The sequence below is a fragment of the Halomonas sp. LES1 genome, from assembly GCF_031846005.1.
In the GTDB taxonomy this organism is placed as follows: domain Bacteria; phylum Pseudomonadota; class Gammaproteobacteria; order Pseudomonadales; family Halomonadaceae; genus Halomonas.
The window spans coordinates 677,801-868,567 of sequence record NZ_JAVRGC010000001.1 but is presented as its reverse complement, the minus strand read 5'-3'; the positions used below and the strand labels follow the sequence as shown (position 1 = coordinate 868,567).

The 190,767-nt window shown below is 63.1% G+C and carries 187 protein-coding genes, 14 tRNA genes, 1 pseudogene and 3 riboswitches (1 of these 205 running past the window's edge); of the genes and pseudogenes, 98 read left to right on the top strand and 104 right to left on the bottom strand.

Annotated features, from left to right (window positions below; all coding sequences use genetic code 11):
• Positions 1 to 444 precede the first annotated feature (444 nt).
• Together RM463_RS04220 and RM463_RS04215 are read left to right on the top strand one after the other, a co-directional pair.
• Positions 445 to 828 carry a nuclear transport factor 2 family protein gene (locus RM463_RS04220; RefSeq protein WP_195687983.1) on the top strand — a complete coding sequence of 128 codons (384 nt, stop codon included), beginning with the start codon at positions 445 to 447 and terminating at the stop codon, positions 826 to 828.
• A 46-nt stretch (positions 829 to 874) separates the two neighbouring features.
• Positions 875 to 2,317 carry an FAD-binding oxidoreductase gene (locus tag RM463_RS04215; RefSeq protein ID WP_311429105.1) on the top strand — a complete coding sequence of 481 codons (1,443 nt, stop codon included), beginning with the start codon at positions 875 to 877 and terminating at the stop codon, positions 2,315 to 2,317.
• 57 nt (positions 2,318 to 2,374) lie between these two features.
• On the opposite strand, the gene RM463_RS04210 is transcribed toward RM463_RS04215, so the two are convergent.
• Positions 2,375 to 3,253: a LysR family transcriptional regulator gene (locus RM463_RS04210; RefSeq protein WP_267491278.1), complete on the bottom strand. Its 879-nt coding sequence runs from the start codon at positions 3,251 to 3,253 to the stop codon at positions 2,375 to 2,377.
• Positions 3,254 to 3,407: 154 nt separating this feature from the next.
• Here RM463_RS04210 and RM463_RS04205 point away from each other — a divergent pair, with 154 nt between their 5' ends.
• The 4 genes from RM463_RS04205 to RM463_RS04190 all read left to right on the top strand — a co-directional run bounded on the left by RM463_RS04205 (position 3,408) and on the right by RM463_RS04190 (position 8,804).
• On the top strand, positions 3,408 to 4,700 hold the full coding sequence (locus RM463_RS04205) for a Zn-dependent hydrolase (RefSeq protein ID WP_311429104.1): 1,293 nt from the start codon (positions 3,408 to 3,410) through the stop codon (positions 4,698 to 4,700).
• Positions 4,701 to 4,790: 90 nt separating this feature from the next.
• Positions 4,791 to 6,275, top strand: a complete 1,485-nt coding sequence (locus tag RM463_RS04200) for a sodium:solute symporter (RefSeq protein ID WP_195687987.1) — start codon at positions 4,791 to 4,793, stop codon at positions 6,273 to 6,275.
• Positions 6,272 to 7,897: an amidohydrolase gene (locus RM463_RS04195; protein WP_311429103.1), complete on the top strand. Its 1,626-nt coding sequence runs from the start codon at positions 6,272 to 6,274 to the stop codon at positions 7,895 to 7,897. The genes RM463_RS04200 and RM463_RS04195 overlap by 4 nt, the downstream gene beginning before the upstream one ends.
• Positions 7,884 to 8,804: a GTP-binding protein gene (locus RM463_RS04190; protein ID WP_311429102.1), complete on the top strand. Its 921-nt coding sequence runs from the start codon at positions 7,884 to 7,886 to the stop codon at positions 8,802 to 8,804. The genes RM463_RS04195 and RM463_RS04190 overlap by 14 nt, the downstream gene beginning before the upstream one ends.
• A gap of 51 nt (positions 8,805 to 8,855) precedes the next feature.
• On the opposite strand, the gene RM463_RS04185 is transcribed toward RM463_RS04190, so the two are convergent.
• Positions 8,856 to 10,346 (bottom strand): PLP-dependent aminotransferase family protein, encoded by a 1,491-nt coding sequence (locus RM463_RS04185; RefSeq protein ID WP_311429101.1) that lies wholly within the window; start codon positions 10,344 to 10,346, stop codon positions 8,856 to 8,858.
• A gap of 310 nt (positions 10,347 to 10,656) precedes the next feature.
• Here RM463_RS04185 and RM463_RS04180 point away from each other — a divergent pair, with 310 nt between their 5' ends.
• The 5 genes from RM463_RS04180 (at position 10,657) to RM463_RS04160 (ending at position 16,180) form a co-directional block, all read left to right on the top strand.
• Positions 10,657 to 11,739, top strand: a complete 1,083-nt coding sequence (locus RM463_RS04180; protein ID WP_311429100.1) for a TRAP transporter substrate-binding protein — start codon at positions 10,657 to 10,659, stop codon at positions 11,737 to 11,739.
• A gap of 98 nt (positions 11,740 to 11,837) precedes the next feature.
• Entirely contained in the window at positions 11,838 to 12,398 is a 561-nt protein-coding gene (locus tag RM463_RS04175) for a TRAP transporter small permease (RefSeq protein WP_195687992.1), read from the top strand.
• A gap of 2 nt (positions 12,399 to 12,400) precedes the next feature.
• The gene (locus tag RM463_RS04170; protein ID WP_195687993.1) at positions 12,401 to 13,741 is read left to right on the top strand and encodes a TRAP transporter large permease; all 1,341 of its coding nucleotides are present in this window, start codon (positions 12,401 to 12,403) and stop codon (positions 13,739 to 13,741) included.
• A gap of 57 nt (positions 13,742 to 13,798) precedes the next feature.
• Positions 13,799 to 14,287 (top strand): universal stress protein, encoded by a 489-nt coding sequence (locus RM463_RS04165; protein ID WP_195687994.1) that lies wholly within the window; start codon positions 13,799 to 13,801, stop codon positions 14,285 to 14,287.
• A gap of 450 nt (positions 14,288 to 14,737) precedes the next feature.
• Positions 14,738 to 16,180 carry an APC family permease gene (locus tag RM463_RS04160; protein ID WP_311429099.1) on the top strand — a complete coding sequence of 481 codons (1,443 nt, stop codon included), beginning with the start codon at positions 14,738 to 14,740 and terminating at the stop codon, positions 16,178 to 16,180.
• Between the two features lie 79 nt (positions 16,181 to 16,259).
• Here RM463_RS04160 and RM463_RS04155 read toward each other — a convergent pair whose 3' ends face one another.
• The 4 genes from RM463_RS04155 to RM463_RS04140 form a co-directional block, all read right to left on the bottom strand.
• Entirely contained in the window at positions 16,260 to 17,042 is a 783-nt protein-coding gene (locus tag RM463_RS04155; RefSeq protein WP_195687995.1) for an IclR family transcriptional regulator, read from the bottom strand.
• Positions 17,043 to 17,132: 90 nt separating this feature from the next.
• The gene (locus RM463_RS04150; RefSeq protein WP_311429098.1) at positions 17,133 to 18,407 is read right to left on the bottom strand and encodes a TRAP transporter large permease; all 1,275 of its coding nucleotides are present in this window, start codon (positions 18,405 to 18,407) and stop codon (positions 17,133 to 17,135) included.
• 11 nt (positions 18,408 to 18,418) lie between these two features.
• Entirely contained in the window at positions 18,419 to 19,012 is a 594-nt protein-coding gene (locus RM463_RS04145; protein WP_311429097.1) for a TRAP transporter small permease, read from the bottom strand.
• Complete coding sequence (locus tag RM463_RS04140) at positions 19,012 to 20,247, bottom strand: TRAP transporter substrate-binding protein DctP (protein WP_311429096.1); 1,236 nt, start codon at positions 20,245 to 20,247, stop codon at positions 19,012 to 19,014. The genes RM463_RS04145 and RM463_RS04140 overlap by 1 nt, the downstream gene beginning before the upstream one ends.
• Positions 20,248 to 20,460: 213 nt before the next feature.
• Here RM463_RS04140 and RM463_RS04135 point away from each other — a divergent pair, with 213 nt between their 5' ends.
• Positions 20,461 to 22,092 carry a choline dehydrogenase gene (locus RM463_RS04135; protein ID WP_311429095.1) on the top strand — a complete coding sequence of 544 codons (1,632 nt, stop codon included), beginning with the start codon at positions 20,461 to 20,463 and terminating at the stop codon, positions 22,090 to 22,092.
• 256 nt (positions 22,093 to 22,348) lie between these two features.
• The gene (locus tag RM463_RS04130) at positions 22,349 to 23,386 is read left to right on the top strand and encodes a putative sulfate exporter family transporter (protein ID WP_311429094.1); all 1,038 of its coding nucleotides are present in this window, start codon (positions 22,349 to 22,351) and stop codon (positions 23,384 to 23,386) included.
• Between the two features lie 134 nt (positions 23,387 to 23,520).
• Here RM463_RS04130 and tenA read toward each other — a convergent pair whose 3' ends face one another.
• The 6 genes from tenA to RM463_RS04100 form a co-directional block, all read right to left on the bottom strand.
• Positions 23,521 to 24,189: a thiaminase II gene (gene tenA, locus RM463_RS04125; RefSeq protein WP_311429092.1), complete on the bottom strand. Its 669-nt coding sequence runs from the start codon at positions 24,187 to 24,189 to the stop codon at positions 23,521 to 23,523.
• A 72-nt stretch (positions 24,190 to 24,261) separates the two neighbouring features.
• A riboswitch (TPP riboswitch) is annotated at positions 24,262 to 24,385 on the bottom strand.
• A gap of 41 nt (positions 24,386 to 24,426) precedes the next feature.
• Positions 24,427 to 26,340 (bottom strand): glucans biosynthesis glucosyltransferase MdoH, encoded by a 1,914-nt coding sequence (gene mdoH, locus RM463_RS04120; protein ID WP_311429091.1) that lies wholly within the window; start codon positions 26,338 to 26,340, stop codon positions 24,427 to 24,429.
• Complete coding sequence (locus RM463_RS04115; RefSeq protein WP_311429090.1) at positions 26,327 to 27,880, bottom strand: glucan biosynthesis protein; 1,554 nt, start codon at positions 27,878 to 27,880, stop codon at positions 26,327 to 26,329. Before RM463_RS04115 ends, mdoH begins: the two co-directional genes overlap by 14 nt.
• A gap of 317 nt (positions 27,881 to 28,197) precedes the next feature.
• A complete protein-coding gene (locus RM463_RS04110; protein WP_311429089.1) occupies positions 28,198 to 29,139 on the bottom strand; it encodes a lipid A biosynthesis acyltransferase in 942 nt (313 codons plus the stop codon).
• Between the two features lie 3 nt (positions 29,140 to 29,142).
• Entirely contained in the window at positions 29,143 to 29,535 is a 393-nt protein-coding gene (locus RM463_RS04105; protein WP_311429088.1) for a hypothetical protein, read from the bottom strand.
• 82 nt (positions 29,536 to 29,617) lie between these two features.
• Positions 29,618 to 30,025, bottom strand: a complete 408-nt coding sequence (locus RM463_RS04100; protein ID WP_132041328.1) for a VOC family protein — start codon at positions 30,023 to 30,025, stop codon at positions 29,618 to 29,620.
• Between the two features lie 43 nt (positions 30,026 to 30,068).
• On the opposite strand from RM463_RS04100, the gene RM463_RS04095 reads away from it, so the two are divergent.
• From RM463_RS04095 to RM463_RS04040, 12 genes are all read left to right on the top strand, one after another.
• Positions 30,069 to 30,707, top strand: coding sequence for a class I SAM-dependent methyltransferase (locus tag RM463_RS04095; protein ID WP_195688004.1), 639 nt, complete (start codon positions 30,069 to 30,071; stop codon positions 30,705 to 30,707).
• A gap of 428 nt (positions 30,708 to 31,135) precedes the next feature.
• Complete coding sequence (locus tag RM463_RS04090; RefSeq protein WP_311429087.1) at positions 31,136 to 32,488, top strand: cytosine permease; 1,353 nt, start codon at positions 31,136 to 31,138, stop codon at positions 32,486 to 32,488.
• Between the two features lie 156 nt (positions 32,489 to 32,644).
• The gene (locus RM463_RS04085) at positions 32,645 to 34,690 is read left to right on the top strand and encodes a hydantoinase/oxoprolinase family protein (RefSeq protein ID WP_311429086.1); all 2,046 of its coding nucleotides are present in this window, start codon (positions 32,645 to 32,647) and stop codon (positions 34,688 to 34,690) included.
• A gap of 2 nt (positions 34,691 to 34,692) precedes the next feature.
• Positions 34,693 to 36,660 (top strand): hydantoinase B/oxoprolinase family protein, encoded by a 1,968-nt coding sequence (locus RM463_RS04080; RefSeq protein ID WP_311429085.1) that lies wholly within the window; start codon positions 34,693 to 34,695, stop codon positions 36,658 to 36,660.
• Between the two features lie 278 nt (positions 36,661 to 36,938).
• Entirely contained in the window at positions 36,939 to 37,868 is a 930-nt protein-coding gene (locus tag RM463_RS04075) for a helix-turn-helix domain-containing protein (RefSeq protein WP_229332971.1), read from the top strand.
• 106 nt (positions 37,869 to 37,974) lie between these two features.
• Complete coding sequence (locus tag RM463_RS04070; RefSeq protein WP_311429084.1) at positions 37,975 to 38,262, top strand: cupin domain-containing protein; 288 nt, start codon at positions 37,975 to 37,977, stop codon at positions 38,260 to 38,262.
• Positions 38,263 to 38,609: 347 nt separating this feature from the next.
• Positions 38,610 to 40,052: an MFS transporter gene (locus RM463_RS04065; protein WP_311429083.1), complete on the top strand. Its 1,443-nt coding sequence runs from the start codon at positions 38,610 to 38,612 to the stop codon at positions 40,050 to 40,052.
• An 89-nt stretch (positions 40,053 to 40,141) separates the two neighbouring features.
• Positions 40,142 to 41,932 (top strand): acyl-CoA dehydrogenase, encoded by a 1,791-nt coding sequence (locus tag RM463_RS04060; RefSeq protein ID WP_311429082.1) that lies wholly within the window; start codon positions 40,142 to 40,144, stop codon positions 41,930 to 41,932.
• Between the two features lie 135 nt (positions 41,933 to 42,067).
• On the top strand, positions 42,068 to 43,699 hold the full coding sequence (locus RM463_RS04055; protein ID WP_311429081.1) for an acyl-CoA synthetase: 1,632 nt from the start codon (positions 42,068 to 42,070) through the stop codon (positions 43,697 to 43,699).
• 121 nt (positions 43,700 to 43,820) lie between these two features.
• On the top strand, positions 43,821 to 44,669 hold the full coding sequence (locus tag RM463_RS04050) for a 3-hydroxybutyryl-CoA dehydrogenase (RefSeq protein WP_311429080.1): 849 nt from the start codon (positions 43,821 to 43,823) through the stop codon (positions 44,667 to 44,669).
• Between the two features lie 169 nt (positions 44,670 to 44,838).
• A complete protein-coding gene (locus tag RM463_RS04045; RefSeq protein ID WP_311429079.1) occupies positions 44,839 to 45,612 on the top strand; it encodes an enoyl-CoA hydratase-related protein in 774 nt (257 codons plus the stop codon).
• A gap of 181 nt (positions 45,613 to 45,793) precedes the next feature.
• Complete coding sequence (locus RM463_RS04040) at positions 45,794 to 46,363, top strand: YceI family protein (RefSeq protein ID WP_311429078.1); 570 nt, start codon at positions 45,794 to 45,796, stop codon at positions 46,361 to 46,363.
• 186 nt (positions 46,364 to 46,549) lie between these two features.
• Here the strand turns inward: RM463_RS04040 and RM463_RS04035 are convergent, their stop codons facing one another.
• Both RM463_RS04035 and RM463_RS04030 read right to left on the bottom strand, forming a co-directional pair.
• Positions 46,550 to 46,975, bottom strand: a complete 426-nt coding sequence (locus tag RM463_RS04035; RefSeq protein ID WP_195688013.1) for a VOC family protein — start codon at positions 46,973 to 46,975, stop codon at positions 46,550 to 46,552.
• Positions 46,972 to 47,448, bottom strand: coding sequence for a peroxiredoxin (locus tag RM463_RS04030; RefSeq protein WP_311429077.1), 477 nt, complete (start codon positions 47,446 to 47,448; stop codon positions 46,972 to 46,974). Before RM463_RS04030 ends, RM463_RS04035 begins: the two co-directional genes overlap by 4 nt.
• A 603-nt stretch (positions 47,449 to 48,051) precedes the next feature.
• On the opposite strand from RM463_RS04030, the gene RM463_RS04025 reads away from it, so the two are divergent.
• The 3 genes from RM463_RS04025 (at position 48,052) to RM463_RS04015 (ending at position 50,601) form a co-directional block, all read left to right on the top strand.
• Positions 48,052 to 49,068, top strand: a complete 1,017-nt coding sequence (locus tag RM463_RS04025; protein ID WP_311429076.1) for an AbiV family abortive infection protein — start codon at positions 48,052 to 48,054, stop codon at positions 49,066 to 49,068.
• Positions 49,069 to 49,340: 272 nt separating this feature from the next.
• Positions 49,341 to 49,697: a hypothetical protein gene (locus RM463_RS04020; RefSeq protein WP_311429075.1), complete on the top strand. Its 357-nt coding sequence runs from the start codon at positions 49,341 to 49,343 to the stop codon at positions 49,695 to 49,697.
• 58 nt (positions 49,698 to 49,755) lie between these two features.
• Positions 49,756 to 50,601: an MOSC N-terminal beta barrel domain-containing protein gene (locus tag RM463_RS04015; RefSeq protein WP_311429074.1), complete on the top strand. Its 846-nt coding sequence runs from the start codon at positions 49,756 to 49,758 to the stop codon at positions 50,599 to 50,601.
• A 107-nt stretch (positions 50,602 to 50,708) separates the two neighbouring features.
• On the opposite strand, the gene RM463_RS04010 is transcribed toward RM463_RS04015, so the two are convergent.
• Positions 50,709 to 51,158 carry a YHS domain-containing (seleno)protein gene (locus RM463_RS04010; protein ID WP_311429073.1) on the bottom strand — a complete coding sequence of 150 codons (450 nt, stop codon included), beginning with the start codon at positions 51,156 to 51,158 and terminating at the stop codon, positions 50,709 to 50,711.
• 185 nt (positions 51,159 to 51,343) lie between these two features.
• Between RM463_RS04010 and RM463_RS04005 the strand changes: the two genes are divergently transcribed.
• From RM463_RS04005 to RM463_RS03995, 3 genes are all read left to right on the top strand, one after another.
• Entirely contained in the window at positions 51,344 to 51,784 is a 441-nt protein-coding gene (locus tag RM463_RS04005; protein ID WP_132041344.1) for a YtoQ family protein, read from the top strand.
• 61 nt (positions 51,785 to 51,845) lie between these two features.
• Positions 51,846 to 52,220, top strand: coding sequence for a DUF488 family protein (locus RM463_RS04000; RefSeq protein WP_311429072.1), 375 nt, complete (start codon positions 51,846 to 51,848; stop codon positions 52,218 to 52,220).
• Between the two features lie 83 nt (positions 52,221 to 52,303).
• Positions 52,304 to 53,278, top strand: a complete 975-nt coding sequence (locus RM463_RS03995) for an alpha/beta hydrolase (RefSeq protein WP_311429071.1) — start codon at positions 52,304 to 52,306, stop codon at positions 53,276 to 53,278.
• A gap of 178 nt (positions 53,279 to 53,456) precedes the next feature.
• On the opposite strand, the gene RM463_RS03990 is transcribed toward RM463_RS03995, so the two are convergent.
• From RM463_RS03990 to RM463_RS03975, 4 genes are all read right to left on the bottom strand, one after another.
• Positions 53,457 to 53,906: a DUF411 domain-containing protein gene (locus RM463_RS03990; protein WP_195687032.1), complete on the bottom strand. Its 450-nt coding sequence runs from the start codon at positions 53,904 to 53,906 to the stop codon at positions 53,457 to 53,459.
• A 163-nt stretch (positions 53,907 to 54,069) separates the two neighbouring features.
• A complete protein-coding gene (locus RM463_RS03985) occupies positions 54,070 to 54,708 on the bottom strand; it encodes a response regulator (protein WP_311429070.1) in 639 nt (212 codons plus the stop codon).
• The gene (locus RM463_RS03980) at positions 54,705 to 56,321 is read right to left on the bottom strand and encodes a PAS domain S-box protein (RefSeq protein ID WP_311429069.1); all 1,617 of its coding nucleotides are present in this window, start codon (positions 56,319 to 56,321) and stop codon (positions 54,705 to 54,707) included. Before RM463_RS03980 ends, RM463_RS03985 begins: the two co-directional genes overlap by 4 nt.
• Before the next feature lie 18 nt (positions 56,322 to 56,339).
• On the bottom strand, positions 56,340 to 56,975 hold the full coding sequence (locus RM463_RS03975) for a CoA pyrophosphatase (RefSeq protein ID WP_311429068.1): 636 nt from the start codon (positions 56,973 to 56,975) through the stop codon (positions 56,340 to 56,342).
• Positions 56,976 to 57,054: 79 nt separating this feature from the next.
• Between RM463_RS03975 and RM463_RS03970 the strand changes: the two genes are divergently transcribed.
• Entirely contained in the window at positions 57,055 to 57,609 is a 555-nt protein-coding gene (locus RM463_RS03970; protein ID WP_311429067.1) for an NUDIX hydrolase, read from the top strand.
• Between the two features lie 15 nt (positions 57,610 to 57,624).
• Here the strand turns inward: RM463_RS03970 and RM463_RS03965 are convergent, their stop codons facing one another.
• Positions 57,625 to 57,936 (bottom strand): YqfO family protein, encoded by a 312-nt coding sequence (locus RM463_RS03965; protein ID WP_311429066.1) that lies wholly within the window; start codon positions 57,934 to 57,936, stop codon positions 57,625 to 57,627.
• A gap of 309 nt (positions 57,937 to 58,245) precedes the next feature.
• Here RM463_RS03965 and RM463_RS03960 point away from each other — a divergent pair, with 309 nt between their 5' ends.
• Positions 58,246 to 59,088 (top strand): fructosamine kinase family protein, encoded by an 843-nt coding sequence (locus RM463_RS03960; RefSeq protein WP_311429065.1) that lies wholly within the window; start codon positions 58,246 to 58,248, stop codon positions 59,086 to 59,088.
• Between the two features lie 39 nt (positions 59,089 to 59,127).
• Here the strand turns inward: RM463_RS03960 and RM463_RS03955 are convergent, their stop codons facing one another.
• Entirely contained in the window at positions 59,128 to 59,970 is an 843-nt protein-coding gene (locus RM463_RS03955) for an alpha/beta fold hydrolase (RefSeq protein ID WP_311429064.1), read from the bottom strand.
• A gap of 120 nt (positions 59,971 to 60,090) precedes the next feature.
• Between RM463_RS03955 and RM463_RS03950 the strand changes: the two genes are divergently transcribed.
• The 4 genes from RM463_RS03950 (at position 60,091) to RM463_RS03935 (ending at position 67,194) form a co-directional block, all read left to right on the top strand.
• Positions 60,091 to 61,596, top strand: coding sequence for a TolC family outer membrane protein (locus RM463_RS03950; protein ID WP_195687024.1), 1,506 nt, complete (start codon positions 60,091 to 60,093; stop codon positions 61,594 to 61,596).
• Positions 61,597 to 61,817: 221 nt separating this feature from the next.
• Complete coding sequence (locus RM463_RS03945; protein ID WP_311429063.1) at positions 61,818 to 63,137, top strand: efflux RND transporter periplasmic adaptor subunit; 1,320 nt, start codon at positions 61,818 to 61,820, stop codon at positions 63,135 to 63,137.
• Entirely contained in the window at positions 63,134 to 66,313 is a 3,180-nt protein-coding gene (locus tag RM463_RS03940) for an efflux RND transporter permease subunit (RefSeq protein WP_311429062.1), read from the top strand. The genes RM463_RS03945 and RM463_RS03940 overlap by 4 nt, the downstream gene beginning before the upstream one ends.
• 209 nt (positions 66,314 to 66,522) lie before the next feature.
• Positions 66,523 to 67,194 carry a hypothetical protein gene (locus tag RM463_RS03935; RefSeq protein WP_311429061.1) on the top strand — a complete coding sequence of 224 codons (672 nt, stop codon included), beginning with the start codon at positions 66,523 to 66,525 and terminating at the stop codon, positions 67,192 to 67,194.
• Here the strand turns inward: RM463_RS03935 and RM463_RS03930 are convergent.
• Positions 67,191 to 67,805 (bottom strand): TetR family transcriptional regulator, encoded by a 615-nt coding sequence (locus RM463_RS03930; RefSeq protein ID WP_195687021.1) that lies wholly within the window; start codon positions 67,803 to 67,805, stop codon positions 67,191 to 67,193. The two genes, RM463_RS03935 and RM463_RS03930, sit on opposite strands and share 4 nt — an antisense overlap.
• Positions 67,806 to 67,953: 148 nt before the next feature.
• Here RM463_RS03930 and RM463_RS03925 point away from each other — a divergent pair, with 148 nt between their 5' ends.
• Positions 67,954 to 68,985: a succinylglutamate desuccinylase/aspartoacylase family protein gene (locus tag RM463_RS03925; RefSeq protein ID WP_311429060.1), complete on the top strand. Its 1,032-nt coding sequence runs from the start codon at positions 67,954 to 67,956 to the stop codon at positions 68,983 to 68,985.
• Between the two features lie 18 nt (positions 68,986 to 69,003).
• Here RM463_RS03925 and dusA read toward each other — a convergent pair whose 3' ends face one another.
• Positions 69,004 to 70,014, bottom strand: a complete 1,011-nt coding sequence (dusA, locus tag RM463_RS03920; RefSeq protein WP_311429059.1) for a tRNA dihydrouridine(20/20a) synthase DusA — start codon at positions 70,012 to 70,014, stop codon at positions 69,004 to 69,006.
• A 139-nt stretch (positions 70,015 to 70,153) separates the two neighbouring features.
• On the opposite strand from dusA, the gene RM463_RS03915 reads away from it, so the two are divergent.
• The gene (locus tag RM463_RS03915) at positions 70,154 to 71,176 is read left to right on the top strand and encodes a site-specific integrase (protein WP_311429058.1); all 1,023 of its coding nucleotides are present in this window, start codon (positions 70,154 to 70,156) and stop codon (positions 71,174 to 71,176) included.
• On the opposite strand, the gene RM463_RS03910 is transcribed toward RM463_RS03915, so the two are convergent.
• From RM463_RS03910 to RM463_RS03840, 15 genes are all read right to left on the bottom strand, one after another.
• A complete protein-coding gene (locus RM463_RS03910) occupies positions 71,173 to 71,391 on the bottom strand; it encodes a pyocin activator PrtN family protein (protein ID WP_311429057.1) in 219 nt (72 codons plus the stop codon). The two genes, RM463_RS03915 and RM463_RS03910, sit on opposite strands and share 4 nt — an antisense overlap.
• A complete protein-coding gene (locus tag RM463_RS03905; RefSeq protein ID WP_311429056.1) occupies positions 71,388 to 71,705 on the bottom strand; it encodes a hypothetical protein in 318 nt (105 codons plus the stop codon). The genes RM463_RS03910 and RM463_RS03905 overlap by 4 nt, the downstream gene beginning before the upstream one ends.
• Positions 71,702 to 71,980 carry a hypothetical protein gene (locus RM463_RS03900; protein WP_311429055.1) on the bottom strand — a complete coding sequence of 93 codons (279 nt, stop codon included), beginning with the start codon at positions 71,978 to 71,980 and terminating at the stop codon, positions 71,702 to 71,704. The genes RM463_RS03905 and RM463_RS03900 overlap by 4 nt, the downstream gene beginning before the upstream one ends.
• A complete protein-coding gene (locus RM463_RS03895) occupies positions 71,980 to 72,210 on the bottom strand; it encodes a hypothetical protein (RefSeq protein WP_311429054.1) in 231 nt (76 codons plus the stop codon). The genes RM463_RS03900 and RM463_RS03895 overlap by 1 nt, the downstream gene beginning before the upstream one ends.
• Positions 72,203 to 72,484 carry a hypothetical protein gene (locus RM463_RS03890; RefSeq protein WP_311429053.1) on the bottom strand — a complete coding sequence of 94 codons (282 nt, stop codon included), beginning with the start codon at positions 72,482 to 72,484 and terminating at the stop codon, positions 72,203 to 72,205. Before RM463_RS03890 ends, RM463_RS03895 begins: the two co-directional genes overlap by 8 nt.
• Complete coding sequence (locus RM463_RS03885; protein ID WP_311429052.1) at positions 72,465 to 72,692, bottom strand: TraR/DksA family transcriptional regulator; 228 nt, start codon at positions 72,690 to 72,692, stop codon at positions 72,465 to 72,467. Before RM463_RS03885 ends, RM463_RS03890 begins: the two co-directional genes overlap by 20 nt.
• Positions 72,693 to 72,695: 3 nt before the next feature.
• Positions 72,696 to 73,082, bottom strand: coding sequence for a hypothetical protein (locus RM463_RS03880; RefSeq protein ID WP_311429051.1), 387 nt, complete (start codon positions 73,080 to 73,082; stop codon positions 72,696 to 72,698).
• On the bottom strand, positions 73,079 to 73,405 hold the full coding sequence (locus tag RM463_RS03875) for a phage antirepressor KilAC domain-containing protein (protein WP_311429050.1): 327 nt from the start codon (positions 73,403 to 73,405) through the stop codon (positions 73,079 to 73,081). The genes RM463_RS03880 and RM463_RS03875 overlap by 4 nt, the downstream gene beginning before the upstream one ends.
• Before the next feature lie 22 nt (positions 73,406 to 73,427).
• On the bottom strand, positions 73,428 to 75,560 hold the full coding sequence (locus RM463_RS03870; protein WP_311429049.1) for a toprim domain-containing protein: 2,133 nt from the start codon (positions 75,558 to 75,560) through the stop codon (positions 73,428 to 73,430).
• A gap of 126 nt (positions 75,561 to 75,686) precedes the next feature.
• The gene (locus RM463_RS03865; RefSeq protein ID WP_311429048.1) at positions 75,687 to 76,109 is read right to left on the bottom strand and encodes a hypothetical protein; all 423 of its coding nucleotides are present in this window, start codon (positions 76,107 to 76,109) and stop codon (positions 75,687 to 75,689) included.
• Between the two features lie 30 nt (positions 76,110 to 76,139).
• Positions 76,140 to 76,532, bottom strand: a complete 393-nt coding sequence (locus RM463_RS03860) for a hypothetical protein (RefSeq protein ID WP_311429047.1) — start codon at positions 76,530 to 76,532, stop codon at positions 76,140 to 76,142.
• An 18-nt stretch (positions 76,533 to 76,550) separates the two neighbouring features.
• Entirely contained in the window at positions 76,551 to 76,814 is a 264-nt protein-coding gene (locus RM463_RS03855) for an ogr/Delta-like zinc finger family protein (protein ID WP_311429046.1), read from the bottom strand.
• Positions 76,811 to 76,999, bottom strand: a complete 189-nt coding sequence (locus RM463_RS03850; protein ID WP_311429045.1) for a hypothetical protein — start codon at positions 76,997 to 76,999, stop codon at positions 76,811 to 76,813. Before RM463_RS03850 ends, RM463_RS03855 begins: the two co-directional genes overlap by 4 nt.
• A gap of 38 nt (positions 77,000 to 77,037) precedes the next feature.
• Positions 77,038 to 77,241, bottom strand: coding sequence for a hypothetical protein (locus RM463_RS03845; RefSeq protein ID WP_311429044.1), 204 nt, complete (start codon positions 77,239 to 77,241; stop codon positions 77,038 to 77,040).
• Between the two features lie 40 nt (positions 77,242 to 77,281).
• The gene (locus tag RM463_RS03840; RefSeq protein ID WP_311429043.1) at positions 77,282 to 77,497 is read right to left on the bottom strand and encodes a hypothetical protein; all 216 of its coding nucleotides are present in this window, start codon (positions 77,495 to 77,497) and stop codon (positions 77,282 to 77,284) included.
• Positions 77,498 to 77,793: 296 nt separating this feature from the next.
• Between RM463_RS03840 and RM463_RS03835 the strand changes: the two genes are divergently transcribed.
• The 5 genes and pseudogenes from RM463_RS03835 to RM463_RS03815 all read left to right on the top strand — a co-directional run bounded on the left by RM463_RS03835 (position 77,794) and on the right by RM463_RS03815 (position 80,998).
• Positions 77,794 to 78,285: a S24 family peptidase gene (locus RM463_RS03835; protein ID WP_311429042.1), complete on the top strand. Its 492-nt coding sequence runs from the start codon at positions 77,794 to 77,796 to the stop codon at positions 78,283 to 78,285.
• A gap of 99 nt (positions 78,286 to 78,384) precedes the next feature.
• Positions 78,385 to 78,747 carry a hypothetical protein gene (locus tag RM463_RS03830; protein WP_311429041.1) on the top strand — a complete coding sequence of 121 codons (363 nt, stop codon included), beginning with the start codon at positions 78,385 to 78,387 and terminating at the stop codon, positions 78,745 to 78,747.
• Between the two features lie 40 nt (positions 78,748 to 78,787).
• Entirely contained in the window at positions 78,788 to 79,747 is a 960-nt protein-coding gene (locus RM463_RS03825) for a hypothetical protein (RefSeq protein ID WP_311429040.1), read from the top strand.
• Between the two features lie 43 nt (positions 79,748 to 79,790).
• Entirely contained in the window at positions 79,791 to 80,336 is a 546-nt protein-coding gene (locus RM463_RS03820) for a hypothetical protein (RefSeq protein ID WP_311429039.1), read from the top strand.
• A gap of 5 nt (positions 80,337 to 80,341) precedes the next feature.
• Positions 80,342 to 80,998: pseudogene (locus tag RM463_RS03815) on the top strand (SOS response-associated peptidase).
• Positions 80,999 to 81,015: 17 nt separating this feature from the next.
• Here the strand turns inward: RM463_RS03815 and RM463_RS03810 are convergent.
• Positions 81,016 to 82,092: a type I restriction endonuclease gene (locus RM463_RS03810; protein WP_311429038.1), complete on the bottom strand. Its 1,077-nt coding sequence runs from the start codon at positions 82,090 to 82,092 to the stop codon at positions 81,016 to 81,018.
• Positions 82,093 to 82,478: 386 nt separating this feature from the next.
• On the opposite strand from RM463_RS03810, the gene RM463_RS03805 reads away from it, so the two are divergent.
• Positions 82,479 to 82,832, top strand: coding sequence for a S24 family peptidase (locus RM463_RS03805; protein ID WP_311429037.1), 354 nt, complete (start codon positions 82,479 to 82,481; stop codon positions 82,830 to 82,832).
• A gap of 217 nt (positions 82,833 to 83,049) precedes the next feature.
• Here the strand turns inward: RM463_RS03805 and RM463_RS03800 are convergent, their stop codons facing one another.
• The 28 genes from RM463_RS03800 to RM463_RS03665 form a co-directional block, all read right to left on the bottom strand.
• Entirely contained in the window at positions 83,050 to 84,069 is a 1,020-nt protein-coding gene (locus tag RM463_RS03800) for a contractile injection system protein, VgrG/Pvc8 family (RefSeq protein WP_311429036.1), read from the bottom strand.
• Entirely contained in the window at positions 84,066 to 84,509 is a 444-nt protein-coding gene (locus tag RM463_RS03795; protein WP_311429035.1) for a phage tail protein, read from the bottom strand. The genes RM463_RS03800 and RM463_RS03795 overlap by 4 nt, the downstream gene beginning before the upstream one ends.
• 479 nt (positions 84,510 to 84,988) lie before the next feature.
• Positions 84,989 to 87,619, bottom strand: coding sequence for a phage tail tape measure protein (locus RM463_RS03790; RefSeq protein WP_311429034.1), 2,631 nt, complete (start codon positions 87,617 to 87,619; stop codon positions 84,989 to 84,991).
• A gap of 12 nt (positions 87,620 to 87,631) precedes the next feature.
• Positions 87,632 to 87,751, bottom strand: a complete 120-nt coding sequence (locus RM463_RS03785) for a GpE family phage tail protein (RefSeq protein WP_311429033.1) — start codon at positions 87,749 to 87,751, stop codon at positions 87,632 to 87,634.
• Between the two features lie 26 nt (positions 87,752 to 87,777).
• Positions 87,778 to 88,086: a phage tail assembly protein gene (locus tag RM463_RS03780; RefSeq protein WP_311429032.1), complete on the bottom strand. Its 309-nt coding sequence runs from the start codon at positions 88,084 to 88,086 to the stop codon at positions 87,778 to 87,780.
• 89 nt (positions 88,087 to 88,175) lie between these two features.
• Positions 88,176 to 88,685: a phage major tail tube protein gene (locus RM463_RS03775; RefSeq protein WP_287165193.1), complete on the bottom strand. Its 510-nt coding sequence runs from the start codon at positions 88,683 to 88,685 to the stop codon at positions 88,176 to 88,178.
• Between the two features lie 40 nt (positions 88,686 to 88,725).
• Positions 88,726 to 89,901 (bottom strand): phage tail sheath protein, encoded by a 1,176-nt coding sequence (locus RM463_RS03770; protein ID WP_311429031.1) that lies wholly within the window; start codon positions 89,899 to 89,901, stop codon positions 88,726 to 88,728.
• Positions 89,902 to 90,067: 166 nt separating this feature from the next.
• Positions 90,068 to 90,652 carry a hypothetical protein gene (locus RM463_RS03765; RefSeq protein ID WP_311429030.1) on the bottom strand — a complete coding sequence of 195 codons (585 nt, stop codon included), beginning with the start codon at positions 90,650 to 90,652 and terminating at the stop codon, positions 90,068 to 90,070.
• 127 nt (positions 90,653 to 90,779) lie between these two features.
• Entirely contained in the window at positions 90,780 to 91,262 is a 483-nt protein-coding gene (locus tag RM463_RS03760; RefSeq protein WP_311429029.1) for a tail fiber protein, read from the bottom strand.
• Entirely contained in the window at positions 91,259 to 91,558 is a 300-nt protein-coding gene (locus tag RM463_RS03755; RefSeq protein ID WP_311429028.1) for a hypothetical protein, read from the bottom strand. Before RM463_RS03755 ends, RM463_RS03760 begins: the two co-directional genes overlap by 4 nt.
• 11 nt (positions 91,559 to 91,569) lie before the next feature.
• Positions 91,570 to 92,916, bottom strand: a complete 1,347-nt coding sequence (locus RM463_RS03750) for a phage tail protein (protein ID WP_311429027.1) — start codon at positions 92,914 to 92,916, stop codon at positions 91,570 to 91,572.
• A 46-nt stretch (positions 92,917 to 92,962) separates the two neighbouring features.
• Complete coding sequence (locus RM463_RS03745; RefSeq protein ID WP_311429026.1) at positions 92,963 to 93,340, bottom strand: hypothetical protein; 378 nt, start codon at positions 93,338 to 93,340, stop codon at positions 92,963 to 92,965.
• Positions 93,341 to 93,352: 12 nt separating this feature from the next.
• Positions 93,353 to 95,413: a right-handed parallel beta-helix repeat-containing protein gene (locus RM463_RS03740; protein WP_311429025.1), complete on the bottom strand. Its 2,061-nt coding sequence runs from the start codon at positions 95,411 to 95,413 to the stop codon at positions 93,353 to 93,355.
• 9 nt (positions 95,414 to 95,422) lie between these two features.
• Positions 95,423 to 96,046: a phage tail protein I gene (locus RM463_RS03735; RefSeq protein WP_311429024.1), complete on the bottom strand. Its 624-nt coding sequence runs from the start codon at positions 96,044 to 96,046 to the stop codon at positions 95,423 to 95,425.
• Positions 96,039 to 96,959: a baseplate J/gp47 family protein gene (locus RM463_RS03730; protein ID WP_311429023.1), complete on the bottom strand. Its 921-nt coding sequence runs from the start codon at positions 96,957 to 96,959 to the stop codon at positions 96,039 to 96,041. Before RM463_RS03730 ends, RM463_RS03735 begins: the two co-directional genes overlap by 8 nt.
• Positions 96,959 to 97,321, bottom strand: a complete 363-nt coding sequence (locus RM463_RS03725; RefSeq protein ID WP_311429022.1) for a GPW/gp25 family protein — start codon at positions 97,319 to 97,321, stop codon at positions 96,959 to 96,961. Before RM463_RS03725 ends, RM463_RS03730 begins: the two co-directional genes overlap by 1 nt.
• Positions 97,321 to 97,872, bottom strand: coding sequence for a phage baseplate assembly protein V (locus tag RM463_RS03720; RefSeq protein WP_311429021.1), 552 nt, complete (start codon positions 97,870 to 97,872; stop codon positions 97,321 to 97,323). Before RM463_RS03720 ends, RM463_RS03725 begins: the two co-directional genes overlap by 1 nt.
• 62 nt (positions 97,873 to 97,934) lie before the next feature.
• Complete coding sequence (locus RM463_RS03715; protein ID WP_311429020.1) at positions 97,935 to 98,393, bottom strand: phage virion morphogenesis protein; 459 nt, start codon at positions 98,391 to 98,393, stop codon at positions 97,935 to 97,937.
• A complete protein-coding gene (locus tag RM463_RS03710) occupies positions 98,386 to 98,874 on the bottom strand; it encodes a phage tail protein (protein ID WP_311429019.1) in 489 nt (162 codons plus the stop codon). The genes RM463_RS03715 and RM463_RS03710 overlap by 8 nt, the downstream gene beginning before the upstream one ends.
• Positions 98,875 to 98,994: 120 nt before the next feature.
• Positions 98,995 to 99,366 (bottom strand): hypothetical protein, encoded by a 372-nt coding sequence (locus RM463_RS03705; protein ID WP_311429018.1) that lies wholly within the window; start codon positions 99,364 to 99,366, stop codon positions 98,995 to 98,997.
• On the bottom strand, positions 99,363 to 100,166 hold the full coding sequence (locus RM463_RS03700; RefSeq protein WP_311429017.1) for an N-acetylmuramidase family protein: 804 nt from the start codon (positions 100,164 to 100,166) through the stop codon (positions 99,363 to 99,365). The genes RM463_RS03705 and RM463_RS03700 overlap by 4 nt, the downstream gene beginning before the upstream one ends.
• Complete coding sequence (locus RM463_RS03695) at positions 100,166 to 100,438, bottom strand: phage holin family protein (RefSeq protein ID WP_311429016.1); 273 nt, start codon at positions 100,436 to 100,438, stop codon at positions 100,166 to 100,168. Before RM463_RS03695 ends, RM463_RS03700 begins: the two co-directional genes overlap by 1 nt.
• Positions 100,435 to 100,779 (bottom strand): putative holin, encoded by a 345-nt coding sequence (locus tag RM463_RS03690; protein ID WP_124804023.1) that lies wholly within the window; start codon positions 100,777 to 100,779, stop codon positions 100,435 to 100,437. Before RM463_RS03690 ends, RM463_RS03695 begins: the two co-directional genes overlap by 4 nt.
• Before the next feature lie 79 nt (positions 100,780 to 100,858).
• Complete coding sequence (locus RM463_RS03685; protein WP_311429015.1) at positions 100,859 to 101,071, bottom strand: tail protein X; 213 nt, start codon at positions 101,069 to 101,071, stop codon at positions 100,859 to 100,861.
• The gene (locus tag RM463_RS03680) at positions 101,071 to 101,541 is read right to left on the bottom strand and encodes a head completion/stabilization protein (RefSeq protein ID WP_311429014.1); all 471 of its coding nucleotides are present in this window, start codon (positions 101,539 to 101,541) and stop codon (positions 101,071 to 101,073) included. Before RM463_RS03680 ends, RM463_RS03685 begins: the two co-directional genes overlap by 1 nt.
• Before the next feature lie 104 nt (positions 101,542 to 101,645).
• Positions 101,646 to 102,356 (bottom strand): phage terminase small subunit, encoded by a 711-nt coding sequence (gene gpM, locus RM463_RS03675; protein ID WP_311429013.1) that lies wholly within the window; start codon positions 102,354 to 102,356, stop codon positions 101,646 to 101,648.
• Between the two features lie 12 nt (positions 102,357 to 102,368).
• Positions 102,369 to 103,385, bottom strand: a complete 1,017-nt coding sequence (locus RM463_RS03670; protein WP_311429012.1) for a phage major capsid protein, P2 family — start codon at positions 103,383 to 103,385, stop codon at positions 102,369 to 102,371.
• A 15-nt stretch (positions 103,386 to 103,400) separates the two neighbouring features.
• On the bottom strand, positions 103,401 to 104,240 hold the full coding sequence (locus tag RM463_RS03665; RefSeq protein ID WP_311429011.1) for a GPO family capsid scaffolding protein: 840 nt from the start codon (positions 104,238 to 104,240) through the stop codon (positions 103,401 to 103,403).
• Between the two features lie 127 nt (positions 104,241 to 104,367).
• On the opposite strand from RM463_RS03665, the gene RM463_RS03660 reads away from it, so the two are divergent.
• The 3 genes from RM463_RS03660 (at position 104,368) to RM463_RS03650 (ending at position 108,679) form a co-directional block, all read left to right on the top strand.
• Positions 104,368 to 106,152, top strand: a complete 1,785-nt coding sequence (locus RM463_RS03660) for a terminase large subunit domain-containing protein (RefSeq protein WP_311429010.1) — start codon at positions 104,368 to 104,370, stop codon at positions 106,150 to 106,152.
• On the top strand, positions 106,149 to 107,234 hold the full coding sequence (locus tag RM463_RS03655; RefSeq protein ID WP_311429009.1) for a phage portal protein: 1,086 nt from the start codon (positions 106,149 to 106,151) through the stop codon (positions 107,232 to 107,234). Before RM463_RS03660 ends, RM463_RS03655 begins: the two co-directional genes overlap by 4 nt.
• A 1,220-nt stretch (positions 107,235 to 108,454) precedes the next feature.
• Positions 108,455 to 108,679, top strand: coding sequence for a hypothetical protein (locus RM463_RS03650; protein WP_311429008.1), 225 nt, complete (start codon positions 108,455 to 108,457; stop codon positions 108,677 to 108,679).
• Positions 108,680 to 108,842: 163 nt separating this feature from the next.
• Here the strand turns inward: RM463_RS03650 and RM463_RS17500 are convergent, their stop codons facing one another.
• Positions 108,843 to 109,079: a hypothetical protein gene (locus RM463_RS17500; RefSeq protein ID WP_409229138.1), complete on the bottom strand. Its 237-nt coding sequence runs from the start codon at positions 109,077 to 109,079 to the stop codon at positions 108,843 to 108,845.
• Between the two features lie 165 nt (positions 109,080 to 109,244).
• On the opposite strand from RM463_RS17500, the gene RM463_RS17495 reads away from it, so the two are divergent.
• Together RM463_RS17495 and RM463_RS03640 are read left to right on the top strand one after the other, a co-directional pair.
• Positions 109,245 to 109,400, top strand: a complete 156-nt coding sequence (locus tag RM463_RS17495) for a helix-turn-helix transcriptional regulator (protein WP_409229140.1) — start codon at positions 109,245 to 109,247, stop codon at positions 109,398 to 109,400.
• A 153-nt stretch (positions 109,401 to 109,553) separates the two neighbouring features.
• Positions 109,554 to 110,615, top strand: a complete 1,062-nt coding sequence (locus RM463_RS03640) for a ParA family protein (protein WP_311429006.1) — start codon at positions 109,554 to 109,556, stop codon at positions 110,613 to 110,615.
• 198 nt (positions 110,616 to 110,813) lie between these two features.
• On the opposite strand, the gene RM463_RS03635 is transcribed toward RM463_RS03640, so the two are convergent.
• The 3 genes from RM463_RS03635 to RM463_RS03625 form a co-directional block, all read right to left on the bottom strand.
• Positions 110,814 to 111,326, bottom strand: a complete 513-nt coding sequence (locus RM463_RS03635; protein WP_311429005.1) for a hypothetical protein — start codon at positions 111,324 to 111,326, stop codon at positions 110,814 to 110,816.
• A gap of 26 nt (positions 111,327 to 111,352) precedes the next feature.
• On the bottom strand, positions 111,353 to 111,622 hold the full coding sequence (locus tag RM463_RS03630) for a hypothetical protein (protein WP_311429004.1): 270 nt from the start codon (positions 111,620 to 111,622) through the stop codon (positions 111,353 to 111,355).
• Positions 111,623 to 111,751: 129 nt separating this feature from the next.
• Positions 111,752 to 112,306: a contractile injection system protein, VgrG/Pvc8 family gene (locus tag RM463_RS03625; RefSeq protein ID WP_311429003.1), complete on the bottom strand. Its 555-nt coding sequence runs from the start codon at positions 112,304 to 112,306 to the stop codon at positions 111,752 to 111,754.
• A gap of 254 nt (positions 112,307 to 112,560) precedes the next feature.
• On the opposite strand from RM463_RS03625, the gene RM463_RS03620 reads away from it, so the two are divergent.
• Positions 112,561 to 113,175, top strand: a complete 615-nt coding sequence (locus RM463_RS03620; RefSeq protein WP_311429002.1) for a hypothetical protein — start codon at positions 112,561 to 112,563, stop codon at positions 113,173 to 113,175.
• A gap of 12 nt (positions 113,176 to 113,187) precedes the next feature.
• On the opposite strand, the gene RM463_RS03615 is transcribed toward RM463_RS03620, so the two are convergent.
• Positions 113,188 to 113,928 (bottom strand): SDR family NAD(P)-dependent oxidoreductase, encoded by a 741-nt coding sequence (locus RM463_RS03615; protein WP_311429001.1) that lies wholly within the window; start codon positions 113,926 to 113,928, stop codon positions 113,188 to 113,190.
• Between the two features lie 144 nt (positions 113,929 to 114,072).
• Between RM463_RS03615 and gltX the strand changes: the two genes are divergently transcribed.
• From gltX to RM463_RS03600, 3 genes are all read left to right on the top strand, one after another.
• Positions 114,073 to 115,551 carry a glutamate--tRNA ligase gene (gltX, locus tag RM463_RS03610; protein WP_311429000.1) on the top strand — a complete coding sequence of 493 codons (1,479 nt, stop codon included), beginning with the start codon at positions 114,073 to 114,075 and terminating at the stop codon, positions 115,549 to 115,551.
• Between the two features lie 184 nt (positions 115,552 to 115,735).
• Positions 115,736 to 115,811, top strand: a tRNA-Ala gene (locus tag RM463_RS03605).
• A 23-nt stretch (positions 115,812 to 115,834) separates the two neighbouring features.
• Positions 115,835 to 115,910 (top strand) — tRNA-Glu (locus RM463_RS03600).
• Between the two features lie 391 nt (positions 115,911 to 116,301).
• Here the strand turns inward: RM463_RS03600 and RM463_RS03595 are convergent.
• Positions 116,302 to 117,192, bottom strand: a complete 891-nt coding sequence (locus RM463_RS03595) for an NAD(P)-dependent oxidoreductase (RefSeq protein ID WP_311428999.1) — start codon at positions 117,190 to 117,192, stop codon at positions 116,302 to 116,304.
• A 108-nt stretch (positions 117,193 to 117,300) separates the two neighbouring features.
• A complete protein-coding gene (gene gltA / locus RM463_RS03590) occupies positions 117,301 to 118,584 on the bottom strand; it encodes a citrate synthase (protein ID WP_195687015.1) in 1,284 nt (427 codons plus the stop codon).
• Between the two features lie 450 nt (positions 118,585 to 119,034).
• Between gltA and sdhC the strand changes: the two genes are divergently transcribed.
• The 9 genes from sdhC to sucD all read left to right on the top strand — a co-directional run bounded on the left by sdhC (position 119,035) and on the right by sucD (position 130,729).
• Positions 119,035 to 119,412, top strand: coding sequence for a succinate dehydrogenase, cytochrome b556 subunit (sdhC, locus tag RM463_RS03585; RefSeq protein WP_195687014.1), 378 nt, complete (start codon positions 119,035 to 119,037; stop codon positions 119,410 to 119,412).
• A complete protein-coding gene (sdhD, locus tag RM463_RS03580) occupies positions 119,406 to 119,753 on the top strand; it encodes a succinate dehydrogenase, hydrophobic membrane anchor protein (protein ID WP_195687013.1) in 348 nt (115 codons plus the stop codon). The genes sdhC and sdhD overlap by 7 nt, the downstream gene beginning before the upstream one ends.
• A 3-nt stretch (positions 119,754 to 119,756) precedes the next feature.
• Positions 119,757 to 121,529, top strand: a complete 1,773-nt coding sequence (gene sdhA, locus RM463_RS03575) for a succinate dehydrogenase flavoprotein subunit (protein ID WP_195687012.1) — start codon at positions 119,757 to 119,759, stop codon at positions 121,527 to 121,529.
• Between the two features lie 26 nt (positions 121,530 to 121,555).
• Positions 121,556 to 122,260: a succinate dehydrogenase iron-sulfur subunit gene (locus tag RM463_RS03570; RefSeq protein WP_195687011.1), complete on the top strand. Its 705-nt coding sequence runs from the start codon at positions 121,556 to 121,558 to the stop codon at positions 122,258 to 122,260.
• 314 nt (positions 122,261 to 122,574) lie between these two features.
• A complete protein-coding gene (locus tag RM463_RS03565; RefSeq protein ID WP_311428998.1) occupies positions 122,575 to 125,409 on the top strand; it encodes a 2-oxoglutarate dehydrogenase E1 component in 2,835 nt (944 codons plus the stop codon).
• 42 nt (positions 125,410 to 125,451) lie between these two features.
• Positions 125,452 to 127,047 (top strand): 2-oxoglutarate dehydrogenase complex dihydrolipoyllysine-residue succinyltransferase, encoded by a 1,596-nt coding sequence (gene odhB / locus RM463_RS03560; RefSeq protein WP_311428997.1) that lies wholly within the window; start codon positions 125,452 to 125,454, stop codon positions 127,045 to 127,047.
• Positions 127,048 to 127,110: 63 nt separating this feature from the next.
• Positions 127,111 to 128,553: a dihydrolipoyl dehydrogenase gene (gene lpdA, locus RM463_RS03555; protein ID WP_195687008.1), complete on the top strand. Its 1,443-nt coding sequence runs from the start codon at positions 127,111 to 127,113 to the stop codon at positions 128,551 to 128,553.
• Positions 128,554 to 128,690: 137 nt separating this feature from the next.
• Positions 128,691 to 129,857: an ADP-forming succinate--CoA ligase subunit beta gene (gene sucC / locus RM463_RS03550; protein ID WP_132041370.1), complete on the top strand. Its 1,167-nt coding sequence runs from the start codon at positions 128,691 to 128,693 to the stop codon at positions 129,855 to 129,857.
• Complete coding sequence (gene sucD / locus RM463_RS03545) at positions 129,857 to 130,729, top strand: succinate--CoA ligase subunit alpha (RefSeq protein ID WP_132041371.1); 873 nt, start codon at positions 129,857 to 129,859, stop codon at positions 130,727 to 130,729. The genes sucC and sucD overlap by 1 nt, the downstream gene beginning before the upstream one ends.
• Positions 130,730 to 130,815: 86 nt before the next feature.
• On the opposite strand, the gene RM463_RS03540 is transcribed toward sucD, so the two are convergent.
• The 9 genes from RM463_RS03540 to RM463_RS03500 all read right to left on the bottom strand — a co-directional run bounded on the left by RM463_RS03540 (position 130,816) and on the right by RM463_RS03500 (position 140,075).
• The gene (locus RM463_RS03540) at positions 130,816 to 131,613 is read right to left on the bottom strand and encodes a diguanylate cyclase domain-containing protein (RefSeq protein WP_311428996.1); all 798 of its coding nucleotides are present in this window, start codon (positions 131,611 to 131,613) and stop codon (positions 130,816 to 130,818) included.
• The gene (siaC, locus tag RM463_RS03535; RefSeq protein WP_311428995.1) at positions 131,610 to 131,999 is read right to left on the bottom strand and encodes a biofilm regulation phosphoprotein SiaC; all 390 of its coding nucleotides are present in this window, start codon (positions 131,997 to 131,999) and stop codon (positions 131,610 to 131,612) included. Before siaC ends, RM463_RS03540 begins: the two co-directional genes overlap by 4 nt.
• 13 nt (positions 132,000 to 132,012) lie before the next feature.
• The gene (gene siaB, locus RM463_RS03530; RefSeq protein WP_311428994.1) at positions 132,013 to 132,546 is read right to left on the bottom strand and encodes a biofilm regulation protein kinase SiaB; all 534 of its coding nucleotides are present in this window, start codon (positions 132,544 to 132,546) and stop codon (positions 132,013 to 132,015) included.
• 34 nt (positions 132,547 to 132,580) lie between these two features.
• A complete protein-coding gene (gene siaA, locus RM463_RS03525; protein WP_311428993.1) occupies positions 132,581 to 134,599 on the bottom strand; it encodes a biofilm regulation protein phosphatase SiaA in 2,019 nt (672 codons plus the stop codon).
• A gap of 194 nt (positions 134,600 to 134,793) precedes the next feature.
• Entirely contained in the window at positions 134,794 to 136,734 is a 1,941-nt protein-coding gene (locus tag RM463_RS03520) for an exoribonuclease II (RefSeq protein WP_311428992.1), read from the bottom strand.
• Positions 136,735 to 136,910: 176 nt separating this feature from the next.
• Positions 136,911 to 137,351 carry a universal stress protein gene (locus tag RM463_RS03515; RefSeq protein WP_311428991.1) on the bottom strand — a complete coding sequence of 147 codons (441 nt, stop codon included), beginning with the start codon at positions 137,349 to 137,351 and terminating at the stop codon, positions 136,911 to 136,913.
• A gap of 83 nt (positions 137,352 to 137,434) precedes the next feature.
• On the bottom strand, positions 137,435 to 138,493 hold the full coding sequence (locus RM463_RS03510) for a YcjF family protein (protein WP_311428990.1): 1,059 nt from the start codon (positions 138,491 to 138,493) through the stop codon (positions 137,435 to 137,437).
• Positions 138,490 to 139,881 (bottom strand): YcjX family protein, encoded by a 1,392-nt coding sequence (locus tag RM463_RS03505; RefSeq protein ID WP_311428989.1) that lies wholly within the window; start codon positions 139,879 to 139,881, stop codon positions 138,490 to 138,492. The genes RM463_RS03510 and RM463_RS03505 overlap by 4 nt, the downstream gene beginning before the upstream one ends.
• A gap of 11 nt (positions 139,882 to 139,892) precedes the next feature.
• Entirely contained in the window at positions 139,893 to 140,075 is a 183-nt protein-coding gene (locus tag RM463_RS03500) for a hypothetical protein (protein WP_161422179.1), read from the bottom strand.
• An 87-nt stretch (positions 140,076 to 140,162) separates the two neighbouring features.
• On the opposite strand from RM463_RS03500, the gene RM463_RS03495 reads away from it, so the two are divergent.
• Together RM463_RS03495 and RM463_RS03490 are read left to right on the top strand one after the other, a co-directional pair.
• Positions 140,163 to 140,708 carry a DUF924 family protein gene (locus RM463_RS03495; protein WP_311428988.1) on the top strand — a complete coding sequence of 182 codons (546 nt, stop codon included), beginning with the start codon at positions 140,163 to 140,165 and terminating at the stop codon, positions 140,706 to 140,708.
• A gap of 81 nt (positions 140,709 to 140,789) precedes the next feature.
• Complete coding sequence (locus tag RM463_RS03490; protein ID WP_195686998.1) at positions 140,790 to 141,035, top strand: GlsB/YeaQ/YmgE family stress response membrane protein; 246 nt, start codon at positions 140,790 to 140,792, stop codon at positions 141,033 to 141,035.
• 77 nt (positions 141,036 to 141,112) lie between these two features.
• Here the strand turns inward: RM463_RS03490 and RM463_RS03485 are convergent, their stop codons facing one another.
• Positions 141,113 to 141,862, bottom strand: a complete 750-nt coding sequence (locus RM463_RS03485; protein ID WP_311428987.1) for a glycerophosphodiester phosphodiesterase family protein — start codon at positions 141,860 to 141,862, stop codon at positions 141,113 to 141,115.
• A gap of 173 nt (positions 141,863 to 142,035) precedes the next feature.
• Here RM463_RS03485 and RM463_RS03480 point away from each other — a divergent pair, with 173 nt between their 5' ends.
• The gene (locus RM463_RS03480) at positions 142,036 to 142,608 is read left to right on the top strand and encodes a hypothetical protein (RefSeq protein ID WP_311428986.1); all 573 of its coding nucleotides are present in this window, start codon (positions 142,036 to 142,038) and stop codon (positions 142,606 to 142,608) included.
• A gap of 278 nt (positions 142,609 to 142,886) precedes the next feature.
• Positions 142,887 to 143,864, top strand: coding sequence for an NADPH:quinone reductase (locus RM463_RS03475; protein ID WP_311428985.1), 978 nt, complete (start codon positions 142,887 to 142,889; stop codon positions 143,862 to 143,864).
• Positions 143,865 to 144,153: 289 nt separating this feature from the next.
• Here RM463_RS03475 and RM463_RS03470 read toward each other — a convergent pair whose 3' ends face one another.
• Positions 144,154 to 145,071 (bottom strand): MurR/RpiR family transcriptional regulator, encoded by a 918-nt coding sequence (locus tag RM463_RS03470; protein ID WP_311428984.1) that lies wholly within the window; start codon positions 145,069 to 145,071, stop codon positions 144,154 to 144,156.
• A gap of 262 nt (positions 145,072 to 145,333) precedes the next feature.
• On the opposite strand from RM463_RS03470, the gene RM463_RS03465 reads away from it, so the two are divergent.
• The 4 genes from RM463_RS03465 to RM463_RS03450 all read left to right on the top strand — a co-directional run bounded on the left by RM463_RS03465 (position 145,334) and on the right by RM463_RS03450 (position 151,281).
• Positions 145,334 to 146,140: an enoyl-CoA hydratase/isomerase family protein gene (locus tag RM463_RS03465; RefSeq protein WP_195686993.1), complete on the top strand. Its 807-nt coding sequence runs from the start codon at positions 145,334 to 145,336 to the stop codon at positions 146,138 to 146,140.
• A 111-nt stretch (positions 146,141 to 146,251) separates the two neighbouring features.
• Positions 146,252 to 148,453: an acetate--CoA ligase family protein gene (locus RM463_RS03460; protein WP_311428983.1), complete on the top strand. Its 2,202-nt coding sequence runs from the start codon at positions 146,252 to 146,254 to the stop codon at positions 148,451 to 148,453.
• Positions 148,450 to 149,259 carry an enoyl-CoA hydratase-related protein gene (locus tag RM463_RS03455; RefSeq protein WP_311428982.1) on the top strand — a complete coding sequence of 270 codons (810 nt, stop codon included), beginning with the start codon at positions 148,450 to 148,452 and terminating at the stop codon, positions 149,257 to 149,259. The genes RM463_RS03460 and RM463_RS03455 overlap by 4 nt, the downstream gene beginning before the upstream one ends.
• Before the next feature lie 105 nt (positions 149,260 to 149,364).
• Positions 149,365 to 151,281: an SLC13 family permease gene (locus tag RM463_RS03450; RefSeq protein ID WP_311428981.1), complete on the top strand. Its 1,917-nt coding sequence runs from the start codon at positions 149,365 to 149,367 to the stop codon at positions 151,279 to 151,281.
• A 125-nt stretch (positions 151,282 to 151,406) separates the two neighbouring features.
• On the opposite strand, the gene RM463_RS03445 is transcribed toward RM463_RS03450, so the two are convergent.
• The 4 genes from RM463_RS03445 to betI all read right to left on the bottom strand — a co-directional run bounded on the left by RM463_RS03445 (position 151,407) and on the right by betI (position 158,070).
• Positions 151,407 to 153,854, bottom strand: coding sequence for an acyl-CoA dehydrogenase (locus RM463_RS03445; protein WP_311428980.1), 2,448 nt, complete (start codon positions 153,852 to 153,854; stop codon positions 151,407 to 151,409).
• 240 nt (positions 153,855 to 154,094) lie between these two features.
• The gene (gene betA, locus RM463_RS03440; RefSeq protein WP_311428979.1) at positions 154,095 to 155,786 is read right to left on the bottom strand and encodes a choline dehydrogenase; all 1,692 of its coding nucleotides are present in this window, start codon (positions 155,784 to 155,786) and stop codon (positions 154,095 to 154,097) included.
• Between the two features lie 138 nt (positions 155,787 to 155,924).
• Entirely contained in the window at positions 155,925 to 157,409 is a 1,485-nt protein-coding gene (gene betB, locus RM463_RS03435; protein WP_195686986.1) for a betaine-aldehyde dehydrogenase, read from the bottom strand.
• Between the two features lie 10 nt (positions 157,410 to 157,419).
• A complete protein-coding gene (betI, locus tag RM463_RS03430) occupies positions 157,420 to 158,070 on the bottom strand; it encodes a transcriptional regulator BetI (RefSeq protein ID WP_311428978.1) in 651 nt (216 codons plus the stop codon).
• 150 nt (positions 158,071 to 158,220) lie between these two features.
• Here betI and RM463_RS03425 point away from each other — a divergent pair, with 150 nt between their 5' ends.
• The 5 genes from RM463_RS03425 (at position 158,221) to RM463_RS03405 (ending at position 159,785) form a co-directional block, all read left to right on the top strand.
• Positions 158,221 to 159,198: a choline ABC transporter substrate-binding protein gene (locus RM463_RS03425; RefSeq protein WP_311428977.1), complete on the top strand. Its 978-nt coding sequence runs from the start codon at positions 158,221 to 158,223 to the stop codon at positions 159,196 to 159,198.
• A gap of 87 nt (positions 159,199 to 159,285) precedes the next feature.
• Positions 159,286 to 159,362 (top strand) — tRNA-Met (locus tag RM463_RS03420).
• A 133-nt stretch (positions 159,363 to 159,495) separates the two neighbouring features.
• Positions 159,496 to 159,571, top strand: a tRNA-Asn gene (locus tag RM463_RS03415).
• A gap of 34 nt (positions 159,572 to 159,605) precedes the next feature.
• A tRNA-Asn gene (locus RM463_RS03410) sits at positions 159,606 to 159,681 on the top strand.
• A gap of 28 nt (positions 159,682 to 159,709) precedes the next feature.
• A tRNA-Asn gene (locus RM463_RS03405) sits at positions 159,710 to 159,785 on the top strand.
• Between the two features lie 330 nt (positions 159,786 to 160,115).
• On the opposite strand, the gene RM463_RS03400 is transcribed toward RM463_RS03405, so the two are convergent.
• A complete protein-coding gene (locus RM463_RS03400) occupies positions 160,116 to 162,185 on the bottom strand; it encodes a carboxy terminal-processing peptidase (RefSeq protein WP_311428976.1) in 2,070 nt (689 codons plus the stop codon).
• 141 nt (positions 162,186 to 162,326) lie between these two features.
• On the opposite strand from RM463_RS03400, the gene RM463_RS03395 reads away from it, so the two are divergent.
• Positions 162,327 to 163,628, top strand: a complete 1,302-nt coding sequence (locus RM463_RS03395; RefSeq protein WP_311428975.1) for a M18 family aminopeptidase — start codon at positions 162,327 to 162,329, stop codon at positions 163,626 to 163,628.
• 45 nt (positions 163,629 to 163,673) lie between these two features.
• Here the strand turns inward: RM463_RS03395 and RM463_RS03390 are convergent.
• A tRNA-Met gene (locus RM463_RS03390) sits at positions 163,674 to 163,750 on the bottom strand.
• Between the two features lie 126 nt (positions 163,751 to 163,876).
• Here RM463_RS03390 and RM463_RS03385 point away from each other — a divergent pair.
• From RM463_RS03385 to RM463_RS03350, 8 genes are all read left to right on the top strand, one after another.
• Positions 163,877 to 163,952, top strand: a tRNA-Glu gene (locus RM463_RS03385).
• Positions 163,953 to 163,976: 24 nt separating this feature from the next.
• Positions 163,977 to 164,051 (top strand) — tRNA-Gly (locus RM463_RS03380).
• A 22-nt stretch (positions 164,052 to 164,073) separates the two neighbouring features.
• A tRNA-Glu gene (locus RM463_RS03375) sits at positions 164,074 to 164,149 on the top strand.
• 71 nt (positions 164,150 to 164,220) lie between these two features.
• Positions 164,221 to 164,295, top strand: a tRNA-Gly gene (locus tag RM463_RS03370).
• Between the two features lie 3 nt (positions 164,296 to 164,298).
• Positions 164,299 to 164,374, top strand: a tRNA-Glu gene (locus RM463_RS03365).
• Positions 164,375 to 164,412: 38 nt separating this feature from the next.
• A tRNA-Gly gene (locus tag RM463_RS03360) sits at positions 164,413 to 164,487 on the top strand.
• A gap of 258 nt (positions 164,488 to 164,745) precedes the next feature.
• Positions 164,746 to 164,839, top strand: a riboswitch (TPP riboswitch).
• 33 nt (positions 164,840 to 164,872) lie between these two features.
• Positions 164,873 to 165,664: a 3-oxoacyl-ACP reductase gene (locus RM463_RS03355; RefSeq protein WP_311428974.1), complete on the top strand. Its 792-nt coding sequence runs from the start codon at positions 164,873 to 164,875 to the stop codon at positions 165,662 to 165,664.
• On the top strand, positions 165,664 to 166,983 hold the full coding sequence (locus RM463_RS03350) for an LLM class flavin-dependent oxidoreductase (protein WP_311428973.1): 1,320 nt from the start codon (positions 165,664 to 165,666) through the stop codon (positions 166,981 to 166,983). The genes RM463_RS03355 and RM463_RS03350 overlap by 1 nt, the downstream gene beginning before the upstream one ends.
• A gap of 117 nt (positions 166,984 to 167,100) precedes the next feature.
• Here the strand turns inward: RM463_RS03350 and RM463_RS03345 are convergent, their stop codons facing one another.
• A complete protein-coding gene (locus RM463_RS03345) occupies positions 167,101 to 168,543 on the bottom strand; it encodes a sodium:solute symporter family transporter (protein WP_311428972.1) in 1,443 nt (480 codons plus the stop codon).
• A gap of 83 nt (positions 168,544 to 168,626) precedes the next feature.
• Positions 168,627 to 168,747: riboswitch (TPP riboswitch) on the bottom strand.
• Positions 168,748 to 168,928: 181 nt separating this feature from the next.
• Between RM463_RS03345 and RM463_RS03340 the strand changes: the two genes are divergently transcribed.
• From RM463_RS03340 to RM463_RS03320, 5 genes are all read left to right on the top strand, one after another.
• Entirely contained in the window at positions 168,929 to 169,903 is a 975-nt protein-coding gene (locus RM463_RS03340; RefSeq protein ID WP_311428971.1) for an ABC transporter ATP-binding protein, read from the top strand.
• Complete coding sequence (locus RM463_RS03335) at positions 169,900 to 170,673, top strand: ABC transporter permease (RefSeq protein ID WP_311428970.1); 774 nt, start codon at positions 169,900 to 169,902, stop codon at positions 170,671 to 170,673. The genes RM463_RS03340 and RM463_RS03335 overlap by 4 nt, the downstream gene beginning before the upstream one ends.
• Positions 170,670 to 171,503 (top strand): NADPH-dependent 7-cyano-7-deazaguanine reductase QueF, encoded by an 834-nt coding sequence (gene queF / locus RM463_RS03330; protein ID WP_311428969.1) that lies wholly within the window; start codon positions 170,670 to 170,672, stop codon positions 171,501 to 171,503. The genes RM463_RS03335 and queF overlap by 4 nt, the downstream gene beginning before the upstream one ends.
• Before the next feature lie 155 nt (positions 171,504 to 171,658).
• Positions 171,659 to 172,219 (top strand): nitroreductase family protein, encoded by a 561-nt coding sequence (locus tag RM463_RS03325; RefSeq protein WP_311429122.1) that lies wholly within the window; start codon positions 171,659 to 171,661, stop codon positions 172,217 to 172,219.
• Between the two features lies 1 nt (position 172,220).
• Entirely contained in the window at positions 172,221 to 172,727 is a 507-nt protein-coding gene (locus tag RM463_RS03320; RefSeq protein ID WP_311428968.1) for a YiiD C-terminal domain-containing protein, read from the top strand.
• Between the two features lie 98 nt (positions 172,728 to 172,825).
• Here RM463_RS03320 and RM463_RS03315 read toward each other — a convergent pair whose 3' ends face one another.
• Positions 172,826 to 173,824 carry an NADP-dependent oxidoreductase gene (locus tag RM463_RS03315; protein ID WP_311428967.1) on the bottom strand — a complete coding sequence of 333 codons (999 nt, stop codon included), beginning with the start codon at positions 173,822 to 173,824 and terminating at the stop codon, positions 172,826 to 172,828.
• Positions 173,825 to 173,990: 166 nt separating this feature from the next.
• Between RM463_RS03315 and RM463_RS03310 the strand changes: the two genes are divergently transcribed.
• Positions 173,991 to 174,989 carry a LysR family transcriptional regulator gene (locus RM463_RS03310; protein WP_311428966.1) on the top strand — a complete coding sequence of 333 codons (999 nt, stop codon included), beginning with the start codon at positions 173,991 to 173,993 and terminating at the stop codon, positions 174,987 to 174,989.
• Positions 174,990 to 175,018: 29 nt separating this feature from the next.
• Here RM463_RS03310 and RM463_RS03305 read toward each other — a convergent pair whose 3' ends face one another.
• A complete protein-coding gene (locus RM463_RS03305; protein WP_311428965.1) occupies positions 175,019 to 175,885 on the bottom strand; it encodes a LysR family transcriptional regulator in 867 nt (288 codons plus the stop codon).
• Positions 175,886 to 175,990: 105 nt separating this feature from the next.
• Between RM463_RS03305 and RM463_RS03300 the strand changes: the two genes are divergently transcribed.
• Together RM463_RS03300 and RM463_RS03295 are read left to right on the top strand one after the other, a co-directional pair.
• Positions 175,991 to 176,494 carry a lactoylglutathione lyase family protein gene (locus RM463_RS03300; protein ID WP_195686973.1) on the top strand — a complete coding sequence of 168 codons (504 nt, stop codon included), beginning with the start codon at positions 175,991 to 175,993 and terminating at the stop codon, positions 176,492 to 176,494.
• Positions 176,495 to 176,634: 140 nt separating this feature from the next.
• Positions 176,635 to 177,531 carry a mechanosensitive ion channel family protein gene (locus RM463_RS03295; RefSeq protein ID WP_311428964.1) on the top strand — a complete coding sequence of 299 codons (897 nt, stop codon included), beginning with the start codon at positions 176,635 to 176,637 and terminating at the stop codon, positions 177,529 to 177,531.
• A gap of 147 nt (positions 177,532 to 177,678) precedes the next feature.
• Here RM463_RS03295 and RM463_RS03290 read toward each other — a convergent pair whose 3' ends face one another.
• Positions 177,679 to 177,849 carry an SOS response-associated peptidase family protein gene (locus tag RM463_RS03290; RefSeq protein WP_311429121.1) on the bottom strand — a complete coding sequence of 57 codons (171 nt, stop codon included), beginning with the start codon at positions 177,847 to 177,849 and terminating at the stop codon, positions 177,679 to 177,681.
• Positions 177,850 to 177,923: 74 nt separating this feature from the next.
• On the opposite strand from RM463_RS03290, the gene RM463_RS03285 reads away from it, so the two are divergent.
• From RM463_RS03285 to RM463_RS03280, 3 genes are all read left to right on the top strand, one after another.
• The gene (locus RM463_RS03285; protein ID WP_311428963.1) at positions 177,924 to 178,406 is read left to right on the top strand and encodes a hypothetical protein; all 483 of its coding nucleotides are present in this window, start codon (positions 177,924 to 177,926) and stop codon (positions 178,404 to 178,406) included.
• A gap of 103 nt (positions 178,407 to 178,509) precedes the next feature.
• Positions 178,510 to 178,578 carry a DUF4113 domain-containing protein gene (locus tag RM463_RS17490; RefSeq protein WP_409229254.1) on the top strand — a complete coding sequence of 23 codons (69 nt, stop codon included), beginning with the start codon at positions 178,510 to 178,512 and terminating at the stop codon, positions 178,576 to 178,578.
• A 278-nt stretch (positions 178,579 to 178,856) separates the two neighbouring features.
• Positions 178,857 to 180,019 (top strand): IS3 family transposase gene (locus tag RM463_RS03280; RefSeq protein ID WP_311428962.1). Its coding sequence is split into 2 segments (ribosomal slippage): positions 178,857 to 179,115 and positions 179,115 to 180,019, totalling 1,164 coding nucleotides; the frame shifts between segments, so codons are not numbered across the junction.
• Between the two features lie 27 nt (positions 180,020 to 180,046).
• On the opposite strand, the gene RM463_RS03275 is transcribed toward RM463_RS03280, so the two are convergent.
• From RM463_RS03275 to RM463_RS03255, 5 genes are all read right to left on the bottom strand, one after another.
• Positions 180,047 to 180,313, bottom strand: coding sequence for a helix-turn-helix domain-containing protein (locus tag RM463_RS03275; protein WP_311428961.1), 267 nt, complete (start codon positions 180,311 to 180,313; stop codon positions 180,047 to 180,049).
• A 542-nt stretch (positions 180,314 to 180,855) separates the two neighbouring features.
• The gene (locus RM463_RS03270; protein WP_311428960.1) at positions 180,856 to 182,088 is read right to left on the bottom strand and encodes a hypothetical protein; all 1,233 of its coding nucleotides are present in this window, start codon (positions 182,086 to 182,088) and stop codon (positions 180,856 to 180,858) included.
• 4 nt (positions 182,089 to 182,092) lie between these two features.
• Positions 182,093 to 183,223, bottom strand: coding sequence for a nucleoid-associated protein (locus RM463_RS03265; protein ID WP_311428959.1), 1,131 nt, complete (start codon positions 183,221 to 183,223; stop codon positions 182,093 to 182,095).
• Positions 183,224 to 183,328: 105 nt separating this feature from the next.
• Complete coding sequence (locus RM463_RS03260; RefSeq protein ID WP_311428958.1) at positions 183,329 to 183,523, bottom strand: S24 family peptidase; 195 nt, start codon at positions 183,521 to 183,523, stop codon at positions 183,329 to 183,331.
• Positions 183,524 to 183,856: 333 nt separating this feature from the next.
• Positions 183,857 to 183,944 (bottom strand) — tRNA-Ser (locus RM463_RS03255).
• A gap of 201 nt (positions 183,945 to 184,145) precedes the next feature.
• On the opposite strand from RM463_RS03255, the gene RM463_RS03250 reads away from it, so the two are divergent.
• Entirely contained in the window at positions 184,146 to 184,589 is a 444-nt protein-coding gene (locus RM463_RS03250; protein WP_311428957.1) for a DUF3617 family protein, read from the top strand.
• Between the two features lie 68 nt (positions 184,590 to 184,657).
• On the opposite strand, the gene RM463_RS03245 is transcribed toward RM463_RS03250, so the two are convergent.
• Both RM463_RS03245 and RM463_RS03240 read right to left on the bottom strand, forming a co-directional pair.
• Complete coding sequence (locus tag RM463_RS03245; protein WP_311428956.1) at positions 184,658 to 187,771, bottom strand: efflux RND transporter permease subunit; 3,114 nt, start codon at positions 187,769 to 187,771, stop codon at positions 184,658 to 184,660.
• Complete coding sequence (locus RM463_RS03240; RefSeq protein WP_195686970.1) at positions 187,771 to 188,865, bottom strand: efflux RND transporter periplasmic adaptor subunit; 1,095 nt, start codon at positions 188,863 to 188,865, stop codon at positions 187,771 to 187,773. The genes RM463_RS03245 and RM463_RS03240 overlap by 1 nt, the downstream gene beginning before the upstream one ends.
• A gap of 248 nt (positions 188,866 to 189,113) precedes the next feature.
• Between RM463_RS03240 and RM463_RS03235 the strand changes: the two genes are divergently transcribed.
• On the top strand, positions 189,114 to 190,289 hold the full coding sequence (locus tag RM463_RS03235; RefSeq protein WP_311428955.1) for an NAD(P)/FAD-dependent oxidoreductase: 1,176 nt from the start codon (positions 189,114 to 189,116) through the stop codon (positions 190,287 to 190,289).
• Here the strand turns inward: RM463_RS03235 and RM463_RS03230 are convergent.
• A complete protein-coding gene (locus tag RM463_RS03230) occupies positions 190,286 to 190,687 on the bottom strand; it encodes an ectoine synthase (protein ID WP_195686968.1) in 402 nt (133 codons plus the stop codon). The genes RM463_RS03235 and RM463_RS03230 overlap by 4 nt on opposite strands.
• Positions 190,688 to 190,740: 53 nt before the next feature.
• Positions 190,741 to 190,767, bottom strand: partial view of an amidase gene (locus tag RM463_RS03225; RefSeq protein WP_311428954.1) — the final stretch only. It continues 1,389 nt past the right edge of the window; only the last 27 of its 1,416 coding nucleotides appear in the window; its start codon lies beyond the right edge, outside the window; the stop codon is at positions 190,741 to 190,743.

The following is a 190,767-nucleotide window of genomic DNA, read 5'->3' as shown; positions in this document are numbered from 1 at the left end:
CCGTGGACATGCAGATGAACGAAGGCAAGACCTGCGTCATCGAGGTCATGTGCACCCGCGAGCTGGGCGACCCCTTCCGCCGTGACGCCCTGAAGAAGCCGGTGCGCATGCTCGAGAAGTATCAGGACTACGTCTGATCCTGAAGCTCTAATGTAAGGGCGTCCCCCCGCAGTACCGGGGGAAATGAAACCCCGGTTCAACGGCCTCATGCGCCGTTGAGCCGGGGTTTCCGTGTTCAGGTTTCATGTCAATTGGATGGCCATGGAGGTGGCGAACAACACTGCTCTTGCCGGCTTCTCTGGCCCAACAGCCGGTATGTATCTGGCGCTAATGTCCTGGGTGCTTTGTCAGTAGTCTTGGGTTGTACGCGGCCCAGGTGTCGCCACGATCAGCCAGCTGCCCGGCAGGGCAGTACCGATAACGACAACTCACCAGGAGTCCATCATGAGTCAGCCGACCACCGAGTTTCTGCAGGCCTTTAGCGATGCTCTCAACAATCACGACATCGACGCGATCATGTCGATGATGACCGATGACTGCGTCTTCCACGCCGTTGGCGGTCCCGATCTGCTTGGCAAGAGCTTTGTTGGTCAGGAGGAGGTGCGCCAGGGTCTCGAGAACGCCTGGAAGAGTGCTCCCGATGCCGCCTGGGTCGATGCCGAACATCATGTCGTCGGTGACAAGGGCTTCACCGAGTCGACCTACAAGGGTACCACCACCGACGGCGTACGCTCCGAGGCGCGCATGATCGACGCCTTCACTTTCCGCGATGGCAAGATCGCCGTGAAGAACGCCTTCCGCAAGAACCGTCCGCCCGTCAACGCCTGATTGTTTCGGGTTCGAGCACAGTATCCAGACTGCTAGGAGTCCGATCATGGAGACAACAATGCCAAGAAGCGGGGTGGAGAACGAGGCGACCAAGACCTCACCCGCCCAGCCATATGATCCGGCCTATGACCCCCTGAAGAGTACCACTCCGGGGACGGGTCGTGACTATGCGCCGACCTACTGGATCGGCACCGCCGGCGAGCCGCCGGCCGATGATGGGCCCATCACCCAGGACACGGATGCCGATGTGGTCATCATCGGTTCCGGCTTCACGGGACTCACGGCGGCGATCTTCCTGGCTCAGGAGTACGGCATCAAGGCCACCGTGCTCGAGGCCAACCGTACCAGCTGGGGCTGCTCGACCCGCAACGGCGGCCAGGCTCAGTGTGCCTCGGGCCGTCTCAAGCGCTCCCAGTGGATCCAGCGCTACGGCCTGGACACGGCGCTCAAGCTGCATCGCGAATGCCTCGATGGCATGGCGACGTTCAAGGAGCTGATCAAGGATATCGACTGCGAACCGCAGCCGGGAGGTCACCTCTACGTGGCCCACCGCGACAAGGTCATGCCGACCCTCGAGAAAGAGGCCAAGCTGCTGCGCGAGACCTTCGACTACGATGCCCGAATCCTCGATGCCGATACGGTGAAGCGTGAGTGGCTCGGCGACCAGGAGGCGGCCGGCGCCATGCACGAACCCGAAGGCATCGGTATCCATGCCGGCAAGCTGGCCTTCGGTTATCACCGCAAGGCGCGGGCACTGGGCGTGAAGATCCATCCGGCAAGCCCGGTACAGGGTTTCGAGACCCGTGGCGGCGTGCACTATCTGCAGACCCCTGGGGGGGTGGTGAAGGCGCGGGCCGTGGGCATCGCCACCGGCGGCTACACCTCCCAAAGCCTGCATCGCGAGCTAAAGAACCGGCTGCTGCCGATCCTCTCGAACTCCATCGTCACGCGCAAGCTGACCGATGACGAGATCGAGGCCTGTGGCCTGCGCACGCGTCAGGTCATCACCGACACGCGCATTCTGCGTCACTACTATCGCCTGTTGCCGGACAACCGCCTGCAGATCGGCAGCCGCAGTGCCATCACGGGCCGGGACGCCCCACAGCAGAAGTACAAGGATATGCTGGTGGGTAACATGCACCGCAAGTTCCCGGCGCTCCAGGGCGTCGATATCGACTATTCCTGGTGGGGCTGGGTGGATGTCAGTCACGACATGATGCCACGCATCCATCAGCCCGATGCCAAGGAGACGGTCTACTACGCCCTGGGCTACGGCGGCAACGGCGTGATGTACTCCGCCCAGGCGGGGCGGCGTTTGGCACAGTGGATCGCCGGTCATGGCCAGGAGCTGGATCTGCCGATCTTCACCTCCAAACTGCCGTACCCAAATGTCCGTGAGATGGTTGAGTCACAGGCCTTCGCGCCCTTCCGGCGCTTCGGCCAGCGTTTCCTGTATCGCTGGTACCACCTAAAGGATGAGGTGCTCTGAGCGTCGATTACCGGCTTGGCGGGTCTGGGCCCGCCGAACCGTTATCGCGCTCCTTAGTCACCAGCTCTGCTCGATGAAGGAAGTCAGAGCAGGATTGGTGTTATCAGCATGCCAGGCGAGCTCAATACTCAGCCTGGCATTGCTGTTTTCCAGCGGACGAATGGCGATGTCACTGCGTTCGTGGCTCAGCTCGCAATCCGGATAGAGGGTTACGCCCATTCGGGCAGCCACTAGCCCGAAGATGCTGTCGCTATTGGGTGCTTCCAGCGCGACACGAGGAATGAACCCTGATTTGAGACAGTAGGACTGCAGGTGAGGAATGAAATGACGCCAGCTATCGGAGTTGCCGAGTATAAAAGGTTCATTGGCTAGGGCCTCGAGGGGAATTGCCCGCCATTCTGCCAACGGGTGGTCGCGAGGTAATACCGCTACATAGGGCGCCTGGTAGAAGGTGCGATGAACGATCTTGTCGGATGTTACAGGGCCGATCAAGAGTCCCAGGTCGAGCCGGCCGGCTTCCAGATCTTCCAGCTGAGCGTGGGAGTCGCGCCGTCTCAGCTCGATACTGACATCGGGAAAGGCCTCGTAGAATCGTGACAGACGCCTGGGTAGAGGTCCATTGATGGCAAAGTCGATATACCCGATCGCCAAGTGACCGGATTCGCCGCCAGCCGCTCTAATGGCACTGGCGCCGGCATCCTCCAGGATGTCGGCCGCTTTCCTACATTCCCTATAAAACGCCTCTCCTCCCGCCGTTAGCGCGACATTGCGGTTGTCTCGTTTAAGCAGTGTCACACCTAGCTGCGTCTCGAGTTGACGGATTGCCCTGCTGACCGCCGGTTGTGCCACGTGAAGCCGCTCTGACGCGCGGCGGAAATGCAGTTCTTCAGCAACTGCCATGAAATAGCGTATCTGAGACTGTAGATAACGACTCATTTGATGCCTTGGGAGTATCAGTTGTTAGCGTTTGTTAGCGTTTTGATATTATACGAGGCGACTTTGTCTCGCTACCTTGAGAGGTGCAGTGCAGGTCGCCCAAGCGACTCGCCCCTTCGAATTACCTGACAACAAACTAACAAGGTAGGTAATTATGACTTTAGTGAATATCAATGCGCGCCGTCTGTGGCAGCGAATCATGTCCATGGCGGAAATCGGCGCTACCTCTTTAGGAGGGAGTTCGCGTTTGGCGTTGACCGACGAGGATCGTTGTGGTCGTGACCTGTTCATCGAGTGGTGTCGCCAAGCCAACTGTGAGGTTCGTATCGACCGCCTGGGTAATATCTTTGCCCGCCGGCCCGGGACCGACCCCGAATGCCTCCCCATCGCCTGCGGAAGCCATCTGGACACTCAGCCTCTAGGGGGTCGTTTCGATGGTGTCTTTGGCGTGCTGGCTGGCCTGGAAGTGCTCGAGACACTCAATGACAACGGCATACAGACTCGCAGCCCGCTGGAGGTCTGCGTATGGACCAACGAGGAGGGGGCACGTTTCACGCCGCCGATGCTGGCCTCCGGCGTTCATGCAGGTGTCTATTCGCTGGAGTATGCGCTGGCCCGTCAGGACGACCATGGTATCTCCCTGGCGGAGGCCTTGGAGGCTATTGGCTATGTCGGTGAGGTGGCCTGTGGCAGTCATCGGCTGGGGGCTTTCCTGGAGGCCCATATCGAGCAGGGGCCAGTCCTCGAGCGGGAGCAGAAGACCGTCGGTGTGGTGTCCGGTGTCCAGGGTTCACGCTGGTATCGAGTGTCGCTGACCGGGCAGGAAGCGCATACCGGCTCCACTCCGATGCTGGGGCGGCGGGATGCGCTTGCCGCCGCCGCCCGTCTAATCGTGGAGGTGCAGACGATCGCCGACGCTCATGCGCCCCTGGCCGTGGCCAGTGTCGGACATATCGAGAATGTGCCGAACTCACCCAACACCCTCTCTGGCCAGGTGGAGCTGACAATTGATATGCGCCACCCCCGTGTCGAGGGGCAGGCGTCGATGGAGAGCGCGCTCAGGCAGGCGAGCGCGAAGGTAGCAGAGGATACCTCTGTCGTGGTTCAGCTCAACCGGATCATGGATACACCCCCCGTTGATTTTCATCCTGACTGTATCGAGGTCATCGAAGAGGCCGCCAGCTCCAGGGGCTATCGTTACCGCCGCATGTTGTCAGGTGCCGGCCATGATGCCTGTCATCTTGCCGGTGTGACGCCTACGGCAATGATCTTCGTGCCCTGTGCCGGCGGTCTGAGCCACAACGAGGCCGAGCGCGCCGAGCTGAACGACCTGGCAGCGGGCACCAATGTGCTGCTTGATGCGATGCTGCATCTTGCCGAGCAGCCCCCTGAGGCTGATCAGGTCAGGGCTTCGGCGACCGCAGCCGCGGAGTGCAGTCAACACTGATACGAGCAGCGACAAGCCACCAACAGCTACGCATGCAGGCAATAACTCGCAACAAACAGTGTCAACAACAATAAGCACGAGGACTATCGTATGGAGTGGTACTACGGCTATATCGTGGCGTACTTCACGAGCATGTTCGCCATCGGTTTCTACTATTTTCTAAAGGTCAAGAACTCCGATGACTACCTGATTGCCGGGTGGAATATGGGGTTCTGGAAGATCGTAGGGACCCATATCAGTACCAACTGTGGCGCAGCCGTGTTCATCGGCTGGATCGGCATGGGTTTCACCGTTGGCATGTCGGGCTACTTCAAGTTCGCCGCACCGGCACTGCTGACCAGTATGCTGCTGATCATCCTGTTCAGCGCCCCTCTTCGTCGCCAACGGCTTTACACCTTGGCTGATCTTTTCGGCGAGCGGTTCGGCGCTCGGGTCGGATTGTTGCCCTCGGTGTTTTCCGCCTTTGTATACTCGGTGCCGACTACGGCACTGCAAATCGTCGGTATGAGCACCATCTTCCATATTGTCTTCAACATGGACGTCAAGGTAGGTATCGCTCTCTCCTTTGCGTTGATCTTGGGCTTCACCATTCTTGGTGGGTTGGTGGCCACCATCGTAACCGATGCTCTGCAGAGTGTGATCGTGGTGCTAGGTATCGTGATTCTGGCCGTGGTCGTGGTCAACTTCGGTGGTGGCTTCTCATCGATCATTGCCAATACGCCGGTGGACTACATCAGTCCAACGGGAGCAGGAGGGCTGAGCGATGTGCTGGTATTTGCGTTGACCGTGGCACCCTTCTATCTGGTGTGGCAGTCAACCTGGCAGCGCATTTTCGCCTCCAAGGACGAGCGGGTGGCGGTAAAGGCCGGCGTGACCGCCTATGCGTCACTGTTGGTGCTCACCCTGCTTCCTTTCGGTATCGGCGTGGTGGCCCGTCAGTTCGTCCCTCTCGACATGAACCCAAACCTGATCTTCTCCTATGTGACGGTTGAGCTGTTGCACCCGGCGGTCGGTGGCATCGTGGTCGTGGGTCTGCTCTCTGCGCTGATGACCGGTGCCGACTCCTTTATCCTTCAGGGTGCCTCGAATATCTCTCAGGACATCTACGCTCGAATGATCAACCCTGATGCCAACAACGATCAGAAGATGTTCGTGGCCAGGCTTAGTGTGGTGTTGATCGCAGTAGCGGCTCTCGGCGTTGCCTTCCTGATGACCGATATCATCTCGCTCTATCAGTGGGCACTGCGGCTGTCTGCGACAACCCTGGTGATTCCTTTCCTGGCGATTATGTTCTGGAGTCGGGTGACCGGGAAAGCCGTCATGGCGGGCATGATCCTGGCTTGTGCGACTACCTTGATCTGGCCGCTTTTCGATACCGGAATCGACCAGGTCTTTGCTGGTTTCCTGGTTTCTCTAGTGGTCATCGTGGGCGGAAGTTTGATCACCAAACATGGAGCAGAGGAGAGCGTGGCCGCCGTTTTCTGGGACGACTTGCCCTCCGCCTCGGCGCGACACCAGGAGCCGATTTCTGACACCCCCACCATTCAGGGTAGCCCCAAGGAGCAGTTGCAATGATCCGAGTCTATGAGGCCAGCAAGATCATCACCATGAACCCTTCACAGCCCGTGGCTACTCATGTGGCAGTAAAGGACGGCCGTATCTTGGCGGTGGGGGATATGGCAGTGATGCAGGAGCTTGGCGAGATTGAGGTGGATCGTCGCTTCGCCGACAACTGCCTGATGCCGGGTTTTGTCGAAGGTCATAGCCATGCCCTGGAGGGGGCCATGTGGGAGTACCCCTACGTGGGGTACTTCCCGCGCCGCGATCCTGAGGGGGAACGCTGGGCCGGTGCCCAGACCTTCGAGGCCGTTCAAACGCTGCTGCGAGATCAGGCGGCGGGGTTGCCGCCGGGTCAGCCACTGATCGCCTGGGGGTTCGACCCGGTCTACTTCGAGGGTGCCAGGCTCGACCGCAGACAGCTGGATGAGGCGGTCAACGACCGCCCTCTGGTGATCCTGCACGCCAGCCTACACGTGATGACCGTCAACTCTGCGATGCTCGAGCATGCAGGGCTGCACCAGCACGTGGCGATTGAAGGCATCATGCTTGGCGAAGACGGCCGACCTAACGGCGAACTTCAGGAAATGGCCGCCATGCACGCTGTCTTCGAAACCCTGGGCATGAATCTTTTCGAGATGGTAGGCGTCCCAGAGACGTTGCACCGTTACGGTAGAGTCGCCCGCAATGCCGGGGTGACCACCATTACGGATCTCTACAATCCATTGACCGATGAGGGTATCGCAACACTCAAGGAGGTAACCGCCGAGGAGAGCTATCCGGTGCGTCTGGTACCTGCTATGGCAGCGCTTGCCTGGTCGGTGGAAGATGGCATCCAGCGCCTGCAGGGCTGCCTCGAGCAAGGCAACGATAAGCTGCATTTCGGACCAGTTAAACTGATGACCGACGGCTCGATTCAGGGCTACACCGCACGCCTCAAGTGGCCGCATTATCATGATGGCCATGCCAATGGCATCTGGAATGCCCCCCCGGAGACACTCAGAGAGATAGTCGAAGCCTACCATCAGGCCGGTATCCAGCTGCATATCCATACCAACGGCGATGAGGCCGTCGAGTTGATGCTGAATGCGCTGCAGGGGGCATTGACGTTCTGGCCCAGGTGCGATCATCGCCACACCCTTCAGCACTGCCAGGTGATCGACCATGCCCAGATGCGACGAGCTGCCGTTCAGGACCTATGCCTGAACATGTTCGCCAACCATCTCTACTACTGGGGTGATATTCATCGCCAGCGTACCCTGGGGCATGAACGCTGCCAGCGACTCGAACCGCTGGCCAGCGCTGCACGATTAAGGATTCCCACTGCCATCCACAGTGATGCCCCGGTCACCCCGCTAGGGCCGCTATTCACCGCTTGGTGCGCGGTCATGCGCCAGACTGCCACGGGTCAGGTGTTGGGTGAGAGGGAGCGGGTTTCAGTCCAGCAGGCATTGGAGATGGTTACGCTGGGAGCCGCCTATACGTTGCACCTTGATCATCTGGTGGGCAGCCTTGAAATCGGCAAGTTCGCCGATATGGTCGCGTTGGACCGTGATCCGCTGGCGTCAACGCCGCAGGAACTCAAGGATATCCAGGTATTGGCAACGGTGCTGGGAGGGCGCGTGCATGAGGCCGAGTGAGGTGGCTGAGGCGCCGCTTACGGTAATCAGCGGCTTTTTGGGTGCGGGCAAGACGACCTATCTCAATGAGCTGATTCGGCAAGGGATTCCCGAGGACTCGCTGATAGTGATCAACGATTTTGGCGATATCAATATCGATGCCGAGCTGATCGATTACCGCGATGATCGAATGATCCAGCTGAGCAATGGTTGTCTCTGCTGCACCCTGGGGGGCACTCTGGCCGAGCAGCTGGCCGAGGCCATGCGACTCAAGCAGGCGCCGCGAGCGGTGTTTATCGAGACCAGCGGGGTCGCCGATCCTGCGCGCATCGCCGATATTGCCCGTGTTTCGAAACGCCTGAAGCTCGAGGAGGTCGTTTGCCTGGTCGACGGCAGTCGTATCGAGACCCATCGCGACGATCGGCTGGTCGGCGAAACCTGGCACGCCCAGATTCGCGCCGCGACACGTCTGTTGGTCAACCGACTTACCGGGGCTGATAAGCCACAGGCGCTGCTTGACGGACTACAGAAGCTGAATCCGGAGGCGTTAATTGAGCCTATGGAGGAAGGAAGAGCACGCGAGGTGCGTCCTGCTCCGGCACGGACTTTCATGACACCGGTTGCTACTGGGGCACCACTGGATCACGCCGGCGGTGGCCCGGGTGGCTGGCGTTCGGCAAGCTTGACGATGTCCAGCGCCGTGGATCTAGAACGGCTACAGGAGCTTCTGCTTGAACATGATGATGTGCTGCTGCGTGCCAAGGGGTTTGTTCATTGTCAGCGCCGAAATAGCCGACAACTGCTGCAGTTCAGCGGTGGGCGACTGCATTTTCGGCCGGCGCCAGTGGCCGGCCATAATCAGGTGGTCTGTATCGGTCGCGCTGGCAAGCGTTTTGAGGCGCTATTGACCACGCTGGCGACCCTGTGACTGCGGCCGAGTGGTGATAGTTGGTGTGGGGGCCATTCCCTGAGCGCGGCGCTAGATCGAAGGCGGGGTATCACAGGCCTGCATGGCCAGCGGTATCAGTGCCGCAAGGCGTGCGATCCCCTCCTCGATACGATCATCGGCAATCGCCGAAAAGCCGAGTCGGAAGTACTCTCTACGAGGAGTATCGAAGAAGTGGATGTCGCCGCATTCGATCAGAATGCTCTGCTCGGCGGCCAGGCGCCTGAGCTTTTGGCAATCGAGGCCCTCAGGCCCCTTGATCCAGAAGCAGGAACCACCGTAGGTGGAAGGCAACGCTGCGTGAGGCATGTGACGGGCCAGGGCATCTCTCATCAGCTGCCAGCGTCTGTGGTATGCCTGATGCATCTGACGCAGCAGGGCGTCGTGATAGCCGCGGTCGAGAAACAGCGCCACGGCACGCTGGTTGTTGGTCGGCGGATGCCGCAGCATCAAGCGTCTCAGCGCTCGAGCTTCGCGAATCAACGTGGGGTGGCCGACCATATAGCCCAGACGTAGCCCGGGTGCCAGGGTCTTGGAGAGACTGCCTACATAGATGACCCGCTTGTGGCGATCGAGGCTCTTGAGTGCCGGGGTGGGGGTATCCAGATAATTGGTTTCACTCTCGTAGTCGTCTTCGATGATCAGGAAGTTATGGATCTCGGCCATGTCCAGCAGTTTACGCCGACGCTCCAGAGGCATGGTGACCGTGGTTGGTGATTGATGGCTGGGCGTGGCATAGACGAAATCGCAACTTGCGATATCGGCGTCCAGTCGCATCCCCTGCTCATCGACCGGTAGCAGCAGAATATCGTCCGTAAAGGTACGTGCGGTGTTGTAAACATCAACGTAGCCCGGGTTTTCCATGCCGAATCGCCGCCCGGCCTTGAGCATCAGCATGCAGGTGATCCATAGCGCCTGTTGGGCACCCACCGTCACCAGGATCTCCTCGGGTTTGGCCCAGACTCCGCGGCGGGGGAGCAGGCGCTGGTGGATTTGCTCGATCAGCATCGGGTCATCGTTGTTGAGATGATCCACGGCCCAGCTGCGGATGGCCGGTACGCTCATCGAGTCGCGACTACACTCGCGCCAGCGTTGGGTAGGGAACAGGTCAGGATCGATCTGGCCGTACAGGAACGGGTAGTCGTAGCTGGGCCAGTCATTGGGCTTGTTGATGGTCTTCTGCCGGGAAGGATGCATGGTCAGGAGCTCTTCCCAGGGCAGTCGGTCGGCTTCGATATCATTGAGACGTACCGGCTTTTCGGCGTGGCCCTTTAGGATCTCGGGGTTGACGAAGTAGCCGCTGCGCTCCCTGGCGAGCAGATAACCGTCGTCCAGCAACTGTTCATAGGCCAGCATCACGGTGTTGCGGGCCACGTTCAGGTCCCTGGCCAGCTTGCGGCTCGAGGGGAGGGCCTGCTCCAGTGGCAGGTGGCCGTTGAGGATGGCGCGAGCGATCTGTTCCCGAAGCTGACGCTGCAGGCTATCAGGCAGATTGGGATCGAGATGGAAAAGTAGCTCGCTCATGGGTGCGCTGTCCTTATCTTACCAACGGTGGAATGGGCTGTGCCGCCATGGCTCGATGGCAGTTCGCGTTGGTGGTGCTGTCCATTGTACTTGGTTATTTTCCTTTATAAATCCATTTGTTACAGCTGGACCAAAGGGTAATGCCGCACTGGTACTAGTCGGTGGTCTGGTAAGTGCGTAGAACCCGAAGTATGGAAAGGTGATAACTCCTGTTCCATGCAAGGAGATGGAGGAGAGTAGGGCCTGAAGGGACGAGACACCACCCTGACATGACTCCCCGAGTGTTGACGTGCCGGCAGAGCCCTCTTCGATGATCAGTGTTGCTGGTCACCTGCCATTTACCTGTCGTCAACGACAACAACAACCCTTGGAGCTCCCTATGCGTATTCAGAAACTTGTTCTTCCCATGGCGGTATCCGCTGTGAGTCTTGCGCTGAGTGGCAACGCGATGGCCGAGACCTGGAAAATGGCAGTCGGCGACGCCGCCGGTGGCACCCAGTATGAACTTGGCAAGACCTTTGCCGAACTGATCGAGGAGAAGACCGACGGCGATGTCACCGTGGACCTCTTTCCCAATGGTCAGCTCGGTAGCGAACAGGACACCGTCAACAATGCCAGCATGGGCTTGCTGGACCTCTCCATCGTCGCCATCAACAACATCACCCCGTTCTCGCCGACAGTGGGGGTGCTGACACTGCCCTACGTCATCCAGGGGGCCGAAGATGCCAAGCTGCTGACCCAGGAGGAGGTCGGTGAGGAGCTGGCCGAGAATACCATTCGAGATGCGGGTGTGCGTCTTCTCGGTTGGGCTTATTCAGGCTGCCGTCGTCTGACCAACTCCGCACGTCCAGTGGCTGAGCCGGCCGATCTCGACGGCCTGGTGATTCGAGTGCCCAAGAACGAGATCATGATTTCTGCCTACCAGTCCTGGGGCGTCAACCCCAACCCGCTGGCGTGGTCGGAAACCTTCACTGCCCTGCAGCAGGGTGTGGTCGATGGGCAGGATAACCCCTATATCACCATCGACGCCATGAAGTTCTACGAGGTTCAGGACTATGTTACCGACAGCTGTTATGTCTTCTCGCTGGAGCCGCTGATCATTGGCGAGGGGCAATTCCAGAGTCTGAGCCCAGAGCTTCAAGCAGCCGTGCTTGAGGCTGGTCAGGAAGCCACCGAGCACAGTTACAACTATCTGCTGGAAAGCGAGGAAGCCATCAAGCAGCGCCTGGTGGAAGAGCATGGCATGGAGATCGTCGAGCCTGCCAATGACGAGCAGGAGTGGATCGAACTTGCCACCGGCATCTGGCCTGATTTCTACGACAGCATCGGAGGCAAGGAAAAGCTGGACGAGGTTCTCGCCACGCTGGGTCGAGAGCCCGCTCCGGAGCAGTGATCCCGGTTTTATCATGATGGCGTGAAACGCCCCCTGCTCCGGCCGTTGGCCGGGGTAGGGCTGTTCCTAGAAGGTTCTCGCCTCAGGGGGTCGGCTTAATGAAACATTTCTTCAAGCTAATCGATAATCTGGAGAACTATCTCTGCCAGTTTCTCCTGGTTACCTTCGTAGCGCTGCTTTTCGCACAGATTCTGCTGCGCAACCTGTTCAGCTACTCGCTTCCATGGGGCGATGAGCTGGCGACATACGCCTTCGTCTGGTTTGCCTATCTCGGGGCGGTATATGCCACCAAGATGTCGGCGCACAACCGAGTGACGTTCCAGTTCAAGTTTCTTCCGCGCTGGGTGGAAAAGGTTTGTGGTCTTTTGACCGACCTGATCTGGATCGGATTCAATGCTGTATTTATCTATATGAGCTATGACTTCGTGTTCAACAGGATGAACCTGTTCTGGAAGTCTCAGACACTGGGCGTTCCGATGAAGTATTTCTATCTGATTCTTCCGATCGCCTTCACTGCCATGACGATCCGTATTCTTCAGAATAACTATTTAAGATTCATCAAGAAGGTAGATATCGTCGACCCCGAATCCCAGGAAGTCGAAAAACTCAAAAACACCGGTGGTGACGTGCAAGACACACCGGAAGGCGGGGAGAGATAGGCATGGATACGACGATTATTTACGTCCTGTTTGGGGTCTTCTTCCTGCTGTTGATCCTCGGAGCCCCGATCACAGTCTCCCTGGGGGTGGCCGCGCTGGCTACCTACCTCAGCCTGGGGGAAAACCCCATGGCATTCGTGCAGATCGCCTTCACCTCGGTGGGATCCTTTCCGCTGATGGCGTTGCCGGCGTTTATTCTTGCGGGAGCACTAATGGAGGCCGCGGGTATCTCCAAGCGGCTGGTGGATATCGCCGAGGCCTTCGCCGGACCGGTGACCGGTGGGCTGGCAGCGGCTACGGTGTTTGCCTGCATGTTCTTTGGCGCGATCTCGGGCTCCGGCCCCGCCACTACCGCGGCGGTGGGCATGCTGATGATCCCGGCCATGGCCAACCGTGGCTATGATCGAGGCTACGGCTCGGCCATTACCGCCTCCTCGGGTGGGCTGGGTGTTGTGATACCGCCGTCGATTCCCATGGTGATCTTCGGCATATCGGGTATGGGGCTGCAACCACCGCCGGAAGCCGTCGCCGAGCATGGCGCCTTTCAGACACTCTCCATTCCCAAGCTCTTTATCGCCGGCATCCTGCCGGGTGTCGTGATCGCCAGTTGCCTCTTGAGCATCAACTACTTTATTTCACGCAAGCGTGGCTATCGAGGCTTGACCGATCACTGGTCCTGGCCGCAGATCCGCGGCACCCTGCGCAAGGGTGTCTGGTCGATGCTGGCACCCATCATCATTCTGGGGGGCATCTATAGCGGTCTATTCACGCCTACCGAGTCCGCTGTCGTGGCTATCGTCTATACCTTGATCGTCGGCACCTTCCTGCACAAGGAGCTTGCATGGAAGCCCGCCATGCGGACGTTGGAGACCACCACCTGGATCACTGGACGCGTGTTGCTGATACTGTTCACGGCCACGGTCTTTGGGCGTCTGTTGGTGGAGCAGCGGGTACCGGCCTATATTGCCGAGGGGATGTTGAGCTTTACCGATAACATCTACCTGATCTGGGGCATGGTAATCTTCTTCCTGCTGTTTGTGGGTATGTTCATGGAGACTCTGGCGGCAATCATGATTCTGACGCCGGTGCTGCTGCCTATCATGTACATGCTGGGGATGGATCCGGTGCATGTGGGCATCGTCGTGGTCTGTGCCCTGGCGATTGGCTTCCAGACGCCACCACTGGGTGAGAATCTGTTCGTTGCTTCGGGTATTGGAGGAGCATCGATCGAGGAAATATCGCTCAAGGCACTACCTTTTGCCGGTGCTTCGATCGTGGCACTCTTTATCATTGCCTATTTCCCGCAGATCTCGCTGTGGTTACCCAGCCTGCTGGGCTACTGATCGGCCCACGATGAATCGCCATCAGGCCATGATGCTGGTGGCGGTCGAGGAGGAAGCATGAGTCATGGTATAGAGCGCATCCTGTGCTGCGTGGGTCTACGTGCTGATAGCGACTACGTGTTGCATCGAGCGATCTCCCTGGCACTGGCAACACAGGCCGAGCTGCATGTCTTGCATGCGGTCAAGGCACTTCCCGATGAAATGGCGAACACGCTGAAGGTCAATATTCGTGATCGTGACGTGCTAAATACATTAATGGAGCAGCGCATCGAGCAGGCTCGAGTTGAACTGGAAACCAGGCTCGATGCCTTCTGGCAACGCCACTCGCAACTGCATGAGGCCCTTGGCGACCGACAGATAGGTTGCACCGTGCTGGAAGGCTATCCATCGTCGGTAATTTCCCATTTTGCCAGCCGGGGAAAGTTTGACATGATCGTGGTAGCCGCCAACAAGCGTAGCTTTTCTGCCAGCTACGCGGGCAAGGTAACCAAGGGGGTGATCAAGAGGGCCAAAATCCCGGTAGTGGTGGTACCCAAGAGTTCTTGATAAGCAATGCATGAGTCGTTGGTTGATATAGGCAGAGATCGGGTTAAGTAACTCAGATTTGGCAAATGTCAGGCGCCACCCTTCGAAATGGGTGGCGTTTTTTTGTAATCATCAGCGATGTTCTTCAGTTATAAACTAACGTCAATTAGATGTTAGTCGTTGTGGTCCAATGTGGAAATCATTTCTGGACCTATCGGCTCTGTGGGTGACGTCCTAGTATCGAGTGTTGATATGGATTGGGCAAAAGACCTGTAGTCGTATGGATTGTGGCTATTTAAAGCAATGAGAGCCGCTTATTGCCAAGGGCTTTATGCTTTTTTGCTGGTTCCAGGTTTCGCAAGAAGCCCAAGGTGGGACAAGAAGAACGTAACCTAAAGACTTCCATAGGATGCCGGAAAAAATAGATTTTCTGACAATATCGTTGCATCTTTGGAACGAAGGAGAAATTTAATGGAACAAACCAGTCAGCTGAAGAAGTGTCTGAAACCGCATTGGGTATGGGCCATTGCATTTGGTTCCGCCGTCGGGTGGGGCAGCTTTGTGCTCCCCGCCGACTGGATCGCCACGGCAGGTCCAATGGGGGCCATCATCGGGCTGGCGATCGGGGCTCTGCTGATGATCATCATCGGCGTAAGTTATGGATTTCTGATAAAAATTTTTCCTGTGACAGGTGGAGGATTCTCCTACGCCTACCTGGGGTTCGGGCGCCAGCATGCGTTCTTCTGCGGGTGGTTCCTGACACTAGGATATATCTCCATCGTGGCACTGAATGCTTCCGCACTAGCTCTACTGGCGAAGTTTCTGGTGCCCGAAATAGCGACCTTCGGAAGAATGTACGCCATTGCCGGCTGGGAGGTCTATTTCGGAGAGGTGGCCATCGCCAGCCTGGCATTGATGCTGTTTGCCTGGATCAATATTCGTGGTGGTAGCCTCTCGGGAAAGAGCCAGTTCATCTTCTGCATGCTGCTGGTTGGCGGTGCCTTTCTGGTGGTTGTCGGGATGCTGGTTTCGCCTACCACGTCGTTCGACAACATGGTGCCGCTGTTTCAGCCGGAAAAGGCCACCTGGTCGGCGATTTTCGCCATCGTCGCCATTGCGCCCTGGGCCTATGTGGGATTCGACAGCGTACCCCAGGCGGCGGAGGAGTTCGACTTCTCACCGGCGAAGGCATTTATGCTGATTGTCCTCGCGTTGCTGATGGCGGCTGTGCACTACTCGGTTCTGATTGTCGCCACTTCGATCGCCATGCCCTGGACCGAGCTGGTGGCTAGCTCTCCGGTCTGGGGCACCGGTGAGATGGTGCAGGGCGTGCTGGGCAACCTGGGGCTCACGGTTCTGTCCGTGGCGCTGCTGATGGGGATCGCCACCGGTCTCAACGGCTTCTATATTTCCACCAGTCGCCTGCTGTTCGCTCAAGGGCGAGCGAAGTTCCTGCCCGAGATGTTTGCTCGGCTTCACCCCGTTCACGGCACTCCCTCCACCGGCATTCTGTTCACCTGCGGTATCTGCCTGCTGGCGCCCTGGTTCGGGCGTGAAGTGCTGCTGTGGATCGTCGACATGGCCGCCACCGGTGTGGCGATTGCCTACTTCTACTGCTGTGCGGTGGCCTACAAGTGCTTCAAGTGGTCTCCGGCCTGCGTGGGGCAACACTATGAGGGCTGCGTCTCGCCCTTCAAGAAGGTACTGTCGCTGATGGGGGCCCTTAGCAGCCTGTGCTTCCTGTCGCTGCTGCTGATTCCTGGTTCGCCGGGTGCCTTGAGCCTACCCTCCTGGATTGCCCTGGTGGCCTGGGGTGCCTTGGGAGCAGTCCTCTATGTCGCGCGTCGGCTGCATATTCACCAGATGCCCAAGCATAAGCTTGACCGCCTGATCCTGGCGGCCGGCGAGGGCTGACATCGAACGGCTGACTGGCTGAGATGGGGCCCTCGATCGCTACAAGGTGCTCGCAGGCCCCATGCTGTAGGATGGACTGCTAAGCCCACAGGGTGTCCTGAAGCTCCGATGCGATGCGCCGCATCAGCGGCGCCCATTCCTTTAGGCTTTCGATGGTGTGGCGCAGGCGAGGAGCATGAATGGCCAGCGTGGCCTGCATGCGACCTGCCTGGTCATAGACTGGTACCGCCACGGCAACCATGCCCTGAATGAATTCCTCATCATCGGTGCTCAGCTCCTGGCTGACAATCGTCTCCAGACGCGACTCGAGGTCGTCGGCCGTGGTGGCGGTGTAGGGGGTATGAGCTTCCAGCGGGAGGTGCTGGAGTAGTAAGCGTCGCTGATGGGGGGGCATCAACGCCAGGAATAGCTTTCCGCTGGCAGTGCAGTGAATCGGTAGGCGGGAGCCGGGTGGCAGCTGGATCCGCACCGGCCAGTTGGTCTCGACTCGCTCGTAGTACATGACCTCGTGGCCATCGAGCAGAGTCAGGTTGCACGTTTCGCCGACCTCATCTGCCAGACGCTTGAGCAGGATTCGCCGCGGAGCTTTCAGTCGCTCGTTTGAAAGCACTCCCATGGCGATGCAATGTAGGCGCTCGCCGGGCAGCAGGTGGCGACCCTCCAGATCGCGGATGACGAACTCCTGCTCCTCAAGCTGCTTCAGCAGGCGGTGTAGGGTTGGTTTGGGGATCTCCAGGCGTCGTTCCAGATCCGCGGCGCTCATGCCGTGAGGGGCCGTTGCGACGGCCTCGAGCAGCAACAGGCCCCGCTGTAGAGTGGAGTTGGTCGTATTGCGGCGTGAAGTGGAGCTGTCGGTCGGCATACGTAGGCCTCTTTGACGTGAAGCGGCAGTAAATGATCATGATAACGCGGCAAGCCCGAAGGGACTTGCCGCGTTTGCCGTTTACAGTGGTTAGCCGACAAGGAACAGCGACAGGGCCGGCCAGAGAGAAATTGCGATCCAACAGGTGATCAGGGCGATGAAGTAGGGAATCACGAACTTCACCAGGCGCAGATAGGGGATGCCAGTAATGCTGCTGGCCACGTAGAGGTTGAGACCAAAGAGTGGCGTTACGAAGCCAATGGCTGCCCCCACCAGGAAGATTACTGCAAAATGGATTGGGTCAACGCCGGCACTCTGGGCGATGGGCGCCAGAATAGGTGCCAGGATGATGGTGACTGGAAGGCTCTCCAGTATCATTCCGGCCACCAGGATCATCAGCATGCAGGCGCCCAGAATCACGTAGTAGTTGCCGAGCCCGCTGAGCAGCTCCTCGAGTGCCTGGCCGGCACCCAGCACCGACAGCAGCTGCTGCATCACTACTGAGATGGCGATCAGCGGCGCCAGCATGCCGGCGATCTGGCCGGAGCGCAGCATAATGCTGGGCAGGGCGGTGAAGCGGATCTCTCGGGTGATAAGAAGGCCTGCGATCAGTGTGAAGCCCACAGTGATGGCGGCGGCTTCGGTGGGCGAGAATTTTCCCGAGTATATGCCGTAGAGCACCACGCCGATGGTGGCAAAGCCTAGGTAGGCGCGTCGCGCGAATCGTGCACTGGCCCCGGCCTTGAACGGGATCAGGGTGCCCCAGCCATGGCGCTTGGCCACCAGATGACAAGCCGCCATCATGCCGAATACCATCATGGCGCCGGGGATCATGCCGGCGATGAACAGGTCGCTGATCGACAGGTTCATCATGAAGCCATAGACGATGAAGATGATGCTCGGGGGGATGATGATGCCGACGGTGCCCCCCGAGGCGGCGGTGGCCGCGGAGAACCGCTCGTCGTAGCCGTTCTTGATCATCTCGGGCTGCATGATGGAGCCGATGGTCGCGGTGGTGCCGGCATTGGAGCCGGAAATGGCGGCAAACAGGCCACAGGCGCCCAGCGTGGCCATGCCCATCCCGCCGCGCAGCCAGCCAAGCACCGAATAGGCGAAGTCGGAGAGACGTTTGGCGATGCCGGCGGCGTTGATCAGGTCGCCAGTCAGAATGAACAGTGGCAGGGCCAGCAGGCCAAAGAAGCTAAGGCCCTGGAACAGGGTGACGCCGATGTTGGCCAGGGTGAAGTCGATGATCAGGCTGGTCCCGACCACCCATAGGCCGATGACCAGGAAGATCGGTACGCCGAGGAGGAAAATGGTAGTGCAACCGGCCGTGACCAGGCCGATCATGAGTCCGTCCGTCATGTCGATATCTCCTAGTCCATGATCGAGGGTTGCAGGTTGAAGGGTTCGCGACGCCTGAAGCGGCATACGTCAACGAACAGGTTCTGCAGCACGCGGATGATGATCAGTGTCCAGGCAAGGGGCGTGGCAAGGTAGAACCACCACTGCATGACGCTGTTGGTGCCGGGCACGATGGCGAAGTTCATGTGCGCCAGCTGCACCTGGTCGATGGTGAAGTTGATCACCAGGGCGCCGAAGACGATCCATAGCACGGCGTCCAGAATCTGGCACAGGAACTGGCCGACGTAGGGCAGCCGCATGCGAATCTCGTTGAGCGACAGGTGGGTGCGCTGCTTGACGTTGAGCGAAGCACCGAACCAGGTCAGCCACAGGAACAGCAGCACCGGAATGCTGGTACTCCAGGGCGCCTGCAGATTGAAGAAGAAGCGCCGGATGACCTCGACGAAGATGATCCCGGCCATTCCGCTATAGGCGATAAGGATGATCGCCTTTTCCAGGTGGTCGTCGAGCCACTTCATCGGCACGAGCCAGGCCGGCCGCCGACGGAGCAGCGGGGCGCCCGTAGGCGTCCCCTGTGCGGTATGGGAAGTATCGCGGGCAGTCATTACACCCTCCACCAGCGCTTCGGCGCCACGTTGACCGCGGCCATGTCGCGGGGAATCTCCCGGGCGATGGTATGGATCTCCTGGTAGATGTCCACGCCGCCTGCCCAGGCATTGAGGCGCTCGCGCCACTGCTCCCAGGGCTCGGGGTTGAACTCCGGAGCGCACAGCTGTTCGGCCTGGGCGCGGATCTCATCAGATAGGGGGGCGACCCGCACATTATTCTCGGCAAACACGGTGCCTGCGGCGGGATGCTCGGTAGCGCCGACAATCTGGTAGCGGCCGGCCTCGTTCATACCCTGGGTGAAGATCTGTGCGGCATACGCCGACTCCATTACCTGTTCCTGCAGCTCGCTGCCCAGGCTTTCAAACTTGGACAGGTTCATTGCCGTGTGCTCGGTACCGGCAAAGAAACGCAGGTCGACCGCCTGGGAGACTACCGGCGCCATGCCGGCATAGGCGACCGCACTCATCCAGGTCTCGGCGCCATCGAGCAGGCCCTGGCGCAGGCCGTCGAGAGTTTCCTCCCAGGCCACCGGTACCGGGTTCAGGCCCAGCTGCTCCATGGCGATGCGTCCCATCTGAGTGCCGGTGACGCGGTTCTTGGTGCCCTGAAGCTCTTCCAGACTGGTGACCAACGGCTTGTCGGCCCAGTTTAGCCCCATCATCAGCCCGCGCAGGTCGCAGTGGGTGAACAGGAACTGCAGGTTGTGCCGCTGGCGAAGTGGTTCCCTCAACAGCGTCTCGCTGCGCTGGTCGTAGAAGAAGTGAAACATCGAGGCGACGGTCGGAAACATGTAGGCGAAGTCCAACACGTTCAGATAGGGCGCGCCGCCCGCAGAGTTCTGGGTAGAGGCGGAGAAGATATCGACGATGCCCTGCTGGGCCTTGCTGACGCAGTCGAGCTGGTTGCAGACCTCATTGCTGCCCATGAACTCGACCCGAATGGCGCCGTTGGTGCGCTCCTCGAGGTCCCGGGCGAAGAATAGCTGCCCGGACTTCTGAAGGTCGAGATTGCGCTCGTTGAAGCCTGAGGCGCCGAAGCGCAGTTGGAACTTCGGCTCACTCTGGTATCGCCTTTTCTGCTCTGACTCGGCGGCTCGGGCCAGGCCGCTGGCAGTGAGGCCAGCGCCAAGGCCTCCGGCGGCGAGTAGCGTCGAGGTCACACCGAAGCGCCCAGAGATGTTGAGAAAGTCGCGCCGCGAGAGGCCGAGACGGTTGGACTGAGAGGAAGTCATGAGGCGTTGCTCCCGAATCTTGTGGTTGATCTTTGGGGATGCGGGTGGTCTCGCGCAGATGGCATGTTAATTCAAGCGAGCCACTGGCCTCACCATAGAGCGCGTTTTGTTGCAGATCAAGAAAATTGAGTTTTTTTGTATCGATATTGACCGTTTGATTTTTTTGTATCAGCATAATTGAGACAAAAAGTCTCAAATAAATGGTGGATTGCAATGAAATCAACAACTCCAACGCAAAGCGCCTACGACTTCGTGATCGTCGGTGCCGGCTCGGCGGGCTGTGTCCTCGCCAATCGCCTTAGTGAGAATCCTGAGGTGTCGGTGCTGCTGCTGGAGGCCGGCGGAGCCGACTGGAACCCCTGGATTCATGTCCCAGTGGGGTATTTCAAGACCATGCACAACCCGGCCACCGACTGGTGCTACTTGACCGATCCCGACAAGGGCATCAAGGGGCGCCGGCTGCAGTGGCCCCGTGGCAAGGTCTTGGGCGGGTCGAGTTCCCTCAATGGGCTGCTGTACATTCGCGGCCAGCGTGAGGACTACGACGACTGGGCCGCGGTCGGCAACACTGGTTGGAACTACGACGCGGTGTTGCCGTACTTCAAGAAATCCGAATGCCAGGAGCGTGGCGCCGACGCGTTCCACGGCACCGGGGGGCCGTTGAAGGTGTCGGACTTGCGGCTACGGCGTGAGATTGCCGAGCGCTTTATCGAGGCAGCCAAGGCAGCAGGAATTCCCGAGAACCCCGATGTTAACGGGGCGACCCAGGAAGGAGTCGGCTATTTCCAGCAGACGTCCTACAAGGGCTTCCGCTGCTCGACGGCCAAGGCGTTTCTGCGCCCGGCGCTAAGGCGCAACAACTTGACACTAATCAAGCGTGCTCACTGCCAGCGGCTGCTGCTGGAAGGCAAGCGCGTGGTGGGGGTGGAATATCACCAGGGGGGACAGGTGCAGCGGGTGAGGGCCAATCGCGAGGTGCTGCTGTCCAGCGGCGCGATCGGCTCGCCCCAGATCCTGCAGTGCTCGGGTATCGGCGATCCTAAGCATCTGAGCGAGGTCGGTGTCGAGTGCCTCCATGAGCTGCCCGGTGTGGGGGAGAACCTTCAGGATCACCTGCAGATCCGGCTGGTGTTCAAGACGCGCTGTCGAACGCTCAATGACGAGGTGCGCCACCCGCTCAGGAAGCTGGCGGTGGGCACTCAGTATGCGCTGACTCGCAAAGGCCCCCTGACCCTTGCCGCCAGCCAAGTGTGCGTCTTTACCCGGTCGCGGGATGGATTGGAGCGTCCGGATATCCAGTTTCATATGCAGCCGCTGTCTGCCGACAAGCCGGCTGAAGGTGTGCACCCCTTCTCCGCTTTTACAGCCTCGGTCTGTCAGCTGCGACCCACTAGTCGCGGGTCAATCCGTATCACCAGTCCAGACCCTGGAGTCTACCCCTCGATCCAGCCCAACTACCTGAGCACGGAGGAGGACTGTCGTGTTGCTGTGGATGCGATCAAGGTTGCACGACGTATCGCCGAGCAATTGCCGCTGGCCGAGGTTATCACCGAGGAGTATGTGCCCGGGACTCGGTACCAGAGTGATGAGGAGCTTCTCGATGCGGCCCGCCAGTATAGCCAGACCATCTATCATCCGGCGGGGACCTGCAAGATGGGGCAGGACACCATGTCGGTGGTGGATGATCAGCTGCGTGTGCATGGCCTGGAAGGTTTGCGCGTGATCGATGCCTCGATCATGCCGGTGATCGTCTCCGGTAACACCAATGCGCCCACCATCATGATCGCTGAGAAGGCGGCCGACATGATCAAGGTGTCGCATGGGGTAACGTGTGGCGCCGCCTGAGAGGCAAGTGGTTGGTCTCAACCACGTCCATCAACTGGCGCTAACTCTGACAGGGTGGTCGAGGCACCATGCGCCATGAGGGCCACCATGTGCATTCCGCCTGCGCACGAGCCCCATACCCAGCGGGTGCGGCCAGGATTCAGGCCGACTCGAGCCGATGATTCCAATAATAAGCGGGACGCTTACCCTGTTGGGCGCCCCCTGTCGACAAAGGCGGCAATCTGGTCTGGCCCAGACCGCCGAGGGAGTAACTTTCATGTCCAGTCTCGAAGTCTCCAGGTTTTCCCCGACGCGTCTGATGGATGCCTTTCAGCAAAGAATGCCGGGTGTGTTGATCTGCATCACTATCGCCTTGGCCACGACGTTCATCGCCGATCACTATGGTGGTCCAACCCTGCTATACGCGCTGTTGTTCGGCATGACCCTGCACTTCCTCTCCGAGGAGGGGCGCTGCCTGGCCGGCGTTGAGTTCTCGGCGCGGACTATCCTGCGCCTCGGTGTGGCCTTGCTGGGGGTGCGGATCACCATCGAGGAGGTCGCCGAGCTAGGGATCGGCCCGGTGCTGACCGTCATCTGCGGAGTGGCCTTCACCATCGCCTTTGGTGCGGTCATGGCACGCCTGCTGAGGCTTGATCGCGATATGGGGCTGCTCACCGGTGGTTCGGTGGCGATCTGTGGGGCCTCGGCCGCGCTGGCACTGTCGGCGGTGATGCCGCGTAACGCTACCCATGAACGCAACACCATCATGACGGTGGCCGGCGTGACCACGCTCTCCACCCTGGCGATGGTCACCTATCCGCTGATTGTAGGGGTATTGGGACTCAGTGATACGGAAGCGGGGATCTTCCTCGGTGGCACCATCCATGATGTGGCCCAGGTGGTGGGTGCCGGTTACATGATTTCCCAGGATACCGGCGATGTCTCGACCTTCGTCAAGCTGCTGCGCGTGGCCATGCTGGTACCGGCGGTGATGGTGTTCATGTTCCTGTTTCGCCGTGAGCGTCAGGAAGAGGGGGGCGATCAAAAGGTGCCGATGCTGCCGAGCTTCCTGGTGGCCTTCGTCGCCCTGGTGATCGTTAACAGCCTCGGGTGGATTCCTCCGGTGGTGGTCGATGGCTTCACCGAGATGTCGCGCTGGTGCCTGGTCACTGCCATCGCCGCCCTGGGTATCAAGACATCCTTCCAGAAGCTGGCCGTGGTGGGCTGGAAGCCGGTGATCCTGATGGTAGCCGAGACACTGTTCCTGCTGCTGCTGGTGCTGGTATTTATCCAGACAGGCCTGGTAAGCCTTTAATTCGTGGCCCCGGTCGCCCGGCTACGGGCACTACCCGATACATTACGGGATGAGTAACAACGATCACGCCGGCCCCTGGGCCGGCGTGATCGTTTCATGGCACCGGATGAGACGGCGTCATGCTCAGAGAGGAGTCAGTCGGCGAGGTCCAGCCCCATCTGCCAGAAGTCGACCTCCAGGCGGGTGGCGTCGCGGAAGATGGTGGCCAGCTGCTCGAACCGCTCGGGCGTGACATCGGCCAGGCGGGCGTCGAGCCAGGCGATCTCGTCGTGCATGGCGGCCTGGAACTCGTCACTTGCATACATCTGCAACCACTTCTCGAAGGGGTTGTCCTCACCGCGAACGGTGAAGGGCTGCTCGGCCTGCCACTGGGAGATGACCCCGTAGCCGACCAGGCAGGGGGCCAGGGCCACATGCATGTCGAGCAGGTCGCCACGGTTGCCGGTATCCAGTACATAGCGGGTATAGGCCATGGTCGCCCGGGCTTCCGGCAGGCCGGCCAGGTCGGCCTCCGAGATGCCCCATTCGCGGCAGTAGTCGATATGCAGACCAAGCTCGACATCGATGATGGTCTTCAGGCCATCCAGGCTATGGCGCAGCTCGGTGATGTCGCGGCTCTTGTAGGTCGCCAGCGCATAGGCCCGCCCGAAGTGGATCAGAAACAGGTAGTCCTGCTTCAGGTAGTGACGAAATGCCTCTTCCGGCAGGGTGCCGGCGGCGAGCTGAGCCACGAAGTCGTGCTCGATATAGGCGCGCCAGTCGTTTTGGCAGGCCTGCGTAAGATCGCTGAATCGATAGCCCATCATGCCTCCAGTCAGGATAAGACATCCGGCATATGAGGTAGGGCGTAGGCGGAGGGTAGGGACAGAGAGGTGGCCTGGCTACCGCTTGATTCCTACGCCGGTACTAGCCGGGTCAGGTTCAACGGGCCTCGCCGTGGCGACAGTGATTGTCGTATGGCGATCTCAGCCGGTTCCACCGGCACCCCGTCAAGCGAAAGACCAGTCTAGCAGGTTGGTAGTTGACGAACATCTCTGGCCTCACTCATCCAGGGTAAGCCGCTTCCCGGTGGTCGGCGGCTCGGCCCTGTAGTGAATGAAAGACTGGGTTGGCATATCGCAGTGACGCTCTCTCGGCGGTGACGAGGGTTCGCCACCACGGAATATCTTCAGCGGCGGGGGAGACTCGCATAGCACGGGGGGCGGGGAGGTCTCGCTGGGCACCAGCAGCAGGCCCCGTCGGCGTAGCCCCCGGCCGAGGGACAGGCTGCTGCTCCATCGCACCAGCGGGGCGGCCAGCAGCAGGCCGAGCCAGACCGGGGTTAGCCACCAGAAGAAGGTCGGCGTGACCCACCAGGTAATGCCGGCCCAGAGGGCGCCGACCAGGGTGCCCGGCCAGGTATGGCGCAGGGCTTCGCGCCAGGGCAGGGCGCGCCCCTCCCGGGATTGAGGATCCCAGGTCACGGTACGCCCGCTGAGCACCTCGATCACGAAGCGGCTGTGGAAGAGCATCATCAGCGGCGCGATCAACATCGCGAATATGGCCTCCAGCAGGGCGCTGGCCACCAGTCGGGCGCGCCCGCCGTACTGGGCCGGGCTCCGTCTCAGGGCCAGGCAGACGCCCAGCACCTTGGGCATCAGCAGCATCGCCAGGGTGCCGACGAGCAGTGGCATGATCAGGTTGGGCGGGGCGATCGGCCAGTCGGGGAAGAGTTGGGCATTGGAGGTGAAGAAGTTGGGCTCGATCAGCGCACGCATCAAGGCGTCGATGGTGCTCACCACCAGGATCGCCAGCCAGATCAGCGAGGAGAGATAGGCCAGGGCGCCACACAGAAAATGCACGCGGCTGAGCATGTGCAGGCCGCGTCCCCCCAATAGGCGCAGGTGCTGCAAGTTGCCTTGGACCCAGCGACGATCGCGCTTGGCGTAGTCGAGGATCTGGCTCGGCATCTCCTCGAAGCTGCCGCCGAGGTCGGTGCGCATGCGCACCTCCCAGCCTGCGCGGCGCAGCAAGGCTGCCTCGACGAAGTCGTGGCTGAGGATGTCGCCGCCGAGGGGCGGCCGGCCGGGCAGCTCGGGCAGGCCCGCATGTCGGGTGAAGGCCTCGACGCGCAGGATGGCATTGTGGCCGAAGTAGTTGGCGGCGTCGGACTGCCAGAAGCTCAGCCCGGTGGCGAGCATCGGCGAATAGACCGCTGCGGCGAATTGGTTGGCGCGGCCGAACAGGCTATCCTGGCGGACCGGGATCGGCACCGTCTGCAGCAGGCCGAGGCGCGGATTGGCCTCCATCTGAGCGATCAGCTCGAGCACGGTATCGCCGCTCATCACGCTGTCGGCGTCGAGTACCAGCATGAAGTCGTAGTATCGCCCCCAACGCCGGCAGAAGTCCCCGAGGTTGCCGGCCTTGCGCCCGGCGTTGCTGTCGCGATGCCGGTAGTGGAGCCGGCAGTGGTCGGCCAGCCGCTCCTGCAGGGCCGCCATGACGGCCTTTTCATGCATCACGATGGTCGCGTCGGTACTGTCGCTGAGCACGAAGGCCTCGATGTGGTGCTCGAGGGGGATCGGCGACAGGTCGCGGCAGGTCGCCTCGAGGCCGGCAGCGACCCGCTCGACATCCTCGTTGTGGATCGGCATCACCAGGGCAGTGCGTGAGTGGACATCGCTGGGCCGTCGTGGCGACGACACTCGGGCCAGACTCAAGGGGTCGCGGCCGGCGAGGGTCAGCGTGAAGCCGATTATGCCGCTCCAGAAGGCGATGGCGATCCAGCCGAAGGTGATGCTGAACAGCGTCAGGATGGCGAACTCCAAGGGGGTCAGGCCCCCGACGTGGAGAATGCGGAACATCGTCCACATGCCTAGGCCCGTCGTGACGGCGACCAGCAGGGCGAAGACCAGCCGGCGGGTGCGACGCCAGGGGACATGGACCCTGGCGATCTCGGGCTCAGCGACGTTCATCGGGATACCAGACATAGCTCCAGGTCTCGGTCAGCGGTTCGCCGTGCAGGGTCAGCGCCAGGCGCATATCGGCCGGGGCATCGCCTTCCGGGGCAAGGCGGAAGGCGGCGCGCCAGGTCTCGCCATCCGGGAGACGCTGGACGCGCGGCTCGAGGATGTCGCCGCTGGAGGTCGTCAGTCGCACCGCCACTGGCTGGTCATCATCGAGCCCCTGGAGGGTAGGGCCCTGGAAGTCGACGATGAAATGGCGTCGGCTGACCGGAGGCGGGTCACTCTGTCCCGGGATGGCGCCCCATCCCTGGCGGGTGCGAATCACGTGGGCGAGCTGCTGGTGCGGCGGTGTGACACCAAGGGTGCGTAGCCGATAGCGGAAGGTACGCGACTGGCCGGCCTCGAGGGGGCGCTCGGGGACCCAGTAGGCGGTGATGTTGTCATTGGTCTCGCTGTCCGATGGAATCTCGACCAGCTCGACGTGTCCCTTTCCCCAATCGCCGAGGGGCGTCACCCACTCGCCGGGACGCGCCTCGTAGCGGGCTTCGGCGTCCAGGTAGGCGTCGAAGTGGCGTGGTCGCTGAACCAGGCCGAAGCCCTGCGGCGCGCTGTCCTGAAAGCTCGACAGATGCAGCGTCTCCGGGTTGCTCAGTGGACGCCAGATGCGCTCTCCACTGCCGGTCTGCAGGGCCAGGCCGCTGGAATCGTGGACCCGCAACCGATAGTCGTCGGACGGATAAGCGGCGATATCGCCGTGCATGAACATGCTCGTCAGCGGGGCCACGCCTAGCTTGGCAATGTCTTCCCGGGCGAACAGCCGCGCCTCGGTATCGACGACGGTCTGGCTCCCGGGGGCGATATCGAAGCGGTAAGCACCGGTGATGGAGGGGCTGTCGAGCAGGGCATACACGGTCATGCGCGTGGCCTCGGGGCCGGGCTCGACCAGCCAGAACTCGCGGAAGGCGGGAAATTCTTCGCCCTGCGGTGAGGCCGTATCGATGGCCAGGCCGCGACTCGAGAGTCCGTAGCCCTGCTTCCTGCCGACCATCCGGAAGTAGGAGGCGCCAAGAAACACCATGAATTCATCGCGGTAGTTACCGCTGTTCAGCGGATAGTGGAGCCTGAAACCGGCATAGCCCAGGTCGTCGAACTCCAGCTCCGCCAGGTGGGCCGCGTCGTCCTCGTAGCGGAAGCGAGACGCGTCGAAGGGTAGATGGTGCACCTCGCCGTCCGGCGCGACCAGGTTAAGAGCGACCGGGTGGTCGTAGAGGAACCCCGGATGAAACAGCTGCACCTCGAACAGCCCCTCGCTGTCATGCCACAGGGATCGCTCGGGGCGGAATCGGATTTGGCGATAGGCGTCGTAGTCGAGTTCGGCCAGGGCCGCCGGTTGTTCGTTGGCGAGCGCGCGGTAAGGGGACTCGGCCAGGCGCTCGGCGCGGGCGGTGATCGTGTCGAACAGTGCCTCCTCGGTCTCGGGCGTGGCGTTGGCTTCCATGGCCAGTGCCGCGCCCAGCGAGAGTGCCAGGAAGCGGATCAGCGATGTCATGCGGTGACTCTCCTCGGGATCCCGCCGGCAATCCCTGCGCAAGCCGGTCCGGGGGGGCCATGTTGTATATCGTTATTATTCTTTGAGGTGCCGCTATCTGGATTCAGGATAGCGGATGCTGGAGTGTTGGTCAGTGTCGTGCCGAGATCGTTCCCCGTATGGGGGCAATCACCTGGGGAGCAGGGTGGCGCGTTCGGCCGCCAGGGTCACGTCACGCGCGGCAGCGTTGCCGTACAGGCGCAACCGGGTGACCTCGACCCGGCCGTGAACCAGCGTCCAGGCGTGCTGCCACTCAACCGGCAGCCGCGGTAGCCGTGTTAGTAGATCCGAAAGCGCCGGTGCTCGTGATGCCCCTCCTGCTCCTGGATCACCTTGCGGTAGCGCTTGTACTCCCACTGGTACTGGGCCGGGTCCAGGGCGATGGTAGCTTCGACGCAGGCGTTGACCCCGGTGGCGGACTCGACCTCATCGGGTGAGTAGACACGCTCATCGGCCGCGAGGAAGTGGATCTCGAAGCCCCGCCCGGGGATACGGCGTGCCACCCCGGTGACCACACGGGCCTCGGTGCGGGCGACGAGCTTGGGGAGCAGGGTGGCGGTATAGGCCAGCCGATCGAAGAAGGGGGCGAAGACGCCGCTGCCCCAGCTCGGTTCCTGGTCGGGCAGGATGCCGATCGCCTCGCTGCGCTTCAGTGCCTTGAGCAGAGCCGCCACGCCACGCGGGTTGGTTGGCACCAGGCTTGCCCCCATGCGCTCGCGCCCGGCCCGGGTCACGGCGTCGAGCTCGCCGAGCTTGGGCGGCTCGTACATGGCGGTGAAGGGGAAGTGGCTGGAGAGCCAGAAGTTGAGCACCTCCCAGTTGCCGAAGTGAGGGGCCAGCACGATGACCCCGCGCCCCTCGGCACGCGCCTCGTCGAGCAGCTCACGACCGTGAATGGCCAGCAGGGAGGTCTCGATGCGCTCTGGCCTGCCCATCCAGGCGAAGCCGATCTCGAGCATGGTGGCGGAGGAGTGGACCAGGCTCTCGCGGGCGAGGCGGCGCAGCTCGGCGGGGCGACTCTCTGGATAGACCTGGGCCAGGTTGGCCTCGGTGACGTCACGCTCGCGGCGGCTGAAGCGATGCACCAGCGGGCCGACCAGGCGCGCGAGCCGCCATAGCGTGGTCAGGCGCCGACCGGCGAGCGTTCGCCACAATCTCTCGATAGCGCGGGCCTGGAGAGTGCTGACAAGGGTGCTTGTACGAGAAGGAGCCTTGGCCATGGGTTACACCAGCCAGGTGTCCACATTGTCGGGAGAGCGCTTCTCCTGGAGCCCCTTGAAGCCCTTGACGCAGCGAATCACCAGCCACACCACGGCCACCAGCCAGAGGACGAAGCCGATCAGCACGAACATCAGTACGCCGGCCAGGCAGAAGTAGAGCAGACCGATCCAGAAGGTGCGGATCTGATAGCGGTAGTGACGCTCGAGCCACTCGGGGCCCTTGCCGCGATAGACATAGGCAATCACCACGCCGACCAGGGCGGTCAGGCCGCCGGTGATGATGCTCGCCAGATAGAGGGCATAGATGACCATGGGGAGCGTCGTGTCGACCGGCTCGGGACTCTCGATGACGATGTTCTCACTGTGCGGGTTTTCACGCTGCGGGTTGTCGCTCATGGCGGGGCTAACGTCCTGGTTCTTTATGGAAATCGGTGTCGCACATGATACCCGGCGAGGGCGGCAATGCCACCGTCGGGGATCAGGGTGCGTCGTCGGTTTCTGGAGTGCTGCGCAGCGGGCGGCTGATCTCCAGCAGGTTGCCGTCCGGGTCGCGCAGGTAGAGCGACTCGATCTGGCCGGTGGCGCCCTGACGCTGTACCGGCCCCAGCTCGATCTCCACGTCGAGTGCCTGCAGGTGGCGGGCGACCTCGTCCAGCGGCAGCAGGCTGCGCAGGCAGAGATCCAGGCTGCCGGGCGTGGGGGTGCCGGCGCGGGGCTCGATATCGGTGGCCGTCCAGTGCAGGCGCAGCGCCATGTCGCCGAGGATCAGGTCGACGCGTTCGCGGTCGCGGTAGCGCACCTCCAGCCCCAGCACCCGGGAGTAGAAGTCGACCGCACGGGAAATATCGGTCACGGTGATGACCAGATGGTCCAGACCTGACAGCATTCGTCTCTCCTTGGAGAATAGGGGTGTTGCCCCAGAGGATACGATGATGCCGACCTGCCCGCTATGCGCATCCGCGGATACCGCCTTCTATCACCGCGATGCGCGGCGCGACTACCACCGCTGTGAGCGCTGCACCCTGGTCTTCGTGCCACCGGCCTTTCGGCTTGCCCCCGAGGAGGAGAGGGCGGTATACGACCAGCACCAGAACTCGCCGGATGACCCCGGTTATCGGCGCTTCCTGGCGCGGCTGTTCGAGCCCCTGCATGCCAGGCTCGAACCGGGAGCTCGTGGGCTCGACTTCGGTGCCGGGCCGGGACCGACGCTATCGGTGATGTTCGAGGAGGCCGGACATCCCATGGCGATCTATGACCCCTTCTATGCGCACGACCCGTCGGTGCTCGAGCACACCTACGATTTCATTACCGCCACCGAGGTGGCCGAGCACCTGTTCTCACCCGGCAAAGAGCTTGCGCGGTTGGTGGAGCGTTTACGGCCCGGTGGCTGGCTCGGGCTGATGACCAAGCGGGTCACCGACCATGCCGCCTTCACGTGTTGGCACTATATCCTCGACCCCACCCATGTAAGTTTCTTCAGCGAGGCCACCTTTCGCTGGCTGGCCGACGAGCTCGAACTGAACGTCGAGTTTCCCGCCGCCGATGTGGTGTTGCTGCAGCGTCGCTGACGTTCGCCTTCGCTATTAAGTCGCGCACCGGTGAAGTCGCGCAACGGCGTATCACACCTGGCCCAGGCTGAAGGGTTCCGGGGATAATGTCAGTCGCGTCGGTTTTTATTCGCTGATTAATCATTAGCGTATTCGTAGTGAACCCCTCGGTAATTTTCGCTTGTCATTGTGGCCGCCCCCTTTATGGCATGGGTGGCCGAAGTGCACGCCATGCCAATCGACAGTGCACCCTGAGACAAACGCTTCCCATGGCTTTCTGCCTAAGGTGTGTGGGTACCGGTCAGCGACGTGAACGCGAAGGCAGTTACAGAATAACAACTGCACACTCGACATGACCTTGCTCGGTATTCCATTAGCCGCTCCTTATGTGAGCCTTATGCAATATAAATATGCATAAAGAAAGGCATACAATAACAACGGAGAAAGCAATGAAAAAAGAAGCCGCCAATAGTGAGGCTAAAGACCTCGACTTTTCCGAACGCCCCGTGCCGGAAGAGGGCAGGATGCCGCGTGTCAATCTGATGATGGCCTGGTGGGCGGTATGTAGCGCGATCTTCTATATGGTGGTGGCAGCTGCCATGGCGCGCACTTATGGCACAGCCAACGCCTTGCTGGGCATTGTCTTGACGGTGATTGCCTATGGTCTGATCAATGGGATCATCAGCCGTTACTCCATGAAGACGGGGTTGACCGTTGCGCTTTTCTCGAAGGTGCTTTTTGGCCATTTCGGTGCCGTTGTCGCCACGCTGATCTTCTTTGCCACCGCCCTCTACTACGCGGTTTTCGAAGGTTATGTCATGGCTCTGGTGCTGTCGGAGTGGAGTGGAAGCCTCTCCATGCCGTTGGCCACGGCGATCGTGGTGATATTCGGCGTCGCCTTGATATTCGGTAGCGTGCAACACTGGCTGGACAAGTTCAATGGCGTGCTGCTGCCAGTCTATGTGCTCGGCATGCTGGTTGCGGTTGGCATGGCCGTGGCGGAGTTCGGTTATCCGTCGGGCTGGTTGACCCGTGTACCGGAGGGCGGAGCTTCTCCCTGGGGTTGGCTGCATACCTTTGCCTACTACATGGGCGTCTGGGTGCTGATGATGTTCACCTTCGACTATGCGCGTTTTGGGCGGAAGAAGGACTCGGGGTTTCATGCCCGTATCACCTTCGGTATCCCCTTCTATGCCATGACCTTCCTGTTCAGCGGTGTTGTCGGCATCCTTCTCGATTCAATGATCCCCACGGATGGGCTCTCCGAGGCCTCCATCGTGCTGGGCCTGCTGGAGCTGATGGGAGTCGGGGGGCTGCTGCTGGTCTGGGTGACCCAGAGCCGTATCAATACGGCCAACTTCTATCTCGCGACCGTCAATTTCGAATCCTTTGTACGCAAGGTGACGGGAATTCGCCTGTCCAAGGTGCTGGCGGGCTGCATGATAGGCGTGATCGCCTATGTGCTGATGATGGCGGATGTCTTCTCCTACATTCTTCAGGCTCTGGCCTATCAAGGAGTCTTCGTGGTCGCCTGGGTGGGAGTCGCTCTGGCGCACATTCTGTCCCGCACCTATCAGGACCGCTTCAATGGCCATGTGGAACTGGATAATGCCTATATCCCTGCCTTCAACCCCTGTGGGCTGATGGCCTGGTGCGGAGCCGCGCTGGTCGGCATCGTGATCATGCAACTTCCTTCGGTCTCCGGGTTCTCCGCGCCGGCCACCTTCCTGTGTGCCTACATGACCTACTCAATGGGCCTGCGTTTCGCCAAGGCGGAGTGGTACGTGGCCAGTCTCAAGTAGCTACCGAACCGATCGTGCAACTCGATTCACGATAGTCACTGTTTTGCCGCGATGGAAAGATAGATAAACAACCATAACTAACAGTAGTTGCAGCAACTGAAGTTGCAGAAACTAAAGCTGATAAAAGACAGCCGATACAACAAGAGAGGAATCACTATGTCCAAGTTAAGAGTCGCCGTCGATGCCGGCGGAACCTTTACCGACGTATGTATTTATAATGAAGAGACTCAGGCGTTCCGCGTCACCAAGGTTCCTTCCACGCCAAGCAACCCCAAGCAGGCCGTGATCGACGGAGTGCGGCGTGGCGAGATCGATCTGTCGGACGTGGATCTGTTCTTCCACGGCACCACCGTTGCCACCAATGCGCTGATCACCCGTCGCTTCCCCAAGGCCGCACTGGTCACCACCAAGGGCTTTCGCGATGTGATCGAGATTCGCGACGGCACCAAGGACAATCTGTGGGATGCCTACGAGGATGTGAGTGGGCCCTACATCCGCCGTCGCGATCGTTTCGAGGTGACCGAGCGCGTCGACTACGCCGGTGAGGTCGTGACCCCGCTGGATGAGGAGGAGGCCCGCATCCTGGCTCGCAAGCTCAAGCGGCGTGGTGCCACCACGGTAGCGGTGTGCTTCATCAACTCCTATGCCAACGCCGGGAACGAGAAGCGCATGCGGGAGATCCTCAAGGAGGAGATTCCCGAGGCGAGCGTCTCGACGTCATCGGATATCCTGCCCGAGATATTCGAGCATGACCGCTTCAATACCGCGGTGGCGAATACGGTGCTGGGTCCGCTGGTGTCGGACTACGTCAAGCAGCTCGACGATGAGTTGAGCGCGGGTGGCTACGATAACGACCTGCTGCTGCTGCACTCCGGTGGTGGTTCGATGACGCCGGCCATGGCGAAGCACTTCCCGGTGCGTCTGGCGGCCTCCGGTATCGCCGCGGGGGCGATCGCCGCCAAGCATATCGCCGAGCAGTGCGGGTATCAGAATGCCGTCGGGCTGGATATGGGGGGCACCTCCACCGATATCTCGCTGATCCATGATGGTGAGCTGCGCGTGACCAAGCAGTGGGGAGTGGAGTATGGGCACCCCATCGTGTTTCCGAGCATCGAGGTACTGACCGTCGGTGCCGGCGGGGGCTCGCTGGCGCATATCGACATCGCCGGGGCCCTGCGCAATGGCCCGCAGTCTGCCGGGGCCGACCCGGGTCCGGCCTGCTATGAGCGTGGGGGCACGGAGCCGACCAATACCGATGCCAACTTGGCGCTGAACCGTCTGGGCACCGTGCTTGCCGGCGGCGCACTCGAGCTGAATCGGGACAGGGCGACCCAGGTCATCGAGGAGCGTGTCGGCCAGCCGCTGTCGCTGGACACGGCCGAGGCGGCACAGGCGGTCATCCAGGTGGCGAATGCCAACATGGCCGATGCGGTGCGGCTGGTATCGATCCGCCGTGGCCTGGACCCGCGTGACTTCGCCCTGATCGCCTTCGGTGGTGCCGGTGCCCTGCACGGTGCCGAGGTGGCCAAGGAGCTGGGCATCCCGGCGGTGATCGTGCCCCCCAATCCCGGGGTGACCTCGGCGATGGGGTGCCTGCTGGTGGATATCCAGCACGACCTCTCGATGATGTACACCGCGGCGGCGGAGAGTGCCGACCTGGAAGACCTCGAGCGCCAGTTCCGGTCGCTGGAGGATGAGGCGGTGGACAGGCTGCGCCACGAGGGCGTCGCCGATGCCGATGTGGTCCTGCAGCGTGGCATCTCCATGCGCTATCAGGGTCAGTGGCGCTCCCTGCAGGTGGCGATGGGCAGTGGGGATGCGTCACTCGAGGATGCCATCGAGATGTTCCACCAGGAGCATGAGCGGCAGTTCTCCTTCCGCCAGAATGCGCTTCCCGTCGAGATCTACCAGCTTCACCTGCGTGCCGTGGGCAAGACCCCTAAGCCGGAGTTTCCGCGCAGCGAGCGCCAGCCGGGTGCCCAGGCAGCGCCGCATGCACACCGCGAGGTCTACTTCGAGGGGCAGTGGCACCGGACGCCGGTCTACGATCGGACAACCCTGCCGGTAGGCTTCGAGTTCTCCGGTCCCGCCATCATCGACCAGCTGGACTCCACCACCGTGGTACCGCCCGATACGCTGGCATCGATCGATGAGTGGAAGAATATTCGCATTCAACTGATTCAGTCGGGAGAGGAGGCATGATCATGGCACATACCCACAAGGACAACGCTCTCGATCCGGTTACCTTCGAAGTCCTCAAGAACGCCTTCGCCACCAGCGTCGACCTGATGAGCGAGCAGATCCTGCGTACCTGCTACTCGTTCGTCATCTATTCGCGCGACTTCTCCTCCGCGCTGTGCGATGCCGAGGGCAATACGGTCATGCAGGGCAGCGGCGACATCGCGGTGCACGTCGGCACCCTGCACTTCCAGTGCAAGGCGGTGCTCGAGGAGTTTGTCGACGATATTCACCCCGGTGATGTCTTCGCCATCAACGACCCTTACCGTGGCGGCACCCACCTCAACGATGTCAGCTTCATTCGCCCGATCTTTTCCGAAGGGCAGATCATCGGCTTTGCCCAGAACAAGGGGCACTGGGCGGATATCGGCGGCAGCGTGCCGGGCTCCTTCGATGTCAACGCCAGCACCCACTTCAGCGAGGGGCTTCGCATCACGCCGGTGCGTGTCTGGCGCGAGGGCGTATTCCTGCACGATGTCGCCCAGTTGCTGGTCTCCAACACCCGTGCCCCGGCCCAGGCCCTGGGGGATCTGCAGGCCCAGGCAGAGGCCACGGCGGTCTGTGAGCGTGAGGTCCTGCGTCTGGTCGACAAGTACTCCAAGGCCACCGTGGTGGCGGCCATGCAGGAGACCCAGGACTATGTCGAGCGGGTCGTGCTCAAGAGTCTGGCGGGAATGCCCAGGGGCGAGTGGGAGACGGTCGACTATATCGATGCCGACCCTGCGCTGGGCGAGGGCATGGTGCCGATTCGCATCAAGCTGACCCTGGATGGCAACGGCATTCACTATGACCTGTCGGGTTCGGCGCCTGCGGTCTCCACCTTCCTCAACTCCAGCTATGGCACGACCCACTCCGCCATCTACGCGGGTACCAAGACCTTCTTCCCCGATGTTCCGCTCAACTCCGGCTTCTATCGCGCGGTGACGGCCAATATCGGTGAAGAGGGCAGCGTGGTGAACGCGGGCTGGCCCCATGCGGTCACCGGCTTCTGCTCCGGCCCCTACGAGAAGGTCATGAACGGTATCTTCGAGCTGTGGAGCGGGGTCATGCCGGAGCGTGCCATGGCCTGTGCCTTCAACCTGGAGTACCTGCTGATCGGCGGTAATGATGGACGCACCGGCAGCGGCGACTACTTCATGTGGTATGACTGGATGGCCGGCGGCTGGGGCGGTCGCCAGACCAAGGACGGCTCGTCGGCCACTTCGCCGGTGTTCGGCACCGGGCTGGCGGTTCAGCCGGTGGAAGGGCAGGAGAGGCTGAACCCCGTACTGACCATGTGTCACGAGATCAGCATGGACTCGGCCGGGCCGGGCCGCTTCCGCGGGGGCTGTGGTGTCGAGAAGGGAGGCAGGCTGACCCAGGTCGACAAGACGGTGATGAGCTACTGCTGTGACCGCGGCCGTTCGGTGACCTGGGGGGTGAATGGCGGGCTGCCCTCCGTGCCGCACGGGGTATGGATCAACAAGGGAACGCCGGATGAGAAATACCTGGGGGCCACCTTCTCGAACGTGACGGTCCGCTCCGGGGATACCTTCACGCGCCCCTCGGCGGGTGGCGGTGGCTTCGGTGACCCGCTCGAGCGCGATGCACAAGCGGTGCTGGAGGATGTGATCGATGGCTACGTATCCGTCGAGCGCGCCGAGAGCGACTATGGCGTGGTGATCCAGGTCAACGACCCCGATGTCGATGACTATGTGATCGACACCGAGCGCACCGCCAGGGCCCGCGAGTGGATCCGGGCGAATCGGCGGGAGTGGTTGCAGACCCCCCCAGAGGACGTCGCCAAACAGTATCGAGATGGCGAGCTGAATGTCCTGGATGTGATACGTCGCTACGGCGTGGTGCTGGACTGGGGCACCGGCGAGCTGCTGGAGACGTCGACGCAACAGTATCGTGACTCGCTGGCCAAGCGCTCATCCAGTTTCTGGGCGTGATATTGCGATCGCGAAGGTGAACGGCGAGACTTCGGTAGGACCCTGGCCCGATGAGTCCGGGCGGGGCCTCCGGAGTCTCGCCTTCGTTGCGACACGCCCAGACACGGCGCGTGAACAGAGAGAGGAGCGGCATGAATACAACGACGACAATGCCAGAATCCGCCGGGTTGCCAGGAGCCGCCGATTTACCGGGAACCACTGATTTACCAGGAACCACTGATTTGCCTGGAACCTCAAGGCCGACAGGGCCCGAGGGAGGCACAAGGCCCGACACACGGTTGAGTTCCAACTCCCAGGAATGCTGGACGCAGATCATTTCCGATACCTACTTTCCGTTGACCCTGAGCTACGGTGGCCATGAGGAGGATGCCTTCCAGGGGTCGCTGAAGGTCTGGAAGGCGGCGGGTAGCGACTACTCCCTGTCTCGCCTCACCTCCGACAGGGCCGAGTATTCCCGCTCGCGCTCGCAGATTGCCGAGGATAGCCAGGCCTCGTTTCTGGTGACGATCCCGCTGCGGGCCCGGGTGTTCTTTTCCCAGCATGGAAGAAACCTGAACTGCCCACCGGGCCACTTCATCGTCGAGCAGGGCGATGCGCCCTATCGGTTCGGCTATGCGGCGCCCAATGATATGTGGGTCTTCAAGGTACCCGAGGAGTCGATGAAGTCCCGCATTCGGCGCCCGGAACGCTATTCGCAGCACTGCTTCTCCGCCCAGGAGGGCATCGGCTGTGCCTTCGTCGAATTCCTGAAGATCTGCTCACTGCATGTGAACGAGTGCAGCGTGGAGGATCAGAGCCGCCTGTTCGAACAGGCCTTGGGCATGCTGTCGATGGTGCTGGAGCAGGATGAGCGGGTGCTGAACAGCGACCAGTCGCATCTGAAGACCGCCCACCTGATGCGGATCGAGCGCTATATCTCGGCCAATCTGGGCGACCCCGAGCTGTCACCCGCGCGTATTGCCCATTTCTGCGGCATCTCCCTGCGCTATCTGCACAAGCTCTTCGCCGGGTCCGGATATACGGTCGCCGAGTGGATACGCGCCCAGCGGTTGGAGGCCGCGCATCGCGAGCTCGAGTCGCTCCCCCTGGGGGTCAATATCGGTGAGGTGGCCTACCGCTGGGGATTCTCTGAACAGGCGCAGTTCAGCCGCGCGTTTCGCAGGCGGTTCGGCTATTCCGCCAGCGAGCTGCGGGATCGCCTGGGGTGAAAGTCAGCGGTGTAGTTCCTGAATTCACGCAATAGGCGCAGCAGCTGCGGTAGCCAATCGTTCACCGCTAATAGAAAACGCTAACAGAAAAGGAGGCAGTCCTGCCATGCAGAGAGCCCAGGCCGTAAGCCAGCTTCAGATCGACGACAGTCAGGTGATCGTGACCCGTTGGGACTTTCCACCCGGGTCGGAGACCGGCTGGCATCGCCATGAGCATGATTATGTGATCATCCCGTTGACCGACGGCCGGATGCGGCTGGAAACGCCCGAGGGGGAGCGCGAGGTTACCCTCGAGGCGGGTGTTTGTTATAGGCGAGTCGAGGGCACGGAGCATAACGTCATCAACGCGGGCGAGGCGCCTTTTGCCTTCGTCGAAGTGGAGGTCAAGCAGTAAGAAGGCAGGAAGGCAGGAAGTAAGAAAGCAGAGTGGCAGGAGGCGAGACGCCGCCTGCCGAAGCGGTGTAACTCGGCGACCAGATGGGTCTCAGCAGCAGCCCCGGAGCGAGTGGTATAAGCGCGAGTGGCACCCGGCATCGGCAGGCCCTGACTAGCCCCGGCGCAAGCGCGTGTCAGGGCCACAAGGTCAGGGTCACAAAGCCATTGGCAGTGCCCCGTACCGGGCGTATGATTCGCGCGCTCAGCATGTCGTGGGCGTGATATAACATCCGCTACAAGGCCTCATGAGCCTCGAACACCACCCGACTCCTCCCCCTAACTCCCTCCCGTACGAGGCATGCATCAATGTCGCGGCAACTGCTGGCTCTGGCCCTCGCTCCCTTGTTGGGGCTCTTCATTCTCGGTATCGGTAACGGCTTTCTGGCCACGGTGATCACGCTTCGCCTGGATGCCGCGGGTGAATCGGCGGCGGTGATCGGCTGGGTGTCGGCGGCCTACTTCATGGGCCTGGCGCTTGGAGCCCTGTTGAATGACCGCATGCTGCTGCGCATCGGCCATATCCGCGCCTACGGCAGCTTCGCCTCGCTGGTGGCGGTCACCGTGATCCTGCAGGGGCTGGTGGAGGCCCCCTGGGCCTGGTTTTTCCTGCGCCTGATCGGTGGCTGGGCCACGGTGGGGGTCTATCTGGTGATCGAGAGCTGGCTGCTGGCCTCGGGAGAAGCCCGGGTGCGTGGCCGGCTGCTCGCCCTCTACATGATCTCGCTCTACGCGGCAGGCGTGCTCGGTCAGTTGCTGCTGGGTGTCACCGAGGCCATGGGCGGGGCGTCGTCGTTTATGGTGATCGGCATGCTGGCCTCGCTTTCGGTGTTGCCCATGGCGATGATCCCTCAGTTCACGCCCATGATCGAGAAGGCCGAGCCGCTCTCGCCGTTTCGCCTGGTCATGCTGACCCCCACCGGTGTCATGGGCAGCTTCGGTTCCGGGTTGATCGTGGCAGGGGTCTACGCCCTGTTGCCGCTCTACCTGCAGCGCGCCGGCTTCTCGGTCGATCGCGTCGGCCAGATGATGGCAGTGGTGATACTCGGCGCAATGGTGCTGCAATACCCCGTGGGACGCTGGTCCGACCGTCATGACCGTCAGCTGGTGCTGATTCTGATCTCCGCCTTCTGCGCGTTGATCTCGGCGGCGGTGCTCTGGTTACCGCTGAATAGCTGGGGCCTGGCCGGGCTGCTGTTCCTGCTCGGTGGCGGCGTGTTCTCGTTCTATCCGGTCGCGCTGGGCCATGCGGCCGACCGCGCGCCGGCGGGCGCCCTGGTGCGCATGAGCCAGGGCCTGTTGCTGATCAACGCGATCGGCTCGGCGCTCAGCCCGCCGCTGATCTCGCCGGTGTTGGGGAAGCTGGGCGATGCTGGTCTGTTCTGGAGTTTCGGAGCGCTGGGCATCTGCCTGGTGCTGTTCTTCGCCTGGCGGCGTAGTGTGCGGCCGGCGCCGATGCCGGTGGCGCCCTTCCATGCCGGTACGCCGATGACGGCGAGCGGCGCCGAGCTGGTTATCACCGAGGATCTGGTCAAGGGTGCCACCGAGCATGAATACAAGGAGGACCTTACCGACCTGGTGCCGGATGTGGAGGTAGCCGAGCCCCTAGTGGGGCCGCCGCTGCCGGATGAGACCTGTGTCGCTCACTACCCCGAACCAGACGATAGCGAAGAGCCGGTTCAGCATGCGCTGCCGGGTATCGAATCGGTCGAGGCCTATCTGGCGGTGTCGGAGGCGCTCGAGCCGGGCTGAGGTATCTGCATGTTTAAGACCTTGGGATAATGGTCGACGGAAAGTAGTGAATCTACTATCGCCGTTATCATTTTTCCCGAGGTGCTTCGATGACTCCCTTTGCCGCTCCCGTCCGTGACCTTCGCTTCGTACTGGAAGAGCTGCTCGAACACGGCTCTCTCGCACTGCCCGGTTTCGAGGAAACCAGTCCCGACCTGGTGGAGGCGGTGCTGGAGGAGGCCGCCAAGCTGGCCGGCGAGGTCTGGGCACCGCTCAATGCCAGCGGCGACCAGCAGGGCTGCACCCGTCGTGAGGATGGCAGCGTCAGCGTGCCCGATGGCTTTGTCGAGGCCTACCAGGCCTATGCCGAGGGGGGCTGGAACGGCATCGGTGTCTCCGAGGCGCTGGGCGGCCAGGGGCTTCCCGAGGTCGTGGCAAGCTCGGTGCAGGAGATGCTTCACGGTGCCAACATGTCGCTGGGCCTGTGCCCCATGCTGACCGCCGGTGCCATCGAGGCGCTGGCTCACCACGGCAGCGAGGCACTGCGTACCACCTACCTGCCCAGGCTCGTCGAGGGGAGCTGGACGGGCACCATGAACCTGACCGAGCCCCAGGCCGGCTCCGATCTCTCCAAGGTGCGGACCCGTGCCGTGCCCCAGGAAGATGGCAGCTATCGACTCTTTGGCCAGAAGATCTTCATCACCTGGGGCGAGCATGAGGCCGCCGAGAACATCATTCACCTGGTGCTGGCGCGCAAGCCGGATGCCCCCGAGGGCAACAAGGGTATCTCGCTGTTCGTGGTGCCGAAGTTCCTGGTTAACGTCGATGGCTCGCTGGGCGAACGCAACGATGTGGTCTGCGCCTCCATCGAGCACAAGCTGGGCATCCATGGCTCGCCTACCTGCACCCTGAGCTTCGGCGAGCAGGAGGGCGCGATCGGTTACCTGGTAGGCGAAGAGGGGCGTGGCCTCAACCATATGTTCACCATGATGAACGAGGCGCGTCACAAGGTCGGCATCCAGGGGATCGGCGTGGCCGAGCGCGCCTGCCAGCATGCCGCCGCCTACGCCCTGGACCGCACCCAGGGGCGCAGTCCACGCTCGGGGCGCGATGACTGCGCCATCAGCGATCATCTGGGTGTGCGGCGCATGCTGCTCTCCATGCGCGCGCGTACCGATGCCCTGCGGGTCCTGGCGCTCTACTGCGCCGCCCAGCTCGATGTGGCGCGTCATGTGGCGGATGATACCGAGCGCGCCGCCGCCCAGGCGCGTGCCGAGGTGCTGATCCCGGTGGTCAAGGCGTTTTCGACCGACCAGGCAGTGGAGATCGCCTCCCTGGGGGTTCAGGTCCACGGTGGCATGGGCTTTATCGAGGAGACCGGCGCCGCCCAGCTGCTGCGCGATGCGCGTATCGCGCCCATCTACGAGGGCACCAACGGCATTCAGGCCCTAGATCTGGCCGGACGCAAGCTGCAGCGTGATGGTGGTGCCGCCCTCGAGGGGCTGCTCGGCGATATCGATACCACCGTGGCATCGCTCGAGGCCAGCGACGAACTGACCGCACTGGGCGAGAGCCTGGCGGCTGGTGTCGCCGATCTGCGTGCCGCCATGGCCACGGTGCTGGAGGCGGGCGCCGACCCGGAGAGTGGGGCCGACGCCGTTCAGGCCTACGCGACCCCCTTCCTGAGCCTCGCTGGGCATGTGCTGTGCGCCTGGCAGATGGGCCAGGCAGCGCTCAAGGCCAGCGCCGCCCAGGCTGGCGGCAGTGCCGATCCGTTCTACGCCACCAAGCGCCAGAGCGCCGACTATGTGATACGTCAGTGGTTGCCGGTGGGTCGTGCACAGCGCGCGGTGATCGAGGCCGGCATGGCCAGCCTGGCCGCCTTCGACGTCGCCCACTAGTGTCAACACTAGGCCTGCGCCGCCGGCTCCAGCCGGCGGCCTCCCTATCCGCCATGCGCCACTCTCGCCCCCATAACAACTCGACAGGAGCATGAACAGCCCGACAGGGTCATGCGCCAGATCACGGAGCCACTCATGAGCCAGAGCATTTTCGAACAGGGTCTGCCCAGGACCGCCGCCAACCACGTACCGCTCTCACCGCTGACCTTTATCGAGCGTACCGCCTCGGTCTACCCGGACTACCCCGCGGTGGTCTATGGCGAGCTGCGCCGCGACTGGGGCACCACCTGGGAGCGCTGCCGTCGACTCGCCTCGGCCATCGAGAAGCGCGGCATCCGGCCCGGGGAGACCGTGGCGGCCATGCTGCCCAACGTGCCGGCGATGTTCGAGGCCCACTTCGGCGTGCCGCTGTCCGGCTGCGTGCTCAATACCCTGAATATTCGCCTGGATGCCGAGGTCATCGCCTACATGCTGGAGCATGGCGAGGCCAGGGCGATCCTGGTCGACCCGGAGTTCGCCGATGTCATCGAGGAGGCGGTCGGCAAGCTCGACAAAAAACCGCTGATCATCGATGTGGCCGACCCCGAGTTCGTGCCCGAGGGGAGAAGCATCGGCGAGCTTTCATACGAGGCGCTGCTGGCCGAGGGTGACCCGGACCATGCCTATCGTCTGCCCGAGGATGAGTGGCAGGCGATCTCGCTCAACTACACCTCCGGCACCACCGGCAAGCCCAAGGGGGTGGTCTACCACCACCGCGGTGCCTACCTGAATGCCACCAGCAATATCCTGGTGTGGGCGATGCCGCACCACCCGGTGTATCTGTGGACCCTGCCGATGTTCCACTGCAACGGCTGGTGCTTCCCCTGGACCATCGCCGCCGCCGCCGGCACCAACGTCTGCCTGCGCAAGGTCGAGGCCAAGCGCGTGATGGACCTGATCGCCGACGAGCAGGTGAGCCACTTCAGCGGCGCCCCCATCGTGCTGAATGGACTGGTCAACCTGCCCGACGAGCAGAAGCGCGACTTCGATCACCCGGTGAAGGTCACCACGGCGGGCGCGGCGCCGCCCGCCTCGGTGATCGCCGGCGTCGAGACGCTCGGTATCGACGTGACCCACGTCTACGGCCTTACCGAGGTCTATGGTCCGGTCACCTCCTGCGCCTGGCGCGCGGCATGGGACGAGCTGCCGATGGAGGAGCGAGCCAGGCTCAAGTCGCGTCAGGGGGTGCGCTACCACATGCTGGAAGCGCTGTGTGTGGCCGACCCCAACACCCTGGAGCCGGTGCCCAAGGATGGCCAGACCATCGGTGAGATCCTGATGCGCGGCAACAACGTGATGAAGGGCTATCTCAAGAACGAGGCGGCCACCGAGCAGGCCCTGGAGGGCGGCTGGTACCATACCGGCGACCTCGCCGTGTGGCATGCGGACGGCTATATCGAGATCAAGGATCGCTCCAAGGACATCATCATCTCCGGTGGCGAGAACATCTCCACCATCGAGGTGGAGGACTGCATCTACGCGCACCCGGCGGTGGAGGAGGCGGCCGTGGTGGCCAAGCCCGACGAGAAGTGGGGCGAAACCCCCTGCGCCTTCGTCAAGCTCAAGGTGGGCTATGGTGAGGTCACCGAGCAGGAGATCATCGATCACTGCCGTCAGCGTCTGGCGACCTTCAAGGCGCCCAAGACGGTGATCTTCACCGAGCTGCCCAAGACCTCCACCGGCAAGATCCAGAAGTTCGTGCTGCGCGACGAAGCACGCAAGCAGTAGCGAGAAGGAGCGAGAAGGGACTGTCCCCGGCAGCGGCGCCGATGCCAGCTCGGTCGGGGACAGTCCCTGGCGGTTCTGACGGTTTGACAGTTGACAAGAAACAGATCACAGGAGAGTGCAGATGAGTGAGCAAGCGATCGGTGTGGTAGGCGCCGGCACCATGGGGCAGGGGATCGCCCAGGTGCTGGTGCAGAGTGGCTTTTCGGTTCGGCTCTACGATGTGGCCGAAGAGCAGCTCCAGCGCGCGCGAGGGGCCATCGACAAGGGGCTGGGCAAGCTGGTCGCCAAGGAGAAGCTCGCCGCGGCCGACCAGGACGCCGCCCTGACGCATCTGGACACCACCACTGCGCTGGATGCCCTGCGCGACTGCGAGGTGATCATCGAGGCCGCCCCCGAGCAGCCGGCTCTCAAGGAGAAGCTGTTTCGCGACCTGAGCCGCCTGAGCCATGAGGCGATCCTGGCCTCCAACACCTCCTCGCTGTCGCTGACCCGCCTGGCCGCCGTCTGCGAGCGCCCGGAGCGGGTGGTGGGCATGCACTTCTTCAACCCGGTGCCGGTGCTCAAGCTGGTCGAGGTGATCCGTGCCGAGCAGACCAGCGATGCCACCGTGGCGCGCATCGAGGAGCTGACCCAGGCGCTTGGCAAGACCGCCGTGGCGATCGCCGACTCCCCCGGGTTTGCGGTCAACCGCCTGCTGGTGCCGATGATCAACGAGGCTGCCTTCCTGCTCCAGGAGGGGGTGGCCAGCGCCACGGACATCGACGCCTCCATGAAACTGGGCGCCGCCCATCCCATGGGGCCGCTGGCCCTGGCCGACCTGATCGGTCTGGATGTCTGCCTCTCCATCATGGAGGTGCTGCAGGAGGGCTTCGGCGATCCCAAGTACCGGCCCTGTCCGCTACTCAAGCGTATGGTGGATGCCGGCTATCTGGGCCGCAAGAGTGGCCGTGGCTTCCACGTTTACTCCTGATCACTCGCCTGGCGGCCGGTATCGGGAGGCCGGCTCCGCCGGGCGCCTTGGGAGAGCCTCATACCCTGACTGGATCAACCAAGGAAGCATTGCCGCCCAACCTAGCGTTCGCTAGGGTTGGGCGGTATCGTCTCAACACCACGCAACAAGAATCCGAGGAGTCCTACCCATGAGCGAGAAGCTGATCGATGTGGTCGACAACGCCGGTCTCGTGCGCCTGACCATCAATCGTCCCAAGGCACTCAACGCCCTGAACAGCGACGTGCTGGCCGAGCTGGAGCACGTGCTGGCCGATCTGGAGGGCCGCGCCGACCTGCGTGCCGTGGTGATCACCGGTGCCGGCGAGAAGTCCTTCGTGGCCGGCGCCGATATCGCCGAGATGCGCGAGAAGACCCCCGAGCAGGCTCGGGACTTCGCCCGCCAGGCGCTGGATACCTTCAAGCGCCTGGAGACCCTGCCGGTGCCTACCGTGGCGCTGGTCAACGGTTTCTGCCTGGGTGGCGGCTGCGAGCTGGCCCTGGCCTGTGACTGGGCGGTGGCCAGCGATAACGCCATCTTCGGCCAGCCCGAGGTGCTGCTCGGTGTGATCCCCGGCTTCGGCGGCACCCAGCGTCTGCCGCGCCGTGTCGGCCCGGCCATGGCCATCGACCTGTGCACCACCGGTCGCAAGATCGACGCCAATGAAGCGCTGCGCATCGGTCTGGTCAACCGGGTGATGCCCCAGGCCGAGCTCGAGGACTATGTCGAGGAGCTGGCCAAGCAGCTGGGTGGCAACGGCCCGCAGTCGGTTCGTGCCGCCAAGCAGGCGATCCATGATGGCATGGACCAGGATCTCGATAGCGCCCTGGCCCTGGAAAATGCGCTGTTCGCCTTCTGCTTCGCCGGTGAGGAGCAGAGCGAAGGCATGAGCGCCTTCGTCGAGAAGCGCAAGCCGAACTTCTAAGGGGCACTGTTTCTAAAGGGCATTGTCCCCGCTGGAGCAGCCGTAGCGCGGCCGTGGCAGAAGTGTCACGGCCGCCTTGCGTTGCAGGCGTGCCTTTGAGGCCCCTTTGCACTGGTTGAGTGACGGGCTATGGTGATAGCTGGCAGTAACGCTCTGAACCCCAGGATGGGAGAAAGCCGTCATGAAAGCACTGTTAGTTTCCGCGCTGCTACTTGCCATGCCAGTCTGGGCCCAGGCCGCCTGGCAACTGGACGAGGAGCACTCCTCGGTGCATTACGTCTCCATCAAGAATACCTCCACCGGTGAGATCAACAGCTTCGGCAAGCTCTCCGGCAGCATCGAGGAGCAGGAGAGCCGGGTGGTGATCGACCTCTCCAGTGTCGAGACCGGCATCGATATTCGTAATGAGCGCATGCAGGAGATGCTGTTCGAGACCGGTCAGTTCGGCGAGGCCGAGGTCACTATGGCGATGGGCGAGGAAGCCCTGTCGGACATGGAGGTGGGCGAGCGTCGTCAGGAAACCCAGACCCTGAGCCTGAGCCTGCATGGCGAGACGCTGGAGCTGGAGGCCGAGATGCAGGCGATTCGTCTCGACGACTCGACCCTGCTGATCAGCTCGGTGCACCCCGTGGTCATCTCCGCCGAGGACTTCGGGCTGGGCGAGGGTGTCGAGGCCCTGCGCGAGGTCGCCGGGCTCTCCGCCATCAGCACGGCGGTGCCGGTCAGCTTCAATCTGGTGTTTACCCAGTGAGCGCCTTGAGCCCTAGCGTCGCGCATGACGCAGCGGTTCGGCAGGTGCGGTAGTAGAGGGGCGCGCTTCAACATTGGAGCGCCTCGCGTCCTCGAGCTCACCCCCAGGCAACAATCCTGAAACACAACGCGGCCGTGGCAATTCTGCCACGGCCGCGTTGTGTGTTAAGGGTTCTGCTGATGGAGGCTACTTGGCGAACAGCTGGCCCATATCCTTGAACGCCTTGAACTCCAGGGCATTGCCGCAGGGGTCGAGCAGGAACATGGTGGCCTGCTCGCCCACCTGGCCCTGGAATCGTACATGGGGCTCTATCACGAATCTCGTGTCGCGAGCCCTGAGACGCTCGGCCAGTGCCTCCCACTCCTCCCAGCCCAGCACCACACCGAAGTGGGGCACCGGTACGTCGTGGCCGTCCACCGGGTTGGTGTGAGCCTGCTCCTGGGTAGGCGTCTGCGGGTGTTCGTGGATCACCAGCTGGTGGCCGAAGAAGTTGAAGTCGACCCACTGCTCGCTCGAGCGCCCCTCCTCCAGGCCGAACACCTCGCCATAGAAGGCGCGGGCCGCCGGCAGGTCATGGACCGGAATCGCCAGATGAAACGGGGAGAGGCTCATAGCTGGGCCATGACCGTTTCGGCGCTGCTCTTGTCGACGCCCTTGTCATCGACACCCAGATACTCGACCACCCCGTCGTTGACGATGGCGGCGAAGCGCTTGCAGCGAGTTCCCATGCCGCCACCGCTGGCGTCCAGCTCAAGCCCCAGCGCACGGGTCAGCTCGGCGTTGCCGTCGGCCAGCATGGTGATGGCCTGGGCGTTCTGGTCCTGCTGCCAGGCGCCCATCACGAAGGCGTCGTTCACCGCGAGGCAGGCGATGGTGTCGACCCCCTGGGCCAGCAGCTTGTCGGCGTTGACCACGAAGCCCGGCATATGGGTGTTGGAGCAGCCGGGGGTAAAGGCGCCCGGTACCGCGAACAGCACCACCTTCTTGCCGCTGAAGAGCTCGCTGGTGCGAATGTCTTCGGGGCCTTCCGCGCCGTTGGTCTTGATCGTCACGTCGGGAATGCGCTCGCCGGTTGTAATCGTCATGGGGTCAGTCTCCCTTGTTGAGATGGGGTATTGCATTGCCAGTCTGCCTCGGAGCAGGGGGTTACGACAAACCTGGGGTGCTCACGTTGGGTGGTCTGGTCCTCGCCGCCTATGGCCTCTTCAGCCACCAGCGCGACGGCGCGCTCAAGATCGCCCTCGAAGCAACGTAAGGCCCCCTGGCATCACCCAGGCCGGGCGAAAACTCGCCTGGCCTACTGTTTTCGGTGATGTGGGAAATATCTTACAGTCTCACTTGCCGATAACGTATTTTGCTTCAGTATTGATCAGCAAGCACGAAAATAGGACATTGATCGGTTAGGATGTTGGCTATGGATGTGCTGGAAGATTGGGTAGGAGATAAGTTGGCGTCAACTAACGACCCAGAGCGGTCATGTCGGCAAAGGCAACCAACATGTTCACCGGTATTATGCTGCATGCGCGGCGATTGGTGTTATGTAGCCGAGCAAAACTTAATGTTCGGTTATTTCAATGGCTTAGGTGATATGCTAGCGCGTAGCATAACATTCTTGAACGCGCGTGCTCGTTCAAGTGGAATATCAAGCGTGCTGTATAATACAGCTGTTAGCCGTCATAGGAATCGCCGTGCCAAATTCGAACAATGATCAAGACGAGTTCGCCGCCTACCTGGCACGATATGTCTCTGGTGCCAATCCGAAAAACGCTTTGACGCCGGAGCAGGCTGCTCAGGGTGCTCATTTATGCTTCGTGAATACGAATGAATTGCTAGTTGACGCTCGGATTCTGGCCAAGGAAGGGCGCCTAAGTCGAGCGCTTTCAGTTACGGTGCTAGCGTTAGAAGAGTTGGCGAAAATTTCCGAGTTGTACCGAGTGGCAATTGAAAGCCAGTTGGCTTCCGATGCTGTGGATTGGAAGGCATTCTGGAAAGAATTTAACTATCACAAGCCAAAACAAAAACGCGCCACGGCATACGGAAATGTAATCAAAGGTGTTTCGGGTGAGGGCGACGGCTTGACCAATCCGTTGCCCTATAAGTCGTACTTTTCAGACGATACGTTTGGGCATTTGGACAAAGCAAAGCAAAAGAATTTTTATGTCGATTTCTCTGACGGCAAGTTTGTCGCCCCGAGAAATGACGACCGGACCAAAAAGATTCTTTCAGAGATATATGGATTCGTGAGTGAACGGATAGACACGTTTGGTTCCTGGCATTCCTCAATTGATCGTAACGTGGATTTTTTTGAAGTTACGACCAAGCAAGCCAAGTGTTTGCTAGAGAGTTCCGCGCTCGCTGACTCAGGGCTAACTTCGCTCAATGGGTGGGCTAACACCTTCACTCCCGAGGAAGTTCAGGCGGATATTATCCGGCTCGCATGCTATCGATCATCTGGTGGAGTGCCAGACTACTATCGCTTCACTCCGGAAATGGACACAGTTCTCGGCCTAACCGCTGAAAATCGTGAGGCGATTTTGGCCGGAGTGGTTGGCGAACTCGAGGCTCGCATGGATATTGGAGAGGTGCTGCCGCAGTTTGTCTATCGTGCATTTTGCATGTTCAAACTTATCATCCACTATGGGCAAAAGAATCTTTCCAAGAGCGCGTTCAACAAAATCTTCCCGAAACTCGCAAATGCCGGCTAACAAATCGCTGCAGGTGACGTTTGACCCGCCACCCACTTTTGCTGCCGCAAAAGTGGGCGTCGCCTCAAACGCACCTGAGCTCAGGCGTTAAATATCAGAAAAGCTCAATGGCCGCCCTTGCCGGAAGTTGCCATAGCTGCCTTTAACCACGCGGCTAAAAAGCGGCACTCAAGAAGCGACACTCCCCACTTCACACCTCGTGAAGCGACAGGGAGACGTATCCGCGCGAACTCTGGTACAATCGCGCGATGATTAAAGCAGACGGAGACACGATGAAAACGGAACTTAGCGAATTCGAGCGGCAGATGCGCCGTGATATCGACAGTTTCATGGACAAGGCCCAGGAGACTCGACGCAAGGCGGCGACCTCCGCTCCCGAGTGGCCTATCGAGGAAGAGAGCAAGGCAAAGACAAAGCCCAAGACGCCACGCAGCAAGCCTGGCGGTTCGCCGAAGACAGGCCATCGAGTGAAGCTGGCCGTACGTACCAAGCAGCTCGAGATGGATACCGTGTTCGAGCATGTGTCGTCGAGCATCTCCAAGATCGAGGCACAGCTGGAAGCCGAGAAGGCCGCCCGCAAGGCTGGCTATCCCATTATCGGCTTCGTGATCGAAACGACGCGGCTGTAATCCCTGATCGCCTGGGATAGGCTTTGGGCATCTCTCGCCCAAGGAGTAGGAGCCGCCCGTGAGGATCACCCAGCTTTCTATCTATCCGGTCAAGTCATTGGGCGCCATCGCCCTGAACGAGGCCGAGTTGACTCCCGAAGGACTCGCCTGGGATCGCCGCTGGATGGTGGTCGATGATGTGGGGCGTTTCGTTACCCAGCGTCAATTGCCGGCCATGGCCGCCATTCGGGTCAGTCTCGAGGCCGATGCCCTGGTGTTGAGCCATCCGGATGCCGAGGCGTTGCGTGTCCCCCTGTCAGCAGAGGGGCAGGAACGACTGTCGGTCTATGTCTGGGAGGATCGCTGTGCCGCCCTGGATGAGGGCCCCGAGGCCAGGGAGTGGCTGGGCAGGGTGCTGGGCGATTTCCGGGGCAGTGGTCTGCGCCTGGTACGCTTCGCGCCCGACCAGCGGCGCCGGGTCGAGCCGCACTATCTCGCGCCGGGCGAGCAGGCACATACCGGCTTTGCCGATGGCTATCCCTTCCTGGTGGTGGGCGAGGCCTCGCTTGCCGAACTGAACCGCCGCCTGGCTGCCAAGGGGCTCGAGCCGGTGCCGATGAGTCGTTTTCGGCCCAGCATCGTGGTCGACCACGAACTGCCCTTCGTCGAGGATGGCTGGCAAGAGCTGGCCGCCGCCGAGAGTGGCTGGCGGCTGGGGCTGCGCAAGCCCTGCCAGCGCTGCAAGATCACCACCGTGGATCAGCACAGCGGCGAGATCGAGGTGCCGGGCGAGCCTCTGCGCACGCTGGTGGAGATGAATACACGCCTGGCCCCGGGCGGATACTTCGGGCAGAACGCCATCCTGCTGGCGGGCGAGGGCCGGACGATCAGCGTCGGCGAGCCCCTGATGCCGAAGCCGCGCTGATTCTCTCGAGGCTACCCGCGTACTCTCGAGGCTCCCCCTTTACCCAGCCCGGTAGCTTCTAATGCCCACTGGTCAACTGAATCAGCGCCCGACGGTGCGATGAGTGATCAAGGCGCGAAGATATTCGGCCAGTGGCTATCGGCGGCCTCGATATTGCCGGGAATATCACGCTCCCAGCGCCACTGGATGAAGCGGCTGTAGTTCAGATAGAGCTTGTCGTCGACGATCTTCCACGCCTCGGGCACGGTCGAGGCGGCCTCGCCGCTGGCCGCGGCCCAGGCGCACCAGCCGCCGTACTGTGGGGCGTAGGTCTCGGGGTCGGCCTGGAAACGGTCGCGGTGCTCGGCGGAGGCGAACTGCCAGGTGGCATCTCGCCACTCGAGCTGGTGTTCCGGTGAGCCCGCCACCGGCCTGCCCTCGGTGAAGTAGGCCACCGGGTCGGTGCCGCCGATGGCCAGTCCGTCGCGCGTGAAGATGCGCCCGTCGGCGGTCGCCCCCAGCGACCAGGCCAGACCGACCATCAGGATGGCGGCCCTCCACCCTTGTGTGCGTTTCATGATTGCCTCCTCTCGACCCTGGGGTTACAGGGTTCTGTCGGGCAGCGGCTCACGACCTTACAGGTGTCATGTCCGTGCAAGGGCTTATTACAGGGGTTGTCTACGTGAAATGGAATGCATTTCCAGTAAATGACCTTCTGGGTTATCATGGCAGGCCATCCGTCCACTTGCGCAAGGAGCCTGCCATGAGCTTTCACGTCTATCTTTCCGGCGAGATCCACACCGATTGGCGCGACGAGATCCAGCGCGGCGCCGAGGCGGCCGGCCTCGATGTGGTGTTCACCGCACCGGTGACCGACCATGATGCCAGCGATGCCGCCGGCGACCATCTGGGCGAGACCCCGAGCCAGTTCTGGCGGGATCATCAGTCCTCCAAGGTCAATGCCATCCGCACGCGTACCCTGATCGAGCAGAGCGACCTGGTGGTGGTGCGCTTCGGCGACAAGTACAAGCAGTGGAACGCCGCCTTCGACGCCGGCTACTGCGCCGCCCTGGGCAAGCCCTACGTGACCCTCCACGGCGAGGAGATCGTGCACCCGCTCAAGGAGGTCGATGCCGACGCCCAGGCCTGGTGCACCACCACCGACCAGGTGGTCGAGGTGCTGCGCTACGTGCTCAAGGCCTGACTCCAACCTGCGGTGTCGATTGGCTACACTGGGGGCACCATTCTCGACAGAGGTGACCCCCATGAGCCTGGAGCTGAAGCGTGCCTTCGACGCCGCGAGCCACAACGACGGCTATCGTGTGCTGGTTGACCGTCTATGGCCCCGCGGCGTATCCAAGGAGGAGGCGAGAATCGACGATTGGCCCAAGGAGGTCGCTCCCAGCGACACCCTGCGCAAGGCCTTCCATGCCGGTGATCAGGGGTGGGGCGAGTTCCGCCGCCGCTATCTGGGCGAGCTCAAGGAGCATCGCGAACGGCTCAGGCCCCTGGCCGAGCGCGCCCTGGGGAAAAGGGTGACCCTGGTATTCGCCGCCAAGGATGAACGTCACAACAACGCCGTGGTGCTTGCCGAATATCTGGCCATGCTCGAGCCGCGCCTGCGCGCCGAGAAGCGCTAACGGAGCAGGGCGGCCAATCCCCGCGCAGCTGCTAACTTCAAGGGAAGGCGGTGCTATTGCCGCCGTCCTGCGAGGTGGCCGCCATGCTGTTCATTACCAATCGCTTTCCTACCCAGAGCATTCGCACTCGGCTCAACCGCAACTTCACCTTCGACCTCAACAATAACGCCGCCAGCAACTCGGTGTTCTACTGCGAGCGGCAGGGGGAGAAGGAGTATCAGGAGATCGGCAGTTCGGCCTTCCTGCAGCGGCTCAAGGAAGCCGATGTCAATCAGGTGCTGATCTATATCCACGGCTTCTCCAATCTGCCGGAAGATGTCTTCGTTGCGGTCCAGGAGTTTCAGGCGCTGTGCGATGAGACCAAGCCAGGCGAGGTGCTGGTGGTGCCTCTGGTGTGGCCCTGTGACAATGACCTGGGAATAGTGAAGGACTACTGGGATGATCAGGAGTCGGCCGATCTGAGCGGCTTCTCCTTCGCCCGCGTGCTGCAGCGCTTCCTGGACTGGCGGGAGGGGGAGCAGTTCAAGCAGGACCCGGCCCCCTGCCTGAAGCGCATCAACGTGCTGGCCCACTCCATGGGCAATCGCGTGCTGCGTGAGACCCTGAGGGTCTGGCACAAGTATTCGCTACCGGGCGGGGTGCCGCTGTTGTTTCGCAATACCTTTCTGGTTGCCGCCGATATCGTCAACGAGTCGCTGGAGGAGGGGCGCAGTGGTGAGCTGATCGTGCATAGCTCACGCAATGTGACCGTCTACTTTGCTTCCGACGACCTGGCGTTGCGTGCCAGCAAGGCCTCCAACCTGAGGAATCGCATCGCCTCCCGCCGGCTCGGCCACACCGGCCCGGAAGACATGATCCGGCTGCCGCGCAATGTCTTCGCGGTCGACTGCGACGACGTCAATACCCTCTACGACTTCCCCAAGGGGCACACCTATTTTCGGTCGGGCATCGTGCCCGGCAAGCCCGGTGTGGTGTTTCAGCATCTGTTCGTCGCCCTGGAGAGCGGTCGGGTCTTCCCCGAGGACGAGCTGCGCCGCATGACCATCCTGCGCGACTGAGGCGCTATGGCCCGTAGTGATCATGCCCCCCGTTCCAGGAGGTGTGCCAGGCTGTCGGCGACCTGTTCATGGCAGCCGATACCGCTGGGGCTGGTGCCGTGATTTCAGGCCAGCGCAAGCCTCCAGCGGCAGGGCACGAACGTAAGGGATGGTGATATCTTGACTGGCGGGCTCTCCCTCAGAGGGTCATGAACGGCTGGGCCTCGCCATCGCGGAACTGGTAGACGTTCCACGCTTCCTGCTTGGGTCCTGGCATGCCGGGCGTGCCGATGGGCATGCCGGCAAGGCCGATGCCGGCGGTGTCGGGGCGCTCCTCGAAGAGCTTCTCGAGGGCCGCGAAAGGCACATGACCCTCGATGGCGTAACCGCCCATCTCGATGGTGTGGCAGGCGCCGAGGCCGTAGGGCAGGCCGACGCTCTTCTTGACCTGGCCGAGCGACACGTCGTCGACGATGGTGACATCGACGCCGCGCTCCTCGAGATGACGGGCGTACTTGTCGCAGCAGAGGCACTGGGGGGTCTTGTAGAGGGTCGCCTCGGCGGGCAGGGCGGCGTGGGCGCTACCGGCGCCCAGCAGCAGGGAGGCAGACATGAGCAGGGTGGCGCTTGAAGGGATACGATTCAGCATGACACTTTTCCTGGTCCAGATGGCGTGGTTACGCAGGGTTGTCTCTCGGCCAGCCTCCGGCTAAGGCGATCCGGCCGAGGGAGGGAAGGTTAACCTTGAAATATACATCTTATGTGTAGCACCCAAGTCAAGCACTGCCGTCAACAGCCGTGCTGGGTCAAGGTCAGGGAGCTTCTTCGGGCAGGGCATCCACCAGCCCCAGCGCCACGCACAGGCGTACCAGCTCGGCCAGGTTGGTGGCTCCCAGCGCCTTCATGGCGCGCAGCCGGTAGATCTCCACGGTCTTGGGGCTGATTTCGAGGTGATCGGCGACCTCGCGGCTGGTCAGACCCCGGGCCACGTGCACCAGGATCTGGCGCTCCTTGGGGCGCAGCGCCGCGTAACGCTCGCGTAGCGCCTCGAGGCGGAGCTGGGCCTGACGCGCCTGCTGGTGCGCATGAAGTGACTGCTGGACGATATCGATCAGCTGCTGGTGATTGAAGGGCTTCTCGAGGAAGTCGCGCGCGCCGGCCTTGAGCGCGGAAACGGCCATGGGCACATCGCCGTGGCCGGTCATGAAGATGACTGGCGGGGCCTTGTCCAGCTCGCCCAGGCGCTGCTGTACCTGGAGGCCGGAGAGGCCGGGCATGCGCACGTCCAGCAGTACCGTGTCGAAGCCTTCCGGGTCGTCGGCGAGAAAGGCCTCGCCGTCGGCGAAGAGGCGGCTTGCGATGCCGACGGAGTCCAGCAGCCAGGCCAGGGAATCACGCAGGGCCTGGTCGTCATCGACGATGGCGATGCAGGGTGAAGAGGTATCGGTCATGGACGCTTCATGGCAGCGGTATGGTCAGGTTCGGCAAGCAGTGTAGCGGCAAAGGTGGCGCCGCCGGAACCGGTGTGTGGCAGCAGGCGCAGGTTGCCGCTCATGGCTTCCATCAGCGTGCGGCTGATGGCCAGGCCCATGCCCAGCCCCTCGTCACGGTTGGAGTGGAAGGGGGCGAAGATGGATTCGGCCTGGTCAGCGGGGATGCCGGGGCCCTGATCGGCCACCGTCAGGACCACCTCGCGGCGCCCGCTGCGCCGGGCCTTGATCTCGACCCGTTGGGCGCCGGGATGGTCGCGGCTCGCCTCCAGGGCGTTGAGCAGCAGGTTGACCAGCACCTGCTCCAGTCCCACCGGGTCGGCGATCACCCTCGGCAGTGGCGCCTTGAGGGCCGCCTCGAGGTCGACCCCGGTCTGCTGGTACTGCCATTCGCAAAGCCGGCAGGCGGCGTCCACCACCTCGGCCAGGACCATGGGCCGCGGCCGGATCTGGCCCTTGCGCACGAAGCCGCGAATATGGCGCAGTCGTTCCCCGAGTCGCTCTACCTGTCGCTGTATCTGCTCGAGGGGCAGGCGCAGTGCCTCGGCCGGCTGGCCGGCATCGAGCTTGAGCAGGGCGCCACTGGCGTAGTTGCCGATGGTGCCCAGCGGCTGATTGAGCTCATGGGCGATATTCGATGCCAGCTCTCCGGTGGTGGCCAGCCGATTGGCGTGGGCGATCTGGGCCTGATGCTGACGGGCCTGCTCCTCGGCCGCCTGGCGCAGGCGGATATCACGGTTGAGCAACGATACATGGCCCGGTTCCGTGCCGGGCCCGGAGTGCGCCATCACCACGCTGAGCACCGGCACCGCGCCCTGTGGTCCACGCATCGCCAGCTCGCCACTCCATGAGCCGTAGCGGGCCACGGCGGGCAGCACGATATCGCGCAGGTCGCGCAGCGACTCCTCGACATAGGCGTCGGCCAGTCGTGCGGCGCCGCCCGTCCGGGGCAGCTGAAGGAGGTGGCGTGCCGCCTGGTTGGCGTAGAAGAGGCGCTCATCGTCATCCATGAACAGTACGAACTCGGTGGTGGACTCCACCACCCGGGCCAGCCGCTCGCGGTTGGCCTCGGCACGGATGCGGCGCCCGACATCCCGGGAGACGCAGAGAATATCGAGCAACTCGCCGCTGGCCGGGTCGCGCCGGGTCCGGCTGGTGGTTTCGAACCAGACATAGTGGCCATCCTTGGCGCGGAAGCGATAGGTCTGCTGGTAGAAGCCGTCGCGGTAGTAGATCCGCGGTGACTTGTTGAGCAGGGCGGCCAGGTCGGTGGGGTGAAACAGGTCATAGGCGGAGACGCCGATCAGCTCCTCGGGGGCATAGCCGAGCAGCTCGCGTGCCGCCTCCGAGGCGTAGAGAAAGGTGCCGTCCCGGGCATGGCGCGAGATCAGGTCGGTGCTGCTCTCGGCCAGCCAGCGGTAGTGGGCACGCTCCGTCTCCAGGGTCCGGTGCCTCTCCTCGAGTCGTTCGCAGCGGGCGGCAAGCGCCGCATGCTCCTCGATCAAGCGGGCCTGCTCCTCGGGCGAGAGGGCGGCACTGGTGTTGGGTGCACTGTTGGGTGTGCTGTCGGGCATATGGCCTCGGCCCCCGGGTCAGCCGGTGGCATGCTGCTGGATACGCAGCAGCCGCTCCGGAAAGTAGCATAGCGGTCCCGGCGGCTCCCGGTGCAGGTCGACCGGACGGCCGAACCCCTCGGCGAGAAGCTCCACCAGCATCATCGCCGAGAGCCCCCAGATGACCTGGCCATCGACATGGTAGTTGGGTACGTACCAGGGCCGGCCGTCTACCGGGATGACGTCGGTATGATGGCGACGGTCCTCGAGAAAAAGCGCCAGCGGCACCTCGAAGATCAGGTCCAGTTCGGCGGGGTCGGGCAGCAGCGGCAGATCGGGCGGAATCACTCCCACATAGGGGGTGACGCTCAAGCCATGCAGCGAGATCACGTCCGACAGCTGGCCGAGCAGCTCCACATGCTGCGGCGGCAGGGCGATCTCCTCTTCGGACTCCCGCAGCGCGGTGGTCAGCAGGTCGGCATCCTGGGCCTCACGCTTGCCGCCGGGAAAGGCGACCTGGCCGCTGTGGGTATTGAGGTGGATGGCTCGCCGGGTGAACAGCAGCGTCGGGTCGGGGCGGTCGACGATGGGCATCAGCACCGCAGCCTCGGGCAGGCGCAGCGACTGTCGGCTAGGCCGGTGCGCTTGCAGGCGTTCGCGAAGTTTCTCTAACATGGGGTTTCCATTGGGGTTTGGTATCTTCTACCCGGCCGCCTTCCGCAACGTCAAGCCAGTTCGCTTGCCTGGGAGTCTCATGAACTTCTGTAGCCACTGTGGCCATACCGTGCGCCTCGGGATTCCGCCGGGGGATGATCGTCCGCGCTTTCTGTGCGACGAGTGCGAGACCATCCACTATCAGAACCCGCGTATCGTGGCGGGGACGCTAACGGTAAGCGGTACTCGTGTGCTGCTCTGTCGCCGTGCCATCGCCCCGCGCAAGGGCTACTGGACGCTGCCGGCGGGTTTCATGGAGAACGGTGAAACCACGGCAGAGGCCGCCGCCCGGGAGACCCGCGAGGAGGCCTGCGCCGAGACTCACCTGCATGGGCTCTATACCCTGATCAACCTGCCGCATATCAACCAGGTGTTCATGATCTTTCGGGCCGATCTCGAGGGCAGCTTCGCCCCCGGGCCGGAAAGCCTCGAGGTGGGTCTCTTCGAGGAGCATGAAATCCCCTGGGAGGAGCTCGCCTTTCCTACCATCGAGCGTACGTTGTGGCACTTCTATGCCGACCGCAAGCAGGGCGAGTTTCCACTGCATATGAGCGACATCGTGCCCGACCGCGAGCGCCAATCCGGCGCCGGCTAGACGCACACCCCGGCTTCAAAGATCCTCGAGACGCCAGACATCGAAGGCCGGCTCCTCATAGGGGTGGGCCCGGCGTAGCGCCGCCACCGCCTCGCGAATCAGCGCATCCTCACAGACCAGCTCCACCTTCAGCTCCTCCACCCGCTCCAGGTCGCCCACCCTGCCGATATGCGGGGTGGCACCGTCCAGGGGGCGGAACTGCCCGGTACCCGGGGTCTGGAAGCAGCACGCCTCGTAGTCACCGATGCGCCCGGCGCCGGTGGCGAATACTGCCTCCTTGACGGCCTCGGCCTCCGCCACCGGTACAAAGAACGCCAGCTTGTACATGAGTGTGACTCCTCTATCGGGGTGATCCAGCCTGTCGTTGTGCCATATTCGGGGGCCTGCGTCAGCCGTAGCTGGGCTCCCTTGCTCATCGTGCCGTTCTCTTGCTCCGGTATCCGGTCGCCGCGGTGCAGATAGCCGATCTGGTCGATACGCTAAGAACGAGGGTCCCCCCTCACTGTCTTCGCCCCACCGACGAGGCATTTCCCGCCCGCCCCGGGCGGTTTTTTTGGTGCACTTGACGGCATGCCTTTGCAGGGCAAGCCTGGGACCTCACCGATAACGTGAGGAGTGGCATCGATGAGGGATGGCATGGATGAGAGGTTGCGGGCGTGCCTGGCCACGGCCGGATTGACGCCAGAAGGTGAGCCTGCGCCGTTGTCGGGCGGTGATATCGCCGCGGTCTATCGCCTGGCCACCGACCGAGGCGAGGTGGTGGTCAAGCAGGACACCGCCGAGCGTCTGGCCGGTGAGGCAGAGGGGCTGGCCGCCCTGGCCGCCGCCGGCTCGGGCCTGGTGGTGCCCGACGTGCTGGCTCAGGGCGATGGGTGGCTGGTGATGGAGGCGCTGGAGGTGGCGCCTCACCGTCGTGCTCCCGCCGCGCTGGGAGAAGGGCTACGCAGACTGCACGGGGCGGTGGGCGAGGCTCACGGCTGGCATCGCGACAACGCCTGTGGGCGCACGCCCCAGCCCAATGCACCGCTCGCCGATGGGCGTGCCTTCCAGCGCGAGAGGCGTCTGTTGCCGCTGGCCGAGGCGTGCCAGGCCCGTGGTCTACTGGATACCAGGCTGCGCGGCCGCCTCGAGGCGCTGGCCCATGGTCTGGAGGCCTGGCTGCCGGATGCCCCCGCGAGCCTGGTACACGGCGATCTGTGGTCGGGCAATGTGCTCTTCACGCCGAGGGGCCCCGCGCTGATCGACCCCGCGGTCTATCGCCACTACCCGGAGGTGGACCTGGCGATGCTGACCCTGTTCGGCTCCCCGGGGGAGGCCTTCTTCGAGGCCTACTGGGATGGCGCCCCCCCGGCGGACTGGCCGCGTCGCGAGACGCTGTTTCAGCTCTATCCGCTGCTCAACCATCTGCTGCTGTTCGGCGGCGGCTACCGCGGCGCCGTGGAGCGAGCGGTCTCGAGGCTGGAGGTCGAGACGCGCTAGGCCAGCGTGGAGGTGAAGGATCGCGACCTTCGAGTCGTGCTAGGTCGCCTCCATGGCGAGGAAGTGGCGAATCGGCTCGACCTGGCCGGCGCGGTCGAGATAGGGGGCGTGGCCGCAGTCGGCCGCTTCCAGGGTGATGAGCTGGGGCTGTGTTTCGGCCATGCGCTCGAGCGTGGTCGCGGCGAGCAGGGGCGAGCGAGCGCCGCGGACTACCATCAGCGGGCAGGTGAGGGCACTCCAGTCGGCCCACAGGTCCCGCGGCGTGTCGTGGACAAACTGTGCGGTGATCTGCGGGTCGTAATGAAAGCTCCAGCGTCCGTCGGGCAGGCGCCGCGCGCTCTCCAGCGCCAGTCGCCGCCAGCTGTCCTCACCCTCGATGCCGAATCCTGCATAGTGGTGGCGCAGCTCAGCCTCGAGGTCGCGGAAGTTCTTGAATTCATGGCGGCGAGAGAAGTAGTCGCCCAGCTCGGCTAGCCCATCGGGCGCCAGCTCGGGGCCGATATCGTTGAGTATCAGGCGCTCGATGCGCCCGGTGGTGTCGGGCTCGGCGGCCAGGCGCAGGCCCAGCAGGCCGCCCATGGAGGTGCCCAGCCAGGGTACCCGTTCCAGGTCGAAATGGTCGAGGATACCCCGGGCGATGCCGGCGTAGGCGGCGTAGGTGTAGTCACGCTCGGGACGAGACGACCAGGACGACAGGCCGCGCCCCGGGGTGTCCGGTGCCAGCACCCGCCACTCGGGCCCCAGGCGGTGGGCCAGCTCGGCGAAGTCACCCCCATGGCGTGCCAGGCCATGCCAGGCGATCAGGGTACGAGGGGCATCGGGGTGCCATACCCGCACTGCCACGTCGAGATCGTCTACGCTGACCCAATCAAGGTGTTGCATGCTTCGTCTCCGCCGCTGGAGTGACCACAATATGCCATATTGTTCCTCGATGATAAGGTGGAATCGAGGCCTGAACATGCGACAATGTATGTAAATATCCCATCGATCGAGGATGAGCCGATGACGTCTTCCTGCCCGTCGCGTTGTTCCCGCCCGTCGCGCGTTCTGCGCCGTGCCCTGTTGCCGATGATGGTGGCCACCATCATGTCGACATCCGCCCAGGCGGCGGACCTGCTGACCATCGCCAACGACGCCCTGCTGAACAACGCCGAGCTGGCCTCGGCTCGTGCCCTGACCCGTAGCACCGAGGCCGGGCGTGACGTGGATCGGGCGGACTTCCTGCCCCAAGTGCAAGTCAGCGGTAACATTACCCACAATCGGGAGTATGAGAGGCAGTCCAGCTCCGGGGCGGGGCCGGATTTCAGTGGTCTAACACCTGAACAGCAGCAGGCTGCTGCGGCATTGGCTGGCGGTTCTCAATCGCAAGATGACAACGTCAATCGCGTCGGCCTCACACTCGAGGCTACCCAGGCGCTGTTCAATGCCATCGATCGTCGTGAGGTAGAACGTTCCGAGCGTCAAATTGAGCAACAGCTCTACCAGTTGGCGGCCACCGAGCAGGGCGTATTGATCAACGTGTCGACCGCCTATTTCGAGATCCTGCGGGCCCATGAGGTGCTCGAGGCGCGCCGTGCCCAGGAGCGGGCCATCAACCGCCAGCTGGAGCAGGCCCGAGAGCAGTTCGAGGTGGGACTGATCGCCATAACCGAGGTGGAGGAGGCCAAGGCGGCCTTCGACCAGGCCAGGGCGATTCGCATCGGTGCCGAGAGCGATCTGCAGGTGCGCTTCGAGGTGCTCGAACGGCTCACCGGCCAGCGCTACGAGAGTATCGATGCCCTGGGCGAGGAGCTGACCATCGCCCCGCCCATGCCGCTGGAGCGCAGCGCCTGGGTGGAGCTTGCCATGCAGAACAACCCCCGGGTACTGGCCAGCCAGGCCGGCATCGAGGTGTCGCGCAGCGCGGTGGAGATCGCTCGCGCCGGGCATCTGCCTCAGGTCAATGCCTTCGCCAACTACAACTACGCCGATAGCGATGCCGATGGCATCGATGGCCATGACTCCAGCAGTCAGGTCGGGGTGGGCGTCAGCATGCCCCTCTATACCGGGGGGCGCACCAGCGCCTCGGTACGCCAGAACACCTACCTGCTGGAGGCCTCCCAGTATGACTTCGAGGACCAGCGTCGCAGCACCATCCAGGATGTGCGTTCCAGCTATACCCGGGTGACCAACGATGTCGCCACGGTAGAGGCCCGCGCCCAGGCGGTGGTCTCCAACCAGAGCGCCCTGGATGCGACTCGTGCCGGCTACGAGGTCGGTACCCGCAATATCGTCGATGTGCTCAATGCCGAGCAGAACCTCTACAACGCCATTGCCGAGCTGGCCAGCGCGCGTTACGACTATGTGATCAATCTGCTGACCCTGCGTCAGCGAGCGGGCACCCTCGATGAGGAGGCCCTGGCCGAGGTCAACGCCTGGCTGGACGGCGCCAGCGTCGATCTTCAGCTGCCGGATGCTGCGGGCAAGGATCCGGTAATGAATATCGGTGAGCGCCCTACGCCCCAGTGAGTCTGCTGGGCCCTGGGCGGTCGCTCGATAGCCATTGCCACCTGGGCACTGGCTATTGATGCATGACTGGCCATCGCGAGCAGCTCATCAATGGCAGGTCAGCGATAGCCGGTTATCCAGGGCGGGGCCTCGCGTCTTGCTTAGGCAGCTAAGTTTTACATCCATACACTGGTGAATGTAAAATTCGTTCATCCGCTATTTCCCAAGGAACCCCCACGCGCATGAAAACTGCATACCGAATCGGCCGGGCGGGCCTTCTTGTCCTGGCCGCCGGCCTGATGCTGGCCGCCTGTGGTCAAGATGAGTCGTCTCAGCAGGCCCAGCAGGGCGGCGCCCAGGAACGACCCCCACACCCGGTGGAGGTGGCCGAGCTGGCCCGACAGGATCTCGATCTGGAACGTTCCTATCCCTCGCTGCTGCGCAGCGATGATGAGGTGACGCTGGTGGCCCGCGTCACCGGCACCCTCGAGAAGCGTCACTTCGAGCCGGGTGAGATGGTCGAGAAGGGACAGGTGCTCTATTCCATCGAACCGGATGTGTATCAGGCGGCGGTCAGGCAGCGTGAGGCCGACCTGCAGAGTGCCCGCGCCCAGCTGGAGCGTGCTCAGCGCGATGCCAATCGTTTCGAACGGCTGTTGAGCCAGAACTCGGTGAGCCGCCAGCAGGTCGACCAGGCACGCTCGGAGCTGAGCGTGGCACGCGCGTCGGTGGTCCAGGCCGAGGCGGCACTGGCCACCGCACGGATCGATCTCGACTATGCCGAGGTCACCGCGCCGGTATCGGGCATGATCAGCCTCAGCCGGATCAACGTCGGCAATGTGGTGAGCAATGGCACCGAACTTGCCACCATCACGCCGCTGGATCCGCTCGAGGTGCGTTTTCAGCTGCCCCAGCGGGATGCCTTCGAGCTGCGTCGCCAGCTCAACAATGTCGGTGCCATAGAGGAAATTCAGGCAGTGCTCGAGTTTCCTGGCCTCAAGGATGCTGAGGGAGATCGCCTAGAGGGGCGCCTGGACTTTCTTGGTTCCCGCGTGGAGGAGGCTACCAGCACGGTGCAGGCTAGTGCCACCTTCGACAATCCCGAGCATCGCGTGCTTCCCGGACAGTTCGTGCGTGTCGAACTCGAGGGCCTCAAGCGCTTCGATGTGTTGGCGGTGCCGGAGATCGCGATCGGTCAGGGGCTGATGGGGCCCCAGGTATTCGTGCTCGACGAGGATGATGTGGCTCGCGCGCGCCCAGTGGATCTGGGTGAGGTGGCCGGCCCCTGGCAGGTGCTGCGCGGCGGCGTTGAGGCCGGTGAACGGGTGGTGGTCGGTGACCTCGCCGGCATCGAGCCGGGCGTGACCATCAAGTCGTTGCCCTTCGACGGCGATGCTCAGGCGCTGGTCGAGCGCTCCATGCAGGCGGGTGACCAGCAGCAGGGTGCGGCGGCAACGGGTGGTTCGGCTGCCCAGCCCGGCCAGAAGGGCCAGGCGACCGAGGAGGCGGCTGCCGAGAGCGAGTCGGGGCCGGCCGAGGCCGGTGAGGACGACGCCCGATGAACTTCTCCAACTTCTTTATCAAGCGGCCGATCTTCGCCACGGTGTTGGCGATCATCCTGACTCTGGTCGGGGTGGTCAGTATGCGCGTGCTGCCTGTGGAGCAGTATCCCAGCGTGGTGCCGCCCACCGTCTCGGTACGTGCCCAGTTCCCCGGCGCCGATGCCGAAACGGTAGCGCAGACGGTGGCGGCTCCCCTGGCCGAGGCCATCAACGGTGTCGAGGACATGCTCTACATGACCTCGACCAGCGGTGACAACGGCTCCATGAGCCTCAACGTGGCCTTCAATATCGGCACCGAAGGCGATATCAACACCATCAACGTCAACAATCGGGTGCAGGGGGCGCTCTCGCAGCTACCCGAGGCGGTGCAGGCCCAGGGTGTGACCGTTGAGTTGCGCTCCAGCTCGATTTTGATGCTGGTTGCGCTGACCTCGCCGCAGGGTGACTACGACAAGGTGTTCATGCAGAACTACGCCACCCTCAACATCCTCGACGAGCTGCGCCAGGTGCCCGGCGTGGGGGATGCCTCGGTGCTGGGGGGAGGCGAGTTTGCCATGCGCATCTGGATGGATCCGGACAAGCTGGCCCAGTACGATCTGACCCCCACCGAGGTGGCCGCGGCGATTCGTGCCCAGAACACCGAGGTGCCGGCGGGCAGCCTAGCCGGCACACCGCAGAGCGAACCGCGGGCCTTCACATACACCATCACCGCGGGAGGACGGCTCAACGACGTCAATGACTTCCGCGAGATTTTTCTGCGCACTAATCCGGATGGTTCGTCGCTGCGTCTCAGCGACGTGGCACGCATCGAGCTGGGGGCCTCCTTCTACGGGGTTGATGCCCGACTCAACGGCGGCACCATGACGCCGATCATCATCAACCAGCAGCCCGGCGCCAATGCCCTCGAGACCGCCCAGGCAGTGAACGACACCATGACCGAGCTGGCTGGACGCTTCCCACCGGGACTGGAGCATGTGGTGCCGTACGACACCACGCTGTTTATCGGCGCCTCCGTCGATACCGTGACCAAGGTGTTTATCGAGGCCTTCCTGATCGTCGGGGTAATCCTGTTCATCTTCCTGCAGAACTGGCGCTTCACGGTGATTGCCATGTCGGTGGTGCCGGTCTCGGTGCTGGCTACCTTTGCCGGCTTCTACATGTTCGGCTTCTCGATCAACCTGCTGACCCTGTTCGCGCTGGTGCTCGCCATCGGCATCGTGGTGGACGATGCCATCCTGGTGGTGGAAAACGTCGAGCGGGTGCTGGGCGAGGATGAGGAGATCACGGTCACCCAGGCCACCGTGCGTGCCATGAAGGAGGTGGGTGGCCCGGTCATTGCCACCTCCTTGATCATGGCCGCGGTATTCGTGCCGGTGGCCTTTCTGGGCGGCTTCACCGGCCAGATCTATCAGCAGTTTGCCCTGACCGTGGCGATCTCGGTGGCCTTCTCGGCGCTGATGGCGCTGACCTTCACCCCGGCCCTGTCGGCGGTGTTCATCAAGCACAAGGCGCAGCTAGGCGAGTCCAAGCTGATGCGCGCTGTGAACACGCCGCTGCGCCTGTTCGATAGCCTGTTCGCCGGTATCACCTCGGTCTATATGTGGGTGGTCAAGGTGCTGGTGCGTTTCTGGGGACTGGCGCTGCTTCTAACCGCGGTCGTGATCGGTGGCTCCTGGTGGCTCTACCAGGTCACCCCTTCGACCCTGGTGCCTGAGACCGATCAGGGGGTGGTGCTGGCCAGTGTGCAGTTGCCGGACTCCGCCTCTCTGGCACGCACCCAAGCCTATATGGCCAAGCTGAGCAACCGCATCGAGGAGATCGAGGGAGTAGAGTACAGCTCCGCCGTGGCCGGCTACGATATCTTGGCCAGCTCGGTGAACTCCGCCCGCGGGGTGATGTTCATCAACATGCTGCCCTGGGACGAGCGGACGCTGACCGCGGATGAGCTGGTGGGGCGTATCATGCAGCTGGGCGCCCAGGTTCCGGGGGGCTCGGCGATGGCCTTCAACGTGCCGCCGATCATGGGGCTCTCTACTACCGGCGGCTTCACCGGCTATCTGCAATCCTTTGAAGGAGCTACATCCCAGGAGCTCTTCCAGGCGTCGCGCAAGGTGATGCAGGCGGCAAGCGAGCATCCGGCGCTGCAGCGTGTCTTTTCCACCTTCAACGTCAATGTGCCGGGGTATCGTGCCGAGATCGACCAGCAGAAGGCGTTGAGCTACGGCGTGCCGCTGAGCGAGCTCAACGCAACCTTGTCGAACACTTTCGGTAATGGCTTCGTCAACTTCTTCAGCTATCAGAACCGCAACTTCCAGGTCTACCTGCAGAATGAGGATGAGTTCCGCAAGACACCGGACGACCTCAACAACGTTTTCGTGCGCGGCGGCAGCGGCGAGCGCATTCCACTCTCGGAGTTCGTGACCCTGGAGCGCCAGGCCAAGCCCACCGCGGTATCGCGATTCGGCGTCTATCTGGGGGCACAGTTCCAGGGTGGCCCGGCGCCGGGCTACAGCTCAACCCAGGCGATCACCGCTATGGAGGAGATTGTCGACGAGACCCTGGGTAGCGGCTGGGGCATGGGCTGGACCGGTACCGCCTACCAGGAGAGCCAGATGGGCAGTGCCGCCAGCCTGGCAATCATCTTCGGCCTGCTGATGGTATTCCTGATCCTGGCCGCCCAGTACGAGAGTTGGTCGCTGCCGCTGGCGGTGTTGACCGCCACCCCCTTCGCCTTCTTGGGAGGGATCGGCGACATCGCGCTGCGCGGGCTGGATACCAGTGTCTATGTGGAGATCGGCATGCTGGTGGTGGTTGGCCTTGCGGCCAAGAACGCCATCCTGATCGTCGAGTTCGCCGAGCTGCAGCGCAAGGAGTTGGGCAAGACGATCCGCGAGGCGGCCATCAGCGCGGCGGAGCTGCGCTTCCGGCCGATCGTGATGACCTCGCTGGCCTTTATCTTCGGCACCCTGCCGCTGGCCCTGGCCAGCGGGGCGAGTGATGTCAGCAGCCACCATATCGGCACCACGGTGGCGGTGGGCATGGCGTCGGTCGCGGTGCTGGGGAGCTTCTTCATTCCCAGCTTCTACGCCATGATCGCCTCGGTCTCCGACTGGCTGGGACGCAAGCTGCGCGGCAAGGAGGCGCCGCGCCAGGCCGCAGGGTCCGAGCAGGGCTAGTCATCGCCTGACTCGGCCGGCTGTTACAAGGGGCGCCTCTTATGAGGCGCCCCTTGTCTTTCCGGGAAACAACTCACTCCGATGAGGCTCACTGTGCTACCTGTGGGCTACCTGACCGTGCTGCCGCTCCTTGGCCTTCGTCCGGGAGGAGAGGCTATAGTGATTACCAGGGTCCCATTCGTTGGCTAAGTAGTGTCGGGGAGGTGACCATGGAGTTCGTCATGGGAGTTGCGCTGAGCTTTCCGGTAGTGGTGTTCAGTGTGCTGATACCGCTCCTGCTGCTCTACTGGGTGCTGGTGGCGCTGCGTCTGGCACCGCTGGAGCTGTTCGAGCATGACAGCCTGAAGGGTGACTATCTGGCCAGCTCGCTGGTCGCCCTTGGCTTTGTGGGCGTGCCGGCCAGCGTCTCGCTCTCGGTGCTGCTGGGGCTGGCGGCGGCCATCACCCTGACGGTGGAGCTCGTGGCGCTGCGCTGGTTGGCGCTGGGGCTGTTCCGGGTCCCGCTGGGGATCGTGGTGCTGTGGGGGGCCTTCGCGGTCGCCTCACCGCTCGCCGCGGCACTCTGCCACTCGATGAGGCGCTGGTTCCACCGCTACTCGCATATCCATCGGCGCTGCCTGCTGGGTGAGCTTGTCGAGGTGCGCTCGGCGCCGGATGCCGAGGGGGTGGCCAGTGCGATCCTGCTCGACGATCCCCAGTGCGAAGTGCGCCTGCAGGGCAAGGCAGGCAGCATGCCCCGGGCCGGCGAGCGGCGGGTACTGGTGAAGTACCTGGTGGAGGAGGGCACCTATCGCAGTGTCGAGGATGGAGAGTTTCGCGAGGCCCGCGCTCACCTCAGGCGGCTGCGGCTGGGTGGGCGACGCTCGGCCACGGCGGCCTAGGGCCGGCGCATCAGCTCGAGCTGGAGAGCCACCAGCTCGCTGCCCTTGATCGCGATCGAGAAGCGCTCGTGGTTGCGCAACCAGTCATGGAAGAGTCCACCGAGCAGCGCCAGCATCAGTTCGGCGGCGATATCGGGGGAGAGGTCTTCACGCAACTGCTTCAGGCGTGCCGCGCAGGTGAAGTAGTCGGTCAGGGCCTCGCGGGCCTCGTCGGTCATCTCATTCTGCATGGCCAGCGGGTCGATATCGCCGAACACCTCGCAGTGATGGACCAGGATGGCATGCACGCGCCGATAGCGGGGTTGTTCGAGGCGTTCGAAGCCGTTCTGGATGGCCAGGCGAATGGCCTCCAGGGGACGCTCCACCAGGCTCGGATCGGCAATCTCCGCGATCAGCTCCTGGAAGGGCATGCGTACCCGGCACAGCATGGCCTGGAAGAGGTCCGCCTTGTTCTTGAAGTGCCAGTAGACGGCACCCCGGGTCATGCCGGCGTGGCGGGCAATCTGCTCCAGGGAGGTGCGTGCGACACCCTTTTCGAGGAAGACCTCTTCGGCAGCATCGAGCAGGGCCTCGCGAGTCGCGGCGGCCTCGGCCTTGGTGCGTCGAGCCATGGTCAGGTCCCGTGAGAAGTGGATACCTTCATTCTATCCGATGCGTCCAAGATTTACATTCATTCCTGTATGTCACGATGTTCGTCTTTCGCCGCGCACTGCCGTATAAAAGGGCGCCAGAATCGGCACCTCTGCCGCAGGAGTTCCCATGCCTCGAGCCCCCTTCGACCTTGCCGGTGTCGCCACCGCGCCAGGCAGTCGTACCCAGGTCGACGTGCCCGCCGCGCGCCTGTACACCCACGCTCCGCTCTCCATTCCCGTGGAGGTGGTCCATGGCCGCCAGGCGGGACCGACCCTGCTGGTATGCGGCGGCATTCACGGTGACGAGATCAATGGCGTGGAGATCGTGCGTCGTCTGCTGCGCTCCAGGCAGCTGCAGGGCCTGCGTGGGACCCTGATCGCCGTGCCGATCGTCAATGTCTTCGGCTTCGTGCAGAACAGCCGTTATCTGCCTGACCGCCGCGACCTCAATCGCTGCTTTCCGGGCAGCGAGTCGGGCTCCCTGGGGGGCCGCATGGCGGCGCTGTTTCGCGAGGCGATCGTCGATCAGGCGACACATATCGTCGATCTGCATACCGGGGCGATCCATCGTACCAACCTGCCCCAGATTCGCGCCCAGCTGGTAGCGGGCGGGGAGACCGAGCGCATGGCCAATGCCTTCGGGGCGCCGGTGATCCTCAATGCCGAGCTGCGCGAGGGGAGCCTGCGACACTATGCCCAGAATCGCGGGATACCGGTGCTGACCTATGAGGCCGGCGAGGCGCTGCGTTTCGACGAATGGGCGATCACCCCCGGGGTGCGCGGGGTGCTCCGGGTGATGCGTCGCCTGGGCATGCTGAGCGGGGAGCACCGCCGCCGTGAGCCCCCGGCCGCCGAGGTGGCCAATGGCTCAAGCTGGGCGCGGGCCCCCATCGATGGAATCCTGCGCCCCAGGGTACGCCTGGGGGCGCGGGTGGCCAGGGGCGAAGTGCTGGGCCGGGTGGCCGATCCCTTCGGCAACGCGGAAGGGGAGGTGCTGGCCATGGCGGACGGTATCGTGATCGGCATGAGTCGCCTGCCACTGGCCAACGAGGGCGAGGCGCTGTTTCATATCGCTCGCTTCGATGCCATCGAGGAGGCCCAGAGCGCGATCGAAGGCTTTCATTCCAGCCTGGAACCGCCCCCCGACCCGCTGTACTGAAGAGTGTGCCGAGCGGCCTCAGGCCACGGCGGGCGTCTCGCGCTCGGCGACCAGGCCCAGGGCATCATCGAACACTGCCAGGCCGGCCCCCTCGCGATGGGCATTCTCCGACAGGTGGCGGCGAAACTTGCGTCCGCCCGGCTGGCCCTGGAAGAGGCCCAGCAGGTGGCGAGTCAGGTGGTTGAGCCTGGCCCCCTCCGCGAGGCGGCGAGCGATATAGGGGCGCAGAGCGCGGGCCGCGGCATGGCGGCTGGCTGCCGGTCCGGGGACGCCGTAGAGCGCCTGGTCGACCCCGGCGAGCAGCCAGGGGTTCTGGTAGGCCTCGCGACCCACCATCACGCTGTCGACGAACTCGAGCTGCTCCTGGCAGGCCTCGAGCGTCTTGAGGCCGCCGTTGATGCCGATATGCAGCTCGGGACGGCTCGCCTTGAGACGATGCACCCGGGGGTAGTTGAGCGGCGGCACGTCACGATTCTCCTTGGGGGAGAGGCCCTCCAGCCATGCCTTGCGCGCATGCACGATAAAGGTGTCACAGCCGGCGTCGGCAACGGTATCGATAAAGCGCGAGAGGTCGGCATCCTCGTCCTGGTCGTCGATGCCGATGCGGCACTTGACGGTGACCGGAATGGACACCGCCTCGCGCATCGCTTTGACCGCCGCGGCGACCTTCTGGGGGTGCCCCATCAGGCAGGCGCCGATCAGGTTGTTCTGGACCCGGTCGCTGGGGCAGCCAACGTTGAGGTTGACCTCATCATAGCCCCACGCCTCGGCGATGGCCGCGCACTCGGCGAGCGCGCCGGGGTCGCTGCCGCCCAGCTGCAGGGCGAGCGGGTGCTCGACCTCGTCGAACCCCAGGAAGCGCTCCCGGGGGCTGCCGTGGAGAATGGCGCCGGTCGTGACCATCTCGGTATAGAGCAGGGCGTGACGGGTGAGGGTCCTGGCAAACGCGCGGTAGTCGCGGGTCGTCCATTCCATCATCGGTGCCACAGAAAATCGGCGGGCCTCTGAAATCGGGGGGTTTGTCGTCATATCAGGCACTTACCTTTCTCGACATACTGTATAAATATACTGTTTAATACCAGCTGCTCCCTGTCAAAACTGGTGTGGGTGTACCATCAGTGCACCAGGTTTCGGGCGATATCCTTTTGCAGCGGAAAAGTGGTACAGCATGGCGACATATCAGAAGAGAGGGACTCGATGGCGAGCCATTGTACGTAAGAAAGGACACCCGGCCCAGAGCCGGACGTTCAGCACGAAAGCGCGTGCCCAGGCCTGGGCGCGGCAGATCGAGAACGATATCGAGGCGGGGTTGGTTGGCCAAGGACCGATCCCGACCCTCGGGGACCTCGTCGATGGCCACCTGGTACACCTGGAGCAGATCTCGAACCGAGGGCGCAAGAATAAGGCTTCGGCCCGGAACCTGAAAGCGGGCCTTGGTGCTGAGCTTCTAGCCTCGGAGCTTTCCTTCCAGAAACTGCAGGAGTTTTGCCAGACGCGGATTGCCGTGGATGGCGTGAAGCCGGCCACGACCAAGCACGACATTATGTTTCTTTCCGGCGCGGTGACCACCGCTATCGTGAGCGCTCAGTTACCCGCAGGATTCAAGGACAAGATGTCGAGCTGGCGGGTGGGGCTGCAGCGTGCAGGTTTGATTGGTTCGCCGCAGAGTCGAGACAGACGGCCGACGGCCGATGAGCTCGAGGCTCTGCTGGTCCACACGAAGCATAACCGGGCGCTACGGCGGATCCGCTATCACGACCTGATTCGCTTCGCCGTCGAGTCCGCCATGCGTCTCGACGAGATCTGCAGTTTGAGGTGGGAGGATGTCGACCTCGAAGCGGGCACGGTGATCATCCGGCTGCGCAAGCATCCGACACAGAAGCGCGACCAGGAGGTGCCTTTGATGGGGGAGAGCCAGGGCATCATCGAGGCGCAGCCTCGGGTCGATGATCGTGTGTTCCCCTACGGCTCCGAGTCGGTGGGGAACGGGTTTAGGCGGATCTGCCGCCACCTCGAGATCGAAGACCTGCACTTTCACGACTTGAGGCACGAAGGAATCAGCCGGCTTTTCGAGCGAGGCTACCAGATCCAGGAGGTGGCCATGGTGTCTGGCCATCGTGACTGGGGCAGCCTTCGCCGGTACGTGAACCTGAAAGCCGGCGATCTCGCCAGGCGTGATCGAGAGCGCTAGGCTGCGCCCTCTCGCTGCTGGTCGATGTACTTGGCGGCATCGGCGATATGCACCATCGGTTGCCGGCCTGTGCGGGTCAGCGGTACCGGAAAGGTGCCGGCGGCGATACGGTTGCGTGCCGTCTGGAGCTCGACGCCCATGATGTCCTTGGCAAAGACCTCCAGGGGAATCAGCACCCTCTCGTACTGTGCCATCAGCAGAAATTCAGTCTTCATGGGCCTTTGTTCCCTGTTCTCTGGTTGGTGACGCGGTTCCTGGCTCCCCACTGGTTGAACCGGGTGCGAACCCGAACGAAGGTGCGCCCCGCCTCGAGACTGTGATCCAGCTCGGCGCGGCTGTGGATGCCGCAGGCGGCGCACAGCCAATCGCGGGCGTCCTGCTCGCTGTGGGTGCCGTCGGGCAAGGCGGCTTCGGTCATGCCCAGTTTGTGGCGCTTGCGGCGGTCAAGGTAGAGCCGAAATGCCGGATTCTGGCAAAGCATGGCGGCCTGCCGGGCGAGACGCCCGCCTTTCGGTGATGGCTCAGTCATGATGCCTCCTCGCGCGGGATGCTCAGCGTCTCGAGCTGGTCGGCAAGGTGGCCGCGCTGCGCTCTCAGGCGCAGGCAGGTGTCGGTGACATCAATCAGCAAGTTTCGAGTTCGATCGAGGTCGGTCGACAGTTCATTGCGCTCGCCGCGGACCTCCTCCAGCTCCGCTCGGGCCTCCGTCAGGGCGACTCGAGTGCCGAGCAGCTCTCGGGCCAGGCTGTAAGTGGTCCGGTTGGCCGCCAGTTCGGCGGCCTCTGCATGTCTACGGAACGTCATTATTTCGGCCCTCTCTCCAGCTGCTTGAGCGCCTTTCGCGCGGCGGCGGTGAACGCCTTGCGATGGCTGATGCGTTCGCTGTTGGTGGCGTTGAGCCGCACCAGGGCCGCGGCGCATAGCTCCAGTGCGTTGGCTGGGTCGCGCTCGGCTAGGGTGGCGAGGCTGCCGGCGGCATCCTGGGCACTAGTGTTGAGAAGCGCGCTGACGTGGTCTTGCTTGGCTCTATGCATCGGTCGCTTCCTCCCCGAATTCCACGGTGATGGGGAAGTCGCGGAACATCGCCGCAATACCTTCCTCGGCTAGCTCCAGGTTGGTCTCCTCGAAGGCCTGCTCGGCCAGCTCCCAGCCGCGGTCGTCGTCTTTAAAGCCGAGGGCAAATGAGCAGACGCCCAGGTTCTTCGGCTGCACGTAGAAGCGGACCTCGGGGGTGTGTTCTTCTTGGTGCGTGTCGAGCTTGGCCAGGGTCTGGCCGTACTTCGGCGATTCAAAGAGCTTGGCGAACATGCTTGTTTCTCCCTTCACGGATGGACTGGCACTCGATGCAGGTGCTCGCCCAGGGCGCGGCCTGGCGGCGAGCGGCGGGGATCTCGTTGCCGCAGTCGTCGCATTCTGTGCGGGCCCAATTCACGCCGGTCCATGTTGGGCGGTTGGTCAGCGCCGCCTCGAGGCGGCGCTCCATCAGTTCGTTGGCGATATCGGCGTTGTCGGCCATGGCTCAGTCCTCCCCGCCGGTTTCGATCAGCCAGAAGCGCCGCATCAGCGCGTTGCCATCGTCCAGGTACTCGTGCAACTCCCGGCCGGTATAGGCGGCCCACTCGATGACGACCAGGGCGGCGTCCTGGAGGTCGCGATCGATCACCCGTAGCCGGGTGAGTTCGAGGGGCCATTCGGGGCCGTTGTAGACGGCGAGCAGGATCCGGCGGCAGTGGTGGCTCTGACCGCTGTCACCCTGGGCGACCTGGGCCAGTCGGTTCAGCGCCGTGGGGCCGAGCTTCTCTACCTGGGCCAGGCGCTGTTTGGCGTCGGCCTCGGCGACGAGCATGGCTTCCAGGGCTTGGCGGTTTCGCTCGCTCAGGCGCTGGCTGAGGTTGGGCATGGTCATGATGTGCTCCCTGCGTGGTGGGCTTGCGGGCCTGCCCGGCGAGCGTGATACGTGGGCAGGTGATCGATGGCGATGCCGAGCCTGTCGGCCACGTGGTCGAGTCCGGCATCGGTGAGTTCGGTGCGGCCGTAGTGGGTCCAGCCGCAGATCGGGTGGTGATAGACGCCGGTGGCCACCATCACCAGGCGGGTGTTGCCGCGGTAGCGTCCGGCGGGCAGGTTGTCGGCGCCCAGCACTCCGGCCTCGCGCAGGCGGCGGGTCAGGGTGTTGCGGCCGATGTTCAGCAGGCCGGCGGCCTGGTCGAGTGAGTAGGTACGCTGCATATGGGCCTCCTTTCTCTACCTGCTATGCCTGGAACACCCAGCACTTCACGCTCGCGCCGTTGAGGCGGATGCGGGAGCGCACGGTGCGGTTGGCGTCGACGAACTTGCGGGTCTTGCTGGCCTTGAGGTAGCGCTTGAGCTCGCGCAGTTCGGGCACGCGGAGCTTGTATTCACCGCAGGCCCGCTCGAAGTCCTTGAGGTTGATGGCGATCAGATCGCCCTCGCCGCCGTAGTGATCGAGTACTGGCTCGGCCCTGAGCCCCTCGAGGTAGTCGACGGCTTCCCAGAACTCGGCCACCAACGGGTGATCGGCGTTGATCGCTTGCTGGCGTTCCCGGGCCATCTGCCATACCTGCCCGCAGGCGAGGTCGGTGGTCTGGGCGTCGAACAGGCCCAGGCCATCGGGGCCCAGGCACTCCACCAGGGCCAGTAACTGGCCGTGGCACTTGGCGATGCGCAGCACCTTGACGTCCGGGTCATCGGCGAGGCGCTCGGCGTAGGTTCTGGCGCGCTCGTGAATCAGCGTGAGCAGCTCGGCCTCGCGTTGTGCCACGTCCAGGGCGAACTGGCTGACGTGCTCGATTTCGGCCTTCTCCAGCGCCTCGGCGAGCTCCTTGGTCTGGCGGTTCTGCCCCTCGCGAGTGAAATGCAGGTGGCAGATGCGGGTCTGGATCGCCTCGCCGGCCTGCACGGCGGCGTTCTGGCTGATCACGATCGAGCCGCGAAAGGGGGGCTCGTAGGTGTCGTTGCCGCTGTTCTTCACGCCCCGGGCGCGGATCGAGCGGCCGTTGAAGGCGGTCTTGAGTTCATCCCAGTCGAACTGCTTCTGCTTGGCGCCGCCCTCCTGCTCGCGGTCCGACTCGATCAGCACCACCGGCAGATTGGAGACCTGGGCGAAGTTCCGGCTGCGTGCCGGCATGGTCGCCTTGGAAGGGTCGAAGCCCTCGTAGTCCCGGCGACCCACCAGCTTCCACAGGAACTCGATCAGCGTGGACTTGCCGGCGCCGGCCTCGCCGACGATCTCGAGGAAGGGAAACGAACCCATCTCGGCGCGGATCTGCTCGGCGAGCAGGCTGCCCAACCAGTAGGCCAGGGCCACCACGCCCTTGCTGCCGAAGGCGCCGAGCAGCTGGTTCGTCCAGCGGGTCTGATAGGCCTCGCGATCCGGGTTGAGGTGCAGGGTCACCGACTGGCTCAGGGTCTTGAGCTGCTTGCGCGGACCGAGCTCGAAATAGTCCTCGCTGTTGATGCGCACCAGCTTGCCGCCGGCCACGGCCAGGTCGCCGAACACATAGGCGCCGTGCTCCTTGCTGTAGCCGATGTAGTCGATGGTCTCGACGGTCTTGATGTTGCCGATCTGGTCCTGAAGCAGGGTGTCGAGCTGCTGGCTTGTGCCGGTCCAAACCGCGCCCGGGGCCACGCCAAGCAAGCGCTTCTTGTACTCGGAGGCACTGGCCAGCTGGCCGCCGCTGAAGGTGTTCTTCACCGGAGCCCGGCCGTCGGGGAACTCGACGCGATAGTAGTACCAGCTCTCGTCGGTGACGGCGTTGGCCTGGTAGTACAGCGCCGTGGGGAAACAGGTACAGATACGCTTGACGTTGCCGGCCTGCTCGAGGGCGGCATCGCGGATCGCCGGGTTGAGGCTCTGCTGGTCGCCGCCGTCCTCGCCCTCGGCGCGCACCGCGCGATCGAAGGCGTCGACGTCGAGCTTCCACCACCACACCTGGCGCTTGTACTCGAACCAGAATTCCCGGCGCTCGGTGCGCTTGTAGATGATCAGTGCCTTGGCCATGGCCGAAGGGGCCAGCAGCAGGGCACCGTGGTAGCGGTAGGTCTCGCGGTGCTGCTCGGTGAGCTCGTCGCGCTGGTGGCAGTCGTTCCAGTCGTGGCGGCCGCCGCCGGGGACCAGTGCGGCGCGGCACTCCCAGCCTGCCGCCCGGGCCCGCTGGACGTGCTTCAGTGTGGCGTTCTGACCGGCACGGTTACCGTCCAGCGCCCACACCAGGGTGGGGCGCGCGGTACCGGCGGCATGGGCGGCATCGGCCAGGGCCTTGAGCGCAGACTCCGGGTAGTTGGCGCAGCTCATCGCCGAGACCGCGGCGATGCCATGGTGGTAGAGGGCGATGGCGTCGAAGATGCCCTCGACGATCCACACCGCGCCGGCCTCGACCAGGTCGGCGGCCGTCAGGGTCGGCGGCTGCCACCAGTTGCCCTTGTACCGGCCGACGAAGTTGGCCTTCTGCTTGCCGAAGCGCTCGGGATTGTCGAGCAGCCGTTCCCATTAGGCGCCGCCGGGCAGGGCGAAGCGCACCGTAGCCGTGCCGCCGATGTTGGGCTTCCAGTAGCTCTCCTGGGTGTACCAGCCCTGGATGCGCTCCAGCTCGAAGCCGCGGCCGTCGCGCAGGTAGCCATCCGCCACCGGGGTGGCGCTGGCCGGCGTCTTGTGGGGCGATTGATCGGGGCGGGGCGCGTAGCGCTCAGACCAGGAGGCGAAGAACTCGGGGAACAGCTCCTTGACGTGGAGCTGACTGCCACAGTTGTTCTCGCGCCCGCACTTCAGCATCCACGGCGCCTCGGTGGCGATGTAGGCCTCCCGCTTGCCGCAGTCGGGGCATTGCACCTTCTGCAGGTACGGGCCGCGCTCTTCGGCGCGGTAGTCGCGCATCAAGCGCGCGAGGATGTCCTGGCGCAGCGATGGATTCACGCTGAGCCTCCTATGCCGTGTGAGTGAGAGTTACTGCGCGAGAGCGGCCGGCTGAGCGTTGACTACGCGGGCCTTGCCCTGGTCGCGGGCCTGCTCGAGCAGGTGCAGCAAGTCATCGGTGGTAAAGGCCACGGCGCGACCGGTCAGGGTGCGCAGCACCACCACATGCGCGGTGGTGGCATCGGCATCGATGTGGGCCAGCTGGCTGACGCTTGAGGTCTCGGCATAGGCCTGAATGGCCTGCACCTCGGCGCTGCGCTGGCTGACCCCGGTGGCCTCCATCAGGTAGGCGGTAAGCCCCTCGATGGCGGCGACGCGACCCAGTGAGTGGCCGTGGCGGAACATCCACTGAATGGCCAGGTTGTGCGGGTCCAGCTGGTGAACGGCGGCGCGTGGGGTAAGCAGGGTAGAAACATGGGTCATGGTGAACGTCCTTGTTGATCAGTCGTTGGCCGTGGCGTTGGCAAGCAACAGGTCACGCAGCCGAGGTAACAACGGCAGCGATACCGTGGGGTTGGGTGAGTCGCTGGGAGCAATGGTGTGGGTGATCTCCATCGAGACCTTGCCGCGCCACCCGCAGTCTGGGTTGCGGCACTCCAGCACCGCCTCGCGATACACCGGTGTCAGTCCCTGGCTCTTGCGAATGCGCGCCGTCTGGCCGCAGTGCGGGCAGGGCAGACGGTGCTTGTTCTGAAACGAGCTCAACAGTGGCCTCCTTTCACGTCGTAGAGAGCGCGGCCTCGACCAGTCAGGCCCTGGGCGCCGCGGCGTATGCGCCGGCGCAGCAACCATTCGGCAGCCTGTTCGCGGGTCTCCAGGCCCTGCTGTTCGCAGATGGCGTCGAGAACCGCCTTGGCCTGCTGGTCGAGATCCATGGTGTGTTCCGGCATGCGTGACCTCGGATGCACGGTGGAAAAGGGGGCGGCGATCAGCCGGCGTTAGGGGCGACACTGCTTTCAAAGGAAGCGAGATCGATGCCCAGCACGTCGCGCGCCTCTTTCATCATCATCTGGCGCATCACCTCGGCCTTGGGCACGCCCAGGTAGTTGGCCAGCGCGGTGATCACGTCGGCCTCGTACTGGTCGAGGTAGACGGTGGCCTTGGTGCGAATGCGTTTCGGGTCCTGGTACATGGCGGATGTCCTTATGCAGCAGGTCAGGAATGAAATGGGTTCAGGACCGAGAGGCCTTCTCGGTTTCGGCGTCGTACTGCTCAATGCCCTTGACCAGAAGCATGCGGGCGGTACTGGACAACGAGCGCATCTCCAGCTCGGCGATGGCTTCGAGTTTCTCGCGCTCCAGTGGGGTGACCTGGACCATGACTTGTGCGGTACAGCCGCGCGGAGAGCGCGACACCACGGGGCGAGGTCTGTTGTCGTCATTACTCATCGGGTAACCTTCTCTAAGGTTGTCTAAGACTACGTTTGTAAGAATGGAATCAAATGATTCCATTGTCAATGGGAAGATGAAATCTAATGGATTCTATAGGGATGCGTTTGCGTGAAGAGCGGGCCCGGTTAGGTCTTTCGCAGACCGAGCTCGGAGACATCGCCAGCATCACGAAGAACACCCAGATGCTCTATGAAAGCGATAAGCGCAGCCCTAAAGCGGACTACCTGTCGGCTGTAGCATCGGCGGGGGTAGACGTGAGGTATGTAATCGAAGGCATTCGTTCGGATTCCTCTTTGTCCCGGGAACAGGCCGCCTTCCGCGTCGAGGATGGCTCCCCGGTTGGCCTGGGCAGCCAGACGCCGAGCCCCGAGGCAGTGCCGGTGGCGATGTACGACATCGAAGCCGCCGCCGGTGCCGGGCGCAGCTTCGAGGGAGAGCCGATCAAGACGACCCTGTATTTTCCCGCGCAGGATCTGGCGGCCCTGGGGCTGCCGCCCGCCCGAGTGGCCGGCATCCAGGTGCGCGGCGACTCGATGGAGAACACCCTGGCCGATGGCGACTGGGTGCTGGTCAACCTGGCCGATACCGACTATCGCCAGGAAGGGGTATTCCTACTGCTTGTCAGCGGCGAGCGGCGCATCAAGCGGGTGCAGCGCCTGGCCGGCGGCGCGTTGTACCTGATCAGCGATAACGAGCACTACCGCCCCGAGATGATCCCGCCCGAGCGCATGCGCGAAGTGGAGATCCTGGGGCGCTGCGAGGTGCGCATCGGGCGGATCTCGTAGCCGGGGTTATTGCAATAATGCAACAGCGGCGGGAAGCCGCCGCGATCGATAAGAACGCCCGGAAAGGGTGTCAATCACCAACGCAAGGAGGCGCAGGGAATGAAAGCGCGATTCCTCCCGCTGGCAGCCATGTTGTTCAGCGGCATGGCTGCCGCCGCTAATGTCAGCAGCATCGTGTATGGGCTTGATGCCGGTGCTGATGTTCAACGCCAAGGGGCCGAGATCACCATCGTGACCACCGCTCAGCGAGTCACCCCGCATGACGCGCCCTTCACCGAATTGATCCCCGCTCTCTGCGACTCCCCGGAAGCTTTGGCTGGTCTCGAGAAGGTGATCGTGCTCAACCAGCACGCCTTCCAGGGGGTCGAGTTCTGGACCTATGAGGAAACGTCGGACCTGCGTGGCACCTGCGAGAAGATCGCTGGGGGCATTGCGCTCCAGGGCTATGCGGTGATGCATTAAAGATTCAAAAATATATAGATTTACTACCAAGGGTTCATGGATGCAGGTTTCGCTGACAGGATTTAGTGTATATTCGAAAAACTCTTATGTGACCTTGCCTTACTTTTTCAAGTATTTGGAAGGTACAAAAAACTCGCGCAAGATAGAGTACGAGCACTGTGCCAGGTATTTTTTCTTTAATGATAGTTTCAATGATGACTATCGACTTGGCATGATTATAACAGTAAAAAATCAAAAGTCTTATCTTAAATTTAGGGAGGCAGGTGGGAGCTACATTATAAAAAGGGAGAATCTGCACGGGGAAGAAAAGCTTCTAGAGTTTAATTTTTTTGTTATCAAGAAAGACAATGGCCTTGGTATTTATACACATTACAATAACTCTTGCTCTGTAAAGGAGTTGGGTAGTATTTTTAGGTCTTGGTTTTATGAGCTTAGGGATGGGTTGAAAGAGAGGAATGTAAAACATCCCGATGCCAATTGGCCAATGAAGGGGATTGATTATATTAGGAGGAAATCTGGCAATAAGTACAAAGGTCGACTTTACTTCTCAATAATTACGCGGAGAGAAGGGCTGCAGGAAGTTCTCGCTGCTATGCGTAAAATTAAGAATGTGGAGGTTATGCTTGATGCTATAGTGCCTTCCGAAGCTATCCCTGGTGTTCCTATTGTTAATAAATCAAGGCGTGTTACACAGAAGTTTACGCTGGGTCCGGGATGGCCACTTCAGGCGCTTATTGATGATGTCGTTGAGCTTTCAGATCTGGATGGGCTCCAGAAAGGAAGAGTTCTTTGTGAAGGTCCTGATGGCCGTGAGATTCCTGTCAAGTTTTTTAACTCTCCTAGCAATTTTGGAGAATATGACTACGATGAGCTTACAAAGATGATTGACAATCTTCGAGCCGAATATTTTTTTCGGCATCAGATTTTTGATGAGCTGATTTCAGTTATGGAAAACGAAGACAATGATGAGATATTTGGTTCGGAAGTGGAAGAAGATTAGATCATGGTTTGTGAAAAAAAGTTTGCTTAGCCAGGTTTTCATGATGGCAGCTTCTTCTTTTGCTATGATTTTTTTAGGGTTTTGTGTTGCTGCTTTCTATTTGACCAGTAAAGTTGAGTGCCTTTATGATGAAAATTTCTTTGGATACTGCGTGACTATATTTCATTATCATATGAATGGGTTTTCGGAATATTATGGAGAGAATCTCCGAGGTCATCTTTTTGCAGGTTATATATCGTTAGGGGCTTTTTTGTTGTCCTTGAAAGCATTTATAATTATTAGTATGAAACACAATGTCTATGATAGTGATGCTTATAAGGAGCTTCATGGTAAAAAGATTAGAGGTCGAAACATTTCGCCTGAGCAGTCAAGGCGGGAACGATATGCTCCTCTTCAACAGTTGAGTGATTTTATTTATTACGCTATTGTTTTTTCGCTGGTTGCTGCGATAGCCCAGGTCTCAATTGGTTTGATTGAGTCAATATATGCGACTTTGTTTTGTTTATGGCTGGTGATTTTTGCAACTTTTCTTCTCTTTAATTGTTTGAGGATCATAAAACAAAATCTCGATGTCTGGTTAACTCACTAGGGGGGATGTGCGGCCGCTTCGCTCTCTATAGCCCATATCCCAAGCTCTCCAAGGCTCTGCGCCTATCTCTGAAACCGGGAGAGCTGACGCCGCGCTACAACGTGGCGCCGGGAACCTGGATCACCGCGGTGCGACATCTCAGCGATGACGCGCCGCTGGTGATGGACGAGGTTTGGTGGGGCTACCGGCCGCACTGGGCGAAGGAGAAGGCGCCCGAGCCGATCAATGCCACCGTCGAGAAGGTGGCCACCTCCAACTACTTCCGCGGGGCGTTCGCCCATCACCGCTGCCTGGTGCCGGCGGATGGCTGGTACGAGTGGCTCCCGGTGGACGGCAGGAAGCAGCCGCACTTCCTGTGACGCGAGGACCGCGAGCCGATCTGGCTGGCGGGCATCTGGAGCGAGCGGCCGGACGGCAAGCCTGGCGCCATCCTCACCGAGCCGGCCCGCGGCGTGGCGGCGGAGTTTTACTCGCGCATGCCGCTGGCCTTGGACGCCGAGAGCCTGGAGCCTTGGCTCGATCCCCACCTGACCGATCGTGAGACGATACGACACGTCATGCACCATCTGTCCGCCGAGCGGATTACCCACTGGCCCTTGAGCACGCGGGTGAACAAGCCGACCAATGACGATGCCGGCTTGATTGAGATGCAGGTTAACTGATAATTGGCGAGTGGCTGCTACTTGAGGTATTCACTGACCGTCGTTTTTAGCTGCTCCTTGTGCTGGAAGAGGTCACTGACGGAGTCTATATCGATGCGACTTTCTTTCTTTTCGTTGAAGAAGCCTACTCGCTTGACCGACTTTGCGTTGAAATGAAAGCGGCAGATCGGTTTCCGATTATTATCGTCGAGAAGGACGGCGCAGTAGGACTTTGCATCCCGCATGGCGATTCTGCTGACATCGATCTGTTCCGCGAGGAGTGACCGGACGATGTTGTAGGCGTCGATCTCCTCTTGGGTGGTGATGATACCGTCATCCTCTGTCTCTTCGCCCTGCGAGGGGGTTTCTTGATCAGTGGTGGGCTGAGGTATATCAATATCGTTGCTTGCCAAGGCGCCACGTAAGCGCTGGGCGACTTGTTCCTTGATGTACAGCTTGCCAGCTTCACTTATGATTGGGGTAAACTCCTCGATTACTTGACGTGTCTGGCGCCCCTCATAGACCTTGCCCACGATGAACTTGACGAACTCTTCCGGTGTGTCTTTGAAGACTTCATCAATAGCCTGTTTGGCAAGGTTGGTGTATTTGAGTCGATTTGCCGTTCCGAGAATGGCGTCTACGTCGAAGTTGGGCTTTGTGAATTTTTGAAGTTCTTCGATATCCTGCTCGTTGAAGTCTTCCAAGTCGAATGTGAAAAAGAGACGAGTATCTAGCTTGTTCTCAGAGTCCAGGTCAGAGTAGAAGCGGTACTCAAAACCGTTGGTCAAGATAGCGAATTTGGCATCCGTACAGGCAAAGTACCGGTAGAGTTGGTTGTATTGGACATTGGCGAGGTTGGTACCCAGTGGCTTGCATTCCATGAGGATCGAGATGTTGCCATCGGCACGAATGGCGTAATCGACTTTCTCACCCTTCTTGGTGCCTACATCCGCTGTGAATTCGGGGACCACCTCGCGTGTATCAAAGGGATCGTATCCAAGCGAGCCGATAAACGGCAGAACCAAGGCTGTCTTGGTCGCTTCCTCGTTCTTGATATGGTCAATCTGTTCTTCACCGCGGCGTGCGATGCCGTTCAGTTTCTCGCTAAGGTCCATTGTGCCTCCCTGCGTTTCTGTTTTTGATGGCATTTCTAGTCTTACACTACTCGACTTTACCGCTACGTACCAAAAGACCAAAGTCAAATCAGAGCCCTGTCGGGGTCATGCCTTGGTATGAGCCAGCCGCTCTTTGATGTCGAGCCTGCGACCGACGTAGTCCTCCGCCGGCGAGGGGAAGCCGGAGATGCCGGCGCGGATGGTGGCTAGCGGAGGGGGCAGGGCGTGGTATGGCGGTGCCTCTTGTCAAGTACTGTTTGTTTGTACAGTATTTGGCAGCAGCACACCTTTAGGCAAGCGCAAATATGAACAGTGCGCCGGGGTCGTAGGAGGCCGGGCCGGGCGTGGCGCGGCTGCTGGCGGGATCACGAATTGGCAGGGACGATATGCGAGTGAACTACCTGGGCCCGGCGTGTCTGGGCATCGACCACCCCGCGCTGGAAGGCTACGACCTCTCACGCTTCCGCCCGAGTTGCTACCTGGTGGAGGTGAGCGAGGATGCCGGTGTGGGCGGCCCGCTGATGGAAGGCGACCTGCTGGTGGTCGACGAGCAGAAGCCAGCCCAGCACGACGACCTGGTGGTGGTGGAACTGGATGGCGAGCAGCGGCTGTTCAGCAGCCACCGGATCGGCGGGCGAATGCGACTGATCCCCACCGCAGGGCCGAAGGAGTCGATCTGGGCGCGGCATTCTGATTTACGGGGAGTGGTGGTGCGGAAGGCGCGGATAACGGCGGCGTGATGTAGGCAATCTCCCACACGGCACGGCGGAAACCGCCTACGGCGAGATGTCCGACTGGCGGCAATGCTTGGGGCGTGACGTCGAAGCATGGGCGCCCGGGATGGATCCCGGGGACCGCTGCCAGGGAGGCCGAATGCGTCACCGTCGAGCTCAGCATGTGGCCAAGGACGGCCTACACTCGCTTGAACGCGACCATCTCGATACTGTTCTCTGATGGTTATTCGGCGCCTTTTATCTCGCACTGCACACGCGTCCCGAAGCCACTCTCGCCGAGCGTATGCTCCACCTCCGTGACCAACCAGGGCGTCGCGTCGATCTCCGGTTTGAAGCCGCGCACCCGCAGCAGTGACTCGGGCAGCACGTCCGCTCTCCCGTGGGCCAGCGTCAGCTCGAACTCGGCCAGCCCGCGTTGTAGGCGGCGCCATTCGGCCCGGGCGGCGTCCAGGGCGTCGGCCTCGCTGGCGTGGGTGGGGCGCAACTGTTTGGCATTATCATCGCTTCCCGCCAGGACGATCTGTCGCTCGGCGCCCTGGGTGTCGTTCCAGTAGGCCTTCACGCCGGTGTAGCTGTCGCGATCGGTGATACTGTAGCGGTGCTGGGCGCCGTCGCTCCGGGTCAGGCTGATCGCCGGCATCGTCAGTCCGCTGGCGGTGAGCGCCTCGCCGGCGAGGGTGAACAGCATGCGCCCGGCCTTCACCGCAGCGATGGCATCGAATCGTTCGCCGAGCCGGGTCAGGAAGTTGAGATCCGATTCCTCGGTCTGGTCGATGTGGCCGACACGAATCCCGCCCAGCGTCTGGCCGATCACCGGCTCCAGGCCATGGCGCTTGGCGATGGTGTCGACGATCTCCTCCAGTGTGAGGTCGTGCCAGCTGAAGGTGCGTTTGCCGGGCAGCTGGCCACGCATGTCGGCCGAGCGCGCACGCAGGGTGAGCTGATCGGGTGAGCCACTGTGCTGAACCTCGTCCACCGTGAACAGGCCCTTGTCGATCAGCCCCTCGTCCTGCCATCCAAAGGCCAGGCGCAGCGTGGCGCCACGCCGGGGCAGCGCCAGGGCGCCATCGTGGTCGGCCAGGGTGATGTCCAGCTGGTCCGCCTCGAGGCCGCGTTGCTCGCTCAGGCGCAGATCGATCAGGCGGCCATTCAGGCGCGGGGTGATGTCCTCGCCGGCGAGGGTGAGGCGATAGCTCGGGCGACGGTAGCGGTAGGGCGTGGCGTTGTCGCGAGACGAGCTCATACAAAGGCCCCCGCGAAACGGGCGACGCCGTAGGTGGTGAGGTTGCCGATCAGGTCGGTGCGCTGGTCGTCGACGTGCTCGAGGGTGATGGTGAACTCGATCTTCTGGGCCGCGCCATCGCGAAAGAAGGTGCTTGAGGTCTCGTTGACGCCGGTGATGACCCACAGGCCATACTGCCGGCCGGTGCCCTCGAGCAGTGGCCAGGCCTTGCCTTCGTCGGCCATGTCGCGGATCTCGTCCAGGTCGAGCCGGCCGCCGGTGAACTCCGGCAGCAGGGTGCCGGATAGGGTGATGGTGTCGGCCCCGGGCCCCACGAACTGGTAGGCCGGGCGATCGCCGACCCGCGACTGGCTGGCGTGGCGCCATTGCGTAGACCGTTGTAGTTCTTGGTATGGTATAGAACGAGTCTGAAAAACGAACATTCCGAGTGCCATTAGCATGATTTTTACCGATCTGAAGGATAGATTTTTACTTCTTCGAGAAAGAAACCGTAAAAAGGAATTCTTTAAGACCGAGCTCTGGGTTAGAACGGTGTTTCATTATTTTGTTCAGGTTTCAGTCCTATCGGTCATGGTTGTAGGGTTTTTCAAGGTGATTGCGAATAACGGTTCTGTATCTGATTTTGCACTGTACACTGCGATGAAGCGTGTAGGTGTTGCCGATATTTTAACTCTGCTCGTTGTAGTTTTTGGGGCTTCTTATTTCAAAGGAGTTAGTCGAGTTGGTGCTGCTGTATTAGTAATTCACACTGTCGTACTGGTGGTCTCTACTCGTGTGTTTCAGATTATTTCTCCTGACTTGATTTTTTCCGAGCAGGTGTATGGGGTTCAAATAGCACTATCGAGTGCTTTAGTGCTTCTGCTGGTCTCATTGCTAGGAGTTCCAATAAATGTGATTTTTGTCTTGCTAGACTCCATGTTTAATCAAGGTCCCGCATCGAAGACCGACGCCGTGCAGCCTGCTCCTGCTGCCTCCGATCTAGCTCGAGACTTACGGCTCTCGCGATCGCATGCTCGTCGCCACCGGGGGACGCGTAGATATTGATAGTGATACTGTCGCCGGCCGCCTGGGCGCTGGGTGCCGGGGCGGACAGTGCCGGGCGGCGGTCGATGGGGATATCCGCGGCGGCGGGCATTGCCAGGCTGCCAATGGCCAGGCCGGCACCGGCCCGGGCGACCCGCTGGGCGATGTCGCGTACCCGCTTGGCGGGCTCGTCGCGTTGCCGATCGAGGCCCACGTTCAAGCCATCGACGGTGTGACCGCCCAGTTGGGCGAAGACGCGAGAGGGCGAGCGGATGTCGAGCACGTCGGCGAACCAGCCCTTCACGCTGTCGGCGATGCCCACCACTCGATCCCTGAGCGCGGCGATCTTGCTGGTCAGGCCATCGATCAGCCCCTCCACCGTCCAGTTGCCGAACTGGGCGAACACCCGCGAGGGCGAGTTGATGCCCAGGGCGTCCTTGAACCAGTTCTTGATGCTCTCGCCCATCCCCACGATGGCGTCGCCGAGCCGGCTGAGGCCGCCGGTGATACCGCCTATCAGGCCGTCGATAATCGCACTGCCAAGCCCAGTGAGGGTGACGGGTAGCTCGATGCCGAGGGCACCAAGGGCGGTGGAGATGCCGCGCCACAGCAGGCCGAGGGGCGACCAGTTGACGAGCAGCTGCATGACACCGCCGATGCCATCGGAGAACGCCGCCTTCACATCAGCCCAGCGCTGGCCGAACCAGGCGCTGATCTTGTCCCAGTTGCGGTAGACCAGGTAGGCACCGGCGGCGAGGGCGGCCGCTGCGGCGACGATGCCCATGATGGTCAGTGCCGCCGGGTTGAGGGAGAGCAGGGTAAGGGCGTAGCGCACGGCCGCAATGGGCCCGAGGATGGAACCTAGCACCACCATCAGCGTACCGCCCACGGCCACCAGCGCCGTGACGGCGGCGGCGGCCTTGGCGAGGGTACTGGCCAGCTCGGGGTTTTCCTTGATCCAGCCGGTCACAGCGTTACTCACCGCAATGATTTCATCCTGGACGTCATCCAGTACGCTCATAAAGGCGCCCGACAAGGCGCGTTGGATACGCTTGAGGGCATCGCCGGCATTGTTGTCCAGGGTCTCGCCCATCTCGCGAGTCGCGCCGACGACTCGGCCCAGCCGATCCTCGGTGCCGGAAAGTGCCTGCAGGAACTGTGGGATCTGATCGACGGAGAGATCTTCGATCGGCGTGCCGAACAGCGCGATGGCGGTGTTGGCGCGTGTGGCCGGATCCTTGATGTCAAGCAGGCTGCGAGCTGTGGTCAGCAGGGCCTGGTGGGCTCGGTCGCCGCCGCTGGCGATGGCGTTGGCCATCTGCTCGGCATTCAGCCCGATCGTCTCATAGGCCTCGACGCTGGCCTTGCTCATGTCTGAGCCGCGGATGGTGAACTCCTTGAGGGCGTCGCCGGTCTTGTCGAGGGCGAACTTGCCCTGGTCGGCGGCGGCGACCAGCAGCCCCATGGCTTGATCACCATCCATGCCCAGGGCACGGAAGTTGGTGCTGTATTCGTGAAGAATCTCGGGCAGCTCCTGGCGCATGCCCACCGACACTTCCTGGAAGCCTCGGGTCATCAGGTCGAAGGCGGCAGTGGCGTCCTTGGCCAGGCCGTTCTGGACCATGATGCCGGCTGTTTGCGCGGCCTCCGTCACATCGATGCCGAAGGCGTCCGAGAGTGTCAGGGCGCGCTCGGTGATCGCCTGTAGCTGGGCGCTGGATTGGTCTTCCAGTGACCCGAAGGCCGCGCCCAGGGCGCCCACGGCATTGGTCACCTCCTCGAGTCCTTCGCCGCGGCCGGTGCGGTACACGCCGGTGATCACCTCGCGATAGCGCTCGGCGGCCTCGGTACCTTCGCCGAACTGCGCGGCCAGGCGTGAGCCGCTCGCCTGGTTGCTGAGTGCCTGAGCGCTCATGGCGGTGAGCGCAACCCCGCCGGTGGCCGCACCGGCGGCGCCGGCCCCGGCGATGCTCCTGCCGCGTGCCGTAGCCCGCTGGTAGCGCTTGGCGGCATCGGCCGCCTGGCGTTGGCGGCGCGCCGTTTCGCTGAGCTCATGCTGCTGTTGTCCGAGCTGCTGGTTGGCCTGCTGAATGCGGCGGGTCAGTTCGCGCTGCTGATCGCTGTAGCTGCCGGTGACACCCTCCACGCGATGCATGGAGGTACGCAACTGCTGCAGCTGCCGTTGTTCGCCTTCGTAGCGCTCCTTCAGCTTGCGGGCCTGGCGGATGGCGGCGTCCCGCTTGCGAGACAGCGCCTGGGTGCTGCCCTCGGCATGCTCCATCTGCCGCGAGAGCTCGCGGATCTCGCGTTGCTGTTCCTCGAGCGCGGTGCTGGTCTGCTGTGATTGCTGCTTGAGCTGGCGAAAGCCCCTGAGGTCCTTCTGGGCACGCTCCAGGGTGCGCAGCTCATCCCGGCTGGCCTTGAGTGCCTGGGCGGTCTGGCCGCTGCCTTCGGTGATTTTCTTGAGCGGGCCGGTGGCCTTGTCGATCGCTCCCAGCAGCACTTCGAGTTTGAGCGGTTTGGCCACCGGCGGCTCCTGTCAGTCGTCGTCGCCCTGGGTGCGGCGACGGGCGCGGTCGCGCCATTGCATCAGTTCGGTGAGGGAGAAGCCGTCGCAGTCCGCCGGCGTCCAGTGGAAGGTGACGGCGAGGTCCGCCATCGCCTCCTCGACGTGGTCGGGCAGACTTACTCGGTCTCGCCCTTGGCCCGCTTCGTCAGCAAAAAACCGGCGATGACTCCGCCGATCTGCACCAGGTCGGCGGGGTCGAGGTGTCGCATCTCGGGCTCGGTCAGCGCTGGGCTGGACAGCCGCGGGGTGATCTTCACCAGGGCGTCGACCTGGAGCTGCAGCACGTCGGACAGGGCCACGCCACGCAGCTCGCCGGAGGTCGGCTTGCGCACGGAGATCTCGTCGATGGTGGTCTCGCCGCGCGCGATCGGCGTGTCGAGGGTGATGGTCTCGCTGATGGCCTGGGCGGTCTGTGCCTTGGTCATGGTGTCTTCCTATGCAATGGGGGGAGTGATGGGCGGCGCGCCCGCCCTGGCCGGCGCGCTCATGTGGGTTGGGGGTTAGAGACATGCCTCTACAGGCCAAGCGCCTTGCGACGCTCGGCGTAGCGGTCCTCGCCGTTGACCTTGAACACCAGGCCCGGCACGTCGATCTCGATGACGGTGCTGCCGTCGATCTCGAGCTTGTAGTAGCTGCAGGTGGTGGTGACCTGGTGGGCGGTGTTGTCGCCGGCCTTGGCGTCGCCCATGGCGATCTGCTGGTGGCGGCCGCGCACCACCACGGTGACAGCGGAGGTCTGGCCCACGTCGTCGCGTTCGTAGAAGCCCTCGAAGCGCAGCAGGTCGGCGTCGAGGCGGTTGGTGCCGAAGTTATCGAAGATCGCCGGCACCAGGCCGCCGATGGTCCATTCGAAGGTGAGCTTCTCCATGCCCAGGTCGATGTCGACCGGCGCATCCATGCCGCCGCCGCGCCATTCCTCCATCTTGCGCGCCAGGGCGGGCAGGGTCAGGGTGTCGACCAGGCCTTGCCAGTTGTCGCCATTGCCGAACAAGTTCAGGTCCTTGAGTTTCTTGGGCAGTGCCATCGTTGGCGCCTCCTATAGGGTCCCGGTGCTGAACCGGTGGTTAGCCGTTGATCCGTGCGGCGAAGTCGACCAGGTACTGATCGGTGATTCGCTGCTGGAACATGAGGTTTTCGAGAGGCGGCACGGGGGTGTAGTCGTAGTCGATGTACAACTTGCCGGCCTTGAGGGTGGTCTCGCTGTTGGACTGCTCGTTGAACCAGGCGTTGCCGTCGATGATGTAGCCCAGCGCCTTCCACTCGCGGAACTTGGCGTTGATGCCCTCGATGATGTCTTTCACCAGCGAGGCGTGCATGGGCTTGTCGACGGCCCACAGGTAGGCTTCGGCCATGGTGTCCGCGACGACCTGCGCGGTCCTCGTATAGTTCTCGAACGGGAAGAGGCCATCGGTGTCGCAGGTGCGCGAGCCCCAGAAGCGGAAGCCTCCCTGGTTGATGAGGGTGGTGACGTCGGCGGCGTTGAGCACCCCGGCATCGGTCGCAGGGTTCTGCAGGTCCCAGTAGACCTCCTTCGATAGCCCGCTGACGCCGTTCACCGGTACGTTCGACAGGGTCTTGTGCCAGCCCACGGTTTCATCGAGCTTGGCGCGCAGCCCCAGGGCCCGGGCCACGGCGGAGAGCTCGACGGTCTCGCCGGCGGTGGTGTCGAAGCCGGTGAACTCGGGCCAGATCACCATCACCTCCCGGGCGCCGAAGTTCTCGCGGTACATCACCACCTCGTCGACGGTGACACAGCCGAAGGCGCTGACGTAGGCGAAGGCGCGTAGCTGCTGAGCCACGCCGATCAGCTCGGCGGCCACGTCGGCGTCGTCATGCCCGGGCACGCCGAGGATGCGCGGCTTGATGCCGAACGACTGCTGGGCCGAGAGCAGTGCCTTGATACCGGTCTTCTTGCCGGTGGTTGCGTCGACACCGCCGATGACGTTGGTCTTGGTTTCGGCCTCGTCCAGGCCCTCGGCGACGCGAACTACCACGATCAGCGGCTTGGCCTGGTCGGCGATGGCATCGAGGGAGCGGGCCAGGGTGCCGGTGGTGCCGGCCTTGCCGAGCGCCTCGTAGACGTCGGTGACCAGCACCGGGGTGTCCAGGGGGAAGAAGGCGGTGTCGGCATCGTCGGCAGTCGCGACGAGGCCGATCACCGCCGTGCTGACGGTACGGATCGGGCGCGTGCCTTCGTTGATCTCGATGACGCGCACACCATGGTGATAGTCGGTTGCCATGTGGGCTCCTGCGCAGGGCTTGGTACGGTTCAGCGGAAACGTGAAATCACGCTGGTATCGTGCGGCGCAGGGAGTGCCGGGGTAAGCGGCGGCGGGTGTAAGAGGCGGGATTCACACCACGGGATGATCAAGCCCGCCAAGTGGCGGGAAAATTGCGATCCATAAGTTAGTCGGTAGGTGGATCTATAGTTTGGGCGGCCTCATAGATGTGTCTGATTTCTTCCACAACTGTTTCTACGCAAAGCCTACCCCCTAACCAATGACCATTTTCGTCTATCACGGTGGAGATGGCATCTGCGGTTACTCCGGGTCTCGGAGCCCCATCCCGCACGAACTTCTCTTGATGCTTTCCTTGTCCTGCTAGATAACCTCCATGGCCATGGGCGTGCTCAATCATGTCTCTGAGCTCTTTTCCCTCACCCTTCATGTGACGAGCTCTGCTATAGGGGGGCTGTATGCTTGGAAACATATGCTGTGCCCGGCCAAGCAGACGAAGGGTGTTACCCATGGTCACGATGAAGTGATATGCAGCTAAGTCCGTATGACTCTGGATCTTATCAGCCTCTTGTTGTGCTGCCTTCATTTTCTCAAGGGGAGCATCGAACATCTTGTCCAATGCATCTTGGCTTGACCGGCTCAAGAATAGATACTTCTCAGCGTCTTGGAGGCAAGCCCAGAGCCAGAAATTGAGCTGTTGGTGATCAAACCAGGTCGCATCATCTGGCGTAGGGTTAGGGTACTTACTTGGCATGCTAAAATCCCTTTGATGGCGTAGGCTCGAGCCCAGCTTATCGAATCAGTTGACTTCAACATAGTCACACTTCCAGCAGTTTCTAAAACGATCGGAAAAATATTCGCCATTTTAGTGAGCTGCTCACTTACATTTTAATGATGTGGTTCACCACCACGAATGGCGGCATGTTGTTGTGGGCGGCGCCGTTGCCGGCGGTGCCACTCTGCACCGTGGCGCTGCCGGTACCGCTGGCCACCGGGGCGATGCCGTCGCTGCCGGCGGTGCTGGTGGTGTCGGTATCCACGAGGTGGCCATGCTCGGGCATCTCGCCGACGCTGAGCGCGTGGTCCTCCTCGCCACCGACATCGCCCAGGGCGCGGGCGGTGAGGCTGGGGCCGGTTCCAGCGCCCAGGGCGTGGCGACCGCGCAGGTCGGGCAGTAGCGGGTTGCCGCTGCCGTCGTCGCCATAGGGGCTGCCGGCGTCGAGCAACGCCTGGCGAAGGTGTTCGGCGGTGCCGCTTGTGAGGGCCGCGCCGTCGCACAGCAGCCACCCGGTGGGGGCGGTAGCCAGGGCGTAGGGCAGCACGGTGCCGGTCATGCCCTCCCACATCTGTAGGATACGGCTCATGCGGGGGCCTCCTGATTGGTGAGCAGTTCGGCGACGTCGGGGTTGTCGGCGAGGAATTGTTTCAGCTTCTCGACAGGGTCGTCGTTCTCGGTTTGCTCGGACGTGTGGCGCGGCCGGTTCACCAACTCCCAGGCGGCGCCATTCCAGCGCGGCCACTGGTGGTTGGGATGGTCATCCGGTGGCGGCGTAGGGGTGCAGCGCGCGGGGATCAGGTACATGCCGGGCTCGAGGGGCGATTCGTCGGCCTCTGTAGGGGCGACATAGAGCCCGGCATGGTCGTATTGGTAGACGAGCATAGTCACCTCGCTCAGTACTTGATGCAGGCCAGCAGGGCCCGGTTGCGTGGACGGGTCTCGTTGCCGCCGGTGTGGCGGATGGTGCGCTCGTCGGCGGCACCCACGTAGTCTTCGGCATCGTCGCGATATAGACCTGGGGCCAGCTTCTGGCCGCTATTAGTGCCGCGATCGTTGCCGTAGAGGGAGTGGTTGTGCGAGCGCAGCTCATCGGCCTGCCAGCTGCCGAAGCCGCGGCCACCATCGACTCCACGGCCGTCGTCCCAGCCACGCAGGAATTCCCCACGGAGATCAGGCAGGTTGAAGGTGTTGAAGCCGTCGCCGTTGCCGAACGTCGTGCCGATCGCGGAGAACAGGGTGGCGTAGGCGGCGCGGCTGACCGCGGCGCCGTTGGCTTTGAGCCAGCCGCTGGGGGCGGTCTGGCGAGCGAAGTGGGCGACCATTCCAGCCGGGGCCTTCTGGTCGGCCTCGGCTTTGCTGTAGACGCCCAAGTTGGCGCGGGCGGTGGGCACGTCCTGCAGGTCGGCGAGGTTCTTGCTGCGCTCCAGGGGCGCGGGGGCCGAGCCGCTGGGCTCGTTCTGCACGGCATAGAGCTCGGTGCCGGCCGGGTAGCTCTTGCCCAGGGTCAGGCGGGTCTCGACGATGGCGTCGGGTTGCCACTGGTCGACACCGCTTCCCTCGAGCAGGCGCACGCCTTCGATATAGACCGCCAGTCCGTAGGTGGTGGTGGTGGCGAGATCGATCACCGTCTGGCCGTCGGCGAGGGTCTGGCGCTCGTCGATGATGTCGACGGTCACATTGATCACGTCCGGATCGACCCACTCGGTATCGCCGTCGGTGTTGCTCTTCTTGATCAGCTGCTGCCCGGTGGTGCCGCCGGGGATCAGGGTGCCGGCGGTGATGTTGTTGCTGATCCAGGTCTGGGTGGCGACGGCCACGTTGGGGTCGACCTGCAGGGTGACCACCTCGGCGTTGCTGACAAGAAACTCAACGCGCACCACGGTATCGGCATAGGCACCCTCGGCGTCAGTGGGCTTGTAGGTGTCGGGAAGATTGCCGACCACAAAAAGGCCGCCCTGGTCGTCGTACACCCCGATCTCGCGCAGTACGAATCCACCTTCCGTTGCCGGGATGACCAGTTCGGCGGTGAAACGAGTGTTCTCGACCGGGTCTTGGTAGATGCGGTTCGGGGCGTCCCTGAAACGCTCCCGGACCAGGTTGGTCTGGCCTTCACTCGGCGCTACCGGCTGGCCATTGCCGTCGCCTACGGCCATCGCGACCAGGTTGATCGGTGTACCGGTGGTTTCAGCCTTGGCCAGGCAGGTGAGGCCATAGGTAGTGTGGATTGTCTTGAAGGGCATAAATACTCTCTAGAAAAATAGTCGACCAGTGCGGACAGTCCATGATTCAGTGTTCGACAGCGATATTTTCCGCGAGCAAAGTAACCGTAAGGCGGATAGAGTCTCCCGATCTGTTTTCTATGTAGATGCCTCCGTTAGTTACATCGACTGACACAGTCGTGTTTCCGGAAGTTCCTGTGCTTCCATCCAATTCGCCAGTGATTCCGTCAGTTTTTCCGCCACTGCTAATGGTTATTATATTGTTTTGGATGAAGTAAAAAATCCCGTGATGGAACTGTGATCCTGATGCGACAAAAAGGTGACCCTTTAACCCCGGGGGATCAAACCGATAAAAGTCGTTGTTGGGGATGGAGACCGTAAATGAATAGAACCCCATAGCTTTTAACGGTTCCTTAGGGGACGGTGATACCAGTGTGCCTGTCATTTCATTATCTCCTTACCCTAAGATGGTATTTCCTGAAAAGAAATTGCTGTGGTTGCTGGGGTCATTGAGTATTAATTTTTTGACATTGTTTCCCTCAACCAGCATGTTGGTGTTTCCTTTAGATAATCCCACTGAGCCAGCGAGGTTGTTGATTAACCATGTTTTATCAGTTTCCTGTATTGACACTCCCCCTTCCATCCTGTTATCCGTTATATAAAGTCCCGTAGCGCGTTCCACTCTCAGGTCACCGCTAGCGTTATCATATAATATGTTTCCCTCAATAATGCCACTAACGCGACCGAGGATGGTCACAGCATTGTACGATCCTGTGTATCTCGATCCCGCCACGACATTTCCTTTGAAAACAAAGCCGCGAGAGATTCCCGTCTCAATATCTTCGGAAAAGGCAATGCTGAAAACCCCGTTTGAGCTGACGAAGTGGTTTCCTTCGAATACAAGGTTGTCGTGCTGATTTTCCGATGTAGAGCTTTGAAATCCGAGAAAACTTCCACATTCACGGACCACGTTGTTCTTGAAAAGTAGGTTATGAAAAGAGCCCGATAGATATATGCCATGGCTCTTGCAACCTTCAATAGTATTACCTTCAATATCAATAAACCAGGTGCGGGGGTTTATGCCAAGATAGCAGCCAGAGACAGTGTTTCCCTTAATCTTAAGATGCTCGACATCCGTGTGAGTGGCAATCCCCGCATGGGATGACGAGTATCCTGAACTTGAAAGGTCACCATAATTTCCCGTTATAAAATTACCCTCGATATTTATAAATCGACTCACTCCGTAGTATTTGTTATCTAGAGAAGATGATAAGTGCGAAGATATTATTCCATGACGGGCGTTAACGACCTTATTATGAGTGATGTCCACGAAATAACTGGATGAATATGAGATTCCGTAAGACACCTTGGAGTTAGTTGTACCAATTTTGTCAAGATACACTTCGTTGTTTTCAATGGAAGCGTGGTAGCAAGAGATAACCTCGATGGACTTGCCATCACAGCGTTCCATAACGCAATCACGCACCGACACATTTCTACCAAAGAAGATACCAATGCCAAGATCTCCACCAGAATTCTCCACCGGGCGCCCGCCTCCGATAACGCGTAAACCTTCGATTATGATGTTTTCGACTGGATGTTCCACAATGCGTACTCTCGCACCGTTTGCCACGGAGTAGCCTTTCAACTCGTAAATAATGGTATCCAGAATGATGCGATTATTGCTAACGTCCACCTGCTGGACGATGTTGAGCTGTCCGCTCTTTACGCCAACCGACGTGTCCGGATACGATCCCTCGTCGTTCATGCTCACTTCGACAAGATCTCCCTCCTTAAACTGGGATGCGTCGTGAACATGAATGGCGTTCTGGCCATACACTGCATCCTGTGTCAGCAGGATGACTGGTGAGGAAGTTCCTCGGAAAGTAACCAGCGCCTGGTCGCCGTTCACTGGTTCGGTACGTTGAGAAAAATCCAGCACCCCGGTGCCTCCGCCGTAAAGCCGAGTGTTCGAATGCCCATTAATCTTCCCGAGAAGGGTAATGTGCCTTCCCGAAATATCTAGGGTACCGCCACCGATCTCGCCCAGATAATCCATCGCGGCCTGAACCCTTTTAGTCTCGTCTTCTCCATTTCCTAGAATGCCGAATGCTCCAGCCGTAAGTAACGAGTCAAGCCGCCATTGCCCTGCAGACCGCGTAAAAATTGATCCTTGTATGCTGACTGTCTGCCCATCCATCAGAGCGCTGCTATTCATCTCATCTAACTTAGTCATGCTGTCTACATTGATGGTGCGCACTAGATTGGCATCGAACGCCTGCACCTTCAGGGTGTAGTCACGCAATCCATCGACTACCCGCATGTCATAAACACCATCCGGCGCGGCGAACTGAATAAGACCGTCCTCGTTGGCGTAGAACGGGACCGGCAGGGGGTTGCCATCCTTATCCTCGAGGCCCGTTGCGATGGTGGTGCCACCGGCCTCGTAGACGTACACCGTGGCATTGGGAATCACGTTCCCTTCGATGTCCTGGGCGAAGAAGTGTTTGAGTTCCATGGTGTTGTGTTACTCCAGGATGATGGTGTGGGCGTTGGCGAGGATCGGACCCGGGCGGTCATTGGCGAGCACGATGGCCTGGGCATTGAGCACGACGGCGGCGTAGCGGTAGCCGACGGTGATCTCTGTGCCGAGATTGGCGCCGCTGGCTGCGGTGACGCGTGACTGGCTGGTGGCACGCACCAGGATCTCGTCGAGGTGCGAACGTAGGCTCTTGAGGCGCTCGGCGATCTCGAGCACCTGGGCAATGCCGGTCTGGGTAACCGGGGTCTGGTTGGATTCCAGCCAAAGCTTGAAGGTGTAGGGCGCGCCGGCGGGGGTCTGGTTGAACCACTCCTGGACGCGGGCCTCGATGCCTAGCGCCCCGAGGGCATCCTTGACCGAGCCAATGGTGCCCTTGTGGCGCTGCACGGCAATCGCCACGTGGATGCTGTCGCGCTTCTGCGCATCGCTCCAGGCCTCGTCCCAGTCATCAACCGAGAAGGCCCAGGCCAGCCAGGGCAGTACCTGGGGCGGACAGGTGTCGGGATTCCACACCTCGCGCACCACCACCGGCACGCTGCCGAGTTCGCCGGCGGCCTCGGCGACGGCACGCTCGAGGGCTGCGGCGTTGGGTGGTAGCAGCTCAGACACCGGTGCCTCCCAGGGTCACGGTGACGTCGGTGCAGTAGGCGGCCTCGCCGTCGCCGATCACCAGGTCGGCAGACGGGCTCGCCAGGGTGACGTTCTGCACACCCTCCTGATGCAGGGCGGCATAGAGTCCCGAAAGAGTAATGTCGTAGCCGAGGCGATGCTGCTCGACCGCATAGGTGGTCACGGCGTCGATTGCCGCTTGGCGGACCAGCATGGCGTCGGGACCGCTGAACACGGTGAGCGTGGCGTCGACCGTGTACTCGGTGATCGCGGCAGACTGCACGGTCACCTGGTCGGTCATCGGGCGGATCTGCTCGGCGTTGAGCGTTTCGGCGACGCTGGCCTGCAGCTCGGGCGACGCTGCGCCGTTGGCTTCGCGGGAGAGCACGTAGACGGTGACCTGCCCCGGGGCGGGGGTAATCGCCTGGGCATCGCGGACCTGGGCATCGGCGCCCAGGGCGTGGAATTCATAGCTGCCCTTGCTGCCGGCGGTGGTATAGCCCTCCGGCGAGAGCTGGATCCGCCGGCGAAAGTCGGCGTCGCTTTCAAAGGTGGGTGACACCGGTGGCACGGCGTCGGGATCGCCCTCGTCGATGACCAAGCGTTCGACTTGGTAGTTGGCTCCGATTTGGTCGAGATCGCTGTCACGGGCGTAGGCCAGCATCACCGCCGTGGCAGCCTCGTTGACCCGCTGCCTCAAAAGCAATTCGCGGTAGGCGCTTTCCTCGAGCAGCTTGGTCAGCGGCTCGGATTCCAGTTCGAGCACGGCCTCCACGGCGGAACGCTGCTCGACACTGACCAATTCCAAAAGCGCGGCCTTGCGCTCAGCGAGAACAGTCTCGTAGTCCAGACCCTCGACGACGACGGGGGCGGGGAGCTGAGAAAGATCGACTGCGGTGTAGCCACCTGCCATCACGCATTACTCCCTGTTGAAGTGCCGAGCGGCACGGTTAGGTCGAAGGCTTCACCGGTGTCGTTGAGCCGAGCGGTCATCTCGAGGACGAGGGTGCCGGGGCGGTCCGCGGGCGCCAGGCGGGTGATGCGCTGCACGCGGATCCGCGGCTCCCACTTCATCAGCGCGACGACGGTAGCCGAGTAGGCGCGCAGGGCGGTGGCCCCGTGCAGCGGCTGGTCGATCAGCTCGGGCAGCAGCGAGCCATAGTCGCGGCGCATGACCCGCGAGCCGATCGGCGTGGTCAGGATGTCGCGCACCGACTGTTGGATGTGGGCGATGCCATCGATGGCACGGCCGCTGCTGGCGTTCATTCCAGGCATTACACGGGCCCCTTGGTGTTGCTGTTGCCGGCGACGACGCCCTTGTGGGCGTGGTCGTGGCCGACGTTCTTGCCGTTGTGGGTCAGGCTGCCGCCCTGCTGGTCGTAGGCTCCCTCGCGACTCATGGCGCCCTGGTGGTTGATGTCGCCGACCCAGGCGGTGCCGCCGGGGGCGCTGATCTCGATGGAGCCGGGCAGGTTGATGCGCAGCCGGCTGGCTGCATGGTCGTACTCGAACAGCGCCTGGTCGGGAAACAGCCGCCGCCACAGGTCGGCACTATCCGCCGGCGCCGGGTGGGCGACGGAGAACAGCCCGCTGATCACGAAGCCGGCGGCGGGGTCACCACCGGGGGAGAACACCACGACCTGCTCGCCCTGGGTGGGCGGGTCCCAGTCGCGGGTGGCACCGGCGCGTGCCTCGATCCAGGGCAGCCAGTTGGTCAGCAGCTCCCCGGACTGGACGCGCACCCGGGCACGGGCATGATCCACCTCGGCGATGGTGCCCAGGCGGATCAGGTTGTGTATGAGGCGCAGCAGTTCGACGAGATTCATGCCCGCTATCGTGCGGGCCGGCGCGGAGTGCGCGAAGCGGCAGCGGGTGTGACTGCGGGGACTTACACCGAGGCAAGGTGCTTGATCAAGGCGTCGCGGATCCGCGTCCGGTCCGCCTCGGTGAAGCCGAGCAGTTCGCGTTGCGGGTACTCGATGGTGGGGCCGTTGCGGTCGACCTGATCGCGAAGGCCATACTGGTGAGTCTTGGCGATGCGCGCCACATTACCGAAGAAGCCCACCACCGCGGTATCGCCCTGGGCGGTGGCCTTGAGCCACTTGGCGGTGGCCAGCTTGCCGAACATCGCCCGGCGGCGGATGCCGCCCTGGCGGGCGCGCCACTTCTGGGGCTGGCGAGGCACGAATTCGCTACCGTCGGGATTGCGCTGGGCCTTGATGCGCTCGCGCTGGCCGCGGCGCAGCTCGCACGCCAGGGACCGGGCCAGGGCCCGCCGTTCCTTGGCGTCGAGCCGGGCCAATAAGGGCCCGGCCCAGTCGGCCAGCTGCTGCAGGTCGTCAGCCATTATCAGCCTCCCAGGCGCTGGCCAGCGCCCAGTCATCCTCGCCGGGCTCGCGGGTATAAAGCTGCCACTGGGCGGCGGGGCAGGTATCGCGCTCGAAGCGCAGGGTGACGTGCTCGGCCTCGATGCGACCGCTATCGCAATCCACCCGGGCGATCACCCGCTCGCTGAGGCGTAGGCGCAGGGCGAGGTCGACGGCGTCGTTGCTAAGGATCTCGGCCTCGAAGGTGAGCGCCTCCCCGGGGTCGACGTCCGGTTGGTATTTGGCGAGCCACTGCAGTAGCGGCAGCATGACGGTATCCAGATCCTCGGCGAAGTCGGTCAGGACCAGCTGGGCGGCGAAGGCGTACTCGTGGGAGAGGTTGGGGCCGCGGTGGAACTCGATGCTGCCCTCCTCGACGAAGGTGAGCAGGCGGTCGGGATCCCGGGCGAGGGCCGGAACGGCGGCGATCAGGTGCTTGCGCAGCAGGTGCAGCTTCTTCATGGGCGAGCGTCTCGTTGGCGGTGATCCAGGGCCTCGATCAGGCCGTTATGACGCGTGGCGCAGCCGTGGTACTGGCTGGCCCAGCCGCGCAGTGTCAACGCCACGTCCCGGGCGGTGCCGTCAGTCAGCGGTGGCAGCGTCGTTGGGCAGGGCGTCAGCAACGTCTGCTGAAGCGGGGGCGCGGCCGGCGGCGGCGTCGTTGAGCAGCCGGACAAGCCGAGGCTCAAGGCAAACGCGCCGATAAATGGGCTTCTCGATTTCACGGATGACCCCTCGGTCGATGATGCGCTCATTGGCCTCGAGCTCGGCCAGTCTGGCCTCGACGGCACCGGCGATCTCGGACTCGCGAGCCATGGCGGCGGCGATAGCCTGTTCGATGGCGCGCTCGGCGGTGAGGCGCTGGCTGTCCTCGAGCCAGCCCCGGGCCAGCCAGCCGGCGGTGGCGGTGGTGGCTAGCACCAGAACGGCGGCGAGCAGGCGGAGCCGGGTCATGCGGCGATCTCCAGATCCTGGGAGTGGCGCCGGTAGGCGGCGGCGAGCTTGGTGTCGTAGTCGTTCTTCGCGAAGGCCGGCCCGTTGTAGCGCCGGGCGAAGTCACGCCAGTCGCGGCGACGCAGGGCGGCATGGAGCCCACGGTCGGCGGCGATGAAGCGCACGAAGGCGTCGAGCTGGGCGGCCTCGTCGCGCTGCATCGCGATGACGAAGGCTTCGGCACTCTCGTAGCCCAGCGCCTGCCAGTGGAAGCCCATGATCTGAAAGGCACCCCAGGACGCGGACTCCCAAGCGCTGGCCGGATGGATGGCGTGGGCGCGGTCCAGGCGCCGGTGCTCGCGGATCCCGCCGACGTAGCCGCCGGGCTTGTCGTTGACGATGTCGGGCTGACGGCGCTGCCAGGGCACCGGGTCGATGCCGTGATGGATCAGCCGGCGGCGCATGATGTGGCGCTCGAAGAGGATCACCGGCTCGCCGCTGGGGTGAAAGCCACTGCCCCGCGACTCGACCTCGTTGACGGCCATGATCGCCGCGAGCTCGACACCCAGATACTCGGCGGCCAGCACCAGGTCGATCTGGCGCAGGGCGAGGGGATCCGGTTTGCCGCGGTGCAGGGCCTCGCGGGTCTTGGGGCCGGCGAGGCCATCGATGATCAGGTCATGCTGACGCTGGAACGCACGCACTGCCGCTTCCGTCTCGTCGCCGTACCAGCCATCGATGGCGAGGTTGTGACCGGCGCGTACCAGATCGCGTTGCAGGGATTCGACCCGGTAGCCGGTGTCTCCATGGCGTAGCAGCATCACAGCCTCCTGAGCTTGATGACGTGAGCGACGTTGCCCCGGGCGCGCACTACCAGCCAGGCCAGCACCGCCATGATCAGGGCGATGCCCCAGCCGGCGGGATAGCCGCTCTGGGTGATGATGCGGATGGCCACGGTGCCGGTGCCGGCGATCAGCAGCCAGGCGGTGCAGGAATAGCCCAGCCGGTAGCGGGCCCCGCGGCGGCGAAAGGTCAGCAGCCGAACGCAGATGAGCAGGGCACAGAGCAGGGTGACGAGAGTGGGGGTGGTCACTTGCGGCCTCCCAGTAGCGACTTGATGTCGAGTGTCTTGACCCCTTCGATGGCGCGCAGTCCCGCGGTCACCGCTGTGGCGCTAGCGATGAACGCCGACACCGCGCTGTGCGGAACCCACTGGCCCAGCACCGGCGGGCCTCCTAGGTAGCCGATCAGCAGGCTGATCAGCAGGTAGATCAGGCGCACGACGATCGGCAGGTCCTTGGCGCTGATCACGAACAGCGTGGCGCCGCAGAAGGCGCCGATGACGGCATTGGCGTCGACGCCGGGCAACCAGCCGACCAGGGCGGCGAGTCCGGTGGCGGTGGCGACGGCGGTGGCGGTGCTGGGCTCTGCCATGTGTTCCTCTGCGTACTTCGCGCGTCTTGTGGCGCTGGTTATCGCGCTGGTTTGGCGTTTGCCGGGCGCGTTAATAGGTTCAGTCCCACAGCTGCACGGTGGGGGAGCGCTGCGGCTGTGGCGTGGCCTCGGGCAGCTGCACCGATGTGCCCTGGGGCAGAGTCGGGCCGAGGTTGGCAATGCCGTGGTTGAGCTCAAGCACCTGCTCGGTGACACCTGCCGTGCGACCGAATACGCGATGGCAGATGGCGTCGAGGGTGTCGTGCTGCTGGGCATAGACCGTGCGAGGCATCAGATCAGCTCGATGGTGCTGTGGGGCCGGCCTTCGATCTCGGCGATCGCCCAGACGGCATCGCGACGGTAGCTGTCCGCCGGATCCATCAGGCTCTCGGCACGCTCACGGCCGCTGTTGGTGGTGTCGTAGTCGGCGTAGCGTTCGATCAGGCTGGCGTGGGCCATGGAGTAGACAGCCCGCTGATAGAGTCCCTGGTAGACGCCTGGGGCTTGCCAGATGGGGATCGGCACCTCATCGATGCTGGCGTGGCCGGCGTCGACCTGGCGGGCCTGCCATTCGCGCAGGGTGCGGTTGACGGTGGCGATGGCCGCGAGCAGGGCACCCTCGATCCTTGCCTCGGTGATGGCGCCGTCCAGCCGATGGCGATCGCGAAAGTCGGCGGGCGCGATGTCGGGCCAGAATCCGTTGTTCTGCACCGGCTCCGCGGCGGGGGCGCTGGTGGTAGCGGTCGAAACGAAGCTGTTCATCCGGACTCCTGGTTGAAGGGGGTGGGCCGGGTTGCGAGCGGGTCTGCTATCGGCCTGCTCTCACTCGGCGCCCCCTGACGTCGGCGTGCGACTCGGTGGCAGCGTCAGGCCCCGTTCTGGGGAGAGCCCTGATCGCCGGCGTTCTGTTGCTTGGCTTTTTCTTGCTGAATCTGGCGCTCGACGCGTTCAAGATCCTTCTTCACCCCAACCTTGTCGTTCAGCGCCAGGGCGCGCTCCAGGCTGGATTGGGCCTCGACCAGCTGGCCGGCGGCGCGCTGGGCATAGCCCAGAGCCTTGAACAGCTTGGCGCGCACCTGGTCGTGCATGTCGGCCTGGCGGGTCATGATCTCGGCGTCGATCAGCTGCTTGAGCAGCGCCAAGACATCGGCGTCTTCCTCATCGAGCTGCTTCAAGCCCTGGTCGGCGACTTCCTCGGCGATGATCGCCGCGGTGGAGCGCTCGAACTGGTCGGGCGGATTGAGATCGTGGGTGAGGGCGTAACGGGCAATGGTCACGGCGCCGGCGATATCTCCGGCATCGATGCGCCACAGCATGACTCGCATCAGCACGTCGTCCTGGGCGCCCTGGCCGGCCTCGAGCACGCCGTCGACGTAGTCGGCGTACTTGGGCAGGATCTCGCGCTTGATCTCGGCCTTGCGCTCCATCGACTGGGTCGACTTGAGGCGGCGGTAGTCCTCGAACAGGGCGGCCTGCATCAGCTCATAGGCGGGGCCCTGCATGGGGGTCTCGCCGGCATCTCCCGCCGCTTGCGCGGCGGAGACCCGTTGGAAGTGGCGGCGGGCGGGACTGGTCATCGTGGCTCCTTATCAGACGCTGAAGTCGCCCAGCTCGATGTTCTCGATCAGGCAGCCGGCGCCGAAGTCCTCGACCACATAGGCGTCGTTCGAGGATTCGAAGTTCTCGATGCGGTTGCGCTTGGGGTTCTCGCTGACGTAGCGGCGGCGGGCGCCGTTCTGCCAGTAGATCGAGAGGTTATCCAGGGTAGTGATCAGGATGGCGTTGTCGGGGAAGAACGGCACCTGGAGGCCCTGCTGACCGCCGATGCGCTTCTGGCTGATGATCACGTCCATGGCCTGCTGCTCGGTGGGCGGCTGGGTCTGGTTGATCAGCGGGAAGTACTTGTCGGCCATCAGCTTGCGCCCGACGATCGCGACCAGGTCGGTGGCGTTGCGGAACCACGGATCGATCAGCTCGTTGACCGCGTCGTAGACCACGGCGTCGAGGTTCTCGTAGTCGCCGCCCTTGCCCACCTTGAGGGTGCCGGCGGTGGCGCCTTCCTTGAGCACTCGGGCAGGGGCCTTGGTACGGTAGTGCTGGAGCCAGCCGATGTTGACGTCCTGCAGCATCGGGTTGGTGGCCGGATTGGTCTGGGCGGCGGCGGAGGTGCCGTTGAAGCCGATCATGATCCGGTCGAGGGCCTGCTGGCGGACGATGGCATCGCGCACCAGGGCCTGGAAGTTGGGAAACTTGGCCCAGGCGTCGAGCTTGCCGTAGCCGAGGTGAGTATCGAACTCGGTCAGGCGGCACTCGTAGCCGTTGGCGTCCAGCGTCGAGAGGTCGCGGGTCTCGCGATCTTTCTGGCTGACGTCGGTGCGCGCGGCGATCGGGCCGGAGACGCCGAGGGCGAGCTTCTCCCCCTTCAGCTCGTCGACGCCGATCATGTTGATGCGGCCCAGGAAGTCGCTGGACTCCTGGATGCGCTTCTCCAGGCGCTGCTGGACGCTGGGGTCGACGGCGAATTTCTGGGTGGCTTCCGGCACGCCGTTGAGCTTCGCCACCTGGGAGGCGAACTGGTTGAAGAGGATGCGGGTATCGTTGCGCATGAGCGGGTCGGTTCCTTAGCAGTCGGTGACGATGCCGCCGTCGTTGCCGGTGGCGCGGGAGCGGTGATGTTGGGTGGAGGGTTCGTTGTCGAGCCGGGTGTAGAGCTCGTTGAAGCGGCGCTGCAGTTCGCCATGGGCGGTCTTCAGTTCATTGAAGGCCTCGGCGGTGGGGCGCTTTTCGAGGTCGGCCTCCAGCGCGGCGTGGCGCTTCACGAACAGCTCGAGGGTCTGTTCCAGATCCTTGCTGAAGGCGTCGAATCCGGCCTTGGACTTGGCGTCGTGCTTCTTGAACAGGGCGGTGACGCGCTCGGTCAGGCTGGGCCCTTTCTCGGGCTCAGGCGCCGGATCTGAGAAATCCAGCTCGGTCTCGACGGCGGCGGTGAAGAGGTTGTCAATCTTCTGCTTGCGCGCGGCCAGCGGTGACGCCTGGCCCTGCTGGGCGGAGAACTGGAGCATCTCGGTGCCCAGGCTGGCGGGGCTGTCGGTGACGGCCAGGCCGACGAAGTAGGCCTCTCCCGTGCCGGCGAAGTCCGGGTCGACCTCGATGCTGGTGTAGACCTTCTGTCGCTCGCCGTTGATCTGCTTGAGCTTGTCGGTGGGGTCGATGTCCGCGAACAGGCCCAGCTTGCCGTCCTCGACTTCCTCGGCCTTGACCGCTTTCACATCGCCAAGGGCGGGGAAGGGGCCGTCATGGAACATGCCGCGCATGTGCTCCATCCACACACGGGCGCCGTATTTCTTGGGGTCATAGTTGCCGGCCATCTGCGTGATCCAGTCGCGCGAGATGATCCGGCCATCGGTGGTGGCGCCTTCGGTGGCGACGCGGAAGAAGGGCATGGGGTGTCCTCGGTTCATGGGCTCTCGGTGCTGCCGTCAGGTTCCGCGCAGAGGGCTTAGGGCTCAACGCGTTGCCGGTGTCGCTGGGCCGACTTACACCGAGCCCCGCGAGGGCGCCGTCGCGCGCGCGGGTACGCTGGGCGGCATGACGACACCGACGCCCGACCTGGACATCCTCGACGCTTCACGCCTCTCCGCCCGGCACCTGTACTGGACGGGGTGGCGCATCGCGCGTATCGCCGAGTTCCTGGACGTGCCCCGGGCCACCATCGACAGCTGGAAGAAGCGCGATGCCTGGGACGACGCCACTCCCACCCAGCGGATCGAGGGCGCGCTCGAGGCGCGTCTGGTCCAGCTGATCTGGAAGGACCAGAAGGAGGGCAAGGACTTCAAGGAGATTGACCTGCTAGGGCGGCAGGTCGAGCGGCTGGCCCGGGTGCACAAGTACCAGGGCAGCGGGAAGGAGAGCGACCTCAATCCCAACATCGACCGGCGCAACGCCGGGCCGAAGCGCAAGCCCAAGACCAACGACGTCGGCGACGAGGGCGTGATCCAGATCGTCGAGGCCTTCGAGGCCTCGCTATTCGACTACCAGCGCACCTGGTACCGGGCCGGCCAGCATGAGCGGATCCGCAACCTGCTGAAGTCGCGCCAGATCGGCGCGACCTGGTACTTCGCCCGGGAGGCGATCGCCGATGCCCTGGAGACCGGCAAGAACAAGATCTTCATGTCGGCGAGTAAGGCCCAGGCCCATATCTTCAAGCACTACATCGTGCAGTTCGTGAAGGAAGTTACAGGCGTCGAGCTGAAGGGCGACCCGATCATCCTCGCCAATGGCGCCGAGCTGCACTTCCTGGGGACCAACGCCAAGACGGCCCAGGGCTACCACGGCGACACCTACCTGGATGAGTACTTCTGGATCCACGGCTTCGAGACGTTCCGCAAGGTGACCAGCGGGATGGCGATGCACAAGAAGTGGCGCCAGACCTACTTCTCGACGCCGTCGAGCGTGGCCCATGAGGCCTATCCGTTCTGGACCGGCGAGCGCTTCAACAAGCGGCGCAAGAAGGCCGACCGGGTAAAGATCGATGTCGGCCATGCGGCGCTCAAGGACGGCGCCCGCGGGCCGGATGGCCAGTGGCGCCAGATCGTCACCATCGAGGACGCCATCGCCGGCGGCTGCGACCTGTTCGACATCGACCAGCTGCGCCTCGAGTACAGCGATGACGAGTTCGCGAACCTGTTGATGTGCGAGTTCGTCGACGACACCCAGTCGGCCTTCCCGCTGGCGATGATGCAGCGCTGCATGGTCGATAGCTGGGACGTGTGGCGGGATATCAAACCGCTGGCCCCGCGGCCCTATGGCGAGCATCCGGTGTGGGTTGGCTATGACCCCGCCGGCGACGGCGAGGATGGGGATGGTGCCGGGCTGGTGGTAGTAGCACCGCCGCGCTCGATGAACGGCAAGCACCGGATCCTCGAGAAGCACCGCATCAAGGGCAGCGACTACGAGGCCCAGGCCGAGTTCATCCGCGGCGTGACTCGCCGCTACAACGTGACCTTTATCGGCATCGACACTTCGGGTCTCGGCGAGGCCGTGGCCCAGCTGGTCGCCAAGTTCTTTCCCACGGTCACCCGCTACCGCTACACCCCCGAGATCAAGGCCCGCCTGGTGATGCAGGCCCAGCAGATCATCAACAAGGGGCGGCTCGAATTCGACGCCGGCTGGGCGGATCTCGCCCAGTCGTTCATGGCGATCCGGCGCGGACTCACCGCATCGGGCCGCCAGATCACCTACACCGCAGGGCGCAACAACCTGACCGGCCATGCCGATCTGGCCTGGGCGACCATGCATGCCCTGCACAACGAACCCCTGGACGGGCCGGCGGAGCACGGCACCGGACGATCAATGATGGAGATGTTTGGATGAGCGAGCCGCTTGCAGAGAAGCCCCGGGTGCGGGTGCCGGCCTACCGCGCCGACGGCGGTGGCGGTGGCGACCAGGTTCCGACGCCGGCGAGGGCCGAGGCCTTCAGTTTCGGCGATCCGGTACCGGTGACCGATGGCTACGACTTCTTCTACACCGGGTGCTGGATGCTGGGCAGCGAGTGGTATGAGCCGCCGGTGGACTTCCCGGCGCTGGCCCAGACCTATCGCTCCACCGCACATCACGGCAGTGCCATCCAGGTGAAGCGCAACATCCTGGTGCGCTCCTTCGTGCCGCACCCGCTGCTGAGCCGGCAGGCCTTCAGCGCGCTGGCCACCGACTATCTGGTGTTCGGCAACTGCTACCTCGAGCAGATCCGCGGGCGCCTCGGCAAGCTGCTGCAGCTGCGCCCGGCCCGGGCCAAGTACGTGCGTCGCGGGGCCGATCTCGACCGCTACTTCTGGGTCCCCAACTGGGCCGATCGCAGCGAGTTCGCCCGGGGCAGCTTGATCCACCTGCTCGAGCCGGACATCAACCAGGAGGTCTATGGGGTGCCGGACTACCTGGGCGCGCTGCAGTCGATCTACCTCAACGAGAACGCCACGCTATTCCGGCGTAAGTACTACCTGAACGGCAGCCATGCCGGCTTCATCATGTACGTCTCGGACGCGGCCCAGAACCAGGAGGACATCGACGCCATGCGCAGTGCCCTGAAAGAGAGCAAGGGCGTCGGCAACTTCCGCAACCTCTTCCTCTACAGCCCCAACGGCAAGAAAGACGGCATCCAGATCATCCCCATCAGCGAGGTCGCGGCCAAGGATGACTTCGCCTCGATCAAGAACATCACCCGCGACGATCAGCTCGCCGGCCACCGGATCCCGCCGCAGCTGATGGGCATCATCCCCAACAACACCGGCGGCTTCGGCGATATCGAGAAGGCGGCGAGGGTCTTCGTCGCCAACGAGCTCGAGCCGTTGCAAGCCACCCTCAGCGAGATCAACGACTACCTGGGCGAGGAGGTCGTTAAGTTCCGCCCCTACTCATTGGATGCCGGCGGCGCGGCGCCGCTCGATCCTGCCCGCTGACAACTCACGGCAAGCCGCCACCTCGCCGCCCACCCGGGCGGCTTTTTTTCGCCTGTACTCCATCACCCCAGACACCCCCTGGCCCCATCGCGCCCCCTGGCGCGCCGTCGACACCCCGCCCCGCCTGCGCGCTAAACCTGTCGTTTTCTATGCACCCATGCGTCACGGTGCAGCCCGCCCAGGCACTGGGCTTCCTCACGAAGGGTGGGGGGATGGTTTTCATTCGGAATCATGCGAAATCAACTAGATGGAGGGGCAGCGGGTATGGGCCTCCTCAGAGGGAGTGGGGGGTGCTCGGAAAAAGGTAACATCGGTCACGGGGTATCTCTTCGGCGCTTATCTTGCTGTTTTTCATAAAAAATCTTGTAACCGTAAAAAGGTCGCAAAAGGTAACGCAAAAGGTAACGCTCTGGTAACTATCTGATTTTTATGGATTGTTGAAATTGAAGATATCACCTCTTAAAAAGGTAACGCATCACCTTTTCATCACCTTTTTGTTACCTTTTGGACACCCGTTCGAATTGCTTTTAAATCATCGGTTTAAGCCATTTTTTGGAAACCCATTACCTTTGTTACCTTTTTCCGAGCCCCCCACGGATTCTGAGAATCCCTCCGCCTATGATGCGTGCACGCGCGTCACGTCACGCTCTATCAGCACACTTCGCACTCGTCCGCAGAATCGAGCATTCGAGGAGATATCAGCAAAGCAGCGATACAGCCATACGGACATGACAAAGCCGGATCGCGCCGGCTCCGTTGAAAAGTGGGTCTGTGTACCAGAAGTGTACCAGTTGGCTGATAAGGCCCGTGGTTCAGGGCTTTGTTGTCCCATCCATCATCGGCGCGACGGAGAACGTCCTATCCAGCGCAGGGCGCGCGGTGCCAGTATTCATGCCGGTTGTGGCATTTGCCATATCATTCATGACTGTTCATATTTACAGTGGTTTTGTCCTGTTTTGCGCCATGTGTTGGTACAGATTTGGCACACGGGGCGTTGGCAATTTGGTACATCGAGGAGGTTCGCGTGGCGACGATCAGGAAGCGTCGGCGAAAGGACGGCAGTTTCTCATACCTGGCTCAGGTCCGCATCGCCCGCCGTGGGCAACCAGACCACTCGGAATCCAGGACGTTCCCACGCAAGGCGATGGCGGAGGAGTGGGCTAAGCGCCGAGCTCGAGCTGAACAGCCCCGGCGGGGTTCTCTCGGCGAAGTGGAAGGGGGTGACCCTGGACGACGCCATCGAGCGCTACATCCACGAGTTCGCTCAGGACGCCGGCCGCTCGAAGCGAGCCACCATCCAGCAGCTGCTGCGCTTCCCGATCGCCCGGGTGCAGATCAGTGAGCTGACCAGCGAGCAGATCATCGGACATGCCGTCATCCGACGCGACAGCGGCATCAAGCCATCGACGATCAATCAGGACATCACCTGGCTGGGGATCATCTGAAAACGGCCGCGGCCGCTCGGTTTCCGTGAGGTGGGTCATCACTGGGCGATTACAGCCTTTCGGCGCCCGGCTCACGGTGGGGGAACGATGGCTTCGGGATGGCTCATCGGTTAGGCTTCCTTAATGGAGTGAAAGACAGTTCTGCGCTGTTCTGGATGGGGCATCAGCGCTCGTAGAGTGCGGCGTACTTGCGCTGGAGGAAATGCTCCTCCAGCTGGCCGCGCAGGTTGGCGAGTGCGTCCTCGATGGCATCGTCGTCCCGGCGAGCGGCGATCAGCCCGCAGGACAGCCGGGCCGTGGCATCGGCCAGGGTGCGCTCCTCGAGCGCCTCAAGGTCGGCCAGCGGGTTGTTGACCCCGCCGACGTTGGGCGAGGAGTACTCCAGCAGCCACTGGCGCATGTAAGGCGAGCACTTGGCGAGCTCGACGCGCAGGCCGCGGCCGGCGATGACCGTTCGCTCGAGCGGGAGGAGGTGGAGTCCACGCTGTACTTCCCCACCGAGTAGCTCGCCGCCCAGGGGCTCGATCCGGCCCAGGTGGTCGGGGTGAAGGTTCGCGGCGACTCGATGGACGGCACGCTGGCCGATGGTGACTGGGTGCTGGTGGACCGCAGCAGCCGCGACCCGCACCCGGAAGGGATGTTCCTGCTGCTCGTACACGGCGAGCGGCGCATCAAGCGGGTGCGGCGCCTGGCTGCTGATCAGCGACAACCCGCGCTATGAGAAGGAATTGATCAAGCCGCAGGATATGAAGGACGTGGAGATCCTCGGGCGATGTGAGATTCGGATTGGACGGGTTTCCTAGTTTAAATAATAGAATTAAGTTTTTTGTTTCTCGCAGGGGTTGACCGGGTAATTGGAGGAAATGTGACTTGTTTGAATCGTTACGCTGTCTGGAATAATAAGGGCGGAGTTGGTAAAAGTACAATTACTTTTCATCTGGCTACGCGCTATGCAGAAGAAAATCCGGATAAGAGAGTATTAGTTGTTGACCTTTGTCCTCAGTCTAATTCAAGCATGATGTTGCTGGGCGGAGGCGTTCAGGGTGAAGGTCACGTTCTTGACTTTTGTAGTCAAGGAACACCTAGAACTGTAGTGGGTTACTTGAGTGAGGTGCTGGCAGGGGGTATGGGTGCACCCCTTCCTGACTATCGTGATTATATGGTTAATGTTTCAGACTACAATGAAAATCTTGATGAAAACTTATATCTGATGTGCGGTGATGGTAATCTTGAGCCAATGGCTCCAGCTATCAGTGGGGCAGCGTCAGCGCCTAAGTTGACTTTGACAGGAATGGACCCTTGGGAATGGGTGCATCTTGTTTTTAAGAAACTGATCGAAAATGTAACAGACGGTGATGAAGAATGGATGGTGTTTATTGATACCAATCCAAGTTTTTCGATTTTCACAGAGTTAGCAATTTCAGCTGCAAACAGACTGATTACTCCTGTGAATGCTGATGACTCTTCAAGGGTCGCGGCAAATGCTATGTTTATATTGCTTCATGGGCAATACCCCCCTCATCCAATTTATGGCTCTTGGACGTTTGCTAATCGGGCTCATGAAAGAAACATGGAAGTTCCAAAAATTCACGTTATTGTGGGTAATCGTTTGACTCAGTATGTAGGTGCTGCTTCTGCTTTTGAAGCTCTTTCTGATGCTACAGCAACTGCTTTGTATACGGCTTATCAGCATCATCCGCAATATTTCACTGCAAGGGAAGATGAAGTTGAAAGTGTTGGCGATTTTAAAGAAAAATACTCTGTTCCGCTTAGAGACTTTAATACTGCAGGTGTGGTTTCAGCCCACTTAGGTATGAAGGTTTCATCGCTGAGGCAAGGCTACTATCCGATGTATGGTCATGATATTAAGGTGAATAGAGACAGGATTGATGAGTGTGTAGAAGCCCTTGATGAAGTAGTTCAGTCAATCAGCTGATGTTCTTTATTCATGATGAGGCATCGACGAGTGTGCGGCCGCTTCACTCTCTATAGCCCATACCCCAAGCTCTCCCAGGCTCTGCGCCTGCCGCTGGAACCGGGAGAGCTGGTGCCGCGCTACAACGTGGCGCCGGGCACTTCAGCGGGGCGGTATGGATGATTAAAAAAGCCGGCATTAGCCAGCTTTTTCGAATTTTTAAGCATGGTGGTTTTTATGTTTGTCATATAGTTCTATGACATGGTTTTCAGAACTTCCACGCTTAATAATTGAGTTAATTTTTGAGGCCGTCATGCTGATTAGGCAGACTGGCGAAAGATAAAGCACAAGCATTAGTGAGTTATTCGCCATGCTTTCGTGAAAAAGTCTTATGGTACTATTTCTTATTTCCTTGACTTCAGGGCAAATGTTTTTCGGGGGGGCAGCGTTTTCACCCCTCTCACGGTTCTCATCTCGCTCCATTTTTGCAAGCGCTGAGATATAGTTGACGAAAGTTATCTCGTCATTCTCATTGATGATGAACCTCAATATATCTGTTAATTTTTTGAGGTATTCGCTGTTTTCTTCAGATATGTTTTGGGTGCTTTCAGCAAGTTTTATTTTATTGGCAGCTTCAAGCTTTATTATTTCACTGAGAGCCGGCTTCAGGAAAAAAGCATGAAGCAAGTGTATTACGCAGACAGCGATTATAAAAGTAGCAAAGTATATCATTTTGGTACTCCTTGTTCTCGCATTGTTTAGCTGATATTCATTTCAGCTCTGGCGAGTTTTGCATTTTTCCCAATTTTCTGTATTGCTCTGATCCACAGGATAAGAAAGATGAAAGCAAAGCCCCAACCAGTACCATAAAAAACTTGGTCGTTTCCAAAACTTTTGTTCCAAGCGTCTAGAGTTATTTCTCCGACGGTTTTGTCTGGTATCTTAATAAACCATGTAATAAAAATAATGGCTAGAACGCACGTTATTATCTGCCCGCTATCTAGCCCTTTTTTCAAAAAATCCCACACGCTAACGATCCTTGCTCAGATGCGTGACATTACCACGCCTATATTAGCCATGGGGGTTGTGTAAGGCAATGTATGCCTAGGTGCTGCTATCGAGCTAGCACAGGAGTAACAATTAAGCTTTTGTTTTTACTATTTTTTCTGAAAAGAGTGAGTGATGAGGCGTGAGAAGCTTCGCTGAGATCCTGGCTGACCTCGGTGATCAGCCACGCGGTGGCGTCGATCTCGCGTTTCCAGCCGTTCAGCGTCACTGGCGTCTCGGGATAGGGCTCGGGGCGGCCCCTTCACCTCACACTGCACCCGTGTGCCAAAGCCGCTGTCGCCCAGGGAGTGCTCCACCTCGGTGACCAGCCAGGGCGTGGCGTCAGTCTGGGGCTTGAAGCCGCTGACCCTCAGCGGTGACTCGGGCAGCACGTCGGCTCGGCCGTGGGCCATCGTCAGCTCGAACTCGGCCAGGCCGCGCTGGATGCGGCGCCATTCGGCCCGGGCGGCGTCCAGGGCGTCGGCCTCGCTGGCGTGGGTGGGACGCAGCTGCTTGGCGTTGTCGTCGCTGCCGGCGAGCACGCTCTGGCGCTCGGCGCCGTTGGTGTCGTTCCAGAAGGCCTTCACACCCGTGTAGGCGTCGCGGTTGGTGGTGCTGTAGCGGTGATGGTCGCCGTCGCGGCGCGCCAGGGTGACGCAGGGCATGGCCAGGCCGCTGGCTGTTCTGCGCCTGGCCCGCCTGGGTGAACAGTAGCCGGCCGTTCACGCGCGGGGTGATGTCGGTGCTGCCCAAGGTAATGCGGTAGCCTGGGTGGCGGTAGCGGCTGGCGGTGGCGTCGGGCATGCGTAGGATCCCGCCAGGCGGGCGACCGCTGAGGTGGTGAGGCAGTTCGATCAGACGACGCAGACCCCGAGCGGTGGTAGCCTGAAGGCTGATGATGCTGTCTGGAGAATAGTGGATGACAAGGGCGCTATACGCGGCAATCCCGTTGGTGCTGGCGGTCATGTTGGCCGGCTGTGGCGGCGAGGAGACGTCGCCGCCGGAGTCTACCGAGGCGGCCGCCGACAGGACGACGGACGATGAGATGAGCGTGGCCACCGAGAGCCGTGAGCCGGCCTCTACCGAGGAGGCGCCCGAGGTGCCGCCCTTCGATGAGCCGGTGACGTTCGAGTTGAGCTCCCGACTGGAAAGCGACCGGCGCCTGACGGTGGAGGGCGAGACCAACCTGCCCCAGGCGACCCGCCTGCAGGTGATCGTGGAGCGCGAGCTCAGCGGGGTGCGCTGGCGGGAGCGTGTGTCGGTGGCGGAGGGGGGCTTTGTGGCAGGCCCCTTCGGCCCCGGCAGTGGGCTGCCGGATGGTGGCTACCGCGTTACGGTCGATGTTCAGGAGGGCAGCGTCCAGCCGCGTTCGGTGCGTGAACGCCTGGGTGAGGAGAATGAGCATCTCAGCGGGCCTCTGGTTCAGCAGTCGCGGCATGGCCTGGGGCAGGTGGCCCGCTATCGCCAGCGTTTCCTGGTGGGAAGCGAGACACGGCGCACCCACGATCAGGTAGAGGTGATCCGGGTCGAGTAGCCCCGTCGGTCGTTACCAGGGGACGGGCTTGCCTGCCCAGTCGAGAAAACTGCCGCTGGACTCCGGGCCGCACTCGCCAAGTACCGTCAGCAGGCGTGAGGCAACGAAGCTCGGAGACAGCAACTGCTCGGCGGGCACCCGGGCCTGGAAGGGGCGCGAGAGGCCGGTGTCGGTGGTGCCGGGGTGCAGGCAGACTACCGCCAGTTCTGGGTTCAGGCGCTTGAGCTCGATGGCGGCGGTCCGCATCAGCATATTGTGGGCCGCCTTGCTGGCACGGTAGGCGTACCAGCCACCCAGCCGGTTGTCGCCGATGGAGCCTACCCGCGCCGAGAGGCTTGCCACCAGCGCGGTGTGCTTCCCCTTCAGGTTGGGCTGCAGGGCCTGGAGCAGAAGGGAGGGTGCCACAGCGTTGACGTGAAACAGATGCGTCAGGCTCGTGGGGTCCAGATCATCCAGCTTCTTTTCCGGGTGGATCCCCAGATTGGCATCGTGCAGGGTGCCGATGGCATTGAACAGCAGATGCAGTGGTGCTTCCCCCATCCGCTCCGTCAGTGCCTGGTAGCCCTCTTCACGAGTGAGGTCGGTGGCCAGCGCCTCATGGCGAGGGTCATCCATGGCGGGCGGGCAGCGGCCGACGGCGATCACCCGCCCCGGGCGTGGGTCTGCCAGCAGCGCCTCGACCAGCGCGCCGCCGATGCCACCGGAGGCGCCGGTGACCAGGGCAGTGAAACCTGGGGGAAGGGTGGGCAGCATGGGGGGCTCCTCGTCGGGTTGCCAGACATGGACCCCTGATCCCGCCGATGATTCCCGGGCCACGGCTGCCGAGGCGTCGGCAGGTGCGTATAATGCGAGCACTCACTCATCCACCCACCCTCGGATCCGGGACACCGCAACGACATGACCGTACGCACGCGTATCGCGCCGTCACCGACCGGCGATCCTCACGTCGGCACCGCCTATATCGCCCTGTTCAATCTCTGCTTCGCTCGCCAGCACGGTGGACAGTTCATCCTGCGCATCGAGGACACCGATCGCGTGCGCTCCACCGCAGAGTCTGAGCAGATGATCCTCGACTCGTTGCGCTGGCTGGGCGTCGAGTGGGATGAGGGGCCCGATGTGGGAGGCCCCCATGGGCCCTACCGTCAGAGCGAGCGTGGTGATATCTATGCCGAGCACGCCCGCCAGCTGATCGAGTCGGGTCATGCCTTCAAGTGCTACCGCACCAGCGAGGAGCTCGATGAGCTGCGTGAGTCGCGCAAGGCCGCCGGCATGCACCTGGCGCTCAAGCCCGCCGATCTCGCCCTGCCCGCCGACGAGCAAGCGCGTCGGGAGAACGAGGGCTGGCCCCATGTCGTGCGCATGCAGGTGCCGGCGACCGGCACCTGCATCATTCAGGACATGCTGCGCGGCACCATCGAGGTCGACTGGGCCCAGGTCGATGCCCAGATTCTGCTCAAGTCCGACGGCATGCCCACCTACCACCTGGCCAACGTGGTCGACGACCACCTGATGGGCATCACCCATGTGCTTCGGGGTGAGGAGTGGATCAACTCGGCGCCCAAGCATCAGCTGCTCTACGAGTACTTCGGCTGGGAGATGCCGGAGCTTTGCCATATGCCGTTGCTGCGCAATCCGGACAAGTCGAAGCTCTCCAAGCGCAAGAATCCGACATCGATCAACTACTATCGGCGCATGGGCTATCTGCCTCAGGCGGTGACCAACTACCTGGGCCGCATGGGCTGGTCGATGCCCGACGAGCGTGAGAAGTTCAGCCTCGATGAGATGATGGCCCACTTCGATATCCAGCGGGTCTCGCTGGGCGGGCCGGTCTTTGACCTGGAGAAGCTGACCTGGCTCAACGGCCTCTATATTCGTGAGGATCTCGACGACGAGGGGTTCCTCAAGGCGCTGATGGAGTGGGCCTTCAACGAGCAGTACGTGAAGGAGATCCTGCCCCAGGTGCGCCCGCGGGTCGAAACATTTTCCGAGGTCGCCCCCCTGGCCGGCCACTTCTTCTCCGGTGTGCCGGCGATCAGCGAGACCAGCTTCGACGCCGTCAAGCTGGGCCGCGAGGACCTGGTCAAGCTGCTGCAGTTCCTGGTGTGGCGCTTCGAGGTCCTGCCAGCCTGGAACAAGGAGGCGCTGCTTGGCGAGGTGAAGACGCTCTCAGCACACTTCGAGATGAAGATGAAGGACCTGCTGGCGCCGGTCTTCATTGCCATCACGGGCTCGAGTGCCAGCACCTCGGTCATGGACGCCATGGCGATACTGGGCTCCGACATGACCCGGGCGCGTCTGCGTCACGCCATCGCGGTGCTGGGGGGCGTCTCCAAGAAGCAGGCCAAGCGCTTCGAGAAGGAATACAGAGAGCTGTAACCCCCTGGGGAGCTGAACCGGGCTTCGCCCGGCGCCGTAAGCGCTAAGTTTGAAGAAAATCGACGCCACCGGCTATTCCGGCGGCGTCATCCTGGCTTACGGTTTGAGTTACTAGAGCAAGGCATAAAAGGGGTTGACGAAGGGGAGGGGAATCAGTAATATACGTCTCGTCTTCACGGCACACGGGGCCTTAGCTCAGCTGGGAGAGCGCAACACTGGCAGTGTTGAGGTCAGCGGTTCGATCCCGCTAGGCTCCACCAACCGTGCCATGCGTGAAGATAACGTCCCATTCGTCTAGTGGCCTAGGACACCGCCCTTTCACGGCGGGAACAGGGGTTCGAACCCCCTATGGGACGCCACCTTCCTTCGAGAAAGGGCATCCTGCTGGATGCCCTTTCTTGTTCTCCGATGTCTATCCCCGGCGGCGATCACTCCTCGAGATTGCCTGCCATCGATCGCGATTCCGCGACGATTTTCACTTGACTTGTCCACTTTGCGGCGTTCCGGCCGGCTGGCTGTGCACAGCCGGCCGGGAATGCCCGTGGCGCCGATATCTGTCTAAAAAGTCTTGTAAAACAATAAGTTAAATCAGGTCAAAAAATGATCAATCTGAGCCCAGGCCGCTTCCCATGGCGATTGTGCGACCTTTCGGAAGGGTTTTGAACAGGGTTATCCACAGAAAGTGTGGAAAACGTCAGGGCGGTGGGGAAAGGGGGGTTGCGGCGGCCATGACGGGCCGCCGCGGAGGGGTCAATCGAGCTTCATGGCGCGCAGACGGCGCAGCAGGGAGGAGGTGTCCCAGCGACCGCCGCCCAGCACCTGTAGGTCGGCGTAGAACTGGTCGACCAGGGCGGTTACCGGCAGGCGAGCCTGTAGCCGACGTGCCTGCTCCAGACAGATACCGAGATCCTTGCGCATCCAGTCCACGGCGAAGCCGTGCTCGTACTCATCGGCGATCATGGTGGCGTGGCGGTTTTCCATCTGCCATGAGCCGGCCGCGCCCTTGGCGATGACGTCCACCACGCGTTGACGGTCGAGGCCGGCCTGCTCGGCGAAATGCAGTCCCTCCGCGAGTCCCTGGACCAGGCCGGCAATGCAGATCTGGTTGACCATCTTGGTCAGCTGGCCGCTGCCGGCAGGCCCCATCAGCGTCACCGCGCGGCCGTAGTGGTCGAGCAGTGGCTCGACGCGAGTGAAGTCGGTTTCGTCGCCGCCGCACATGATGGTCAGGGCGCCGTTCTCGGCGCCCTGCTGGCCGCCGGAGACCGGGGCGTCGATAAAGCCGATACCCCGTTCTCGGCAGGCGGCGTCGAGTTCCTCGGCGAGGTCGGCGGAAGCGGTGGTGTGGTCCACCAGCAGGCTGCCTGGGGCCATGCCGTGAAGGGCGCCATCCTCACCCCGGGTGACCTGGCGGACATCATCATCGTTGCCGACGCAGACCAGCACCAGGTCGGCTCCGCTGGCGGCGTCGCGGGGGGTGGCGTGGTGGCTGCCGCCGTACTCCTCGCTCCAGGCCTCGGCCTTGGCCGGGGTGCGGTTGTAGGCGCGCACGTCGAGGCCGGCACGGGCCAGGTGGCCGGCCATGGGGTAGCCCATGACGCCCAGGCCGATAAAGGCGACTGTCGAGATCGTGTTGCTCATGGCTCTCTCTTCATATGGGTGGTCGAACGCTGACAGGATGCAGAAAGCCGCCCGAAGGCGGCTTTCTGCAGCATAACGTGTGCGGCGACGGGGCGCGCGTAACCGGGCTTACTTGCCGGGGTAGTCGCGCTGGTCGTGGCCGGTGTAGAGCTGGCGGGGGCGACCGATCTTGTAGCTGTCGCTGAGCATCTCGTTCCAGTGGGAGATCCAGCCGATGGTCCGGGAAACCGCGAAGATCACCGTGAACATGTTGGTGGGGATGCCCATCGCCTTGAGGATGATGCCGGAGTAGAAGTCGACATTGGGGTAGAGCTGACGCTCGACGAAGTATTCGTCCTCCAGGGCGATCTGCTCCAGACGCTTGGCGATCTTCAGCTGGGGGTCGTCGATGCCGAGCTCCGCCAGAACCTCGTCGCAGGTCTCCTTCATGACCTTGGCGCGCGGGTCGAAGTTGCGATAGACGCGGTGGCCGAAGCCCATCAGCTTGAAGGGGTCATCCTTGTCCTTGGCCTTGTCGATGAAGCGCTGGATGTTCTCCTCGGAGTCGTCGCCGATCTCGTCGAGCATCTTCAGCACGGCCTCGTTGGCGCCACCGTGGGCCGGTCCCCACAGCGCGGCGATACCGGCGCTGATGCAGGCGAAGGGGTTGGCGCCGGTGGAGCCCGCCAGGCGCACCGTGGAGGTGGAGGCGTTCTGCTCGTGATCGGCGTGAAGCATGAAGATGCGGTCCATGGCGCGCGCATAGACCGGGTTGATCTTGTAGTCCTCGCACGGGGTGCTGAACATCATGTAGAGGAAGTTCTCTGCATAGTTCAGATCGTTGCGCGGGTAGTTGAACGGCTGGCCGACGTTGTACTTGTAGGACATTGCCGCGATGGTCGGCATCTTGGCGATCAGGCGGATGGCGCTGATGGTGCGATCCTGCTCGACGTTGATGTCCATATGGTCATGATAGAAGGCGGCCAGGCCACCCACCACGCCGCAGAGGATCGACATCGGATGGGCGTCGCGGCGGAAGCCCTTGAAGAAATTGATGATCTGGTCGTGGACCATGGTGTGGTTGCGCACGCGGGACTCGAAGTCCGCGTACTTGGCGTCATCGGGCAGCTCCCCGAACAGCAGCAGATAGCACAGCTCGACGAAGTTGGACTGCTTGGCCAGCTGGTCGATCGGGTAGCCACGGTGCAGCAGCACACCCTTGCCGCCATCGATATAGGTAATGGCAGACTGGCACGAGGAGGTGGCCATGAAGCCGGGGTCATAGGTGAACAGACCCTCGGCGCCGAGTCCGCGGACATCGATCACGTCGGGGCCTAGAGAACCCGAATAGACGGGCAGTTCGATCGTCTTGTCCAGGCCGTCAACCGTCAGCGTCGCTTTCCTGTCAGCCATGGAAGGCCTCCTCTCGAGTTCGTTTAGGGCGATAAGTCATTCATTCTTCGACATCTTCGCTGGGGGAGCCGGCGAAAAAGGTTTGCCCACTATAGAAGCGTCCCAGCGATTGTCAATTGGTCAATGGTGCGCTGCCGCATGTGCGAGGGTCCTGCTCATGTCCAGGGATTGTCGAGGAATTGATGCGTAGCACCATAATGGGCTGCGGGGTGCCAATGGTGCAATAAAGCCTGAACGAAAGGGAGGGCGGCAGGCTTTGCACCATGGTCTAGTCAGGGAGCTCCCGGTTTGTCATGGGGCGGACGGGCCCCTATAATCCACCCCGCGCGACTGGCAGGTACAGCCGGTCTTGCCGCCCCCCCGGCAACGGCCGATGCCTTCCCGAAACCACCGCCCGCCCGGAGCCACCCGAAGCTTTCCGTGTGGGCCATAGAGAGTGTGTAGAGAGCCGTGAATAGCAAACGACCCGTAAATCTGGATCTGTCCACGATACAGTTTCCGCTACCCGCCCTGACGTCGATCGCTCACCGCATCACCGGCGTCATCCTCTTCATCGGTACCATCTTTGCCTTCTGGGCACTGAGTGAGTCGCTCTCATCGCCGGCAGGCTTTGCCGCGGTAAGCGATGCGCTGGCCGGCAACTTCCTGGCCAAGCTGATCGCCTGGGGCCTGCTGTCGGCCCTGGCCTTTCACTTCGTGGCCGGCATCAAGCACCTGCTGATGGATATGGATATCGGTGTGACCCTCGAGGGCGGCCACAAGAAGGCGCAGATCACCGTGGTGGCTAGCGCCGTACTGATCATTCTGGCGGGAGTCTGGGTATGGTAACCAACATCACGAACCTTGGCCGCAGTGGCCTCTCCGACTGGCTGATCCAGCGGGTCTCCGCCGTTATCCTGGCGGCCTATACGCTCTTCATCGTTCTCTATCTGCTGTTCAACCCGGATCTCGACTACCTGACCTGGAGCGGCCTGTTCGCCCAGACCTGGATGCGCATCTTCTCGCTGCTGGCCTTCATCTCTCTGGCTGGCCACGCCTGGGTGGGGCTGTGGACCGTGACGACCGACTACCTCAAGTCGACCGCCATTCGCCTGACCGTTCAACTTCTTGTCATCCTGGCCATCTTCGCCTTCCTGGTCTGGGGCATTCAGATTCTGTGGGGAGCTTGATTCATGTCCAACATGCGTAGCCTGTCCTTCGACGCGATCATCATCGGTGGCGGTGGTGCCGGCCTGCGAGCCGCCCTCGAGCTGGCCAAGTCCGGCAAGAAGACCGCGGTGCTCTCCAAGGTCTTCCCGACGCGCTCGCACACCGTGTCCGCCCAGGGCGGCATCACCTGTGCCATCGCTTCCGCCGACCCCGACGACGACTGGCGCTGGCACATGTATGACACCGTCAAGGGCGGCGACTATATCGCCGACCAGGACGCCGCCGAGTACATGTGCTCCGAGGGCCCCAAGGCCGTCTTCGAGCTCGAGCACATGGGGCTGCCGTTCTCGCGTTTCGACAATGGTCGCATCTATCAGCGTCCCTTCGGTGGTCAGTCCAAGGACTTCGGCGCCGGCGGCCAGGCCGCGCGTACCTGTGCCGCGGCCGACCGTACCGGGCACGCACTGCTGCATACGCTTTATCAGAACAACCTGAAGAACAATACCACCTTCCTCAACGAGTGGTACGCCGTCGATCTGGTCAAGAATGCCAATGGCGACGTGGTGGGCTGCATCGCCATGGATATCGAGACCGGCGAAGTGGTGCACGTCAAGTCCAAGGCCACCGTCCTGGCGACCGGCGGTTCCGGTCGTATCTACGCCTCTACCACCAATGCCCTGATCAATACCGGTGACGGTGTCGGCATGGCGCTGCGGGCCGGCTTCCCGATGCAGGACATGGAGATGTGGCAGTTCCACCCGACCGGTATCTACGGTGCGGGCACCCTGGTGACCGAAGGCTGCCGCGGTGAGGGTGGCTACCTGGTCAACAAGGATGGCGAGCGCTTCATGGAGCGTTACGCTCCCAACGCCAAGGACCTGGCCGGCCGCGACGTGGTGGCCCGCTCCATGGTCATGGAGATCCTCGAGGGGCGTGGCTGCGGCGAGAACGGCGATCACGTCTATCTCAAGCTGGATCACCTGGGCGAGGAGGTCCTCGGCAAGCGTCTGCCCGGCATCGTCGAGCTCTCCAAGACCTTTGCCCACGTGGATCCGGCCAAGGAGCCGATCCCGGTGGTGCCGACCTGTCACTACATGATGGGGGGCGTGCCGACCAACGTGCATGGCCAGGCCATCATGCGCGGTGAGGATGGCAAGGACCAGATCGTCAACGGCCTGTTCGCCTGCGGCGAAGTGGCCTGTGTGTCGGTCCATGGTGCCAACCGCCTGGGCGGCAACTCGCTGCTCGACCTGGTGGTGTTCGGTCGTGCCGCCGGCATGTTCATCGAAGGGGCGCTCAACGAGGGTATCGACTACCTCGATGCCTCCGAGTCCGATATCGAGACGGCGATGAAGCGCATCACCCGCTGGAACGAGTCCGAGAGCGGCGAGACCGTGCCGGAGCTCAAGCGTGAGCTGCAGGCCATCATGCAGAACTCCTTCGGCGTATTCCGCGAAGAGGAGAACATGCAGAAGGGCGTCAAGCAGCTGGCCGAGCTGCGTGGGCGTATCGACAACGCCTACCTGCCCGACAAGTCCAACGCCTTCAACACCGCTCGTGTCGAGGCCCTCGAGCTCGACAACCTGATGGAAGTCGCCGAGGCGACCGCCATCGCGGCACTGGAGCGCAAGGAGAGCCGTGGCGCGCACTCCCGCTACGACTACCCGGACCGTGACGATGTCAACTGGCTGAAGCACTCGCTCTACTTCCCGGCCGACAAGACGATTGGCAAGCGCGACGTCAACTTCGCGCCGAAGACCGTCGACACCTTCGAGCCGAAAGTCCGTACCTACTAATTCAGCTAACACGAGGGTGAGTCACGATGCTTCAGGTATCCATCTACCGCTATAACCCGGAGACCGACTCCGCGCCGTACATGCAGGAGTTTCAGGTCGACACCCAGGGCCGCGACATCATGGTGCTCGATGTCCTGCACATGATGAAGGAGCAGGACAACGGCCTGGCCTACCGTCGCAGCTGCCGCGAAGGCGTGTGTGGCTCCGATGGCATGAACATGAACGGCAAGAACGGCCTGGCCTGCATCACTCCGATCTCCGATGTGGTGAAGGGCAACAAGCTGGTGCTGCGCCCGCTGCCGGGCCTGCCGGTCATCCGTGACCTGGTGGTCGACATGGGGCTGTTCTACCAGCAGTACGAGCGCATCCAGCCGTACCTCCAGAACGACGAGCCGGCGCCGGCCATCGAGCGTCTGCAGTCGCCGGAGGATCGCGACAAGCTCGACGGCCTCTACGAGTGTATCCTGTGCGCCTGCTGCTCCACTTCCTGCCCGTCGTTCTGGTGGAACCCGGACAAGTTCGTGGGGCCGGCGGGGCTGCTGCAGTCCTATCGCTTCCTGGTGGACTCGCGCGACACGGCTACCCGCGAGCGTCTGTCCGAGCTCGAGGATCCGTTCAGCGTGTTCCGCTGCCGCGGCATCATGAACTGTGTGGCGGTGTGTCCCAAGGGACTCAACCCCACTCGCGCCATCGGCAAGATCCGCGAGATGCTGCTGGCCGATAGCACCTGAGCCGATGGCACTTAAATCGAGCTCCGTGGCTTGTTATCATATGCCGCAGCACACCCCCTGTGACCCCGTGTCGCAGGGAGTGGTGAGATAGTGTCGGAAGCCGGTGCCCTGGGCGCCGGCTTTTGACCATGGGATTGAGTGACCATAGGTTCGAGTGACCACAGGTTCAGCAACCATAGATTCAAGGTTTCCGGCCCACGATGGCCGGAGATGCCGGAAACGCATGGGCCCCAGCCGGCAGGGCACCACCGATGTCGCCGTGGCCGCGTCGCGGTGACGCCGATCACACCCCATCAGTGCAGGGTGACCGAGAGATGCAACAAGGCATAATGGAGTTGATGTGGCGCTCCTCGCACGTCAGTGGCAGCAATGTCCACTACGTGGAGGCGCTATACGAGCAGTACCTCGATGATCCCTCCGCCGTTCCCGACGAGTGGCGCCAGTACTTTGACGAGCTGCCGCGCCCCGATGACGGCCCCCACCATGATGTTCCCCTGACCCCCGTCCGCGAACAGTTCCATCAGCTGGCCAGGCAGCGCCGTACGGCACTCGCGCCCGCTGCCGCCGATGGCGAGGAAAATCGTAAGCAAGTCAGGGTTCTGCAGCTGATTAACGCCTATCGCTTCCGCGGTCACCAGAAGGCGGATATCGACCCCCTCAAGCTGCGCAGCGAGACGCCGGTCCCCGACCTCGACCTCTCCTTTCACCAGTTGACGAAGGCCGACCTCGATACCGAGTTCCAGACCGGCTCGTTCTTCCTGGGCATGGACAAGGCGCCGCTCAAGGAGATCGTCGACGCCCTGGAGAAGACCTACTGTCGCTCCATCGGCTGCGAGATCATGCACATCGTCGATACCGAGGAGAAGCGTTGGCTGCAGCAGCGCTTCGAATCGGTGCGCAGTGCGCCCGCCTTCAGCAACGACGTGCGTCAGCACGTGCTGGAGAGACTCACCGCCGCCGAGGGCCTGGAGAACTACCTGGCCTCCAAGTATCCGGGGACCAAGCGCTTCGGCCTGGAGGGGGGCGAGTCCTTCATTCCGATGATGGATGAGCTGATCCAGCGTGGCGGGGGCTATGGGATCAAGGAGGTGGTGATCGGCATGGCCCACCGCGGGCGCCTCAACCTGCTGGTCAACATCCTTGGCAAGAACCCCGGCGAGCTGATCGACGAGTTCGACGGCAAGAAGGTGATCGAGCGTGGCTCCGGTGACGTCAAGTACCACCAGGGGTTCAGCTCGAACGTCATGACGCCGGGTGGCGAGGTGCACCTCGCGCTGGGCTTCAACCCCTCTCATCTCGAGATCGTCGCCCCGGTGGTCGTGGGCTCGGTGCGGGCCCGCCAGGATCGCCGTGACGACAGCGATGGCAACAAGGTACTGCCGATCAACATCCATGGTGATGCCTCGTTCGCCGGTCAGGGCGTGGTCATGGAGACCTTCCAGATGTCCCAGACCCGTGCCTACAAGACCGGCGGCACGGTACACATCGTCATCAACAACCAGATTGGCTTTACCACCTCGCATCCCGAGGACTCGCGTTCCACGGAGTACTGCACGGATATCGCCAAGATGGTTCAGGCGCCGGTCTTCCATGTCAATGGTGATGACCCCGACGCCGTGCTGCACGCGACCCAGGTGGCCCTGGATTATCGTCAGCAGTTCAAGAAGGATGTGGTGATCGATCTGGTGTGCTACCGCCGTCGCGGTCACAACGAGGCCGACGAGCCCAGCGGCACCCAGCCGATGATGTACCGCAAGATCAAGGATCACCCCTCCTCGCGGGCGATCTATGCCGAGCGACTGGTGGCACAGGGCGTCCTCACCGAGGAGGAAGCCAAGGGCATGATCGAGACCTATCGCGAGGACTTGATCGCCGGCAACCATGTGGCCAACGCCCTGGTGCAACAGCCCAATACCTCACTGTTCGTCGACTGGAAGCCCTATCTGGGACATGAGTGGACGGGCTATGCCGACACCTCGGTCCCGATGAAGAAGCTCCAGCGCCTGGCGGCGAAGATGTGCGAGATTCCCGATGGGGTCGAGGTACAGCGCCAGGTGGCCAAGATCTACGCCGATCGGCGCAAGATGCAGGCCGGTGGCCTGGCCCTCAACTGGGGCTTCGCCGAGACCCTGGCCTACGCCACGCTGATCGACCAGGGGCATCCGGTGCGCATCACCGGCCAGGACGTGGGTCGCGGCACCTTCTCTCACCGCCATGCGGTGGTGCACAACCAGAAGGATGGCAGCGCCTATGTGCCGCTGCAGTACATGGCCGATGGTCAGCCGCGCTTCACCATCCACGACTCCTTCCTCTCCGAGGAGGCGGTGCTGGCCTTCGAGTACGGCTATGCCACCACCGCGCCCAATGACCTGGTGATCTGGGAGGCGCAGTTCGGCGACTTCTTCAATGGCGCCCAGGTCGTGGTCGACCAGTTCATCTCCTCGGGCGAGACCAAGTGGGGACGCCTGTGCGGGCTGACCATGCTGCTGCCCCACGGCTATGAGGGGCAGGGCCCCGAGCACTCCTCGGCGCGCCTGGAGCGCTTCCTGCAGCTGTGCGCGGAACACAACATGCAGGTCTGTGTGCCGACCACCCCGGCGCAGATCTTCCATCTGCTGCGCCGCCAGGTGATCCGCAAGGTCAGAAAGCCGCTGGTGGTGATGTCGCCCAAGAGCCTGCTGCGCCACAAGGATGCGACATCGAGCCTGGATGAGCTGGCCGATGGCGGCTTCCAGATGGTGCTGGCCGACCAGGCCGGGCTGGAGGCCGAGAGGGTCGAGCGCATCATCCTGTGTGCCGGCAAGGTCTACTATGACCTGGCCGCCTGGCGGGAGGAGAATGCCCGTGATGATGTCGCCATCCTGCGTGTCGAGCAGCTCTACCCCTTCCCCAAGGAGGAGCTCTTCGAGGCGATCAAGGCGTACACCAATGTCACCGACATCGTGTGGTGCCAGGAAGAGCCGCTCAACCAGGGCGCCTGGTACCCGAGTCAGCACCATATGCGTGCCGTCGCGGAAATGCTCAAGGACGGTCTGGGTGGCAAGCTCAAGTTTGCCGGTCGTCCGGCATCGGCGGCACCCGCGGCTGGTTACATGTCCGTGCACACCGAACAGCAGCGCCAGCTGGTGGAAGACGCCTTCAATCTGTAATGGCGCCCACCGGGACGAGAGAGAACCTACAAGGGATACGACATGGCTACCGAGATCAAGGCCCCAACCTTTCCGGAATCCGTTGCCGAAGGCAGCGTCGCTGCCTGGCACAAGAAGCCGGGTGACAGCGTCGAGCGTGACGAGCTGATCGTCGAGATCGAGACCGACAAGGTCGTGCTCGAAGTGCTGGCCCCCGAGGCGGGCGTTCTCTCCGAGACACTGGTCGAGGAGGGTGACACCGTGGAGTCCGAGCAGGTGCTGGGACGCATCGGTGAAGGCGAGGCCAAGGGCGGCAAGGCGTCGGCAGAGAGCGGCGACAAGCAAGACGCCAAGGCCGAGCAATCGTCCGAGGCCAAAGCCGAGACATCGTCCGAGGCCAAGGCCGACAAGCCGGCTGCCGGCGGCGGCGAGAAGCACGAAGTGAAGGCGCCGACCTTCCCCGAGTCGATCCAGGAAGGCACCGTGGCCAGCTGGAACAAGCAGGTCGGTGAAGCGGTCAAGCGCGACGAGGTGCTGGCCGAGATCGAGACCGACAAGGTGGTGCTGGAAGTGGTGGCGCCCGCCGACGGAGCGCTCGTCGAGATCAAGGCCGAGGAGGGCAGCCAGGTCGAGTCCGAGGCGGTGCTGGGCATCTTCGCCGAAGGCGCCGGCGGTGAGGCGGACACGGCCGCCGATGTCGAGCCGGCTGCCTCCGCCGATGATGGCGCCAGCGACGAGCAGGTGGGGGACAAGATCCTGGCCCCGGCCGCGCGCAAGCTGGTGGCCGAGCATGACCTCGATGTCAGCAAGATCGAGGGGACCGGCAAGGGCGGTCGCATCCTCAAGGAGGATGTGCAGCGCGCCGTCAAGGAGGGCTCTGCCGCCAAGGGCGCCAAAAGCGCCAAGGCGTCCACCGGCTCCGCCAAGGCCGCCGCTCCGGCGCCCGCCGTCGAGGGCGAGCGCCCCGAGAAGCGTGTGCCGATGAGCCGTCTGCGTCAGACCATCGCCAAGCGCCTGGTTCAGGCCCAGCAGACCGCCGCCATGCTGACCACCTACAACGAGGTGGACATGGGCGCGGTGATGGCGCTGCGTGCCCAGTACAAGGACACCTTCGTCAAGACCCACGATGTCAAGCTCGGCTTCATGGGCTTCTTCGTCAAGGCGGCCAGCGAGGCCCTCAAGCGTTTCCCCGACGTCAATGCCTCCATCGACGGTACCGACATCGTCTATCACGGCTACCAGGATATCGGCGTGGCGGTCTCCACCGATCGTGGTCTGGTGGTGCCGGTGCTGCGTGATACCGACAGCATGAAGATCGCCGATGTCGAGAAGGGTATCGTCGACTTCGGCAAGCGGGCGCGTGACGGCAAGCTCGGCATCGACGAGATGCAGGGTGGTACCTTCACCATCACCAACGGCGGCATCTTCGGGTCGCTGATGTCCACGCCGATCATCAACCCCCCGCAGACGGCGATCCTGGGCATGCACAAGATCCAGGAGCGCCCCATGGCGGTGAACGGCAAGGTCGAGATCCGCCCGATGATGTACCTTGCGGTCTCCTACGATCACCGCATGATCGACGGCAAGGACGCGGTGCAGTTCCTCGTCACCATCAAGGAGCTGCTGGAAGATCCGGCACGCCTGCTGCTGGATATCTGAGCGGCACGAGCCGCCGGCTGATCCCGGCGGCCCCTGAACCCAAGACATGCAACAGGAGCCAATATGGCCGACAAGTTTGATGTGATCGTGATCGGTGCGGGCCCCGGTGGCTACGTGGCCGCCATTCGTGCCGCCCAGATGGGCCTCAAGACGGCCTGTGTCGAGAAGTGGATCGGCAAGGAGGGCAAGGTCGTCTTCGGTGGCACCTGCCTGAACGTAGGCTGCATCCCGTCCAAGGCGCTGCTCGAGGCCTCCCACAAGTTCGTCGAAGCCAAGCACGACTTCGATGACCTGGGCATCCAGGCCAGCGATGTCCAGGTGGACGTCGAGAAGATGATCGCCCGCAAGGACAAGATCGTGAAGAACCTCACCGGTGGTATCGCCGGCCTGTTCAAGGCCAACGGCGTGACCGGTATCGAGGGAACCGGCAAGGTGACCGGTGGCAAGCAGGTCGAGGTGACCGACCAGGATGGCAAGGCCACCACCTACGAGGCCGATAACATCATCATCGCCGCGGGCTCCGTTCCGGTGGAGATCCCGCCGACCCCGCTGACCGACGACATCATCGTCGACTCCACCGGTGCCCTGGAGTTCACCGAGACGCCCAAGCGTCTGGGTGTGATCGGCGCCGGCGTGATCGGTCTCGAGCTGGGCAGCGTCTGGAACCGTCTGGGCTCCGAGGTCACCGTGCTCGAGGCCATGGACAGCTTCCTGCCGATGGTCGACGGTGCCATCGCCAAGGAGACCCAGAAGCTGCTCAAGAAGCAGGGGCTGGATATCAAGCTGGGCGCCCGCGTCACCGGTTCCGAGGTCAAGGATGGCGAGGTCACCGTCAAGTACAGTGACGGTGACAACGACCAGGAGGTGACCTTCGACAAGCTGATCGTCTGCGTCGGCCGCAAGCCCTACACCAAGGGCGTGGTTGGCGACGGCGTTGGCGTGGAGACCGACGAGCGCGGTTTCATCCAGGTCGATGACCAGTGCCGCACCAGCGTGCCGAGCGTCTACGCCATCGGCGACTGCGTGCGCGGCCCGATGCTGGCTCACAAGGCCTCCGAAGAGGGCATCATGGTGGCCGACATCATCGCCGGCCATAAGGCCGAGATGAACTACGACGCCATCCCCAGCGTCATCTACACCTTCCCCGAGGTGGCCTGGGTCGGCATGACCGAGCAGGATGCCAAGGCCAAGGGCATCGAGGTCAAGACGGGCGCCTTCCCGTTTGCCGCCAGCGGTCGCGCCATGGCCAACAATGCCACCGAGGGCCAGGCCAAGATCATCGCCGATGCCGAGACCGACCGCGTGCTGGGCCTGCATATCGTTGGCCAGCATGCCGGCGAGATGATTGCCCAGGGGGTCATCGCCCTGGAGTTCGGTTCAAGTGCCGAGGATCTGGCGCTGACCTGCTATGCCCACCCGACCATGTCGGAGGCGGTGCATGAGGCCGCGTTGGCCGTGGAAGGCCATGCCATCCACATGGCCAATCGCAAGAAGAAAAAGAAGTAAGGATAACAAGCGCCGCCCACCGGGCGGCGTGCCCCTTCCGGCGATGCATCGGAGGGGACGGTGGTGCCTCCTGAGTCAGACCGCCGAGGTCGAGCCGGGGCGCCGTTCGAGTCACATGCAACCAATGGCATGAATCGATGAACCTTCACGAGTATCAAGGCAAGCAGCTGTTTGCCGACTATGGTCTGCCGGTGTCCAAGGGCTTTGCCGTGGATACCCCCGAAGAAGCCGCGGAAGCCTGCAAGAAGATCGGCGGCGACATGTGGGTTGTCAAGGCCCAGGTCCACGCTGGCGGCCGCGGCAAGGCCGGTGGTGTCAAGCTGGTCAAGAGCGCGGAGGAGGCCAAGGCCTTCGCCGAGCAGTGGCTGGGCAAGAACCTGGTGACCTTCCAGACCGACGCCAATGGTCAGCCGGTCGCCAAGATCCTGGTCGAGACCTGCACCGATATCGCCGACGAGCTGTATCTGGGCGCCGTGGTCGACCGTGGCACCCGCCGCGTGGTCTTCATGGCCTCCACCGAGGGCGGTGTCGAGATCGAGAAGGTCGCCGAGGAGACTCCCGAGAAGATTCTCAAGGCCGAGATCGATCCGCTGGTGGGTGCACAGCCCTACCAGGCGCGTGAGCTGGCCTTTGCCCTGGGCCTGAAAGGTGACCAGGTCAAGCAGTTCACCAAGATCTTCCTGGGCCTCTCCAAGATGTTCCACGACAAGGATCTGGCGCTGCTCGAGATCAACCCGCTGGTGATCACCGACGAGGGCAACCTGCACTGCCTCGACGCCAAGATCGGCCTGGACGGCAACGCCCTCTATCGCCATCCGGACCTGCAGGCCATGCGCGACCCCTCCCAGGAGGACGAGCGCGAGGCCGAGGCCGCGGCGTGGGAGCTCAACTACGTGGCCCTCGACGGCAATATCGGCTGCATGGTCAACGGTGCGGGCCTGGCGATGGGGACCATGGACATCGTCAACCTGCACGGCGGCAGCCCGGCCAACTTCCTTGACGTCGGCGGCGGCGCCACCAAGGAGCGCGTGGCCGAGGCCTTCAAGCTGATCCTCTCCGACGACAACGTCAAGGCCGTGCTGGTCAACATCTTCGGCGGTATCGTGCGCTGCGACATGATCGCCGAGGGCATCATCGGTGCCGTCGAGCAGGTCGGTGTCAATGTGCCGGTCGTGGTGCGTCTGGAAGGTACCAACGCCGAACTGGGCGCCGAGAAGCTGGCATCCAGCGGACTCAACATCATCGCTGCCGAGAGCCTCACCGATGCGGCTCAGCAGGTAGTCAAGGCAGCGGAGGGCAAGTAATGAGCATCCTGATCGACAAGAGCACCAAGGTCATCTGCCAGGGCTTCACCGGTGGCCAGGGGACCTTCCACTCCGAGCAGGCCATCGCCTACGGTACCCAGATGGTCGGCGGCGTGACCCCGGGCAAGGGCGGCCAGGAGCACCTCGGTCTGCCGGTGTTCAACACCGTCAAGGAAGCCGTCGAGAAGACCGGCGCCGAGGCCAGCGTGATCTACGTGCCGGCCCCGTTCTGCAAGGACTCGATCCTCGAGGCTGCCAATGCCGGCATCAAGCTGATCGTGTGCATCACCGAAGGCATCCCGACCCTCGACATGCTCGACGTCAAGGTCAAGTGTGACGAGCTGGGCGTGCGCCTGATCGGCCCCAACTGCCCGGGCGTTATCACTCCCGGCGAGACCAAGATCGGCATCATGCCGGGCCATATCCACAAGCCCGGCCGGGTCGGCATCGTGTCGCGTTCCGGCACCCTGACCTACGAGGCGGTCAAGCAGACCACCGATCACGGCTTCGGCCAGTCCACCTGCGTGGGCATCGGCGGCGACCCGATCCCGGGCTCCAGCTTCATCGACATCCTCGAGATGTTCGAGAAGGACCCGGCCACCGAGGCGATCGTGATGATCGGCGAGATCGGCGGCACCGCCGAGGAAGAGGCGGCCGCCTACATCAAGGCCAACGTCTCCAAGCCGGTGGTCTCCTACATCGCCGGCGTCACCGCGCCTCCGGGCAAGCGCATGGGCCACGCCGGTGCCATCATCTCCGGTGGCACGGGGACCGCGGACGAGAAGTTCGCCGCCCTGGAAGATGCCGGTGTGAAGACCGTGCGTTCCCTGGCTCAGATCGGCGACGCGCTGAAGGAAGTGACCGGCTGGTAAGCCGAGTTCGTCTTCAAGCGATGTAAAAGGGGCGCCTTCGGGCGCCCTTTTTCGTAGGCCCTTTTCATGGCGAGGGATGGGGGAGTCTATGCCTCGGCGAGGCAGCAGCGGTCGCGCCCCTGGCGCTTGGCCTCGAGGAGGGCCCGGTCGGCGCGCTCGATGGTGGCCTGATACCCCTCGCCGGACTGCCATTCGGCGATGCCGGCACTGGCGGTGATAAAGAACGCGGTCTCTCCGTCATCGGCGGTCAGCGTGAGGCGTCGCAGCTGCTCGGTGAGCCGTCTCACCAGGGGGCGGGCCTGATCACTCGGCGTATCCGGCAGCACCAGCAAAAACTCCTCCCCGCCCCAGCGCCCACAGAGGTCATGTTGCCGCAGCGAACTCACCAGACACCTGGCCAGGGTGACAAGGACCCGGTCGCCGGTGGCGTGTCCATGGCGGTCGTTGATGGTCTTGAAGTGATCAATGTCCAGCATCACCAGGCTGGCGGTGCGGCGCTGGCGGATCACATCGGCGGTCAGGACTTCCAGCCGCTCATGCAGACAGCGTCGGTTGGCCAGGCCGGTCAGGGGGTCCAGGCGCGAGACATCCTTGAGTGCCTGGTTGCGCTCGTGCAACAGGTCCTGGAAGCGGTCGGCGATGTACGACAGCTTGTGCTGACGGCGGCGCTGGCGCTCCAGCTGCTGTCGTGTCTCCTGAAGGTCCTGCTGGGCCCCCTTCTGGAAGCCGTCGGCGATGGTGACCAGTCGTTCCAGCCGCTCCTGTTGCGCCAGGTGACGCCGATAGAGGCGCTGCAGCGCCGAGTGCAGCCTGTGCCCCCGGTACTCCTCCGTCGCCAGCAGGTCTGCCACCTCCTCCAGCAGCTCCCGTTCGCGTTGGCTCACGTGGAAATTTCCAGGGCACGAATGGCGAAGGGGTAGCTGCAATCCTCCTTGAACTCCTCGGCAAGCTCGGCGATGCGGTCGTTACGGGCGTCGTAGTGCCACACGACCTCGACCCGACGCCCCTCCTGGTAGGCCTCCTCGAGAAGATCGAAGATATCCATCATGACCTTTACCGAACTGGTGTTGAGATAGACCAGCTCGAGGCGGAGTTCGAGAGGGCGTGACTCCTGGGTGAGATAGGCCTCGACCCAGCCGATCACCGGGCCGAACAGCTCATAGGAGTTCTCCGGATAGGAGTCTCCCTGCATGCAGAGGCGTCCCGCCTGCCAGTCACTCTGGATGGCGGGGGTGGAGACGCTACCCGCAAGGTTCAGGTCCTGGTTCATGATCACTCTCCCTTTAGATGGTCGCCGTCAGGCTGAAGAAGCTTCGGCCAGAGGATAGAGGCTGCAGAGACGCGACCAGCGGATGGCTCGACTTGCGCGCCATGTCGATCAGCCCCAGGCCCGCGCCGCTGTCGGCCGCCTCGTCGCGGGGGCGTCGCAGCTGCTGCTTGTAGGCACGCTTGAGAGCCGCCGCATCCAGGGGGGCCAGGCTCTCCACGGCCTCGACCAGGCGTTGGCCGTCGGCGTCTTCCACCAGGTTGCCGGCCGATACCTGATAGTGCCCTTCGCCGTCTCTCGCCACGGCGATGGTCGCGGTCGCGTCCTCCTCCCCATACTCGCGACGGGTCGCATAGTGACGGATGTTCTGGGTCATCTCGATATAGACGGCGAAGACATCCATGGCAGCCGATGGCGCCGCAGACTGATGGTTCAGGTAGTTGCGCAGCGCGTGCCCGATCTCCTCGATCAGGCTGCGTGAGATGGGGCCGTTGAAGCACAGCATGATGCGCTGCTGGAGATAGGTGTTACGCAAGGTCAGAAGGTCCATGGCCTCTCCGCGTATGAGGTTGGTGGTGCTGTGATCAGGTATCCGCTGGTGCGGCCGGCGTGAAGCGAAAGCATAGCAGGGTAATGTCGTCGCGCTGGGGATGCTGGCCACGATAGGCGTCGAGCTCCGCTTCGTAGCGGGCGATCTGCTGGTCAAGCGGGGCGGTGGCATGGCGCTTGAGCATCTGCTCGAAGCGGGCATTGCCGAAGCCGAAGCCGTGCTCGCCCCCCGCCTGGTCGAGGAAGCCATCGGAGCAGAGGGAGTAGGTCCAGTGATCATTCAGCGGCAGAACGCGATTCTCGTAGGTCATGGCGCGCCGCTGGCCCAGGGCGCGGCGGCCGCCGAGGTAGATCGCCAGCTCCTCACCGTCGCTGGCATAGAGCGACATCTTGGCGCCGGCGAACGTCAGCTGTCCACCGTCGCGCTCGATCCAGACCAGGCCGATATCCATGTTGGTGGCGATGGAGGCGGGCAGGCTCTCGTGATGCAGCGTCTCGCGACTCTGGCGGTGGGTCTCGTTGAGGATGCCCGCCGGGTCGTCGGCTCCCACCTTGAGGATGGCGTGGTCGATGATCGCTCGAGCCAGCATGGTCATCAGCGACCCCGGCACGCCATGGCCGGCACAGTCGATCACCCCCATCAGATAGCCGCCGTCGGTGGCGTGGAAGATGTAGAAGTCACCGCCGACCTGGTCTCGTGGTCGCCACAGAAGCGCATGGCGGTCGGCCAGGTGGCGTGCCAGTTGTCGGTCGGGAAGGATGGCGCGCTGGATGATGCTGGCATACTCCAGAGAGGCGTCGATCTGGCGGCGGGCCGCGGTCATCCGCGCATTGCTGGACTCCAGGGCCTGGGTCCGCTGGCGAACCTTCTCCTCCAGTTCGCGAGTGTGACGCTGTATCTGACCCGCCATATGCGAGAAGGCCCTCGACAGCTCGCCGATTTCGTCACGGCGCTCGGTCGGCAGATGGCTGTCGTAGTCGCCGCTGGCGATGGCCCGGGCCGAATGCTGCAGGCCGCGCAGGGGAGCGAGAACCAGGCGTTCGATACCATAGGCGAATCCCGTCAGCAGGATCAGGAATACCAGCAGCAGGGCACTCGCCAGGGGCAGAAGCCAGCGGCTGTCGATAAGCGGAGCGCTCTTCAGGTCCAGGGCCGTCACCACCAGCCACTTGAGCTCGGGGATATAGCCCAGCGTGAGCAGGCGCGGTGCCCCCTCGAGCTCGGCTTCCAGGGTGGCTACCGTGCCGGGATATCGCTGCACATCGGCGATAGACGTCTCCAGCCGGTCGCGCTGGGCATCGTTGCCGAGCAGCGCCTGCAGACGGGGCGCATCATCGTTGAGGTCGGTCAGTGCGCCGGAGCTCAGCGCCAGCTGGCTGCGGTCGGGGTGGGCCTGAATGGCACCCCGGGCATCGATGATAAGCGGCGTCAGGCCTGGGGCGCTGCTGCGCATGAAGTCGTCGAGGAAGCGGCTCAGGTCGAGGCCACCGCCGGCCAGGCCCAGCGGTCGGTCGCCGTCCATGATCTTGACGTTGAACCAGACCTTGGCCAGCCCCAGCTTGGCGTCGAGGTTGACGTTGATGTTGTAGCCGTCGCCGCCGGCCATGGTCGCGAAGTACCAGGCGTTGTCGGGATCGTCGGGAACGACCCGGTAGCGAGGAAGACGGCTCTGAGGGGCAAGGCCGTCATTGTAGTAGTAGTTGCCGGTCTCGTGGTTGACGATGAAGTAGGCGTCACCACTGAACTGCTGGCGAAACCCTCTGGCCTCGCGGAAGAAGCGGTCACGGCGTGCCGCATGGTCCGGCTCGCCGAGCCATTCACGGGTCACTACCGAGTCGGCGAAGCGTCGGGAGAGCGCCAGCTCACGGGAAACGGGGGTCAGAATCTTCTGCATGTGCAGAAGGGTGTACTGCTCGGCGTAGCGTGTGGCGAAGTGGTGACGGACATTGTCGAGGGCCAGCCAGCCGATCAGAAGGGCTGGAATCAGGGCCAGCAGACAGGCCAGCAGCAGGCTCAGGGTGGACTGTCCGCGCAGTCCCCAGCGATAGGCCATGGGGTTTCCCTTGCGTCGATCCCGAGGCGGCCTGACATGACCGGCTTATTCGGAACCCTTGTTCTTCATTGTTGAATAAACAATGCCACATTTGTCGTCGTTCGACGACCCTCGACGCGGGGTCGGGAGGGAGTAGGGCGATCGCCATGGCGGTTCGGCATGGCAATCGCCTGCGAGTTGGGGAAGAGGCGAGATTACTCGGCGGGGCGTGCCACCAGCGAGCGGGTCTCCTCGCGGGCCTCGATCAGCGCCACGCGAACGTGATCGCCGAGCTTGTAGCGCTCCTCGCTCTCGATCTGGATACGTCCTTCCTTGTCGTCGATGGCGACCTTGGTGCGCTCGCTGTGCATCATCGGTGCCGGCACGAAGGCGGTGGCGCCGTTGGCCGTCAGGCGCACGCGCATGCCCCCGCGGTTGATCTGGATGATCTCGGCGTCGAAGGTCTCCTGGGACTCGGCGGCCGGTGTCAGGTAGCGCACGTAGAGCCAGTCCTTGACGTCACGCTCGGCCATCCGGTTGAGGCGCCGCCGCTCGGTGAGTTGCTCGGTGAGCTCGAGGCTCGCCTCGGCCGGTGCCTGCTCCCCCTTGAGCACCCGCTTGATCAGGCGGTGGTTGACCATGTCGCCATACTTGCGGATTGGCGAGGTCCAGGTGGCGTAGGCAGGAAGGCCCAGACCGAAGTGCGGGCCGGGCTTGGCCGACATGCTGGTGAAGCCCTGGAAGCGGCGCAGGCGGGCGTCGAGCCAGGCGTCATCGCGGCCTTCCAGCTCACGCTTGAGCTCCCTGTAGCGGGGCAACTCGGTAAGGGCCTCGCGTTCCACGGCGATTTCCTGGCTGGCCAGGAACTCCTGGGCGGCCTCGGCCTTGTCATCCTCGAAGGCGCGGTGCACGTTGAAGATACCGTGGCCGATATGCTCCGAGAGCAGGTCGGCACAGCAGGCGTTGGCGGCGATCATCGACTCCTCGATCATGCGATTGGCGATACGCCGCTCCTCGGTGCGGATATCCAGTACATTGCCGGCACTGTCCAGATCGAAGACGAAGTCGGGACGATCCTTGAACACCAGGGCGTGCTCGGCACGCCAGGCACTGCGTGCCTCGGTGAGGTCGCGCAGCGCCTTGAGCTGCTCGCCGATCGCGTCTGCCGGCGACCAGTCGCCCTGGCCCTCGAGCCAGTCGGACACCCGGTCGTAGGCCAGGCGGGCATGCGACATTGCGGTGGCGGCGAAGAAGCGGTAGTCGCCCAGGCTGCCATCGGCGTGCACGGTCAGCGTGCAGGCCAGCACGGGGCGCTCCTTGTTCTCCCACAGCGAGCAGAGGTCGTCGGCCAGCTGCTCGGGCAGCATGGTGACGTTCTGACCCGGCAGATAGACGGTGAAGGCGCGGGTGCGTGCCTCGAGGTCGGCGGCATGCCCCTCCTCGACGTAGGCGGTGGGGTCGGCGATGGCCACGCTGAGGTCCCAGCCGCCCTCCGCACGCGGCACGATGCGCAGCGCATCGTCCATGTCGCGGGTCTTCTCGCCGTCGATAGTGAAAAACGGCTCGGCGGTCAGGTCCGCCCGCTCGAGGCCCTCGTCACGCAGCGGCCAGTCGTCACCGGCGTCCGGGCACTCCTGCTCGAGGGCGTGGCGGGCGAGGGTCACGCGCCATGGCACGGCCGGGTCATCGGCCTTGGCCACCAGCTCGTCGATCTGGGTGAAGAAGCCGCGGTCGTCGGCCTTCAGGGGGTGGCGTACCAGGCGTGCCACTACCCAGTCGGCATCGCCGATGGTGCTCTCATCGAGGCTGCGCTTGATGCGGGCCTTGAGGACATTCTTGATGGAGGGGTGGTCCGGCACCACGGCCAGCCGGCCATCGCGCTTCTGGACCCGGGCGATAAAGCGCTCCAGTCCCTGTTCGATGAGGGTGTCGGGTTCGACGCTCTTCTTCTCGCCCTCCTCATGAAGCACCGCTGCCACGCGATCGCCATGCAGCACCTGCTTCATGGCGGGGGGCGGTACGAAGTAGGAGTCGCCCTCATCGGTTTCGAGAAAGCCGAAGCCCTTCTCGGTGGCCTTGATCACGCCCTCGACACGAGGGGTGGTGGAGCGAATCTGTTGCTTGAGCTGGGCAAGCAAGGCGTTGTTCTGCAGCATGATCACGAACGTGTGGCGGGGGTAGGCTGGCCACTATACGGATTCCCGATCGCCGCGCCAAACGTGGCGCGAGGGCGCGCCATGAATCAGTGGCTTGGCGCACTTCACGGGTGCCGGTAACGCGAAACGGCGCCTGCTGGCGCCGTCATCTGGTTCGTCCTGGGGGCTCAGCTTACTCAACTTACCGTGATCACCGAGCACTCGGCGGCGTGAGCCACCTTGTGGGAGACGCTGCCGACCACGAAGCCCTTGAGGTCACTGAGGCCGCGGCTGCCCATGACGATGGCGTCGACGCCTCGCTTTTGTGACTCGCTGAGGATGGCGCGGGCCGGGTCGCCCTGGATGATCTGCGTCTCGACGTTGGAGATGCCGGCATCGCGGGCGGCCTGCTCGGCGCGCTCCACGATCTTGCGTCCGGCTGCCTCGAGCTCCTCGTCGGTGGCCTTGAGGTCGACGGCGCCGATGCCCCACACCAGCAGCGTATCGTGGGCGAGCTTTTCGGGGATGTGCAGCAGGATCAGCCTGGTCTCATTCTGCTGTGCCAGCTGGCAGGCCACGGCGAGCGCCTGCTGGGCGTGCTTGGAGCCATCGACGGGAACCAGGATGGAGGTGTACACGGTGCGACTCCTTATCGGTCAGGGACTATCTCGAGCCTAGTCGTTTTCCTTGTCGGGGTCATGTGCCATGGCGCCCGGTGGGCCTAAGCTTGACCCGCATCAGGTCCGCCACGCTCCCCCTCCGCCTCGAGGCGACGCAGCTGCTGCCACAGCTCTCGGCGCAGATCCGCCAGGCGCGGTGCCTGCTCCTCGTCGAAGGGCAGCGGGCGAGTCAGGCGCTGGGTGCGCAGCCCAAGGCGCGCACTGGTCAGACCGATGCCGAGCCCCTGGGCGGCCCGTGTGGAGAGGCGCCCGGCCAGGTTCATCGAGAGCATCTCCATGCCGGCCTCACCGGCCATCTCGGTGGCGCCGGCGAAGGCCATCTGGCGCAGCACTTCCCGCAGCAGGCGCAGGCGGGCGGCATAGCCCAGTTCCAGGCCGTAGAGGCGACACAGGCGGTCGACCATCGCCAGGCTACGCCAGGCCACCAGCGACATGTCGACCAGGGTGAGCGGGCTGACCGCCACCATGACCGCGGTCTCGCCGGACATCCGCGAGACCAGGCGGCGGGCCGCCCGGTCGCGTGGGGCCAGCAGGTGATGGTCGAGCAGGGTATGCAGTTCGGTCGCGCCGTGATGGGGTTGTCGCGCGGTCAGGAAGGCCTGCCAGTGCGGGTGGTCGGTATCCAGGCTCAGGGCGCGGCGCAGGGCATCGGCGGTCGCGTCGGCCTCGCCGCGGGTGGCCGTGGCGAGGCCGCCCAGGCGCATGCGCAGCCGGTCATGACGCCGCAGGCGGCGCAAGCGCCATAGTTCGCGGCCGAGGGCGCTTGCGCCGAGGGTCAGGGCGATCAGCAGCAGCAGGCTCCAGGCGCTGGCCAGCCATTCCCCGCCGATGCCGGCGGCATACAGGGTGGTGCCGGCCTCGACGGCCCCCAGCCCCAGGGTGCCGCCAAGCAGCACCAGCAATCCCCAGCGGCGCTTGCGGGGACGCCCCAGGCTGGCCTCCAGCACCGGCTCGGCTGGCGCATGACTCGGTGTCAGCGCCTGGCTCGGCAGGTCGTGGGCATAGGCCTCGGGTGGGCGCGGATCCCTTGGTGTGGAGGAAGGGGCCGGCTCCTCGAGGGAGAAACGCCGTCCGGGGCGGGGATCATGGGGCGTGCTCACGTCAGCTTGTCTCCGATCAGCCAGTCGAGGGCGGCATCCATGCGGATATGAGGCAGGGCGCCATCTTCCATGGGCAGCGGGCGGAAGGCCGGGAAGTCGAAGCCCTGACGCGTCCAGAAAGCGTCGTCGGGAAGACGCTCCGGCACCTCGCCGGGGTAGATCAGCAACGGTTCGCCATCGAGGCCGGTGCCGCGCAGCGCCGGGGTGTGCCGTCCCTGGCTCTCGACCTCGCGCGACTCGCTGGCGCGAATCGCCGCCAGTGACAGGGCGCGTACGGGGACATCGGCATAGCGCAGGTCCTTGAGGGGCTCGGCCAGCAGGGCCTCGAGCAGTGACACCAGGCGAGGGTGCTGTTCGGGCGTCACATGATCGGCCTTGGTGGCGGCGATGGCCAGGCGATCGATGCGCGGGGCGAACAGCCGCGAGAGCAGGCTGCGCTGGCCGTAATCGAAGCTCTGCATCAGGTTGGCGAGTGCCCGGGAGAGGTCCTGGAAACGCTCGGGACCGGCATTCAGCGCTCCCAACAGATCGACCAGCACGATCTGACGATCGAAGCGCCGGAAATGGTCCCGATAGAAGGGGCGCACCACATGCTGCTGGTAGTAGCGGAAGCGCCGCGCCAGGGTGGCGTAGTTGCTCGACTCGGGCAGGCTGGCCAGGAGCGCGGGGTCCATGTCGCAAACCCCGGGCAGCGGGAAGAACTGCAGGACCGGCGCACCGGACAGGTCCCCGGGCAGCAGGAAGCGACCGGGCTGCAGGTCGGCGAAGCCCGCCTCCCGGGCGCTGCGCAGTCCGGCGGCGAAGTGCTCACTGATCTCGGCCAGCTGTGCCTCGTCGGCCTCGGCGGCGAGGTCGAGCCTTACGACCGCGGCCTGCCAGACGGCGAAGTGGGCGGCGCGCTGGTTGCCCTCCAGGGTGTGTTGTCGCGCACACCAACCGGGATAGTCCAGGCCCAGCAGCGGCAGGTCGAGGAGCCATTCGCCCGGGTAGTCGAAGAGGTCCAGGGTCAGCTGGCGGGAGTCGCCCCCCAGCAGGCCGGGGCGCGCGGGACGGTAGCGGATGGTCAGGCGCAGTTCGCTGATGCCGCGAGTGGGCTCGGGCCAGCGCGGCGGGGTCGCCGAGAGTGCCGCCATGGCCTGGTCATAGGGGAAGCGTGGCACTCCCAGGTCCTGCTGGCTGACACGCCGGGCCCCCAGCAGGCGGCCCTCCCTGGCGGCGGGCAGCAGGTCCAGGCGCGCCTCCAGGCCGGCATGACGCAGCTGGTTGACCAGGGAGGTGAGAAAGGCGGTCTTGCCGGCGCGGGAGAGGCCGGTGACCGCCAGCCGCAGCTGGCGATCGCGGCCCCGCTCCAGCAGGTCCTGTAGCTCACGGGTGAAGGGCTGGCGCATGCGGGGCTCCGTCAGCCGGCAACAAGGCCGTAGAGGGTCGGTGAGGCGGCCAGCAGGAACCCCGCGCCGGCGATGATGCGTCCCGGCCACAGATGGCGGCTGTAATGAGCCAGGCTCAGGCCTCCCAGGCAGATCAGCATGCCGAGGATATTGAACAGATAGGTGATCATCGACCAGAGGGGGTCGGGATTCATGCGATAACGCTCCTCGCTTGTGGTGTCACGTCGGGGATGGTATCAGGAGAGTCGGCCCAGCGGCAGCGCAGCAATCAAGGATGGCTTATGACGACGACCCCCGATGAGGTGCTGACATTCTGGTTCGATGAGCTCAACCCGGCTCAATGGTTCCGCAAGGATTCGCGTCTGGATGCCGAGATCGCCAGACGCTTCGGTGCCTGTCTGGCCGCGGCCTGTCGTGGCGAGCTGTGGCGCTGGCGAGAGACGCCGGCGGGTCGGCTTGGCGAGATCATCGTGCTCGACCAGTTCTCCCGCAATATTCATCGTGACACCCCGGCGGCCTTCGCTGCCGATCCCATGGCACTGGTACTCGCCCAGGAAGCGGTGGCTTGCGGCGACGATGCCGGTCTGCCGCCCAAGAGGCGAGCCTTCCTGTATATGCCCTTCATGCATAGCGAGTCGGCGGTGATCCACGAGCAGGCAGCATGGCTGTTCGATCAGCCGGGCCTCGAGAGGCACCTGGGTGTCGAGCATCGCCATCGCGAGATCATTCTGCGCTTTGGGCGTTATCCCCACCGCAATGCCATCCTGGGCCGTGACTCTACCCCCGAGGAGCTGGAGTTTCTGGCACAACCGGGCTCTTCCTTCTAGCGTCTTTATACTGGCGCCACATCACACTCTCCATTTATCACTCACCACTCACTATTCGTCACGACACATACGGGAGGCATCATGGGAATTATCGCCTGGTTGATTATCGGTGGCCTGGCCGGCTGGATCGCCGGTCATATCATGCGGGGAGGGGGCTTCGGTGTTCTCGGGAACATTGGTGTCGGTGTGGTCGGCGCGGTGATCGGCGGCTTTATCTTCAAGCAGATCCTCGGCATGGGTACCGGCGGGTTTCTGGGGTCGCTGTTCAGTGCCGTGGTCGGCGCGCTGATCCTGCTGTGGATCATCAGCAAGGTGAAGAAAGCCTAACTTCTCAGCGTTGATTGTTGTCCAAGGGCCGCCTGCAGGCGGCCCTTTGTCGTAATGAATTCAGAGTCGTGGGGAGGTCAGGGCAAATGGCCCAGAAAGCGGTTTGGATAGTCGCTGATCGCCGCATCGACCCCCCATTGCCATTGATGGTTGAAGGCGGTCGGGTCGTTGGGGGTATAGCAGAGCAGGGCGTAGCCATCCGCCTTGATCGCTTCGGCCGTTCGACGACTCAGCCGCCGCCAGTCGGCATGGATGCTGTAGGCCTCGAGCCCGGCGCAGCGCTTCTGCCAGCCGCGACCGACCCCCTCGAAGAGGACACCCAGCGCCAGCCGCGAAGCGGGCGCCAGCCGGCGCGCCTGGCTCAGGGCCTGGTCGTTGAAGGAGGAGGCGATCAGTCGCTCCGGGGGCAGGGCCTCGAGGGCGGCCGGAAGCGACGCCTCGACCAGCGCTTCGGCATTGCGCCCACGGTTGACCTTGAGCTCCAGGTTGAGCCCCATCCCCAGCTCGTCGATCAGCGTCAGCATCTCGTCCAGGGTGGCGATACGCTCGCCCCGGAAGGCATCGGAGAACCAGCCTCCCACGTCGAGCCGCCGAGCGGCGGGCAGGTCCAGGTCGGCGAGCCTGCCGCGGGCATCGGAGCAGCGCCGGACCCCGGCGTCATGCCAGATCACCGGGGTGCCATCGCCCAGCAACTGAACGTCAAGCTCGACCCAGCTGCAGCCGGCGTCGTGGGCGGCGCGTACGGCGGCCAGCGTGTTCTCGGGGGCTTGGGAGGAGAAGCCCCGGTGGGCCATCAGGCGGGGAAGCGAGATATAGGGGTGGGGCATCGGCCATCGTCCTGGTCAGCGAAGCGTCGTCACCGGCGGTGAGAAAGCCGCCCTAGCGTATCGCCATCCACCTGTTCTGGATATGGTCTGGTCTGGATATGCTAGGCTGCGCCACTTTCGATGCCGCCAGATTCAATGCAGCCAGAGCGCCACCGCCGGTGCAGGAGAGTGAGATGAGAGTCGTGAATATCAACAACCCCAGCCAGCGCGAGGCGTGCCTGGCCCGGCTTTGCGCCGAGGCCTATGGCCATGAGGCTGGCCTTCGCCCCCTGGCCACCTTCGCCGGCACCCTGGCGGTGCTGGTCGAGCAGGAGGCGGCCAGGGTGCTGGCGCTGGTGGATGATCAGGCGCGTCCCGTCGCGCTGGCCCTGCTGGTGCTTGATGAGCATGGCAGCAGCATGACCGTGATGCTGCTGGCCGAGCTCGACCAGCAGAGCGTGGCGCGGCCGGCCGAGCGCCTGGTCGCCGAGCTGGCGCTCAAGGCGCCCCTGCGCGTCGATACCCAGGACGACGAGCAGAAGAGACGCTTCAGCGAAGCGGGGATCTCACGCTGGCTGGAAGGCAGGGCCGGTGTGAATATCGGCCTGGGACCCAAGCATCCCGCCACCTCACTGGAGGACCTGCCGCGGGCGCTGACCTTCGACGAGGCCTCGGTGATCCAGTCCTTCAAGCAGGACCGAAAGCAGTTCGATGACTACAAGGCGCGCTTTATCCGCGGCCTGGAAGCCTTTCCCGCCACCCTCTGAAGGGCAAGGCTATCGCAGTTACCGGAGGCAAGGGGCGCTGGGGATAAGCCGATGAGGAGGTCCGAGGACCAGGGACGGACGAGGTAGCGTACAGGGAGGTATTTACAGCGCCTCCTCGTCGGTCCGGCGCTCCGGGGCTTGTCGCCAGATCAGCCCCGAGAACCGAGCTGCCAATTATCTGCAATAGCCCTATTCTGAAAGGGGCACGACTTGACCGCAGGAGGCCTTGGCGCTTGACTGGTGGGATCATCCACTAGCCAGCAAAGGAAAACAGCGACATGGCCAAGCGTATCCAGTTGTCCCGTACCGGCGGCTCCGAGGTCCTCGAGCTTGTCGACGTCGCCCCGGCGGACCCCGGTCCCGGCGAGGTAAGGGTCGCCAACCGTGCCGTCGGTCTGAACTTCATCGACATCTACTTCCGTACCGGCCTCTATCCGGCACCAGCGCTACCCACCGGCCTTGGCACCGAGGCGGCCGGGGTGGTTGACGCGGTGGGCGAGGGTGTGACGCACCTTCGGGAGGGCGATCGCGTCGCCTATGCCCAGGGCCCTCTGGGCGCCTATGCCGAGCTGCATACCCTGCCTGCCGACAAGGTGGTGGTGTTGCCCGAGGGCGTCGACTTCGAAACCGCCGCGGCCAGCATGCTGAAGGGACTGACCGTGCAGTACCTGATGCGTCAGACCCACCGCCTCGAGGCCGGTGAGACCATCCTCTGGCACGCCGCTGCCGGCGGCGTGGGCTCCATCGCCTGTCAGTGGGCCAGGGCGCTGGGGGTGAAGCTGATCGGCACGGTGAGCTCGCCGGAGAAGGCGGCACTCGCCGAGCAGAATGGCGCCTGGGCGACCATCGATTACACCAGGGAGAACGTGGTCGAACGGGTGCGCGAACTCACCGATGGCGCCATGTGTGATGTGGTTTACGACTCGGTGGGCAAGGACACCTGGGAGATATCCCTGGACAGCCTAAAGCCGCGCTCGCTGATGGTCAGTTTCGGCAACGCCTCGGGTGCCGTGGAGGGCGTCAACCTCGGTATCCTCAACCAGAAGGGGTCGCTCTACACCACCCGCCCCAGCCTCAACGGCTACGCCGATACCCGCGAGCGTCTCGAGATGATGGCCGCCGAGCTGTTCGAGATGCTCAAGAGCGGCAAGATCAAGGTCGATATCGCCCAGCGCTACCCGCTGGCCGAGGCCGGCAAGGCCCAGGACGCCCTTCAGGGTCGCCAGACCACCGGTTCCACCATTCTGATTCCTTGAATAGCCGTAAGTGACAAGGAGCAAGGAACCCCCGAAGGCAAGGAAGCCCCGAAAGTTAGTGCCGGGAGCGAGGGGCGCCGGGGGCTGGCTTGGAGGGGGGGCCGAGGACCAGGGGTGAGGAGCACTGCTCCGAACGATGAATGGCCAGCACCGGACCTGCAAGCGGAGCGGGACGCGAGAGCGCCGCAGGGCCGAGGTAGCGTACAGGGACGTATTTACAGCGCCCCCGACCAAGCCTGTCGCCGGGTCAGCCCCGAGCGTGCCTCGTGGGCCACGAAGCAAGAGATGTTCAGCCGTTCTCCACATAGGCGCCCATCGCCCGCATTCGTGACTCGAAGCTCGCCACATTGCCCACCAGGTCATCCGGGCCGAAGGCCACGCACTCGGCCAGCAGCGTCTCCACCAGGGTGATGGCGGAGAGTATCGAGGGGAAGAAGTGCGGTGTGGCGTTGGCCACCGGAAAGGTGATCGACGCCCCCGGCACCAGCGGCGAGCGCAGGGTGTCGGTGATGACGATGGCGTCGACGCCAGCCGCCCGGGTGATCTCCAGGGCACGCATGGTCTCGGCGCAGTAGGGCTCGAAGCCGAAGGCCACCACCACATCGCCCTCTCCGAAAGGCGCCAGCTCCGTGAGCAGTCCTCCCTCCTGGCCTCGAATCAGCTGAATGTTGGGCATGGCGATGCGCCCCACATAGGCGAAGTGATAGGCGCAGGCGAAGGCATCGCGAAATCCCACCACGGCGATCCTCTCGGCCCCCAGCAGCAGTCGGGCGGCCTCGCGTACCCGTGCCTGGTTGTCCGCGGTGAACAGCCGGCCGATATTGTCGAAGGCGGCATCCCCCACATCCAGAAAGACCTGGTCGTCGGTCTGGCTGGCCATGTTGCGCAGCTGGTTGGCACGCCCGGAGAGCTCCACAGGCCCGGCCTGCACCGCCGACTGAAAGACCTCACGAAACTGCTCGTAGCTGTCGAACCCCAGCCGCTTGGCCAGGCGCACCAGCGTTGAGGCCGTGACCCTGGCGGCCGAGGCCGACTTGCGGATCGACTGGAAGGCCACCTCCACCGGGTGCTCCAGCACATAACCCGCTGCCAGCTTGAGCTGGGGGCTAAGCTCCGGATAGGCCTCGGCGAGTTGCCGGTTGACCCTGTCCAGAGAGTTCTGGCAGTCATCGGCAGGGTTGTCGTGGCGACGTTCGTGGTCCAGCACGGCGGTCTCCCGGGTGGTCGTGAATGGGGTCGAGAAAGAAGTGTTGGCGTGCATTGTATCCGAAGTGCTCGAAGCGTAGTGAAACAAATGTTTCTTAAATATTTTTATTAGGAAACGTATGTGTTGACGTGGGGCATGGGGCTGGCTAGCATGTCAATAAAACAAATGTGCTGTAGTTTTTTATTAGTGAAACATTTGTTGCCTATGCGGCAACGACCGTTACCGCCATCGACGACTGACGCCTCGGAGGCGCCATAACACCATGAGCCACGCTGCTACCCCCTCGTCTCACTTCTCGACGCTGATCACTCGCCGTCACGGGCAGGTGCAGGAGATTCGTCTCAACCGCCCCCATCGCCTCAATGCCGTGACCCAGACGCTCTACGACGAGCTCAATGACGCCCTGACCGCCGCCGAGCAGGATCCCGAGGTGCGGGTGGTGATGATCACCGGCGAGGGGCGCGCCTTCTGTGTCGGTGCCGACCTCAAGGAGCACAAGGCCGGGCGCACCGCCTTCGATCGTCGTCAGTACCTGCAGGGCGAGCAGGTCGTCTGCAAGCGCCTGATGCAGTTGAAGACCCCGGTGATCGCCGCGGTAAATGGCTACGCCCTGGGGGCCGGTGCCGAGATCGCCCTGGCCGCCGATTTTCTGCTGATGGCCGACAGTGCCCAGATCGGCCTGCCCGAGGTCTCCATCGGCAACTTTCTGGGCGGGGGTGTCACCTGGCTGCTGCCGCGACTGGTTGGCCTGGCCAAGGCCCGCGAGCTGGTCTTCCTGGGGGAGCGTATCGACGGCCCCGAAGCGGTGCGTATCGGCCTGGCCAACCGCCACTATCCCGATGAGGCGTTTGCCGATGCTGCCCTGGAGTTTGCCGCCAGGGTCGCCACCAAGGCGCCGTTCTCCATGCAGCTCGCCAAGGAGCAGCTCACCATGTCCGGCGAGCGCACCCTGGATGCCTGCCTGACCGCCGAACTCGAGGGCATGATGTTCGTCGGTACCACCCGGGACTGGCAGGAGGGTGTCGATGCCTTCGCCGAGAAGCGCACCCCGCGCTTCCGAGGCGAGTAACGCCGCCATGCCTTGTCATCGGCCCGGCTCCCGCCGGTCCTGCGCCACCGTTTCGCCACAAACCCGTGCCAAACTCGACTCAGCGACATCCGTCGCCAAGGTTATCTCGCCATGAATCCCATCGAAGGACATCTTCCGACCCGCAGCCCGCTGCATGACATCCTGGCTCCCACCGGCATCGCCGTGGTGGGGGCTTCCGCCGACCCCACCAAGCGTGGCTACAAGGCCATGGTGGGGCTGATCAAGGAGGGGTACCGGGGGGAGATCTATCCGGTCAACCCCCGGGCCGAGATGATTCTCGGGGTCAAGGCGTGGCCCTCGGTGACCGCCATTCCCGGCAACCCCGAGCTGGCGTTGATCTGCACTCCGGCACCCAGCGTGCCCGGGCTTGTCGCCGAGTGCGGCCGCCGAGGCATAAAGGGGGCGGTGATCCTGGCCAGCGGTTTCAGTGAGGTGGGCGAAGAGGGAGCCGCGCTCGAACGCGAGATGCTGGAGAAGGCCCGCGCCCATGGCGTGCGCCTGATCGGTCCGAATACGTCCGGCATCTTCAACCTGCACCACCGGGTCAACCTGCTGGCGCTGGACAACGTCAGGCCCGGGGATGTCGGCATCATCTCCCAGTCCGGCAACATGCTGCTCTCCCTGGCACTGGAGGCGCAGCACAATGGCCAGGTGGGCTTCTCCACCTATATCGGTCCCGGCAACCAGAGCGATATCGGCTTCAACGATTACCTGCGCTATCTCGGCGAAGATTCGCATACTCGCGTGGCGACTCTCTATGTGGAGGGGTTCCGCGACGGGCACAAGTTCCTGGAGGTGGCCCGAGAGGTGGCCGCCATGAAGCCGGTGGTGCTCTACAAGTCGGGCTCTACCGAGGCCGGCCAGAAGGCGGCCAGTTCGCATACCGGCGCGCTGGCGGGCAGTTATGCCATGACCGTGGATCTGCTCAGGCAATCCGGCGTCAGCGTGGTGCATCAGTCCGACGAGATCCTGCCGGTCGCCGAGGGGCTGGGCCTGCTGCAGAAGGCCCGCGGCAAGCGTGTGGCGGTGGTTGCCGATGGTGGCGGCCAGGCGACCATCGCCTCCGATCGCCTGGTCGAGGCGGGCCTTGTGCTTGCCGAGCTCTCCGAGGCGACCCGGACAAGGCTGCGCGAGGTGCTCCTGCCTCAGGCCTCCACCGTCAACCCGGTGGATGTGGCGGGCTCCACCGATGCCAATCCGTCGCTGCTGGCGACCTGCATGGAGATCGTTGCCGCCGACGACAACGTCGACAGCGTCTTCCTGGTAGGCATGTTCGGTGGCTATAGCCAGCGTTTCGCCGAGTCGCTGCTGGGCGACGAGATGCGCGGAGCCGAGGCCATGGTGGACCTCGCCAATGCCACCGAGAAGCCTCTGGTGATCTACAGCCTCTATGCACCGGTCAAGCCGCCGGCGCTGCGTCGCCTGCACGAGGCCGGCCTGCCGGTCTACGCCTCCATCGAACATGCGGTGCGGGTGCTCTCGGCGCTGGGGGAGCGCGGCCAGTACCTGGCTCAGTCTCGAGGCGCGAGCCGTGTGCCCAGCGTGGCGCCGCTGCCCGAGCTCACCACCATCTTTCACCAGGCTCGTGCCGAAGGGCGCGACCTCTTCGAATATGAGGCCAAGCGGCTGCTGCGCGAACATGGCATCGAGGTGCCGCTGGAGCTGGTGGCAAGAGACGAGGCGCAGCTGGTCGAGGCGGCCGAACGGTTCGGCGAGACGCCGCTGGCGATGAAGGTGGTATCGAAGGATATCCTGCACAAGTCCGACGCCGGCGGCGTCAGGCTTGATGTGGTGGGCGAGGGCGCCATGCGCGAGGCGCGCCAGGCGATTCTCGCCTCCTGTCGTGACTACGATGCCGAGGCCGAGATCGAAGGCGTTCTGCTCACTCCCATGGCGCAGAAGGGGGTGGAGGTGATCGTCGGGGTGATCCGCGACCCCATCTTCGGGCCGGTGCTGATGTTCGGCCTGGGGGGCGTCTTCGTCGAGATCCTCGAGGATGTGGCCTTCCGCTCGATCCCGCTTTCCCGTCTCGATGCCGAATCCATGGTGGAGCAGATCAAGGCCAGTCGCATTCTCGACGGGGTACGCGGCGAGAAGGCGGTGGACAAGGCCGCTCTGGTCGATCTGCTGCTCAAGGTGTCGCGCATCGTCGAGGCCTATCCCGAGCTCGTCGAGCTGGACCTGAACCCGGTGATCGTCAATGCCGAGGGCTATGCGGTAGTGGATGCCCGGGTTATCGTCGAGCGTGAACCCGATCTCCAACCCCATCGCGACAAGGAAGCCCTGTCATGAGCCAGTCGATGTCTTATCCCCAGCTGACCGATGCCCATCTGACCCTCGAGGGGCGGGTGGCGACCCTGACCCTCGATCGTCACGATGTGCGCAACGCCCTGACCGGGACCGCCCTGGTCGATGACATTGTCGCCGTGGCGGAGTGGGTCAACGCCTGCGAGGATGTCTCGGTGCTGGTGTTGACCGGTGCGGGGAGTGCCTTCTCGGCCGGCGGCAACGTCAAGGACATGGCCAATCGCGACGGCGACTTCGCCGGTGACGTGGCCGAAGTCTCGGCGCGCTATCGTCGCGGCATCCAGCGCATTCCGCTGTCGCTCGCCGAGGTGGAGGTGCCGATCATCGCCGCGGTCAATGGCCCCGCCATCGGTGCCGGCTTCGACCTGGCCAATATGGCCGATATCCGAATCGCCTCGTGGCGGGCCAAGTTCGGCGAGACCTTCCTCAACCTGGGCATCATCCCCGGGGATGGCGGCGCCTGGTTCATGCAGCGCCTGATTGGCTACCAGCGCGCCTTCGAGCTGACCCTGTCGGGGCGCGTGATCGATGCCGAGGAGGCCAGGGAGTATGGCATCGTGCTCGAGGTCACCGAGCCCGAGGCGTTGATGGAGCGCACCCTCGAGCTGGCCGGTCGCGTCGCCGCTCAGCCCCCCAAGGCGACTCGGCTGACCAAGCGGCTGATGAAGATGGCACAGCGTACCGAGCTCAAGGACTTCCTCGACCTCTGCGCGGTGTTCCAGGGCATGTGCCACAACGAGCCCGAGCATCTGGAGGCGGTTAACGCCATGCTGGAAAAAATGGCGAAGTAACCAGGCTAGAGGCGACGGATCCGCCTTGAACGGTAGAAAACACTTGTCGCCAGGGCGCCTGGCTGGCGATGCTGTGGCCATCCGATCTCACAGGGAGGTGAACCGATGGCCGACAGCACCCTGATCTTCCTCGTCCTGGGCGCGACCCTGGCAGCCTTTGTCTGGGGGCGCTTTCGCTATGATCTGGTGGCGATGGCCGCGTTGCTGGGCTCGGTGGTGCTGGGCCTGGTTCCCGGCGATCAGGCCTTCCAGGGCTTCGGCCATCCGGCGGTGATCACGGTGGCCGCCGTCCTCGTCCTCAGCCGGGGGTTCGAGCGCTCGGGCGTGGTGGATCTGATTGCCAAGCAGCTCCTCAAGGTGGGCGAGAGCCTCTTCCTGCAGTTGCTGGTGCTGGTGGGCACGGTCGTGGTGCTTTCCGGCGTCATGAACAACGTGGGAGCGCTCGCGCTGCTGCTGCCGGTGGCCATGCGCATGGCGCGCGAGCACGACATCTCCCCCTCGCTGCTGCTGATGCCCCTGGCGTTCGGGTCACTGCTGGGCGGATTGACCACCCTGATCGGCACCCCACCCAATATCATTATCGCCAGCTACCGTGGCGGCGTGACCGGCGATAGCTTCGGCATGTTCTCCTTCTCGCCGGTAGGCGTGGCGGTAGCCCTGGCGGGGTTGGTCTTCATTCTCCTGGTCGGCTGGCGCCTGGTGCCCCAGCGCGCGGGCAAGGCCTCCACGGAGGCCATGTTCGACACCGCCAACTACCTGGTCGAACTGCGTGTCGGTGAAGACTCCCAGGCCAGGGGGCTGACCCTGCGTGAGCTGCAGCAGAAGCTTAAGGAGGCGGTGCCGGTGCTGGCGGTGGTGCGCGACGAGAAGCGCCGCGCCGGCCATGCCTTCTTCGGGGTGTTGAGAGAGGGAGACATCCTGCTGATGGAGGCGGGTCCCGAGGAGATGAAGCTGCTGGAGGACAAGGCGGGGCTGCGTCTGGGCAAGGAGGCCCAGGAGGAGCGGGAGAATGGCGAAGAGGGAGAGGAGAAGGAGGAGGAGAAGAGCGCTGGGGAGACCGCGCCGGAGCATGCCCCTGCTGTCTCGGAGGATCGCGGCAAGAGGGACAGTGCCCACCGCAAGGACAACGGAAAATCGGACAGGGAGAGCAAGGGGGTCGATACCGAGGGGTTGCAGCTGGTCGAGGCCGTGGTACGCAACGACTCGAAGATGATCAACCGCACGGTGGCCCAGCTGCGACTGCAGAACCAGTTCAGTCTGCATCTGGTCGCCGTCGCCCGGGATGGGGGTCGCCTCAGGCAGCGTCTGCACGAGATCCGCTTTCGTGCCGGGGATGTGCTGTTGCTGCAGGGCGATGAGAGCGAGCTGGCCGAGAGTCTGTCGACCCTTGGCTGCCTGCCGCTGGCCAGCCGCAACCTGACCCTGGGGCAGCCGCGCCTGCTGCTGGTATCGCTCGCCATCTTCGCCACCGCCATCCTGGCCATGCTGCTTGATCTACTGCCGGCGGCGGTGGCGCTCTCCACGGCGGCCCTGATCTCGCTGCTGGTCGGCGTGCTGCCGCTGCGCGAGGGCTATCAGGCCATCGACGGGCCGGTGATCGTGCTGCTCGGGGCGATGATCCCGGTGGGCGAGGCGCTTGAGAGCAGCGGCGGGGCGGCCCTCATCGCCGAGGCGATGCTCGCCTGGGGCAGCGACTGGCCGGTGGTGGTCACGCTGGTGGTGCTCTTCCTGCTCGCCATGGTGCTTTCCAATATCGTCAACAATGCCGCCGCGGCGCTGCTGATGGCACCGATCGCCGCGAGCCTGGCGTCGGGCTTTGATACCTCGGTGGATCCCTTCCTGATGGTGGTGGCGGTGAGCGCCTCCTGTGCCTTCCTGACCCCCATCGGCCACCAGTCCAACACCCTGGTGATGGGACCCGGTGGTTACCGCTTCAGTGACTACTGGAGGCTTGGCCTGCCCCTCTCGCTGGTGGCGCTGTCGGTTTCCGTGCCCTTGATCCTGCTGGTCTGGCCCCTGTAGCAGCCCGGGTCAAGAAACAAGGAGCAAGGGACGCGTCCTGGCGCAGGCAAGTCTTACTTCTGCCCGAGACCGAACGAAAATGCCCCGGCGTTGGCCGGGGCATGGGACGGGGGGAAAGGTGAGCGTCAGGCGGCGTTATGGCGCAGTACCTTGGACTTGTCGATCACGAAGGCGTCGTACTCGAAGTCGTCCACGGTCAGCAGCTCCAGTACCTGGGCCTCGCGCTCGCGCATAAAGGCGGCATCCTCCTGTGAGATGACCCCCTGGGCCAGGCCCGCCTCGACCCGCTGCTCGGGGTGCAGGGCATCGGCGGCAATTTCGCCCTTGGCGTAGGCCTTGTTGAGCGTGCGGTAGAGCCCCTCGGCGCGCTCCTGGGTCGCCAGCAGGGCGTTGTAGCGTGCCAGGAAGTTGGCCTCGGGGCCATCGTCGCTGCTCCAGGTATTGGCCAGCAGCTTCGTGCGCAGGGCGCTGTCATGGGAGACCGCCTGGGCGATGCGGCGAGCCAGGTCATCGTGGGGGCGCTTGAAGCGCTTGCCCAGCGGCATCACCACCCGCCGCAGCACTCCGGCGAGGGCGCGGTTGGGCAGGTTGTCGAACAGCTCGTCCAGGGCCTGCTCGGCACGGCCCAGCAGTAGCCGGCAGCTGTAGTGAAGCAGGGCCTCCTCGCCCTCGACCCTGTCTCCCTCGTGCCACTGTTTGATCACCATGGAGGCGAGGTAGAGGTTGGAGAGCACATCGCCCAGCCGGGCGGAGAGCATTTCACGCAGCTTGAGGGTCGCGCCGAGGCTGGCCATGGCGGCATCGGCGCAGAGTCCGAAGCCGGCGGAGAGCCGGGCGATCTCCTGGGCGTAGCGGGTAGCTTCGCCATCGAAGGGGACTGCCGGCTTGCCGATGCCCAGCCCCTGGGTGAAGGCGCGGGCGGCGTTGCCGAAGATCAGGCCGGCATGGCCGAAGAAGGCGCGATCGAAGGCCTGGATATCATCGGCATCCTTGGCGGCCAGCTCCTCGAGGACATAGGGATGACAGCGGATGGCGCCCTGACCGAAGATCATCAGGTTGCGCGTCATGATATTGGCGCCCTCCACGGTGATCGCCACCGGGTTGGCGCTATAGCCGATCCCCAGATAGTTGCGCGGACCCAGGGTCACCGCCTTGCCGCCATGGATGTCCATGGCATCGCCGAGGATCACCCGCTGGTATTCGGTGAGCTGGCTCTTGAGGATCGCCGAGGGGACCGCCGGCTTCTCGCCGTGATCGATGGTGTTGGCGGTCTGGTAGACCGCGGCTTGGGCGATATAGCCCAGTGCCGTCATGCGGGCCAGCGGCTCCTGTACACCCTCCATCTCGGCCACGGGCACGTTGAACTGGCGACGGATACGGGCGAAGCCGCCGCTCCAGCCGATGGCGTAACGCGCGGTGCCGGTGGCACCGGAAGGCAGGGTGATACAGCGACCCACCGAGAGGCACTCCACCAGCATGCGCCAGCCCTGGCCGATCATCGCCTCGCCGCCGATGATGGTATCCAGGGGGACGAAGACATCCTTGCCGCGGATCGGGCCATTCAGGAAGGGGCTGCCGATGGGGTGATGCCGGCGGCCGATCTCCATGCCCTCGGCATCGCGAGGGATGAGTGCCAGGGTGATGCCGCGATCCTCCTCCTCGCCGAGTAGATGGTCCGGGTCGAAGAGGCGGAAGGCCAGGCCCACCACGGTGGCGATGGGTGCCAGGGTGATCCAGCGCTTCTCGAAGTTGAGGCGCAGGCCGAGCACCTCCTCGCTATCGACCACCTGCTTGCAGACCACGCCGGTATCGGGCAGCGAGGTCGCATCACTGCCGGCGCGCGGACCGGTCAGGCCGAAGCAGGGAATCTCGCGGCCGTCGGCCAGGCGGGGCAGGTAGTGATTCTTCTGCTCGTCGGTGCCGTACTTCAGCAGCAGCTCGCCCGGCCCCAGGGAGTTGGGCACGCCAACGGTGACCATCAGGGTCTCGTTGATCGACAGCTTCTGCAGCACCAGCGACTGGGCCTTGGCCGAGAAGCCGAGGCCGCCGTACTCCTTGGGAATGATCATCCCGAAGTAGCGCTCCTGCTTGAGGTGATCCCACAGCGGCTGGGGCAGGTCGGCCCGCTCCTTGGCGATATCCCAGGCATTGCACATGCCGGCGGCCACCGAGCACTGGTTGTCGAGGAAGGCCTGCTCCTCCTCGCTCAGCCCCTCGTCGGTGTAGTCGAGCAGGGCCTGCCAGTTCGGCTTGCCGGTGAAGAGCTCGCCGTCCCAGGCGACGCTGCCGGCCTCCAGCGCCACGCGCTCGGTCTCGGAGACCTTGGGCGAGACCTTCTTGAACAGGGTGAACAGGCGAGGGGTCAACCACTTGCCGCGCAGGGCCGGCAGCCCGGCGGCGGCCACGCCTGCGGCGCCAAGCAGTAGCAGGATGCCCAGCACGGGGGAGGCGATGAGCAGGCTGACCAGCCCGGTGATGGCGAGTACCGCCAGGGCGGGCAGGGCGCCCGCCTCGCGGCGCATCACCACCAACAGGCCGACGATGGCCACGATCAGCAGGATCAGGGTGAGCATAGAGTGACTCCGATGAGGGTGGGCGATGAAAGATCGAACAGACGTTTGAATTCTTTCAGACTAGCTTAGATTAGTGCAACCGGCCAGGGGCACGACTCTTGGCCAAGGCTTTGAAGAGTGCGAGAGGCCCTGTCGCCGTAATAGCCTCGAGTGTGGTAGTCATCCGGGACTGTGTGCATCCAAAAAAACGCCCCGCGCTGCAGTTGCAGGGCGGGGCGCAGTGGTGCGGCGGGGACGTCCTCAGTCGAGCCGGCGCTGGGGCTCGCCGCGTGCGGGGGTGTCGCCCGCCACGTAGTAGGGGGCATCGCTGCGCGGCAACGGCTCGCGGCCGCGGATGCGATCGGCAATCTTCTCGGCGAGCATGATGGTCGGCGCATTGAGGTTGCCGGTCGGGATCTGCGGGAAGAGCGAGGCATCCACGACGCGCAGGCCCTCGACCCCATGCACCCGGCCCTGGCCGTCCACCACGGCGTCGTCGCCATCGCCCATGCGGCAGCTGCCGCAGGGGTGGTAGGCGGTCTCGGCATTGGCGCGCACGAAGGCATCCAGCTCGGCATCGCTCTGCACCTCGGGGCCGGGTGAGATCTCGCGACCACGATAGGCGTCGAAGGCGGGCTGAGCGATGATCTCGCGGGTCAGGCGAATGGCGTCGCGAAACTCCTGCCAGTCCTCCTCCTTCGACATGTAGTTGAACAGGATGCTCGGCGCGGCCTCGGGGTCACGGGAGGTCAGGCGGATGCGGCCACGGCTCTTGGAGCGCATGGAGCCCACATGGGCCTGGAAACCGTGGGCCTGTACCGCGCTCTTGCCGTTGTAGCTGATGGCAATCGGCAGGAAGTGGTACTGCAGGTTGGGCCATGCCTCCTGGTCATTGCTGCGGATGAAGCCGGCGGCCTCGAACTGGTTGCTGGCGCCGACCCCGCGGCCGAAGAACAGCCACTCGGCGCCGATCTTCGGCTGGTTCCACCATTTCAGGGCCGGGTAGAGCGAGATCGGCTGAGAGCACTCGTACTGGATATACATCTCCAGATGATCCTGGAGATGGGCGCCGACATTGTCGTTGATCTGCACCGGGGCAATGCCGAACTCCTCCAGAACATCGGCGGGGCCGACGCCCGAGCGCTGCAGGATCTGTGGCGAGGCGATGGCGCCGCCGCACAGCAGCACCTCTCGGCGGGCGCGTACCCGCTGCTCCTGGCCACGCCGGCGGTAGCGCACGCCGACCGCACGCTTGCCCTCGAATTCGATGATGTCGGTCATGGCGCGAGTCTCGATGGTCAGGTTCGAGCGCCCCTTGGCCTGGTCAAGATAGCCCCGGGCGGTAGACGCACGTCGCCCCCTGGGCGTGACGAAGCGGTCCATGGGGCCGAAGCCCTCCTGCTGGTAGCCGTTGACGTCGTCGGTCTCCGGGTAGCCGGCCTGCTTGCCCGCCTCGATAAAGATGCGATAGAGCGGGTTGTGGTCCGCTTTCGGGGTCGTGACACTCACCGGCCCGTCGCCGCCATGGTAGTCATTGGGGCCGATATCGCGGCTCTCGGACTTGCGGAAATAGGGCAGGCAGTCCGCATAGGTCCAGTCCTCGAGTCCCGGCGCCTTGGCCCAGTGGTCGTAGTCCAGGGCGTTGCCACGGATATAGCACATGCCGTTGATCAGCGAGGAGCCCCCCAGCCCCTTGCCACGGCCACACTCCATGCGCCGGCCGTCCATATGGGGCTCGGGATCGGTCTCGAAGGCCCAGTTGTTGAGCGTGCCCTGGAGTGGATAGGCCAGTGCCGCCGGCATCTGGGTGCGGAAGTCGAGGCGATAGTCGGGGCCGCCGGCCTCGAGCAGCAGCACCGAGACGTCGGCGTCCTCGGTCAGGCGGGTGGCCAGCACATTGCCGGCGGAGCCGGCGCCGACAATGACGTAGTCGAATTCGCGGATCTGGGTCATGGGAGGGTCTCTCAAGGCAACATCAGTACGGGGCTGTTCCGATGGCAGGCATTGCTGTGCCGGACCATCGCGAGGGCGCAGTGAAATCCCCCTCGCGACGAGCTGTCCCCGGCGCCCCTGGCAGGTGAGGAGTAGCGCTTAGAACACCGATTCGAAGGGGCCCATCTCCACCTGTACCGACTTGGTCTGGGTGTAGTGGGCCAGGGTCTCGAGGCCGTTCTCGCGGCCCACACCGGACTGCTTGTAGCCGCCCACCGGCATCTCGGCGGGGGAGTCGCCCCAGGTGTTGATCCAGCAGATACCTGCCTCCAGGCGATGGATCACCCGGTGGGCACGGTTGAGGCTCTCGGTGAAGAGACCGGCTGCCAGCCCGTAGTGGGTATCATTGGCGCGGCGGATGACCTCCTCCTCGTCATCGAAGGTGAGGAGTGCCATCACCGGGCCGAAGATCTCCTCACGCACGAGGCGCATCTCGTCGGTGCAGTCGCTGAATACCGTGGGAGCCGCCCAGGCGCCCCTGGACCACGCGACACCGGCCTGCTCGTCCTTGTCCCAGCGCTCCCCGCCGGCCAGCAGGGTGGCACCCTCCTGCTGACCCAGCTCGATATAGGAGAGCACCTTGGCCTGGTGCTCGAAGCTCACCAGCGGGCCGAAGTTGATGCTCGGGTCCAGCGGGTCGCCGGCCTTGATGCGTGCCACCCGTGCCTTGAGCCTCGCCTCGAAGTCGGCCTTCACCGAGCGCTCGACGAAGACCCGGGTGCCGTTGGTACAGACCTGACCGCTGGAGTAGAAGTTGGCCATCATGGCGGCATCGGCGGCGCGGTCGAGGTCGGCGTCGGCGAACACGATCAGCGGCGACTTGCCGCCCAGCTCCATGGTCACCTCCTTGAGGGTCGAGCCACCGGCGGCCGCCATCACCTTCTTGCCGGTACCCACCTCGCCGGTAAAGGAGACCTTGGCGATCTCCGGGTGCTCGGTGAGCATGGCGCCCACCTGGCCGTCACCGTGCACCACATTGAAGACACCGTCGGGCAGCCCGGCCTCGGTCAGGATCTCGGCCAGTTTCATGGCGGTGAGCGGGGTCACCTCGCTGGGCTTGAAGACCACGGCGTTGCCGGCGGCCAGGGCCGGTGCCGCCTTCCAGCAGGCGATCTGGATGGGGTAGTTCCAGGCGCCGATGGCGCCGATCACCCCCAGCGGCTCGCGGCGGGTATAGACGAAGGAGTCCTCGCGCAGCGGGATCTGGGTGCCCTCGATGGCGGCGGCCAGGCCGGCGTAGTACTCCAGGGCGTCGGCACCGGTGACGATGTCCACCGCCGCGGTTTCGCTGATCGGCTTGCCGGTATTGCGGGTCTCGAGCTCGGCGAGCTCATCATTCCGCTCTCTTAGCAGCGCCACGGCGCGCTGCAGGATGCGTCCGCGCTGCATGCCGCTCATCGCCGCCCACTCGCGCTGACCGCGTTTGGCGGCGGCCACGGCGGCATCCACATCGGCGCTGGCGGCCTGCTGCACTCGGGCCAGCAGGCTGCCATCGAAGGGGTTGTGCACCTCGAAGCTGGCGCCTGAGGTGGCATCGGCGGTATGCCCGTCGATATAGAGGGGCAGGGCAGTTGAATCGGTCATGGGTCTCTCCTCAGCGAGCGTCGATGGCGGTGGCAGAGTCGGAAGCGGCAACAGAGTTAGAAGCGGCAGCAGAGTCGGATGCGGCAAGTAGCCTGTCGAGGGTGGCGAGTGCCGCCTGGCGGGCGCCTTCGGCATCCAGGCCCTCCGGCGTGAGTGCCCCGCGCAGCCAGAGGCCGTCGATCACCGCCGCCAGGGTGCGCGATGCCAGTCGCGCTTCGTCGAGCGGCATCAGGCGGCGGAACTGGGCGCACAGGTTCGAGTATAGGCGCCGGTCGTTGACCTGCTGCAGGCGCGCAAGGCGCGGCTTGTGCATGCTGCTGGCCCAGAAGGCCAGCCAGGTCTTGGCCACCGGGTCGGTCACCTGGCTGCGGTCGAAATTTCCCTCGATGATGGCTTCCAGTCGGGCTCGGGGGGTGTCGTGACGCAGCTCGCGCCGGCAGGCGGCCACGGCCTCGCCCAGGTCGCTGAGGATCTGGCGCATGGTGGCCTCGAGCAGGCCATCCTTGCCGCCGAAGTAATGGCTGATGATGCCGGCCGATACCCCCGCGTGTCGCGCAATGCGCGCCACGGTGGCGTCGGCAAGGCCGACTTCATCGATGGCCGCCATGGTCGCCTTGATCAGCTGCTGGCGGCGGATGGGTTCCATTCCGACCTTGGGCATTGTCGAGCCCTCTCTTGTCCTGATGACTTGCCACCACACCGGTATGTGCGGTTAGGATAGTGCCAGCTTGCCAGTTTTTTATTGAACGTTCAATCAATAAAGAGTTGGCAGACGCCGACTATACTCAAGTCCCTTCACGGAGGTAATTTCATGAACGCAACTCGCATTTCCCGCCGTACCAGTCGCCATATGAGTCTTGGCCTGGGTGCCGCCGCGCTGGTGCTGGGGGCCGCCCCGGTGCTTGCCCAGGAGTCCGAAAGCTGCGAGACGCTGCGCTTCGCCGAGGTGGGCTGGACCGACATCACCGCGACCACCGCTCTGGCCACCGAGGTGTTCGAGGCGCTGGGCTATGAGACCCGTATCGACACCGTTTCCGTGCCCATCGCCTATCAGGGCATGAAGAATGGTGACTTCGATATCTTCCTGGGCAACTGGATGCCCTCCATGGCATCGATCAGCAACCCCTATGTCGAGGAGGGGAGCGTCGACCGTCTGCGTGCCAACCTCGAGGGAGCCAAGTACACCCTGGCGGTGCCGCAGTATGTGTACGATGCCGGCGTCACCTCGCTGGCCGATCTGGACCAGCATGCCGACAAGTTCGACAGCAGCATCCATGGCATCGAGGCCGGCAACGACGGCAATCAGATGATCCAGCAGATGATCGATGACGACGCCTTCGGCCTGGGTGACTGGCGGCTTGTCGATTCCAGCGAGGCGGGCATGCTCTCCGAACTGGGCGCCCGGGTGCCGGACGAGAACTGGATGGTGTTCCTGGGCTGGGAACCGCACCCGATGAACACCAACTTCGACATGGCTTACCTGGAGGGAGCCGACGATTACTTCGGTCCCGACCTGGGGGGCGCCACGATCTATACCAACACTCGTGATGGCCTCGTCGAGGAGTGTGGCAATGTGGCGACCCTGCTGGACAACCTCGTGTTCACCCTCGAGATGGAGAGCCAGCTGATGGGGGAGATCATGGAGGAGGGCGAGGACCCCCGTGACGCCGCCCGTGACTATCTGCAGGCCAATCCGGAAGTGCTCGACGCCTGGCTCGAGGGTGTCGAGACCCGCGACGGTGAGGACGGCCTGGCCGCCGTGCGCGAGGCACTCGAGATCGAGTCCTGAAATGTCGCCGCTGGACTTGCCAAGCGGCGAGTCCATGTGCATAATGCGTCTCCATTGCGCGGCCGAGGTCGCGCAATCTAGTGGAAAGGCTACGTAGCTCAGCTGGTTAGAGCACATCACTCATAATGATGGGGTCCCCTGTTCGAATCAGGGCGTAGCCACCAGGATTATTTCAGCGCCCGCCCGACACTCGTCGTGCGGGCGCTGTGCGTTAGAGCGGATCATCGTACGAATCCTTGCGGAGGTCCTTGACCTTGCTGGGGGAATCCGTATACTACGCACCGTGTTCGACGCCGTTCCCCGATAGCTCAGTTGGTAGAGCAAATGACTGTTAATCATTGGGTCGCAGGTTCGAGTCCTGCTCGGGGAGCCAACACGGCGACGGCAACACAGCGATGCGACACGATTCCTCGATAGCTCAGTTGGTAGAGCAAGTGACTGTTAATCACTGGGTCGCAGGTTCGAGTCCTGCTCGAGGAGCCAATCGCTCGGCATCGTCACCTCAGGTTATTCCCGGATAGCTCAGTTGGTAGAGCAAGTGACTGTTAATCACTGGGTCGCAGGTTCGAGTCCTGCTCCGGGAGCCATCTCGTCTTTCCAGCTTAACCCTCGCCAGCTTAACCCTCGCCAGCTTCACCCTTGCCAGTTTCGCCCACTCTAGCTTCACCCTTCCTAGCTTCATCTTCTCTGGTTTCACCCCATTTCTGCGCACGATAATGATCACCGGGTCTTGTACCGGTCCTTCCGTGTGCCTGTCAGTTTCTGTGCGAATTTCTGTGCGAATGTCTGTGTGAGTTACTGAGTGAGTTTTACGTGCGTCTGTCCCACGGTCATCGCTTGGGCTGTCACGGTGGGTCGCATGCAATGAAAGAGGCCGTCGCCCCGGGGCGACGGCCTCTTTCATGGTGGGGAGGGGCTCACTCCCGGTGGGCGAAGCGGTAGTTGTTCTCGAGCTGGGAGTAGTCGAGCAGGATATGCGCGGCTTCCAGTACCTGAACCTGCTCCACCGGCTCCTCCTCTTCCTGGTCGCCGTCGTCCTCTTCGTCACGAGCGTCGATCCACTCCTCCAGGGGCTCCAGGCCGAGTGCCTCGCGACGCTGATTCTCCAGGGCGAGCTGTTCGGCCTCGAGTGCCTCGGTCTCCGCCTGGCGGAGTTCGCGGTTGAGGCTGACGCTGGTCGTCTCCTTGCGCATCCGGCGGTTAAGCTCGGCCTGCTGCTCGAGGTAGACGAAGTTGGGGTGGGTGTCGGCACGCTCGCGATGACGGGCTCGCAGCGTCTCCAGGAAGCGCCATGGCTCGCCGTACTCCCGGTACTGCACCGAGCGGACGGTGTCCCAGTCCAGGGCGTTGTCGAGGCTGCTCTCGCCGATCAGCTCGGGGTCGATCAGGCTCGGGAAGATGATATCCGGCTCCACGCCACGGTGCTGGGTGCTCTCGCCGGAGATGCGATAGAACTTGGCGCGGGTCAGCTTGATCTCGCCATGACTGAGCTCATTGAGGGTCTGCACCGTGCCCTTGCCGAAGGTGGGGGTGCCGACGACCAGGCCCCGCCCGTAATCCTGGATGGCGCCGGCGAAGATCTCCGAGGCGGAGGCCGACAGGCGATTGACCAGCACCGTCAGGGGGCCATCGTAGATGGCGCCGGTGTCGGTATCGCCGTAGAGGCTGATGCGCCCGCGCGCATCTCGCACCTGGACGGTGGGGCCGCGATCGATAAACAGTCCGATCAGGGAGTTGGCCTCCTGCAGGGCGCCGCCGCCATTGTTGCGCAGGTCGAGGACGATGCCTTCGATGCCCTGGTTCTGCAGTGCCTCGATCTCCTTGGCCACATCGCGAGTGGTGCTGCGATACTCTTCATCGCCGGCCTGCCAGGCGTCGAAGTCGACATAGAAGGTGGGCACGGTGATCACGCCGACGCGGTGCACGCCATCATCATGTTCGAGCTCGAGCACCTCGCTCTGGGCCGCCTGGTCCTCGAGCTTCACGGTGTCTCGAGTGATCTGGACCTCCTTGGAACGCGTCATGTCCACCGCCTGGGCGGGAACCACGTCGAGGCGTACCACCGAGCCCTTGGGGCCGCGGATCAGCTCCACCACCGAGTCGAGGCGCATGCCCACCACGTTGACCATGTCGCCATCTTCCTGGCCGACTCCCACGATGCGATCGGCGGGCTCAAGCACACCGGCGCGCTCCGCCGGGCCGCCGGGCACCAGGCTTGCGACCTTGACGTATTCGCCGTCGGCCTGGAGCAGGGCGCCGATGCCTTCCAGCGAGAGGCGCATCTGGATGTCGAAGGATTCGCCCTGGCGGGGAGAGAGGTAGCCGGTGTGAGGGTCGATGCTACCGGTGACCGCTGCCATCAGCAGGCCGAAGATATCCTCCTCGTTGGTCTGCTGCAGGCGGTTGAGCTGGCCCTCGTAGCGCTGGCGGAGATTGGTCTCGACCTGCTCCTCGTCCTGGTCACTGATCACCAGGGTCAGGGCGGCGTTCTTGAGCCGGCGCTCCCAGAGCTCATCCAGAATCTGGGTGCTCTCCGCCCAGGGGGCATCCTCGCGGTCCACCTCCAGGCGCTGCTCTCCCTCATAGGTAAAGTCGAGGCCCTGGTCGAGGCGCTCGAGCAGCCACTCGAAGCGAGCCTCGGCGCGCTCATGGTAGCGCTGATAGAGTGAGAAGAAGGGGGCCAGCTCGCCATCGAGCAGGGCATCATCGAGCTGCTCTTCCAGCGGATGGAATTCCGCCACATCCTGTTCGGTCAGGAAGGCGCGCTGACTGTCGAGCACATCGAGATAGCGCTCGAAGGCCCGGCGTGACCAGCTGTCGTCCAGGCTGACGTCGGCGTAGTGACCATAACGTAGCGCTTCGGCCATCTCGGTGGCGGCCCGGCGCTGGGCGTCGGTGGGTTCTGGCTGTGCCAGGGCGACGCCGGTGGCCAGCAGCAGGGCTGCCAACAAGGCCATGGATCGTCCCATATGGGCAAGCGGGCTCATCAATGAAGCACTCCCGGTTTGATGTACACTCAATTCCCTTGACCGTTATCCGGCTCGCGAGTTGCGCGGAGCGGCAGTCCATTGTAGCAGCTTACCCGCTGTGCCCATCATCTACACTTTTGCCCAACCTCAGAGGAATCCATGCTCTCCCAGGATGACCTGCTTTCGCGGCTTCTCGACTTCCTGCGCCGCTCGCCCACTCCCTGGCATGCCACCGCCAATATGGCGGCCCGCCTCGAATCCGCCGGTTTCCGCCGCCTGGACGAGCGCGAGGCCTGGTCGTTGACGCCGGGCGAGCGGGTCTATGTGACGCGCAACGACTCCTCCATCATCGCCCTGCAGTTGCCCGAGACGCGGCTCGAGGCGCTGCGCATGATCGGTGCCCATACCGATAGCCCCGGGTTGCGACTCAAGCCCAATGCCGCCCAGACCGCAGCCGGCTGGCTGCAGCTCGGTGTCGAGGTCTATGGGGGAGCCCTGTTGGCGCCCTGGTTCGACCGTGAGCTGGGGCTCGCCGGCCGGGTGCATGTCCGCTATCCCGATGGCCGTCTCGAGGGGCGTCTGCTGCATGTCGACCGCCCAGTGGCGATCATTCCCAGTCTGGCCATCCATCTCGATCGCGAGGCCAACAGCGGTCGTGCGCTGAACGCTCAGACCCAGATGGCGCCGGTGCTGCTGCAGGGTGGTGAGGAGGGCGACCTGCCGAGGCTGCTCAAGGAGTGGGTCTCGGAGCAGCACGCCATCGAGGCGTTCGAGCTGCTCGACTTCGAGCTGGGCTTTCATGATATGCAGCCGCCTGCGCGGGTGGGGGTCAAGGGGGAGCTGATTGCCAGCGCCCGGCTCGACAACCTGCTCTCCTGCTTTATCGGCCTGGAGGCGTTGCTGGCCAGTGATGGCAAGCAGGGTGTCGTGCTGGTGGCCAACGACCATGAGGAGGTCGGCAGCGCCAGTGCCTGCGGCGCCCAGGGGCCTTTTCTGGGAGATGTGCTGCGCCGGGTTCACGAGCGGCTCGGCGACGGCAGCGAGGAGGGCTTCATTCGGCTGATCCAGGCCTCGCGGATGATCTCCTGCGACAACGCGCATGCTCTGCATCCCAATTTCCAGGACAAGCACGATGCGGCCCATGGTCCCGCGCTCAACGGCGGACCGGTGATCAAGGTCAATGCCAGTCAGCGCTACGCCACCAACAGTGCGACGGCGGCGCTGTTTCGCGACCTCTGTCGCGAGGCCGAGGTGCCCGTGCAGAGCTTCGTGACGCGTGCCGACATGGGGTGTGGCAGCACCATCGGGCCGATCACCGCCACCGGGCTCGGTGTGCCTACCCTCGATGTGGGGGTGCCGCAGTGGGCCATGCACTCGATCCGTGAGACCGCGGGAAGTGAGGATGTGGCCTATCTGACGCGGGTGCTGGCTGCCTTCTGCAACCGCCCCGAGCTGGCTTGAGCACACAAAAAAACCCGGCGCCGATGGCGCCGGGTTGCGTGATTCTGGTGGCTACGCCCTGACTCGAACAGGGGACCCCATCATTATGAGTGATGTGCTCTAACCAACTGAGCTACGTAGCCAGCGGCGCGTACTCTATCCAGCGTTGGCCCCTCTGTCAACTGCCTGATATGGAAGGCATGCCAAGGCTTGACACTTGGCCGTGTGGTCGATAATATGCGCGCCATCTCGACGAGACGAGACATTGCGTCCCATTCGTCTAGTGGTCTAGGACACCGCCCTTTCACGGCGGGAACAGGGGTTCGAACCCCCTATGGGACGCCACTCGACTCATCAGATAACCGGAATGCGGGAATAGCTCAGTGGTAGAGCATCGCCTTGCCAAGGCGAGGGTCGGGAGTTCGAATCTCCTTTCCCGCTCCATCTTCTGAAAGGAAGATACAGCGTCCCATTCGTCTAGTGGTCCAGGACACCGCCCTTTCACGGCGGGAACAGGGGTTCGAACCCCCTATGGGACGCCACTTCTTCGACTGCAGCGTAGAGTCGTCGAGGTAGTGGTAGAAGTAGTAGTAGAACGAGAAGTACGAGACAGGCGGGAATAGCTCAGTGGTAGAGCATCGCCTTGCCAAGGCGAGGGTCGGGAGTTCGAATCTCCTTTCCCGCTCCATGCGTCCCATTCGTCTAGTGGTCCAGGACACCGCCCTTTCACGGCGGGAACAGGGGTTCGAACCCCCTATGGGACGCCAACTCGCTCTCGTCGTGCCAACAGTAGTACCGATATCAAGCGGGAATAGCTCAGTGGTAGAGCATCGCCTTGCCAAGGCGAGGGTCGGGAGTTCGAATCTCCTTTCCCGCTCCAATCGGTTTCACGCTACTGGCCAAGGCTCGCGTCAGGAGCTGGAGCGCCAGCCCGGTCGAATCTCCTTTCCCGCTCCAATCGGTTCTCCCTCTCTGAATTCTGATCATAAGCTAAGGCGCCAGCCTGGCTGATGATGTCTTGTCGTTTTTCGTATTTCACTCCAGAAGATCCCCTGTTTCCCCGGTCAGGCCAGGGCTCACTGCTTGAGCCGGAATGCCGGCCCGGCTGTTGCTGTCCGTCCGAATGCGCTATGGTGCCCCACTAGACACGGGGTGCGGCCATGGCCGCTGAGAAAATACCCGTCGAACCTGATCCAGTTCACACTGGCGAAGGGATGTCGGCCGGCTCCAGCGCGGCGCCCTTTGCCGCGTACCAAGGAGTCTTCATGGCCGTTTCCTCTCTCTCCATCGACCAGCAGGCCATCGATCAGCAGGTCGTGCTTGTTACCGGCGGTGCTCGTGGGCTCGGCGCTCATCTGACCCGAGCCTTTCTCGGGCAGGGCGCCCGGGTGGTGGTGAACTATTTCCAGAGTCGCGATGCCGCCGAGGCACTGGTGAAGGAGGCGCCGCAGCGGGTACTGGCCGTCCAGGCCGACGTGCGTGACGCCGAGGCGATCGAGTCGCTGTTCGAGCAGGCGCGTGAGCACTTCGGCACGCCGATCACCACCGTGGTCAACAACGCCCTGCCCGCGTTCACCTTCAACGGCGACGCGCGTCCCGACGCCGATGCCCTGGACTGGTCGCATCTCCAGCAACAGCTTGAGGGTGTCAACCGGGGAGCGCTGAACACCATCCAGGCGGCGCTGGCCGGCATGCGCGAGCAGGGAGGTGGACGCATCGTCAATATCGGCACCAATCTGTTCCAGAATCCCGTCGTGCCGTACCACGACTACACCGCGGGCAAGGCCGCGCTGCTCTCGCTGACCCGTACGCTCGCCAACGACCTGGGGCCCGACAACATCACCGTGAACATGATCTCCGGCGGGCTGCTGCGCACCACCGATGCGTCCAGCGCGACCCCGGAGGCGGTCTTCGACCTGATCGCGCAGAATACCCCCCTGCGGCGGGTGACCACCCCGGAGGAGTTTGCCGACGCGGCGCTGTTCTTCGCCTCCCCCTGGGCCAGGGCGGTCACCGGCCAGAACCTGATCGTCGACGGCGGACTGGTGAAAGGGTGATGAAGGCACGCAATCCCGACGAGAAATTGCACCTCAATCTGTTCGTGATGGGGTGCGGCCACCATCGCGCGGCATGGCGCCATCCCGACTCCTGCGCCGAGCGGCTTGGCGACATCGCCTACTATGAGTCCCTGGCCCGCACCGCCGAGCGCGGCAAGCTGGATGCGCTGTTCTTCGCCGATGGCATGAGCGCCGGCAGCGTGGAGGATGGCTTCCACTGGCACCTCGAGCCGCTGACCGCGCTCTCCGCCATGAGCCGGGCCACCCGGCGGATCGGGCTGATCAGCACGCTCTCGAGCACCTTCTACACTCCCTTCCACGCCGCCAGGCTGGTGGGCTCGCTGGACCACATCTCCGGCGGGCGAGTGGGCTGGAACGTGGTGACCTCGATGTTCGACAGCGAGGCGCGCAACCATGGCTATACGGCCATGCCCCCCCATGGCGAGCGCTATGTGCGCGCCGAGGAGTTCGTGCAGACGGTATTGGCGTTGTGGGACAGCTGGTCCGACGACGCCATCGAGCGCGATCGTAAGGGCCGCTATGCCGATCCCGACAAGGTGCGCCAGATTGACCATCACGGTGAGCACTTCCTGGTCGACGGGCCCCTCAACCTGCCGCGTCCTCCCCAGGGCAACCCGGTACTGGTACAGGCGGGTGCTTCTTCCCAGGGGCGCGATCTGGCGGCGCGCTACGCCGAGGCGATCTATGCTGTCGCCTACGACCTGGAGGCAGCCCAGGCCTACTACCGGGACATCAAGTCGCGGGTGGCGGCGGCCGGGCGCACCGCGCCGGTGCCGATCCTGCCGGGGCTCGTCACCTATGTGGGCGCTACCATGGAGGAGGCTCGAGCCAAGCAGCGCGAGCTGGACGACTGTCTGCCGGTGGAGGCCTCGCTGCGCCAGCTGGGACTGTTCATCGAGCAGGACTGCAGTGACTGGGAGCTGGATGCCCCGGTGCCGCCACTACCGCCGCTGACCGAGTTCCGTGGTCCCCAGGGGCGCTATGCCACCATCCTGCGCATCATCGAGACCGAGCAGCCCACCCTGCGCGAGCTGCTGGGGCGGCTCGCCGCCGGCGGCGGCCACTGCACCATGATCGGTACCCCGGAGAGCATCGCCGATGAGATGGAGCGCTGGTTCCACGGCCGCGGGGCGGACGGCTTCAACCTGATGCCGCCGTCGCTGCCCTCCGGGATCGAGGACTTCGTGGATCAGGTGGTGCCGGAACTGCAGCGTCGCGGACTCTTCCGGGAAGAGTACGAGGCGGCGACGCTGCGGGGGCACTTGGGCCTCGAGAGGCCGCCCGGCCGGCGCTCCTAGCGTCCAGCGCACCTGCTTTTTGAAACGCAAACGTCCCTCGAAACGCAAATGCCCTTCGAAGCGCTAACGTCCCAGAAACGCCAACGCCCCCTTCCGGGGGCGTTGGCGTGTGATCCCTTAGCCCTCGAAGCGTCGGGTGCCGGCGCTCAGAGCCGCAAAGTCGAAGCGTTGCTTCGCCGGCAGCAGCGCCAGGAGCGCCAGGCCCGTCACGACCGGCACGAAGGTGGCGAGCAGGAAGGACTCCATCAGGGTGTTCAAGGCGTCGCCCGGGGCCGGGAAGAGGAAGAGTCCGGCGACCAGGCCGCTGAGCGTGGCCAGTACCGCGGCGCGGCCGTCGAAGCGGCGGTTGAACAGCCCGAAGAATACCGGGAAGGCCGCCGCGCAGCAGAGCAGGTCGGCCAGCAGGAACAGGTAGAGCACGCTGTAGCCCTGGGCGGCCACGAAGGTCACCGGCAGTGCCAGCAGCAGGATCAGCCAGCGCGACAGTCGCATCAGCCGCTGGCCGCTGGCGTCAGGCAGCAGCCGTCCGCCATCCACGGCGATCATGCTCGAGGCGGCGCTGATGGTGGTGTCGGCGCTGCTCATGACCAGCGCCAGGCCCAGGAAGATCAGGCCCACGGCGAACCAGTCGGGAATGTCGGCGAGCAGCACGCTGAACAGCGCGACCGAGCCGTCACCGGGAAGGCCCAGCCCCACGAACGCCAGGCCGAACAGGCCCATCACGAAGATCATCGGGGCGCTCAGCAGGCCGCCGAGCAGAAAGCCAAGCCCCACGGCGCGGTTGCTCTGCGCCGCGTAGACCCGCTGCCAGTTGCCCTGATAGAAGAGTCCGGTCAGCATCACGGCCAGGAAGAAGGTGAGGCCGGCCTTGAGCCCCCCCAGGTCGGTGATATCCAGCAGTTGCGGTGCCGCCGACTCGAGCCCGGCGAGGGTGGGGCCGACGCCGCCGGCGGCCTGCCAGCCGACGATCAGCAGCACGGCGAGCAGCGGCATGATCACGACCATCTGCACCTTGTCGGTGAAGATCGAGGCACGCAGTCCGCCATACAGGGTGTAGAGCAGGGTGGCCGCCATCACCACCGAGCTGGTCGCCCACAGCGGGACCGGCGCCAGCAGCCCGACCATCTTGGCGATGGCGGTGATGCCCGCGGCCAGGGAGATGAACAGGTAGAACAGCATGATGACCAGGGTGAAGGCGTACATGGGGCGCCCGTAGCGGCTCATCACGAACTCGGTAAGCGAGTGGCCGCCCGGCGATAGCTCGCGCAGGCGCCGCCCCAGGGGAATCATCACCAGACGGGGTGCCAGCGAGCCCAGTGCATAGCCGGCAATGGCACCCAGGCCGCCCCAGGTGGCTGCCTGGGCGGGGCCGAACAGGATCCAGGTGCCCAGCGTCGAGGCCATCAGGGTCAGCACCGTGGCGGTGGCCCCCTGGCTGTTGCGGGCGATGATGAAGTCCTCGAGGCTCTCGTTGTGGCGGCGTGCATAGAGCAGGCCCGGCACGGCGAACAGCACGGAGAAGGCGATGAGCCACCAGAAGGCGTGGGCGGTCGACAGCATGACGTACTCCCTAGCGTGGATAGGCCCGGTACGATGCCGAGCGTCGCTACGAGAGGACGCAGTTGCGTTGGGTGAGAAGCATGGCCGGATGGCACTTCCTTCCCTTCGCCGGCATTATCCGGATCAGGTTCGAAGGGTCACCGGGCGTGTCATCTGCGCACGCTGCCGGAATCTCAGTCCACCAGGACTCCCCCAGGAATACGACCCAGCTTAGGGGGCCGGTGTCACGGGGTCAACATGGCGCGAATACCCGCTTGAATCGGTAAGGTATCGCCCTCATATCGTTAGCAGCATAGTTTTTACGGAATCCGTCGTTGCGCTAGTCGTTGCGCTAGTCGTTGCGGAAGCCCCGCTATCGAACACCGAATCGTTTCAAGGATTGCACATGGCCGAACCGGCTCTGTCCATCCGTGGCCTGACCAAGGTTTACGGCAATGGCTTTCAGGCCCTGAAGGGCATCGACCTCGATGTCGCGGAAGGGGACTTCTTCGCGTTGTTAGGACCCAATGGGGCCGGCAAGTCCACCACCCTGGGCGTGGTCTGCTCGCTGGTGCAGAAGAGCGACGGCAAGGTGTCGATCTTCGGCATCGATATCGACCGTGACTTCGCTCGCGCCAAGTACCACCTGGGCGTGGTGCCCCAGGAGTTCAACTTCAACCAGTTCGAGAAGGTCATCGACATCGTGCTGGCCCAGGCCGGCTACTACGGCATGTCGCGGCGCGAGGCCCTGCCGCGGGCCGAGGAACTGCTGCGTGACCTGGGGCTGTGGGACAAGCGCAACGGCAATGCCCGCATGCTCTCCGGCGGCATGAAGCGGCGCCTGATGATCGCCCGTGCCCTGATGCACCGCCCCAGGCTGTTGATCCTGGACGAGCCTACCGCCGGCGTGGATATCGAGCTGCGTCGCAGCATGTGGGAGTACATGCGCCGCATCAATCGTGAGGAGGGCACCACCATCATCCTCACCACCCACTACCTGGAGGAGGCCGAGAGCCTGTGTCGCAACGTGGCGATCATCAACCACGGTGAGATCATCCGCAATACCAGCGTGCGTAACCTGCTGATGGAGCTGGATACCGAGACCTTCCTGTTCGACCTGGCCCATGCGCTGGATGAGGTGCCGGAAGTGCCCGGCTTCGAGGTCACCCGGTCGGAGCCCGCCCAGCTCGCCGTGGCGGTCCATCGTGGCCAGCGCCTCAATGACATCTTCGAGGCACTCTCCGAGCGGGGCATTCAGGTGGTCTCCATGCGCAACCGCGCCAATCGCCTCGAGGAGATGTTCGTCTCCATGGTGGAGCAGGGCAACGAGGCCCTGGATCGGGCAGCAGACGCCGCCAGGGACAAGGAGGCCAGCGCATGAATCCCTATCAGATCGCGATCGCCCTCTGGACCCTGGTGATCAAGGAGATCAAGCGCTTCACGCGTATCTGGCCGCAGACCCTGCTGCCGCCGTCGATCACCATGACCATGTACTTCATCATCTTCGGCAACCTGATCGGTTCGCGCATCGGGGAGATGGATGGCTACAGCTATATGGACTTCATCGTCCCCGGGCTGATCATGATGGCGGTGATCACCAACAGCTACTCCAACGTCGCCTCCTCCTTCTTCTCCAACAAGTTTCAGCGCAGCGTGGAGGAGATGATGGTGTCGCCGATGCCCAACTGGGTGATCCTCTCAGGCTTCGTGCTCGGCGGCATGACCCGCGGCCTGGGGGTCGGTTTGATCGTCACGGTCGTGTCGCTGTTCTTCACCCGCCTGAGCGTGGCGCACCCGGTGCTGACCGTGTTGGTGGTGGTGCTGACCGCGGCGCTGTTCGCCATCGGCGGCTTTATCAACGCCCTGCTGGGCAAGAAGTTCGATGATATCTCCATCGTGCCGACCTTTATCCTGACGCCGCTGACCTACCTGGGCGGGATCTTCTACTCCATCTCGCTGCTGCCGGAGTTCTGGCAGGGCGTGTCGATGCTCAATCCCATCCTCTACATGGTCAACGTCTTCCGCTACGGCTTCCTCGGTGTCTCGGATATCCCGGTGGGCTGGGCCCTGGCGGCGATCCTCACCTTTATCGTGGTGCTGTTCGGCGTGGCCCTGTGGATGCTGGAGCGTGGCAAGGGGATCCGTTCATGAACCATCGTCCCAAGACCCTCGCGGATGCCCCGCTGGGGCGTGAGTCCGCCTATCCCGAGCACTACGATGCCTCGCTGCTCTACGCCATACCGCGCGCCGCCAACCGGGCGCCGCTGGGGATTAAGGAGGGGGCTCTGCCCTTCGTCGGCGAGGACGAGTGGCACGCCTTCGAAGTCAGCTGGCTGAACGCGCGCGGCAAGCCGGTGGTGGCCGTGGCACGCTTTCGTCTGCCCGCGGACTCACCCCATCTGATCGAGTCCAAGTCCTGGAAGCTCTACCTCAACGGCTTCAACCAGAGCCGCTTCGCGAGTCGTGAGGCGGTCATCGAGACGCTGGAGCGCGACCTGGCGCATGTCGCCGGGGCCGCGGTCGCCGTCGAGCTGTTCGGCGTCGACGACGAGGCGCTGATGCCGCGCCGCCTTCCCGGCGAGTGCCTGGACGAGCTGGATATCGAGATCGACGACTATACGCCCAGCGCCGAGCACCTGGTGGCGGGGGAGGAGGTCGTCGAGGAGACCCTGCACTCGCACCTGCTCAAGTCCAACTGCCCGGTTACCGGCCAGCCCGACTGGGGCAGCGTGCTGATCCGCTACCGCGGCCCCAGGCTCGACCGCGAGGGGCTGTTGCGCTACCTGATCGGCTATCGCCAGCACCAGGACTTCCACGAGCACTGCGTGGAGCACATCTTCACCGACCTGATGGCACGTGCCCGGCCGGAGCGGCTGCTGGTGTTGGCGCGCTATGTACGCCGAGGCGGGCTCGATATCAGCCCGTGGCGGGCGACACCGGGTGAGCGCCCCCCGGAACCGCTGCGGCTCGCGCGTCAGTAGGGCAGCCACCCGCTATCGGAGTTACCGAAATCAAGGGGCGCTGAGGACAGCACCTCACTCGCACGACAGGCGAGCGGGGCGCTGCTAGAGTGGCGAGAACCATTTAGAGTGACGAGAACTGTTCTCGTATCAAGATTGCCAAGGGAGAGTTAATGATGGACGCGATATCGCTGCTGCATGAACGCAGCTCCATGGGCAAGCTGATGGGGCCACCGCCCAACGCCGAACAGCTCGAGGTCATCTATCGGGCGGCCCTGCGGGCACCGGACCACAAGGAACTGCGCCCCTGGCGCTTTATCGAGTTCTCCGGCGAGGGCCTGGAGCGGCTGGGCGAGCTGTTCGCCGAGGCGGAGTATCGTGAGGACCCTCATGTCGGAGATACCGCCCTGAACGCCGCCCGCAAGAAGCCGCTGCGTGCACCCATGGTGATTGCGGTGATCGCCAAGGTCACCCCGGAGGTGCCCAAGGTACCCAAGGTGGAGCAGGTGATCTCGGCCGGCTGTGCCGCCCACGCCATCCTGCTTGCCGCCCATGCCCAGGGCCTTGGCGCCATGTGGCGCAGCGGCAAGTACGCCTTCGACCCCGTGGTACGCAAGGGGCTGGGGCTGAACGAGGATGACGAGGTGGTGGCCTTCATCTATCTCGGCACCCTGGGTGGCCGCCACAAGCCCATCGCCCAGCATGATATCGACGACTTCGTCGAGCACTGGCGCTGAGATGCGTGACATCGGCGTTCCCCACCCGCGACTTCCTCTGCCGCCCCAAGGCGGTGAGGATGACCTCGGCGAATTCCTCGCCTGGCTAGGCGAGGCGATTCCGCTGGTTCGGCAGCTGGGCATCCGCGAGATGCGCCGTGAGGGCGACCGGCTCGGCTGGGAGCTGGCGCTCACCCCCAATCTCAATGACAAGGGCACCGGCTTCGGTGGCTCCCTCGCCGCCCAGACCACCCTGCTGGGCTGGTGCTGGACCACCCTCTGGCTGCGGCGTCGCGGCCTCGCCCGGGATGTGGTGGTGGCCGAGGCCACCCAGCGATTCCTGGCACCGGTGACCGGCGATTATCGTCTGGAGTGTCTGCCCGAGGCGGAGGAGGGGCCCGAGCGCCTCGCCGCAAGGCTCGATGAGAAGGGGCGCGGGCGTATCGCCCTGATGCAGCGCCTCTGGTGCGGTGAGACCCTGTGCCTGGAGGCACGCGGCGACTACGCGGTGTTGACCGAACGCGCCTGAGACAGCGCTCGGCGAGAACGACATGATCGGCCTTCGCAACGAAGGCCGATCTTTTTTCCCCTGGCGATGGTTACTCCACCTGCCAGGCAGCCGAAGGCCTAGAGCTTGACCAGCATCTTGCCCTGGTTGCGCCCGGTAAACAGGGCCAGGAAGGCATCCGGGGTGCTCTCCAGGCCTTCCATGACGGTTTCCTGGTAGTCGATCTCGCCGCTGGCGACCCGGGGGGCGAATTCGTTCAGGAAATCGCCGTGATGCTCCCAGTGGTCGAAGACGATAAAGCCCTGCATGCGCGCGCGGCGAATCAGCAGCATCGCCAGGTTGGCCGGTCCGGCGGCGGGACCTTCGGCGTTGTAGCGTGAGATCATGCCGCAGATGGCGATGCGGGCGCCCACCCTGAGGTTATCCAGCGCCGCTTCCAGGCAGTCGCCACCGACGTTCTCGTAATAGACGTCGAAGCCCTCCGGGCAGGCGTCCTTGAGCGCCTCGCTCAGCTGGCGGGCATCCTTGCCGCGGTAGCTGATCGCCTTGATACCGTGGGATTCGAGCCACTCCAGCTTCTTGGGATCCCCGGCGATGCCGACCACGGTGCCGCCCTTGGCCTTGGCCAGCTGCACCGCGAGGGAGCCCACCGCGCCGCCGGCAGCGCTGACCAGCACGTTGTCTCCCTCCTGCATGTCGGCGATCACGTTGAGCCCGACCCAGGCGGTAGTGCCCGGCATGCCCAGCACACCCAGGTAGGCCTGAGGGGGCACATCGAAGGTGGGCAGCGGCTCGACCTGGTCACCGGGAAGCTGGGCGATATCGCGCCAGCCGCCCATATGGCGAACCCTGTCGCCCTCCTTGAAGCGCGAATCCCGGGACTCGATGACCTCGCCCACGGCGGCGCCTTCCAGCGGCTTGCCGAGCGTGAAGGGCTCGATATAGGTGGTGACACCATCCATGCGGCCACGCATGTAGGGGTCGACGGAGAGCCAGGTGTTGCGAATGCGCACCTCGCCCTCCTGAAGGGCGGGCAGCTCCGCCGCCTCGAGCTGGAACAGCTCGCGGTCGGGCATGCCCTGGGGGTGTTCGTGAATGGTGAAATAGCGGCTGTGCATGGAGCCTCCTTGGAGTTCAGTGGTCTCTGCAGGCGGAGCGTTCGGTTCGACGCCCGAGGCCTGTCAGCGCTGCGTCTGGCTGTCAGTGGTGATCCCAGGCTACGCCATCCGAGTGATATCACGCCAATGCAAGTTGCTTAAATGCAATATGCACCAAGCTGATATCATGGCCATTGAAATCCTGATTTCCACCACCAAGGCATGCCCTCCCATGCACCTCGCCGATCTCGCTCGTCACGACCTGAATGCCCTGGTGACCCTGCATGCGCTGCTGGACTCCCGCAGTGTCACCCGGGCCGCCCAGCGTCTCAACCTCAGTCAGCCTGCGGTCTCGCGGACCCTGTCGCGGCTGCGCCTGGCCTTCGATGACCCACTGTTCGTGCGCACTCACCGCGGGCTGCGCCCCACGGCGAGGGCCGAGGCGCTGGGGCCGCCCCTGGCGCGTCTGCTGGAAGAGCTGGGGGCCCTGCTGGCGCCACCGGAGTTCGATCCGGCCAGCACCACTCGACGCTTTCAGCTGGCGACCACCGACTATGGCATGCACGCCTTCCTGGCGCCTCAGTGGCAGGCCCTGAAGCGGCAGGCGCCCCATCTGCGGCTGGATATCCAGGCCTATAGCGGCAGCATCGAGCAGCGGCTCGACGAGGGTGGCCCCGAGCTTGCGCTCTGCGTGCTCGGTGACCAGGTGCCGGCCAATGTGCATGGCCGTGAGCTCGGTCGCGACCATTTCGTCTGCGTGATGCGCGAGACGCATCCGCTGGCCCGGGAGCCGGAGGCAGCCTTTACGCTGGAGGCGTTTCTGGAAGCGGATCACCAGCTGATCACCATGGGCGGTGATGATCGTGGGGCGGTGGACCTGGCGCTGGCCCGGCAAGGCCTGAGCCGGCGCGTGAGCCTGCGTCAGCCGCACTTCCTGGCGAGCTTCTCGGCCACCCAGCACAGTGACCTGCTGCTGTGCGTGCCGGGCTGCCTCGCCGCCAGCGTGCTCGAGCACTGGCCGCTGGCGCTGCGGCGGCTGCCCCTCGAGGTGGCTTCCTTCTCCTACTGGCTGGTGTGGCATGAGCGCCACCATGGGGATGCCGGCCACGCCTGGCTGCGACAGACCCTGTTCGAGGGTCTCGAGACCCGCTATCACACGCTTCGCCGCCGGCTGCCCGTGGTGTGAGCCGGCGCCGGCCATGTAGGAAAGAGGGCCTACAGACGCGCCTTGAGCCACTCGATGGCGTGAGTGGCCCGAGCCGAGAGCGGCCATTCGGCGCGATGCAGAAGCCATAGCGAATCCACCACCCTGGGCAGGTCCTCGACGACCCGGATCGCCTCGGGGCGTGCGAATGCCTGACGCGCGAAGCGAGGCAGGACACTGAATCCCAGCCCTGCGGCGACCGGGTCGAGAATCAGTCCGATCTGATTGGTAAACCCCCGGCAGGGCAGCTGGCCTATCCCCGGGTTACCCGGGAAGCAGCGACTCAAGAGCCGAGTGGCCATGTCGTGTCCGTCGGGATGATCGATGAAGCCAAGCCGCATCAGATCCGCCCAGCCCTCGACTCGCTCCCCGGCCGGGACCACCAGCTCGAGGGCTTCCCGCGCGAAGAGCGACACCGACAGGCGAGAGTCCTCGGGCCGCTGGGTGGCGAGCCCAAACTCGGCACGCTTGTCGAGCACACTCGCGATGACCTCGCCGGTCGGGCCGAAGCGATGGCGAATGGTGAGGCCGGGCGCTTCGCCCTGCAGGGCCAGCAGATGGGGGTAGATCGCCAGGCCGATGCTGCCGGGCGTGATAAGGCTGAGATCGCCCCGGGTGGCGTCATCGCCGGCCAGGCGCTGTTGCAGGCGCTGGTCGGCGGCGTGCATCTCTCGCTGGTAGTCGAGCAGGGCATGGCCCGCGGGGGTCAGCTCCAGCTGCCTCGGCTGGCGCAGCAGTAGCGGCCCGAGTCGCGTTTCCAGGTGCTTGATATGCTGGCTGACCGCGGCCTGGGTCAGGTCCAGTCGCTCGGCCGCACGGGTGAAGTTGCCAAGCTCGACCACGGCCTCGAAAGTGCGCAGCCACTGAGGTTGAAGCATAAATATCTTTTATCACGGGGATAAGAGGGTGGTGGTTTTGATTATGGCCTGCGCCGCCTAGCATGGCCAACGTCATATCCCGGACGACCAACAGGAGTCTTCGTCATGAGTCAGCCCTATCCCCGCACCTTCTCTCATATCGGCATTTCGGTACCCGATGTCGAGGCGGCCGTCGCGTTCTACACCGAGGTTCTCGGCTGGTACGTGATCATGGAGCCCACCACCATCGTCGAGGACGACTCCGCCATCGGCACGATGTGCAGTGATGTCTTCGGGCCGGGCTGGGAGTCGTTCCGTATCGCTCACCTGTCGACCGGTGACCGGGTCGGCGTCGAGCTGTTCGAGTTCAAGGAGCAGCAAGCTCCCGAGAACAACTTCGAGTACTGGAAGACCGGCATCTTCCACTTCTGTATCCAGGACCCCGACGTGGAAGGGCTCGCCGAACGCATCGTCGCTGCCGGTGGCAAGCAGCGCATGCCGGTCAGGGAGTACTTCCCCGGCGAGAAGCCGTTCCGCATGGTCTATATGGAAGACCCCTTCGGCAATATTCTCGAGATCTATAGCCACAGCTATGAGCTGACCTACTCCGCCGGGGCCTACGCCTCCTGACACCTGCCGAAACGGCAACGGGGCTATCGCCCAGTCCCGTGGTCGCCGGCGAGACCCCCGTACGACCAATTCCCGGCTACTCTGGAGGTACGGCATCGTCCCCGGGGCGAGTCGCCAAGCCATAAGAGGGTGTCGGGGCCATGGAGCAGATCCAGTTCGTGCCACTGTTGATGGGGGAGGTCGAACAGTACCTTCGCGGGCTGGTCGAGGCTAGTCCGCGCCTGCTGGCCGCCGTGGCGCTGATCCTGGTGACCTGGGGGATGGCGCGGCTGCTTGGCGCCCTCGTGAGTCGACTGGCGCGAAGGGCGCGCCTGCGACGCAACCTGATCGATGTGCTGGCCATGCTGACCCACCTAACGGTCTGGCTGATCGGTCTGCTGGTCGCGATCACCCTGGTCTTTCCCACGGTCACCCCGGCCAAGGCGTTAACCACGCTGGGGCTGGGCTCCCTGGCCGTGGGCTTCGCCTTCAAGGATATCTTCGAGAACTTCCTGGCAGGACTGCTGATCCTGTGGCGCGAACCGTTCAAGATTGGCGATCACATCGCCGTGGAGGAGCATGAGGTCGAGGGGCTGGTCGAGCTGATCACCGTGCGCGACAGCCATATTCGGCGTACCGACGGCCAGCGCATCGTGGTGCCCAATGCCCTGTTGTTCGAGAACCCGGTCATCGTGCGCACCGACCGTGATGTGCGGCGCACCTCGATCATCGTCGGCATCGCCTACGATGAAGACGTCGATGCCGCCCGGGAGGTGATCGGGGACGCGGTGCGCCATGTCGACTCGGTGCGTGATGATGTGCGCGATATCCAGGTCTTCGCCAAGGCCTTCGGTGAAAGCTCGATCGACTTCGAGGTGACCTGGTGGACCGGCTCCAAGCCGGTGGATATTCGCTCCTCGCGAGACCAGGTGGTCGCCGCGATCAAGCGTGCTCTCGACGAGCACGGCATCGAGATACCATTTCCCTACCGCACGTTGGTGTTCAAGCCTGGCTCACCTCTGCCACTCGCCTCCGCCCAGCCCGAGGAGGGGGAGTGAGGGTGCCTGTCCGGCGTCCTGTGCAACTTTCTTGCTTGGTGACACTGATATCAGAGACAGCCTGATGGACGGCCTGGAGACCGGGGCAACTCGGAAGGACCCAGTGTCCATGGGAAGGGACAATTGGGAGCCTGATCTTCTCGCCTATCAGATCGGCTCGCGACCCTCGCGACCCTCGCGGCACAGGAAGCGTGGCTGCTTCTTCCCGTCCACCGGCAGCCACACGTACCAGCCGTCCGCCGTCACCAGGCAGCGGTGATAGGTGAACGCCCCCTTGACGTAGTTGGAAGTGCCAACCTTCTCGACGGTGGCGTTGATGGGCTAGGGCGCCTTCTCCTTGGCCCAGTGCGGCCGGTAGCCCCACCACCCGCTGCCTGCTCGAACGCATCGTCTTGGGCGACGTCTGGGGCGTCGGCCTGCGGTTGGTCGAGCGGCTCACCATCCAGGGCATCGAGACCGCCTGGGGTCTACGCCAGGCCGACACCAAGGCCATCCGCCGGCGCTTCTCCGTCACCCTCGAGCGCATCGTGTGCCAGCTCCAAGGCACGCCCTGCATCGAGCTCAACGACGCCGACCGCCCGCGCGATCGCATCATGACCTCGCGCTCCTTCGGCCGCCTCACCGGCGAGCTGGGCGACCTGCAGGAAGCCATCCGCCAGCACGCCCAGCGCGGCGCCGAGAAGCTCCGCCAGCAGGACAGCCACGCCCGCGCCGTGCTGGTCTTCCTCAAGACCAACCGCCACCGGCCCGACCTGCCTCAGTATTTTCCAAGCGTCGTGGTCGAGCTGCCCGAGCCTACCGACGACAGCCGGCCGATCCTGGCCACCGCCCAGCAGGGCATCGAGGCGATCTATCGCCGCGATACAGGTTCATGAAGGCCGGAGTGATGCTCTCGACTTCGTGGACGCTAACCGCGAGCAGCTCACGCTCCTCGACACGCCCGAGCGGGAAGCCCAGCGCGATCGCGACCACAATTTGATGGCCGTCCTGGACGAGCTCAACGGGAAGATGGGCAGAGGCACTGTGCGCCTGGGCGTGCCGCGCTAGAACGCCGCCTTGCACTTGCGCTGCGCGCACCGCCGTGGACAACACAGTGGGGGGGGTGAAGGAAGAAGGTGCGAGCCTGAAGTAGGCCATCCTTGGGTTGCCGCAAGCCTCTTGCGGGGGAGTCATGACGTCGGCCAGCCATCCTGGCGACGAGCTTCTCCAGAAGTGCGCAGGTGCCAGACGTCATGCGTTTCAGCCTAGCGCTGCCGGAGAGGCGGCATGATCTTGCCCACCAACAGTGGACACCCCGTTAAGGTATACACTCAACGAGGTGACCCATGGCAAAGCAAGCTACCCCGATGAAGAAGACACGTGCTCGTTACTCCGATGCCTACCGCGAGGAAGCACTTGCCCTCGCTGACCGAGTGGGGGCTGCCGCTGCCGCCCGTGAGCTGGGCTTGCAGCCCAGCCAGCTCTATCAATGGCGTGCCAAGGCCCAGCAAAAGAAAAACGCCTCCGAACGCGAGCAGTCACTTGCCGAAGAAAACGCCCGACTTAAGCGGCAACTCGCTGAAATGTCGGAGGAATTGGCCATAACAAAAAAGGCCGCAGTGTACTTTGCGAAGAGCCTGAAGTGAAGTACGCCTTTATCCAGCAGCATCGTCAGGCATTCAGTACTCAGCGTATGTGCGCCGTACTCGGCGTGGCACGCAGCGGCTACTATGCCTGGCGTCAGCATGCTGGAGTACCGTCCCCGCGGCGCCGTCAACAGGCCATCACTAACCAGCGTGTGGCTCAGGCCTTTCAGCAGGGCAAGGGGCGCTCAGGCGCCCCCAGGCTGACTCACGACCTGAACAATGCTGGCGTTGACATCTGTCGCAATACTGTGGCTGTCAGCCTCCGGCGGCAGAATCTGCGGGCTAAAGCGGCTCGCAAGTACAAGGCCACGACGAACTCACGGCATGCATTGCCCGTGGCTCCTAACCTGCTGAAACAAGACTTTACCGCCGACGCGCCGAACCAAAAATGGGTCGGTGACATCACCTACCTGGCGACCAGTGAAGGCTGGCTTTACCTGGCCGTGCTGCTCGACTTGTACTCACGCAAGGTCATCGGCTGGGCGATGAGCGAGCGCATGACTACTGACCTGGTCGGCGATGCCCTGCAGATGGCCCTGTGGGGCCGCAAGATGCCCAAGGGGGTGATCGTCCACTCCGACCGCGGGGGTCAATATTGTTCGACGCTATACCAATCGTTGCTGACCCGCCACGAACTCCAGTGCAGCATGAGCGCCAAGGGCAATTGCTATGACAATGCGTGCGCCGAGAGCTTCTTCCACAGCCTCAAGGTTGAAGCCATCCATGGCGAGCGATTCGAGACCCGGGACGCCATGCGACGACAAGTATTCGAGTATATTGAGTTGGACTACAACCGGCAGCGCCGGCACAGTGCAATCGGGATGATCAGCCCGGAGGCCTTCGAAGCCAGAATGATCGCTTAGATCAGTGTCCACAATTGCTGAGTAAGATCAGTAGACCACCACCTCGAAGAGCTCCCCGTCGGGATGCAACTTGGGACATTGACGTGGCCGATGCCGCGTCAGGCGAGCCCGGTAGCCCGCCAAGCCGGCATCGTAGCCCTTGATGGGGTCGATCGTGTGGCGAGCGAGTTCTCGCGACACGGTGCTCGGTGCACGGCCCAGATGAGTGGCGATGGACCGGATTGAATGAGTCGCTCGCATCATCATGATGGCGGCTCGGTCTTCAGCAGTGAGATGGCGGTAGCAATGAGTCATGGCAACACCGTACCTGATGGGGCATGTGTTGCACTTGGTCATTGAGACCGCCCAGCCTCATTGGCTTTTCAATCCAGGCGTCGCAAAATTCTTCGAGTCTTTCTAAATTTATCTCTGACACTTTCTTTCTCTAGCAAATGTTAATACCGGAGTTATGCACCAAGGTGATGCAGGTAGCCGGCGCCATATTGTAGCGTGGCGCCCCCCAAGGGCCAGCTACAAGCGCTGGGCCTGGGAGAGCTTGGGGTGTGGGCTATAAAGAGCGAAACGGCCACACAAAACTCCACCTCAAATACTTATCAGGCTAAAGCTGTAACATAGCCATCTTTTTCCATTATAGGTGGAGGCAGCATTGGCTCTATCATTCTTAACTCCCCTTGTACCTTAAAGGATTTATAGAAGAAAGTGCATCTAAGGTGTAAGACCTTACCTTTCTTTCATACTTTTCTCGAGTTACGACTCTCCCATTAAGACTAAGCGGATGGGAAACGAAGAATAAATCACCATGCCAGAGATCACACTGATTTCGGCACCCATTCATCTCATGAAAACCAATTAGTATAAATCAGCAAGAATGCTAATAAAGCAAAAAAAACAGGAGCCCAGCTCAAAACCCTAAAAACCCATAGGGTTCTTCTAACTCGTTTCTCGTAATTACCGAGATCAGCTTCCAAGTCTTCCAGGTGACTCTTTAGATCGTCAGGATAAACCTCCCTCCTTCCTTCAAAAGACCCCAAGACCAAAGCTTTAGACTTTACAGTTCTATTAAACTGCCTTTGCTGGTTTGAAACTAGCTGAGATATTATCAAGGAAGCAAGAAAAACACCAATTACAATAAAATAACTTTCCCAGAAACCGTCTGCCTTTATCAATGCAACAATGGCGGCAAAGGAAAGAGGAATACTCAAGACTCGCGTTGTAATATCTGACAGCACTTTGGAGAACTGCTCAGAAATTGAAATTTCAGCTTCAGCAACCTCTCGCTTTGCTTTGTGGAAAGCAAATCCGCTTATATAGGTGCCAATATTCTTGTTGTACAGATCTACAAATTCATCCCACTTTTCAACGAGATGATCAAAAGCGCCAACCCTAGCCTTATCGCCTTTAACGAAATCAATCAACGTACTCGAGAAAACGTTGAGTTTCTCATGATAGTGCATATCCGTTGTTTGATCATTATCGCACAGAGAGCTCAACAGACAGAGATCCAACTCCCCTGCTTTCAAAACGACCTTGGGGTCAGCTTTTGCTTTTATAGCAACAGTGCTTTGACCACCGCCTTCTTCTGGATGGATAAAGACGAGGTTTAAACCGCTAGCGGTTGCCTTTGCATCGTGATAATGAGCAAGACAAGAGAGCTTCTTGACAAAATCGCAAAAAGCTCCAAGCGAATCCACACATGGATCTAAGTCTTGATCTCTTGAATAACACCTCTCTTCAATAAGATAAAACTCACCGGGAGCATTACCACTGCTAATCGATGCATTGCTATTTATTAGCTCATCAAAGTTCCTGTAAAATCTTTCAGCTCCGCCAGTACGCAACCGAAACTCAAAGGAAAGCTTCCTTCCAACCACAGGAAGCGGTTCCTCATCAGTGAAGTCCTCTTCATCGACTTCAATGTCTAAAAACCGCCCCAGGTTGTCATCTTGACGAACCTGATTCACAAGATCACGAACCTCGTCGCCGAACTCTGTCTCAGCTTTGATCCGTCCATCCATGATGGCTGGAGCTTTTACCAGTCTGTATAACTGGACTAAAGGAGCTAAGCTCACTTAATTAACCCTCATCATCGCCATCTTGTTCTTGACCATCGCCATCATCATTAATCTCTTGGTCAAGCTGCTGAATCACTTCCGGCGGAAGCTGAGTGATCGTCAAGCTTCCTAGGTCTTTATTATAAAATATTTCTGAGGCCGGGTCAGTACCCAAAGCAACTTTGTCAAAAACAAACCTCCAATTCGGGGACTTGGCAGTAACATGCGTATGGCGGTTTAGAGAGGTCTTACTTACTGGAAACTCAACGGGAATAGCTAGTTCATCGCTATTTAAAACTGTCACATACGCACCAACGATCTCTTGGGCCTCGTCCCCTAAATCATGTGGAACATGATTACTGGCGATATTCGCAACCTCGGGAAGTTTAACCGGCTCCCTATTTTCTAGCTTCTCATGCAAATACGCATATAGATCTGACATAAATGCATCTTTATTATGCTTGATGCTATCATTTTCCTTAAAGAACTTCCTCGATCCACGAATCAGGTTCGTGGTTGCTCGATTTGAGGTATTGCCCTCCGAGCAACCTAGAGCTGTAATGAAATACCCAGACGCAGATCGAGAAGAAGCTGGGCTTATAAAGCTTAGATAATTAATCTCCCTTTTTTCTTCTGCAGTAGCATTCTCATATTCACTGTGTCGTACAAAGGTGATTCTTGCAGCTTGATGGAGCTTACTAAGATCAAGTTGCTCAAGCTCTTCAGGGCTCAAGTCTTCTGATAGCCGCATACCCGGGGTCTTTTTGATCATGACAACAAGGAAGTATCGCACACCGTCTGCGACTAAATCGGAAAACAGGATATACCCACCTGATGCAGCGCTGACAGACCCTTTGTCGTAAAGCCTATGCATACCTATATGGCTTATTTTGATAAAATCAAGATCAGTTGGGTCATCTTTTCTAGCATAATTTTGAAACTCATCAGGGAACTGCCCCCGACCGTCTCCATCAACAAAGGTGCCATAATGGGCACCATTGTAGCGATCTCCATAGATCTTGGTTACTCCCTCTACAAGCTTGATGACCAGCGGGTGCTTGTTATCCAAGACCAAGGGCCGGTAGTTAGAGTTTTCTATCGGCTTATGCCGCTCTTTTACCAGCTCATGAACAATCACTTTATTTATTTTCATCCCTTCGCCTCCTTGCGTACCGGCTTTCCGTGCGGATTTTATCGAACGCGGCGGCCTTCCGCCGCATTTACAGCTTCCCGTCTTTGCAGGAATGCGGTTTTAAAGTCACGAGATGCACACCTCGCAGCGTCCCTGGATCTCCATTGCCCGCATCTGCTCGGGCGGAATCATCTCGGGCTGGTAATGCTTGTTATCGCTGATCAGGTGCAGCGCGCTGCCGGCCAGGTGCTGCAACCGCTTGATGCGCCCCTCGCCGCTGACCAAAGCTCCTTTCGGGTACGAATCACAGCTCTGGGTCAATATTTATCTGACTGCCATCTCAAGCGTTGCAATACCCTCTGCGTGGAGCGACTCGATAGAAAGCTGGCATTACCAAGCCCATCGCTCTCAAACATACTGCAACTCAAAACACTTAGGGTCACACTACCTAAGAGATCCTCTGCTGTCATGCTTGAGTATGGAGATGATTGACCCTAGGGGTAGAAAGGAGGCTCCGGGATGCCCGAGAGCTCGGCAAGAGTGACCGTCCAAAGACGTCTTGAAGGAGCCTATGGAAGCCAGGTGCTAGGTGTGGGTCGAAAGGATACAGACAAAGAAAAAGCCGCTGAAATCAGCGGCTTTTTCAATATTCGATGGCGGAGGGGGAGGGATTCGAACCCTCGAAGCCTTTCGACTTACACACTTTCCAGGCGTGCTCCTTCGACCACTCGGACACCCCTCCGTATTGTGGTTCTTACGCCGGGGCGGTTGGCCCTTTCGCGTCAGAACGGCGCATATAGTATCGACCTAAGTGCGCGAATGCAAGCGGTTTCCGGTGTTTTGCCTGAACCGCCTCCGGTGATGGGCCCGTGTGCTGCCTTGGGGTACGCCTGGGGACGTTGGTTCGCTATGCTGGGGGCGAATCCATGACAGGGAGAGTCCCGTGTCCTTACGTACGATGTCATTACCCTCCATGCTCGCCGGCCTGCTGCTGGCACTGCCTTTGTCAGCTCTGGCCGAGACCCCCAACATCGTGCCGGGGGAGTGGGAGTTCACCAGTACCACCTCGGTCTCGGGTGATCTGCCGTTCCCCGACCAGACCGAGACGTCCCGCGAGTGCATTGCCCAGGGCGATCTCAATGATCCCGACTTCCAGATGATCGAGGAGGAGGAGAACTGCGAGCTGATCGAACACAATGTGGGCGTCGATGGCATGGACTACCGCATGGCCTGCCAGGCCGAGGGTGGCCAGGCGGATATCGTCGGCCATATGGATTTCCTGGGTGAGACCACGGAGGGCCGCGTCGAAGTGACCATTCAGTCGCCGCAGATGGGCGAGATGGAGATGGTCACCGAGGTCGAGGGTCGGCGGGTCGGCGACTGCTGATTCCGTTGCCTTACTACGCCTGAGCGCAAGACGGCCACCCTGGGGTGGCCGTCTTGCGTTGCGCGGGCTCAATGCCCTTCCGGGGCGGCCTCCATTTCTCGCTCCAGGCGTTTGGTAACGTCGCCGGGCGAACCGGTGCGCCGCGCCAGCAGGTCGTAGGCCACCGGTACCACGAACAGGGTGAACAGGGTGGCGGCGGCCAGGCCACAGAGGATGACGATGCCGATCACCAGGCGTGTCTCGGCACCGGCACCGCTGGAGATGATCAGCGGTACCGCTCCTGCCATGGTGGTAACGGCGGTCATCACGATGGGGCGCAGGCGGGTCACCGAGGCCTCCACCAGTGCCTCATGGAAGGCCCAGCCCTGGTCGCGCAGCTGGTTGGCGAACTCCACGATCAGGATCCCGTTCTTGGCGGCGAGCCCGACCAGCATCACCAGTCCCACCTGGCTGTAGATGTTCAGCGACTGGCCGGTGACGTAGAGCCCCAGCAGGGCACCGCAGATGGCCAGGGGCACGCTGAGCATGATCACGAAGGGGTGCACGAAGCTCTCGAACTGGCCGGCCAGGACCAGGAAGACCACCACCAGGCCCAGGCCCAGCAGGAAGCCGGTGGCACTGCTCGCCTCCTGAAAGTCGCGAGAAGCCCCCTTGACGTCGGTCTGGGCCTCGGGGGGCAGCAGCTCGCGAGCCGTCTCCTCCAGATAGCTCAGCGCCTCGCCCAGCGGATAGCCGTCGGCGAGGTCCGCCTCGAGGGTGATGGCACGCAGCCGGTTGAAGCGATTCAGGGTGCTGGGACCGGCGAAGTCGGTCAGGCTCACCAGGCTGGCCAGGGGGATCAGCTCGCCGCTGCGCTGTGAGCGTACCCGCAGGCTCTCCAGGCTTTGCGGACTGGGGCGCGCGCCGGGCTCACCCTCGAGAATGACGTCGTACTCCTCGCCGTCATCGATATAGCGAGTGGCGGTACGCCCCCCGAGCAGGGTCTCCAGGGTGCGCCCGATCTCGGTGACGGTGACCCCGAGCTCGGCGGCCCGCTGGTAGTCGATATCGACCTGGAGCTGGGGCTGGGTCTCTTCATAGTCGCTGTCCAGTCCGGTGAGGCGGGGGTTGTCCTCGCGGATATGGGCGAAGAGGGTGTCGCGCCAGGTCTCGAGCTCCTCGTAGCTGCCGCCACCGAGCACGAACTGCACGGGCTTCTCGACACTGACGCCGAAGCCCTGACGCATCACCGGGAAGGCGCGCACGCCGGGCAGGTCGGCGAGCTTGCCTCGAATCTCGGCCATGATCGCCCAGGCAGAACGGCGGCTGCCCCAGTCGGCCAGGTTGATGATGACGAAGCCGCTGTTGAAGTTCTCGATATTGCCCCAGCCGAGTGGCGCGCGCACCAGCACGCGATCGACCTCGCCGCCCTCGACCATCGGCAGCAGTCGTGCCTCGATCTCGTCCATATAGTCGAGCATATAGTCGTAGGTGGCACCGGGAGGGCCGTTGACCAGCACCCAGAAGTTGCCGCGGTCCTCCTTGGGGGTGTACTCGTTGGGTAGCTCGGCGTTGAGCCAGAGCATGCCCCCGATCACCGCGACGAGCAGTGCCATCACCAGCAGGCGCAGCTTGAGGGCGCGCTCGAGCAGGCGACGGTAGATGCAGCGGGAGTGCTCCAGTGCCCACTGCACGCCACGGGCGAGACGCTCTTCGTGCATATTCGTCTTGAGGAGCTTGGATGCCATCATCGGCGTCAGGGTCAGCGCCAGCAGGCTGGAGATGGCCACGGCGGCGGCCAGTGTCAGGGCAAACTCCGAGAAGAGTCGGCCGATATCGCCCTGCAGAAAGCTCAGCGGCACGAATACCGCGATCAGTACCAGGGTGGTGGCGATCACGGCGAAGGCGATCTGGCGGGTACCGCGAAACGCCGCCATCAGCGGGGTCTCGCCATGGTCGTGCATGCGCCGATGGATGTTCTCCAGCACCACGATGGCGTCATCGACGATCAGGCCGATGGCCAGCACCAGGGCCAGCAGGGTGAGCAGGTTGATGGTGAAGCCCATCATGGCCAGGGCACCGAAGGTGCCGATCAGGGCGATGGGCACGGTCACCGCGGGGATCAGGGTGGTGCGCAGATTGCCCAGAAACAGGAAGATCGCCACCACCACCAGGCCCATGGCGATAAACAGGGTCTCCACCACCTGGGAGATGGCTCCCTCGACGAACATCGAGGCGTCGAAGTTGAGCGCCAGGGTCATGCCCTCGGGCAGCTTCGGCTGCTGGCGCGCCATCTCGGCCTGCACCTCGCGGGAGATCTCCAGCACATTGGCGGTGGACTGCTTGACCATGCCCAGGCCCACCAGTGGCGTGCCATTGCCGCGGAAGATGGTGCGCTCCTCCACGGCGCCGATCTCCACCCGGGCCACGTCACCCAGGCGCACCAGATAGCCGTTGTCGGCCTTGTCCAGCACCAGGTTGCGGAAATCCTCGGGCGTCGCGAAGCCGCGTGGCAGGCGTACGATGAACTGTCGCTCGCTGGATTCGAGGGAGCCTCCGGGGAGCTCGGCGTTATCGGCACGCAGCGCATCCTCAATGTCACCGGCGGTGAGACCACGGGCGGCCATGGCGTCCGCATCGAGCCACACGCGCATGGCGTACTCGCGCCCGCCGCCGATGATGACCCGCGAGACCCCCGGCTGGATGGAGAAGCGGTCCACCAGGTAGCGGTTGGCGTAATCGGTGAGCTCGGCCATGGTGTAGCCCTCACCGGAGAGCGATAGCCAGATCACCACCTGGGAGCTGGAGTCGGCCTTCTCCACCTCGGGAGGGTCGGCCTCGTCGGGCAGGTTGCCGGCGGCGTCGGAGATGCGGTCGCGGATATCGTTGGCGGCCGAATCGATGTCCCGGTCGAGGCCGAACTCGATGCTGATGCTGGAGCGCCCGTCCCGGCTCGAGGAGGAGATCACCTCGATACCGGAGACTCCGGCGATACGATCCTCCAGCACCTGAGTGATACGCGCCTCCACCACGCTGGCCGAGGCGCCGGGGTAGCCGGTGTTGACGCTGACGATGGGCGGATCGATGGTGGGGTACTCCTGCAGCGGCAGACGCTGAAGGGCGAGCAGGCCAAAGGCCACGATCAGGGCGGCCAGCACCGTGGCCAGTACCGGCCGCTGAACGGAGAGATCGGAGAGGCGCATCAGCCGCTGGCCTCCTTGGCATCACGGTCCCGACGCAGCAGCTCGGATACGCTGGTGGTGTCGTCTAGAATGCCCAGCAGGCGGGTCGGCTGGCCGTCGCGTACCCGCTCGGTCCCGTGGGCCACCACCAGCTGCCCCGCCTTCAGGCCGGCGAGAATTTCGACCTCCCCCTTGCGGCGGGCGCCGATGGTGACCTCGCGACGCGTCACGCGATGCTCGTCATCCTGGGTCAGGGTCAGCACGTACTGACGGCGCCCCTCGGGGATCAGCGCCGACTCGGGGATCACCAGGGCCTGGCGAGCCTCACGCTGTACCACCACGTTCATCAACATCCCGGGGCGCAGCTTGCCCTCGGGGTTGTCGATCAACGCCCGCACGCTCACGCTGCGGCTCACCGGATCGACCCGGGTACCGATGCTGGCGATCTCGGCGCCGAAGAGGGTGTCCGGATAGGCGGCGCTGGTGGCACTCAGGGCCAGCCCCGGGGAGATCTCGCCCAGCGTCAGCTCCGGCAGGGTGAAGTCGAGCTTCATCACGTCGAGCTTGTCCAGGGTCACAAGCTCGGTGCCCGGGGTGACCAGGGTCCCCACGCTGACGTTGCGAAAGCCCACGCGACCGCCGAAGGGGGCCCGCAGACGGTAGTCGTTGAGCCGTGCCTCCAGGGCCTGGATCTCGGCCTCGACCTGACGCAGCCGTGAACGGGCATCCTCCAGGTCACCCCGGGGGGCCAGGTTGCGCTGCTGCAGCTGGGTCAGGCGATTGACGGCATTCCGGCGCTCCTCACGCAACGCCTGGGCGGCACGCAGGTCGGCCTGGGCCTCGTCATCGGCCAGGCGAACCAGCAGCTGACCCGCCTCGACCTCCTCGCCATCACGGAAGTTGAGCTGTGCCACGACATCGGTCACCGTGGCGGAGAGCGTGACGCTTTCATCGGCGCGCAGGGTTCCCAGCGACGCCAGTGGGTCGGACCAGGCGTCCAGGTGCGCTTCGGCGGCGATCACCGCCGTGGGCTGCTGCGCCTGTAGCGGTGAGGCAACCATCAGCAGCAGACCCGGCAACAGGGGCAGTAAACGAAGGAGGAAGCGTAGCGGCATGTGGGCAATCTTGTCGGTAGGCGGTGGTCGGGCAACGATCAACGGCGTTATCGAATAGCTTACTCGGGCGTGGCCATGAGAGTGTGGCAACTTTTCACAACCCGCTTTTAACAAGCCGGTGTGTCGCCCAAGGGAGTCAAATGTACAAGGCTTGTACACCACTGGCCACTCTCGGCGCCCGGCGATGGGGCTGCTAGAATGCGCGCCTCGCCGCAGGCGGTACGGGCAATGGCCGAGAGGAGAGCAGGGTGACATACGATGTAGTGGTGATCGGCGCCGGCGCCGCTGGGCTGATGTGTGCCCTGAATGCCGGCTATGCGGGGCGGCGGGTGCTGGTGGTGGAACATGCCAACAAGGCTGGCAAGAAGATCCTGATGTCCGGTGGCGGGCGTTGCAACTTCACCAACCTCAACTCCACGCCGGCCAACTTCTTTTCGGGCAACCCCCACTTCTGCATCTCGGCGCTCAAGCGTTATCGGCCCGAACACTTCCTGGAGCTGGTCGAGCGCCATGGGGTCGAGTATGTCGAGAAGGCCCCGGGGCAGCTGTTCTGCGCCGATTCCGCCAAGGAGATCCTGCGCGTGCTGCTGACCGAGTGCGACTGGGCGGGGGTGGAGATCCGCCTGAAGACGCGTATCGACTCGGTGGAGCGCCTGGGGGAGGGCGTTCGCCTGGCGACCTCCGCCGGCACGTTCGATGCCGGGGCGCTGGTGGTGGCCAGCGGTGGCCTCTCGATCCCCACCATGGGGGCCAGCGGCTTCGGCTACGAGATCGCCCGCCAGTTTGGGCTGGAGGTGACCGATACGCGCCCCGCGCTGGTGCCCTTCACCCTGACATCACAGTGGAAGGCGCGAGCGGAGGCGCTGGCGGGGGTGAGCTGCGAGGTGGAGGCCAGCTGCCGCGAAGGACGCTATCGCGAGCCCATGCTGTTTACCCACCGCGGCCTGTCGGGCCCGGCCATGCTGCAGGTCTCCAGTCACTGGCAGCCCGGTGACGAGATCGTGATCGATCTGCTGCCCGGCGAAGACGCCTTCGCCGCGCTGTGTGCGGCGCGCCAGGAGACACCGAAGCGGCGCCTCTCTACCTGGCTGGGCGAGCGCCTGCCCAGGCGTCTCGCCCAGGCGCTGGTGGAGTGGCAGAACGATGACGGCGTGCTGGCCGAGTGTGGCAATGCGCGTCTGCAGGGGTGGGCCGAGGCGCTTAATCGCTGGCGCCTCAAGCCCGCCGGCACCGAAGGGTGGCGCACCGCCGAGGTGACCCTGGGTGGGGTGGATACCAGTGCGGTATCCTCACGGGACTTTGCCGTGGCGGGGTTGCCTCAGCTGCGCTTCATCGGGGAAGTGCTGGATGTGACCGGCGAGCTAGGGGGCCACAACTTCCAGTGGGCCTGGGCCAGCGGCGTGGCCTGCGGATCAAGCCTCTAGCGCTGCAGAACGCTGCCGTCGTCATCCAGCAGGGGGTAGCTGCCCTGCTCGTCGTGGTCCTCGGGGCCAACCAGCGCCGGCGTGAACACGCACAGCACGGTCATGCCCTTCTCACTGCTGAGAATATGCTGCTGATTCTTGTCCAGGGCATACATCACGCCGGGCTCCAGGTCCCATTTTCCGCCCTCGGTCAGATCCTCTATCTGGCCACGACCCTCGATGCAGATCACGCTCTCCTTGTGGTTGCGATACCACATGTGAAGAGCCTGGCCGGGCTTGATGGTGGTCTCGTGGAGCGAATGCCCCATGCCATCCTTGCGCAGGGTGTAGCGTCGGCTGATGAACTTCTCCTCGTCGATGGCGTTGTCTTCGGCATCCTTGTGGGTACGAACGATCATGGTGCGCCTCCTGTGACGATGCTGGGTGGTGGCCGGGACCTCCTGCGAGCGATTCAGACCTCCTGGGAGGGGTCGGGAAT

Coding starts and splice junctions, on each gene's coding strand:
- RM463_RS04220 (WP_195687983.1), top strand. CDS start 445: ATGAGTCAGCCGACCACCGAGTTTCTGCAGGCCTTTAGCGATGCTCTC.
- RM463_RS04215 (WP_311429105.1), top strand. CDS start 875: ATGGAGACAACAATGCCAAGAAGCGGGGTGGAGAACGAGGCGACCAAG.
- RM463_RS04210 (WP_267491278.1), bottom strand. CDS start 3,253: ATGAGTCGTTATCTACAGTCTCAGATACGCTATTTCATGGCAGTTGCT.
- RM463_RS04205 (WP_311429104.1), top strand. CDS start 3,408: ATGACTTTAGTGAATATCAATGCGCGCCGTCTGTGGCAGCGAATCATG.
- RM463_RS04200 (WP_195687987.1), top strand. CDS start 4,791: ATGGAGTGGTACTACGGCTATATCGTGGCGTACTTCACGAGCATGTTC.
- RM463_RS04195 (WP_311429103.1), top strand. CDS start 6,272: ATGATCCGAGTCTATGAGGCCAGCAAGATCATCACCATGAACCCTTCA.
- RM463_RS04190 (WP_311429102.1), top strand. CDS start 7,884: ATGAGGCCGAGTGAGGTGGCTGAGGCGCCGCTTACGGTAATCAGCGGC.
- RM463_RS04185 (WP_311429101.1), bottom strand. CDS start 10,346: ATGAGCGAGCTACTTTTCCATCTCGATCCCAATCTGCCTGATAGCCTG.
- RM463_RS04180 (WP_311429100.1), top strand. CDS start 10,657: ATGATCAGTGTTGCTGGTCACCTGCCATTTACCTGTCGTCAACGACAA.
- RM463_RS04175 (WP_195687992.1), top strand. CDS start 11,838: ATGAAACATTTCTTCAAGCTAATCGATAATCTGGAGAACTATCTCTGC.
- RM463_RS04170 (WP_195687993.1), top strand. CDS start 12,401: ATGGATACGACGATTATTTACGTCCTGTTTGGGGTCTTCTTCCTGCTG.
- RM463_RS04165 (WP_195687994.1), top strand. CDS start 13,799: ATGAGTCATGGTATAGAGCGCATCCTGTGCTGCGTGGGTCTACGTGCT.
- RM463_RS04160 (WP_311429099.1), top strand. CDS start 14,738: ATGGAACAAACCAGTCAGCTGAAGAAGTGTCTGAAACCGCATTGGGTA.
- RM463_RS04155 (WP_195687995.1), bottom strand. CDS start 17,042: ATGCCGACCGACAGCTCCACTTCACGCCGCAATACGACCAACTCCACT.
- RM463_RS04150 (WP_311429098.1), bottom strand. CDS start 18,407: ATGACGGACGGACTCATGATCGGCCTGGTCACGGCCGGTTGCACTACC.
- RM463_RS04145 (WP_311429097.1), bottom strand. CDS start 19,012: ATGACTGCCCGCGATACTTCCCATACCGCACAGGGGACGCCTACGGGC.
- RM463_RS04140 (WP_311429096.1), bottom strand. CDS start 20,247: ATGACTTCCTCTCAGTCCAACCGTCTCGGCCTCTCGCGGCGCGACTTT.
- RM463_RS04135 (WP_311429095.1), top strand. CDS start 20,461: ATGAAATCAACAACTCCAACGCAAAGCGCCTACGACTTCGTGATCGTC.
- RM463_RS04130 (WP_311429094.1), top strand. CDS start 22,349: ATGTCCAGTCTCGAAGTCTCCAGGTTTTCCCCGACGCGTCTGATGGAT.
- tenA (WP_311429092.1), bottom strand. CDS start 24,189: ATGGGCTATCGATTCAGCGATCTTACGCAGGCCTGCCAAAACGACTGG.
- mdoH (WP_311429091.1), bottom strand. CDS start 26,340: ATGAACGTCGCTGAGCCCGAGATCGCCAGGGTCCATGTCCCCTGGCGT.
- RM463_RS04115 (WP_311429090.1), bottom strand. CDS start 27,880: ATGACATCGCTGATCCGCTTCCTGGCACTCTCGCTGGGCGCGGCACTG.
- RM463_RS04110 (WP_311429089.1), bottom strand. CDS start 29,139: ATGGCCAAGGCTCCTTCTCGTACAAGCACCCTTGTCAGCACTCTCCAG.
- RM463_RS04105 (WP_311429088.1), bottom strand. CDS start 29,535: ATGAGCGACAACCCGCAGCGTGAAAACCCGCACAGTGAGAACATCGTC.
- RM463_RS04100 (WP_132041328.1), bottom strand. CDS start 30,025: ATGCTGTCAGGTCTGGACCATCTGGTCATCACCGTGACCGATATTTCC.
- RM463_RS04095 (WP_195688004.1), top strand. CDS start 30,069: ATGATGCCGACCTGCCCGCTATGCGCATCCGCGGATACCGCCTTCTAT.
- RM463_RS04090 (WP_311429087.1), top strand. CDS start 31,136: ATGAAAAAAGAAGCCGCCAATAGTGAGGCTAAAGACCTCGACTTTTCC.
- RM463_RS04085 (WP_311429086.1), top strand. CDS start 32,645: ATGTCCAAGTTAAGAGTCGCCGTCGATGCCGGCGGAACCTTTACCGAC.
- RM463_RS04080 (WP_311429085.1), top strand. CDS start 34,693: ATGGCACATACCCACAAGGACAACGCTCTCGATCCGGTTACCTTCGAA.
- RM463_RS04070 (WP_311429084.1), top strand. CDS start 37,975: ATGCAGAGAGCCCAGGCCGTAAGCCAGCTTCAGATCGACGACAGTCAG.
- RM463_RS04065 (WP_311429083.1), top strand. CDS start 38,610: ATGTCGCGGCAACTGCTGGCTCTGGCCCTCGCTCCCTTGTTGGGGCTC.
- RM463_RS04060 (WP_311429082.1), top strand. CDS start 40,142: ATGACTCCCTTTGCCGCTCCCGTCCGTGACCTTCGCTTCGTACTGGAA.
- RM463_RS04055 (WP_311429081.1), top strand. CDS start 42,068: ATGAGCCAGAGCATTTTCGAACAGGGTCTGCCCAGGACCGCCGCCAAC.
- RM463_RS04050 (WP_311429080.1), top strand. CDS start 43,821: ATGAGTGAGCAAGCGATCGGTGTGGTAGGCGCCGGCACCATGGGGCAG.
- RM463_RS04045 (WP_311429079.1), top strand. CDS start 44,839: ATGAGCGAGAAGCTGATCGATGTGGTCGACAACGCCGGTCTCGTGCGC.
- RM463_RS04040 (WP_311429078.1), top strand. CDS start 45,794: ATGAAAGCACTGTTAGTTTCCGCGCTGCTACTTGCCATGCCAGTCTGG.
- RM463_RS04035 (WP_195688013.1), bottom strand. CDS start 46,975: ATGAGCCTCTCCCCGTTTCATCTGGCGATTCCGGTCCATGACCTGCCG.
- RM463_RS04030 (WP_311429077.1), bottom strand. CDS start 47,448: ATGACGATTACAACCGGCGAGCGCATTCCCGACGTGACGATCAAGACC.
- RM463_RS04020 (WP_311429075.1), top strand. CDS start 49,341: ATGAAAACGGAACTTAGCGAATTCGAGCGGCAGATGCGCCGTGATATC.
- RM463_RS04010 (WP_311429073.1), bottom strand. CDS start 51,158: ATGAAACGCACACAAGGGTGGAGGGCCGCCATCCTGATGGTCGGTCTG.
- RM463_RS04005 (WP_132041344.1), top strand. CDS start 51,344: ATGAGCTTTCACGTCTATCTTTCCGGCGAGATCCACACCGATTGGCGC.
- RM463_RS04000 (WP_311429072.1), top strand. CDS start 51,846: ATGAGCCTGGAGCTGAAGCGTGCCTTCGACGCCGCGAGCCACAACGAC.
- RM463_RS03995 (WP_311429071.1), top strand. CDS start 52,304: ATGCTGTTCATTACCAATCGCTTTCCTACCCAGAGCATTCGCACTCGG.
- RM463_RS03990 (WP_195687032.1), bottom strand. CDS start 53,906: ATGCTGAATCGTATCCCTTCAAGCGCCACCCTGCTCATGTCTGCCTCC.
- RM463_RS03985 (WP_311429070.1), bottom strand. CDS start 54,708: ATGACCGATACCTCTTCACCCTGCATCGCCATCGTCGATGACGACCAG.
- RM463_RS03980 (WP_311429069.1), bottom strand. CDS start 56,321: ATGCCCGACAGCACACCCAACAGTGCACCCAACACCAGTGCCGCCCTC.
- RM463_RS03975 (WP_311429068.1), bottom strand. CDS start 56,975: ATGTTAGAGAAACTTCGCGAACGCCTGCAAGCGCACCGGCCTAGCCGA.
- RM463_RS03970 (WP_311429067.1), top strand. CDS start 57,055: ATGAACTTCTGTAGCCACTGTGGCCATACCGTGCGCCTCGGGATTCCG.
- RM463_RS03965 (WP_311429066.1), bottom strand. CDS start 57,936: ATGTACAAGCTGGCGTTCTTTGTACCGGTGGCGGAGGCCGAGGCCGTC.
- RM463_RS03960 (WP_311429065.1), top strand. CDS start 58,246: ATGGATGAGAGGTTGCGGGCGTGCCTGGCCACGGCCGGATTGACGCCA.
- RM463_RS03955 (WP_311429064.1), bottom strand. CDS start 59,970: ATGCAACACCTTGATTGGGTCAGCGTAGACGATCTCGACGTGGCAGTG.
- RM463_RS03950 (WP_195687024.1), top strand. CDS start 60,091: ATGACGTCTTCCTGCCCGTCGCGTTGTTCCCGCCCGTCGCGCGTTCTG.
- RM463_RS03945 (WP_311429063.1), top strand. CDS start 61,818: ATGAAAACTGCATACCGAATCGGCCGGGCGGGCCTTCTTGTCCTGGCC.
- RM463_RS03940 (WP_311429062.1), top strand. CDS start 63,134: ATGAACTTCTCCAACTTCTTTATCAAGCGGCCGATCTTCGCCACGGTG.
- RM463_RS03935 (WP_311429061.1), top strand. CDS start 66,523: ATGGAGTTCGTCATGGGAGTTGCGCTGAGCTTTCCGGTAGTGGTGTTC.
- RM463_RS03930 (WP_195687021.1), bottom strand. CDS start 67,805: ATGGCTCGACGCACCAAGGCCGAGGCCGCCGCGACTCGCGAGGCCCTG.
- RM463_RS03925 (WP_311429060.1), top strand. CDS start 67,954: ATGCCTCGAGCCCCCTTCGACCTTGCCGGTGTCGCCACCGCGCCAGGC.
- dusA (WP_311429059.1), bottom strand. CDS start 70,014: ATGACGACAAACCCCCCGATTTCAGAGGCCCGCCGATTTTCTGTGGCA.
- RM463_RS03915 (WP_311429058.1), top strand. CDS start 70,154: ATGGCGACATATCAGAAGAGAGGGACTCGATGGCGAGCCATTGTACGT.
- RM463_RS03910 (WP_311429057.1), bottom strand. CDS start 71,391: ATGAAGACTGAATTTCTGCTGATGGCACAGTACGAGAGGGTGCTGATT.
- RM463_RS03905 (WP_311429056.1), bottom strand. CDS start 71,705: ATGACTGAGCCATCACCGAAAGGCGGGCGTCTCGCCCGGCAGGCCGCC.
- RM463_RS03900 (WP_311429055.1), bottom strand. CDS start 71,980: ATGACGTTCCGTAGACATGCAGAGGCCGCCGAACTGGCGGCCAACCGG.
- RM463_RS03895 (WP_311429054.1), bottom strand. CDS start 72,210: ATGCATAGAGCCAAGCAAGACCACGTCAGCGCGCTTCTCAACACTAGT.
- RM463_RS03890 (WP_311429053.1), bottom strand. CDS start 72,484: ATGTTCGCCAAGCTCTTTGAATCGCCGAAGTACGGCCAGACCCTGGCC.
- RM463_RS03885 (WP_311429052.1), bottom strand. CDS start 72,692: ATGGCCGACAACGCCGATATCGCCAACGAACTGATGGAGCGCCGCCTC.
- RM463_RS03880 (WP_311429051.1), bottom strand. CDS start 73,082: ATGACCATGCCCAACCTCAGCCAGCGCCTGAGCGAGCGAAACCGCCAA.
- RM463_RS03875 (WP_311429050.1), bottom strand. CDS start 73,405: ATGCAGCGTACCTACTCACTCGACCAGGCCGCCGGCCTGCTGAACATC.
- RM463_RS03860 (WP_311429047.1), bottom strand. CDS start 76,532: ATGACCCATGTTTCTACCCTGCTTACCCCACGCGCCGCCGTTCACCAG.
- RM463_RS03850 (WP_311429045.1), bottom strand. CDS start 76,999: ATGCCGGAACACACCATGGATCTCGACCAGCAGGCCAAGGCGGTTCTC.
- RM463_RS03845 (WP_311429044.1), bottom strand. CDS start 77,241: ATGTACCAGGACCCGAAACGCATTCGCACCAAGGCCACCGTCTACCTC.
- RM463_RS03840 (WP_311429043.1), bottom strand. CDS start 77,497: ATGAGTAATGACGACAACAGACCTCGCCCCGTGGTGTCGCGCTCTCCG.
- RM463_RS03830 (WP_311429041.1), top strand. CDS start 78,385: ATGAAAGCGCGATTCCTCCCGCTGGCAGCCATGTTGTTCAGCGGCATG.
- RM463_RS03825 (WP_311429040.1), top strand. CDS start 78,788: ATGCAGGTTTCGCTGACAGGATTTAGTGTATATTCGAAAAACTCTTAT.
- RM463_RS03820 (WP_311429039.1), top strand. CDS start 79,791: ATGGCAGCTTCTTCTTTTGCTATGATTTTTTTAGGGTTTTGTGTTGCT.
- RM463_RS03810 (WP_311429038.1), bottom strand. CDS start 82,092: ATGGACCTTAGCGAGAAACTGAACGGCATCGCACGCCGCGGTGAAGAA.
- RM463_RS03805 (WP_311429037.1), top strand. CDS start 82,479: ATGCGAGTGAACTACCTGGGCCCGGCGTGTCTGGGCATCGACCACCCC.
- RM463_RS03800 (WP_311429036.1), bottom strand. CDS start 84,069: ATGAGCTCGTCTCGCGACAACGCCACGCCCTACCGCTACCGTCGCCCG.
- RM463_RS03795 (WP_311429035.1), bottom strand. CDS start 84,509: ATGCTAATGGCACTCGGAATGTTCGTTTTTCAGACTCGTTCTATACCA.
- RM463_RS03785 (WP_311429033.1), bottom strand. CDS start 87,751: ATGGCGGACCTCGCCGTCACCTTCCACTGGACGCCGGCGGACTGCGAC.
- RM463_RS03780 (WP_311429032.1), bottom strand. CDS start 88,086: ATGACCAAGGCACAGACCGCCCAGGCCATCAGCGAGACCATCACCCTC.
- RM463_RS03775 (WP_287165193.1), bottom strand. CDS start 88,685: ATGGCACTGCCCAAGAAACTCAAGGACCTGAACTTGTTCGGCAATGGC.
- RM463_RS03770 (WP_311429031.1), bottom strand. CDS start 89,901: ATGGCAACCGACTATCACCATGGTGTGCGCGTCATCGAGATCAACGAA.
- RM463_RS03765 (WP_311429030.1), bottom strand. CDS start 90,652: ATGCCAAGTAAGTACCCTAACCCTACGCCAGATGATGCGACCTGGTTT.
- RM463_RS03760 (WP_311429029.1), bottom strand. CDS start 91,262: ATGAGCCGTATCCTACAGATGTGGGAGGGCATGACCGGCACCGTGCTG.
- RM463_RS03755 (WP_311429028.1), bottom strand. CDS start 91,558: ATGCTCGTCTACCAATACGACCATGCCGGGCTCTATGTCGCCCCTACA.
- RM463_RS03750 (WP_311429027.1), bottom strand. CDS start 92,916: ATGCCCTTCAAGACAATCCACACTACCTATGGCCTCACCTGCCTGGCC.
- RM463_RS03745 (WP_311429026.1), bottom strand. CDS start 93,340: ATGACAGGCACACTGGTATCACCGTCCCCTAAGGAACCGTTAAAAGCT.
- RM463_RS03740 (WP_311429025.1), bottom strand. CDS start 95,413: ATGGAACTCAAACACTTCTTCGCCCAGGACATCGAAGGGAACGTGATT.
- RM463_RS03730 (WP_311429023.1), bottom strand. CDS start 96,959: ATGGCAGGTGGCTACACCGCAGTCGATCTTTCTCAGCTCCCCGCCCCC.
- RM463_RS03725 (WP_311429022.1), bottom strand. CDS start 97,321: ATGCCTGGAATGAACGCCAGCAGCGGCCGTGCCATCGATGGCATCGCC.
- RM463_RS03720 (WP_311429021.1), bottom strand. CDS start 97,872: ATGAATCTCGTCGAACTGCTGCGCCTCATACACAACCTGATCCGCCTG.
- RM463_RS03715 (WP_311429020.1), bottom strand. CDS start 98,393: ATGGCTGACGACCTGCAGCAGCTGGCCGACTGGGCCGGGCCCTTATTG.
- RM463_RS03710 (WP_311429019.1), bottom strand. CDS start 98,874: ATGAAGAAGCTGCACCTGCTGCGCAAGCACCTGATCGCCGCCGTTCCG.
- RM463_RS03705 (WP_311429018.1), bottom strand. CDS start 99,366: ATGACCCGGCTCCGCCTGCTCGCCGCCGTTCTGGTGCTAGCCACCACC.
- RM463_RS03700 (WP_311429017.1), bottom strand. CDS start 100,166: ATGCTGCTACGCCATGGAGACACCGGCTACCGGGTCGAATCCCTGCAA.
- RM463_RS03690 (WP_124804023.1), bottom strand. CDS start 100,779: ATGGCAGAGCCCAGCACCGCCACCGCCGTCGCCACCGCCACCGGACTC.
- RM463_RS03685 (WP_311429015.1), bottom strand. CDS start 101,071: ATGCCTCGCACGGTCTATGCCCAGCAGCACGACACCCTCGACGCCATC.
- RM463_RS03680 (WP_311429014.1), bottom strand. CDS start 101,541: ATGAACAGCTTCGTTTCGACCGCTACCACCAGCGCCCCCGCCGCGGAG.
- gpM (WP_311429013.1), bottom strand. CDS start 102,356: ATGACCAGTCCCGCCCGCCGCCACTTCCAACGGGTCTCCGCCGCGCAA.
- RM463_RS03670 (WP_311429012.1), bottom strand. CDS start 103,385: ATGCGCAACGATACCCGCATCCTCTTCAACCAGTTCGCCTCCCAGGTG.
- RM463_RS03665 (WP_311429011.1), bottom strand. CDS start 104,240: ATGAACCGAGGACACCCCATGCCCTTCTTCCGCGTCGCCACCGAAGGC.
- RM463_RS03660 (WP_311429010.1), top strand. CDS start 104,368: ATGACGACACCGACGCCCGACCTGGACATCCTCGACGCTTCACGCCTC.
- RM463_RS03655 (WP_311429009.1), top strand. CDS start 106,149: ATGAGCGAGCCGCTTGCAGAGAAGCCCCGGGTGCGGGTGCCGGCCTAC.
- RM463_RS17500 (WP_409229138.1), bottom strand. CDS start 109,079: ATGCGCCAGTGGCTGCTGGAGTACTCCTCGCCCAACGTCGGCGGGGTC.
- RM463_RS17495 (WP_409229140.1), top strand. CDS start 109,245: ATGGACGGCACGCTGGCCGATGGTGACTGGGTGCTGGTGGACCGCAGC.
- RM463_RS03635 (WP_311429005.1), bottom strand. CDS start 111,326: ATGATATACTTTGCTACTTTTATAATCGCTGTCTGCGTAATACACTTG.
- RM463_RS03625 (WP_311429003.1), bottom strand. CDS start 112,306: ATGCCCTGCGTCACCCTGGCGCGCCGCGACGGCGACCATCACCGCTAC.
- RM463_RS03620 (WP_311429002.1), top strand. CDS start 112,561: ATGACAAGGGCGCTATACGCGGCAATCCCGTTGGTGCTGGCGGTCATG.
- RM463_RS03615 (WP_311429001.1), bottom strand. CDS start 113,928: ATGCTGCCCACCCTTCCCCCAGGTTTCACTGCCCTGGTCACCGGCGCC.
- gltX (WP_311429000.1), top strand. CDS start 114,073: ATGACCGTACGCACGCGTATCGCGCCGTCACCGACCGGCGATCCTCAC.
- RM463_RS03595 (WP_311428999.1), bottom strand. CDS start 117,192: ATGAGCAACACGATCTCGACAGTCGCCTTTATCGGCCTGGGCGTCATG.
- gltA (WP_195687015.1), bottom strand. CDS start 118,584: ATGGCTGACAGGAAAGCGACGCTGACGGTTGACGGCCTGGACAAGACG.
- sdhD (WP_195687013.1), top strand. CDS start 119,406: ATGGTAACCAACATCACGAACCTTGGCCGCAGTGGCCTCTCCGACTGG.
- sdhA (WP_195687012.1), top strand. CDS start 119,757: ATGTCCAACATGCGTAGCCTGTCCTTCGACGCGATCATCATCGGTGGC.
- RM463_RS03570 (WP_195687011.1), top strand. CDS start 121,556: ATGCTTCAGGTATCCATCTACCGCTATAACCCGGAGACCGACTCCGCG.
- RM463_RS03565 (WP_311428998.1), top strand. CDS start 122,575: ATGCAACAAGGCATAATGGAGTTGATGTGGCGCTCCTCGCACGTCAGT.
- odhB (WP_311428997.1), top strand. CDS start 125,452: ATGGCTACCGAGATCAAGGCCCCAACCTTTCCGGAATCCGTTGCCGAA.
- lpdA (WP_195687008.1), top strand. CDS start 127,111: ATGGCCGACAAGTTTGATGTGATCGTGATCGGTGCGGGCCCCGGTGGC.
- sucC (WP_132041370.1), top strand. CDS start 128,691: ATGAACCTTCACGAGTATCAAGGCAAGCAGCTGTTTGCCGACTATGGT.
- sucD (WP_132041371.1), top strand. CDS start 129,857: ATGAGCATCCTGATCGACAAGAGCACCAAGGTCATCTGCCAGGGCTTC.
- siaC (WP_311428995.1), bottom strand. CDS start 131,999: ATGAACCAGGACCTGAACCTTGCGGGTAGCGTCTCCACCCCCGCCATC.
- siaB (WP_311428994.1), bottom strand. CDS start 132,546: ATGGACCTTCTGACCTTGCGTAACACCTATCTCCAGCAGCGCATCATG.
- siaA (WP_311428993.1), bottom strand. CDS start 134,599: ATGGCCTATCGCTGGGGACTGCGCGGACAGTCCACCCTGAGCCTGCTG.
- RM463_RS03520 (WP_311428992.1), bottom strand. CDS start 136,734: ATGCTGCAGAACAACGCCTTGCTTGCCCAGCTCAAGCAACAGATTCGC.
- RM463_RS03505 (WP_311428989.1), bottom strand. CDS start 139,881: ATGCGCCAGCCCTTCACCCGTGAGCTACAGGACCTGCTGGAGCGGGGC.
- RM463_RS03500 (WP_161422179.1), bottom strand. CDS start 140,075: ATGAATCCCGACCCCCTCTGGTCGATGATCACCTATCTGTTCAATATC.
- RM463_RS03495 (WP_311428988.1), top strand. CDS start 140,163: ATGACGACGACCCCCGATGAGGTGCTGACATTCTGGTTCGATGAGCTC.
- RM463_RS03490 (WP_195686998.1), top strand. CDS start 140,790: ATGGGAATTATCGCCTGGTTGATTATCGGTGGCCTGGCCGGCTGGATC.
- RM463_RS03485 (WP_311428987.1), bottom strand. CDS start 141,862: ATGCCCCACCCCTATATCTCGCTTCCCCGCCTGATGGCCCACCGGGGC.
- RM463_RS03480 (WP_311428986.1), top strand. CDS start 142,036: ATGAGAGTCGTGAATATCAACAACCCCAGCCAGCGCGAGGCGTGCCTG.
- RM463_RS03475 (WP_311428985.1), top strand. CDS start 142,887: ATGGCCAAGCGTATCCAGTTGTCCCGTACCGGCGGCTCCGAGGTCCTC.
- RM463_RS03465 (WP_195686993.1), top strand. CDS start 145,334: ATGAGCCACGCTGCTACCCCCTCGTCTCACTTCTCGACGCTGATCACT.
- RM463_RS03460 (WP_311428983.1), top strand. CDS start 146,252: ATGAATCCCATCGAAGGACATCTTCCGACCCGCAGCCCGCTGCATGAC.
- RM463_RS03455 (WP_311428982.1), top strand. CDS start 148,450: ATGAGCCAGTCGATGTCTTATCCCCAGCTGACCGATGCCCATCTGACC.
- RM463_RS03450 (WP_311428981.1), top strand. CDS start 149,365: ATGGCCGACAGCACCCTGATCTTCCTCGTCCTGGGCGCGACCCTGGCA.
- RM463_RS03445 (WP_311428980.1), bottom strand. CDS start 153,854: ATGCTCACCCTGATCCTGCTGATCGTGGCCATCGTCGGCCTGTTGGTG.
- betA (WP_311428979.1), bottom strand. CDS start 155,786: ATGACCCAGATCCGCGAATTCGACTACGTCATTGTCGGCGCCGGCTCC.
- betB (WP_195686986.1), bottom strand. CDS start 157,409: ATGACCGATTCAACTGCCCTGCCCCTCTATATCGACGGGCATACCGCC.
- betI (WP_311428978.1), bottom strand. CDS start 158,070: ATGCCCAAGGTCGGAATGGAACCCATCCGCCGCCAGCAGCTGATCAAG.
- RM463_RS03425 (WP_311428977.1), top strand. CDS start 158,221: ATGAACGCAACTCGCATTTCCCGCCGTACCAGTCGCCATATGAGTCTT.
- RM463_RS03400 (WP_311428976.1), bottom strand. CDS start 162,185: ATGAGCCCGCTTGCCCATATGGGACGATCCATGGCCTTGTTGGCAGCC.
- RM463_RS03395 (WP_311428975.1), top strand. CDS start 162,327: ATGCTCTCCCAGGATGACCTGCTTTCGCGGCTTCTCGACTTCCTGCGC.
- RM463_RS03355 (WP_311428974.1), top strand. CDS start 164,873: ATGGCCGTTTCCTCTCTCTCCATCGACCAGCAGGCCATCGATCAGCAG.
- RM463_RS03350 (WP_311428973.1), top strand. CDS start 165,664: ATGAAGGCACGCAATCCCGACGAGAAATTGCACCTCAATCTGTTCGTG.
- RM463_RS03345 (WP_311428972.1), bottom strand. CDS start 168,543: ATGCTGTCGACCGCCCACGCCTTCTGGTGGCTCATCGCCTTCTCCGTG.
- RM463_RS03340 (WP_311428971.1), top strand. CDS start 168,929: ATGGCCGAACCGGCTCTGTCCATCCGTGGCCTGACCAAGGTTTACGGC.
- RM463_RS03335 (WP_311428970.1), top strand. CDS start 169,900: ATGAATCCCTATCAGATCGCGATCGCCCTCTGGACCCTGGTGATCAAG.
- queF (WP_311428969.1), top strand. CDS start 170,670: ATGAACCATCGTCCCAAGACCCTCGCGGATGCCCCGCTGGGGCGTGAG.
- RM463_RS03325 (WP_311429122.1), top strand. CDS start 171,659: ATGGACGCGATATCGCTGCTGCATGAACGCAGCTCCATGGGCAAGCTG.
- RM463_RS03320 (WP_311428968.1), top strand. CDS start 172,221: ATGCGTGACATCGGCGTTCCCCACCCGCGACTTCCTCTGCCGCCCCAA.
- RM463_RS03315 (WP_311428967.1), bottom strand. CDS start 173,824: ATGCACAGCCGCTATTTCACCATTCACGAACACCCCCAGGGCATGCCC.
- RM463_RS03310 (WP_311428966.1), top strand. CDS start 173,991: ATGGCCATTGAAATCCTGATTTCCACCACCAAGGCATGCCCTCCCATG.
- RM463_RS03305 (WP_311428965.1), bottom strand. CDS start 175,885: ATGCTTCAACCTCAGTGGCTGCGCACTTTCGAGGCCGTGGTCGAGCTT.
- RM463_RS03300 (WP_195686973.1), top strand. CDS start 175,991: ATGAGTCAGCCCTATCCCCGCACCTTCTCTCATATCGGCATTTCGGTA.
- RM463_RS03295 (WP_311428964.1), top strand. CDS start 176,635: ATGGAGCAGATCCAGTTCGTGCCACTGTTGATGGGGGAGGTCGAACAG.
- RM463_RS03275 (WP_311428961.1), bottom strand. CDS start 180,313: ATGACTCATTGCTACCGCCATCTCACTGCTGAAGACCGAGCCGCCATC.
- RM463_RS03265 (WP_311428959.1), bottom strand. CDS start 183,223: ATGAAAATAAATAAAGTGATTGTTCATGAGCTGGTAAAAGAGCGGCAT.
- RM463_RS03245 (WP_311428956.1), bottom strand. CDS start 187,771: ATGCGCCTCTCCGATCTCTCCGTTCAGCGGCCGGTACTGGCCACGGTG.
- RM463_RS03240 (WP_195686970.1), bottom strand. CDS start 188,865: ATGCCGCTACGCTTCCTCCTTCGTTTACTGCCCCTGTTGCCGGGTCTG.
- RM463_RS03230 (WP_195686968.1), bottom strand. CDS start 190,687: ATGATCGTTCGTACCCACAAGGATGCCGAAGACAACGCCATCGACGAG.